Raw genomic sequence first — 230,686 nt, 5'->3', positions numbered from 1 at the left:
AAAACAATGTCTTGCATATATAGCAAGTTTGAAACAAAGCAAATGTATTAGGTGTTCTAGTTTTAATTTGAATACTTCTAATTTAAGAAAAATGAGATGTTTGAAATGTCATCAAACATTCAGTATTCTCACGGGCACTATATTTTCAAAGTCACAAACACCTTTAATATCTTGGTTTTATCTCATCTTTAGATGAATAAACACCAAACATGGAATTCCATCAACTGATGTTGCAAAAGAATTGGGAGTGACCTTGAAAACAGCTTGAAGAATGGGTCATAAAATCCGAAGTGCCATTGCTAAACAAGAACCTCAATTCATTGTCGAGGGCATAGTGCAAATGGATGAAATGTATCTTTCACATATGGGTTTTAAAAAACAAGGAAGATCCTTGTTGAACAAAACCTTGATTGTTGGTATTTATGAAAAAACAACCAACAATCTGATTGTGAAAGTATTGAAAAACGCAAACAGTAAAAATCTTTTGCAGTTTGCAATAAACCACATTTCTTCAAAGTGTGATGTACATACTGATTCTTGAAAAGGATATCGCGATTTGAAATCGGTTTTCACTAAGCATGAAACAGTTAACCATCAAGATGGCTATGTTTCAAAAACTGGTGTAAATACCAACCAAATTGAGTCAGTATGAAAACATATACGAAGAACATTTAAAACACATATCAAAGTTGCAAAACATCATATTCATTTATATGCAAAAGAAGCTGCATATAAATTCAATAACATACCTAGTTTTGAAACTGTAATGCTATGTTTAATTTAAAAATGTGGGGAGAAGTCCGTAGATAGGCTTTTCTCAGCATTTATGTGATAAAATTTAAAAATAGTACATAAAGGGAGAAAAGCCTTATTTTTTTCTAAATAATCACAACAAAAAGTCATTTTAAAGAAATGCAGTTATTTATAAAGAATAAAATTTTAATACATAGTAGTTAAGCAATAATTTAAGCCTTTTCAATTTTAAAATTATTATATTCGTCCATATTAATATGAACACGATTTATCATTCATTTTTCATTAAATTCCATTAAAATTGAACCTATTATTCGATATACACTATCAACTCCATGAAATATGGTAACAACACCTTCTCTTCTTCGAATTTCACGGTTTAGGCGTTCAATGTGATTACTAGTTCTTAATTTTTTATGGTAATACAGTGGAAAGCTTAAAATTGCTAAAGCATCATCAAATCCATTTTCAAGAATTCGTAATGCCGAGTCTAAAAGATGGGAATAATTATCTTTCATTTCTTTAAGAATCATTCTATCCATTTTAATACTACTAGCGTTGAAAATGGCATTAACATCTCTTTCGACTTTTTCTCTATCCTTTTTAGGTGTTTTATCCAAGATATTACGCATAAAATGTGCTTGACATCTTTGTCATTGCACGCCTTGAAAATGTTTTTGAACTGCTTTAACTAACCCTTTATGGGCATCAGAAACAACTAAATCAAGACCAGTTAAGTTACGTTCTTTCAATGAAGAAAAGAATTCACTTCATGTAGTTTATGATTCTGAATCACCAACCATCATTCCTAAAATATCTCTATGACCTTGGTCATTTATACCTAGGGCTATAAAAACTGCTTTAGAGATTACTTGATTATTTTCTCGAACCTTAACATGTACTCCATCAATAATTATAAAAGGATAGGAATTTGCGCTTAAATCACGGTTTTTTCATGTGCCTATTACTTCAGTTAATTCTTTACAAATATTAGAGACAGTAGATTTATAATAATTAATACCGCACAATTCTCTTGTTATGTTATCAACTTTCCTTGTTGATAAACCGTCAATTACCATTTGCATCATGGTAGATAATAATGCTTGTTCTGAACGTTTAAACTTTTCGAAAATTTCAGTTTCAAAAGATTTATTACGATGTCTAGGGACATTTAAATTCAAAATTCCATTTACAGATTTTAAAACACGCTGATAATAACCGTTATGGCAATCTGTTCTTGCTTCATTTCGTTCATAATTATTAGCACCAATTTGATCATCTGATTGATTTTTTAAAAGTTTATTAAAAATAATTCAATAAGCAATCTTATGCCTTCATTTTTAGTCTCTTTTGAAAGAAATTTTTTAATTATTTCAGAATCTATTGTAAAATTTAATGGAGTCATATATTTCTCATCCTATCTAGTTTTTATTTTCAAACTAATTATATTTGATAAGGAGGGGTATATGGCTCATTTTTTATTACTTTTTTAATTTACACACAATCTTAGACTTAACCTAAAAAAGATTTAAACATAAGTAAGTAAATAGATGCCAACCTAGATATTCACTTCTCACAAAATAAAAGATGTATTATAAATACACCTTACTTACTACCCATTTGTTTAATTCTATTAATTAACATCGGATCAATAGGATTATCAAAACTATTATTTTTATGAACACACTTACCAACATGAATATCAGTAATGCCATTTTCTAAAAATAATGGTAAATTTTCCATACTAACACCGCCACCAGCAAGGATTCTAATTGGCAAATTTAGCTTTTTCAAAACTTTGAAATTAGCAATATTATTAGTGATTTTATCTGCCCCACCACTTGTTAACACAGTAGTTATCCCTAAAGCAACTAGTTCTTGTAAAACCTTTGTTTGATTATTTAATCCATCAAAAGCACGATGAAAAGTTACACGTAATGGTTTTGCTAATTCAATAATTTCTTGCATTTTGTTAATATCAACACTATTATTTTTTGTTAAAACACCACAAACAATACCAGCAGCATGTGTCGTTTTAATAAAGTCAATATCTTTTTTAAATTGCTTAAATGCCATGTCACCAACTTCAAAGTTATCATTATTGTGTCGCACCATAACCATTACTGGGGCTTTAGCAAGACTACATGCTTGGGCAATTAAATCATATCTTGGCGTATAGCCACCAAATTCCATGTTTGCACAAAGTTCAATTTGATCAGTTTGTGATTTATTAATATTTTCAATATCTTGTAATGATGTCGCAATAACTTCTAAAAACATTGTTAACTAATTTCCTTCACTTTATTTTTTGGTAAATATTTTTGTAATTGTTCAACTTTGTCTAATTGTTCTCATGATAATTGTAAATCATTTCTACCAAAATGCCCATAAGTTGCTAATTGTTGGTAATTTTGTTTAGTTAAATTCAAACTATTAATCATATTTTTTAAGCTACAATCAAATGTTTTAACAACAATGTTAGTTAATTGCGCTTCTGTTAAACCAGTAATAATTGTTTGATGCGTATTAATATATATAGCAATGGGGTCAGGAGTACCAATCGCATATGCTAGTTGCACTTCACATACTTGTGCTAACTTTGCTGCCACAATATTTTTCGCAATGTAACGAGCATAGTAAGCACCTGTGCGATCAACTTTAGTAGGGTCTTTACCAGAAAAGGCACCACCACCATGACAAGCAGCACCACCATAAGTATCAACCATTAATTTTCTTCCTGTTAGACCCGTATCACCAGCAGGACCACCAATGACAAATTTACCTGTGGGATTAATTAAGAATTTAAAATCATCATTTAAATTATATTTTTTAGCAATGAATTGCATAATATCTTCATGAATAATTTTTTTAAATTTAGTTTCATCATAGTCAGCTTGGTGTTGAATACTCATTAAGATAGTATGTATTTTTAAATGTTCAGGATTATTTTGATCAATAGTAACTTGTGCTTTCATATCATGTAATGCGTGAGGAAACTTGTTTTGTTGTTTTAAAGTATTAGCACGTAACAATAAAGCATGGGCTAAAACAAGCGCTAAAGGCATATATTCAGGTGTCTGTTGACAAGCATAACCAAACATAATTCCTTGGTCGCCAGCACCAATTTGGTGGTTTTTTAAATCAACACCACGTAAAATATCGGGTGATTGTTGATGAATTAAAATTTTAACTTGGCATGTGTGACCATTAAAACCAATTTCGTCATTAACATAACCAATATCAACAATGACTTTACGAGCAATCTTTTCATAATCAACAATGGCATGACTATGAACTTCACCACCAATTAAAACAAAATCAGTAGTAATAAAAACTTCACATGCTACTTTAGCATGAGGGTCTTGTTGCAAAAAAGCATCTAGAATGGCATCAGAAATTTGGTCACAAATTTTATCAGGATGACCTGGGGCAACTGATTCACTAGTGAAAAGATGATGAGTAATATTAGGAATTGATTTCATTGTTAGTAGGACCTTTCTGGATATTAATATTTTTTACCATTCACGGCATAATTTCTTTGTCAAATAAATCTTTAATACTAGGTTCATTAATTAAAGCATGTTTACCATCAAAAAGAAAGACATAATTGTGTTGAGATTTTCAATATTTATGATTAATTTTTAACTGGTGGAAATCACTAAAGACATCATCAGCGCTTTGTAAAATTAAAGTTTGTTGTTTTAAATTGCTAATGATATTTATACTATTTTTATTAATTTTTTTAAATTGTAAAAAGAAACGTAATGATCAGTTTTGACGAACATTGTATCTTTGATTCATGTTAGTAATGTGTGCTTTGCTACTAGAAATATCTTGATTATCAATAAAAATCGGCATTTCAATTTTACTATTAAACAGAAAAGCAAAACCATAACGGAAAACAAGTGATAATGAATGTTGCGCTAAATTACGTTTAGTAACTAAGTTACTAATAATTAATGCTGCAACTTGGGGATTATTTTTAACAGCATAACTAGCAATCGCTGCTCCTAAAGATTCACCAAAAACAACAATTTCTTGGTTAGGATACTTAGTTTTAACAGCATTAATCACATCTTTTAAATCATTAATATCTGTTCCTAATGATTTAAATTTGGAAAAACAAGCATTTTTGCCAATCCCGCGACGATCATATGAAATTAATGATAGTTGTGATTTTTTACAAAAAGCACTTAATAATTTAAAGTCTTCTTTTTGACCTTGTAAACCATGAACACCCATAATAATAACCTTACTTTTATCAACCATTTGTTTGAATATTTTCACTTCGTATAAATCACGTAAAATAATAATCTTATCACGATCACGTAATTCTGCAGTTTGTTGATGAACCACACTATCTTTAATTTTACTAATGGTTATCTTTCGTCATAATATTAAGGTTAGCAATATCACGATACCAATGATAATTGAGTATAATCCATTATCTTTTATAAAGAAATTAAGAAAATTTCATTTCATTTTTAATTAAGTTCCTTTCTTATAATTTATTGATTAATTTTTAAATCAGGTGCTTGAGGGTGAATAAAGATTCGTTCTAATTTTTCTGCTCTATTAGTTTCATTATCAATAGTTAATAAAACAGCTGAAAATTGACCTTCACCATCAGCTGGTTTAAGATGGGCAGGCATAGTTTTTTTATCACGATAAATTACTTCTTTTGGGTTAGCGCCAATAATTGAATAAAATGGACCTGTCATGCCAACATCACTAATAAATGCTGTTCCTTTTGGTAATAAACGATTATCAGCTGTTTGAACGTGCGTATGTGTTCCAACAACACATGTTACTTGACCATCAAAGTTTCAAGCAAATGCTAACTTTTCAGCAGTTGCTTCAGCATGAAAATCAATAATATGAATGTCACTAGTTTCATTAACATTTTTTTCTGCTGTTTTAATTAATTGTTCAACAGCATAATAAGGATTATCAGCTTTATCCATAAAGGTACGACCAATAATATTAGTAACACGAACTTTTTTAGTTCCTACTTTAACAACAATCGTCCCATTACCAGGATGATAAGGGTTATAGTTTAACGGTCTTAATAAATCAGGACTTTTATCAATATATTTAACGACATCAGGATGAGCAAAAATATGATTACCAGAAGTAATAACGTCAATTCCTGCCTCTTTTAATTCGTGATAATGTCTTTCATTTAATGATTTACCATGAGTAGTGTTTTCACCATTGGCAATTACTAAATCAATTTTAAATTCATTTTCGTACTTCTTTTTAATTTTAGTAATTCATGTTTTAACCATCACACGGCCGATATTACTATAAATATCACCAATAATAAGGACTTTCATTATTTTACACCTGCTTCATCTATATTTTATCAATTAATTGTAATTGTTTGATAAAATCATATTTTTCTGTATATTTTTCATAAATTTTTTGTCGTTTTTTATACCTTTTATAAAGTTGCAATTTACTTTCATAATTAGTTAACAAGGTAATAACTTTTTGTAAACTATCATGAACAGCATTTCGTGATACGTTTTGTAAAGTTGCAATTTCTTGTAATGATAAATTATCGATAAAATAATTAGTAAAATATTTGATTTGTTTATTTGTTAATAACGATTGATAAAAAGCAAATAAACTATAGTATAAAACTTGTTTTTCTAAACTATTCATCAATATACTCCGTAAATAAATCACTTGTTAAACTAAAAATATATTTATCTAAATCAAACTCTTCTAAATCAGTAACCTTTTCACCAAATCCCATTAATTTAACAGGAATATCTAAGTATTCTTTAATAGCAAGAATAATACCACCTTTGGCTGTTCCATCCATTTTTGTTAAAACAATACCTGTTAATGGTACAATTTTCATAAATTCTTGCGCTTGATTAATTCCGTTTTGACCAGTAGTTCCATCAATTACTAATAATGTTTCATTAGCATCATGGCCTAATTGTTTATTAATAATTTTATTAATTTTATGTAATTCGTTCATTAAATTAACTTTATTTTCTAATCTTCCTGCTGTATCAACAATAATAACATCACAATTAGCAGCACTAGCAGCATCAATGCCAGTGAAGACAACACTGGCTGGGTCTTGTTTTGGTTGTCCTAAATAACAAGGTACATCAACTCTTTGTGCTCATACTTGTAATTGTTCAACAGCACCAGCACGAAACGTATCAGCAGCAATTAGCATTGGTTTTTTACCCATAGCTTTTAACTTAGCTGCTAATTTGGCAGTGGTTGTAGTTTTACCATTACCATTAACACCAACCATTAAAAAGAGCGTGGGTTTGTTTACTGAAAAATTTAATCTGGTCGAAACAATTTCGCCATCAGTATAAATTACAAACATTTTATCAATAATAATATCATTGATATCCTTCGGTTTACTTAATTTCTGAACTTTAGCTTCATGACGGATTTCATCAGTAATGGTTTGTGCCATTTTGTAGCCAACGTCAGCAAGAATTAAAGTTTCTTCTAATTCTTCGAAGTATTCTTCATTTAGGGTTTGATAACGTGCTGCTAATGATTTAATTTTAGAAGCAAATAATGTTCGTGACTTTTTTAGTCCTTGTTCATATTTTGTTGTTTTTTGACCAAATAATTTACTTTTTAAGTTTTTGAAAAATGCCATAATATCACCTACATCGTTTATTATACCAATAAATTAGTTAAATTAGTAGTTCTACTAATTGTGAGTAATAAAAGATTGAATTTATTTTTTGGTGCAATTTATGATAAATAAATAAATTTTTAAATGGTAACAGATAAAAGTAGGAGAATCATAACATGTTGGTGAATTAAAGATTTAGGAATTAGATTACGGACTTCTCCCCACATGTACTTGTGGAGGAAACAATGAAATTGAATGAGTTCAATAATACTTTTCAAACTGAAAAACAATGTCTTGCATATATAGCAAGTTTGAAACAAAGCAAATGTATTAGGTGTTCTAGTTTTAATTTGAATACTTCTAATTTAAGAAAAATGAGATGTTTGAAATGTCATCAAACATTCAGTATTCTCACGGGCACTATATTTTCAAAGTCACAAACACCTTTAATATCTTGGTTTTATCTCATCTTTAGATGAATAAACACCAAACATGGAATTCCATCAACTGATGTTGCAAAAGAATTGGGAGTGACCTTGAAAACAGCTTGAAGAATGAGTCATAAAATCCGAAGTTCCATTGCTAAACAAGAACCTAAATTCATTGTTGAGGGCATAGTGCAAATGGATGAAATGTATCTTTCACATATGGGTTTTAAAAAACAAGGAAGATCCTTGTTGAACAAAACCTTGATTGTTGGTATTTATGAAAAAACAACCAACAATCTGATTGTGAAAGTATTGAAAAACGCAAACAGTAAAAATCTTTTGCAGTTTGCAATAAACCACATTTCTTCAAAGTGTGATGTACATACTGATTCTTGAAAAGGATATCGCGATTTGAAATCGGTTTTCACTAAGCATGAAACAGTTAACCATCAAGATGGCTATGTTTCAAAAACTGGTGTAAATACCAACCAAATTGAGTCAGTATGAAAACATATAAGAAGAACATTTAAAACACATATCAAAGTTGCAAAACATCATATTCATTTATATGCAAAAGAAGCTGCATATAAATTCAATAACATACCTAGTTTTGAAACTGTAATGCTATGTTTAATTTAAAAATGTGGGGAGAAGTCCGTAGATAGGCTTTTCTCAGCATTTATGTGATAAAATTTAAAGATAGTACATAAAGGGAGAAAAGCCATATTTAATTTAAATTTTAATAACTTTTTTAACTCATACCAACATTGTTCCAATAACTGGTCCAGCAATAAAGGTCATAAAAATTGTGCCAAAACCAAAGTATAAACTAAATCAATGTTCCTTTGTTGTTCAATCAAATTTTGTTGTTGCTAAAATTAAAATAATTCCGACAATCATTAATGCAAAATCAACGATAACACGGCATAATTTATAGTTTCATTTTGTTAAATTGTGTAATTCATAAGATAAACCATTATAAGGTCCAAAAAGTAAATTAGCAAAAACTGTTAAGGTAATACCAAAGCAATAAAATAGAAATCCAGCAATAAAAATTCATGTTTGAATTAACGTATCATTTATTTGACCAATTTTTTCAACTGGAATATATAATTCACTTAGTTTAACAAAATATGCTCAAACAAAAGTTGGAATTAAGTCTAAAATTGTATTTACTACAGCACTAATAACTATTTGTTTATTATGAGTTGCTTTGTAATTAATGATGGCACTAGTTGATCTTAAACTAACAACAACAGTAAGCATACATAAATAAAAAATTAATAAGACTGTAGCATAACTAGTTAGGTCGCTAAGAGAACCGTTACTATTTAATCCTTTTAAGATTGCAATAAAAGCAAAGTTAGTAATATCAATATGAGATGCTCCAACTCTAGTATTTAAATAAAGCGCAATTCCCATCCCAAATAAAAATACTCCAATAATGTAAATTAAGAGATTTATTAGAATTTTTTTTCAGTTTAACTTTCAATTTTGATATTGAATTGTAAAATATTCTTTCATTAAAATTAACCTTTCTATAGATAAATAATGTGACCTTTTTAATATTATCATAGTTAAAAATATCTCATATATTTTTTTATTGATTTATAAAATAATAGAACAATGGTGGCATAAAAAATGTTGGGGGCGGTTCTTTGAAATTATTATTGGTTAATGTAAGTTAACCTGTGAAATTTTTCAACAATATTTTAACAAATTTGTTAGAATAGTTATGATAAAAAAATAAATAGAAAGGTGTTGAAAAAATGTTTAGTTTTAAAGAATTTCTAAAATCTGAAATCACTAGTATTTTAGCAAAATATTTTCAAAAAATCTATGATTATGATGAATATTTTTTTATAAATAGAGATAAAAATCAATATAAAGTTGCTTGAACATGTAATAGAACAGTAAATACTCCAATTGGAATAGGAACTTTTAAACAAAGAGTTTATTGAGATAAAATAAATAAAAAACATTATTATCCAATTTATGAAGAATTTGGTATTAAAAAAAGAGCAAGAATTACTAATGATTTATATTTTGAAATATTAGATAATTTAATTCAAAATTTAATAAGTAAAAAAGGTTATTTTAATATTCAATCAGAATTTAAATATACTTCTTTTTCTAAAAATCTTATTTCAAGAATTTTTAAAAATGTAAAAATTGAAAAATTAATACCAGAAAAAAAATTTAAAGTATTAGATAATGAAAAATTAAATATATGTGCAGATGATGCTTATATAACTTGTTGAGATGAAAATGGTTTAAAACAGCAATATTGTTGTAGACTTTTAACTTTTAATCTTGGAAAAAAAGAAATTTATTCATATAGAAATAAATTAGACAAGAAAATAACTTCATTTATGTTATTTAAAACTAATAATGCTCCAAAACAAGAAGAATTACATAATTTTACAATGCAAACTATTAATAATCATTATGATATTAAATTAAATATATTTGCTATTAATTGAGAATATAATAATTATAATTTAGTAGTTGCTGGTGATGGTGCATTATGAATTAGAGCAATGGCTAGTTGATTGGGTTGTTATTATATTTTAGATAAATATCATGCTTATACTTATTTATGAAAATCTTTTGTTAATGTTCGTGGTAAACATCAAAAGAAAGCACTTGATTGAACAAATTATTTAGATGTAACAACTACTTTTTCAAATGGTAATTATAATGGATTAATTACTATTTTAGAAAATAATCTTAATAAAGTTACTAAAAAAACTTATAATTATTTTAAAAATAATGAGATAGGTATTGTCAATCAAAATAAAGAATGAAATATAGGTTGTAGTGCTGAAAGTGATGTTTATCATTTTTTAAAATCTTTAACTAATGGAGCAAAAATATATCATTATCAAACATTAAATAATATGTTAATTGCAAAAGCAAATTATTTAAGGCTTTTCTCAGCATTTATGTGATAAAATTTAAAAATAGTACATAAAGGGAGAAAAGCCATTTTAAATTATTAAGTAGTTCTTCTCTAGAAAGTAATTTAATTTGTTCTTCGGTTAAACTGCAATTTAATTGTTGTTTGGTGCTATTTAAATCATTATTTCCTTGTTGACTAGGCATATTTGTTTTTTTTCCTTTCTTTATTAACGACAAAAAACCATTTACTTTGAAATAAAGCAATGGATTAGAAACTTATATTAAGTTCATGCTAAGTGTAGCAATTATAAAAATAAAATGCAACATTTAGTAGTTATTTTTTTAATTTTGTTGAGATATTAAACCTTTCCTTTCCAAATCCATATATAATAATATATGAGGTGCTACGAAATGGAACGAATTAAACAAGCAGTATTTTTAACAAGTGCTGTCAAACAAGAACAATGACCACAAGATGAAACTCCTGAGTTTTGTTTTGTGGGAAGAAGCAATGTTGGGAAATCAACATTCTTAAATACAATATGTAATAATGGTAAGTTAGCTAGAGTTTCACAAACGCCTGGTAAAACTCAAATGTTAAACTTTTTTACAATTAATAATAATGAATGTCGGTTTGTTGACGTTCCAGGATATGGATTTGCTAAAGTATCAAATGACAAAAAAATTCATTTCGCTACGATGATGGAAGAATACTTCCAATCACGAAAATCATTAAGAGCAGTGTTTTTATTATTAGATTTTCGTCATGCTCCCAGCAAAGATGATATCGATATGATAGAATATTTACAACACCATCATTTAAAAATTTATTTAATTGGAACTAAACTAGATAAAGTTAAAAATAGTCAATTAGTTAAAAATAAAAAACTATTATTAACAACATTAAATCTACTTCCTACTACTCCTATTATTTTATTTTCTAGTATTACTAAAAAAGGAATCGAAGAAGTAGTTAATGTCCTATCACAAAATATTTCATAAAAAGGAGAATAAGAATGGTTAATAATCCTAACAGTGTTGTTACTAGTAAAGTAGCATTACCTGATATTGCCTGTACATCTTGTGCTAGTGTGATTGAAAATTATTTTAATAAGTTGCAAGATATTACTGTTAATGTTAATTTTGCTATCAAAAAAGCATTATTTACTTATAACCCTAAAGTCTGAAATGAAACTAAAATTCAAAAAGCAATGCATAGTTTAGGTTATGAAGTTTTTAATTTTGATACCGATAATCAAAGCTTATATACAAGTCATGAGCATAACAGTGAACAACATCAAACACATATGGAAGAATTGCACACGCAAGGTCATTTTCACAATATTAAATTACGTGATTTAATTGAAGTTGTGATTGGATGAATATTACTTATCCCATTGCTACTAATTGCCATTCCTAGTACGCCATTTTTCGATATGTTTAGAAATCCCTATGTCCAATTAGGATTAACTATTCCCATTCAATTTTATTTTGGTCGCAAATTTTACTTTGGAATTTATCGTGAATTAGTGAAACAAAAGTTTCCAGGTATGCATACGTTAGTAGCATTAGGTACTACTGCTGCTTTTATTTTTAGTATTTATTTAATGGCAATTAATGACACTGTGCATTTATTTTTTGAAGTTAGTGCTTCGATAGTAATGATTGTGTTACTGGGTGATTTAATTAGTGCTATTGTCCAAAAGAAAGCAACTAATGGTTTAGAAAGTTTAATGTCATTAAAACCCAAATCAATTTTAAAATGTGATTTAGTTACGAAAAAAGAAGAATTTATTAATTTAGAAGATGTTCAATTAAATGATATTTTGATAGTACGTAAAGGTGAAAATATTCCAACTGATGGTATTTTAATTAGTAAAAGTGCTTTAATTAATGAATCAATGCTTTCTGGTGAAAGTAAAAATATTACAAAAACCCAAAATCAAAATGTGATTGGTGGTACTGTCAATATTGGTGAAAGTATTCAAATTAAAGCTACCAAGATTGGTAAAGATACCGTGCTTGCTACTATTATTAAAGCGGTTGAAGATGTTCAATCCCAAAAACCACAATTACAAAAAATTGCTGATAAAATTGCTGGTTGATTTACACCAACCGTTATTATCATTGCCTTATTAGTCTTTATTATTCGGTTTTGAGCAATTAATGAAAGTTTACAACAGTCACTAACCGTTGCTATTTCTACTTTAATTATTGCCTGTCCATGTGCATTAGGGATTGCCACCCCCTTAGCAGTTGCCGTTGGAATTAATAAATCTGCCAAAATGGGAATTATTTATAATAAGGCGAGTGCCTTTGAAAAAATAACTAAAATTGATACGATTTGTTTTGATAAAACTGGAACCTTAACTACTGGTAATTTAATGATTACTGACATTTATGGTCAAACTAAACATATTAATAAAGCAATTGCTTTAGAGAAATATTCAAGTCATCCCTTAGCACTAGCTTTTAATTTATATGCCAAAAATAATAAGATTACTGATTTACCAATTATTGATCATATTAAAGAAGAAATTGGTTATGGGTTAAAGGGAAAATGTGATAATGAAAATTTACAAATTTCTTCGCTTGCTAATTTACAAAATGCTAAAATGCCACTAAGTCCTTTTTTAATAAGCCAAAAATTAGATGTTAATGACCAACAACAAATTGTTTTGGCATTAGCAATCAATAAAGTTATTACTAATATTTTTGTTTTAAGTGACCAATTACAAGCAAATGCCATTACCACGATTGCTAAAATTCGTAAACAAGGAATCAAGATAGTAATAATCAGTGGTGACAATGAACAACAAACGGTAAATATTGCCAAAAGAATTAATGTCGAAAACTATTATGCTAATATCAAGCCAGTTGGTAAAGCCCAATTAGTAGCTGATTTGCAAGCCCAAGGTCAAAAAGTAGCTTTTGTTGGTGATGGAATTAATGACGTTGTAGCCTTACAACAGGCAGATTTAGCCATTGCCATGGGTACTGGTAGTGACATTGCTAAAAGAATTGGCGATATTACTATTACCAATAATGACATTAGTGTTGTTTATAAAGCTATTGTTTTAACTAAAAAAACTAAAAATAATATTTGAATGAATTTCATTTGAGCATTTAGCTATAATTTGGTTATCATTCCTTTAGCGACATTAGGGTTTGTTATTCCACCGTTAGCTGCTGCTGCCATGGCTTTTTCTGATATTACTGTTGTTGGTAATTCCTTAATTTTTAAATGACGAAAATATAAATATTAACTTAGTTCAAAACTAGGTAACTATTCTCTGTATATTGATTTACTAGTTGCTCCTGAGTAAAAAGTTATGATACTTTTTATGTTGATAAAATTAATATTTTAGAAAATGATGTTGAACATAGTAATAGTAGTATGAAAACTTTCCTAGAGTTTAAAAGATAACTAGTAAGACATTATAATAAGGCAATGACAATTCATACTTTTAGATTTAAAATTTACCACTATCCTATTTACATTTCATTACTTTAGCTTATAATTATAAGCATGAAATTCTAATTAGCATATGATAAATTTTATTAGATTTTTATTAGATAAAGAAAAAAGGGAGAAAGAAATGAAAAAAATATTAGCCTTATTAGGTATGCTAACGTTTGGCGCTACCGCAGCAACATCAGTTGTAGCATGTAATGCAAATCAAAATGATAAAGAAAAAGCAGTTTTAGAAGATGGAAGTCTACACTACTATCAAAAAACTATAACACCACCAGCAAGCATTGTTAATGCTAAACATGCAATTGTTTGAAGATTACTACAACATGATAAGTCATTTGCTCATGTTACAATTAATGATTTTCAAATTTCAACAACTAGTGTTGATGGCAAAACAAAATCAGACTTCTCCCCACATGTACTTGTGGAGGAAACAATGAAATTGAATGAGTTCAATAATACTTTTCAAACCGAAAAACAATGTCTTGCATATATAGCAAGTTTGAAACAAAGCAAATGTATTAGGTGTTCTAGTTTTAATTTGAATACTTCTAATTTAAGAAAAATGAGATGTTTGAAATGTCATCAAACATTCAGTATTCTCACGGGCACTATATATTTTCACAGTCACAAACACCTTTAATATCTTGGTTTTATCTCATCTTTAGATGAATAAACACCAAACATGGAATTCCATCAACTGATGTTGCAAAAGAATTGGGAGTGACCTTGAAAACAGCTTGAAGAATGGGTCATAAAATCCGAAGTGCCATTGCTAAACAAGAACCTCAATTCATTGTTGAGGGCATAGTGCAAATGGATGAAATGTATCTTTCACATATGGGTTTTAAAAAACAAGGAAGATCCTTGTTGAACAAAACCTTGATTGTTGGTATTTATGAAAAAACAACCAACAATCTGATTGTTAAAGTATTGAAAAACGCAAACAGTAAAAATCTTTTGCAGTTTGCAATAAACCACATTTCTTCAAAGTGTGATGTACATACTGATTCTTGAAAAGGATATCGCGATTTGAAATCGGTTTTCACTAAGCATGAAACAGTTAACCATCAAGATGGCTATGTTTCAAAAACTGGTGTAAATACCAACCAAATTGAGTCAGTATGAAAACATATACGAAGAACATTTAAAACACATATCAAAGTTGCAAAACATCATATTCATTTATATGCAAAAGAAGCTGCATATAAATTCAATAACATACCTAGTTTTGAAACTGTAATGCTATGTTTAATTTAAAAATGTGGGGAGAAGTCCGTAGATAGGCTTTTCTCAGCATTTATGTGATAAAATTTAAAAATAGTACATAAAGGGAGAAAAGCCTTATTAATAATATGACCAACCCCATGGTCATCATTACTAGGAGAAATAATTTTGCCAAATGGTTTTAAAGCAATATTAGCATTTTCCATGACTATCGGATGCCCAGATATTTCAAACATTGGTAAATCATTAAATCCATTACCAATCGTTAGTGCATCCTTGGTATCAATTTCTAACAAGTTACATAATCATTGGACAGCAGACCCTTTACTAATGTCTTTGACACCAATTGAAAAAACATTAGTGTGATATTGAACAATAGTTAAATGAGGAAATTCACTTTTAAAAGCACTAATAAACTTAGCAATATTTTCTGATAATAAATATTTTTCTAAAATTACCATGATTTTTGAAATGGGCATGGTAATATCTTTAAAATCTTTTAATTGGACAATTTTAATTTGTAAATTTTCTACTCATTTTCCTCAACTATTAGCTGCGTGGTTAACATATAACGTATCAATACTATTAAAATGTAAAATCATTTTATCATTATAGTTAGTTAAAAATTTGTATAATTTAGTAGTATCTGTTTGCGTTAATTGTTGTAAATAAATTCATTCTTGTTTTTCAAATGATCAAATTTCAGCACCATCATTACCAATAATATAACCATTATATTTTTCAGCATTAATCATTTCCCCAACTCTAATGGCATTCTCGCCATATCTGCCAGTATTAATAACAACTTTAATATTGTTTTTATGAGCCTTTAAACACGCATTAAGATTAACTTTGCTTAAAGCACTGGCACTATCAAATAGGGTACCATCTACATCAGTGAAAATTATTTTTACCATAATTGAATTCCTGCTTTCTGGTTTTATTTTGTTTATATTATAAAGGTAAAAGCCTAAAAATACTACTATATTATTAAAACCTATTAGTATCAAGCTTTAAAAGTTAGATAATTAAAAGCATGATTTATTTTGGATATAAAAAAACAACCCTTAGATAATTAGGTTGTAATGACACAGAAATAATTTAATTTATGGTGCGGAACAAGGGACTCGAACCCTCACACCTCTCGGAGCCAGAGCCTAAATCTGGTGCGTCTGCCAATTCCGCCAATTCCGCATGTGTATAGTATAATGTATATGGTGTCCCGTATAGGCCTCGAACCTACAACCCTCAGATTAAGAGTCTGATGCTCTGCCAATTGAGCTAACGAGACGTTTAAGGAATAAAAAAACAAGTAGTTTATTGATTACTTGCTACCTAGATATTAACAATGGTGACTCGTACGGGGATCGAACCCGTAATGTAGGAATGAAAATCCTATGTGTTTACCAATTCACCAACGAGCCAGTAATAATAGTTTACAGAATAATGGCGCCCAGTATAGGATTCGAACCTATGACCCTTCGATTAACAGTCGAATGCTCTACCGCTGAGCTAACCGGGCTTTTAGTAAACCTTAATTATTATATGGGAGAAAAGTATAATTTGCAATAAGTAAAAAGGTTTTTTTTATTTTTTTTAAAAATATTTTTAAAAATAGAAGTTTTTATCCCACATAAATTGAATTTATTATGATTTTTTGTGTTTTAAGTTAAAATAAATAAGGCTTTTCTCCCTTTATGTACTATTTTTAAATTTTATCACATAAATGCTGAGAAAAGCCTATCTACGGACTTCTCCCCACATTTTTAAATTAAACATAGCATTACAGTTTCAAAACTAGGTATGTTATTGAATTTATATGCAGCTTCTTTTGCATATAAATGAATATGATGTTTTGCAACTTTGATATGTGTTTTAAATGTTCTTCGTATATGTTTTCATACTGACTCAATTTGGTTGGTATTTACACCAGTTTTTGAAACATAGCCATCTTGATGGTTAACTGTTTCATGCTTAGTGAAAACCGATTTCAAATCGCGATATCCTTTTCAAGAATCAGTATGTACATCACACTTTGAAGAAATGTGGTTTATTGCAAACTGCAAAAGATTTTTACTGTTTGCGTTTTTCAATACTTTAACAATCAGATTGTTGGTTGTTTTTTCATAAATACCAACAATCAAGGTTTTGTTCAACAAGGATCTTCCTTGTTTTTTAAAACCCATATGTGAAAGATACATTTCATCCATTTGCACTATGCCCTCAACAATGAATTGAGGTTCTTGTTTAGCAATGGCACTTCGGATTTTATGACCCATTCTTCAAGCTGTTTTCAAGGTCACTCCCAATTCTTTTGCAACATCAGTTGATGGAATTCCATGTTTGGTGTTTATTCATCTAAAGATGAGATAAAACCAAGATATTAAAGGTGTTTGTGACTTTGAAAATATAGTGCCCGTGAGCATACTGAATGTTTGATGACATTTCAAACATCTCATTTTTCTTAAATTAGAAGTATTCAAATTAAAACTAGAACACCTAATACATTTTCTTTGTTTCAAACTTGCTATATATGCAAGACATTGTTTTTCAGTTTGAAAAGTATTATTGAACTCATTCAATTTCATTGTTTCCTCCACAAGTACATGTGGGGAGAAGTCCGTTAATAATAATGATCCAATATCAAAAGCAGTAGATTTATTATTAGAAAATACTGAAGATTTAACAACAGTTTTTAAAGAGGGAGGATTGTATAAAGAATTAACAAAAAGATTAGTAGAAAAAATGTTGAATTCTGAGATGCAAAATTATTTAGGATATGATAAGAATCAACATAGTAATAGTGACAATGCTCGTAATGTTATAAGTTCAAAAAAATTAATAACTCAACAAGGTAAAATTGAGATTGATATACCACGAGATCGCAATAGTAATTTTAATCCTGTAATAGTTGCAAAAAGACAAAGAAGATTTGATGGTTTTGATCAACAAGTTCTTTCTTTATATGCAAAAGGTATGACATTATCAGATATTAGAATGCAATTACAAGAGTTATATCATGGTGCTGATATTAGTGAAAGTGTTATTAGTCAAATTACTGATGATGTTATTGATGATGTAAAAGCATGGCAAAATCGACCATTAGAAAGTGTCTATCCGATTGTTTATTTTGATTGCATAGTAGTGAAAGTACGACAAGATAAAATGATTATTAATAAATCAGTTTATATAGCTTTAGGAGTTGATTTAGAAGGTAAAAAAGATGTTTTAGGTTTATGAATTAGTGAAAATGAAGGTGCTAAATTTTGATTAGCAAATTTAACAGAAATGAAAAATCGTGGCTTAAATGATATTCTTATTGCCTGCAGTGATAATTTAACAGGCATGTCAGAAGCAATACAATCAGTTTATCTTAAAACAGAACATCAATTATGCATAGTTCATCAAATTAGAAATAGTTTGAAATATGTCTCATATAAGCATAGAAAATCTCTAGTTGCAGATTTAAAACCAATTTATACTGCATGTAGTGAAGAACAAGCAATGCAGGCTTTAGAATCCTTTGAAAATAAGTGAAATAAACAATATCCTCAAATTGCTAAATCTTGATATAAAAATTGAGATAATTTAATAGTTTTTATTAGTTATCCTGCAGAAATTAAAAGAGTGATTTATACAACAAATGCTATTGCATCTGTAAATAGTCAATTACGAAAAGTTATCAGAAATAAAAAAGTTTTTCCTAATGATATGGCAGTTTTTAAAATATTTTAGGCTTTTCTCAGCATTTATGTGATAAAATTTAAAAATAGTACATAAAGGGAGAAAAGCCTAATAAAATATTAATTGAACCTAATATTGGATTACCTATTAATTTTCCATAATAAGCACTAGTTCCAATCATTGCTGAAATAGGACTTATACCAGTTCTTATTAATTTAGTTAATGTATAATTATTTGTTTCCATTTTTATTCTCCTTGTTTTTATTTTTTTCTTCAATTTCTTTAGTCATTATTTATTCTCCTTTTTAATTCCCTTGTTTTTTAATTCAAACTTTAACTCATCCTTGATAGACTTCATTATCACCAACTATTAAAGCAACATTATCTTCGGGGTCAGAAATAACTATATGTTTTGATTTAACATTAGGATATTTCATCAGGATAATTGCTCTAATATCATTATGTGTATGAAGTGCCTGCGGAGATGGTGATAATATTTCAATCTCATCTTTATCTCCAAATAAAGTAGGTAATATAATCATATTTATTCCTTTCATTTTTTAAATCATTTAACATTAATGGAACAAAATGCACGATTTTTTGGAATATTTAAAGTATTAAAGATTTGTCCAGTTACCATAATTTCATCATTTTTGTTTAATAAAATACATCGTTTATAAAATTTGGGATTATTAAAAATTAAGGTAACATAGTTTAATCCATTTCATTGAGCACGAACAGTATAATATAATTCTTTATTAACTTTCTCATGATATTTTGCTTCTATACTGTTACTAAGTTTTACTGTTAATTTAATGTAATTCACTTTATCTTTCATTTTTTTAGTTCCTTAAATAATATTGAATGTGCTTATAAGCATCTTGTTCATGTTTTGTAAATTTTATATTTCCATTATAATTTTCTATTTTATTTTTGTTTTTTGGTTCACTTTCTTGATAATCTCAATTCATTACATCTTGAATTAATACCATTAAAGCACCAATAATTTTCGGTGTTGCTAGGGGATTAGTTAATAATTGTTTTGAATTTAAAAAGAAATTTTCTACAATAACTAAGATTTTTTTATTTTCAAAATGTTGTTTAATTATTAAAAAGTATTCTTTAAATAGATTTTTACTTTCTAGAACAGTTTTTGTTTTAAATGTTTCATTAAAAATAATAATATTAGTTTCGCTTGAATATATAACAATTCCATTATTACCAATTCCTGCCGGGTCAATTCCGATAATTAAGTCATATTGCATTAATCAAATTAACCTCTAACAATTGTTTTAATAATTTCTAAATAACAATTACCTCAACAGTATTTACATTCTTCAATAAATTCTTTATGTCCACAAACTAAATTATCTTTTTGTAAAATATCAATATGTTTAATTAATCCTATTTTATATTCAATAATTTTATTTTCCATTATTTATTATCCTTTCATTAAAATTCAATTCTATAACACTAATATTATTAATTTTTGCTAGGAAAATTGGCCTCGTAAATAATTTGAAAATTTTAAAAAACATTAAGGCATTTGATTCAATTTTTAATAACTTGCATTTAGCAAGTTATATTTATATTGAACCAGCCCTGCTTAATTTTTTTACAAGTTTAAAAATTATTTTCTCGGCCACAAAATTTTTTTAAATTTACCACCAACACCTACCAAACAACCGCTCACTGGGGGTGGCGGTATTGGTGTTGGTGAAATTAAGAACTAGTCCCCCAAAACGGGTCTATATACACTAGTTGCCAATCCGCTCCCACCCCAAGGATTACCATTATTCATGGTTAGTATATTTTATTAGGTATCACTCCACTTTTTATTTTTACATGCAAGTCCACATGCTAGCCACTATTTTGAACAACTGTGTTATGGTTCACTATTTTATGTCCCTATCACGTGTTGATAATAGTGGTAAAGACGGTTATAAAATTTGCAAATCTTACAATTACAAAAAAAGACGATACTTATTTCTCGTCTTTTGTGCTAATTGTATTTTAATAAAAAAGGAATTGAGTCTTTTAAAGATAAATTATTGATAATAGAATAATGACTACGGAGGTTTGTTACGCCCCCGCAAATTTTTCTAAATGATGTAATAACCCAGTACCAAACAAAGTATGAACGCTAAATTTTAAACTGACACTTTTGAAAGATTTATTAATATTTTCAACCGGATTATTAATAACGTTAATAACTTTATGATAAGTTCTTATTGTTCTTAATATTTCACGATGTAGCTTAAAAGCATCTCTTATAATTTGTTGAACAACTGGTGGCGCAAATGCTATTGTTTTCAATCATTTATTAGTATTAACTCCATAACCAATATATCAACCACTATTTCAGCGATATCAATGAAAAGGATGTACTTGTGTAACGAAAGTTTCTGCTTTAATAATAGTATCAATAACAACAAATGGCTTATATTTAGGATTACGGTGATAAATAGTAATAGCACATTTATCTAGTGATAATGGTTGAATTTTACATCCCATAAATACTGGTGAATTTAAAGGTATTAATTGTGCATGTTTAATTGCTTTTTTCTCAGCACTAGTAAATAAATCACTTGCTTTTTCTTTTAATTTATTAATTTTTGCTATTGCTTTTTCTTCTAACTTTTAAAATCTTTCTTGTATTTTATAGATTTTCTCTCGTAATTTTTCAAAATATGGTGTATCTTTTCAAAATTTATTTACGGACTTCTCCCCACATGTACTTGTGGAGGAAACAATGAAATTGAATGAGTTCAATAATACTTTTAAAACTGAAAAACAATGTCTTGCATATATAGCCAGTTTGAAACAAAGCAAATGTATTAGGTGTTCTAGTTTTAATTTGAATACTTCTAATTTAAGAAAAATGAGATGTTTGAAATGTCATCAAACATTCAGTATTCTCACGGGCACTATATTTTCAAAGTCACAAACACCTTTAATATCTTGGTTTTATCTCATCTTTAGATGAATAAACACCAAACATGGAATTCCATCAACTGATGTTGCAAAAGAATTGGGAGTGACCTTGAAAACAGCTTGAAGAATGGGTCATAAAATCCGAAGTGCCATTGCTAAACAAGAACCTCAATTCATTGTTGAGGGCATAGTGCAAATGGATGAAATGTATCTTTCACATATGGGTTTAAAAAACAAGGAAGATCCTTGTTGAACAAAACCTTGATTGTTGGTATTTATGAAAAAACAACCAACAATCTGATTGTGAAAGTATTGAAAAACGCAAACAGTAAAAATCTTTTGCAGTTTGCAATAAACCACATTTCTTCAAAGTGTGATGTACATACTGATTCTTGAAAAGGATATCGCGATTTGAAATCGGTTTTCACTAAGCATGAAACAGTTAACCATCAAGATGGCTATGTTTCAAAAACTGGTGTAAATACCAACCAAATTGAGTCAGTATGAAAACATATACGAAGAACATTTAAAACACATATCAAAGTTGCAAAACATCATATTCATTTATATGCAAAAGAAGCTGCATATAAATTCAATAACATACCTAGTTTTGAAACTGTAATGCTATGTTTAATTAAAAATGTGGGGAGAAGTCCGTTTTCTAATTTATTATACACTAAAAAATGTTAAAATAATATTTTTTTATACTTCTTTTTGTTCATTATATAATGATTTACGCATTCTTAAAAATAATTTAATTGGTACACCTTGAAAGCCAAATCGTTCACGAATTTGATTAATTAAAAAACGTTCATATGAAAAATGACAACGCTGTGGATCATTAACCATTAACACAAAAGTTGGTGGATTTTTATCAACTTGGGTTCCATAATAAATTTTTAATCTTCCCCCTTTAAAATATGGTGGTTCATTAATTAATTGGGCTTTATTAAGCACTTCATTGAGAATACTTGTTTTAATTCGTAAATTCATATTTATTAATACTTCATTAATAGTAACAAATAATGTGTGAACACGAGTATTTTCAAGTGCTGATAAAAAAACAATAAATGAATATTCTAAATATTTAAATTTATCTTTGATTTTTTTAGTAAATTCAATCATGGTTTTTTCATCTTTTTTTACTAAATCTCATTTGTTAACAATAATAATTACTGGTTTATCTAAATTTTTCGCCATTCCTGCTACTGTTAAATCTTGTTCTTGAATTTCAACACTACCATCTAATAAGAATAAAACGATATCACTGCGTTCAATAGCATTAGTTGTTCTAATTAAACTATATTTTTCTAAGTGTTCACTAATTTTACCTTTTTTTCTAATTCCGGCCGTATCAATTACACAATATTGTTTTTTATTATAAACAAAATTACTATCAATGGCATCAGTAGTAGTCCCAGCAATTGGTGATACAATCACACGATTTTCTTGTAAAATAGTATTAACCAAATTAGATTTACCAACATTAGGACGACCAATAATAGCTAAATTAATATTTTCATTTTGCTCTTTGTTTTGCGCTTTCGGTGATTTAGCAATAATTAAATCTAACAAGTCACCAAAACCAATTCCGTGAGCAGCAGATACTAAGATGGGATTGCCAAATCCCACACTTAAATAATCATAAACCTTATCTTCATCACGAGCAACATTATCGTATTTATTGACAACAATAATGACTGGTTTTTTGGTTTTATAAAGTAGTTTGGTAATATCTTGGTCTTCATGAGTTAAACCTTCTTGATATGAACATACAAATAAAATAATATCAGCTTCAGCTAAAGCAATATTGACTTGTTCATTAATTTGTTTAGTAAAATTAGTAATTTCTTTGGTAATACCACCAGTATCAATGACCACAAAGTTTTGTGTTAACCATTCACCAATGCCATAAATACGGTCTCTTGTAGCACCTGGCATATCTTCAATAATGGCTACTCGTTTTTGTAATATCCGATTGAAAATTGAAGATTTACCAACGTTTGGTCTGCCAACAATTACAACTTTTGGTAATTTATTCATTTGTTTCCATCCTTATTTTGATTTATTATGACTAAAGTAATTATGGTATAAACTTGTTAATTTAGCAACTGTTACTTGTAAATCATATTCACTATTGTCTAAAACTTTAGCATCTTCAACAATAATTAACTGACCAGTACTACGATTTTTATCAGTATTATCACGTAATAACATATCTTCATATACTTGTTCTTGTTTAATATTAATGCCTTCTTTAATATATTGTTTGTATCTCCTAATACTACGAGCATGAAGGCTAGAAGTTAAAAAGATTTTTAACTGCGCATCAGGTAGCACAACACTAGCAATATCTCTTCCGACAACAATAAATCCTTGTGTTTTAACAATATCTTGAATTTGTTTTACAATAATTTTACGAACTTCTGGTAAAGCAGCAATTTTAGGAACATTTTTTGTAACATTAGCACTATAAATTTCATCAACTATAGGTTGACCATTGAATAAGAAATGACCATTAACTCATGCCATTTCAAATAATGCTAATGCTTGGATTATTAAGTCTTCGTTATCCAAAGGAATTTGTTTTTTTAAACAATAGTCAGTAAAACTACGGTACATAATCCCTGTATCCATATAGTCATAATCAATTTTTTTAGCTAATGAAGCAGCAGTTGCTGACTTACCAGAAGCTGCGGGTCCATCGATGGCAATATTAATTTTTTTAATCATTATTTTATCTCCATTCTCTTTAATAAATATAAGCTATTAACAATAAAATTAATGTTACAACTAAAACTAAAAAAATAATAATGCTAAAAATCGTTAAACTAGTTTTATAATTGTTTTTAGTTTTAATTTTTTGTAACTCATCTTGAAAATTGTTATGTTGATCATTAATTTCGATTAAACCTTGTTTGAAATCGCGAACATTTAATTTATGTTTTTGATATTTAGTTTCTAAACTTTTAACGAATAATTTAACATCACTAATTTTACTTTCCAAATGGGTTTGAAATTCACCAATTTTATTGTGCATACTAGTAATTAATGTTTTATATTCGCGATTAATGTCATCTAGTGGAACTAATGGTTCATTAACAACTTTCGTTGTAAAATGTTCAAGTGTATTATTAATATCAACTAACATTTTTTCAAGTACATATTTATCATTATCTTTTAATTTTTCATCATTAGTTGTTAATAGATGGGTTTCAAAATTAATTAAATTTAATTCATGATTTAAATCTTTGAAAATAGCAGTAAAATATTCTTTATCGATTTTCATTAATTTTTGGCGATAATTTTCTAACATTTGTTCTTGTTGTAAAATATTAGCATTATCTTTAATATCATGAGCAATTTGATTACGAACTGCTTGATATTTTTCCATTCTTGTCATAAAAGCACCTACTAGCAAACAATTAATTTTAACATTATTTATCAAATATTATTATTTTTCTTGATTATAACATAAATCATTTTTGCTATTACTAATTTAGTCAATTTCATTTAAGGTTTTAATCGGATTAATTTTTTTCATACTATTTCAATCAATCATAAAGGTTGCACCATAAATTCCTAACACAATTCCTGCTACCACAAACGGTAACCATCATGTAAAGAATAATGGTAATACCCAAATGGTGTGTAATGCTAAATAACTAATAACTTGTGTAACAATAACTCAACCAATCGGGAAACCAATCACAAACATAGCAAAAATTAATGGTAAGTACATACCAATGACAATATTAGTGATTTTACTATCACTATAACCTAGGGTTTTCATAGTAGCAATAACTTTTCGGTTTTCGTAAATAACCAAGTTACTTGTTAGTAAAATAATAAAGAACGAAATAATTAGTGAGGAAACAATGAATGCTACTAATACTGCATCAACTAAGGCGGTAATTTGGTTTAATAATTGATGTTGGATATATAGTGGTGATATATTAAGCATCGAACCAATACCATATCCTTCATAGGTTGCACCACTTGCTTCAATTCCACCATTTAAACCAAAAGGACTGTAGTCACCATATACCTGTGATGTTGAAAAAGAATTAGTAATGTCTGGTAATACATCCCAATTTGAAAACTTAAAGTTAAAAAGTGGATATTCATTATCAAATACTTTTATTAAATTAGGGTCAATATTTGGGTCATTAACAAACTTAGTATAATCCATATTTGTTGGATTTAAAACACTAAAATCAATTCCATTTCATTTTCCTTCATCTTTTCATTCCATTTGAAAAATACGAAACAACAACTGCGACTATCAGTATTGTTTACTGTTTTATCATTATAATGTAATAATTTATCAGCATTAGTCTTACTAATATAAGCATTTGGTTGACCATAACCATTATAAACTCCTACTACTTTATATTTAGTAAAAGTAGTATCATGATTAGTAACAACATTACCAGCAACATTTTCTTTTAACATACTTGTCGCAGTATTTAGGGATGAATATGGATTAGTTTTTAAATTAGGAACTTGTGTAAAACTAGTATTTTGTTTATTTAAAGTAACATTATTATTTTTAATATTAGCACTATTCATCTAAACCATCAAACGTAATATCATTTACATTAAATTTTGTATAATCATCACCGGGATTATTTTTAAATTCCATAATATTTTCATTAGTTGCCATCGTAAATGAGTCACTAACATGTAAGTTTAATTGCTTAGCAATCGTTTGATTAATAACAATACTTGTTGTGTCACTACCACTACTTTTTTCTAATAAAGGATTTAAAACATTACCATTACTATCATATAGTTGCATCATTGATGGTTTACCTAATTGTTGTTGACTTTGTAACCCATAAACTTTCATTGGATATTTATGAGAATTAAAATGTTTATCAGGTTCACCAATAAAATAAGTACCTAATTCATCAGTTTTGTTATTAAAAGGTAGGACATTAAAACCAATATTAAATGGCGAGTTAGGGTCATTATAAGCATTAGCAATATTTTGACGAATAAAATATGGAGAACGGCTATATGTGCCTTGCACTACTGTTTGACCAATTCTAATATAGAATAAAGCACCAAATAATGCTGATATTTTATTAATTCAACTATTACGTGCTGCTTTTGAAGGTAATTGCGAAGCAAATTTTGTCAATATTTCATCTTCATTAGTTACGTATCAAGGATAGGCCTTATCGCTTTGGTCAAATTGAAAATTATCAATCGTAGTTTCAAAGTTATCACCACCTTCACCAATCGGTGGTGCATTATCATAAGCAGGGATAGTTTTATTACCAGAACTAAGTTTAGTAGCAAAAGTTTTAAAAAAAGCATTATCAAAATCATTATGATTATTACTTAACTTACCAGTTTTAGAAATAAAACCAATAATATTCATGGCAACAGTTGAACGATAATCTTGATAAAACTTACGTAATAAATTATAGTTATCATCACTATAATAACTAGTAACATCAGTATTTTGTAAAGCCTTTTCATAAATAGGTCATGCAGCAGGTCAAGCACTAGGAACAATTATTGAAATTAAAACAGGACTATTAACATCACTACTATCTAAGCCATTTAAAATGATTTAGTAAACATTTTACCATATAAGTAAGTTAAATTAAACATTCCTAATGTCGTTAGTGCAGAAGCAGCATCGGCAAAAGTCATAGGGGCATAGGATTCTGAATTAATATTATTATCTAAAATTTCTTGCACAAATTCATCATTATTTTCATCACCTCGTAATGGGCGAGTATATGTATTAGTACCTTCTGCTAAAGTTTTATAGTCTCATGGTTTAGTGTTAGGATTATAGGTTTGATAAAAAGTGTATGGGGAATTATAAGTAGGATATTATATTCAACTGATGATTTATAGTTCATACCTGTAAAAGAAAGCAATTTATTATCAGCCATAATTTTTGGTCCAATAATAGTTGTTGTCATTAAGGTAGTTCCTAAAAACATTGTTAGTGATGCAGCAGCCATTTTTCCAACACTTGAAGTAAATAATGCTAAACGAAATCTCGTTAAAAATCCACGATTAATACTTACACGTTTTACTGTTCTCGTAAAGTGTGAATTTACAGTTACTGATTCATTTTAATTAATTTTATAGGAGCTTGAATGACAGTTAAACCACTAATTACTCAGGCAATAACTGATAAAAATCCAAATGTTAAAATTAAACAATATAAAAAACCTAAACCATCAAAGATAAACTTTCCAAAATCTAAATTAAAATAATTAGCGAAGGTATGAACAATAATAATTTGAAAACCACTAGCAGGTAAAAATACTAAAATCGTGCCAATAAAAGCTGCCACCATCGGATATGCCAATGATGTAATTAAAATTTTAATATTACTATAACCCAATGATTTTAAAATTCCAATTTGAGTACGATAATTATCAATATTTTTATAAGTAATTAAAACTACTGTAATACCTGTAATAATTAAAGGCTTTTCTCCCTTTATGTACTATTTTTAAATTTTATCACATAAATGCTGAGAAAAGCCTATCTACGGACTTCTCCCCACATTTTTAAATTAAACATAGCATTACAGTTTCAAAACTAGGTATGTTATTGAATTTATATGCAGCTTCTTTTGCATATAAATGAATATGATGTTTTGCAACTTTGATATGTGTTTTAAATGTTCTTCGTATATGTTTTCATACTGACTCAATTTGGTTGGTATTTACACCAGTTTTTGAAACATAGACATCTTTATGGTTAACTGTTTGATGCTTAGTGAAAACCGATTTCAAATCACGATATCCTTTTCAAGAATCAGTATGTACATCACACTTTGAAGAAATGTGGTTTATTGCAAACTGCAAAAGATTTTTACTGTTTGCGTTTTTCAATACTTTCACAATCAGATTGTTGGTTGTTTTTTCATAAATACCAACAATCAAGGTTTTGTTCAACAAGGATCTTCCTTGTTTTTTAAAACCCATATGTGAAAGATACATTTCATCCATTTGCACTATGCCCTCAACAATGAATTGAGGTTCTTGTTTAGCAATGGCACTTCGGATTTTATGACCCATTCTTCAAGCTGTTTTCAAGGTCAATCCCAATTCTTTTGCAACATCAGTTGATGGAATTCCATGTTTGGTGTTTATTCATCTAAAGATGAGATAAAACCAAGATATTAAAGGTGTTTGTGACTTTGAAAATATAGTGCCCGTGAGAATACTGAATGTTTGATGACATTTCAAACATCTCATTTTTCTTAAATTAGAAGTATTCAAATTAAAACTAGAACACCTAATACATTTGCTTTGTTTCAAACTTGCTATATATGCAAGACATTGTTTTTCAGTTTGAAAAGTATTATTGAACTCATTCAATTTCATTGTTTCCTCCACAAGTACATGTGGGGAGAAGTCCGTAATTAAAACAATTAACAATAATGCTATTAACAAACTAGTAAAACCACTAATCGTAGCTGTTAAAATACTAGTCCGACTATTAAATCGATAATCACTATCTCCTAAGTTATAAACTAACTTAGCATCAGCATCAATTGTACTAACATAAGTAGTACGTAATTGATTGCTAACATTAGTAAGATTATTGTTTTGACCATGATTTCATTTTCCGACAAAATAAACTTCGCGATCACCTTTGGAACTGACACTAAAGTGCTCTAGTTGTTTGTTATAACTTCAAAACATATTATTATCTTTATTAGTCTTACTTAATCCAAAACTAACAGGGTCAACATATAAAATACCTTCACGATTTTTATTAGGAATCGGTGTTGTTTGGTCAAATAATAGGAGTTGTAAAATCATCTGATGTCCCAAATCCGACAATTTTTAATCAATTGAAAATACTATAAATCGGATTATTGATATCATAATTAACTTTTAAACTAGTACCTAATTGGTCTTTTTGAACACTAATGATATCACCAATTTGTAGATTATTTTTTTGAGCAAACTCTTTATTAATAACTGTTTGTTTAACAGCAGGTGTTAATTTATCAGGATTATTAGCATCACCAATCGTATAACCATCACTAATAACTAAGCGGTCAATTCGTGCTTGATTATTATAAGTTAATAACTTTAAAACGCGTTGATTACTATCATTGTCAAGTTGTAGGTTTCTTCCTTCCACACGATCTCAGATAAAACTGTTATCAATGTTTTTAGCAATGTTATTGATAACAATATTAGATTTTTCTTCTAAAGCTGGGGTTGGGGGAATGGTACCAATTGTAGCTGTTTCTGATAAATCAATAACAAAGTCATGTAGATTAGAACCATGTTGGGGATCATTACTAATTAGCAGTGAATATTCATTAGAAATGCGACTTAAACTAGTTTGCATTAATGAGAAAATAGTTGATGATAATAGTACTAAAATAACTAATCCTACTAATTGAATTTTATTGCGAAACGCTTGTTTAAAAGCATTTTTAAACAATAATAATGCTTCTTTTTTCATAATTTTAACCACCTTATTTTATTTACTCATAAAAGAAAACTATATGTTTAATTTTAACAGGAAAATTTATTTTTATGGAAAAAAACAAAAATGATAAAGTTATTAATTTCTATGCTAAGTTCACAAAATAGTAGATAAAACTGAAAAGCATTAGAACCAATGCTTTTATAAACATTTCCAGAGTCGTGTAACAAAGAAGTAGGTACTTAAAACTAACTATTAAATTTTAACTAAATCATTGTCTTTAATAATAAATTTATTAAGTTTTTGAATGCTTTGATTTCAATTATATTCACTAAAATATTGTCCACGAGAAGGTTCAGCAAATCAAAAGTGAACTTGATAATTATTATAATAAGTAAGATTGTTTAAATTTTCAAACTTTAAAGTATTTTCATTACCATTAACACTTTCATCATAAATAAGTTTATTGTTATCATCATATACTTGAATTTCAACATATTTTTCGTCTTTAAAATAAGAATGAATTTCAGAATCATTACCAGCAAAAAATATCTTTTGATTAACAAAATCTAAATTAAAAATTCCATGTAAATCATCACCAAGACCAAGTATTTTAATACTATTATCATTTCTAATCTTAGTTGGAATTATATATTTATTACCAATTTTATTAGATTGATTAACGCTAATTGCAAAATAAGAATTATGTTTTGCATTCTTAGAATAATCAATATTGCTTCAATCAACTTGAGAAAGAGTATCAAATGTCATGTCTGTACTCATATTAGTAATATATTCTTTTGCAAGTTCTCTTGTAACTGACTGCCCAACTCGTAAATTTAGAATTGGTAAATTACTATCAACTTTTGGTCCAGTTACTACTTGATAATCAGGTAAAATATGGTCAACAATAGCATTACTTTCAATATGACCATCAAAGATATTATTTCAAATATTAACTGTTAAATTGGGGTACTGACTAATAATTTTCTTTGTACTATCTAAAGTGTTAATTCCTCATTTTTCAAAAAAAGGAATTAAATTACGATTTGCTAGTTTAGAAGTCATTTGAATGAATAACTGATATTTTTGTTCATTAGATTGTGGTTTTTGTTCAGGACTCAATAATCGATACATTTGATTTAATGACGGAAAAAATGATTTGCCATAAGCCATATGTAATTGTAAAAACAGACCTAAACTACCCCAACAATCTAAGTTTTCAATATTTTTATTAGGGTCAGTAGATTCAATAAAATTTTTAATAGATTCAATAGTATCAAGACGAGTGAACATGCGATTTTTAAAACCTAATTGTTCTTCAATTGAAAAAGAATTAATATTAACTGTTACTTCACTAAATCCATCAAATTCATAATCTGGGTTTTGATAAGTATGACCAATTTCATGCCAAAGTGTTCATCATTCATTTAAAGACTTATATTGAAATAAATCTTTCCCTGCACCCGTATCTTGTTGAAAATCAACATAATTATCAGAAGCACAAGCATAACCTGAAGCAGTATCGGGATTAGCAATTTGGATTAGATTATGATATTTCAAAGCAACACCGTCATAATTCAAACCAAGACCACTAATGTAATTAGACATTTCATAGACTTTATCTCAGTTTTGAACTGTATAGTTAATATTATAAGTATTAGGGTTGTTGTTTAATCAAAGTTCTTTCGCTAGTGACATTTGAAAAGTACCAAAGACATTTTTACCAATGATTTCTACAAATGGAGAATCACTTCATTGTTGAAGTTGCTCTAAAAAGTTTTTATTACTAGTTTCATCAACTTTAAAAGTTGGAACATTTATTCCAGATTCTACGTTAACTTGAACTTGAAACGATTTATCTTCGGTTTTATTACTTAAATACAACATACCTTCAGTATCAGAAATAATTGTGTTGATTTCATTAGTTAATTGATATTCTTTTGGTGATAAACTTTGACCAGCATTTAAATTAGCATAAACTCCTCATTGACCAATAAAAATACTAAATTTATTTTTACCAACATTTGGAAATGTAATGGTAACCTTTGATCCCTTAGTAACAAAAATTCCAGTTGGTGTAAATTGTGAGTGAATAAAACGAATATTTTCAATTTGACTATGTAATACATTATCACCTTGTGGTAATGCCAAAACTTTTTTAGTAATATTTGTTGTATATTGTTGATAGTTATTTTTACTTATCAAGTTATGATGATAAAAATCATTAAAATTATTTATACTTTTAACATTATTAAGGCCACTACCAAAAAGCAAACTAGCACCAGCAATTATTGAAATTGATATTTTTTTCATAGTTGTTTCCCCCTACTAAATTAATTTTCAAAGATAATTCTATACCTTAGAATAATTTAATTCTATCTATATAATTTTAAAAATAGAGAATATTGATTTTTTAAATCTTATACTAGTTATTAATATTTCAACAGTTAATTATATTGAACAAAAACTATGACAATTTAATATTGATACTCTTAAATTTATTCGATTATTAGTACGTATTGATAAAGATTTATTAGATAGTAAAACATTTGAAATTAATGATGAACAAGCAATTAAAAATTTAACAGTTAAATTAAATTTATTTAATCCAGTAAATAACCAATTAGTAGGAGAAAATGACAATGGACAACAACAAACCACAAACTAAGTTTCCACAAAAGCAAACTAAACTCAATCAAGCAGAAAATGATTATTTAATAGATAATATACCTTATGATTTTTCAAACCTTATGGGTAATACTAGTGACCCTGATATTAATAGAATATATGATAAATTTAAAAAACGAACAATCTATATTTATGAAATTGAACGTTTATTTAAAGATAGTACAAACAATACTTTAAAATTCTCACCTAATACTATTAAGATTGGTTTTATTGATATTGAGAAAGTATTAACTACTAATGCTGTTGAAACATCAGACTTTAATATGCAATTAAACCAAAGAGCAAGTACTAATATTAATGATAATGCCATTGAATATAGTATGACTGATATTAAAAATTTAATCTTTCAAGAAATAGATTTATTAAATCAATTTAAGTTATATGCTGTTAGTATAAATGAAACTTTAACTGAAAGTAATATTGATAACTTATATATCATTAATAGTTATTCACAACCTTATCAAAATCCAAAAACAAGAAGTACCAAAAGCATTACTATAATAAAAATTAAAGATTTTAAAACAAGAGATGGTTATCCAATTATTATTAAATTACAAAAACCATTAGATAAAGATACAAAAGTTATTGGTTTAAAAATTAAAGCACCTAGAAGCATGCTCTTTGGCAATATAAAGGTACTTGGTGAAGTTGATAATATGGAAGTATACCCTAAGTTATTTGTTAAAGATAAGATAGCATTTCCGCTATTATCAATGCCTATTGAAACTCAACCAAAAGTTAGAATACTAGAACAATGATTTAGTGAACAAATATTACCTTGAAATCTTGCGAAACAATTTATTGGACAAGAAAAATCAGCTTTAGATTTAATTGCTATTGGTGGTGGCAAAGAAACAAGAAAAGAAGTTATTAACAATGCACGTGTTACTAATGCTTGATTAGGTCATGATTTTACTAATAGTCCTGGTTATTGACCATTAAATGATGAAAAACAATTAAACGATAAAGAAATATGAACTTTTCGTATAACAGATATTAGAAGCGAACATATTTCTACTAATGCTAAATTTAGAGATGTTGAACTAGAAATTAAAGACGCACCAACAATTGATAGTTTACAAAAATTATTATTAGATATGTTAACTTATACATATACTTATAATAGAAATTTTGATGGTTTTGACCCATCACATCTTGAACAAAAAATATCAAAATTACGTGCAAAATTTGAAAATCAAAAACCTGACGAAGTAATTAGCAATTTATTTAAACAATGAAAATTAGATTATCCAAATTATATAAAATTACCACAAATACAAATTTTTAAGCAAATAGTAATTATGTTATCAAGTAATATTTATTCTAATATGTCTATTAATAAAGGTTTAAACGATGATAATAAATTATTATTACCTTATTATTTTGAATTAAAATCTAATCCAATTCATAGAAATCCTGATGAAGTTTGAGAGTTTAAAGATGTAAAAGTAATATTGAAATCTGATTATTTTGATTTTACTAATATAAATAATATTAAATTAAAAAATAATGATATTAGCCAAAATCAATTATTTAAGTTAGATGATAATCAATTTAACTGATTATCTATAACGAATGAATTAGAAAGTAATAATATACCATCATTAATTCCTGCTGATTGAACACTAGGTAATGGTGAATATGGAAAATACTTTACACGAGTAATTATTGAAAAAAATAAAACTGAAAATGCTTTAAATTTATATGGTTCAAATAAATCTCAATTATTTTCTAAATTAGAATTTTATAAAGAAATATTAAAAATTGATAATTCCAATGAATTTGAATTACAAATTGAAAATCCGATTAATAATTTAAATCGAATTGAAATTAGTGGTATATTTGGTGCCGGAAATTATGATTTAACTTTAATAACAGATAAACAAGAAATAAATTTACAAAATATTAATCTATTTAATAAATATAATGAAAACATTTCTTATATTAACTTAGAAATTTAATTTTTTTTATTAAAATACCCATCGGGATAAATACCATCTCATTTTACATCACTTTTAGATGCTGAATTAATTGAAATATATAAATATATTTTATGAATATCATCTTTTTTTTCTGACCATATCGTTGTACAATCCCCCCCCAGTGGATATTACCATCATAATCTAAATAATATTGTAAATCATTTGTTTTATGATGTGCTATTGAACCGATAATTAAACCAGTTACTCCACTTACAGCACCAGTTAGTGCTAATGCTAATGTTAGTTTACTTAAATTTGTTTTTATTCAGTTTTTCATATTTAATTGTTCCTTTAATTTTTTATTTAAATTTTTGATAATTTTGATTTATATTCATTTGCTGAATTTTGATTTTGTAAATCAAAATAATTTATTTCATCTTTAAAATAATCAAAAGCATCTATTCCGTTTTCAAGTCCATCAGTTGTTTCTTCATATGTTGGCAATGTTTTTTTATCTTGTTCTAAAACCTCTTGATATGTTGGTGGATTATCAATAATTTTTTGATTTTCAAAATTTCTATTTGTACTTAAAAATAAATGGTAATAACTCATGTGAAACATATTTTTTTCTCCTTTTTTCTGAATTTTACTATTAAATTGTACTTAATTTTATTAAATTTTGCAAATATGCTTTAAACGTTAAAATAACGCCAAATACAAGGCGTTAATTTTGTGATACCTATACTATTACTAGTATTGTTTTCGTTGGTTATATGGCATAAGAAAAAACACTTATTTTAGTAGAAGCATTATTTTTACCTCTAATTATGTTTTTATAGGGATATAGTGCATAAAATAACGCATCATAAGGGTCTTGGTACATAGTTTTATCAGGAATGTTAGTTTTGATTTGGTCATAGCGTAATTCTTCTAAACATTGCGTTGTTTTGCATAAATCATTTTGATTAGCATAAAAATTACCAAAACTCATAATATTACGCATTCATACACAACGGTCAGTTAATCCTGCTTCTTGATTAAGACTTGAAGCATGTTTAATAGCAACTTGACTCATAATTAAGATATTATGTTCATCGGCTAATTTTTGACTTATTCAATCGATAGCGGTTTTTGCTTTATCGTCATAATAATAAATTGCTTGGTCAAAATTTTCAAAATTATCAAGTAATCCACAAACTTCATCAACATAAGCATTAATCTTTTCATTTTCGTTGATAAAATCATTGGGAGTAACTATTAATTCACAAATAATATAAGGGTCATAATAACCACTATTATTATATTCTTTAAATCCAGTTACCATAAGTACGCTATGGTCTTTACTACCTGTTGCTCAATCCACACCAACACTATAAAAATCAAATTTATAAGTATCTTTTTCTTTATTATAGAATTCTTGTAAATTATATGGTTGTCAATATTTTATTGCTTTTAGAAATGGAAAAACAGTTGCATCACTATCTAAATATTCAAATCCATAATAAACAGTATTAAATTCATCAGGATTTTTCTTTTTTAATTCGCAAATCAATTTTTGTGTTACTGGTTCTAATTTTTTTCAAAATGGTAATAAAGTAAATCTTAAAATAAATAATCCAAGTCCACTAAACGCTTCCGTATCTTCATAGTAGACCTTACCAATTTTTTTAAGAGTATCTATAGCTTGCTCATTTAACGGCAAATAGGGGGTACAGTAGAGCAAATAAAAGGGGTGGTATTTATCATAGGGATTACAAGTAAAAGCAATAAAGTGATTTTTATAAAAATAACGAGTAATTTTTTTATTATAAGTTGGACTAAATATATTTCTATCAGTAAATGTTCAACTTCAGTCTTGAATTGGTTCATTAGATACTTTAATACGATTACTACGAAACATTGATAATTTTAAACGCTCATAACGTTGTGTTAATTGTTTTTCACTTAAAGTTTCTTTTTCTTCGGCCATAATAATTTCATCAGTTCTAGAACATAAATAACTAGAACCACCAACTGATTTTCCAAAAATCTTATTACCATTAGCATAACCAATAAAATCTATTTGTTGATTATTAGGAAAGATAATACAACCACCATCCTTAGTAATTTTTCATTTAATACCATGGGGATTATTAGGTCCTAAGTGAATATCATACTTATCTTCTAAATATTGACAAACATCCATTAAAGAACCAATAGTTGTTTCATTATGAGTATTTTCATAACGTCTTACTTCTTGAACAGAACTATCATTAAAATTACAGCACACAAATAAATCAAACGCTAAACAATTTCATGTTTTTCTTGTTAAACGTGCTGTTGGTACAAAACGATAAAAACAATTAGTAGTGAAAAATTCTGCTCATTGTTCACCAACAAACTCTTTAAAAACATCCCAACTAAATCCATAATTATTATCACTAAAATTAAGGTCATATTTTTTATTTAATTGTGCATAACTACTAATAAGTTGCATATTTGACTACCTAACCTTTACTATAAATTAAAATTAAATCATTAACAAACCAAATTCAGAAAGGAACATAAAACATGTTATCATTACCATTTCAAAATCATTTTGATTGAGACAAACATCATTTTAATCAAGATGAATTAAATTTAAAACAAACAGAGGAATTATTTAAAAAAATAGATGACCAATTATGAAATGAATGTGATAAATCTATATATACACCATATAGATTTAGACAACGAAAATTAAAATCAAAAAAAGGTTTATTAACTTATAAACGACGTATTTGTGTATATTATAACCAAAAAATACAAAAAAATGAATATATTTCATTATTAGATTTTTATCTTGGTGTTAAAAAGTATAGTAAACTTGCTCCTGATGTGATTAAACAAATTTTAAAATATTTTACTGATGGTAAAAGATATCGTGATATTTGCGATACTTTTATAGAAGACTTAATAAGTAATAGTACTGTTTGTAGAAAATTTCAAAAATTTCAATTACCAAAAATTAATATTCCTAAAATACCATTAAAATCAAAACAAACTTTATATATAAATATTGATGATGGACATCGAAAATTTAAGTTTAATGATAACCATAATAGTAAAAATTGTAAAAAATGTTCTATGAGATTAATAGTATTTTGTACTGGCAAAAAGAAAAATGGAAAATTAATTAATAAAAGAGCTGCTTGTAAAATCAGATTAACAAAAACAAAAATTGGTGCAGATAAAACTGCACAATTAATTAAAAAATATGGTAATTTATTTTTTGAAAATTTTGACCAAGCAAATTTAATTGTATGTGGAGACAGTGCAAAATGAATTAGAAAAACAGCTGATATTTTAAATGCTAAATTTATTTTAGATAAATTTCATGCTTTTCATGTTTTATATCTTGGAATTATGGCTGGAAGAAGAAAAGATAAAATTGCTAAATTACATTGTGAATATGCACAAAATTTATTTGCAAAAGGTCAATATGATGAATTAATTGATTTTTTACAATCATTGACTGAAAAATATAAAAAAATAAAAGTTGGTTATTTTATTAATGCAAAAGAAGGAGTACTTAATCAAGCGTTAGTTGAAAATATTGGCTGTTTTACTGAAACTAATATTAAACAAATATTAAAACACATGATTGGTAGCAGAACCTATAATATTGATATGTATACAAAAATGGTTGATTTTAAATGTTATAAAATAAATACGGAAATACAGTTATTATAAAATCAAAATATAAATTAAAAAATACCTAAAAAACCGAAAATAACATAAAACTTATGAAAGGAAACTTTAATAAGAATTTTTGATTTGTAAAAGTAAGTATTATTGTTGACTTATATTTTCTAAGTGCTAAGATTAATATACAATTACATAACTTAGTCTCAATTATTCTCGTCTAACTTTATAATTTTAAGGCAACTAATGAATAATTATCGACAACATCGTTATGCTCCCCTAGTGTGGCTTTTGATCGGGTTTGCACTAGTTACATTTTTATTGTAATTAATTTTTAAATATGATATAAGTTAAATTAGTATTAAGAGTTTATATAAAAATAAAATAACTAAATAAATTTAGCAAATAGTGCAAACCCGATCAAAACAAAACTGACCTGAATTTAGCGAAAAATAAGTAAAATTTAGAATGACATATTTGCAAAAGAGACATTTTGTAGTATGCCATTTTTATTTTTAAAAGAAAGGATTGCTGAGTATGAAAAAATATTAAGTATGCTTGACTTTCGACAATGGCAAGGTTTAAATGAATTTGAGTTACAAGCGATTAGTATAGCCAAACAAGGTGATTGCTTATTTACTATTGGTTCTAATAATCGTAGTTTCTTACACATTAAGGCAAGCGAAACAAAAGCTTCTGCTCGAATGAAAGATAAAAATATGAATAATAAACCAGAAAATAAATTGTTGAATGGTTATAAAACTCATATTGAAAGTGAACATGAAAAAGTTTCAAATTAGGAGGTAAGAAAAATGTATTGAATTAGAGAAATGGCAGAAGAAATAGTGGAAAGAGAAGAACTTGGAGGTAAGACTTTCAAGTTTAAAAAAGATAGAAATAATTATATAAAAGAAATTATGCAAGAAATAAAAATAGAAAAAGAAAGGATAGCCTTTGAAAGAGATAGCGTACCTTGCTATGAATGCCATCAAAAAGTTTTACCTTGAAAAAAATTATACAAATGACAAAAGATATTTATGTTTGTTTTAGTTGTATGCCTAAAATAACTGAGAATTTTATTAAAAAAGTTGAAAAATTACAAAAAGAGGAAAAACAAGAATGATATAAGAACAATGAAACATTTTGGTGAGGAGGAGTTGATTATTGTTCAGTATCTATGCTTTATGATGTACTTGCAGGTAAATATACTACTAAAACATAATTCAACCTTTATGATTATAAGTTGTAACATTTTTTAAAAAACGTATTATTAAAATTAAGATTTTGAATTTAAAAAATAAGGAGAAAAAGTATGAAAAAACTTATTGTAAATGGTTTTGTGTTATCAACACTTTTAACTACAACGCCACAACTTACTACTTTATTAAAAACAAACAATATTGAAAATTTATAAACCAAAGAACAACATAAATCAATAGATTTTGCTTATGTAGAAAAATATTTTGCAACTAAAACTAAAAAAGAAAAACAAGAATTAAAAGAAAATTTAGTGAGTGCTATTGGTTTAAAAAATTGTGTAATAACATTCGATAAAACAAAATTAAATCAAAGAATATGAGATTTAAAAATTTATCAAATCATTACTAGTGATGAATACTTACAAACTTTAAATTGATACTATCAAAAGTAAATTACTAATTTTTGATGCACAAGGCAAAGCATATTTTAATTTCCCATTATTAAAAAATCTGAAAATTGAATAGGGTTTGAGTTGAAACAAAGTGATATTGATTTGGATATTGCAAATTACATTTAAGTGCTAGTGTTGTTGAAGCATTTACTGAAGAAGAACTTTCAGTTACTGAGATTGCAATTATGATTAGTGAAGCATGCCCACCATTAGCACCCGCAACACTTGTAATAGCTGGTGTAATAACAGCAAATGTTCTTCTTATAAAAAATTATGACTATGGTCACGGTGCTTGAATGGGTTTATATGCTATGGCAATTCCTACATTTACATTTGGTAATGATTAAGGTTTTAATTTAACTATGTTTAAAACTTGAAAACTTGATCCATCTTGAAAAAAATAATAAAAACTAGTCTTATTTTTACTTAGTAGGGATTACAACTTTTTGATTTCTCTTTTTTGTTTTAATTACAGGATTGATAAACAAAATAAATATTGACAAAAGTTTTTATTGAAGTTTTATTTTCTGTTTGCAAACACTTTTTATTTCTTATAGTTTGACTGTTTTTGTAATTAATAGTGATAAAAATCAACAACAAAAATACCAATTTTTATGATTATTTTTATTTATAATTGCAATAAATCCTTTTGGTGTCATTAGTATTTTAATGCTAATGAGAAATCAAAAACAATTGTAAGCAAAAAATATCGTTATAAAAATCCAAGAAGAGCCAACCATGGTTAAAAATGAAAAATATTTTTTGTTTTGAGCATTATACAGCTCTATTGGATTTATGATTTTGATTATAACTATTCCACTGTCAATCATAAATTTAATCAATATCAAAAAAAATGAAAAAAATAATTAATTTATGTTAAAGCATTAAAAAAAATGACCTATTTCAGTAGCGACATAACTTTAATGATTACAAGTAAAATTATGTTTTAATTTTCTAATTCAGAACTCTATAACCCAAAATTTTCCGCTCTTTCATGATAAAATACTATTTAGAAATATAAAATAGGTGAGATAGAAATGGCATTTTTAAAACGCATTGAAGCATACGGATTTAAATCATTTGCAGAACCAATCAAAATTGAATTTGATACTAACATAGTAGGGATTGTTGGACCCAATGGTTCTGGTAAATCTAATATTAATGACGCTATTCGTTGAGTCTTAGGTGAGCAATCAGTTAAATCATTACGTGGTGAAAATAGCGAAGATATTATTTTCAATGGTGCCAAAGACAAACAACCACTAAATAGCGCCCAAGTAACACTAGTATTTGATAATACTAGTGGTATTTTTAAAGTTGACTTTAGTGAAGTACAAATTACCCGTAAAGCCTATCGCAATAGTAGTGAAAATGAATATTTCATTAATAAAGCACGCGTGCGCTTAAAAGATGTGCAAGAAGTCGTAATGGGAACTGGTCTTGCTAAAGGTTCACTCGCCATTATTAGTCAAGGTAATGTTTCTAAATTTGCCGATTCAAAACCCGAAGAACGAAGAAACTTATTTGAAGAAGCAGCAGGTGTTTCTAAATATAAAAAACGCAAAGAAGAATCACTGCGTAAACTAGAACGTACTAATGATAACTTAACACGTGTTAGCGATATCATTAGTGAAATTCAACGTAAAATTGAACCACTTGCCAATCAATCTCAAAAAGCTAAAACCTATCTTGAGCTACGTGATACTTTAAAAAAATATGAAATTACTATTATTGTTAAAGATTTAACTCTTTACCAACAGCAATTGTTATCCGCTACTACTAATATAACTAATAACAGTAAACTACAGCAACAACTTAAATTAAAAATCAGTAACAACGAACAACAATTAAAATTATTAAAAAACAAAAGTTATGATTTAGATAAAAATATTAATAGTTTAGAAATGAACTTATCTAACATTAATATTTTATTACAAGTACTAGAACAACAAAAAACCTTAATTCAAACTAAAAATCAACAACAAGACCAATCAGAAGCTACTATCTTAAAAAGTAATATTACCGATTTAATGGCACTAATGGAACAAAAAAACTTATTAATCCACAAAGAACAACTGCAGTTTGATAGGATTAATGAATCCTACAATGATTTAAACATTCAATTGCAAGATTTAATGTTAGGTCAAAACAATCTCCATCAAGGGTTAGGTGATAAAAAAGCACAACTAGAAGTTGCCATCAACTATCAAATTAGTAGTAATCAAAAATATTTAGGTGTTCAAACAATTTTAAATAATAAAGAAAATTTCTCTGGTATCATTGGTATCGTTAGTGATTTAATTACCGTGCCTGAACTTTATACGAATGCTATTATCATGGTACTTGGCAACGCCTTAAAAAATATTGTTACTGCCACAAGTAAAGATGCTACCAAAGCTGTTGCGTTTTTAAAACAAAATCAAGCAGGAATTGCGACATTTTTACCTTTAAACTCTTTACAAGTTCGTACTGCCACAAAAGAAGATGAAATCATTGTGATGAGCAAACCTGGATTTTTAAACTTTGCCCATCATCTTGTTACTACTAATGATACTGCAAATCAATCGATTGTTAATTTCTTATTAGGACGTACTATTGTTTGTGAAACTTTAGAACAAGCACGAGTTATTTCGCAATTAATTGCTGCTAAATACCAATGTGTTACCCTAGATGGCCAACTAATTAAAGCCGGAGGTGCCATTGTTGGAGGTTACCATAAACAACGTAATAATGCTAATATTTTTCAAGAAAAACGGATAATTGAACAACTAAATGATGAAATTAAATCTTTAGAACAGCAATTAGTTAACATTAATGTCCAAACTACTAGTATCCAAAGTGAACTTCACGAATTACAAGACCAAAAAATTACAAGAAAACTAACAATTGATAAACTAATAACTGATAATAATGAATGCAAAAACCGTTGTCAACTATTAACAAGCCAATATCAAAATCTAACCGGTGAAAAACTAGATATTAATAACACCAAATTAACTGATGTTTTTGTTCAATATGAAACAAGCAAATATGAACAAACGCAAACAACCCAACAATTACAAGTTATTCGTAAGCAAAAACATCAGTTACTAGAACAAATGCAAAAATTAGAAAACCAATTATACATTTGAAACCAAGAACATTTTATGACAACTGAACAGTTAAATAAGCAACAACTAGAGCATGTAAAACTAGAAACCAAAATGGAACAACATCTCCTACGTCTAGTTGAAACTTATAATTTAACTTATGAATATGCCAAAGAAAACTATCATGAACCACTTGCTGATGAAACACAAGCAAGAATTTTAGTACAACAATTACGTAATCAAATTGAAGATTTAGGATTTGTTAATATCAATGCGATTGATGAATTCGAAAAAGAAAATGAACGTTATTTGCATTTAAAAACTAAACATGATGAATTGCAAATTGCTTCCAAAGAACTTTTAAAAGCCATTGATGAAATGGATAATGTTATGATGACCCAGTTTGATGAAACAATTAAAGCTATTAACTTAGTTTTACCAGAAACATTTCAAACATTATTTGGGGGAGGGACTTGTAGTTTACGTTATACCTTACCTGATGATATTTTAAACACTGGTGTGGAAGTATTAGCTAATCCACCAGGTAAAAAAATTAGTAATTTAAACTTACTATCAGGTGGTGAGAAATCATTAGTTGCATTAGCTGTATTGTTTGCCATTTTAAAAGTAAAACCATTACCACTAACGATTTTAGATGAAGTCGAAGCACCACTTGATCCTGCTAATTTGGAGCGTTTTGCCCGTTATGTTCGTAGTTTTTCTAAAACTACACAGTTTATTATTGTTACTCATCGTCCTGGAACGATGGAAAATTGTGATGTTTTATATGGAACAACGATGCAAAATCAAGGCATTACAAAAATGGTTGCTATTAAACTAGCTGATGCTAAAACTATTATTGCTAGTGAAAACGAATCAATTAGTACTAATTATGTGGTTTAAATATAATAACTTTATGTTTTTTTACATTTAAAAAATACAAAGTAAGTAATAACTAGTTTACTCCTGTACTAAAAATATTTATTAAATTTTATATGATTCATGCCATCAAAATATGCCTTATTTTACTTATCACGCACGATACCTATTTATTACCTAGTCTTAATCATTACATCAATTTCATATTTTTAATAAAATTAAATACTTTAATCAATACACAGTTTCAAAAAAATATGTATACTATATTTACGTAATTTTACGTTTTACTGATTTAATGTATATATGTTCTTGCTAAAAAAGTTAAAACAAGTATGAAATTTTCCTAGCTATCTTTATTACATAACAATTAACTTGAAGGAAATTAGTTAAGAGATTGTTAAATTACAGCAATTACGTGATAAAATTCTATTTATGAAACGGACTTCTCCCAACATGTACTTGTGGAGGAAACAATGAAATTGAATGAGTTCAATAATACTTTTCAAACTGAAAAACAATGTCTTGCATATATAGCAAGTTTGAAACAAAGCAAATGTATTAGGTGTTCTAGTTTTAATTTGAATACTTCTAATTTAAGAAAAATGAGATGTTTGAAATGTCATCAAACATTCAGTATTCTCACGGGCACTATATTTTCAAAGTCACAAACACCTTTAATATCTTGGTTTTATCTCATCTTTAGATGAATAAACACCAAACATGGAATTCTATCAACTGATGTTGCAAAAGAATTGGGAGTGACCTTGAAAACAGCTTGAAGAATGGGTCATAAATCCGAAGTGCCATTGCTAAACAAGAACCTCAATTCATTGTTGAGGGCATAGTGCAAATGGATGAAATGTATCTTTCACATATGGGTTTTGTTCAACAAGGAAGATCCTTGTTGAACAAAACCTTGATTGTTGGTATTTATGAAAAAACAACCAACAATCTGATTGTGAAAGTATTGAAAAATGCAAACAGTAAAAATCTTTTGCAGTTTGCAATAAACCACATTTCTTCAAAGTGTGATGTACATACTGATTCTTGAAAAGGATATCGCGATTTGAAATCGGTTTTCACTAAGCATGAAACAGTTAACCATCAAGATGGCTATGTTTCAAAAACTGGTGTAAATACCAACCAAATTGAGTCAGTATGAAAACATATACGAAGAACATTTAAAACACATATAAAAGTTGCAAAACATCATATTCATTTATATGCAAAAGAAGCTGCATATAAATTCAATAACATACCTAGTTTTGAAACTGTAATGCTATGTTTAATTTAAAAATGTGGGGAGAAGTCCGTAGATAGGCTTTTCTCAGCATTTATGTGATAAAATTTAAAAATAGTACATAAAGGGAGAAAAGCCTTATGAAATTAATATTAAAAATGAAAAGGACATTATAACAGCATGATAAATAAAAAGATTTTGTACTGCAGCTTCTTATTGATTCCTTTATCTTTAGCCACTCTCTTACTAACATTATTTTTCACTAAAATTTGAATTCCATCATTAGTTGCTATGATTTTTATTAGTGTGCTATTAACAGTTGTCGGTATCTTTAGTTTTTATTTTATTAAAACTAGTTACCAACAATTTGAAAATGAAGATAACATTGGATTTGAAGATAATATTAAACAAAGATATTGAAAACTAGGTTTTATTGGTTTTGTTGCTGATTTTTGTGATACGATTGGTATTGGTTCATTTGCAGTTAGTATTGTGCTATTAAAACTAACCAAACAAGTACGTAATGATAAAAAAAATTATGGGAATTATGAACGTTGTTCATACTATTCCTACCTGTTTAGAAGCGATTATTTTTATTGCTTTAATACAAGTGGCATGGCCAACTTTGGTTTCACTAATTGCAGCAGCAAGTGCTGGTGCTTATGTAGGAGCGATTTTAGCTAATAAAATTAAACTTAATTGATCACAATTATTTATTGGTGGTTTATTATTTGTTGTTTCAATTATTATGTTATTAGGTCAAAAACAAATTGGCATTATGCCCAAAGCAGGAATTGCTGCTGGTCTTAATGTTTGATGAAAATATTTAGTAGGAGTTAGTGTTTTCTTTGTGCTTGGTCTTTTTATGGCCTTAGGAGTAGGGATATATGCCCCGGCAATGGCAACTACATATTTATTAGGTTTAAGTGCCGAATGTGCTTTCCCCATTATGATGGGGTCGGCAGCCTTTTTAATGACCATTGCTGGAAGCCGTTTTATTAAAGATAAAAATTATGAAATTAAACCAGCGCTCTGTTTTTCTTTAGGTGGCTCGCTTGGTGTGATTGTTGCTTACTGTATTGTTTTTCTAGGAATTCAAAATGGTTTAGGTTTAAGTAAAGAGTAATTTATCAATATTTTATTATGATTAGTAATTGGTGTTATTTGATATACATCAGTATCACTAATTAGTACAGCCATTATTAATTTGCGAAAAATTAAGCAGCAACTAATGCTGAAAACTTAAAAAAAACGAATGTTATTACTCATTCGTTTTTTTATTTTACATACTATCTAAGATACAGTCTAAGGTCATACTTTAGTATCAGAACTACTAATACTAAATGTAGTATAACCAAGATTATCTAAAGCCATGGAAAATGCATTACCATTTATAACTCCTTCTTCAGTTTTGATAAGAATAAATTTTAGAATGTTGTGAAGCACTTATTTCACTACTTATTGTACTATTTAGTCAACTAGTATTTCCACCCGTTGCTCATTGAACTTTATCAGTAGATTGAATAAAATTATTCTTTGTTCCAAAATCTCTTGTTTGTTTAGTAACATATTCATATATTTCTTTAATTATTACATCTCTTGCTATAAAATCATTATAAACATCAGAATTAAGAATAACATTAAAATTTTCTATATTCAAACTAGAAGAACGACTATAATTTTTGTTATATTGAAATAAAGCATTCTTACCAACAAATAATTTTTCTAAAATTGCTAGGCTTTCCTTAGTATTACTTGCTCTAGTTGTAGTGTTACTAGTTATATAGTAAGGAAGTGACAATGTTTTAATTTCCAAACCACTAATTTTTCAATTCCTTGTTTGATATTCTCCAATTACAAAGACATTATTTGTATTAGGAATCGGTACATTGTTTTTAGTTTTTCAAATGTCTAATTGCTTAACAAAATTGTTTTCACGAGCAACAATAATTGGATTTCAGGCGTTATTAAAATCTACAGAATTTTTAACAAAACTCTGTGAACTAGGTAAAGTTAAAGGAAAATAATCATTTGGATCAGTTTGAAGAGTTCCTGTACGAGAACCAGCAATACTCATATAATTATAATCATTAATTGGTCTCTCTATTGTTGACGTATCAATTGTTAGATTAGAAATACTAATTTTTCCTTACAAATCAACATTAATTTTTTGTAAAACATCATTTTTTTGATTAACAAAACTATCATTTCATTGTGGATAATCAAGATTAACAAATTTAATAACCTTAAGTTTTTCTTCAATACCAACAGTAACAGCAGTAACCACTTTATTTAAATCAGAACCATCATTTGCAAAATACATATCGTATGTTTTATTAATAGGAGTTGTATTTATCTTTTCATTTTCATCTAAACACGTAAAATCTAACTGCAAGTTAGCAGTAAGATGATATCAATCAGTAACGCCATATTGTTTTTCAACATCAAAATCTTTTAAACCAAAATCACTAGTCTTTCATTCAAATTTTTTGTTAGTTAAGATTGTATCTAAATCATTAGTATTGATTTTTAAAATATCATTGGGATTAATGCCATTAAACAATGGTTTTAATTCTGGATATTCATTTACTAAATCATTACTGATTTTAAGAACTTGTGTTTTTAAAACTTCTAAAAACCCATCAATTGTTTCTTTACTATCGGTTTTCGTAATGTCTTTATCTACTTTTTGACCAATACTGTCTAAATATGTCATAATAGCAGAACCGCTTGTGACATCACCTTCTCTTCGCAAATTTAATCCATCATTAACCAATTTAGCAAACTCAATTTGAATTTTTTCTTTGGCAGTTTGTGCTAGTGTTAAATAATCAGTCTCATTAGTATCTGAAGCGGGGTTGGAAGTACCGCCACAAGCTATCACATTTAGTGGTACTGGTACTGTCAGGGTTAAAACTATTAATAAAGATAATAGTTTTCTCATAAATTACTACCTCCCTTGTGTATTTTATATAAAGCACCACTTATTAGTTATGTATTCCATATATGATAAAAGAGTTATGCCCTCCCTAAAACATGTCAACTAAAGTATCTAAATTAATAACAAAATTGAGGATGGAAAGTTTTATTTCTACCCTCAATTCATAGAAATTATTATTTAGTTAGGTTAAATTATTCTTCAAAAATATATGTTAACCCCTTAAAACTATTACCTAAATTAACATCATCAGTCTTAACACCTTTGATATTAATTTCAATATAATCATAATCTTTACCAGCAAAGTTTTTATGACCTGTAAGCGCAATGACATCGTTATCATGTAATGTTGCTTCAAAATTAAAGAAAGTTAAACCATCCATATCATCTAAACCAAAACATTGGAAGATTGGATATAAAACATTACCAAGATATGCTATTTTAGTTTTTTCATCACCTTTAGCAGTTTGAAAAGCATTCCAAAAGTCTGAAGCTTTACCTAATTCACCAGAATCACTAGTTTTAAAAGTATTAGGCTTGTCAGGAATTTGCTGTTTAAACTTGGCACCATAACCAATTAAAATATCGTAAAAACTTTTAGTTTCTGAATTCTTTTCCTTTTTATTTAACGTAAAATGTTTTTTGTTAATTTTTTGAGAATCTGTATATGGGTCTAATGCTTTGTCAACAAAACTTTGTATATCAGTAAAATTAGTGACAAAATTACAAGTTTTTTTAATATTAGGGGTATCATAAACTGATAATTCTAGTTTAATTGTCGTAGTAGCATTAATAGTATCATCAATATTGGTAATCTTATAAAGCAATATACTATAGTCTTCAGTGGCATTATGAAGTAAAGTTTCAATTCTCTTAATAATATCATCTTTAAAATCGCGAACTTTTTGAGTTTCATTTTTATTATAGAAAAAAGTAGTAAACTTAACATCACTATTTGTACCAATTAAATTAGCAGCATCACTTAATCGTTGATTTCAATCAACTGGTGGCGATTTTTGAAATAATTCACAAGCAGTAAGATTAATAGTTGTAATAGTTGTTAGCGTCATAACGCTCATTATTTGTAAAAGTTTTTTCATAATTGGTTCCTCTAAATGAAAGTAGTTAAAAGTTATTTGCTAATAATACTCACACTTCTTTTTGTTTTAATAATTCGGGCTTTTATTTATTCCATTTCATTAGCATCACTTAACTCATAAAATAAATGATAATAAATGTACCGTACTTCACTTGTTCTAATATTTTGTGTTTCAATAAAATTTAAGAATTTATAAATTTCAGTTATTAACATTAAGACTTCTTTTTTTTCACTAGTAACAAGTACTTTGGATTTAATTTTATTTCGAATAACAAGTGGGGCTTCTTTTATAAATAAGTAATCATATACTACTCTTGTCGAATCTCAATTATAAAATATCGGACTTCTCCCCACATGTACTTGTGGAGGAAACAATGAAATTGAATGAGTTCAATAATACTTTTCAAACTGAAAAACAATGTCTTGCATATATAGCAAGTTTGAAACAAAGCAAATGTATTAGGTGTTCTAGTTTTAATTTGAATACTTCTAATTTAAGAAAAATGAGATGTTTGAAATGTCATCAAACATTCAGTATTCTCACGGGCACTATATTTTCAAAGTCACAAACACCTTTAATATCTTGGTTTTATCTCATCTTTAGATGAATAAACACCAAACATGGAATTCCATCAACTGATGTTGCAAAAGAATTGGGAGTGACCTTGAAAACAGCTTGAAGAATGGGTCATAAAATCCGAAGTGCCATTGCTAAACAAGAACCTCAATTCATTGTTGAGGGCATAGTGCAAATGGATGAAATGTATCTTTCACATATGGGTTTTAAAAAACAAGGAAGATCCTTGTTGAACAAAACCTTGATTGTTGGTATTTATGAAAAAACAACCAACAATCTGATTGTGAAAGTATTGAAAAACGCAAACAGTAAAAATCTTTTGCAGTTTGCAATAAACCACATTTCTTCAAAGTGTGATGTACATACTGATTCTTGAAAAGGATATCGCGATTTGAAATCGGTTTTCACTAAGCATGAAACAGTTAACCCTCAAGATGGCTATGTTTCAAAAACTGGTGTAAATACCAACCAAATTGAGTCAGTATGAAAACATATACGAAGAACATTTAAACACATATCAAAGTTGCAAAACATCATATTCATTTATATGCAAAAGAAGCTGCATATAAATTCAATAACATACCTAGTTTTGAAACTGTAATGCTATGTTTGATTTAAAAATGTGGGGAGAAGTCCGTAGATAGGCTTTTCTCAGCATTTATGTGATAAAATTTAAAAATAGTACATAAAGGGAGAAAAGCCTAAAATATTTTAAAGTCGTCAACTTTATCACTAACATTATTAATGTTATGTAAAATCTTTTTGACATCATTTTTAACTAGGCTTTGAACAAAAACTGCTAAAATTAATGCTAATGAACTAGCAGGAATAAAATATTTTAAAACTTGGTCAATATTAGTTTGACCATTAGTAAGTTTTAAGATTAGATTTTTAACAATTAAATATAAAACTTCAATGCCTAAAATAAAGAATAATGAACGTTTTTGTGAATCTTTTCATCAAGGATTACCTAAAATTTGATTTTTTTCACCAACAATCTTTTCTAATATTAAATAAATAATAAGATAAAAAAATCAGTAAATTAACACTAATGCCGTATTAAAAACATTAGTAAAACAGAAAATATAAGTAATATTCTTAGCAACATTTAACACTAATAATGTTTTAAAGATAAAGAAATTGTTTTCAAAATTAGAAATCACTTCGTATTTAGTTTCAACATATTTTTTAAATCAACATTTGATTTGAATTAAAATTAACGCGCTAGCAGCAACATAACTACCTAAAATAGCAATATATAAATACGTCTTTAAAGTGGTAATAACATCATCAGTAATTTTAGCATTATTGAAAAAATCCATAAGTAAAATTTTACTAAAAACTTTACTGTCGCTTTCTCATAATATCGCAGTTATCATTAAAGCAATTGTAAAAATTAATCATAAAATAGTTTGTATTAAATATTTATTGTTAAATCATCTTCAACTAGATTTTAATAACTGATATTTTGTCATAGTTATCATCTACCTTATTTTTTATTATACATTTATATTATATGATAATTACTAAAATTATGATAAATTATCACTTCAGGTTTGCGCAATAGTTAAATTACAAACATCTTCACTAATAATAGTTAATAAATTGTTAATAAATTTTTCATAGTTACTACCACTAGGTAAATTCATAATTTTACCTTTTGTATAACGATAGGGGTCTTTACCTAAATTATATTTTCAATTTAAAGTTAATTGTTGATTTTCAATATGGATAATTGGTAAATTTTGTTGGTTTAAACTAGCAGCAAATTGATTAAGTGCATCTATTACTCGTGGCTCTAATAATAATCGTAATTTGATTTGGTCATTACATTTAACTTCAAACAAGTTTTCAAACAAATTTGATTCTAGTTGAACTTGTTTTTTAATATGGAATTTTTTAGAAAATAAATTACGTGGTGTTAAAGTCATGATTAAATTATTGTTTTTAATGTAAGTTGTATAATAAACAAATCTTGTATAGTAACAAGTGTTTTTACTAGTTGTTATTAGTTCACCAACAATATTATAAGTTTTATCATAGTCTGATACTACTTTTTGATTAATAATGCTACCATAATTAAAAGGTTGGTTACTAATCGTGCCAATCATAACATTTTCACAATAGTTAAAATAATAAGGTGCTTCATCCAATGGTAAATTGCCTTGAGGAGCAATTTCTCAAACATCAGTAATTTTTTCTAACGTAACAATGCTATTATTATCTTTAACTACTCATTGATAATACTTTTGAATAGGTAGATTTTGAATGGTAGTATCAAGAATTTTATTTTTTAAAACAATGGTTTGAATTATTAAAAAGATAGCAGAAAGTAAAATAATAATGCTAATAATAGTCATTGGTTTTTTAATAAATTGACTTTGAAAAGTAATGATGAGAAAAACAATGCCAATAATGGCTATGGTAGTAACAATAATTCATAAACTAAGTCATCAACGCTTAGTTATTAATTTAATTCATCAATGATTGTTACTATTTTCATATTCTTCATGAATACTACTAGTAATAGCGTTTGCTACTTGGGGTGATAAATTATGTTTCATAATTATTCCTTTAATTAAACTTTGTTCTATAGAAACAAAAAAAACTAACTTATAAGAATAAAACCTATAGGAAGCTTAAAGTGCCAATATAAAACTAATCGTATTATACCATAAATGTTAGGTAATTTGTCAATCTCTACGATAAAGATGATTAAATTTAATGAACGTAGTAATTATTAATTATTTGGCAATTACTAATTGCATCTCAAAAATTATTATTTTTAGATATTATTTTTAAAACCAAAATAAATGTTATAAATAAAATTGTTACATATAATAAAGTTGGACTTATAATTAAACATAAAATTACTCCAATTTGTAATTGAACAAAATTATAATAGTTTTCTTTATCATTTAAAACATAACATATATATTTTACAGAATGACCTATTATAAAACTTATTCCAAGGTGTGACAAAGTAGCAAATCCATTAATACGTTTTGGAGAACTTTTATCATCATCTTTAAAATCACTAAATCCAATTAAATATATTCCTATAATTGTAATTAAAACTATTAAAGTTAACATTATTACAGTTAATAACTGTAATAATTTAATTTTTTTCATTAACAATATCCTTTCTTTTTTTAATTATAAAAACCTATTAACTTTAAAATTAAAATTGGCCTTAAGTAAAACTTATTATATTTATTAGGCTTTTCTCCCTTTATGTACTATTTTTAAATTTTATCACATAAATGCTGAGAAAAGCCTATCTACGGACTTCTCCCCACATTTTTAAATCAAACATAGCATTACAGTTTCAAAACTAGGTATGTTATTGAATTTATATGCAGCTTCTTTTGCATATAAATGAATATGATGTTTTGCAACTTTGATATGTGTTTAAATGTTCTTCGTATATGTTTTCATACTGACTCAATTTGGTTGGTATTTACACCAGTTTTTGAAACATAGCCATCTTGATGGTTAACTGTTTCATGCTTAGTGAAAACCGATTTCAAATCGCGATATCCTTTTCAAGAATCAGTATGTACATCACACTTTGAAGAAATGTGGTTTATTGCAAACTGCAAAAGATTTTTACTGTTTGCGTTTTTCAATACTTTCACAATCAGATTGTTGGTTGTTTTTTCATAAATACCAACAATCAAGGTTTTGTTCAACAAGGATCTTCCTTGTTTTTTAAAACCCATATGTGAAAGATACATTTCATCCATTTGCACTATGCCCTCAACAATGAATTGAGGTTCTTGTTTAGCAATGGCACTTCGGATTTTATGACCCATTCTTCAAGCTGTTTTCAAGGTCACTCCCAATGCTTTTGCAACATCAGTTGATGGAATTCCATGTTTGGTGTTTATTCATCTAAAGATGAGATAAAACCAAGATATTAAAGGTGTTTGTGACTTTGAAAATATAGTGCCCGTGAGAATACTGAATGTTTGATGACATTTCAAACATCTCATTTTTCTTAAATTAGAAGTATTCAAATTAAAACTAGAACACCTAATACATTTGCTTTGTTTCAAACTTGCTATATATGCAAGTATGCAAGACATTGTTTTTCAGTTTGAAAAGTATTATTGAACTCATTCAATTTCATTGTTTCCTCCACAAGTACATGTGGGGAGAAGTCCGATTTATTATTAAAGATTAATGAATTTTGAATATTTTTCAATACTTTTTTATAAAAAAAAGTTTAATTTTCTAAAAAAAGTAGGTGTTTTAAGTTTAATTTTCATAGAATTTTATAAAATATCTTTGAGTTATTCCGTTAAAGAAAAAATGACTTTAAGTTAACATCATAAAAAAATAGAATCAAAATTAAATAATAAATACCAAGTTTGAAAAATAACGATAGGTACTTAAGTTTAAAGTTATGATATCTGAGTTTTATTACTAATATTTTTCGAATTAAGGTATAATTTATTATAATATGTTTGTATAAGTAAATATTATTAGTACAGAAAGAAGGGTACAGATGTCTTCATCAGAAAATGATTTTTGTGTCATTGGTTTAGGAAAATTTGGTATTTCGGTTGTTAGAACGTTAGAAGATTTAGGCAAAGTTACTTTGGCCATAGATAAAAGAGAAGAACGCTGTCAATTAGTTTCCTCTATTGCTTCTGAAACTTTAATTTTAGATTCCACTAATCGAGGAGCCTTAGAAGATGCTGGTATTCATAAAATTCAAAATATTATTATTGCTGTGGGATCTGATTTAGCAGCATCAATTGTTACTGCTGTTCATGTTTTAGCCATTCATCGCGAAAATAATACTTTAAATCGTCTTAATTTAGTAGCCAAAGCTGTTGATAGTACTCACCAATTAATTTTAGAAGCCATTGGTATTACTAATATTATTTTATCAGAAACAGAAGCAGGAAAAAAAGCTGCTTATCGTGCTATTTGAAAGTTAGGTGTTGATTTAACAACGGTTGATGATAAATATTCAATTGCTAGTGTGATTGTTAAAAATATGATATTTACTAACAAAAAATTGGAAACGTTACGTATTCCTACTAATTATAAAATTAACTTAGTAGCTATTAAACGTGCTGGTAAAGTTATCATCCCTAGTAGAAATGAAATATTAATGTTAAATGATGAGCTATTATTCATTAGTTCTAATGATAATATTAACAATGTTTATAATGATTTTTCAATTAATAATAGTACTAAAGTACCTGAACGATTGGTTACTAAAGTGCAAGAGAAGAAGTTACCATTTTGAAAAAGATGAGGTAAAAAAAAGAAAAAAAGATTTAGTAAAAGTAATGGTTCTAATATTAAAAAAATGTCTAGTGCTAAATCTAAAATTAAAAAAGATAAGTAGTTACTTATCTTTTTTAATGATGATAAAAGTAATATAAAAAGTGATACAATTTATTTTAAACATTCTTTATAGTTGTTTTTTATTAATTGTGAATTGTAAAAGTGTTTTTGATAATCTAATTAGTTATTTTTTTTATTTTCGCACTTGGGATTACAATTTGGGATTATTTCATATTAATACTTTTGCCTAAAGAACCATAGTCGATAAAGAAACTAAGAATTTTCTTTTTTAGTGCATGAATACAATTAGCTAACATTGTTTGATAAGTATTTTCATCAATAATACGATAAGGATTATTGACTATTTCTTGACGTAATTTTTCTGCAAAAATTAGTTGTAGTTCGCTATTAATATTTACTTGACAAATTCCTAATTTAATAGCTTTTAACACTTGATTTTTTGGAATACCAGAACCACCATGTAGTACTAATGGCTTGTTGCAATTCTGAGCAATTTGTTGTAATAAATCAAAATTTAAACTTTTTCAATCTTTAGGATAAAAACCATGAAAATTATTAACGGACTTCTCCCCACATGTACTTGTGGAGGAAACAATGAAATTGAATGAGTTCAATAATACTTTTCAAACTGAAAAACAATGTCTTGCATATATAGCAAGTTTGAAACAAAGCAAATGTATTAGGTGTTCTAGTTTTAATTTGAATACTTCTAATTTAAGAAAAATGAGATGTTTGAAATGTCATCAAACATTCAGTATTCTCACGGGCACTATATTTTCAAAGTCACAAACACCTTTAATATCTTGGTTTTATCTCATCTTTAGATGAATAAACACCAAACATGGAATTCCATCAACTGATGTTGCAAAAGCATTGGGAGTGACCTTGAAAACAGCTTGAAGAATGGGTCATAAAATCCGAAGTGCCATTGCTAAACAAGAACCTCAATTCATTGTTGAGGGCATAGTGCAAATGGATGAAATGTATCTTTCACATATGGGTTTTAAAAAACAAGGAAGATCCTTGTTGAACAAAACCTTGATTGTTGGTATTTATGAAAAAACAACCAACAATCTGATTGTGAAAGTATTGAAAAACGCAAACAGTAAAAATCTTTTGCAGTTTGCAATAAACCACATTTCTTCAAAGTGTGATGTACATAATGATTCTTGAAAAGGATATCACGATTTGAAATCGGTTTTCACTAAGCATGAAACAGTTAACCATCAAGATGGCTATGTTTCAAAAACTGGTGTAAATACCAACCAAATTGAGTCAGTATGAAAACATATACGAAGAACATTTAAAACACATATCAAAGTTGCAAAACATCATATTCATTTATATGCAAAAGAAGCTGCATATAAATTCAATAACATACCTAGTTTTGAAACTGTAATGCTATGTTTAATTTAAAAATGTGGGGAGAAGTCCGTAGATAGGCTTTTCTCAGCATTTATGTGATAAAATTTAAAATAGTACATAAAGGGAGAAAAGCCATTTAAAAATAGTAAATAAAGGGAGAAAAGCCTAAAATATTTAAAGGAACTAATTCAGTCATTATCTATTTCTCCTAATTATCACTTTAATCATACCATAATATTAATGTTTTTTTGGAGCATAAGATTAGGTAGTAAGCAATAGGTATTTTATATTTATTATTTTCCCAATAATATATAGGTTGATGATAAATTAAATAAAACTTTTTGTCCATTTATTTACCTGAGTTATAATAAAAATTGTATTACATAAATGTGATCTTGTCAAGTAAAGTTGGATTAATGATAGAGTAAATATCGCCTGGTATTTTTCTCCTTGTCAATCTTTCTAAATACTTTTCCCTAGATTAAGTAAGACTTTATTTTCCTAAAAGTTTTAGTTCTTTCCTTCATCTCTTAATACTGCTTCTATCAACACATTGCTTTTATGGTTTATAGTTATCAAGTAATTTTTTTAAGATTTCTTGTGCAATTTGCGGATTTGCACTACCTTTAGTAATTTTCATTAATTGTCCCATAAAAAATTTCATAACTCGTTCTGGTTTATCTTCATACAAAATCGTAGTACTTTCATATTCTGTTAGTAGTGGCAATAAAATGTCAGTTAAAACTTGTCCATCACTAATTAGACTCATACCTAATGTTTTAATTAAGACATTAGGAGATTTTTCATTATTAGTCATAATAATAGTTAACAACTCTTTACTTTGTTTATCATTAATTTTTTGATCATTAATCAACACAACTAATTCTGCTAAATTGCCAGGAGTTAATTTAGTATTTTCAATATTAATGTTATTACTATTAAAATAGGCTTGCACTAAGCCTAATAAGCATTTAACAGTTGGGATTGGTAAATTATTTATTTTAACAGTTTCTTCGAATATATTTAAGATTTCTATTTTATCAAGTAGGATATTAATATCAGCTTTATTTAACTTATATTGTTTTTCTAAACGTTCTTCTAAAGCTTTTGGTAGTTCAGGTAAATTCTTAATAATTGTTTTCACTCATTTTTCGTCTAATTGAATGGGAAAAATATTAGGTTCAGGAAAGTATTTATAATCAATATTATTTTCTTTACTACGCATTAAAATCGTTTTACCATTTTTTTCATCAAATCTTCTCGTTTCTAGCAATACTTTTTGTTTGTTATCTAAAATTTGACTTTGACGAATAATTTCATCGTTAATTGCTAAAGTAATATTATTAGTTGAATTTAAATTTTTAATTTCTACTTTCGTCCCCAGAACTTCACTACCTGCTGCTTTTAAGGAAATATTTATATCGCAACGTAGTGAACCTTCATTCATTTTCGCATCACTAACTTTAAGATGAATTAGTAATTGACGTAAGGCATTAATGTAAGCTACGACTTGATTGCTAGTAGTAAAAACCGGTTTCGTAACAATTTCCAATAAGGGAATGCCAGCACGATTATAATCTAACAAAGTTTCGCCATGGTGATGAATTTGTTTAGCAGTATCTTCTTCAATGTGCAAACGTTCAAATTCAACCGTAAATGGTTGCTCATCAACTAAAATTTTTAAATAACCATTGCGACCAATGGGATGATAAAATTGTGTAATTTGATAACCTTTAGGTAAATCAGGATAAAAATAACTTTTACGATCAAAACGAACAAGTGTATCAATATTCATGTTTAAGCCACTACAAGTTTGAACAGCACTAACAATGACTGCTTGATTAATAGCAGGTAACGTGCCAGGAAATCCACAATCAATCGCACTAGTTTGACTATTTGGTTTTTCACCAAAAGTATTAGGTGCACTAGAAAAACATTTAGTTTTAGTTTTTAATTCACAATGGATTTCAATACCCATCACAACATCATAATTATTCATTTTCATCACCTAACATTTTATTATTAAAATTAATATAGTTACTTAAAAATTGCGCAATATCAAGTACTGTTTGGTCATTAAAGGGAGTTGCATTAATATTAATACCAATTGGTAAATTATTAACAGTGGTTAGTGGAATGGTAATACTTGGACCACCATTTAGATTAGATAACAATAATAAGTCCTCTAAGTAGTCGTGTTTGCTACTAATGACTTTTTTTTGTTCTAGGACGTCTTTAATTGTTGGTGCACTAGTAACTGTCGGCATAACGATAAAGGCATCATATTTTTTAAAGATTTGGGTTAATGCTTCAACGACCAATCTTCTTACTTTTTTGGCTTTGTTAAACAATTCTTCTTGATAATTTGCCGACAATGCATAAGCACCAATAATATAACGTCTTTTAACCATATCACCAAAACCAGCAGTACGTGAATTTGTCATTACTTGTGAATAATCGTTTCCTGCTATTCGTTCTCCAAAGTTAATTCCTGTTAAATTAGCATGACAACTTGTTGCTTCAGCAAAGGAAATAATCATGTAAACTGGCAATAGTGCTTGTAGTAATTGTTCATCAAAATTAATTTTATGAATTTTAGCACCATCGGTAACTAAACTGTTAACTGCATCATCAAATGCTTGTTTTATGTCAGGCGTTCATTGATAACTGTCATAATTTAAAATCGCAATATTTTTATCTTGTATGTTTGTATTTAAGTTTTTAACGTAATCTTTTTGCGTACTATGAACACTAGTAAAGTCTTCACTATCATGGTGGACAAGATTATCTAAAACAATGGCTACATCTTCAACATGATTGGTAAAGACACCAACGGTATCTAAACTAGGAGCATAGGGAAAAACACCATTGCGAGAAATTAACCCATAAGTTGGTTTAAAACCAATAATACCACAATAAGCAGCAGGTTTGCGTATCGAATCACCAGTATCAGTTCCTAATGCAAAGGGAACGATACCAGCAGCAACAAGCGCTGCTGAACCACTAGAACTACCACCCGTAATGTGTTTCGGATTTCAAGGGTTAAGAACGTGTCCTGTCGCTGCATATAGGCCATCACCACCCATTCCTAATTCATCTAACGCAGTTTTGGCAATATTAATGGCACTGGCTTTAGTTAAATATTTATTAACAGTACTATCATAATTGGGGGTGAAATTAGCAAGGATTTTTGAAGAACCAGTGGTTAAACTATCAATGGTAGCAATATTATCTTTCATAACAAATGGGATTCCCATTAGTAAATTGCTATTATCCATGGGTGTTTGGCTTATTAATTTAGCATGTTTAATGGCTTTTGGTGCTAAAGAAGTAACAACACCATTTAAATGCTTTCATTCTTCTAAACGTTTATAAACTGACGTTACAAGTTGTATTGGTGTTATAATTTCACTCATTAACATTTCATGTAGTTGGCGGATTGACAATTGGTGGTAATTAATTTTCATAGTTAATCACCTGATTAATAGCAATATAATCATTACTTACTTGGGGAGCAATTGCTAATACTGCTTTACTAGCAAGTGGAATTCCAACAATATCAGGACGTAAATATGAATTAACAATTGATAGTGGATAGTCTAAAGGTTCAATATTACCCGTATCTATTTCTGTGACTATTTTCATTTGTTCTTTAATGGCTTTAAATTCTAATAATAAATTGGCACATTGTTCATCACTAATTTCAAACATTAGTTCTTGGGCAAGGTTATGGATCATCTCAGTGGTTAGGTCTGTTGCTTTAACCATTTTTTGACACCTCTTTCAATATGATTTGTAATTGTTCTTCATTAATAATTTTAACATTAAGTTTCTGTGCTTGTGTTAATTTATTACCAGGATTTTTACCAACAATTAAATAACTAGTGTTATTACTAATAGTATTAGTAATTTTAGCACCATAATTATCTAGTAAAGTAACAAATTCATTGCGACTTTTTGATAAGGTACCAGTTAAAACAAAAGTTTTACCAGCAAGCAGTTGCGAATGTTGTTTTCCTAAGTAGTAAAAGTTGAGATTTAAAGCTTGTAAATTATTAATTAATTGAATGTTGATCGGATTTGCAAAATAATCAATTAAACTAGTAGCAATGATTGTCCCAATGTCATTGGTACTTGCTAAGTCAGCATAAGATGCTTGCATAATATTTTCTAAAGTTAAATATTTTTTTGCTAAAACAACTGCAGTTTTTTGACCAACATGACGAATCCCTAAACTAAATAACAAGCGTTCTAAGGAATTTTGTTTGGAATTAAGAATATTAGTTGCTAGATTAGTAAATGATTTTTCACCGAAACGTGCTAATGATAAAATTTCTTGTCTTAAATTAACTAATTTATAAATATCACTAATAGTTTTAATTCATTTTAGTTCTAAAAAACGTTGTAAAATTTTTTCATTCAAACCCATAATATCCATAGCATCACGACTACAAAAATGGATTAATGATTTTAAAATCCGTTCTTTACAGTCACTATTAATGCAAAATTGGTCAACTTCGGGTGGTACTTGTTCTAAAACACTATGGCAATCAGGACAATTAGTAGCTTTGGTAAAAACAATACTTTTCGTTGTTCGTTGTTCAATAAGAGCAGCAATGACTTCGGGAATGATATCACCAGCTTTTTTAACGGTTACTAAGTCATTAATGCGTAAGTCACGAGTGGTAATGTAATCGCTATTATGTAAAGTAGCAAAGGTAACAGTTGTTCCAGCAATCAGAACTGGTTCTAGTTTAGCATTGTAAGTAATTTTACCAGTTCTACCGACAGTTGGAAAAATATCTAATAATTTCGTGACACTAGTTACAGCAGGAAATTTGTAAGCAATTGCTCACTTAGGTGCTTTATTAGTACGTCCTAATAAATCATAACTACTCAAATCATTAAGTTTAATGACAATTCCGTCAATTTCATAGGGCAAATTAATTCTTAATTGTTCAAATTTTTGGACATATGTTCACACTTCATCAATATTGCTACATAGTTGATACTGGTCATTGACGTTAAAACCATATGTTTGTAAAGTTTGTAATGCTTGGTGGTGAGTTTTAATATTATCATTAGCAGCATTAACATAGTAATAAAGAAAGGCATTCAGATTACGAGAATTAACAATAGTAGTATCTAACTGACGAATAGTGCCAGCAGCAGCATTGCGTGGATTAGCAAATAGTGGTTGGTTTTGTTGTTGTTGACTAGTATTAATTCGTTTAAATTCTTCTTTACTTAAATAAACTTCGCCGCGAACTTCTAAATTAATGTTAGTAGGAAGAGTATGGGGAATATTATGGATTGTTAGGATGTTATTAGTAATGTCTTCACCAGATGTGCCGTCACCACGAGTAGCACCGGTTTTAAGTTTACCATTAATATATGTAACAGCAATGGAAAGGCCATCAATTTTCAATTCACAAACGTATTGGATTTTGTTTTGTGATAAAGTTTTTTTAATTTTTTGGTCAAATTTTATTAAGTCTTGGTAATTAAAAGCATTGGCTAAACTAAGCATCGGTGTTTGATGAATAATTTTAGGTAATGTTGAATTAGTTTTACCACCAACGGTTTGGGTTGGTGAGTCAGTAGTTAAAAATTGGGGGTATTGGGTTTCTAGGTTTACTAATCGTTTATAAGTACTATCATAAATGTCATCAGTGACAGTAGGGGTATCTAAAACATTGTATTCATAGTTTCATTGTTTGATTAGTGTTTTTAGTGTTAGGATTTCTTGTTTGATATCTTTGGTATTATTAGTCATGTTTTAGTCACTCCTGGTCTCTTTTGTCTAGTTTAATTATAAAGTAAATAGTTAGAAATGACTATTTGTTAGTATTAAATAATTTAGTAATTAATTTAAACAATATGTTGTTATTATTAAAATATAATTTAATAAAAGTTCATTCCTAATATAGATATTTTTCTGTATTGGGTTTTTATTTTTGTTAAATTAATATTTTAAATAAAGAGAGATGGTAAAAAATATGCCTTTGGACAGTAATACAAATTTATATGAAAATGAAACGATTAAAAAAATAGAAGAATTATCACAAACAGAAATTAACAATATTAAAGATGTTAAATTAGTATTTAAATACTAGTGGTAATGGTTCATTGTTTATTGCAGAGTGGAAGAACATCTTTTAGTCTTTGCTCTTAAATATAATGCAAAGCAATTTGTAAACAATAACCGTTTCGATAATGATATCATAGATTTTTTTAATTGATAAACTTGATAGCGATTCATTAAGCATTACTGATTCTCAAAAAAGAAATCTTTTACATATAGCAACAATTTTAGGTAATTTGGAAGCTGTGAAAAAACTAACCATAAAATTTAAAGATTCTTTATTAATAAATGCTCTAGATTGTCATGGAGTAGTACCTGAAGCAACAAAATTTTGAATAGGTAAATTTTTTGATTTTAATTACTTATTAAATAATGTTCTCAATTACAATACTAATATTATAGATACTAAAACAAATATAGCTAAAGTTTTAGTTAAAAACTATGAAGAAATTGCAAAACATTTACTTTCTATTTTAACACGTGAACAAATTAATTCTAAAGACAACGAAGGAGATAGTCCAATACACGAATGTGTAGTTAGATCTAATGTTAAAATATTAAATCGGACTTCTCCCCACATGTACTTGTGGAGAGAAGTCCGATTTTTTATTTAGTTATGTAATAATTAATTACTTTCATAAAGTACAGATTTATCAAAATAATTAATTATAATTGTTTAACAATTAAAAATGAGAGTATTATCTCTCATTTAAGTTCTTATTAATCTAACCATTAACTTGATACGCCCAATTTTGATGTTCTTTTAAACTATACAATTCTTCATCACAAGCAAAGATAAAATTGATAATCATAATTACAGGCATAAGGAAATGTAAAAACTACGGTTTTAAATCAAGGATAAATATCAGTTCCATATTTACTACGTTCTTGTGAGTTAGTAGCAATTCCTCCCCAAAACACTAACATAGTAATAGTAATATAAACAGTAATTCTTAATAAAGTATAAAAACGTGGTTTAGAATGAGGTTTAAATCTACTTTCAAACAGAAAAGCAAATAAATAAATAAATAATAACTAAGTAATTAGTTTGCGTTGTAAAATACGCATAGTATATAGATAATCGTTCAGTTGCTTTAGGTACTTCTGAATTTTCAAAAGTACTAGGATAATCAATAGTAATAATTAAATCAAAAATTAAAAATAGTGTTATGATAATTAAACCAAGCAAACGTAAACTAAATTTGCGTCGATTTTTCTTTCTTAACCATTCTTCATCATCAAAATATTTTTTATTCATTATTAACCACTCATTTCTTGAAAAATTATGATTTTATATAGTCTTATTAATGTAGTTATTATATACATTATAACGCATTTTGATTTATGATTTTTATTTTTAAATTTTTTAAAATTCTTTATATTAATAAGATATAATTCATAAGGAAAGGTGAGATAAATGAAAAATACATTAATAAAAATTCAAAAAAAATTATTACATATTCCTTTAGCACTTACTGCTGTGGCTTTAGGGTTAACAACTTTAGGCATTGCCTTTACACAATATAATAAAGCAACAGTTGGAAATCTCCCTGGTATTAGTTTCGATGGTGATTGAGTTCAATACGTGACCATTGCCCTAGCTAGTTTTTTCTTATTCTTATGTTTATTAAAAGTACTAAGTAATCCCCAATGATTTTGAAAAGAAATGAAGAGTGGTAGTGCAAGTTCACACCTACCAGTCCTATTCATGATTACGATGGCCATTGGTGAATTTGTGATTGGTAAAGTGACTATTTATGGTGGTTTATTTTACTTTGGAATTACGCTATGATATATTGGTTTAATTTGTCAACTAGTTTATTTAGTGTGATGATTAGTGACAAGAGCAATGTGATTTGACATTAAAGATGTTGATGGAGCATGATATGTACCAGTAGTAGGAATTCCTGTTGCTTGTGCTATTTTACCAGGGCAACTTGGTGGTGCTAATTATGTTACTTTATTACAAGCGTTATGATACTTTAGTTTTGTTGGATTTATTATTTTAACTTGTTTAATTTTATATCGTTACTTATTTGTGACACCAATCCATACTACTGAACTACCAGCAATTGGGATTATAGCAGCTCCTGCCAGTTTATTGTTAGTTACTTATTTTTTTGACTTTAGTGGGACAAAAAATGAAAATCATGTATTTATGTTTTTATTAGCAGGAATTGCTATTACATTTACTTTTATTGCTTATATTAGTATGATTAAAGTTTTTGCTACTAAATTTAATACTGGTTTTGCTGCTTATTCATTTCCATTAGCGATTGGCGTGGTAGCACGAATTGTTTTTGCATCATGATTTGCTGCTAATTATAGTATAAGTTCTAATGTATTAATATTTTTTAAAACAGAAGCATTTGCTGAGTTAGTTATTAGTTCGTTTGTTATGGTATATTTACTAGTTGGATTTACTATTCATAGTATTACTAAAATTGCTGTACATCACGATAAACATCAACATTTACCAAAAATAGTAAAATATTTTGGATAGTTTACTAATTACAAATGGGTTGGACTCTAGGGTTCACTATAATTTACTAAAAAGCAGTCGTGAAACGACTTCTTTTTTATTTTCGGACTTCTCCTCACATGTACTTGTGGAGGAAACAATGAAATTGAATGAGTTCAATAATACTTTTCAAACTGAAAAACAATGTCTTGCATATATAGCAAGTTTGAAACAAAGCAAATGTATTAGGTGTTCTAGTTTTAATTTGAATACTTCTAATTTAAGAAAAATGAGATGTTTGAAATGTCATCAAACATTCAGTATTCTCACGGGCACTATATTTTCAAAGTCACAAACACCTTTAATATCTTGGTTTTATCTCATCTTTAGATGAATAAACACCAAACATGGAATTCCATCAACTGATGTTGCAAAAGAATTGGGAGTGACCTTGAAAACAGCTTGAAGAATGGGTCATAAAATCCGAAGTGCCATTGCTAAACAAGAACCTCAATTCATTGTTGAGGGCATAGTGCAAATGGATGAAATGTATCTTTCACATATGGGTTTTAAAAAACAAGGAAGATCCTTGTTGAACAAAACCTTGATTGTTGGTATTTATGAAAAAACAACCAACAATCTGATTGTGAAAGTATTGAAAAACGCAAACAGTAAAAATCTTTTGCAGTTTGTAATAAACCACATTTCTTCAAAGTGTGATGTACATACTGATTCTTGAAAAGGATATCGCGATTTGAAATCGGTTTTCACTAAGCATGAAACAGTTAACCATCAAGATGGCTATGTTTCAAAAACTGGTGTAAATACCAACCAAATTGAGTCAGTATGAAAACATATACGAAGAACATTTAAAACACATATCAAAGTTGCAAAACATCATATTCATTTATATGCAAAAGAAGCTGCATATAAATTCAATAACATACCTAGTTTTAAAACTGTAATGCTATGTTTAATTTAAAAATGTGGGGAGAAGTCCGTAGATAGGCTTTTCTCATCATTTATGTGATAAAATTTAAAAATAGTACATCAAGGGAGAAAAGCCTTTATTTTTTAACTGTCCCATTTGATTTTACAACTCAGACTTTATTATTATATTCATTTTTACAATCTTTTAGGGTAGAACATATTATTAGTGTTGTTATCTTATAACATATATCCTATGACCAACAAATTTAATAGCAACATTATTGCTTTTTATAAAAAAAAGTTTATTATTATTTATAAGGATTACTAGTAATTAATCCTTATAATTTTAATGAATATATAAACTGTCCCTATTTATATAAATATTAAAATTATTGTTCAATTAAAAATTTTTATGATTTGGTTATTGAAACTTTAGTTTTTATTTTAATAAAACTAAATTTTTTCCATATCTAAGTGATTTTATATAAAGTCAAAAAACCTAATTAAAAAAATGAAAGAAGGTGATTAAAAGTGATAAAAATATCATATTTTAATTATAAATTTACAGCATTATTATCGATACTAGCGCTTACTTCTGGATTAACTTTTGTTGCTAGTACTAATCATACTTTGCCAGGATTTCATATTACTGTTAAAGAAAATAATGATAATGATATTAAATTAGTTAATACATGAAATACGATTAATGATAAGTATGAACAATTATTAAAATATAATAAAGATAAGTTAATTAATGTTGAATTCAATCAATGAAGTCAAATTACTAATCAGTTACAAACACCAATTAGTGATGATGTTATTAGCAAAGAAGTAGCTAACGCATTCCAAGGGCAAATTGATGATAAGAATAATAATTTTATGCCCACTGATGGCAAACAATATTTTGATAAAGCAATTATTGGTCGTAGTTTTGCAAATAAAAATTTTGATAGTGGAATTTCTAGTTTTGGTAGTGTCTATTATAACTATAGTGATCAATTATCAAGCAGTATTAATAATGGTTTGTTTGCCACGATTAACCCTGAAAGTAGTTTTACTGATTATTTTTCAGTACCTTATACTTTACAAGCTAGCAAAGATATTCTTCAACAATCATTATCTGAACGTTTAAAAATTATTCCAATCGGTGATAACAATATTAAAAGTGAAAATGAAAATGAGTTAGTTATTTTAGCTAAAGCTACAACAGAAGAAAAATTAGTTATTAAATGTGGTAATACTAACATTGACCCAATTTCAAATGACAATCTTAGTTATGCTATTATTGCTCATAATCCTACTGATGGATTTAACGCTACTAATTTTAGCGTTGATGCTAGTTCTTCTTCAACCAATGAAGTAGTACACCATGATATTACTATTAGTAATAAGACATCTCAATTAAGTTTTACTACGGGTACTAAAAATGATATTACTAATATTGATAGTCAATATTTAGTGAAAAATGTTGCTGGTAATGATAACTTAATTGTTATGAACTATGCCAAAGGAAATGCTACTGTTAAAATCCCTACTAATGAAAAATGAACCTATGCCAATGTTGATACTAAAACTTTAACTATTAATAGTACAACAACAAAGTCTATTAGCAATGGCGAAGTACTAACAGCAAGTAGTTCACCAACCGGAATTCAAGTTTACTATCTTGCTTTAGATACGCAAGACAAAGCCCAACAACAAGCATCAGGCCAATATGTTACTATTTATAATCAAAACCAAGTTCCAACTTTTAGTAATTGTACTAATTTATTTGCTGATGGCAATGTGACATTACAAGGATTTCAGCAATATCTAAATAGTACTGATAATCTTGAAGTTAATGACTTAAAAGGTAATGCTAGCGCTTTAGTTAGTCAATTTATTACTTATCAAGGTGCTATTGCTAAACATAATTATATTAATTATTTAACAACCAATAATGATGATCCAAATCCATTTCACATTAATGTTAAACCAACTTCTAAAACTTTGGTTAATAATTGAAACATTATTATTCTTGCTTGTATATTTTTTAGTCTCTTAATTATTTTACCATTTGTGATTTTATTGATTCGTAAACGTAAACGTTTAAAATAAAAGTTTTTGTTTATTAAAATAAATATTAAACATAAAGGAGAAAAACTAATGAAACCAAAAACAATTAATAATAGGCCAACAATTATTACTAATGTTAATAATTCCCCTGTACTTATTAAAAATAAGTTACAAAAAAATCATAAAAAAAATTGATTATTAATTAGTGTTTATCTATTAATGTTTGGCATAACAGGTGTAACAACTACTACGGTATTACTACACAATCATGCTAACTATAGTGATAGTAATTTTAATCCTCATAGCAATAGTAATTTATGAGAACAATATTATAAAAATAATAAACCAGATAATAAATTAATTGACTTAACGCCTACCAAAAGATTTTTTAAAGATAATGCTAATTCAGTTGTTTGAAAAATCCATAGCGTTAAGGATAAAAATAGTCTTAGTTTTAGTAGCGTTCTAAATCAAATTGATAACAAATTACAAGATGGTGGCATTGAAACAGTTTCCCAACAAACTGTTAAATCATTACCCACTGATTTCTTTACTAATATTATTAATAATCCAGCAGTTGATTTTACAATTAATAGCCACCAAGTTACTAATAGTACCTTTAAATGACCGGACAATTATAATCAAAGTACGTCATGTGACTTAAAGGTAAGTACTAGTGATGAAGCTAATGCCTTTGGCATTCAAAATAATAATATTAATTTTGTCATTAAAGTTACAATTACTAACTTACTGACAGTTGATCTTAAAGATGTAAAGTTAGATAACTTAAGTTCCGATCAAACAATTTACACTGACTATGATAGTAGTACTAATGCTACTATTCCACAAATTATTAAATATATTCAACCAACAATTAAAGATGCATTTATAACTAAATTAAAAGCAATTTTACAAATTGACAAGATTCCTGATAATGATTATGAAATTACTTTTAATGGTAATGATGATAAAACAAAATATGATTTCAATAAAGATTCAGTTCCTGTTAACTTTCAAATTACAAGTACAGAAGATAGTAAGAACTATAACTTTACTGGAAAGTTAGAATCTAGTATTAATGTTAAAAATGAAGTATTTAACATAAGTAATGAAACAGAATTACAAACTGAAATTCAAAATAAATATTCTATTAAAGAAAAAAACCGTGATAATTGATTAAATATAGTATTTGATAATAAAACTGATAAAGATAACGTTGATACTTGTTTAACGGATAAAGGATTAACAGTAGCCAATGATGAAATTAATAAAGTTATTAAACCATTTGTAGTAAGTTACTTTAATGATAAACATAAAGCACTTAACCTGAAACCTAATGACATTAAAATTACTTCTGATTTACAATTAAAAGATAATCTCTTCCAAAATAATGATGGTATCTTAGGTAAACAATGTACAATTTCCATTTCAGCAAAACAAGAAGGCTATAAACTTTCTGGTAAGTTACCAATTAATATTACCATTCATGGTAAAAATATTGACGCTACGACTCAAAATCATAATTCACCTGATAGTTTTAAACTAAATGGTATTTATTTACCTGATGGACAAGATGCTGATATCTTGCAAGATAATGAGCACTATTACCAACAAACAACATTATTAGCAAATTGAATGGGTGATGATAAAGATAGTTTAAAGAGTAAATTTAACAATGCTTATAGTATTAATAAAGATAGTTTTTCAGGTTCGTTTACTTCCAAATATCAATTAGAAACATCAGGTGCAATAAAAGATACTACTTTTAAAATTAGTGATATTAAAAATAAAAAAATAACTAATTTTTACGATTTAATTAATCAAACTAAAAATATTTATTTGCATACTAGTGTGACAAAAAATTCATCATCAGAAAAAAAAGATAGGACTTTAAATAGTGTAGAATTAGTATTTACTAGTACCATTGATCCACCATACACTAATGGTAATAATATCTTATATAGTTTTAAAATTGTTACCGAAGAAAAAACGTCAATTGATAATGGTGCTAAATTAATGTTTTCTAACTTTAATTTTAAAATTGCTTATCAACAAAATAATTAAACAATAAATTGTTATATCAATCATATTAATTTGGAGGTAAAAATGAAAAATTTATCGGACTTCTCCCCACATGTACTTGTGGAGGAAACAATGAAATTGAATGAGTTCAATAATACTTTTAAAACTGAAAAACAATGTCTTGCATATATAGCAAGTTTGAAACAAAGCAAATGTATTAGGTGTTCTAGTTTTAATTTGAATACTTCTAATTTAAGAAAATGAGATGTTTGAAATGTCATCAAACATTCAGTATTCTCACGGGCACTATATTTTCAAAGTCACAAACACCTTTAATATCTTGGTTTTATCTCATCTTTAGATGAATAAACACCAAACATGGAATTCCATCAACTGATGTTGCAAAAGAATTGGGAGTGACCTTGAAAACAGCTTGAAGAATGGGTCATAAAATCCGAAGTGCCATTGCTAAACAAGAACCTCAATTCATTATTGAGGGCATAGTGCAAATGGATGAAATGTATCTTTCACATATGGGTTTTAAAAAACAAGGAAGATCCTTGTTGAACAAAACCTTGATTGTTGGTATTTATGAAAAAACAACCAACAATCTGATTGTGAAAGTATTGAAAAACGCAAACAGTAAAAATCTTTTGCAGTTTGCAATAAACCACATTTCTTCAAAGTGTGATGTACATACTGATTCTTGAAAAGGATATCGCGATTTGAAATCGGTTTTCACTAAGCATGAAACAGTTAACCATCAAGATGGCTATGTTTCAAAAACTGGTGTAAATACCAACCAAATTGAGTCAGTATGAAAACATATACGAAGAACATTTAAAACACATATCAAAGTTGCAAAACATCATATTCATTTATATGCAAAAGAAGCTGCATATAAATTCAATAACATACCTAGTTTTGAAACTGTAATGCTATGTTTAATTTAAAAATGTGGGGAGAAGTCCGTAGATAGGCTTTTCTCAGCATTTATGTGATAAAATTTAAATAGTACATAAAGGGAGAAAAGCCTAATAATATAACACCACAAGTATCTTCTGCCATACCAATATTTAACAGTGAATATCAGAAACTAAATGATAGTAATTGAATTGCTAATCAATCAACAACAGACCATAAATATTATAGTTATGATACAAGCCATGCTAATTATCAATTAAGTGATAAAACTAGCGCCAGAACAGCCTTCCAAGTTGATGATAAGGGACAACTAGTAATTAAGAAAAAAGATAGTTATACAAATATTGATTATAATAATCCTTAACAATACTAAAGATGAAATGATTGTTCATCGCAAAGTAACTGCTTTTAATCGTTCTAATAATAATGCTTATACAGGTAGTGAATTTCGTAGTGATATTTTTAGTGGTGATAATCTGATTGAAAGTTTCTTCAAGAAAGTCAAGTGGAAAAACATGTTAATATTTCTGATGTTACAGGTGCCGATAAAGTTTCAAATAGTGACAGTTTAAGTGAAGGATTAGGACTTTATTATATTGGTCAAGCAGATAGTAAAGACCAAACCAATAAACCAGAATTATATTTGGGTTTAGCAAGAGCGTTTATGAATAGAAGTACTTTAGGAACTAATGTTCCTGATGAAGTACTTACTGGTATTATTAATACTTTTATTTCCACAAATAATGCTGCTTTGCGATATATTAGTAATGCACCCTATCAAAACAGTGATAATAATACTAACTACGCTACTAATTATATTTCGGACTTCTCCCCACATGTACTTGTGGAGGAAACAATGAAATTGAATGAGTTCAATAATACTTTTCAAACTGAAAAACAATGTCTTGCATATATAGCAAGTTTGAAACAAAGTAAATGTATTAGGTGTTCTAGTTTTAATTTGAATACTTCTAATTTAAGAAAAATGAGATGTTTGAAATGTCATCAAACATTCAGTATGCTCACGGGCACTATATTTTCAAAGTCACAAACACCTTTAATATCTTGGTTTTATCTCATCTTTAGATGAATAAACACCAAACATGGAATTCCATCAACTGATGTTGCAAAAGCATTGGGAGTGACCTTGAAAACAGCTTGAAGAATGGGTCATAAAATCCGAAGTGCCATTGCTAAACAAGAACCTCAATTCATTGTTGAGGGCATAGTGCAAATGGATGAAATGTATCTTTCACATATGGGTTTTAAAAAACAAGGAAGATCCTTGTTGAACAAAACCTTGTTTGTTGGTATTTATGAAAAAACAACCAACAATCTGATTGTGAAAGTATTGAAAAACGCAAACAGTAAAAATCTTTTGCAGTTTGCAATAAACCACATTTCTTCAAAGTGTGATGTACATACTGATTCTTGAAAAGGATATCGCGATTTGAAATCGGTTTTCACTAAGCATGAAACAGTTAACCATCAAGATGGCTATGTTTCAAAAACTGGTGTAAATACCAACCAAATTGAGTCAGTATGAAAACATATACGAAGAACATTTAAAACACATATCAAAGTTGCAAAACATCATATTCATTTATATGCAAAAGAAGCTGCATATAAATTCAATAACATACCTAGTTTTGAAACTGTAATGCTATGTTTAATTTAAAAATAGTACATAAAGGTAGAAAAGACATTAATTATTTTAAGTAGTTTGACTACTTTAACATTAGCAAGTAATGTGGCAATAAATGTTGTTAATAATAGTATTGCTATTAACAACAAATTTAATAGCCCCCCCTACTAAAGACCAAACCCCACCGTCATTATTTAATAATAAATTTGGTTGTTTAAATCAAGATAAGTGAATCACTAATCAATCAACAACAGACCATAAATATTATAGTTATGATACAAGCCATGCTATTGGTAATTTAAGTGATGGGACACCAACTAGAAATGCTTTTCTTGTTGATAATAATGGAAATCTAACAATTGATTCTAGTTTAAATCTTTCTGATGCCGATAAAAGTATGTTAAATAACATTCAAGAACAAATGAATAGTCACAAACAAATTACAACTATTAAAGATAGTTTTAATTCCTATAGTAAAAGTATTTATAGTGATAGTTACTTTAGTGGTGATAATAGTAGTTGAAAATATTTACAATTTGGTGGTATCGAAAACCATATTAATATTAGTAGTCAGCAATCAGCTAATAAAGTAGAACATAATAATAGTTTGAGTGAAACATTAGGTTTATATTATATTGCTAAAGCAACTCGTACTTCTGGTGGTATTGATATGTCTGTTGCTAATAGTTTAGGTAAGTATTTTATTAGTAAGAGCAGTTTAAAAAATCTTAATGATAGTTTAACAAGTAGTATCATTAATATTATTGCTACTGTTAATAATGTTTATAATTTTCTTTATCAATCACCACCGCGTGATGGAGAAAATATGTTATATAAAACGGACTTCTCCCCACATGTACTTGTGGAGGGAACAATGAAATTGAATGAGTTCAATAATACTTTTCAAACTGAAAAACAATGTCTTGCATATATAGCAAGTTTGAAACAAAGCAAATGTATTAGGTGTTCTAGTTTTAATTTGAATACTTCTAATTTAAGAAAAATGAGATGTTTGAAATGTCATCAAACATTCAGTATTCTCACGGGCACTATATTTTCAAAGTCACAAACACCTTTAATATCTTGGTTTTATCTCATCTTTAGATTAATAAACACCAAACATGGAATTCCATCAACTGATGTTGCAAAAGAATTGGGAGTGACCTTGAAAACAGCTTGAAGAATGGGTCATAAAATCCGAAGTGCCATTGCTAAACAAGAACCTCAATTCATTGTTGAGGGCATAGTGCAAATGGATGAAATGTATCTTTCACATATGGGTTTTAAAAAACAAGGAAGATCCTTGTTGAACAAAACCTTGATTGTTGGTATTTATGAAAAAACAACCAACAATCTGATCGTGAAAGTATTGAAAAACGCAAACAGTAAAAATCTTTTGCAGTTTGCAATAAACCACATTTCTTCAAAGTGTGATGTACATACTGATTCTTGAAAAGGATATCGCGATTTGAAATCGGTTTTCACTAAGCATGAAACAGTTAACCATCAAGATGGCTATGTTTCAAAAACTGGTGTAAATACCAACCAAATTGAGTCAGTATGAAAACATATACGAAGAACATTTAAAACACATATCAAAGTTGCAAAACATCATATTCATTTATATGCAAAAGAAGCTGCATATAAATTCAATAACATACCTAGTTTTGAAACTGTAATGCTATGTTTAATTTAAAAATGTGGGGAGAAGTCCGTAGATAGGCTTTTCTCAGCATTTATGTGATAAAATTTAAAAATAGTACATAAATGCTGAGAAAAGCCATAAATTATTCAATATCTTTGTAAAATATTTTACAAAGATATTTTTATTCTTATTTTTTTCATTAATCTAGATGACATATAAAGATTAATAATCTTTTAAAATTTTATGTATAATATAAATTAGAAAATAAATATTACATGAATAGTAATATTTATTATTTAGATTTTAATACCATTTATATTATTGGTTATGCAAAAAGAGGTAACAATTATGAAAGTGATATTACGATTTCTAGGCGCTATTATGATTAGTAGTGTATCTTTAACAAGTATTAATGTGCATAGTAAAATTTTAGCATGAAATCCACCACAAGTTGATACAGAGTTTGCTAGGTTATTAGGATGATATAGTGATAATAATACTCCAAAAATAGAACAAAAATTACAGTATAATGCCCAAATAAATATGTATGAAATTTCTATTAATAAAAAAATCATTACTGAGACTAATTTCAAAACGCAATTATTGATTGCTAATGGTAATGACTTTACAGCCAAGAACCTGCAAACGACTAATTTATTAAGACAGTTAGGATTTACTTCTGGTGGTGTTGGAACAATATACAGTAACCAAGATGTTGCTAATATTAGTAATCTAACTGCTATTATTGATAACGTTAATCATGGTAAAATAACTACTAGTAGTTTGGATTATCAAATTGCTAGGGGTACTATGGAAGTTAGTGTTAAATTAAATAATAAAACTTTGCACACATATCATTTAGATACGTTAAATAATAATAACTTAAATATTCCACAACTAGCTTCACAGTTGGTTAATTCAAACACTATTGCTTTAACTAAAATTTGTGGTTTTACTGTTAATGCTTTAACTAGTAATTGTACTTTAAATTTAAATAGTAATGATAAACAAAATCAATGAACTGCTTTACTTAACTTTTTATCTGCAACACCATCACTAACTTGAACTGATAACAGTATGTCTGTTATTGAAACATTCACGACAGCTCCAGTCTGACTACAAGTAAGTTTTGGTAAAATAATAGTAGTTAATGCTTTTTATTGTGGTAATCCGCAATAAATAAGTTTTAAGACATAATTTGTGCTTCATTTGTCAATCATACTTTAATTTTTTTTATTATTAATAATAAGTAAAATACTCAATATTTGCCATTTATTTAATCTTAAATGGTATGATACTTGTAGGATTTAAAATATTTTAATATATAAAGGTGAGTTACACATGAAATTAAAAATAAAAAACATTGGGCCATTTAAAGATACTACTTTAAATATCGGTAATATTACAGTGATTGCTGGCGTTAATGATACTGGTAAAAGTTATTTAAGTCGTTTAGTTTTTGCTATGATGAAAATTGCTACTAGCGATATTGAATCACAAGTTGTTAAAAATTTTCTTAGTTTTATTGAAAGCACATTCAAACAAATCGAAAGTTCGATTGATACTTTTATTGAAACTAACTTTAGTAATAAAGATAAAGAAACACCACTATTTAAAGAAATTAATACGATTTATGAGCAACTTAATATAAGTAATAAAATGTTTTTACAAAAATGAGTAGAAAATTTTGATAATAAACAAGAAAAGTTTAATGATTTTTGAATTAGTTTATTAAAAGATTGTAATAAATTATTGAAAAAAAATGATGAATTAATTAGTATTACTTTACAAAAAATTGATAGTAATACTAATAAGGATGCTTATAAAATAAAAACTATTAAGTATGTTATTAATACTATTAATAAAGATATTGAAGAAATTTTAATATTTTTCACTAATGATAAAAAAGATATTATTTCTCATTTAATTTCCAACATCTTATCAGAAAATTTTCATGGTGAAACATTAAAAAATAAAAACTATAGTAATGAAGATAGTCAGTTAAAACTTAGCTTGGATAACAAAAAAAAATTAAGTATTATTATTAAAGCAAATAATGAATTTGAATTGGAAAATGCATTTAATTATTTAGAAAATATTATTGAAAACCCTGTCCTTGATGCTACATATATTAGTGACACTGATCAAATTTTAGATTTAATGATGGAAGAGAAACGTATTCAAAAAACTTCTGAATATATGTTAGAAACTGAAAGATTAAAATTATCAATTAATAATATTTTTAAATTTAAAAAATGTAATTATTTAGATGATTTTAAAAGTAAGATTAGTGATGACGATGAAACTGAACGCTATAGTAATTTAAAAGCTGTTCTTGTTAAAGAAAAAATTAGTAAGGAACTATATAATTACTTTGCTTTTGAGAATAAAATCAACTTGGAAAATGGTAGCTTAACTAAAAAAGGGGTAACTGTTAAATTTTCTAATTCATCACGTGGCTTAAAAATTATTGAAGCATTTAAGACAATGATTAGTAATGGTTTCTTTAAAGAAGGTAATTTAGTTATTATTGATGAACCCGAAGCTTATATCCATCCCGAATGACAGTATTTGTTTGCTCGTTTATTATTAGACATTGCTCGTATTGTCAATTTTAAATTAGTAGTGTCAACACATAGTCCTTATATTATTGAAACTATTACTTCATTGTCAAATCGTGATTTTAAAGACTTAACATTTAAGTATAATTTCATTAATAAAGATAAAAATTTTAATTCTTGTATAATAGAAGAGAATAGTTTAGACCATATTAACGAGGCTTTAAGCTATCCATACAGGGAGTTGGATAAGTATGAATTTAAATGAGACATTAAAAAGTAATTTAATTAAGATTTATAAAAAGAATAAAAAGACTTTTCGTACGCTTTCATATAGTACTGCTTCTAAAACGTATTCATCAGATTCTAATGAATATGCGATTGATGGTGATAATTTAAAAATATTATGTTGTAATCACACTCGTGGCGTGAAATCAATCGATGCTATTACTTTTAACAAAAAAAATGAATTTTTATTTATTGAATTTAAAATTCAAAAACATTTTCATGAAGATATTGTTAGCGATTTATCAAAAAAATTTATGGATACTTTTAGTTGTTTTCAACATAATATTGACACCAATCATGAGATTTTATTTAATGAAATAAAATGTTTTTTTGTGTTTGATATTAGGCGTGAGACTGATCGTAGTATTAGAAATATTAAAAATATTAGATATAAATTAAAAGATAAAGTTCAAAGATTAAATGATGAAAATCGTATTTCTTTGAGCTTTAAAATTATTTATTCATCAACATTTGACCATAGTATTGATTATTTTAAAATGGATGATTTTTTTAAAGAACTTAGTTAACTCATGTCAAGCATACAATGTTGTCAAAGCCATAGTGGCATAAATTTATTTTAGACTATTACATGGAAGTAGTTAAGGTAGTATCTTAGGTTTGGACATTATCATAAGATAACGACATTTTTCTACAAAATTAAATTCTTTTTCTTGAAAAAATTTAAAGAAGGCGTTAAACTTAGTAAAGTTGCTTAATGCTGTGGTATTGACCATGGAGCAATTCTTATGTAATAAATTACTAAAAATTTGGAGCATGTAACTAGCTTATAAAAGTTGCAAAACGCAAGAAATTAACTAATTTAACTTCATAACTAAGAAAAATTTTTCTTTTAAAAAGAAATTAAAAAGTTAAAGAGTTTAAATGTGATTGAATGCTCAGTTTTAAAAGTTAATAAAGTAACAGAATATTCTTATTACAAAACACCGTTAGTTATTTAGAAAATGGTTATATTGTTATTCTGCTTTAAGAACTGTTGAAATTAATTATGACAATTATTTAATATAAAAATGGTGTTAATGATAAAATCCAATAATTTATAAAAATGCTTACTACTTTGATTTTGGAACTTATCAAGAAAATTACTAGTAAAAATTCGAAAATTCTGGATTTAATTGTTTCAAAAACGTCAATAGAAGCAAATATTGATATTTTAGTTTTTGTTATTAATCAAATAATATATTTAAAACATCTTAAAATCAATTGCTGGTACAATCATTACTAATAAATAATAATATAGAGGAGTAATTTAAAATGAATTTAGAACAACATATATTAAGTACTATTTATAAAAAAAAACCATCAAAGCCAATTAGAGTTTTATTTCCTGAAGGGGAAAATGAAAAAATTCAAGTTGTGGCTTTAAAACTATTAGAAAATACTTTTTTTTACATAGATAAAAATGGTGGTTTAAAAACGATTAAAATTAAAGATATTATTGAACCAGTATTATTGTTTCATGAAAGTGAAAATATTCCTCAAGAAATCGCTAATCGTATAAGTATCATTAAAACTACTGATCAAAAAAAGATAGCACAAAAATTATATGAAATTAGAAAAGAAAAAGGTTTAACTTTAGAACAAGCACAAAAGTTAGTTGCTAATAAAAATTATTATGGAATGATGCTTCTAGAATTAAATTTAGTTGATTGCTTAGTAGGAGGGATTAACTATAAAACTTCTGATATTTTAAGACCAGCATTACAGATTATTAAATCAGACAAAAAAACTGTTTCTAGTGCTTTTATTATGAATCACTATAATGAAACTTATATTTTTGCTGATTGTTCAATCAATATTTTCCCAACAGTAGAACAATTGTTTGATATTGCTAACAGTACAATTAATTTTGCTCTTGATTTTGATTTTAAAACGTTTGATTCAGTTAATTTTAAAGAGTTAAATGTAGCGATGTTATCTTATTCAACAAATGGCAGTAGTGCAGGTACAAGTGTTGATAATGTAAGAACAGTATCTCAAAAATTATCACAACTTACTTGAAAAACTGATCAAAAAATTAATATTGCTGGTGAAATTCAATTTGATGCTGCATTTGATGAAACAATACGTAATAAGAAGTTTCCTAGTTTAGATATAAAAGGTCCGTGCAATATTTTTATTTTTCCTGATTTAGAATCAGGGAATATTGGTTATAAAATTGCTCAAAGATTAGGTAAATTTAAAGCAATTGGACCAATTATTTTAGGTTTAAAAAAACCAGTAAATGACTTATCACGTGGTGCTACTATTGATGATATATATGATACTGCTTTAATTTCTTGTGCTCAAAAGTTTTTAAAAGTTAATGAAAGTTCATAATTTAAAAGGTAAAAAAGAATCTAATTATGCTATGGGAGCATAACGATGTTGTCGATAATTATTCATTAGTTGTCTTAAAATTATAAAGTTAGACGAGAATAATTGAGACTAAGTTATGTAATTGTATATTAATCTTAGCACTTAGAAAATATAAGTCAACAATAATACTTACTTTTACAAATCAAAAATTCTTATTAAAGTTTCCTTTCATAAGTTTTATGTTATTTTCGGTTTTTTAGGTATTTTTTAACGGACTTCTCCCCACATGTACTTGTGGAGGAAACAATGAAATTGAATGAGTTCAATTAATCAAGAATATTATCGTAAAAATTGAAATTCTATTTTTAAATTAAGTAAATTAGGAATTAGTGGATATTGAATTTATATTGCGAACGATAATCTATATTTTCAATTAGTAGATATACAACAAAGAAATTATGATATTACTGGTAAATTAATTCAATGTACTATTTTTTATGAGAATTATCAAAAAAATGCTCAAACAGTAAGATTATTTGAAATTTATACTTTAAATAATGAACAAGTAACTATTAATCGTGCAATTTATAGTATTAGTGATAATCAAAAACAATTTGTATTAGATTATAAAACATTTAATAATAATCCTAATTTAGAACAAGAACAAGTATTAAACATTAATTATATACCAATAGCAATTATGCGTAATCGTGCTAATGAAGAACCTGACTGTAATAAAGTAATGGATAAAATTAAAGATTTTAAAACAAGAGATGGTTATCCAATTATTATTAAATTACAAAAACCAAGTGATGTTATTAATAATTTGTTTAAACAGTGAAAACTAGATTATCCAAATTATATAAGTTTACCACAAGTGCAAATATTAAAACAAATAGTAATTATGTTATCAAGTAATATTTATTCTAATATGTCTATTAATAAAGGTTTAAATGATGATAATAAAATACTTTTGCCTTATTATTTTGAATTAAAATCAAGTCCAATACATCATGATAAAAATGATAGTTGAAAATATTTAAATGTATGGGTAAAATTAAAATCTCAATATTTTGATTTTACAGATATTAATAATATTAAATTAAAAAAGGCTTTTCTCCCTTTATGTATTATTTTTAATTTTATCACATAAATGCTGAGAAAAGCCTATCTACGGACTTCTCCCCACATTTTTAAATTAAACATAGCATTACAGTTTCAAAACTAGGTATGTTATTGAATTTATATGCAGCTTCTTTTGCATATAAATGAATATGATGTTTTGCAACTTTGATATGTGTTTTAAATGTTCTTCGTATATGTTTTCATACTGACTCAATTTGGTTGGTATTTACACCAGTTTTTGAAACATAGCCATCTTGATGGTTAACTGTTTCATGCTTAGTGAAAACCGATTTCAAATCGCGATATCCTTTTCAAGAATCAGTATGTACATCACACTTTGAAGAAATGTGGTTTATTGCAAACTGCAAAAGATTTTTACTGTTTGCGTTTTTCAATACTTTCACAAACAGATTGTTGGTTGTTTTTTCATAAATACCAACAATCAAGGTTTTGTTCAGCAAGGATCTTCCTTGTTTTTTAAACCCATATGTGAAAGATACATTTCATCCATTTGCACTATGCCCTCAACAATGAATTGAGGTTCTTGTTTAGCAATGGCACTTCGGATTTTATGACCCATTCTTCAAGCTGTTTTCAAGGTCACTCCCAATTCTTTTGCAACATCAGTTGATGGAATTCCATGTTTGGTGTTTATTCATCTAAAGATGAGATAAAACCAAGATATTAAAGGTGTTTGTGACTTTGAAAATATAGTGCCCGTGAGAATACTGAATGTTTGATGACATTTCAAACATCTCATTTTTCTTAAATTAGAAGTATTCAAATTAAAACTAGAACACCTAATACATTTGCTTTGTTTCAAACTTGCTATATATGCAAGACATTGTTTTTCAGTTTGAAAAGTATTATTGAACTCATTCAATTTCATTGTTTCCTCCACAAGTACATGTGGGGAGAAGTCCGTTAAAAAATAATGATATTAGTCAAAATGAATTATTTAATTTAGATGATAATCAATTTAATTGATTATCTATTACAAATGAATTAGAAAGTAATAATATACCATCATTAATTCCTGCTGATTTAACACTAGGTAATGGCGAATATGGAAAGTATTTTACAAGAGCAATTATTGATAAAACTAAAATTGAAAATGCTTTAAATTTATATGGTTCAAATAAATATCGGCTATTTTCTAAATTAGAATTCTATAAAGAAATTTTAAAAATTGATAATAATAGTGAATTTGAACTACAAATTGAAAATCCGATTACTAACTTAAATCGGATTGAAATTAGTGGTATATTTGGTGTTGGAAATTATGATTTAATTTTAATAACAGATAAAAATAATAATATTACTTTAAAAAAATATTAATTTATTTGATAAAAATAATGAAAATATTTCCTATATAAACTTAGAAATATAAATTATTTAATTAAAATATTCATCAGGATATGTACCATCTCATTTGAATGCATCATCTGTAAATTTATTAAGGCTTTTCTCCCTTTATGTACTATTTTTAAATTTTATCACATAAATGCTGAGAAAAGCCTATCTACGGACTTCTCCCCACATTTTTAATTAAACATAGCATTACAGTTTCAAAACTAGGTATGTTATTGAATTTATATGCAGCTTCTTTTGCATATAAATGAATATGATGTTTTGCAACTTTGATATGTGTTTTAAATGTTCTTCGTATATGTTTTCATACTGACTCAATTTGGTTGGTATTTACACCAGTTTTTGAAACATAGCCATCTTGATGGTTAACTGTTTCATGCTTAGTGAAAACCGATTTCAAATCGCGATATCCTTTTCAAGAATCAGTATGTACATCACACTTTGAAGAAATGTGGTTTATTGCAAACTGCAAAAGATTTTTACTGTTTGCGTTTTTCAATACTTTCACAATCAGATTGTTGGTTGTTTTTTCATAAATACCAACAATCAAGGTTTTGTTCAACAAGGATCTTCCTTGTTTTTTAAACCCATATGTGAAAGATACATTTCATCCATTTGCACTATGCCCTCAACAATGAATTGAGGTTCTTGTTTAGCAATGGCACTTCGGATTTTATGACCCATTCTTCAAGCTGTTTTCAAGGTCACTCCCAATTCTTTTGCAACATCAGTTGATGGAATTCCATGTTTGGTGTTTATTCATCTAAAGATGAGATAAAACCAAGATATTAAAGGTGTTTGTGACTTTGAAAATATAGTGCCCGTGAGAATACTGAATGTTTGATGACATTTCAAACATCTCATTTTTCTTAAATTAGAAGTATTCAAATTAAAACTAGAACACCTAATACATTTGCTTTGTTTCAAACTTGCTATATATGCAAGACATTGTTTTTCAGTTTGAAAAGTATTATTGAACTCATTCAATTTCATTGTTTCCTCCACAAGTACATGTGGGGAGAAGTCCGTTTATTAATAGCAAAGTATAAGTCCATTATATCTTTACCGTTATTTTTTCGTTCTCATATTGTTGAAGTACCAAAAACCATTTGTTTATTATGGTCTAAATAATGTTTAACATTATTACCGAAATTATGGGTAAGTACCTCCCATGATTAATCCTATTGTTCCGGTTGTTGCACCAGTTAGTGCTAATGCTAATGTTATTTTACTTAAATTTGTTTTTATTCATGCTTTCATGTTAAATTACTCCTTTTTTCTCGATTTTACTATTAAATTGTACTTAATTTTTGTATTTTTTGCAAATATACCTTTAAACGTTAAAATAACGCTAAATACAAGGCGTTAATTTTATGATACCTATCCTATTACTAGTATTGTTTTCGTTGGTTATATGGCATAAGAAAAAACACTTATTTTAGTAGACGCATTATTTTTACCCCTAATTATATTTTTATAGGGATATAGTGCATAAAATAACGCATCATAAGGGTCTTGATACATAGTTTTATCAGGAATGTTAGTTTTGATTTGGTCATAGCGTAATTCTTCTAAACATTGTGTCGTTTTGCATAAATCATTTTGATTAGCATAAAAATTACCATAACTCATAATATTACGCATTCATACACAACGGTCAGTTAATCCTGCTTCTTGATTAAGACTTGAAGCATGTTTAATTGCAACTTGACTCATAATTAAGATATTATGTTCATCGGCTAATTTTTGACTTATTCAATCGATAGCGGTTTTTGCTTTATCGCCATAATAATAAATTGCTTGGTCAAAATTTTCAAAATTATCAAGTAATCCACAAATTTCATCAACATAAGCATTAATCTTTTCATTTTCATTAATAAAATCATTGGGAGTAACTATTAATTAACAAATAATATAAGGGTCATAATAACCACTATTATTATATTCTTTAATCCAGTTACCATAAGTACGCTATGGTCTTTACTACCTGTTGCTCAATCCACACCAACACTATAAAAATCAAATTTATAAGTATCTTTTTCTTTATTATAGAATTCTTGTAAATTATATGGTTGTCAATATTTTATTGCTTTTAGAAATGGAAAAACAGTTGCATCACTATCTAAATATTCAAATCCATAATAAACAGTATTAAATTCATCAGGATTTTTCTTTTTTAATTCGCAAATCAATTTTTGTGTTACTGGTTCTAATTTTTTTCAAAATGGCAATAAAGTAAATCTTAAAATAAATAATCCTAGACCTGAAAACGCTTCCGTATCTTCATAGTAGACCTTACCAATTTTTTTAAGGGTATCTATAACTTGCTCATTTAATGGCAAATAGGGAGTACAGTAGAGCAAATAAAAGGGGTGGTATTTATCATAGGGATTACAAGTAAAAGCAATAAAGTGATTTTTATAAAAATAACGAGTAATTTTTTTACCATAAGTTGGACTAAATATATTTCTATCAGTAAATGTTCAACTTCAGTCTTGAATTGGTTCATTAGATACTTTAATACGATTACTACGAAACATTGATAATTTTAAACGTTCATAACGTTGTGTTAATTGTTTTTCACTTAAAGTTTCTTTTTCTTCGGTCATAATAATTTCATCAGTTCTAGAACATAAATAACTAGAACCACCAACTGATTTTCCAAAAATCTTATTACCATTAGCATAACCAATAAAATCTATTTGTTGATTATTAGGAAAGATAATACAACCACCATCCTTAGTAATTTTTCATTTAATACCATGGGGATTATTAGGTCCTAAGTGAATATCATACTTATCTTCTAAATATTGACAAACATCCATTAAAGAATCAATAGTTGTTTCATTATGAGTATTTTCATAACGTCTTACTTCTTGAACAGAACTATCATTAAAATTACAGCATACAAATAAATCAAACGCTAAACAATTTCATGTTTTTCTTGTTAAACGTGCTGTTGGTACAAAACGATAAAAACAATTGGTAGTGAAAAATTCTGCTCATTGTTCACCAACAAACTCTTTAAAAACATCCCAACTAAATCCATAATTATTATCACTAAAATTAAGGTCATATTTTTTATTTAATTGTGCATAACTACTAATAAGTTTCATATTTGATCACCTAACCTTTACTATAAATTAAAATATTAATGTATCAAACATTAAATAGAACTGAGACATATAATGTCTTGAAATTATCGAGAAGAATACCAAAAAATTAATCAGTTAACTTTAGAATATATTAAAAAAAGATGAGAAAAACTAGACCTAAAATTATTTAAAACAAGAGATAAAAGCAAATATATTATTGTTGACTTTGAAAAAAGAAAAAGAAACGCAATATATGGTGTAGTAATTTACAAACGACGTATTTACAAATATTATAACACAGAACTAAACCAATGAATATATATATTTGTCTCGTTGATGAAAAACTAGAACTACCTAAATATAAGAGAATTGGAGAAGATATTGAACAAAATGCCTTTGCTTATTTTGCTGATGGAAAAAGATACAAAGATATCTGTCATACAATGTTACTAGCAAATGTTAATCGTATGACTATTTGTCGCATATTTAAGAAATATGTAGTTGTCATGCAAAATATTAGTAAAATTAAACTAGAACCAAACCAACCTATTTATATTAGTATTGATGATGGTCATCGAAAATTTTGAAATTTTCTACAAACAGTACTATTACTTATTAAGTCTTCTATTTTTTATTTTTACATGCAAGTCCACATGCTAGCCACTATTTTGAACAACTGTGTTATGGTTCACTATTTTATGTCCCTAACACGTGTTGATAATAGTGATAAAGACGGTTATAAAATTTGCAAATTTTACAATTACAAAAAAAAGACAAGATTATTTCTCGTCTTTTTGTGAATTTTGCTATAGATTGTAATGAGGGTTAGAAAGGAATCTATTGCCAGCAATGATGTAGTTATCGACATCTTCGCCACGCTCCCAATTTGAAGAGTTATCAATGACATTTAATGATATTCGTAAAAGAATTGCTAAGTTTCCAAAAATGAGTGGTAATGTTAAATTAATTTGTATTCCAACAACTTCTGGAACAGGTTCAGAAGTAACACCTTTTTCAGTAATTACTGATGATAAAACTCATATTAAATATACATTAGCAGATTATGCTTTAACTCCTAATATGGCAATTGTTGATCCTGAGTTAACATTAACTGTACCGAAAGGTGGAACTAATGCGCCTGCTTTAGATGCTTTAACTCATTTATTCGAAGCATATGTTTCTGTTTTAGCAACAGATTATACAGATCCTTATTGTTTACAAGGAATTAAAACTATTTTTGAATACTTACCAGATGCTTATCACAATGGTAAAACAGCAGTTTTAGCTAGAAGTAAAATGGCTGATGCAGCAACACAAGCAGGAATGGCTTTTGCTAATGCTTTTTTAGGAATAGTTCATTCAATGAGTCATAAAATTGGTGGTAGATTTGATGTTATTCATGGTTGTGCTAACTCAATTTTATTACCTTATGTAGTTCGTTATAATGCTGCGGTTTTAATTGATGGTGGAAAACAAAATTACTTTTCACAATATAAGACAGCTAATTCTTTAGAAAGATATGCTGCTATTGCTCGTCATTGTGATGTTAAAGGCAACAATGATGCAGATTTAGTTGATAAACTAATTGCTAAAATACAAAAACTTTCAAAAGAAGTAGAAATCTCATCTTCTTTTAAAGACTATTTTGTTAAATTTAATTTAAATGTTTCTGAAAAAGATTTTTTGGACGCATTGGACAAAATGACACAGGATGCTTTTGATGATCAATGTACTCCAGCAAATCCAAGAGTTCCGTTATTAAAAGATATTAAACAAATTTATTTAGATGCTTATTATGGCAAACCAGTAGCACCTTTAAGTAAAAAAATTTACGGACTTCTCCCCACATGTACTTGTGGAGGAAACAATGAAATTGAATGAGTTCAATAATACTTTTCAAACTGAAAAACAATTTCTTGCATATATAGCAAGTTTGAAACAAAGCAAATGTATTAGGTATTCTAGTTTTAATTTGAATACTTCTAATTTAAGAAAAATGAGATGTTTGAAATGTCATCAAACATTCAGTATTCTCACGGGCACTATATTTTCAAAGTCACAAACACCTTTAATATCTTGGTTTTATCTCATCTTTAGATGAATAAACACCAAACATGGAATTCCATCAACTGATGTTGCAAAAGAATTGGGAGTGACCTTGAAAACAGCTTGAAGAATGGGTCATAAAATCCGAAGTGCCATTGCTAAACAAGAACCTCAATTCATTGTTGAGGGCATAGTGCAAATGGATGAAATGTATCTTTCACATATGGGTTTAAAAAACAAGGAAGATCCTTGTTGAACAAAACCTTGATTGTTGGTATTTATGAAAAAACAACCAACAATCTGATTGTGAAAGTATTGAAAAACGCAAACAGTAAAAATCTTTTGCAGTTTGCAATAAACCACATTTCTTCAAAGTGTGATGTACATACTGAAGGATATCGCGATTTGAAATCGGTTTTCACTAAGCATGAAACAGTTAACCATCAAGATGGCTATGTTTCAAAAACTGGTGTGAATACCAACCAAATTGAGTCAGTATGAAAACATGTACGAAGAACATTTAAAACACATATCAAAGTTGCAAAACATCATATTCATTTATATGCAAAAGAAGCTGCATATAAATTCAATAACATAACTAGTTTTGAAACTGTAATGCTATGTTTAATTTAAAAATGTGGGGAGAAGTCCGTAGATAGTCTTTTCTCAGCATTTATGTGATAAAATTTAAAATAGTACATAAAGGGAGAAAAGCCAAAATTTAATCAAGATTTTATCAATTTTTGATATATGTTCTTAGGGTTTTAAAGTTTAAGATCAGATATTTTAATTATTAATTTATTTAAAATAATTTATCTCTAAAACTATTAAAGAGCAAATAAAATGATAAAATTAAAATATAATACTAACTAGGTATTTAATACCTAAGAAATTGCAACTAAGTAAGGAAATATAAAAATTAAAAAACCTAAAATTGTTGTAATTAGTATTAACCATACTGGATATTTTATAATAAAAATTAAAGAAATTTTAAAAAATCCAGCATTAATTCTAGCATAGGGAGAAAATAAGATGTCAAATTATAATTATGATTTAATTATTGTGGGAGCTGGACCTGGTGGTTATATTACTGCTGAGCGTGCTGCCAAATTAGGATTAAAAACAGCGATTGTTGAACGCGGTACTTGAGGAGGAGTGTGTCTTAATGTTGGATGTATTCCTACTAAAACTTTATTAAAAAATGCTAAAGTTTATCATTATTTAGACAGCGCTGATAAATATGGAATTAGTTTTAATAAAACAAGTTTAAAAATGGACTGAAGTAAAGCGCAACAAAGAAAAAATGAAGTTGTTAAGCAATTAACTAATGGTGTTCAATTTTTAATGAAAAGTAATAAAGTTGATATGTTAATTGGGCAAGGAAGTGCAATTGATCGCAATACTATTAAAGTTATTGATAAAGAAGGTAAAGAAAAAACTTATACAACAAAATATTTAATCATTGCTACTGGTTCAGAAGTAAAAATGTTTGATAATCCAAATGTACCAGTTATTGGTTTAGCAACCAGTAACTTAAAAGATAATCCAACATTATTAACATCAACAGAAATTTTATCTTTAAAAGAAATTCCTAAAACATTGACAGTTATTGGTGGTGGAGTTATTGGTGTTGAGTTTGCTTGTTTATTTAGTACCTTAGGAACTAAGGTAACGATTATTGAGTATTTAGACCAAATTTTAGCCACATTAGATTCTGATATTATTAAAGAATTAACAAAAATCTTAGAAACAAATGATATTAAAATCATTACTAATCATAGTGTTGCAAAATTAGAAGGTAAAAAAATAACTTATTATAAAGTTGATGATAAAGAACGTAAAAAACCATTAACAATTACTAGTGACTACACTTTATTAAGCATAGGAAGAATTCCAATTACTAAAGGTTTTGAGAATATTAATTTAGAAATTAAATCAAATGGAGCATTTGCAGTTAATAGTAAGTTAGAAGTTTTAGATAAAAATCAACAAGCAGTAGATAATATTTATGTTATTGGTGATGCTAATGACGAAAAAATGTTAGCACACGTTGCTTCTCATCAAGGATTAATAGCAGTTAATAACATTTTAGTCAAAGAAGGAAAAGCAAAACATGAAGAGAATATTAACTACGATCAAATGCCAAATTGTATTTATACTTTCCCAGAAGTTGCTAGTGTTGGATTAACTGAAGCAGAAGCTAAAAAAGCTTATCCTGATTGTTTAGTTGCTAAAAAGCCATTTAACATTAATGGTAAAGCCCTAGCTGATGGTGAAACTGATGGTTTTGTTAAAATTATTGTTGATAAAAAGTATGGCCAAATTTTAGGCGCTCATATTTTAACAACAACAGCTACTGATATGATTGCTGAAATCATTAATATTATGACTTCTGAAGGAACAATTAGTGAATTAGCTAATTCATGTCATCCACATCCAACTTTATCTGAAGTTGTAATGGATATAGCTCAAGATTTAGATTTGAAATTAAATAGAAAGTAAATTCCGATATCCTTTAATTTTGCAGAAAAGTAGGAAAAAAATAAAAAAAGGTACCAACACGACCTAAAATTTGATTTTATTGAATTTTAGGTTTTTTATTTTTTATAGAGCAAATACTACTCATATCAAATAAATTAAACTAAATTTATTTGATATTATATAGCACATCTATTGAATAAAAAACTATACCTTGTTATAATTAAGTTGTCCTATTATTTAGGACAAGTAATAAATAGTTTAATTAATTTAAAATTGTAAATTTGGCTTTATGCTCTTATTTGGATAATATATTCAGATAAGAGTTTTTATGTTTTAATTCAGTTGATATAAGTTTTTATTATACTTAGAAAAATAATTTAATATCTATTCCAACTTCACAAATAAAATTTATTTCCACATTTACCCTTAAACCCAAAACTTACACATAATATTAATGATAAAAAATATTTTAGAAATTTATGTCATTAGCATTTAAAATGATAAATTTAGATTCAAATTTACTCCTTTATGGTAATTAAACTTAGATTTAGTATAAATAATTTTGAGAAAATGAGGTTTATTAAATGCAAAATCTTACCAATTGTGGCATTTACTTTGCGAATGTTCCATTAACAAAAACTACTAATGAAACTAGATGTGAAAATGCTAATTGTAATTATCAATATTGTATTGGTTGTAAACTAGAACCAGTTATCATTTGAACACAAACTCCCGATAAAAAATGTTTAGTAATCCCTATTATTAAAACATCAATTGAACATCATGAACAAAATTTAGGATCAATTGGTGATAACTTAGCACTTATTAATTTAAAAAAATCAAGTAATAATGCTATTTTAAATTTTTTAGAAGATAATATTTGTTATGCTAACCTAAATCGCCTTACTTGAATTAAAAATTTTAGAATTGGTGCTGAATATTTAATTGATAACCAACTACGTGTATTAAATGAAACAGAAATTCATGATTTATCATTCCGTGTTCGCACTTTACCAGTATCAAGTGTTTCTGTCATCAGTAATATTGGTTTAAATAAAAACTTAAACTTAAATAATCAAATTATTAATTCATCTTCTGTTGCTGTTGCTTATACTAGCGATAATATGAAAGACTAATTATTAAATTTCCTCTCTCTTTTTAATCTCTATGGTTAATAATCACGTTATTGATTATTAACCATTAAGACTTCATGAGTAGAAACTATTGAATCAATAGTTTCTTGTTCTTGTAAGTCATCTGTAACATCAATTAAATTACGGACTTCTCTCCACATGTACTTGTGGGGAGAAGTCCGTTAATATATTCTTGTAAATATTTGTCTTTATTTCCAGCCGTTATTCCAAGATATAGTGTTATAATTAAATGAAATTTATCTAAAACAAACTCAGCACCAAAAAAATATGCAACATATTTAATTCATCCTGCACTATCACCACAAATAATGATTTTTGCTTGTTCAAAATTTTCAAAAAAAATTTTACCGTATTCTTTAATAAATTCAGCAGTTTTTTTAACTCCGATTTTTGTTTTATTTGGTCTGATAATAGTTTTCACTCTTTTATTAACTAATTTGTGATTAATATTATCTGTATATCATGTTACTAGTCTCATATAATATTTACCAGCTTTACGTTTAAACGTTCAAAACTTTCGATGTCCATCATCAATAGCTACAAAAATAGGTTGATTTGGTTCTAATTTAACTTTTTTTCCATTTTCTTCAACTACTATTAAATGTTTAAAAAATCTATGAACAGTACTAAGACTAATATCTGATTTTTTTAAAATATCACAAATATCACGATATCTTTTCCCATCAGCAAAATATTCAATAGCAGTTTGTTTGATATCTTCACCAATTCTTTTATATTTTGGCAATTCTAGTATTTCATCAACTAAACAAACACGAATTCATTTTTGTAATTTTTCATCAAAATATTCATATATTCTTCTTTTATAAGTTATCATTCCATATATTATTTTTCTTGTTCGATATTGATAATCAACAATTTTATATCGGACTTCTCCCCACATGTACTTGTGGAGGAAACAATGAAATTGAATGAGTTCAATAATACTTTTCAAACTGAAAAACAATGTCTTGCATATATAGCAAGTTTGAAACAAAGCAAATGTATTAGGTGTTCTAGTTTTAATTTGAATACTTCTAATTTAAGAAAAATGAGATGTTTGAAATGTCATCAAACATTCAGTATTCTCACGGGCACTATATTTTCAAAGTCACAAACACCTTTAATATCTTGGTTTTATCTCATCTTTAGATGAATAAACACCAAACATGGAATTCCATCAACTGATGTTGCAAAAGAATTGGGAGTGACCTTGAAAACAGCTTGAAGAATGGGTCATAAAATCCGAAGTGCCATTGCTAAACAAGAACCTCAATTCATTGTTGAGGGCATAGTGCAAATGGATGAAATGTATCTTTCACATATGGGTTTTAAAAAACAAGGAAGATCCTTGTTGAATAAAACCTTGATTGTTGGTATTTATGAAAAAACAACCAACAATCTGATTGTGAAAGTATTGAAAAACGCAAACAGTAAAAATCTTTTGCAGTTTGCAATAAACCACATTTCTTCAAAGTGTGATGTACATACTGATTCTTGAAAAGGATATCGCGATTTGAAATCGGTTTTCACTAAGCATGAAACAGTTAACCATCAAGATGGCTATGTTTCAAAAACTGGTGTAAATACCAACCAAATTGAGTCAGTATGAAAACATATACGAAGAACATTTAAAACACATATCAAAGTTGCAAAACATCATATTCATTTATATGCAAAAGAAGCTGCATATAAATTCAATAACATACCTAGTTTTGAAACTGTAATGCTATGTTTAATTTAAAAATGTGGGGAGAAGTCCGTAGATAGGCTTTTCTCAGCATTTATGTGATAAAATTTAAAAATAGTACATAAAGGGAGAAAAGCCTTTTATATTTCTTTTTATCTCTTGTATTTTTTATTCTTCTGTCTATTTTTTCTCATTTCTTTGTTAAATATTCTAAATTTCATTTATCAATTTTAGCATATTGTTCTCTAAAATTTCATTTATAATTAAATTCCATTTTTAATTTCTCCTATCTATTTTTAAACTTTAATAACTACCTAATTTATTTATTTTAAATATGCCCCCAATCATACTTTATTTATGTACTATATCATCTTAAAAATATAATTAGGGGTAAAAAATAATGCTTATACTAAAATAAGTGTTTTTTCTTATGTCATATAACCAACGAAAACAATACTAGTAATAGTATAGGTATCACAAAATTAACGCCTTGTATTTGGCGTTATTTTAACGTTTAAAGCATATTTGCAAAATTTAATAAAATTAAGTATAATTTATAGTAAAATTAAGAAAAAGGAGTAATTTAATATGAAAATAATAGTTAATAATAATCAATTAATAAATATTATAAATGATGATTGGCAAAAAAATATTATTGAATTAGCAACTTATAAAACTTTATTAAAAGAAAATATTAATTATGAAAAAGACTTAATTCGAGATATACAATTTCTTACTGCTTTAAAAGAAGAATTAAATACAAATATTTTAAATTTTGATTTTGAAGAACTTGATCATATTATTGTAACAAAATGCTGACGAGAATATATTAGTTATTTTAATCAATCTTTAAATTATTGATATTTTGACTTAAATTTAAAAGAAAGAATAATTAATGAATATAATTATTTTATTAAACATTCAAGCCAAAATCAAAAACAACAGATTATCATTAATAATTTTAAGTCTCATAATCAGAAAAAAGAATATGAAAATTGAAAACATAATTATTTTAAAAATATCAATGAAAAAATTACAAAAAATAATATCGAACAAGGAATTGATGTTTTTGAATATTTTAAAGATGAAATAAATTCAATTGATTTACGAAATCAAGCATCAACTAATCAATATAAATTAAAAATTCAGGTAGAAGTAATTTAATATGAAAACATGAATAAAAACAAATTTAAGTAAACTAACATTAGGATTAGCACTAACTGGTGCAACAACCGGAACAATAGGATTAATCATGGGGGGTGCTTACCCATGAAAGTAAAAATGAATTATCATTTTTAAATTATGATTATACGAAAACTTCTTGTGGTGGAGGGGCGACTATCTGAGAACATCCAAGAGATGATTATCATAAAATAGATTTGTATTTTGGTATTAAATCAAAACATCAAGGTGATACTAAATGAGATGGTAATTATCCGGATGGATATTTTAATGATTAATCTAAATTTCTAAGTTAATATAAGAAATATTTTCATTATATTTATCAAACAAATTAATATTAGTTAAATTTATTTCTTGTTTATCTGTTATTAAAATTAAATCATAATTACCAGCACCAAATATACCACTGATTTCAATCCGATTTAAGTTATTAATCGGATTTTCAATTTGCAATTCAAATTCACTATTATTATCAATTTTTGATATTTCTTTATAAAATTCTAATTTAGAAAGTAATTGAGATTTATTTGAATCATATAAATTTAAAGCATTTTCAATTTTATTATTATTAATAATTGTTCTTGTAAAGTATTTTCCATATTCTCCATTTCCTAATGTTCAATCAACAGGAATTAATGAAGGTATGTTATTAGTTTCTAATTCGTTTGTTATAGATAATCAATTAAATTGATTATCATCAAGTTTAAATAATTCATTTTGACTAATATCATTATTTTTTTGTGGTTCTATTCCTTTTAAATCAAAACCTTTAATATTTGGATATTCTTTAATTTTTCTTAAATAATTAAATACTTCTGGTGGGATAAAATAAGGGTCATCTGGATTAGTTTCACTATAAGTTAATCCACCTTGACTAATTGAACCTTGACCACGTAAATAATCTACATCTTTAGTTAATAAAAATCTAACATAATTAGTAGTTGCTGTTTGAATATTATCTGTAAAATCTGTTGGTGTTATTTCTGGTCATTTTTTACTAATAGTAAAACCACTTAAATAATCAATATTACTACTAGCTACAGATATTGCAAATCAAATTTCATTATCTGGAGTATTAACTTTATCAAATGATAATTCATTAAAATATTTAGAATTTTTAAATTCTTCAACTGTTATAAATAAAATTGGGTCTTTAATAGCCATAATTTACTCCTTAATGTAAAAATAAAGGGTATTTAAACCCTTTAAATTTTAATTTTAGTTACTTTTTTCTTATCTTTATTTGTTAATTCTTGACATTTTGCTTTTTGAGCAATAATAAAATCTTCAAAATCTTTTTCATCAACATCAAAAGCATCTAATTTTTGTGCAATAGGAGTTTCTGTTAATTGTAATTTATCATTTAATTGTTTAGTATTTAAAATAATATATTCAATTAATTTATTAAATTTAAGTTCTTTTGCGACTATATCTTGTTTATTTTTTTTAATTTTTTTGAAATAATAGATAATACAAAAGCAATAATAATACCACTAGTAACTGCTCCTCCTATAATTCCACTTAATAAATATACTGTTAAATTCATTTTTTATTCCACCTTTTCTATTTGAATTTTATTTGAATGTTGTTTACATAAATTACATTCTTTTTTATGTTTTTTAATTTGTTGATATTGATAAATTAAATAAGGACTTGTAATAATAATTGGTATAGTAATTAATCCATATCGGACTTCTCCCCACATGTACTTGTGGGGAGAAGTCCGTTTAATTATTATTTAGATAATGATTAAATAATAATATAAAAAACAAATTTGTCTGTGTTTTTAGTTCAGGAATTAAGGAAATTTTTTTCAAGTTTTTATCAATAATAATTTTATTTAATTACTTCTTAAAATTTAACTTTAAATTCTTAGTAATAGTATCATAACCTAATAACTTAATAGTACTTACTAAATCAGGACCATGCATTTGACCAGTAGTAATAATTCTAATAGGCATAAATAACAATTTACCATTTACTTTAGTTTCAACTTTAACTTCATTAATAATAGTTTTAATATTTTCATTAGTTCATCCTTGACAAGCAACAATTTTATTAATAAAGGTTGTACACACATTTTTACAATAATTTTCTTTCATAAAGGTTTTAGCATCAACTTCTAATTGATAATTATTTTTAAAAAATAATGTTACTAACTCATTAATTTGAGCACCATACTCTAATTGTGGTTGATAAATGATTAACATTTGCGCCCATCATTCTGAAGAATTACTACTTCAATTATACTTAGTTTTAATGAAAGGGATAACTAACGCTAAGTATTGTTCATTAGTTAATTGTTTAATATACTGGTTATTCATTCATAATAGTTTTTGCGGGTCAAACATACTTGGTGCTTGGCTTAAATATTTAGGAGTAAATAGTTTAATTAATTGTTCTTTACTATAAATTTCTTTTTCTTCGTGCGAACTTCATCCTAGTAAAGCAATGAAATTAAAAATGGCCGCTGGTAAGTAACCTTCTTGACGGTATTGATGAATAAATTGCATTAAACTACCATCACGTTTTGATAATTTTTTGCGATCACTATTAATAATTAATGTCATATGAGCAAAAACTGGTGGTGTTCATTTAAAATATTCATAAATTACTAATTGTCGTGGTGTGTTAGATAAATGTTCTTCACCACGAAAAACATGACTAATTTCCATTAAGTGGTCATCAATAACAACGGCAAAATTATATGTAGCTACACCATTGGATTTGATAATAATAAAGTCACCTAAATCTTGAGTTTTAAATTCAACATTACCACGAACTAAATCAGCAATCATATATATTTTGTCATCAGGAATAATAATTCTAATAGTATAAGAAACTTTTTTTTGTAAATTATCAACAATCGTTTTATCATCTAATTTTAAACATCTTTTATCATATTGAAAAGCTAAAATGTTATCAGCAGTTTGATCTTCACGCATTTTGTCTAATGTTTCACTAGTACAAAAACAGTAATATGCATGTTTATTTTTAACCAGTTCATGAGCATATTTTAAATAAATATCTAAACGTTCGGTTTGTTTATATGGCCCATATTCACCTAGTGTATCAATAGTTTCATCAGGGATAATTCCCATTCAACGTAAATTATCTAATTGCGAACTAATACCATCAGTAATATTACGTTCTAAATCAGTGTCTTCAATACGAACAATGAATTGCCCTTTATTGTTTTTAGCGAATAAATAATTAAATAATGCTGTTCGTGCTCCACCAATGTGTAAATATCCCGTGGGACTTGGTGCATATCGCACTCTAACTTTCATACTATCACCGTCTTTATGATTTTTGTTTTCTTTTTTTTCGTTTAATTTTCTTGGTGTCACTTTTATCGTCTTCTTCATATTCATCATTTTCCTCTTCTGTTTCTAAATCTGTCACTTCGTCATTTTCGTTATCAAGAAAAATGGTAATAGTCTGGCTATCATTGGGATCAAATTCATTAGAACTTGGCAAAGGTTGTCGTAATTCAAGTTCTAAATGTTCTTCTTTTTCATGTTGACTTTTATAGTTAAACATTTGAATATTAATCAAATGCAATTTAATTAGTAAAATTACACAACCAACTAGCATGGCAAAAAATATGCCAAATATTGACCAAACTATTGTTGAACTAGCAACTCAGTTTTGATAAAAATGATTGGCAGTAAAAGTAACACCAGTTGGGAGATTTTTAGGTTGAATAATAGCAATTTTATTATTTCATTCACTGTAAAATAACTCACCAGAAAAATTAATTAAAAAACCAATGATAAAAATGCTAAAAGTTGCTACTAAAAACATCAATTTAACACGAGGTGATTTATCAATAAAAATTCTTGAAGTAAAAACACAACCAATAAATGCAATACTACTAATTGCTAATCCAATAACTGGCACATAAAATACAGCACCATAGCTAGAAGGATTAAAACTAGAAGTAGGAACAACTATTTCAAAACCATTAGTATATAAATTTCTTAATTCATGATTTTTCGATAAAAAAATTAAGTATACTAATTGATAAATAAGAAATACTGCTAATAATAAAAAAAACCTAATAAATCACAAATTACGATTTTTCATTTTTAAAATTCTCCTTACTTTTTATTTACTTTAAGTAAAAACTTTTTTTGTTTCTTTTCACGAATTAATTCTTGTTTTTTGATTTTATAGTTTTGCTTCATCATACTACGATTAGTATAAATTTCGTAGTATGAATTAATAAAAGTAAATTTACGACGCATAATTCAAAAGTAAACTTGAACAACCAAAATCGAAAAGATACTAATGATAATAAAGATAAGGGCAAGAATAGGATTAATTCAATTGTAATGACTACCTCATAAAATTTCTGATTGCGAAATATAAGTTCATTGTACTTCTGAACTTAACATGGTACTAAGAATTAAAAATCAAAAGGCAATATAAAACATACGATTACTATACTTAGAAGAAATATTACTTACCTTAGGAGCAAAAGTTAATAGTAGCATACTAACTATTAATAAAAATAAAAAAAGCGCAGGATTATATAATAAATTTAAAATATTATATTTAAAATCTGTCAGACTTAAATTATAAAGTTGATACTTAGCAACATTAATAGTAGCAAATAATGAAAAAATAAAACTTCATATAAAAGGTATAGCACAAACTCCTAAGTAGGCAAAATATGCTTTCTTTATTTTTTTTTCATAAGGGAAAAAAACTGGTTTTTTAGTTTCAAGTTTTTCTAAATCTATCTTATTCATTAATATGCTCCTACTTTTTTTATTTTTGATTTGGTAATTCTTCAACTACTAAAATTAACATAATAGCTGCGATAATTTCACATAACCATATAACTAATGTTATCAAAGAAAAAAACAATAACACAGGTATTATTCAAAATACGAAACTACCACTTAAAATTAAAGTTGATAAAATTAAAGTTGAAATGGCAATGATACGAATTGAACGTTTCTTTTTTAGTTTTTTAGCTGGCAACATGAAACAAATAACATTAATTAAAACTGCAATTCCTACATATGATAATGATAATGCTAGTTCTAATTTAGTTAATTCAAAACCTAATTTTTTACCAACAACAGCATCTACTAATAACAATATTAAAAAAATAACACTACCGGCAATATGGGCAATAGGGCCTCAAAATAATAAACCACGGGCTAATTTTAATTTTTTTATTAAATCAAAACGCTTAGTCTTTTTGTTAACAATATAATTAGATTCAACAGGATTAAATGTTTGTACATCACTACTTAACATAAATAAGTTCTCCTTTTCTAAATAGTTTTTTCGTATTAATTATAACAAAACTATTAGATTTTTATATTATTAATTTAAACATTAAAGCGGAAATGACAAATATCACCATCTTGAAAAATATATTTTTTTCCTTCAACACGTAGTTTTCCTTGATCTTTAACATTCTTCTCGCTACCAAATGTTATTAAATCCTGATAATTATAAACTTCAACTCTAATAAAACCTTTCATAAAATCAGTATGAATAATACCAGCACATTGTGGTGCTTTCATACCTTTAATAAAAGTTCAAGCATGAACTTCTTTAGGACCTACTGTAAAGAAAGTTGCTAAATTTAATAATTGATAAGTAGCAACAACAATTTGATTAATTCCTGAATCAGAAATATTTAATTCTTTAAACATTTCTGCTTTCTCTTCTGGTTCTAATTCTGATAATTCACATTCAGTTTTAGCGCAAACGACAATTACTTCAATTTTTTTCTTACTCATGTATGGCTTTAATATTTCAACATATTTATTAGTTTTAGTTTCTAAATCATTCTCGCCAATATTAGCAATAATAATTAATGGTTTAGCAGTTAAAAAATTATATGATTTAATTGTTTCTAAATCATCATCGCTTAATCCTTGATCACGAATAGCAATTTCTTGGCTTAATTTTTCATTAATTTTTTCTAACAATGCAACTTCGGCAATTCCTTTTTTATCTCTTGTAATTTCAGCTTTTTTACGAACTTTTTCTTTTCTTTTACTAATTACTTCTTGATCAGCAAAAATTAATTCCAATTCAATAGTCTCAAAATCATTGATAGGATTAATTTCACCTTCCACATGACTAACGTTAGCATCATCAAAACAGCGAATTACTTCACAAATTGCGTCAACAGTTCTAATATTACCAAGGAATTCATTACCTAAACCTTCACCTTTACTAGCACCACGAACAATGCCAGCAATATCATGCATTTCTAAAATAGTTGGAACAATTTTTTGGGGATTAAAAATTTTAAGTAAATTTTTAAATCGTTCATCATTGACAGGAACACTACTAACATTTGGTTTTATAGTGGCAAATGGGTAGTTTTCAATTAATACTTGAGAATTAGTAATGGCTTTAAAAAGCGTTGACTTACCAACATTAGGTAATCCAACGATACCAGCAGTTAACATATTATTCACCTGTTTCTTTTTAATTATATGATTATATAGTATCATATAACATGTAAAGATTTTAAGGTAAAAATAAAAGATTAATCATATATCTCTATTCCTAAAAATTTAATATAAATTTCTAAAATAGTTCCTACTAGAGATGTTATACTTTTAGTGAAAAGTAATCGCAACATATAAAAATGTTTAAATTATGTTTTAATACTCTGATTCATTTTTATGTAAAACTATAACAAATCTTAATCAATAATATATTATTGATTAACGGACTTCTCCCCACATGTACTTGTGGAGGAAACAATGAAATTGAATGAGTTCAATAATACTTTTCAAACTGAAAAACAATGTCTTGCATATATAGCAAGTTTGAAACAAAGCAAATGTATTAGGTGTTCTAGTTTTAATTTGAATACTTCTAATTTAAGAAAAATGAGATGTTTGAAATGTCATCAAACATTCAGTATTCTCACGGGCACTATATTTTCAAAGTCACAAACACCTTTAATATCTTGGTTTTATCTCATCTTTAGATGAATAAACACCAAACATGGAATTCCATCAACTGATGTTGCAAAAGAATTGGGAGTGACCTTGAAAACAGCTTGAATAATGGGTCATAAAATCCGAAGTGCCATTGCTAAACAAGAACCTCAATTCATTGTTGAGGGCATAGTGCAAATGGATGAAATGTATCTTTCACATATGGGTTTTAAAAAACAAGGAAGATACTTGTTGAACAAAACCTTGATTGTTGGTATTTATGAAAAAACAACCAACAATCTGATTGTGAAAGTATTGAAAAACGCAAACAGTAAAAATCTTTTGCAGTTTGCAATAAACCACATTTCTTCAAAGTGTGATGTACATACTGATTCTTGAAAAGGATATCGCGATTTGAAATCGGTTTTCACTAAGCATGAAACAGTTAACCATCAAGATGGCTATGTTTCAAAAACTGGTGTAAATACCAACCAAATTGAGTCAGTATGAAAACATATACGAAGAACATTTAAAACACATATCAAAGTTGCAAAACATCATATTCATTTATATGCAAAAGAAGCTGCATATAAATTCAATAACATACCTAGTTTTGAAACTGTAATGCTATGTCTAATTTAAAAATGTGGGGAGAAGTCCGTAGATAGGATTTTCTCAGCATTTATGTGATAAAATTTAAAAATAGTACATAAAGGGAGAAAAGCCTTGATTAATTATGAATAATTACTTTTCTAAAAATAATTTTATTTACTCCAAGGTGGGGTTTATTATGATTAACAAACTAATATTATTTTCTTCTATTACCATTACTAACGGGTTAAATTTTTTATAATCTCCCTTAAAAGAATTCACGCACATTTATAATGAAAACTCTGTTATAAATATTAATGATTATATTCAAGGAGCTTTTGTATATGCTGAAGATATAAAATGTTATTCAGGTTGAAAAATTGATAAAATTGAAGATGTAAAACTTTCTAACTTAAAAACTACTGATGCTGTAGGTGAAACAATTGGGGACCCTGAAATTATTTCTCAAGATAAAACTTTTGAGTATGTCGGTGAAAATATTTTAAAAAATTATAATGATTTAGAGCAAAATATAGCAACTATGAGTTTTACAAAAAAGATAGGTGAAACTGTATCTGCTTCTATTACGCAAGGAATTAAAGTAAGTGAAGAGACGGATATTCTTGTTGACAAAACTAACGTAAAAGTAAGTTTAAGCGGTACTATTGCTGAACAACATTCAGAAACTAAGGAGTATACTGTTCCAGCACAAACTATAAAAGTCCCACCTCACTCTCAGGTAAAAGTCACAGTTTATTGAAGCCAAGTTCAAATTATTCAAAAAGTAAAAACTAGTTGTAAACTTTCAGGAACTGTAACAGGTAAATGCTATTCATCAGAACTAACAGCAGTTGTGGTTGTAATTATTTCTGTACTTATTATAGAATTTAATCTTGATTTTAAGTTAATTTTATTATTAAGTTTTTTATTGTTTTTGCTTGTTAATTATCATGCGTTTTTTAGTAAATTCTTTAATATAGTAAATAGGAAACCCTGCTACTAATACTCCACAAACAATGAAGCATTTATACAAGATTCATCAATCATGACTATCACGGGCAAAGACATACATAGAAATAATAGCACCGATTAAACATAAAATATTACCAATAATAGTTGATAAAAATAAAACTCAATATCAAAAATTATTAAACATACGTTTATATGTTGAATCTTGATAACGTAATTTTAACGCGACACTAAAAGCAATAAATTGTAAAACCGTTGTGGCAATAATGAAGTAAGTAATAACACTATACAACTGGTCTCATAATACATAAACTGATGATAACAACATTAATAAAACAATGGCTAAATAAGGTGAATTAGTAGGATTATTAGTCTTGCTAAAGATATTAAACAAGTCATGTTCTTGGGCTAACTTATGAACCATTCGTGAATGGTAAAGCAAGAAGGCATTGAGTGAACCTAAGAAAATAACAATTGATAAGATATTAAACGCTAAAGCAAAACCGTGAGGAATTGTTTTACTACTTAAAATAGCTTCACTCCATAAATTGTTTGAAAAAGCATTTAAATTGTTACTAATATTAATGGTTATAATGGCAACAGCTAAAATTACATAAACACCAACTACTACTAAAATAGCAATAATTTTCGCACGAATAATATTTTTGCGTGGTTCTTTAATTTCACCTGCTACATACGTAACAGCTTCAATTCCTGAATAGGCAAACATGGTCATCGCCATGGCTGGTAATAGCATATAAGAAGTTAAAAATAATTGATGTAAATTTTTAGTAACTTCTGGTTTTTCAAAATTAGCAAGACTCCCATAAACAATCGCTAGTATCATTACCAATAAAATGGGAATGAATTTTAAAACTGTAAAGATAGTTTGTGAAATTCCTACTATTTTTTTTGTATAAATATGAGTTAAACCCATTATTACTAAGACACCAATTCCTATTAATTTAATAAGTCATGGATTAGTAATTGCTGCTAAACTAGCAATTAAATTACCACATGCAATTGTTGCACTAGCAATCGCAGTTGCTGCTACTAATAATACTAAGATTCATCCAAATCAAAAGGCTGTTGCTTGAAATTTAGCTTTTTTTAGTCATGTATAAGCAGTTCCATTTTCAGGATAACTACTAGTTGTTTCGGCAAATAATAGTAGTCCGGGAATGATTAGTATAGCCCCAATAATTCATGCTAATAACATTAAAATGGGATTATATTGGGCTTGATATGCTACTTGACCAAAGGCTATTAAGATTGATGAACCTAAAGTAGCACTAATAGCCATCATAGTTACGGTTAATAAACCATATTTTCTTGTTAACATTAAACTTTGTTTCTCCTTTAAAATTTTTAAATAATAATGCTTAGTAATATTAGACTTAAAAATTAAATAAAGCAATAGTTTAGATACGTGTTAATTTATGATTTTGATAATAAAAAAGAGAACCTAATGGTTCTTAATAATCAATGTGAGACTTCGGTTACCCATTGATTAATTTTATATCGGACTTCTCCCCACATGTACTTGTGGAGGAAACAATGAAATTGAATGAGTTCAATAATACTTTTCAAACTGAAAAACAATGTCTTGCATATATAGCAAGTTTGAAACAAAGCAAATGTATTAGGTGTTCTAGTTTTAATTTGAATACTTCTAATTTAAGAAAAATGAGATGTTTGAAATGTCATCAAACATTCAGTATTCTCACGGGCACTATATTTTCAAAGTCACAAACACCTTTAATATCTTGGTTTTATCTCATCTTTAGATGAATAAACACCAAACATGGAATTACATCAACTGATGTTGCAAAAGAATTGGGAGTGACCTTGAAAACATCTTGAAGAATGGGTCATAAAATCCGAAGTGCCATTGCTAAACAAGAACCTCAATTCATTGTTGAGGGAATAGTGCAAATGGATGAAATGTATCTTTCACATATGGGTTTTAAAAAACAAGGAAGATCCTTGTTGAACAAAACCTTGATTGTTGGTATTTATGAAAAAACAACCAACAATCTGATTGTGAAAGTATTGAAAAACGCAAACAGTAAAAATCTTTTGCAGTTTGCAATAAACCACATTTCTTCAAAGTGTGATGTACATACTGATTCTTGAAAAGGATATCGCGATTTGAAATCGGTTTTCACTAAGCATGAAACAGTTAACCATCAAGATGGCTATGTTTCAAAAACTGGTGTAAATACCAACCAAATTGAGTCAGTATGAAAACATATACGAAGAACATTTAAAACACATATCAAAGTTGCAAAACATCATATTCATTTATATGCCAAAGAAGCTGCATATAAATTCAAGAACATACCTAGTTTTGAAACTGTAATGCTATGTTTAATTTAAAAATGTGGGGAGAAGTCCGTAGATAGGCTTTTCTCAGCATTTATGTGATAAAATTTAAAATAGTACATAAAGGGAGAAAAGCCTTTTATAATCAATGATATTTCTTCTGAATTAATTAATGCATATAAAGCAATAAAAGAAAATCCACAAAAATGAATGAAATTATTAGATGAACATGAACTAAATCATGGTTTAAACTCTAAAGAATATTATTTTCTTATTAGAGAGCAAGATCGGGATATAAATTGAAATAAAAAAAATATTTTTATTAAAACCGCTAGATTAATTTATTTAAATAAAACGTGCTTTAATGGTTTGTATCGCGTTAATAAATCTGGATATTTTAATGTTCCTTGAAATAAAAAGGAAAAAATTAAGTTATATGAAAAAAACAATATTTTAAATTTAAGTAGAATTTTAAATAGTAATGTTGAGATTTTAAATAGTGATTTTGAAAATGTCTGTAATTATGCACAAAAAGGAGATTTTATTTTTTTCGATCCGCCATATGATTTAATAAAGAAAGATACTTTTGATAATTATACAAAAGATAAATTTGGTATTGAAGGTCAAAAAAGACTATCTAATTTGGCTCATAAGTTAAAAGAAAAAGGCTGTTATGTTATGATAACAAACCACAATACACCATTAATAAATGAGTTATATAAAGATTTACTATTGATGTAGTTCCTGTAAAAAGAATGATTAACTCTAATGGAGAAGGCAGAGTGGGAATAGAGACTATTATATACAACTATTAATGAAGGGATAATAGATATGAAAAGAGCATTTACAAGTATTATTGATAATCTTAAAACCACAATAGTTGACTATGAATATTATGTTAACTTTGAAAAAATTTACTATCAAGTTTGAAATTACCTTGTTGAATTAAATATTTTGAATTTACTAATTGGCTCAAAAAATATTGAGGAAGATTTTATAAAAATTACGGACTTCTCCCCACATGTACTTGTGGAGGAAACAATGAAATTGAATGAGTTCAATAATACTTTTCAAACTGAAAAACAATGTCTTGCATATATAGCAAGTTTGAAACAAAGCAAATGTATTAGGTGTTCTAGTTTTAATTTGAATACTTCTAATTTAAGAAAAATGAGATGTTTGAAATGTAATCAAACATTCAGTATTCTCACAGGCACTATATTTTCAAAGTCACAAACACCTTTAATATCTTGGTTTTATCTCATCTTTAGATGAATAAAAACCAAACATGGAATTCCATCAACTGATGTTGCAAAAGAATTGGGAGTGACCTTGAAAACATCTTGAAGAATGGGTCATAAAATCCGAAGTGCCATTGCTAAACAAGAACCTCAATTCATTGTTGAGGGCATAGTGCAAATGGATGAAATGTATCTTTCACATATGGGTTTAAAAAACAAGGAAGATCCTTGTTGAACAAAACCTTGATTGTTGGTATTTATGAAAAAACAACCAACAATCTGATTGTGAAAGTATTGAAAAACGCAAACAGTAAAAATCTTTGGCAGTTTGCAATAAACCACATTTCTTCAAAGTGTGATGTACATACTGATTCTTGAAAAGGATATCGCGATTTGAAATCGGTTTTCACTAAGCATGAAACAGTTAACCATCAAGATGGCTATGTTTCAAAAACTGGTGTAAATACCAACCAAATTGAGTCAGTATGAAAACATATACGAAAAACATTTAAAACACATATCAAAGTTGCAAAACATCATATTCATTTATATGCAAAAGAAGCTGCATATAAATTCAATAACATACCTAGTTTTGAAACTGTAATGCTATGTTTAATTTAAAAATGTGGGGAGAAGTCCGTAGATAGGCTTTTCTCAGCATTTATGTGATAAAATTTAAAATAGTACATAAAGGGAGAAAAGCCTTTTATATTTCTTGTCACTTTTCGCAATTAATTGCTTACAATTCAACAATGATAATGACATTTAATTAACCTAATTCTAAACTAGAGTAGTAAAGGAAAAATAATACGATATAATATATATTAAAATCTATATCATCGGAGTACTTTTTCATGAAAAGAAAATTAAATTTATTTTTTGCAACTAGTTTATTAACAAGTTCTAGTCTTACTGCATTAGTTTTTGTTGTTAATTTTAATGAAGCTAACAATCAAATTATTAATCTTACTAGTAGTAACGTTGATAATCAAACCGCTACTAAATACGCTAATGAAACATCAATTGTTGGTAAATCATTGTTAATTGGTCAAAATCAAAATTTTAATACTAACGACCTTTTAAACAATATGTATGGACAAAACCAAAGCAAGGATATTAATAATTTGAAAGGTGATAATTCTGGTAATGATTTTATTAAAAATTGAACAACCAATTTAGATGGTAATAGCATTAACACAATCCAACCATTGTTCCAACGCCATGGTGCTAATCAAGATAGTATTGATAAAATAACCAAAAATATTAGTAGTTATCAAAAATATGCCACTTATTTACCAATGATTAAAAGTTATTTAAATAATAGTTTTTTATCACAAGATAAAAATGTTGATTTAATAGATACTGCTTTAAAACTTGTTAAAGGACTAATCCCTAATATTGATAATTATTTATCTTACAGTACTTATTTGCCAATGGCAACAAGCGCAGTTAAAGAACTGTTAAGTGATTGAGATCAACCACAAGATTTTAGTGGTGATAATTTACTAGCAAAAATGAAAGATTATATGTCAAAAAAAGGTACATATGCTCAAGCATGACAAAAGCTTAATGATTATGATAATTGACATTATGTTGAAACAAGAGCTAGTGGTTGAAACTGAACACAGTTTTATGAGTACATGGCTGGTGTTAATTTTAATTATATTTTTAAATTAATTTCAGGAAAATATATTGGTGATATGATAGCTGATAATATTACAACTACAGTTGGTTTACCAACAGGTTTTAATACTGATGGTTTTCTTAAGACATTTACTGATACTATTAGTAAAATTGTTAATACACCTGCTGCATTGCCATATTTAATTAAAACAATAGTTCCGGTGCTAAAAGCAAAAGTATTAAAAATGGAAAATCCTACTTTAGGAATTAACAGTGTTACTTGAAATGATGATAGTGCTAATAAAGATATTGCTATCAAAACAGTATTACTGGAATTACAACATTTACTATCATCAGCAGGCCATAATGATTTAATTTCATTAATATCTGATTTGTTAGGTGGACCATTTGGTGAAGATATTGTGATTAAAGCGACAGGTTGACCAGTAACTTCGTATTGAACTTTGCCTGAAATTTTTTCTAAATTTTCATTTATTATTAGTATTCATGACATTGCCACTAAAGTTGCTGATAGTTTAACTGATGCTTTAAAATCAATTCCTATTGATGATTATATTAATAAAGTTCTTGATTTTACTAATAAATATTTAACAACTAATCCTGTCATTAAATTGCAAGATTTATCTAAATATTTAGATTTAACGGTTGATAAAACAGAATTTACCACTGCTCTTAATGATATTAAAGATATTATTGATAATCCAAGTACTACTACTCATAATGTCAAAGAAGTGTTAACAATATTAGGTGTTCAGTTTAATGGTGAAACTACTTTTAAAGTTGGTAGTGTTTTGGATAGTTTAAGTGCATGACTTAATACACCAAACAGTAGTATTAATCAACTACTAGGGATTATCCAAGGTGATAAGAACCATCCAGGCATTATTAATAATATGATTACCGAACAAGAAAGATTATATCAAGATGAATATACTAAATATTTTGATATTAGTAATACTACTTATTTTATGATTAGTGATGTGAAAATGAAAAAATATAAAGAAGATAATGGAATAACTAGTGCTGTATTAAGTTATCAAATGTTAAATAAATTAAATGGTAATCATTATCAAATTTCTTTTACTAATAATGATTTTGTTAATACGAAAGATTTTAAGTTAACTTTATTTCATCAAATTTAAAAATGTTAAAAATATAATGTTATTGTATTGTATTTTAATATTATTAGTTTTATAATAGTTTTATAAACACATAAATGGAATATTTGCTTAATTTATTTAATCCTATTTAGTAACTATACTAGATAGGTTTTTTTGTGTTTAAAAGTAAAAAAGAGAAAGAAGATAGTAAAAATGCCAATAACAAATAATCAAGAAGATAGCCAAGTTTTAGTAAGAAACGAAGAAGAATTAGCAATTAAAATAGAAGAACCTGTAGTAAACACAGTAATAAAAATATCACTTGATGACAAAATTGCAGTTAGTCAACAAATTGGTTGTCTTATGCAAATGATTAAAGATAATCCTTTTGCTAAAGATTTAACTAACTTTTTAACCAATTTTAATAATCAATTAGGAAAATTAATCAGTGATAATTTATTACAAATTAAAACTATTCTTAGCGACTTTGAAAAAAATATTAAAAGTCAAACTGGTATGTCATCAGCAAATATTTTAAAATTAGTTTTATCAGTTGTTTCATCAATTGGTGCTGCAACTATTACTTTAGCTTTACATAATGCACATCCAATTGCACAATTAATGAATATTACTAATGCTGTTGCTAGAACAGCAGGTACTGTTTATGAAATAGCGCGTGGAAATAATTTAACTCCTTTAGAAGAACAAATTCTTGCAGGACTTGGTATACTTATAAATATTTCTTATTTCATTTCAACTTTAGAAGTAAATGTGGCAGACACAATATTTAAAACAGCGTTACAAGCAACAGATTTTACAATAGGAAATCCATTACCTTATGGCCTATTCACAAGTACTACTATTACAGGAGGTCTTAGTGCTGTACTAAATTTATGTAAAGCTCGTTTAAAAGCAGCAGGAGCAGGAAATGGAAACCTATATAAAACCCTAGATAGAATATCTACTATTTCAGGTGTCACATGTCAAACTGGTGTTCTGGCTGGTGGAGTATCATTATTTACTGTTAAACCAGAACTTTCTACTAAAGGTATAGTTGGTGGTCTTGTTGATGGTACATGTGGATTAACAGCTTCACTAATAGGACTATTTAATAATCCGAATTTTTATAAAGAAAATCCTATTGAACAGGAATTAAAAGAAATTATTGTTAATGTTAAAGAAAAGATTAAACCTTTTTGCCCAGATACAGTAATTGAAATTGAAACCTTATCTGAACAAGTAAAAGACACAAGTAGTTTAAATTCCAACTATTCGTGTTCATAAATTAGTAAAAGGTAACTATAATAACTATTTAATAATCAATTCTAAGTAGTAAGTATCATAATATACTTACTACTTTTTTCTATCCCTATTTCCTATCATTTCTTCCCCTTTTATCCTTATTTATTGCAATTATTTTATAAAGATGAGATAATATGGGTAATAGTGGGAAAGTGTGGGTGATATTAATGCTACTAGGCCAAGCCATATCAACTATTGATGAGAAAAAGCGGATGATAATTCCAGCCAAGTTTAGGGGTTACTTTCATGAAAATGAAACAGTTGTTGTCTCCAAAGGTTTTGAAGGATGTCTCGTTATTCGTAACGAACCTGAATTCATTAAATGACAAGACAAAATTTTAAATCAATCAGAAGGACAGAAAGAAGCACGAATTCTAGCGCGACAAGTATTTGCCAACTCAGAAGAATTAAAAATAGATGGTAAAGGTCGCATTAACATTCCCCACTCATTATTGGTATTAGCTGATATTAAACAAAAAGTAATTATGATTGGACTGTCCAACAAAATTGAAATTTGATCAGAAACTAACTGAAATCGCTTTAACCAAGATACCAACGATAAATTTGAGTTAGCAGCAGCTACTCTAGATGAGATTTAACGATATGAATAATACCAATTTACTAGCACATGTTTCTGTTATGTTAACAGAAACTATCGATTTCTTAAATATTAAACCTGACGGGATTTATGTTGACTGTACCTTAGGCCGTGCTGGTCATAGTAAAGTCATCTTAAGTAAACTTACCTCTGGTAAACTATATGCCTTTGACCAAGATGAACAAGCCATTGTTCAAAGTAATGACATCTTACAACCCTTTGTTGATAAATATGAAATCATTAAAAGCAACTTCGTTCATCTTCGAAAACAATTGTTACAAAGAAACATTACGAAAGTTGATGGCATCTTATATGACTTAGGTATCTCATCACCACAAGTTGATGAAGATATTAGAGGTTTTAGTTATATGAAAGACGCTAAGCTTGATATGAGAATGGATCAATCACAAACACTAAGTGCTTGAGACATTGTTAACAACTATGATTATCAACAACTAGTAATGATTATTAGAAATTATGGTGATGAATCATTTGCTAGTAAGATTGCTAATAATATCATTAAAGCAAGAACTATTAAACCAATTAATACAACTTTTGAGTTAGTAGCGATTATTAAAAAATCATTACCAGCCAAAGCATTAAATAAACAACATCATCCTGCTAAAAAAACTTTTCAGGCCTTACGGATTGCCGTTAATAACGAATTAAACAACTTACAAGATTCGTTAAATCAAGCTTTAACTTTATTAAATCCCCAAGGCAGAATAGTAGTTATTAGTTTTCATTCTTTAGAAGATAGAATTGTCAAACAAACATTTAATAAAGTATTAATTGACCCTTTAGCCCAACTCTATGCCAAACTACCAATTGCTAGTAAGTGAACTCCTAAATATGAGTTAATCACAAAACGAGCTTTAGCACCAACGACCAAAGAAATTAACTTAAACCCACGAGCACGCAGTGCTAAGTTACGAGTTATTGCTTTTCTATAACTCTTAAAATTGTTTGGAGGTGAACTTATGAATTACCAAGAACTATATGTTGTTTGTCAAATTGAAGATTTCAATTTAAAATTAATGGTTAACAATTATGTTAATAATCAAATTCAAGTTCTATACAAAGCAAGAATAGAAAATGAACAGTTTGCTGAAAATGGTGTTATCATCAATCCTATTGCCACAGGTAATAGTTTACGCAAGATGCTTGATAAAATTAATAAAACTTTAAATATCAATGTGCAAAGAATTGTTTTAAGTTTGCCATCAAACAATTTAAAAATTTATCAATCACAAGCCATGATGGATTTTAAAGATGACAACCATATTATTACTAATGCTGATTGTAGCAAAGTGATTGATATGGCCAAAAACATTATTATTGATAGTACTGAGGTTGTATGCTTAACTAAACCTTACAGTTTTAAAGTTAATAATGAAAGAAGTAGTGAACAATTACCAATCGGGTTAAAAGGACAAGTACTGAATGTTGATGCGTTAGTTTATTCACTACCTAAAACTTTATATTCTTCACAATTAGAAGTATTTAAAAATGCACAAGTTGATTTATTAACAGTTACCCTAGATCAGTTTGCCCTAGCGTGTAATATTAATAACAACAATAATATTGTCTTAATTGATTGAAACTTAAATAGTACTAAAATTAGTGTATTTAACAATTCTGTTTTATATGCTACTACTAACATTAAAATTGGTTGAAATCAAATTATTCAAGCTTTAATGAAACAAATGCATTGTGGCTATGATAAAGCAGAAAAATATTTACAAAAGATTATTAACATTAATAGTAATTATTTATGTGATATTGTAGTTGATAAACATCTTAATGAACATAAACAAGAAATTTGCTTAACTAAATCTGATTTACAAACGACAGTGCAAAACCAAATTAATGAAATTATTACTTGTATTGAATATTTCCTAGACGAAGTAAGTAATAACAATAGTAGGGAAATGGAAGTTATTTGCACAGGTATTACTGTCGGATTAGCTGGCTTTGCTAATTATTTTAAAAATCATAGTAAACTAGCAACTATTAAATATATGTTAAATCAAAATTTAGGTGCCTACAGTTATAATTGAACTAGTTTAATTGGTGTTACCCACTACCAGCACTTGGTTAATGTTTTTAACAACAATATTATTTCATCGATAAATACTTTACCAATATTGCCAAAAGCCAATCACCATCGTTTACCACAAAATAATGAAACAAAAAAATATAATTCACCTAATTTCTCAAGTTATCAGTATAATGGTAATAGTAAATAGAATGAATTTCAAAAAAGTATTAAGGAGTTGAGAAAATGGAAAATGACAACACTAGTCAATTTGAACAGTTAGCCTCTATTATTAAAAACGATGTAGATGAAGACAATAAATTAGCCTCTATTCGTGTAATTGGTGTGGGGGGTGCTGGTAACAATGCTGTCAATCGCATGATTGAAGCGAAAGTAGAAGGTGTTGACTTCTATGTTGCTAATACTGACCAACAAGTTATTAATGCTTCGTTAGCAGCAAATAAAATTATCTTAGGAAAAGAATTGTCAAAAGGTTTAGGTGCTGGAGCAAATCCTGAGATTGGCAAACAAGCGGCAATTGAAAGTGAAGTTGAAATTAAACGTGCCCTTGGGGGTGCTGATATGGTTTTTATTGCTGCGGGCATGGGTGGTGGCACTGGAACTGGTGCAGCTCCGATTGTGGCAAGAATTGCTAAAGATTGTGGTGCCCTAACGATTGCCATTGTTACTAAACCATTTAAGTTTGAAGGACGTAATCGCAACGCTCATGCTGCGGTTGGAATTGAAAACTTAAAAAAACAAGTTGATGCTATTATCATTATTTCTAATGATAAGTTATTACAAGTCATTGGTAATATTCCTGTGAAAGATTCATTTAAAGAAGCAGATAATATTTTACGTCAAGGTGTACAAACTATTACTGATTTAATTGCTGTCCCAGCATTAATTAACTTGGATTTTGCTGATGTCAGAACTATTATTCAAAATAAAGGTAATGCGTTATTTGGAATTGGAATCGCAAAAGGTGAACATAAAGCCAAACAAGCAGCTACTAAAGCTATTTCATCACCATTACTAGATGATGTTGCCATTAAAGGTGCTAAAAATGCGATTGTTAATGTCACTGGTGGTGCAACAATGACTTTAACTGATGCTAATATCGCTGTGGATTTAGTGCGTGATGCTGCTGGTAGCGATGTTAACATTATTTTCGGTGTTGCTGTTAACGAACATTTAAATGATGAAATGATTGTTACTGTGATTGCTACTGGTTTTGATGAAAAATTAACAACAACATCTAATTTTGGTTTAACTTCTAAAATTGATAACCGCGATTTTGTTAATAGCACTAGTAAAACCCAATACATAAGTAATGAAATACAAGTTCAAACTAAGAAAAAAGAAGAACAACAACAAGCAATAGTTCAAGAAGCAATCATGGAAATTGATGATGATTTACCAACATTTTTAAGAAAAAGAAATCGAGGATAGAGTATTATGGGATGAAGAAAAAAACCAGTAGTTAATAATGATACTACTACTTCTATCAATAAGCATTTTAAAGAAGCAGTTCAAGAATTTGCTCCTAAAAGTTATCAAGAAATTGAACCGATGGCTAATGCTATGATTTTACAAAAACCAATTAAAATTGATTTAACAAATACTGTTGTTAACGACCGCAGAAGAATTATTGATTTTCTTTGTGGAATTTGTTATGTTGTGGGATTTACTGTTGATAAAACTGGCACTAATATTTATGAATTTAAAAATGAAAATTAAGAAAAATACAACTTAAAGTTTATATATTGTTTGCAAAGTAAATTATTCATGATAATATTTATAAGTATTCTAACTGTGAACAATGGTTAAACTATAATGTAAAATTATTAATTAACGAGAGATTTTAGAGATTGTTAATTAGATTACCAGGTAAATTTCAAATATTTACTGTGGGAATTATTCCTTTAATATTATAGTAAAGAGTTGTCCTTATTACCTGTTAGTCGTAATCTCAAGAGATTAGGTGGTTGAAAAACCAAGAATAGCGCAAAACTAAATGTTATTCTTGGTTTTTAATGTTTAAATATAATTTATTTTCGGACTTCTCCCCACATTTTTAAATTAAACATAGCATTACAGTTTCAAAACTAGGTATGTTATTGAATTTATATGCAGCTTCTTTTGCATATAAATGAATATGATGTTTTGCAACTTTGATATGTGTTTTAAATGTTCTTCGTATATGTTTTCATACTGACTCAATTTGGTTGGTATTTACACCAGTTTTTGAAACATAGCCATCTTGATGGTTAACTGTTTCATGCTTAGTGAAAACCGATTTCAAATCGCGATATCCTTTTCAAGAATCAGTATGTACATCACACTTTGAAGAAATGTGGTTTATTGCAAACTGCAAAAGATTTTTACTGTTTGCGTTTTTCAATACTTTCACAATCAGATTGTTGGTTGTTTTTTCATAAATACCAACAATCAAGGTTTTGTTCAACAAGGATCTTCCTTGTTTTTTAAACCCATATGTGAAAGATACATTTCATCCATTTGCACTATGCCCTCAACAATGAATTGAGGTTCTTGTTTAGCAATGGCACTTCGGATTTTATGACCCATTCTTCAAGCTGTTTTCAAGGTCACTCCCAATTCTTTTGCAACATCAGTTGATGGAATTCCATGTTTGGTGTTTATTCATCTAAAGATGAGATAAAACCAAGATATTAAAGGTGTTTGTGACTTTGAAAATATAGTGCCCGTGAGAATACTGAATGTTTGATGACATTTCAAACATCTCATTTTTCTTAAATTAGAAGTATTCAAATTAAAACTAGAACACCTAATACATTTGCTTTGTTTCAAACTTGCTATATATGCAAGACATTGTTTTTCAGTTTGAAAAGTATTATTGAACTCATTCAATTTCATTGTTTCCTCCACAAGTACATGTGGGGAGAAGTCCGTTAATGATTTTAGCAAATACACGTGCTAGTTCAAAACATGATGTATTAAAATACATTAAAGAATCGGTAAGACTTGAATTTATTATCTCTTTAATTTTACAAAAAAAAATATACCGATATAACAGTGATTCCAAACTATATTTCTGATGATGAAGGAATTCCAGTTGTTCATGCACCAGGTGGTAAGGCTGATATTATTTGTGAAGGAACAACTTATTCAGTTTTATTTGAAGTCACTTTACTTACAGGAGTTCAACAACATATACGCGAATCTTCTTCAATAACTAGACATTTGAAAGAATATTGTTTAACAAAAAACAATGTTTTCTCTATACTAGTGACTCCAACTATTCATGAAGATACTAGAGAACATGCTACGTATATCAAGTTAAAGAAAAATTAGATATTGTCACATTGTCTTTTTTAGATTTCACACATACTGTTAATTTTACTATATCGCTTGAAGATTTTAAAAATTAATCTATTTTAGCAATTTAACCAAATAATGTTTCACTATTCATTATCATTTTCAGCTTTTTTTGCTTTATCATGATTTTTAAAATCCATAATAATAAAGCAAATAAAACCACCAATAATAGCAATTAAACTAACAACCATTAAAATAATAGCACCAATATCCATATTACTAACCTCTTTCACTTTTAGTTTTACGAGTAACTATTTTATTAAATTTTTCATGGATAGCTTTATGATATGTTAAAGAAAATGTTAAAATTAAAATTAAACCAATACCTAATGTGGTACCAATTACACCGTAGACAAATGGGCTATCAATAGCATTAATAATAAAATCATAAATTCCCGTACCAATATTAACTACTATTAAAAGCGGAGCAATAATTAAAATCACTATCTTATACCCTTTATTTCATTTAATTCAGGAATTTTTATTATTTTCTTGTTTTAAATTATCATATAAATTTCAACCCCAAGGACTAATACCAACTAATAAGATAAAACCAAGAATTAATAACCAAATTTGAGCAACTCACATCCCTAAACCATCAAAGAGAAATGATGATTTATTAAAAGTAAACAAGACTGATACTAACATTGCTCCTAGTAAAGATATTGCTAAACTCTTTTTGCGTTGTCAATGAATTTCATATTCTAAACCATTAACCATTGATTCTACTTGACCAATGAGCGATGACATGCCAGCAAAAAAGAGGGTAACAAAAAAGAAAATGGCTAAAACATTACCTAACACTTGAACGTGACTATTAATAATACCAAATAGTTGTGGTATTACTTGAAAAATTAATGCTGGTCCAGCTTGAAAAATATTATCAATATTAGTTTCACCTTTATTATGAGCAATAGCACCCATGGCATTAAAAACAATCATTGCAGTTAAAATTCCAATCACAGTTGTTCCAAATGCCACAACAAAAGCCTGATTAGTACTATCTTGTTTTTGAGGTGCATGAGCCGCGTAAATATAAATAGTTCCAGTACAAGTTGATAACATAAAAAATGCTTGACCAAATGCATATTTCCAGACACTAGGAGTTAACAAATCTTTACCATTCAAATTAAACATGACATTTAAACCTAACTTAGCACCCGATAAGGTGCTAGTATAAATAGCTAATACAATAATCATGACAAAGAGAAAAGGAATAAAAACTTTATTTGCCTTCTCAATTCCTTTTTCAACACCACCTAATAAAATAATTCCTAAAATAATTCATACCCCTAATGTCGCTAATAATACCATTCAGTTTAACGAACCAAGACTACTAAAACTAGAAGGAGCACTACTAGTAACTTGTAAAATATCATGATAAAAATATGAACCATTATTCAAGTTATTGGTAAAACTAATAATGATATTGATTAAAGTTCAACTAACTAAAACACTATAATAAGTACTTAGTAAAATTACGGTTGCTGAATGTAATCAAGCAAAAAAAGCACCTTTTTTACCACCGATTTCGCTAAAGAATTCAATATGATTTTTGCGATATTTATTACCAATTGTCATTTCAATAAATAAAACGGGAATGGCACAAATAACCATACAAATTAAAAAGGGAATAAGAAAAGCACCATGATGGTTGTACATTTGGGTTGGAAAGCCTCAAATCCCACCTAATCCAACAGCAGAACCCATTACAGATAATAAGAATCCTAATTTAGAAATATTTAAACGTTGCTTTTTCATACAGTCACACCTTACTTATATTTACTAATTATAACAAAAATAATTTTTAAATACTTGATTTATCTTTATTAATAAACAATAATTTTACTTATAGTAAAAATTTTAGGCTTTTCTCCATTTATGTACTATTTTTAAATTTTATCACATAAATGCTGAGAAAAGCCTATCTACGGACTTCTCCCCACATTTTTAAATTAAACATAGCATTACAGTTTCAAAACTAGGTATGTTATTGAATTTATATGCAGCTTCTTTTGCATATAAATGAATATGATGTTTTGCAACTTTGATATGTGTTTTAAATGTTCTTCGTATATGTTTTCATACTGACTCAATTTGGTTGGTATTTACACCAGTTTTTGAAACATAGCCATCTTGATGGTTAACTGTTTCATGCTTAGTGAAAACCGATTTCAAATCGCGATATCCTTTTCAAGAATCAGTATGTACATCACACTTTGAAGAAATGTGGTTTATTGCAAACTGCAAAAGATTTTTACTGTTTGCGTTTTTCAATACTTTCACAATCAGATTGTTGGTTGTTTTTTCATAAATACCAACAATCAAGGTTTTGTTCAACAAGGATCTTCCTTGTTGAACAAAACCCATATGTGAAAGATACATTTCATCCATTTGCACTATGCCCTCAACAATGAATTGAGGTTCTTGTTTAGCAATGGCACTTCGGATTTTATGACCCATTCTTCAAGCTGTTTTCAAGGTCACTCCCAATTCTTTTGCAACATCAGTTGATGGAATTCCATGTTTGGTGTTTATTCATCTAAAGATGAGATAAAACCAAGATATTAAAGGTGTTTGTGACTTTGAAAATATAGTGCCCGTGAGAATACTGAATGTTTGATGACATTTCAAACATCTCATTTTTCTTAAATTAGAAGTATTCAAATTAAAACTAGAACACCTAATACATTTGCTTTGTTTCAAACTTGCTATATATGCAAGACATTGTTTTTCAGTTTGAAAAGTATTATTGAACTCATTCAATTTCATTGTTTCCTCCACAAGTACATGTGGGGAGAAGTCCGAAATTTTATTCTAACAGTACTGTCTTTTAAATTCTTTTCTTGCTTCTCATAAATATTTAGGGTTAAATTTAGATAATCTCATTTTTTTCTCCTTTCTAAAAAATAAAAATTCACTTATTAATAAGTGAATTGAAAAGACTGTAAATAAGTATTTCTTTAAATCTATTACTTATTTATGAATGAAATTGGGGGGGTCTATAGGTTTAAGGGAATAAAAACAGATAGGTATTGGTATATCCCTATCCGTAAACTATTTTATTCAATCTTTTGATTATGTCCAACCTAAAGTTAAAATAATACCTTAGGAGGTATAATATGAGAAAGGTAGTACTCATAAAGAATACTCTTTTTATTATCGATAAATGTATATTTTGTCAGAAAAATATTGTAATATCTAATGGTGCCCGGAGCGGGACTCGAACCCGCATGATTTCTCGGTAGATTTTGAGTCTACTGCGTCTGCCATTTCGCCATCTGGGCAAAGTTATTTAATAACTTATAAAAAATGAGGAATAGTTCCTCGTCATTAATTAATATATAAATGGTGCCCAGAGCGAGACTCGAACTCGCACAACCGTTAAAAGTTATCAGATCTTAAGCCTGACGTGTCTGCCATTTCACCACCTGGGCTTTTATTTTTATGGTGTCCCCGGCAAGACTTGAACTTGCGACACCTCGGTTAAAAGCCGAGTGCTCTACCACTGAGCTACGAGGACAAATATTTAGTTATAATGGCTGAGGCGGATGGATTTGAACCAACGATGACGGCGTCAAAGGCCGTTGCCTTACCGCTTGGCTACGCCCCAAGGTAAATATGGTGAAGGGGGAGGGAGTCGAACCCCCGAACTCGAAGAGATCTGGTTTACAGCCAGGTGCAGTTGGCCACTTTGCTACCCCTCCATATATTAATGGGTTTTATATAATGGTGCTGATGACAGGAATCGAACCTGCAACCTACGGTTTACAAAACCGTTGCTCTGCCGGATTGAGCCACATCAGCAGGTAAATGGTGGAGTATGAGGGACTTGAACCCCCGACCTATTGCTTGTAAGGCAATTGCTCTCCCAACTGAGCTAATACTCCATTTAATTTAATGTTATTTAGAATATTCTATTCTTAAAAACCTTAATTATTATAATAGATATTTTTCAGATTTACAATTAAATTTGCAACATATTCTAAAATAATTTAATATTTTTTTAAAATAAAGAAAAAAAATTAGAAAAAACATAGTTTTAGAGTTAATTTTAATGGTAACAGTTCACTATTAAACTAGGAATTGATAAGTAAAATGGTTTATTTCTTACAAAAGATAGCAACAGTTATTAATACTTGACATGCTTCATAATTTTAACATTAAAAATATTTTGCTATTAATATCTTTTTTTTCAACTCCTAACTAATATTTTTTTTCAAAAACATTACATAAGATGAAAAAAATAAGATAACTGAAATCACAATATAAACATAAATAGTTACTGAAATATTTTGAAAATATTCAATTTCATTAGTATTTATTTTATTATTAAATGAATTTAGTTTAAAATCATGATAACTAAACAAATTATTTTTTTGATTATCAAAGTCAATATTAGATAATGAATAAATATCAAATCAAAAATCCCCATAATAACCCATAAAATAAGTTCATAATTGATTTCAGTGTTCAATTATATTAATTTTATTTAACATTTGATAAGTATTAACAGTATCAAGGTATTGGTTATAATTTTTATTAAAAGAAAGATCATAATTAGTAATATTATTGTAAATTAGAACTTGATTGCAAATATAATCTTCAACTGTTCTAATTACATAATAGACAGGATTATAAAACATTTTATTAAATTCATCGCGAAAATCAAATTTATATTGATAGTTTGAAAAAAATATATCTTTAATTTTACTGCTATCAAGAAGTTGTTGACTACCTTGTTGGTCTTTTATTTTAATAAAAGTATTGTTAATGTCCTCATCATAAGTTAATAATGTTGGTGCTTTACTTTTTTGCACTATCATAAATTCATCAATGCCCTTACATTCATCATTATAATCATTTATTATTTTTAATAAATCTTGAAAAATTTTATTACTATTTAAATTGGACTTTAAAAAATTTAAATCTTTAAAATAACTATTAAAAGTAATTTGTATTATGATAGTTTTTCCTTCATATTCTACTGGTTTTCATCCTCTAGTTTTACCTTCAAATGTTTTAACGACAGGGGTTTTTTCAATAAGTCCTAAACCTTTAAAAAAGGCAATTCTTTTTGCAATAACTGCTGTTGAGTTAATATCATTTAATTCAAAAGAATCTAATTTAGAATAAAAATTAAAAATAGAACTAGTTAAATAAGGATATTTAATTAAATTTTTTTGCAAATTTTCTCTAAATAAAATTGAATTTTTAATTTGTCTGACACTATATGATTCATTATTTTTAAAACTAAGAATAACATTATCAGTTTTTACCTTAGTTAGTGAATAGGGTAAACCACCCAATAAAAATAAACTACAAAAAATAATGAAAATTAAAAAAACATTTTGTGATCGTATAAAAGCTAATAATGTAACAACACCAACAGTTACTAAAATGCTAAATAAAAAAGAAAAAAGTAATAATTTCAAAACAGTACTAACATAAAAATTTAAATAATGAATATTATTAAAGGTAAAACTACTAATACCTCCTAATACTAATAACATTAGGACATTAAGTAAAATAAAAAGAAAATTCATAAAAAAGAGAGAAATATATTGCGTTAAAATAATGGCTTTTCGTGAATATGGTTTGGTAAGTAAAAGCAAAAAAGAACTATCTTCAATTTGAATACCGAATATCTTTATCGCATTCATTAAAACAAAAATAAATAAAATAATACTATAGAAAATCATAATATAATATTGAAAAATAACGATAAAACTTTCTAATGATAGTTTTAAATAAAATAAAACTAACGGAATTAACAATGAAAACAATAATGAAAAGGAAAATAAAAATATTGTCACAAAAGAATGATTAATTTTAAATAAAATTAATTGAAAAAATTTAATTCAACTACACTTAACTTTATTATTCATTAGTTTCACCTTTGTATTCCATGAATTTTTAATTTTTGATTGCTAAATATTCATTAACTTATGCCAACATTTCTAAGTTAAAAATGATTTTAAATGTGCCAAATCAAAGTCTTTTTTATAAAGAGTTTGGATGTAAATTTTATTTTTAAACAATATAAAATTAAGATTATTAATACTTACTTCACTTTCTAAAAGTACTAAGAGTTCCTTACTATTTTCATCAAATTTAAACTTATAATTATATTTTTTTAATATTTCTATAGTCAAAGCAATATTACTGGTTACTAGAATTCAAATTTTATCAATAAGAAAATTCGTTACTGAACCATCATAAAGCAATTTTCCTAATTGCATAATAGTACAACTATCAATAATATCTTTAATTTCATTAATCATATGAGTAGTTAAAAGGATAGTTTTTCCTTCTGATTTTAATGTTTCTAAAACATCATTAAAATATTTGCGTGACTCAGAATCTAAGTTAGCACCTGGTTCATCTAAAATTATTAAATCTGGATTATGGATTAATGCTTGAATTATCATAATCCGATTTTTCATTCCTGAAGAAAAAGAATTTAATTTTTTATTACGATGTTCTCATAATTTAAACATTGTTAAATATTTTTTTATATTTTGTTCTAAAATTTCATGTTTAATGTTGGTTGCTTGTCCTAATTTTTTTAAAAAAATATAAGCCGTTAAATCTTGGGGAAAATTTTCTAAATTTAAAGAAAAACCTAAACTGGATTTTGATTTTGCTAACCCTGCTTTATAATTATTAATTGTAATAATCCCATGATAGTTACTACTAGGTATGGCACCAATAATTGATTTTAATAAAACAGATTTACCACTTCCTGATTGCCCAACTAAAGCGTGAATTGTTCCTTTGTAAACTTTAAAGTTAATGTCAATAATATTAAAGTTTTTAAATTTAATATTATATTTTTGAACATTAATAACAATATTGTTATTATCCATATTTTCAACTCCTAACTAAAAGATTTGACATATTTTAATTTAAGAATTTTTTATATTTTTTTAAAAAACAACATACTCAGCATTTATATGCCAAAAAGTTTACACATAAATTTAACAAAATTCTAATTTTGAAACAATATTGATGTGGAAAAAATAATGAGATTAGGCTACTGGATAGATTGTCAATACAATAAAAATTTAACCTCAAATTGGACCACTTGCACGTTTTATTACTCAACTGTTAAATGATAAATAATTTTTCCCACATTGTTTGCTACCGAAAATGAACAATAAACCATCAATTTCAATTCGTAAGTAGTTAAAATGAGATGCGGGATTTTTAATTAATTTAAGTGTACTTTCATCTACTTCTTGAATGTATTCTCTATTATCTAAATTTGGATTGTAACTATCGCCACTGTATACACCATTTAATCTTACTTTAAATGAAATACTCGATAAAATTGCACCTTCTGCAATTGCTTTTTGCTTTATTTTATCATCAAAATAATCATTAATATCAGACATTTTTTTATTTTCATTTTTATATGTGTTAAAATCATCATTATTCATGTACATTATTAAATCTTTATTACTATTAATAATACTAAATGCATCTTTAATGCAACCATTTAAAGAAAAAATATTTGCTAAAGATGTAGATACAGAACTTATTCATTCAGATTTTGTTTGATTTGTGCGAGTATTAATAAAATTTAAAGTAATACGTTGTAAACTTAAACCAGAAATAGTTCAGTTATTTAAACTAATTTTTCCAAAAGCAGTAATATTTGGTTTAATAGTTGATGGAATTTTTTGTTTTTCTTTTGGAGATAAATTTGCAATTCAATCGTCTAAGTTTTTATCAAAGTTTTTAGATATTTCATTTTCTAAATATGTTTGTAAATATGTTTGTGAAGCAGTTTCTGATTTATTAAATGCTTCATAAAATTGATTTGAAGAATTATATACATGAGAATTAATTGAACTTGTTAATTTAGTAACATTATCAAAATTAGTTTTTTCAATCTTTAATTCTGACTTATTTACTAGAACTAAAATCTCGGATTTTGCTTTTGCCAGTCTTACATCATTGCTAATATCTTGGTTTGTAGTTAAATTAATGTTAATTAATTGGTTACTTAATCTTTGTTTAACTTTTGATGAAGCTGCTTTAACGACAGAACTAATATTTGCACCTGTGTTTGCAAAATATGAAATATAGTTTTGACTTAAATCTCTTGTTTGTTCTTGATTTTTATCATCTTTATATGATAATTCTAGTTTTAAATCCATAGTAATTTTATATCAATATTCTATTGCTAGTCTTTTAATGATATCCGCATTATAATTATCAAGACCAAAGGTTACATGTTCTTCTGGTAATCATTTAAAAGGTGTTCTTAAAAGTTTTGTATTATTACTAGCAATCTTTAAAATATTTTGTTTTGATATTCCATTAAATAACATTCTTAAATTTTGATCTTCTAATAATTTAGGCACTATTAGATCAGTAATATTCTCTTGCATTCTTTTGATAAATTCTCTAATAAAATCAGGATCTGTAATTTTTGCTTCTTTAGTAGCAGACATCTTACTTAAAACATTTTTAAAAGCTGCGCCGATATTTCCAAATTCGTTTTCAAAAAATAAATTTTTTTCCTCATTTATTAAATTTCCAAATTCATCATTAATTTTATTTTGTGCTTTGTTTAATAAATCTTTTATATCAATACCATCATCTGTTGGATTTACCGGAACACTTGCGCCCCCACAAGAAACAACACTAGTTACTGGAACAGTTGTTAATGTTAACACACTTAATATTTTTAATAATCTTTTCATCTTAAAACCCCCTATTTTCGTCGTATTCCCTACTTTTTTAAGTTTAACTGAAAGTAAGTAAAAAAACAAAAAATATACTATAGTACACCCTATAAGAGTAAGATTTTTTGACTTATATTACCCCTAATGATGCTATAATTAAATAGCATTAAAAATAAATTAGGTGATAAAAAATGAAAACTAAAACATGATGAAATAAACTACCAGTTGATGAAAAAATAATTATTATTTTATTTGGTGCTGGATTTACCTTTTTAATTTTAGGTTTAATTATGCTACTAAGCATTAGAATTAATCTTATTGAAAATGGTTTTAATTTCATTTATTTAAATGGTGTTATTAATACCCTTATTTATAATCCTGTTGGAGGATTAACAACTAATATCTTTTTTTTAAAAGTTGGAACTATATTTACAGTTTTCCTAATGCCAATTTGCACTTCTTGTAGTATAATTTGATTTATGATTAAAAGATTAATTTTAAAAAAATAAATTTTAATATCTAACATTAAACTAAACAATTGAGGTGCATATAATAATGAGTAATATAAAAAAAAATTTTTCTGACATCATTAATAAAACACTTGATAAAACAAAAAAACTAAAATTAAACGATTTACAAGGTCATAATATTATTTTTGTTGTTGATATGGTTAATGGTTTTGCTAAAACAGGAGCCTTGTCTTCACCTAATATTAATAACATTATTAAACCTATTAAAAAACTATTAGCAAAAGCGCAAGTTAACAAAACTAAAATTATTGCTTTTAATGATGCACATAATGAACACAGCCCTGAGTTTAGCACTTTTCCGAGCCATTGTTTAGAAAACACACAAGAAGCACAATTAGTAGACGAGTTACAATTTCCTGACATTAAAATCATTAAAAAGAATAGTACTAACGGTTTCTTTGCTTTTGATTTTAAACCTAACTTACAATGAGATAATATTATTATTGTTGGTTGTTGCACTGATATTTGTGTTTATCAACTAGCTGTTAGTTGTAAAACATGATTCAATCAACACAATAAAGCAGTTAATATTATTGTTCCTATGACTATGTCACATACTTTTGAACATGACGAACACCCAGCACATACCTTAAATCAATACTCATGATATTCAATGATTAAAAATGGAATTAATGTTGTAAAAGATATTATTTAAATCAAAAGTTTTAGAACTTTAGCAACAATTGTACAACCAACTCATCGTTGATAGACAATAAAGAAAAATACTTATATAATTTAGCATAAAATGAATATCAGTTTTAAACCAATTGTTTGCTTTCCAAACATATGGTTTTTTTATTTAAAGATAAAGAAAGAGATGAACAAAATGAAAACTCAATATAAATTTATTATAGGTTCAGGAGTTTTTGGTGAAGTTATTGGAAATATTGCTGGATGATATTCTATTCCTACAATGTTCTCTGAATGATTAAATATTATGGAATATGATTTTATCGATAATTATATAAATAATGATCTTAATCTATATAGTTCTACATTCAAGGGTGTTGCAATATGAGGTTTGTTAGGAGCTTGTGGAACAATTCTTCTTTCAAGTGCTACATTAGCAACAGTAGCATTTTTTAAAAATAAAATTTGTACTACTGAATCGGTAGTAAGCGATGAAGATCCTTTATTACCTCCAGTGCCAGTAGAAATTGTAATAGAACAATCTAATTCATTAAATAATTCTGCCAACAATGAACAAGGTAATAATGAAAATATAAGTTTTGTAGTTGCATAATATTATTAAAATTACAAACTTGTAATTTATTGATTACTAAAAATTTAAGGAGTTTTAAAAAATGAAAAAAATATTATTAACAATGGCAATCCAAAACAGTTTATTACTAAATAGTAGTTTTCTTTGTTATGATTTTAATGCAAATTCAACAAATATAATAAAAGAAAGTAAAGAAATCAACTTTTTAACAACAGCTGATATTCATGCTGGTTATGAAGATTCTTATAGTTCTCAAACAATTAGTGCTATTGCTAAAAAATTATCAAAAATAATAATCGTGGTGTTGTGATTTCAGGTGATTTAGTAGGAGGAATTGAATATACGGGTAATTTATTTTCTTATAAACAATGATGTCATCTATTTCCACTCATACTTTAGCGGGTTTTGGAAATCATGATTCTGGACCTAATTCTAAATTTAATCAAACATGGCTTAATCAAAATATTGTTAAGCGCAATGCTATGACAGCAGCTCCCATACTTTATTATGCTTCGAAAGATGAAGTACCTGTATATTCTTGAAATTGATCAGGAATTCATTTTGTTCAATGTAGTTTAGCACCAATTAATAAAGATGTTACTGTTGAGCAAATAATCCCCCAGGGCCAACATTAACGGAGTTAAGAAAAGATTTAGAAACAAATGTTGGTGTAAATAATATGCCTGTTGTTTTATCTTTTCATTATGGTTATGATGAGTTTTCAATAGGTGAAAATTGATGAAATCAAGAACAAAGAAGCGAATTTGAAAATACAATTTTAGCAAAATATAATGTTATTTTGATGTCAACAGGTCATCTTCATTTTTATCCAAACGAGTTATATACAATCCCAGTCAATGTTGGGAAAAAGACAATCGGACTTCTCCCCACATGTACTTGTGGAGGAAACAATGAAATTGAATGAGTTCAATAATACTTTTCAAACTGAAAAACAATGTCTTGCATATATAGCAAGTTTGAAACAAAGCAAATGTATTAGGTGTTCTAGTTTTAATTTGAATACTTCTAATTTAAGAAAAATGAGATGTTTGAAATGTCATCAAACATTCAGTATTCTCACGGGCACTATATTTTCAAAGTCACAAACACCTTTAATATCTTGGTTTTATCTCATCTTTAGATGAATAAACACCAAACATGGAATTCCATCAACTGATGTTGCAAAAGAATTGGGAGTGACCTTGAAAACAGCTTGAAGAATGGGTCATAAAATCCGAAGTGCCATTGCTAAATAAGAACCTCAATTCATTGTTGAGGGCATAGTGCAAATGGATGAAATGTATCTTTCACATATGGGTTTAAAAAACAAGGAAGATCCTTGTTGAACAAAACCTTGATTGTTGGTATTTATGAAAAAACAACCAACAATCTGATTGTGAAAGTATTGAAAAACGCAAACAGTAAAAATCTTTTGCAGTTTGCAATAAACCACATTTCTTCAAAGTGTGATGTACATACTGATTCTTGAAAAGGATATCGCGATTTGAAATCGGTTTTCACTAAGCATGAAACAGTTAACCATCAAGATGGCTATGTTTCAAAAACTGGTGTAAATACCAACCAAATTGAGTCAGTATGAAAACATATACGAAGAACATTTAAAACACATATCAAAGTTGCAAAACATCATATTCATTTATATGCAAAAGAAGCTGCATATAAATTCAATAACATACCTAGTTTTGAAACTGTAATGCTATGTTAATTTAAAAATGTGGGGAGAAGTCCGTAGATAGGCTTTTCTCAGCATTTATGTGATAAAATTTAAAATAGTACATAAAGGGAGAAAAGCCATTTTTAATTATATATACAAAAAACCTTTAACAAAATAAAAACCACTATATTATTAGTGGTTTTTTACTTATGCTATTTACCTAGTAAACTGAACATTTTCTTTTTATATACTTCAACCCCTGGTTGGTCAAAAGGATCAACTCCTAATAACATAGCACTAACAGCACACGCTTTCATAAAAAAGAAACTGGCATATCCGAACATCTCAGCATCCATTTTTTCTCATTCTAATAAAATGTTTGGTGTTTTACCAAGATTTTGATCACTATGAGCTTCAATTGTTCCTTGCAAAGCAATATTATTAATTTCATGAAGGCTGTATTTAGTTAAATAATTTAATTGATCTTGGTTTGCTTTATCCATAGCAATTTTTAAATCTTGATTGGGTTTCTTAATTTTAATTACTGTTTCAAAAAATATTTTTGAGCCTTCTTGCGTAAATTGTCCCATTGAATGTAAATCAGTAGAAAAAATAACACTAGCAGGGAATAAACCTTTACCTTCTTTACCTTCTGATTCACCAAATAATTGTTTTCACCATTCACAAAACATTTGCATTTGAGTTTCATAACTAACAAGAATTTCAACAGCTTTATTAGTTTTGTAAAGATGGTAACGTACTGAAGCATATAAGTAAGCATCATTAATATCAATTTTATCATTTTTGCATTCTTGGTTAGCTAATTTAGCACCATTAATAATTGCTTGACAGTCAATGCCTGCTACCATCATCGGAAACATGCCCACAGGTGTTAACACAGAATAGCGACCACCAATATTATCAGGAATAATAAACGTTTGGTAACCTTCTTCTTGGGATAAATCATGTAATACACCTCGGTATTTATCAGTAGTTGTGATAATTCTGCTGGCAATTTCTGTTTTATTTTTCTTTTGCTTAATTAATAATTCCTTTAATAAACGAAAAGCAATCGCTGGCTCAGTTGTTGTTCCTGATTTAGAAATAACATTAATAGCAAAATCTTTATCTTTTAAATATTCAATAACTTGTTGCACATAAGTTGAACTCATAGTATTACCTAAGTAAATGACTTTTACACCTTTTACTTTATCAATTTTAGGAAATAATCCTTGAATCATATCAAGTCCAGCACGTGTTCCTAAATATGAACCACCAATTCCAATTACAACAAGTACTTGAACTTCTTCTTGTAATTTTGTTGCTAATGCTTTCATTCGTTTTCATGATTCTTTAAATACTAAATCAGCATCATATTGAAAAGGCATATTGATTCATCCTAATCAACCATCTTCATTTTTAGCATTTGCTTCTAAGTTATTATGAATTGTTGATATTTGTTTTTGATAATTTTTTATCAAATCAGCAAGATTTAAATTAGTATAATCTAAAATAGTTTTTATCATTATCTTGATTTCTCCTTATTTATGTTTTTAAAAATTTAATAAAAATATTATTATTCACTCCTCCTTTGATAATAATTAATTTAGTAAACACTTTTTTAATTACTATCAATATAATATCCTTACACTAAAAATATAATCCTAAAAACGATAGATTGCAATAAATTAACTAATTTTAACTATAAAAAGAAAAAACAGCAACTATTTTAGTTGCTGTCATCTTTTCTGAATCAGTTGTCGACATTGTCTCTTACTGGTGCAAAACCTGAACCATTTTCATCAATTGCTGATGTTGATTTTTTTTCTACCAAATTTTGGTTTTTAGTACTTAAACTAATTTGTTTTTTGTTGTGATCAATTTCAGTAATTTCAGCTTGTACTGGTGTGTTAAGAGTGAAATAATCAGTGACATTTTTAACAAATTTAGGTGTAATACGACTAATGTGAATTAATCCTGAATATCCACTTGGACATTTACAGAATACACCAAACGGCTTAAATCCACTTGGAGTTACAGTAATAACATCTCCAACCTTTAATTCTTCAAGGTTTGTTTCTGCGTCATTTTTAATAATTGTACTCATAATAAGTTAATTCCTCTTTCTCTGTATAAATTAATAATACCTGAAGATATTATATCATTATATTTTATCTTAAAGTTAAAAATAAATATTTTAGAGTAAATAAATTTAATTGTTTCTAACTTAGTTTATTATTAACAGTTAAAATTATCCCGAATCATTGATTTTACTTGTTTTTAACGTAACACAAGAAACTTTAAAATATTTTTTTAATTAGTAAAAATAAAATCTAAGGGAATATCTCAACTATCATGTTCAATGGCAAAAGGAATCTTTTGCATAGCAAATGCCATACCTATTTTTTGACATTTAATATTTTTTTTAGTTAAAAAACTATCATAATATCCTTTACCATGACCAATACGATAGTAGTTAACATCAAAAGCAATCATTGGAATTATCATACAATCAATATTAATCGGTTTAACTTTAAAACAAGTTGCTAATGGTTGGGCAATATTAAAATTATTATCAATAGTGATTTCATCTCAATTATTTATCAAATAAAATTCTAATTCATCACCATTCATTCTTGGTAAGCAAACTTGTTTAGCATGACTTCATAGTAACTCAATCAATTCTTTGGTCGCCACTTCATAAGGTAAAGCATTATAAAGAGCAAACATATGATTTTGTTTAAAGTAATGTGACTGTTCAAAATTTTTACAAATAATTTTACTTCAATTTTGAATGTTATTTTTACTATTATTCTGTAATAATTGATAATAAAGTTTTCTTAAAGCTGATTTGCTTGTAACTTCAGGGATATTTATTTTCATTCTTAACAACTCCTTATTACTTTAATAATTTACTAATACCTTCAACTCCTAATAACGCACATTTAATACGATTACGTTGTCTTGGAACATTAGTGAAAGCAACTAAATTATTAATAAAATTAACATTAAATGGTTGTGAATTTAACATTGCTTGATAATTACTAATAATATTTTTAATATCACTAATGGGTTTGTTTTCAATTAAATTGCAAAAAATATCAACTGCTGCTGTCGAAATTGCACAACCAACACCATCAAAACGAGCAGTAACTACTGTTTTATTTTCAATCAAAACTTGCACATGAAAATCGTCAACACAAGACTTGCTAGCTTGATGATAGGTTAAACAATTACCATTATCAATTAAACCTTTATTTGTCGGTTTACTATAATGATTTACTATTAATTTACGAAAATAATCTTGATTATCATTAAAAGAATTCATTTAAAAAATCACCACCTTCATTAATGCCTTTTTTTAAAGCTAGTACTAAAGCATCAACATCTGCTCTAGTGTTGTAAATATAAAAACTAGCACGAACTGTTGCTTCTGCATTAACTGTCTCTGGTAATAACTTAGCACAAAAAGTACCACTTCGCACACAAATATTTTGTGTTCCTAAATAATTAGAAACATCCTGAGCAAATACCTTTTTAATATTAAAAATCAAATTCCCACTTTTAATATCGCCATTATAAATTTCAATCTTATTACCAATATGTTTTCTTAATTGTTGCACAGCATAGTTTTTTAAATTTATCTCATGATGATAAATATTCTTAATACCAATATTTAATATGTATGCAATAGCAACACGTAACCCAAACACACCAGCAAGATTTTGAGTACCACCTTCAAATCGATAAGGACTGTCTAATAAATTATAAGTACCATCTTTATAAATTCGACCATTCATACCACCACCCAATAATAATGGTTGGAACATATTTAATCATTGTTTTTTCCCTCATCAAACACCAATGCCAGTTGGTCCAAAAATTTTATGTCCAGAAAAAGCAAAAAAATCAATATTTCAATTTTTAACGTCTGTTTCAATATGGCCAATAGCTTGGGCACCATCTACTACTACTACAATATTTTTAAATACTCATTTATCATCTTTAAGGTTAGTACTACCATAATCTTTAATAGATTTTGTTAATTGTTGAGTGTTATTAACTATTGCTAATGAATTATTAACATTAGCAAATGCGACAACTCTAGTCTTAGGTGTTAACATTTTTTTTAAATTTTCAATCGTAATAATGCCATCACTTCTCGTTTCAATAAACTTAATTTTGATATTTTTACTTTCCATTAATCGATAAAATGGTAATAACAACGAACTGTGTTCTAAACTAGAAAGTAAAACTTCATCTTCTGGTTGTAAATAAGGTGCTAAACCAAAAGCGATTTGATTATAAGCAAAAGTAGCAGAAGGACAAAATACTACTTCATCACTATCACTATTAATAAATTGGGCAATTACTTTCCTCGTATCTTCAAATATTTCATTACCTTCTTCTGCTAATGGGTAATCTTGGCTATGTGTATTAATGCAATATTTTTCATAATACTCTTGGATAGCATCTATCACAACTTGTGGTTTTAAAGATGTTGCTGCAGTATCTAAATAAGTTAAATTAGGTTTTTTTTTAAAAAAAGGGAAATCCAATTTAATATTATTAAAATCACTATTTTTATTTGACATTGTTTTTTCTCCTATAAAATTAACTACTATTAAATTATACACTTAATTAACTGCTAATTAAATGAAAAATAATCTTCAAGATATTATTTTAAAAAATGATATTAAAATATTTCTATAGCCCGACTAGAAATAAAATGCAAAAAACTATTCAAAATTTGAAATTTTATGTTAAGATATTTTAGTAAAATAAAAATAAATTCATATTTTTTCTATGAATAAAAGGAGTGAATATAGTGCGCAATATTCTTGCTTTAGTTGCAACTTTCACATTATCTACGACATCAACTATGTCGGTATTAGCTTGTAATCCAACGTCTGACCGTGGCACAACCAATGTTTTTGACTGAAATCAAGCATTTAAGGCTGCTGGTAGTGCTGGAGAAACTACTAGTGATTTTTTTAACTTTCTTAACAGTCAAGGAGGACAATCTTGAGGCAAGGATTTATATAGTACGATTAATCAGCATATTAATCTCTCAATTTTGAAAAATAATCATAAATATAAATCTGATTATGATGCTGCTTTAATTACAGTTAACTCACAAATAGACAACAAAATTGCTTCCTTAAAAGCAAAATTTGGTCGTGGTTGGGAAAAACAATGAAAGAAAATTTTATCAGGTTATAACAATAGCGTTGAACAATACAAAGATGATCAACTAAAAGATATTGCTACTAAAATTATTAATACTAGTTATGTTAGCCAAAACTATGGAGATTATGAATATTATACAACAAGTGAAATATATCCTATGTTAAGAGATGTTTTTGAAGAAATTAAAGCAGGTAAATTTACAAATGTTCAAAATTATATTAATAGCGGTGGAATTTACGCAAAAACTATTTGAATTGTTATCAAAGCAAATAATCCTGTTGGAAATGCTACTACCTTACAAGACGCAATAACAACGAATAAAGACTGAAACGCAATAACCGTTAGCAATCCAGTTGCTAAAACAGTTGGTGACGTTGAAAATGGCGAACATATATCAAGTACATATAATACTGTTAATGGATTACTGAGTGACAATCAAGCAAAAATTGCTCAAGTAATGATGACAGCACAAGAACCGATTTGAGTTCGCCAAATTGTCGTTCCTTTTAATATCGCTGAGAAAGATAAGGCATTAAAAGTAGCTATTACAAAAAACCAATTTTCTGACAATAAACCCAAAATTAATGAAATAGTACAAGACATTAAAAATTTAGGTTTTGACCAAACCTTTACTTTTCAAGGTACCACAGCTACAGGGACAACTGATACAACTGGTGACTTGGGATTAATAAATATTAACAGTGCAACTAAGGACAATGCTCCTTTTTACTACTATCTATATCGTTATGTCACTAGTACACAAGGCGTTGGCAAGAATGTTATTGGTAATATTCAACAATATACTCTAGATAAGTACACTGCACCAACTAATCCCACTGATGATGCCTTAACTACCCTGTTACTACCACTTATTGATCATACTAACAATAATAAGCAAAGTATAACTAGTCAATACAATGACTTAATTTATATGAATGATATACAAAGTCATACTAGTCTACTACCTGACGTTACAAAAAATAATGGACCTGGTGTTGGTATCTTTATTGATACTGCTGGTATTCATTTTATTGAAACACCCGGTATTACTTACCAAGCTACAGCTTCTACTGACTCAACATATAATATTATTCAAGAGTTTAATAAGAAAAAACAAAATCCACAAAACTTATTATGGAATGATGTTTCTCCACTTGCTGATCGTCCAGGTGGCTTAAGCAATAGTCCTTATCTTGACTATTTACAAACAGCATTTTTATTACAAAAAAATAAAGGCCTTGATACAACTATTGATTTAAACAAAACTTTAGGTGACTTTACTGCAACTAGCACTGACCTTGGAAGTCCTAATTGATGAGATTACAATTTATTCTTTGATAATAACGCTAGTTTAATTCATTGAAATATTAGTGACCTAACAGGTTCAACTCCATCACTTGATGATACAACAATTGATGCATTTGCTAAGAGTTTACAAACATGATTTACTAATGTGAAAAATAGCCGTTGAGATAATAAACAAGCACTATATGTTAACGGTCACTTTCAAAATGCTGTTAAAACACTTAATACATCTTGAGATGCATTTGGTATTAATGCACCAACTGCTCGTCTAAATGAAAATATTTCTGATTATCTAACTAAAGTTGGAAAACAAACTTTGTGATGATATGATCCAAATATCATCACAAATAATTAGGGAGGTAAAAAATGAAAAACAAGAAAAAAATCATTCCATTAATAGCTTCCGTTACACTTCTTGCAGGACCTGTATTACTAGTAACTGCTTGTGATAATGAACGTGATATGAGTAACCTACCAAATGGTAAAATTCCCGATGATTACAAAAATCGTATTTTATTTGATTTCTTAGGAGTAAACTTTACTAAAACCGTTGGTGAACAGTTTAAAGATGCCTACGCGTCAGGACTTGACTTAATTTTAAATGATGTTGAAGGAATAATTGCCCAACAAAAATTTTATGACTTCTTTCATAATACTCTAAGCACTACAGTTTATACAGAAGACACACTTGATTCTGATGGTAATGTAATACAAGAAGGTACTGCTAATCAAGCTTTTGATAACATCAAAGATGACCTTGGTTTAAGTCTTTTAACTCAAGCGTATTTACAAGGTATAAAAAGTGGTACATCACTAGATGAAACTACGAACTTTACAAATAATCTGGTACTATTCCAAACTGACTCTTGACACCGAGGAGGTACTGGTAGTTTAGATTATAGTAAAGATAAAGATGGATTTTACGCAAAAGACAATGCTGATACTGGTTTAAAAAATGATCCTAATGACGTTTTTGCTACTAATACTAATCTTTATAAAGACTTTGGAACTGTTACTAAGAATGAAGCATTTATGAAACAACTTGCTGACATTGCTAAACACCCAGATGATAATACCACTAATGTTCTGCTTCCATTACAACAAAATACGCAAAACTATATTGGTGACGCCGGAGTTAATCCCGATACACTGCCAAAAGCTTTAGATGCATCAGTTACAGATTATCAAAGAAATTTAAAACGTTTCCAATGATCATTACGTTTCCGTTATGAACAATATTATAAATACATGATTTTACCTAAACTAAATGAAAAATTATTTACTATGTCCTATCTTTTAAATAACCTTTTCATACCTAATCAAAAAGGGCCCAATAAAGAACCAATTATTGAAACAACTACTAATAATGCATATATTGGCCAACTACAAAATATTAATGATTATAAATCTTCTAACTATCGTTCAATTTGAAACTTTCAAACCAACAAGACAAATGCAATTGATATAGAAACCAATTGAAATACAAGTAACTGACAAAACATTACTAACAATGGTGGTAGAGAATTAAACAGTAACTTCTTTAATAAACTAAAAAATGGTACTTCTGATTCTATTAATCAAATTGATAATCTTTTTGGTGCTAATGGTTATACAGCTACTGCTGCTGGTCAAGCTGCCAAACCTGTAGCAGATGCTACAACAGCAGGTTGAGTAACAATTAAAGATGGTACCCACTATGAATTAACAAACGATACTATCGCTAACTTTACTTATACAACACCAATCTATTTCTTAAATGTATTGCAAAATTTAGACTTTAGTTGTATTTTAAATGATAAAAATAAAAAAACTTGAATTCCTAAAACTACTGGCCTAATTCAAGATTGAAATAACAGTTCTAACCCAAGCAAAGACACAGACTTTTCAAAATATATTCGTGGTGGTGCTGGTAGCGATATCACTCAAGACCAAAAATTTGGTATTTTCTGACAAATGTTATATTTCCTTGCTGATAGTGATGCAAACAAAGATAATGCAGCAAATAACTTTAAATTAGCAGCCCAAAGTTTATTTCCTACATACATCCCTAAAGATAATATTTATGAAAAAGGATTCTGAGACAAAATTAAACAGTATTACTAACAATTAATCACATACATAATGAAAAAAACATACCCAGTATATGTTTTTTTCATTATAAAATAAATTTTAAGTTTTAATGTATAAAGTAGAAAGAAATGATAATATATGCCAAATTCACAATGTATTTTTTGTACAATTAGCAAAAATTCAGAAAAATTAGTTTATGAAGACAAACATACTGTAGCATTCATGGATATCAAACCCGCTACTCCAGGTCATAGCTTAGTCATTCCTAAACAACATTTTGCAACCTTCCTTGACACAACTCCGGAAATTGTTGGTTTTGTCAATAGCACTGTCCATAAAATAGCAACGCAATTACAAACACTAATTCCTGAAATTAAAGGTTTCAACATCTTAACTAACAATGGTAGTGAAGCATATCAAGAAGTTTTCCATTACCACGTACATATAATACCGAAATACAATAAAGAAAAAGGTTTAATATTAACTCACACTACAGAAGATATTAAGTTAGAAAACATTGATACTATAAAACAATCATTAAAAACAAAATTCATGTAATTAAGGAGGAAAATAAAATGAAAAATATAAAACTATTAACTTTACCAAAAATTTTAATGCTAATTGGCTCAGCATGAATCATTATCTTTAGTTTACTATATATAAGTAAAGTTACAACCTATAATTTTTATGGATGAAAAGAAAATGGTGCCACATTAATCCTACTTGGTATTATGTACATTATTATCCCTTTCTCAGTTAAACCAGGTTTATGATCAAAACTATGAGCATTAGTTATTGCCTTCATTTCTATATTAATTGTGATTGGAATATTTGTTGGAACCGGAGTTGATTACAGATCACCTTGAACTTATGTTAATGACTTACCACATATTATCATGGCACTAGGTGCTGTCTTATGAATCTTCAATAGCAAATAACAATTAACAACATAGCCATTACCACACTAATTTATAATCATAAATTAGTAAATTACTCTTTTTATGTTTTCATTTTAAAACTAAAAAGTTTATATACTTAAAAAGTAATTATTGTGTGAAAGGACTATGTTGCTTATGAAAAAAATATTAAAATTTTTATTATCATTAACTAGCATTGCTATCGTTAGTGCTAATAGTTTAATTACTGTTGCCTGTGGTGGCAACTATTGAACAGTATACGATGTATACAACGAATACTTCTACGGTTACCCACGGATAAATAAAAACAATCCTTTCTATTCTTTTATTACCGATTATCGCAATAAAACTAAACTTCCCGCTAGTCCTACTTCGATGAAAGAATTTGATGACCTGCAAATTAATCCAGTGTGAAAAAACTTCCAAGAATTAAAAACAGATTTAACAACTACCAAACTAAGCGATGAAATTACAATCAATGTTAACTGGAATGATTTATATAGTAAGTCAGGACTTGATGTTCCATCAATTACTAAAGCTGAAAACTTACAGTTAAACTTTTACAATGCGATTGCTAAAGTATATCAAAAAACTAATATTCTACATTTACTACAAAACATTAGATTGGCTCCCACTGGTAGTAAGAATACTATTGCTTATAATCGTTACTATTGAAAAGTCGCTTCACAAACACAAACTTATGGTAAAGATTTTGTTAATCAAATTTTAATCAATGAACAATATAATGGCAACTACTGAAACTCTAATCATTTAAATTGTGTTAGTATGCATGAATATGGCCACGCTTTAAGTAACTATATTGATGTTCCTTCTAAAAGTCGTAAATTTTTCAATACCAGGATTGTAGATTCAACAAATTATAAACAAAACATACTAGGCAATGATCGAAACTATTATGATCTTACACAAGTCTTAATGGATTATTTGGATACTAAAATAACCATTATTGCTAGTAGTGCTTTTGATAAATGAATTGAGAACTTTCTCTTTCCGTTAATTGTTGTCAACAGTGGTTATAGCAGTATTAGTTTCCGTGATCTTAACTTTAATGAACGTAATGAATTCTTTGCAGAAGCATTTAATTTATGATTAGGAACTGATGGTGATAAACGCACTTGAAAATGAGAATTATTAAATGACTTCTTTATGCACTATCTGCCAACATTTGCTAACTTAAAAAATCCTGTCCAATAAACTATGTAAATTTCCAAAACAATATAATCTTTAGAAAGTCACCTCTAGGTTCAATAAAACCTAGCTAAGGAAACCTCTTTTTATGAGAGAATATAGTAGAAAAGAAAAGTCATTTATTTTCTAAAAATGATTAAATGAAATTAGGAATAATATTAATTTTAAACATTCAACAGATGATAGCATATTTTCTTATTTGGAAAAATCCAATGCATTTAAAAATTTTAATAAAGAAGAATTATTTCCTAAATTAATATACTTACCAGCTGAAATTATTTTTGATGTTAAAGATACTAAAATAAACAATTTGCTTCATAAGAAATATACTTTAATAAAATTAATAAGAACAGGGATAAGCCCTATTTCAGCAATGATTGGAATCAGTGCTTATTATGGATAATTAATACCTTATTATTTGGTAAAAATTAGGTTTAGATATATGAAATTTAAATCAAAGACCAACTAATAAAACTAAATTTATTAATAGTAGTAAAAAAACATTATTAGGTTTAGGAACAATTAGTTTAGCAAATTATAGTAAGTTTTTAAACACTGTTATTACACCAATAGAACCTACTACAAGTACAACAACTACAGAAACACGAACATGACCAGATAATTTATTTAATATTTTATTTAATAATAATCCTAATAATTTAATGGATTGAGATACTTATATTTCATTAAATGCTTATGGTATTTTAAATCTTATTAGTCGAATTAATGAATTAATCTCTAATAGATTTGAAAATATTCGAAATATTGCTAATATGGTAACTGATGGGTGTTTAATTAGTAGCGGTATAGCAATGGGGTATTAATAATTATTTTAATAATGCTTATGGTATTCCAACAATTACTGCAGGTACATGTGAAATTATAAATAATCTATCACCAATGAAAAACAAATCATGATGTAGAAATGCAAGAAACTTCATTTATTGATAATGAAACTCAACCAATAATATCAGATGATAGTAATTTTGATTGAGATAACTATGAAACAAGAAATACTATTAATGATTATAACCCTAATATTCAACGTAGTAATAGTTTATTTAGTTTATAATATTTCTCCACAATCTTAAATACTAATATATAATATTAAAGTACTTATCTAGTACAAATATTAATTTATAATTTATGGCTTTTCTCCCTTTATGTACTATTTTTAAATTTTATCACATAAATGCTGAGAAAAGCCTATCTACGGACTTCTCCCCACATTTTTAATTAAACATAGCATTACAGTTTCAAAACTAGGTATGTTATTGAATTTATATGCAGCTTCTTTTGCATATAAATTAATATGATGTTTTGCAACTTTGATATGTGTTTTAAATGTTCTTCGTATATGTTTTCATACTGACTCAATTTGGTTGGTATTTACACCAGTTTTTGAAACATAGCCATCTTTATGGTTAACTGTTTCATGCTTAGTGAAAACCGATTTCAAATCGCGATATCCTTTTCAAGAATCAGTATGTACATCACACTTTGAAGAAATGTGGTTTATTGCAAACTGCAAAATATTTTTACTGTTTGCGTTTTTCAATACTTTCACAATCAGATTGTTGGTGGTTTTTTCATAAATACCAACAATCAAGGTTTTGTTCAACAAGGATCTTCCTTGTTTTTTAAACCCATATGTGAAAGATACATTTCATCCATTTGCACTATGCCCCTCAACAATGAATTGAGGTTCTTGTTTAGCAATGGCACTTCGGATTTTATGACCCATTCTTCAAGCTGTTTTCAAGGTCACTCCCAATTCTTTTGCAACATCAGTTGATGGAATTCCATGTTTGGTGTTTATTCATCTAAAGATGAGATAAAACCAAGATATTAAAGGTGTTTGTGACTTTGAAAATATAGTGCCCGTGAGAATACTGAATGTTTGATGACATTTCAAACATCTCATTTTTCTTAAATTAGAAGTATTCAAATTAAAACTAGAACACCTAATACATTTGCTTTGTTTCAAACTTGCTATATATGCAAGACATTGTTTTTCAGTTTGAAAAGTATTATTGAACTCATTCAATTTCATTGTTTCCTCCACAAGTACATGTGGGGAGAAGTCCGTAATTTATTTATAGAAAGGGAAGATTAAAAGAATGACTACTAAAAGAGACCAAAATAATAATTTTAAAAATATAGCAAAATGAGTAAATGATAATCAAAAAGAGGTTGAAAAGCAAAAAAAGAAAGTGATAAAAGATATGAAACATATAAACAAACTGCAGAATATAAAAAATATACTAATTCTTAATTTAATTAAAAAATATAATATTACTCCACAATTTTAAATATTAATGTATAATTAAAATATTTACTTAGAGTTTAAGTAAGAAAAAAATTAGGTTGGCACCTAATTAAAAAGTTACCTTAATTGGTAACTTTTTAATTATTATTAGGCATGTTTTCTGACTTTTTACTTTATTTCTTAGTTTTTAGACTTTGATGTTTATAAAACATTCGATTTTCAATACCTGGCACACGTGAAGTTGATTCACCAACATTAGTATTAACTAATGCTTCATCAATAGCATATATTTTAGCATCAAGATTATCAAGATGATGCAAAATTTCTGCTTCCATGGTTTTAGGTAAAACTGGTGAACCATATTCGTATTTACCATGACTTGCTAAAATTAAATGCTGTAATAAGACAACCATTTCCTCTTGTAAATTAATGTTCAACTCTTGACATGCTTGTGTTACTTGCATGGCACCTAATGAAATATGACCAATCATTTTTCCTGCCAAAGTAAAAGCACTAATGGCATTATTATCTAATTCCATAATTTTCCCATAGTCATGCATAATAATACCAGCATACAATAAGTCACTATTAATATTACGGTCATCATAAATATTAACTACTTGTTTAGCCATCCTTAACATAGTAACTGAGTGTCATAGTAAACCACTTTGCACAGCATGATGCATTTTTACAGCAGCTGGTCAGCGTTTGTAATCATTGATTATTTTTTCGCTAAAACATTGAATTAAAATCTTTTTTAAAATGGGATTTTTAAATTCTTTAATTGTTTGATTAATCTCAGTTCATGCTTGGGCAATGTCGATTGGTGCTTGTGTTAACAATAACTCATAATATTCACTGGGATTAGCAACAATTTCTCATTCATTAATTTTTAACTGCACTTCATTATTGTAGTTAATGCTATTAGCTTCAACTTTAACAACAACACCTGTTGTTAATTGAGCAATAGCTTCTTTACTAGCATCCCAAATTCGAGCTGAAATGCTACCAGTTTTATCTTGTAATTGTAAATTTAAATAGTTAGTATTATTAGACGCAACACCTTGAATGACACGGCCAATGATTACTATTAATTTTAAAGTATTATTAGGTTTGATATCTTTAATTACAGTTGTCATTAACATTTTTCTCCTTATCATTTTATATTAGTAATTTTTAAATATTTTTTTGCTAGTTCTTCATACATTGCTTGCATTTTTTGTTTTGCAACATTAGTATTTTTGTCGATACAAACAAAGTAAAATTTAATTTTAGGTTCTGTTCCACTAGGTCTGACAGCAAATCATGAGCCATCAATAAAATAGAATTTTAATAAATTTTGACCTGGCGTGCCATAAAGTCCTTGCTCATAGTCTTCAACTTTTTCAACTTTAATATTATGTAATGAAGGAATTCCACTAGTTCGTAAAGTTTCCAACATGCCATTGATTTCAGTTTGTCCTTTTTGACCTTTTAATACTAAGTTAACAGTATAACAATAATAATAACCAAATTTTTTATAAATATCTTCTAAAACATCAATTAATGTTTTTTGTGATTGTAAATAATATCAAACAGCTTCGGCCACAACCATAGCAGATTGAATACCATCTTTATCACGAGTAATATCTTTAATAACATAACCATATGCTTCTTCAAAACCAAAAACAAAATTAATATTACGAACTTGTTCTTTTAGCATTTCAGCACCAATTCATTTGAAACCAGTCAATGTTTTAATGACTTGACACCCATAAGATTGAGCCACAGTATCAGATAAGTTAGAAGTAACGAAAGTATTATACATAACCGGATTTTCAGGCATTGTTTTAGTTTTTTGATAATGACTCAATAAATATTCTAATAAGATTGGTGCTGTTTCATTACCTGTTAGTAACACATACTCTCCTTGATGTTGAACAGCAATGCCAATTCTGTCAGCATCTGGATCATTTAAAATCACTAGTTGTGCATTATGTTGTTTAGCATATTTAATAGCTAAATCAAAAGTTGGTTGCACTTCAGGATTAGGCGAGATTACACCTTTAAAATCAGGGTCATAGCTTGCTTGTTCTTTAACGATAATTACTTCATAACCACATTGTTCTAAAAGCGGTGGAACTCACTCACGACTGGTCCCATGAAGGTTAGAAAAGACAATTTTCAGATTACGGTTTTTAACATCAGGATAAAACTGTAAATTTTTAATATCATTACGATAATTAGTTTCTACTGTCAAGGGGACTTCTTTAATTAAGTCTTTGTTATAAGGAAACTCTAATTGAAAATCATCAGTTAATTGTTCCATATTGTGACCAATAACATTAGTAACTTCTGGTAAGAATTGACAACCATATTGATCATAAATTTTATAACCATTGTATTCTGGTGGATTATGACTAGCAGTAATAACAATTCCAGCAATTGCGTTAATCTTGCGAATACTATAAGATAAAACTGGAGTTGGACGTAAATCATTGTCTTGAAATAAAAAGACAGGAATATTATGTTTAGCTAATGTTTTAGCTGTTATCATAGTAAACTCAGCAGAAAAATGACGGTTATCATGAGCGATAACAATTCCGCGATTTAAATCTTTTTGTGAAAAAGTTGATGTTAAATATTGAGTAAAAGCTACAGTAGCTTTCATAATAATAATTTCATTAATTCTTCCTGTTCCGACACCAGTAACTCCACGCATACCAGCAGTACCGAATTCTAAAGTAGCAGTAAAAGCTTCTTCAATTTCAGTTTTTGACATTTTATCTAATTGGGTTTGTAAGTGCTTTGGTAAAGTTTGTTGTTTTCAAATATCATATGTTTTTGACAAATCCATTATTATTAACTCCTTCATTAAATAAAAATTAATTTTATAAATAAATAATACTATAAAACATTAATAATTAAAAATCTTATCTATTATTTGATTAACTACTATTTCAGGTTCGAAAAATAATTCCAAATAATTAATCAGTAAATTTACTAGTGAAATTATATTACTCATCTCATTGGTATTATAAGTTAGTTAAACTATATATAGTAAATAAAATGATTCATGACGATTTTAAAGACACAATGTACGAGAACTATTCCCGTGGTCATCAATAAACACCAAATTATTTATAACATCATTCGGGAATAAACATTCTCTATTTTCCAATAATGGTGTTGTATCATCATCTATTGGAATTACTATTTCTTGTTCATTTTGATTACTTTGTAATAAACTAACTAATTCTAGTACCTCCTCAATACTAGTGTTTTTTAATTTATTTTTGATAAATTCTTCTAATAATTTATTTTCTGTTTCATTATTTGCGACATTAGCAACATTTTCTATTATATCACTGTTTGTAAAACATGATGTAACATTGCTTCAACATCATTTAACACCACTAATTAGGGGCGTTACTATGAAATTTTTAATTTTAGGCAAAAATAAGTTAAAATAAGAAAAATAAGCACTATAGATACCATTTTCAATAAGTGTCACTAATAATGCCAAAGGTAAAGCCTCTATTACGTTTTCTAAATTTATTTCTTTTTGTTCTCCAAAAAGTCCACTGATTACACTTTCTAAAGCAGAAAGAAAAATTAGTAAACATATAATAGCACTTAAACCAGTAGTTTTTAAAATATTTTTGTTTCTCAAATTTTCTCATATTTTTCGAATCAAAGGTTGAGCGATTTTATCAAAAATTAATTCTTCGATTATACATATACTCAAATTAACACCAATACCTTTTGCAAAAGTGATTCAATCAAATTCATTTTCACTAACATATAAATTTAAATAATTTTTTCAGGCACCCATTACAGTGCTTACTACCAAAAATGATAAATACTTCCAGTTTGAAATCAAATTAATAATTTTATAATTTAAATATGATAAATTAATCATTGTCAATCCACTTGTTATACTTATCATTACATCTTCTCAATCATTAAAAAGATGTAATAATGGATTTTCTTCATGCAAATTATTTTTATCATCAAATAAAGAAAATGAACCTAGACTTAAAGTTAAAATTATCATAATAGATAAAAAACTATATTTTGAATTGAAAATTTCATTTAATAAATTACTTTCATTTTCAATAACTACTCAGTTAAAATTCTCTTGTAAAAATTGTGCTATTGGCAATATCCACTCATTATTATATTCTTGTTCATTTTGATATAATTTAACAGTTTGTTGTAATTGTTTGATATCATTTAGATTTGTCAATTCTAAAATTATTTTACCATCGTTTAATTTAATAACTTTTTGTCATAATGATTTATTATCAATCATTACAAATTTCTCATTAATAACTTTAATAACACTAGAAGTGAATTCTGTTTTATATTCTAATTTACCACTTTCATCAAGTCTCGTTAGTGTTACTACTTCTGCTCCGTAGTGATTATAAGCAAATTCTCAAGCAGTTTCATTACTATTTATATTCATAGCAGCATCTCCATCAGAGTCTTGGCTTTCTAAATTTGATTGTTCTATTATTAACATTTCTATCTCCTTTAAATATAAAAGTCTTGTTTTACTTACAAAAAGTAAAACAAGACTTAAACATATATTTTTTTTGAATTTTATTATTTTTTTGGTACTAGTTGCTATTGTCTAACTTATAAGAAAGATAGTGATAAAGAGGGGTAATACGTAATTAATAATTTTACTTTGATTCTTTTTCGTTTTTTAAATAATATTTTTTAACTAAATCAAAAATTTCATTGTTTAAACTTCCATCTTTATATCTCTTTTTAAATTTATAAAAATATTTATAACGTTTATCCAAAACTATTGATTTAATTCCATTAAAAAGGGGAAAGTAATTTCTATCTGAAAATTTATAATTATTTTTGTCTATTTTTAATAAATTTTCATTGATAATCTTATTGATTTTATTAATAAATTTTTTTCTTTTATAAACATAAACAAATATAATAAAAAATAAAATTCGGACTTCTCCCCACATGTACTTGTGGAGGAAACAATGAAATTGAATGAGTTCAATAATACTTTTCAAACTGAAAAACAATGTCTTGCATATATAGCAAGTTTGAAACAAAGCAAATGTATTAGGTGTTCTAGTTTTAATTTGAATACTTCTAATTTAAGAAAAATGAGATGTTTGAAATGTCATCAAACATTCAGTATTCTCACGGGCACTATATTTTCAAAGTCACAAACACCTTTAATATCTTGGTTTTATCTCATCTTTAGATGAATAAACACCAAACATGGAATTCCATCAACTGATGTTGCAATAAACCACATTTCTTCAAAGTGTGATGTACATACTGATTCTTGAAAAGGATATCGCGATTTGAAATCGGTTTTCACTAAGCATGAAACAGTTAACCATCAAGATGGCTATGTTTCAAAAACTTGTGTAAATACCAACCAAATTGAGTCAGTATGAAAACATATACGAAGAACATTTAAAACACATATCAAAGTTGCAAAACATCATATTCATTTATATGCAAAAGAAGCTGCATATAAATTCAATAACATACCTAGTTTTGAAACTGTAATGCTATGTTTAATTTAAAAATGTGGTGAGAAGTCCGTAGATAGGCTTTTCTCAGCATTTATGTGATAAAATTTAAAATAGTACATAAAGGGAGAAAAGCCTAATTAAATTTTAGTTTTTCAATTAATTACAATTCCTTTGGGACGAGTAAATGATATTAATGAAGCATGAATACCTTGAACACCAAGTCCAGAATCTTTAACTCCAGTAAATGGAAAATGATCAGGTCCGCGCTGTGATTGGTCATTAATGTTAACGCTACCAACATCTAACTGTTTAGCAATACTCATAGCACTATTAATATTAGTCGTGAATACTGAAGCTTGTAATCCATATTTTGAATCATTAGCAATTTTAATAGCATCATTTATTTCATCAAAAACAATAATTGGAAGTAATGGGGCAAATGGTTCTTCTCACGCTAAATCCATATTAATGGTGACATTAGTAAGAATAGTTGGTGACATTAAATTACCTTTAAATTTATTACCTGTTAAACAAGATGCACCTTTCTCTAAGGCATCTTTAATTAATTTTTTACAATTTTCAACAGTTGGCATATCAATAACTGGGGTAATATCACAATTATTACTTGGTATTCCGACTGTTAATTTTTCTGTTTTCGTTTTTAATAAGGTAATTAAATTGTCACTAATTCCACGAGCTACTAACACTCTTTTAATAGCAGTACAACGTTGACCTGAATAACTAAAAGCACCTTTAACAATTTTAGTAGTAGTATCTTCAAGATCAGCATCATCTAGCACAATGGCTGGGTCCTTACCACCTAATTCTAAAATCAAATCGGTTTTTAATGATTTTTTAGAAATACGATTGCCAACATCGGCACTACCAGTAAAAGAAATAACATTAATTATTGGATTTTCAACTAGAATATCACCAATTTCACTACCTTTACCACTAACTGCATTGAAAGCACCAGGTGGGATTTTTGCTTCATTGGCTAACTTTGCTAAATATAATCCTACTAAGGACCCTTGTGTTGCTGGTTTAAAAACAACACTATTTCCAGTAACTAAAGCGGGAAATATTTTTGAAACTGACAAATTAACTGGGTAATTAAAAGGTGAAATTGCTAAAATAACACCCTTAGGGATATGTTCAAATATTCCTAATTTATTCATTACTCCCCAACTATCACCAGTGTATGACTGAGGATGTAAACGTAATGCTTCTTGTAACGTATAGTCAATATATTCAACAGAACGATCGATTTCACTAATTGCTGCTTTGATACCTTTAGCAATTTCAGAACTCATTATGTTTGCCATAATTTTTTTATCACGAATTATTAATTGTTTTCAATTATTTAATAGTTCAATTCTTTTTAAAATCGGTATTTGACTTCAAGCAATTTGAGCTATTTTTGCTGCTTGATATGTTTTATCAATCTCTGTTTTGGTTAGTGCTGGAACTTGTCCTGCTGGTTGGTTAGTTGTGGGATTCATTACTGTTATTCATTGTTTATTTTCATATAATTCACCATTAATTAGTGCTTGATATTGATTTTTATTATTTGCCATGTTAATCCTCCTTGTTTTTAATACTTTTATTATAACTTTAATTTTAATAAATAAAGTTATTTTCTATTCTTATTTTTTGATTAGAAGTGTAAATAATGGCAAAATTTTTAAAATTAAGAAGGTTAAATAAAAAGAATGAGTTTAATCGAATATTGATTAACTCATTCCCAAAATAAATACTAAGTTTATTTTTGTAAAATTATGTTTAATATAACACTTATTATAAGATAATCTTTTAATTGCCCACTTTATTCAATAAGTTCACAAATTTTTCGCTTTTATAAAGAGTACCTCGAAAATTTATATATAATGTATCATTATTGCCAACTATTAAAGAAATATTATCACAACTTACTCCTGGGAGTGTAACAAAAATCCGGAATTAATTATTCAATATTGTCTGATTATCATTTAGACGAGAAATAATTAAGAATGGCTTTTCTCCCTTTATGTACTATTTTTAAATTTTATCACATAAATGCTGAGAAAAGCCTATCTACGGACTTCTCCCCACATTTTTAAATTAAACATAGCATTACAGTTTCAAAACTAGGTATGTTATTGAATTTATATGCAGCTTCTTTTGCATATAAATGAATATGATGTTTTGCAACTTTGATGTGTGTTTTAAATGTTCTTCGTATATGTTTTCATACTGACTCAATTTGGTTGGTATTTACACCAGTTTTTGAAACATAGCCATCTTGATGGTTAACTGTTTCATGCTTAGTGAAAACCGATTTCAAATCGCGATATCCTTTTCAAGAATCAGTATGTACATCACACTTTGAAGAAATGTGGTTTATTGCAAACTGCAAAAGATTTTTACTGTTTGCGTTTTTCAATACTTTCACAATCAGATTGTTGGTTGTTTTTTCATAAATACCAACAATCAAGGTTTTGTTCAACAAGGATCTTCCTTGTTTTTTAAACCCATATGTGAAAGATACATTTCATCCATTTGCACTATGCCCTCAACAATGAATTGAGGTTCTTGTTTAGCAATGGAACTTCGGATTTTATGACCCATTCTTCAAGCTGTTTTCAAGGTCACTCCCAATTCTTTTGCAACATCAGTTGATGGAATTCCATGTTTGGTGTTTATTCATCTAAAGATGAGATAAAACCAAGATATTAAAGGTGTTTGTGACTTTGAAAATATAGTGTCCGTGAGAATACTGAATGTTTGATGACATTTCAAACATCTCATTTTTCTTAAATTAGAAGTATTCAAATTAAAACTAGAACACCTAATACATTTGCTTTGTTTCAAACTTGCTATATATGCAAGACATTGTTTTTCAGTTTGAAAAGTATTATTGAACTCATTCAATTTCATTGTTTCCTCCACAAGTACATGTGGGGAGAAGTCCGTATATTTTTTTAAAATTACAATAATTTCTCTACAAATTAATGTTCCTACAGATGTTCCTATGATAATTAGTTCATGGATAGGTTAAGTCTAAGATTGTGTGTAAATTAAAAAAGTAATAAAAAATGAGCCATATACCCCTCCTTATCAAATATAATTAGTTTGAAAATAAAAACTAGATAGGATGAGAAATATATGACTCCATTAAATTTTACAATAGATTCTGAAATAATTAGAAAATTTCTTTCAAAAGAGACTAAAAATGAAGGCATAAGATTACTTATTGAATTATTTTTAAATAAACTTTTAAAAAATCAATCAGATGATCAAATTTGTGCTAATAATTATGAACGAAATGAAGCAAGAACAGATTGCCGTAACGGTTATTATCAGCGTGATTTAAAATCTGTAAATGGAATTTTGAATTTAAATGTCCCTAGACATTGTAATAAATCTTTTGAAACTGAAATTTTCGAAAAGTTTAAACGTTCAGAACAAGCATTATTATCTACCATGATGCAAATGGTAATTGACGGTGTATCAACAAGGAAAGTTGATAACATAACAAGAGAATTGTGCGGTATTAATTATTCTAAATCTACTGTCTCTAATATTTGTAAAGAATTAACTGAAGTAATAGGCACATGAAAAAACCGTGATTTAAGCGCAAATTCCTATCCTTTTATAATTATTGATGGAGTACAGTTAAGGTTCGAGAAAATAATCAAGTAATCTCTAAAGCAGTTTTTATAGCCCTAGGTATAAATGACCAAGGTCATAGAGATATTTTAGGAATGATGGTTGGTGATTCAGAATCAGAAACTACATGAAGTGAATTCTTTTCTTCATTGAAAGAACGTAACTTAACTGGTCTTGATTTAGTTGTTTCTGATGACCATAAAGGGTTAGTTAAAGCAGTTCAAAAACATTTTCAAGGCGTGCAATGACAAAGATGTCAAGCACATTTTATGCGTAATATCTTGGATAAAACACCTAAAAAGGATAGAGAAAAAGTCGAAAGAGATGTTAATGCCATTTTCAACGCTAGTAGTATTAAAATGGCTAGAATGATTCTTAAAGAAATGAAAGATAATTATTCCCATCTTTTAGACTTGGCATTACGAATTCTTGAAAATGGAGTTGATGATGCTTTAGCAATTTTAAGCTTTCCACTGTATTACCATAAAAAATTAAGAACTAGTAATCACATTGAACGCCTAAACAGTGAAATTCGAAGAAGAGAAGGTGTTGTTACCATATTTCATGGAGTTGATAGTGTATATCGAATAATAGGTTCAATTTTAATGGAATTTAATGAAAAATGAATGATAAATCGTGTTCATATTAATATGGACGAATATAATAATTTTAAAATTGAAAAGGCTTAAATTATTGCTTAACTACTTTGTATTAAAATTTTATTCTTTATAAATAACTGCATTTCGGGCGTATCAAGTTAATAGTTAGATTTAATAAGAACTTAAATGAGAGATAATACTCTCATTTTTAATTGTTAAACAATTATAATTAATCATGGCTTTTCTCCCTTTATGTACTATTTTTAAATTTTATCACATAAATGCTGAGAAAAGCCTATCTACGGACTTCTCCCCACATTTTTAATTAAACATAGCATTACAGTTTCAAAACTAGGTATGTTATTGAATTTATATGCAGCTTCTTTTGCATATAAATGAATATGATGTTTTGCAACTTTGATATGTGTTTTAAATGTTCTTCGTATATGTTTTCATACTGACTCAATTTGGTTGGTATTTACACCAGTTTTTGAAACATAGCCATCTTGATGGTTAACTGTTTCATGCTTAGTGAAAACCGATTTCAAATCGCGATATCCTTTTCAAGAATCAGTATGTACATCACACTTTGAAGAAATGTGGTTTATTGAAAACTGCAAAAGATTTTTACTGTTTGCGTTTTTCAATACTTTCACAATCAGATTGTTGGTTGTTTTTTCATAAATACCAACAATCAAGGTTTTGTTCAACAAGGATCTTCCTTGTTTTTTAAACCCATATGTGAAAGATACATTTCATCCATTTGCACTATGCCCTCAACAATGAATTGAGGTTCTTGTTTAGCAATGGCACTTCGGATTTTATGACCCATTCTTCAAGCTGTTTTCAAGGTCACTCCAAATTCTTTTGCAACATCAGTTGATGGAATTCCATGTTTGGTGTTTATTCATCTAAAGATGAGATAAAACCAAGATATTAAAGGTGTTTGTGACTTTGAAAATATAGTGCCCGTGAGAATACTGAATGTTTGATGACATTTCAAACATCTCATTTTTCTTAAATTAGAAGTATTCAAATTAAAACTAGAACACCTAATACATTTGCTTTGTTTCAAACTTGCTATATATGCAAGACATTGTTTTTCAGTTTGAAAAGTATTATTGAACTCATTCAATTTCATTGTTTCCTCCACAAGTACATGTGGGGAGAAGTCCGTAATTTATTAAATTCTTTACTTATAGAATAAGCAATAGGTTGCGTATCTCCATCCCATATATAAGTAACTCTATATTTTTTCCCGGAAAAAAATTTATAATTAATTTGGTTTTTTGTTATCCTTGTTCCTACTTCTTTTCATTTTGGAATACTTGGATTAGGATTAGGATTTGGTGTTGGATTATCTTTTAATTCAATATCTCAACAATTGTCTTCTATTTCATTAGTTTCTAAACTTTTTGAATTAATTTTAATTGGTTTATCTATATTAATTATACTTGGTGAAGTAATATCTAATGTATTACTAGTGATTTTATAAGTATTTTCTTTTATTTCTTCTTCTAATGAATATATTTTACCTTCATCATCATTAAATCTATCCATTGCAATAGCATTTGAAATAACTACTAAATCAACATAAGCTTCAGTAATTCTTTTTCCAGAAATACCTTTAAAAAAACTAGCTAATACAGCACCTTCACCTTGTCATAAAAATTGCATATATATAATTGGACTTTTTTCTACATTTTTTCAACAATAACCAACTCTATATAAAGTATTTACTTTAAAATCATAATTAATTTTAATGTTACTTTCTTTTGTACCAACATTTTTTCATTTAATAACATTTAAAGATTTTATTTTTTCATCAACATATTTTTTATTTGGAATATCATTATCATCTGTTACTGAAGGACCACTTTTATTTTTATAAATTAATGTTCTATTTCCAACATTTATAACATCATTAACTAATCTTGTAGTACTATCTTTATCATCTTTATTATTAAAAATTTTATCTTGTTTTTTATCTAATAATTTATTTGTTTCTTCTTTTTTATAATAATCAGTTAAATCAGTTTTACCACCAGTAGCACTAATAGTATTAGTTTCTTTATCAATAGTTATATTAGTACCCGCTATTAATTTATCTTGTTTTAAAACTAAAACACCTTGTACATTAGTTACTTCAGTCTTAATTTGACTAATATGTAAATCTTGTGTATCATTAACATTTTTAACTTCATTAATAGCACTAACAATAGTTTTATTTTTTGTTTGTAAATTTTCGTCACTAATATTTTGTTTTTTATCTAATAGTTCATTAGTTTCTTGTTTATTATAATAATTATCATTATTATTAGTTTCTGCTATAAGTTCAGTAGGTTTTCCTATGCCTTGATATTTATATATTTTATCAATATTGGCGCCATAATTATTACTATTACTATTGAAATAAATTATGTTTGTCTTAAGATTTAGCAATAATGTTATAATAACATTATCTTTTAAGATTAATTTATCTAATATGACATCTGTTGGTGAGATATTTTGATTTTTAACGAATTGAAATTTTGAAGTTTTTTTAACAAGATATAAATCATCATAATTCTGAAATCCATAATCTCAAAAAACTATAAATCATTTGTTAATATCATCATTAGGAATTGGAATTTGCTCATCGATACGTTTCCATAAAGGACTTGTTTCGATATTAAATCAATTATTTTTAATATTTTCAATTTCTGTATTTGCTAACTTAATATTATTTTCATTACTAGTAATCCGTTTTTGTTGTTTAGCAGAAAAATCAGCAGTTGGAGCATGAGTAAAATCACCCTCTTGTGGATTATTTTGTAATGCTTCAGGTGGTAATGTACCAATTTCACTTGGTCAATTTAAAATCATTGTTTCAGTTTCAGGGTCATATTCAGTTGCTACATAACTTTTATTTACAAGTTTAGTAACTGCACCACGAAATACTTCATGTTCTTTTTCACTTACAACATCATCATATAATTTTATTTGTTTAGTTAATATAAAATCATGATTATCTTTATCACCACTAATTCTTTGTTCTTTTTCATTTTCAATTAATTCATCTACTTGATTTCTTGTATAAAATGCTTCTAAATCAATTTTATCAACATCAATTTCTTGTTCATCATAACTCATTAGTAACTCTTTTAATTTTGTTAATTGAGCTAGTATTTTCATTCTACTTGGTGCTAAATCTCAAACATTAATTGTTGGAATACTACTTGCACTAAACTGTGTACCATTATTAAATTGAATATTAGCATCAACATTAAATTCAATTGGAGTACGATTAAATACTCAATGTTCTATCATTACATAAACCATATCTCTTAATGTTTCTTGAATTAATTTATCTTTAAAACTATCAAAATGAAATTTATATAAAATAAAATTAAGATAAGCATTAATATCATTTTGTGCGCGAATAGCAAATGTAGTAAATCATTCATTAGCATTTGGTCATGTATTTACATATTGTTGTGGAGTATCATTAATTATTCCAGTTAATGGATACCACTTATTATAATTTTCTAAACTAATATCAGTTCAAAGTTCTTTTATCATATTATCATTCCTTAAAAAATGCTTTTTTATAATGTTTAGTACGTTGTTTAGTTTTTCTATGTGCTATATGTATAATTTCTTTTTGTAATTTTTTCTTATCTTTTTCAACAACTTGACTATAAGCAAATTTTTCTACATGATGTAATAAACCAGTACCAAATAATGTATAAACTCCAAATTTTAAACTAACACTTTTAAAAGATTTAGTAACATTTTCTAACGGATTATTAATAACATTAATAACTTTATGATAAGTTCTTATTATTCTTAATATTTCGCGATGCACCTTAAAAGCATCTCTTATAATCTGTTGAACAACTGGTGGCGCAAATGCTATTGTTTTTAATCATTTATTAGTATTAACTCCATAACCAATATATCAACCACTATTTCAGCGATATCAATGAAAAGGATGTACTTGTGTAACGAAAGTTTCTGCTTTAATAAAAGTATCAATAACAACAAATGGCTTATATTTAGGATTACGGTGATAAATAGTAATAGCACATTTATCTAGTGATAATGGTTGAATTTTACATCCCATAAATACTGGTGAATTTAAAGGTATTAATTGTGCATGTTTAATTGCTTTTTTTCTCAGCACTAGTAAATAAATCACTTGCTTTTTCTTTTAATTTATTAATTTTTGCTATTGCTTTTTCTTCTAACTTTTCAAATCTTTCTTGTATTTTATAGATTTTCTCTCGTAATTTTTCAAAATAAGGTGTATTTTTTCAAAATTTATTTAATCCTGTTCTTAAATAAAATCTAATGTCAAAATATTTAAAAGTTTTATTAGTTTTTAAAACAAATTTATGAATATTACTATTTTTAAAATTAAATTTTATTGCATTAGCACGTATTTGTTCTAAAGTTAAAATCAACGTTTTACCCTTATTTTGTATTTGTAAAGTATGAACTAAATTTAATCATTCATGTTGGTTCATATTTAATACTTCTTTAAATTCAATATTATATTGTTTTAAAAAGTTATTTACTCTATCTATATCTTTGATTTTAAATTTTGGAGTGAATTGTGGACTTAACTTTATTAATGTATTTTGTAATAACAAGTAATCTTTTAACTCTTGTTCTTCTAATTTTTTAAAATTATTATGAAATTGTCTTTGAGCAATATAACCTAAGTTTTGCAATATTGTTTCACGATTAGGTGCAACTGAATAGTTAGATAAATATCGTTGTTTACCAATAATTTTATCAGTTAAAATTTCTTTACCTGTTACTTGATTAATAACATCTTGTAAATTTTTTGCTTCTTTAATGCCAATTTTTTCTAATGTTTTAGTTTTTTGTGCTAATTTAATAAATTTAGTAGTACGAAAACCACGAGTAATTTTATTAAGTCCAGCAAACGCTGGTAATACATTAAAGAAAGTATTTAATTTTGTAACATTTCCTTTTAAATAATCATAAACTTGATTAATAGTAAAATCAGTTGCAAATTCAATACTTGTTGCACTAATACTAGCAAGCAAATCACTTGCACCTAATGTAAGTGCTATATCTTCACTTAAACCACCAGTAAAAGGAGCAAGGGCAACTGCTATTACTTGTACACTTAGCATTTCTAGAATTTCTAATCATAAACTTTTATTTTCTTGTTGTTTACTTATTCTAGTATGTTTTGGTTTATTTATGTTTAAAATTATAGCAGTGCTAGTAGTACCAATTGGCATGGTATTAATTTCCTTTATTTAATAATTATTTTAATAGGATTTGTTGAGCCTTTATAGTTTAAGTCATTAACACTTGTACTAATAACTACATATAAGTCACCTGCTTTTTGTTTTTGACTAGTTATATTATTTTTACCTTGGGCATCACTAAAAAAAGTAATTATAGGATTTACTAAACCAGGATTTAAACCATTAACTTCTTTTGCATACATAATATTTTCGCTTAATTCTTTATTTATTTTATCTGTTTTAGCAGTAAAATCAGTTATTAAAGTTGTTAATTTAGTTTTTAAATCAGTTTTATCCGTTTTAATAATGCCACATAACATTCAACGTGATGTTGTTTCTTTTTTTGACATATAAGGAATTGATTGACCTAATACTTCACCACCAACTTTGTATGCTCTACCAACTTTATCATCAGCAATTTCTTGAACATAAACAATTGTTTGTTGTACCATATATCTTTTCATTGCTTTTGGTGTTGCTAAAATAAAAGACATACTTTCACTTTCATTTTTATCATTAGTAAAGGTCATATAATCATCCATTACAATTTGACATAATACACCTTTTATATAAAAATCATTACCATTTAATCTTAATTGTTGTGCTATTTGATTATCAGTAATTAATCCTTTATTATCTGCTAAATAAACAAGACTATCATAAGTACTATTAGTAATAAAGAAACGAGAATTAACATCATTTCTTAATTGAAATAAAGTATTTCAAGAAGATAACATTGCTTCTAAATATTTAATTGCTTGCTCTTTGAGTTCTGTTGCCTTATCGATTATTACCTTAGTAGCAAATTGAGAAATTATATTAGTATCATCACTTGCCAATTTGTTTGCTAAATCATTTGCAATTTCATATTGCATTGTATCTAATAAATTTTGACGATTTTCTCCTAATAAATCAACAGCAGAAATTGTTTCACCTGCAACATATAATTTTTCAATAAATTTTTGAATTTTATCAGTTTCTGCATAACTAACATCAAGTCTTGTACTTTTATCAATTCATGGAAGTACTTTAATTTTTGGGTCTTTTGGTAATTTAATAATAAACTCAATTGTAGTAGAATTAATCATTTCGATTGGAAAAAAACTTGCTCATGGACTATTTGATTGTTTAAAAAATTCAATGAATTCAGGAGCTTCTACTAATTTTTCTGTATTATTTAAGTTTGTTTGAATATTTACTGCCATTTTAACTTTCCTTTTCTATAAATAATTTTTCTTTTTATAATCCAATAATGGATTAATTTTTGTTGGTATTTGATTATTAATAATTGTTTGTTGATTACCGCCAGTATTCATTGGTGTTCTTAATACTGGCTGTTCTTTAATGAATTGTTTTATAGTATTTTCTATTTCTTCACTTTTAGTATCTTTTGTTTTAAACTTTAAATAATCATGAAATTCTTTTTTAATTTGATATTTATTAAAAATATTAATCATTTGTTGTTCTTTAAGTTCTTGATTAATTTTATTTAACTTATTTTCTGCTTCATTAATTTTTTGATTAATTTCATTATCAGGTTGATTTTGTTCAGCATTATTTTCAGTTAAAAATTCATTTTTTACATTAGTTTCATTTTCAATCATGTTTAATCCTCCTTAATTAAAATTTAACATTTTGCTTTCATCTAAATTAAATGGAATTGCTAAAATTTGATAATGAATAATTTCACGATTAGGATAGCCGATTTTAGTAACTACTTCTTTAAAACCTAAATGAAATAATGTTGCTAATTCTAATGTTTCAAATGATTTATATTTCATATCATCACTTTGATTAGTTTTATACATTAACAAATAAATTTGTTTCATGTTAGTTGTCATGCCAATTTCATTATTTTCCATAGTTATTTCACTTCCTTGTTTTGTCCTTTTTGCATAATTTTTTCTAGTTTTATTTGTTGTTTATTTAACTTATTTTCATGTTTTTTCATTTTATTATAAGAACGTACATGTTTTGGAGTTGTAATATATTTTCGGACTTCTCCCCACATGTACTTGTGGAGGAAACAATGAAATTGAATGAGTTCAATAATACTTTTCAAACTGAAAAACAATGTCTTGCATATATAGCAAGTTTGAAACAAAGCAAATGTATTAGGTGTTCTAGTTTTAATTTGAATACTTCTAATTTAAGAAAAATGAGATGTTTGAAATGTCATCAAACATTCAGTATTCTCACGGGCACTATATTTTCAAAGTCACAAACACCTTTAATATCTTGGTTTTATCTCATCTTTAGATGAATAAACACCAAACATGGAATTCCATCAACTGATGTTGCAAAAGAATTGGGAGTGACCTTGAAAACAGCTTGAAGAATGGGTCATAAAATCCGAAGTGCCATTGCTAAACAAGAACCTCAATTCATTGTTGAGGGCATAGTGCAAATGGATGAAATGTATCTTTCACATATGGGTTTTAAAAAACAAGGAAGATCCTTGTTGAACAAAACCTTGATTGTTGGTATTTATGAAAAAACAACCAACAATCTGATTGTGAAAGTATTGAAAAACGCAAACAGTAAAAATCTTTTGCAGTTTGCAATAAACCACATTTCTTCAAAGTGTGATGTACATACTGATTCTTGAAAAGGATATCGCGATTTGAAATCGGTTTTCACTAAGCATGAAACAGTTAACCATCAAGATGGCTATGTTTCAAAAACTGGTGTAAATACCAACCAAATTGAGTCAGTATGAAAACATATACGAAGAACATTTAAAACACATATCAAAGTTGCAAAACATCATATTCATTTATATGCAAAAGAAGCTGCATATAAATTCAATAACATACCTAGTTTTGAAACTGTAATGCTATGTTTAATTTAAAAATGTGGGGAGAAGTCCGTAGATAGGCTTTTCTCAGCATTTATGTGATAAAATTTAAAAATAGTACATAAAGAGAGAAAAGCCTATATTTTTTTAAAATTACAATAATTTCTCTACAAATTAATGTTCCTACATATGTTCCTATGATAATTAGTTCATGGATAAATTCTTTCATTTTATGTTTTCCTTTCTGTTATAAACTCATGTGATTATAATCTCAATTTAATTAATGATTATCAGCATGGTTTAATGGTACTTCACTCATATTATCACTACCATATTGACTAGTTGTTTCGCTATTGATGGTAAATCTATTATCAATATCATTATTAATTAATCTTGCTGTTTAATTAGTAAATGATGTTTCTTGCATTTCTCTATCATGATTTGTTTCTATCGGTAATAAACTATGTGTAATTTCACTTGCACCAGCAATAATAGTAGGAATAGCACTTGCATTATCAAAACCATTATTAATACCAATAGCAACACCAGTTGATATTAAACATCCACCATTTGCTATATTTGCTACTTTACGAATAGTTTCAAATCTATTAGGTATTAATTCAGTAATTCCTGCTATAAGATTTGAAATACCATAAGCATTTAATGAAATATAAGTATCTCAATCCATTAAATTATTAAGATTATTATTTTCATTAACCATTAATGGTCATGGTGGTGTTTCTGTGGTAGTAGTTGGAATTGGAGTTGTCGTAATTGGTAATGGACTAGGAGTTGGATTAATATTATTTTCTATTCATTTAGTATAATTTGCTAACCCAATTGTTCCTAAACCTAATAATATTTTTTTAGAACTATTAATTAGTTTAGTTTTAGCAGAAGGTCTTTGATTTAAATTTCATATATCAAAACCTAATTTTTTACCAAATAATAAACTATTAATACTGCCAAGTATTGGATTACCTATTAATTGTCCATAATAAGCACTTGTACCTATCATTGCTGAAATTGGACTAATTCCAGTTCTTATTAATTTAGTTAAAGTATAATTATTTGTTTCCATATTTATTCTCCTTTTATAAATTTAAATTTCATATTTCTCATTATTTACTCATTATTTTCTCTTCTTTTATTTTTTTCAATTTTTAACTATACATTTTAATTTAGTTTTCATTTTCTTTTTTCCTTTAGTCTAATTTTTCTCAATTTTTAGAGTTTCTGCATTCACAATGTATATAGTCAGTTTCACATTCATTACATCAATATACTGTCATTTTATTTCACTTCCTTATTAAAATAATATCAACCAATTAATAAACTTTCTGCTTGGTCATGGTCTTTAATTTCTATATTTCAATTATTTTTCTTAATTAAACTAGTTGCAAACATAATACTAAAATCTTTATCTCATTTTTTAATTTTAGAATAACTTGTATATATTGGTAATAGTAATTCTTGTTTTTCTTTATATCATTTTCTACATTCACTACTACTAATTAACATATCTTTTGTTAATAATTTATTAAATTGTCCAGCAATAAAACCACGTAAATGGTCTTGAGTTTCATAACCAATACCATTTTTACTATGAAAAGTACCGCGTTCAATAATTAAATCAAAATTATTTTTAGAATTAGTTAATTCATTTTTTAATTCTAAAGTACCATATATAACATAATGCATATCTCTATAAAAATTATCAATAGAATTTTTTTTAAAACTACAACTACTAATTAATATTGGTTTTCAATATTCATATGGTGTATTATCTTGAATTTTTTTTCAATCTTTACTTATATTTTTTTCTCATAATGTAAACCCAGTATTTTTCATACTTGGGTCTACCGATAATAAGTAGTTATTCATAATTATTGCCCCTCTCTACAAACAAAATAAGATTTTGCAGTTTCTAATCCTAAATAATAACCTTTTAACATTTTTTTATTTTTATATTTTTTTAATAAATTTTTAACTTTTGCCATTTCTTCATTAATTAAATCTAATACATCATTATCAGTAATATCTTTACACTCATCACATTCACTTCTTAATTTATTACTAACATAATAAAGAAAATCTAATTTATATTTCTCTTCTAATAATTGACATTCTTTATATGTAAAAATATAGTCATTTTCTTTATTCATAATTAAATTTCAAAATTTTCTTTTAATTTTAATTTCATTAATAATTCAATTAATAAATCTTCTACATCTAATTTTTTTAAATTTTCATCATTAATAATAATTAATGATTTTCTTACTAAATCAATTTGACTAAGTAATTCATGCATTATATAATTATCCATATTTTTAACCTCCCATTCCTATTTTTCTGTATTATTTAAGTTTGTTTTTTAATTCAAACTTTGACTCATCCTTGATAGACTTCATTATCACCAACTATTAAAGCAACATTATCTTCGGGGTCAGAAATAACTATATTTTTTGATTTAACATTAGGATATTTCATCAGGATAATTGCTCTAATATCATTATGTGTATGAAGTGCCTGCGGAGATGGTGATAATATTTCAATCTCATCTTTATCTCCAAATAAAGTAGGTAGTATAATCATATTTATTCCTTTCATTTTTTAAATCATTTAACATTAATGGAACAAAATGCACGATTTTTTGGAATATTTAAAGTATTAAAGATTTGTCCAGTTACCATAATTTCATCATTTTTGTTTAATAAAATACATCGTTTATAAAATTTGGGATTATTAAAAATTAAGGTAACATAGTTTAATCCATTTCATTGAGCACGAACAGTATAATATAATTCTTTATTAACTTTCTCATGATATTTTGCTTCTATAGTGTTACTAAGCTTTACTGTTAATTTAATGTAATTCGCTTTATCTTTCATTTTTTAGTTCCTTAAATAATATTGAATGTGCTTATAAGCATCTTGTTCATGTTTTGTAAATTTTATATTTCCATTATAATTTTCTATTTTATTTTTGTTTTTTGGTTCACTTTCTTGATAATCTCAATTCATTACATCTTGAATTAATACCATTAAAGCACCAATAATTTTCGGTGTTGCTAGGGGATTAGTTAATAATTGTTTTGAATTTAAAAAGAAATTTTCTACAATAACTAAGATTTTTTTATTTTCAAAATGTTGTTTAATTATTAAAAAGTATTCTTTAAATAGATTTTTACTTTCTAGAATAGTTTTTGTTTTAAATGTTTCATTAAAAATAATATTATTAGTTTCGCTTGAATATATAACAATTCCATTATTACCAATTCCTGCGGGGTCAATTCCGATAATTAAGTCATATTGCATTTCATTATTGATTCCTTTATAACAAAAATAATTCTTCATTATGAGTTGAAATATGTTTATATGTAGTAATTAAGTAATTAGTGGGTAAATCATTATGATTGTATTCAATAATCTTGTATGATTTATTATTTTCAACTCATTTAACATTGTATTTAAAACATGGATTAATAATGTTTGTTTTTGGGTCTTTTATTTCTCCAATAAATCACCCATTATGTTCTTCGTAAAATGTAAGTTCTTCTAATTTAGTTTCATTAATATAATATTCTTTTTTAGCAGGGGGTTTATTAACCGTTATTTTTTGCTTAGCAAGAAATGGTTGTAATAAATTTAATAACTCTTGCCCATTCATTTCCCTTTTAACATTTTCTAAATTAAAAACTCAATATGTATATTTATCATCAACCATAAAACTATTGTTTTTAATCATTCAATTTGGAACCGACAATTTATATTCGCCATAATTAATCAAAATAGAATTTGATTTTTCAGTAATTTGTTCTTTTTGAAATTCTATTTGCATTTTAAAATCCTTTCTTTTTTTATATATCCTGTCGCATACAGCGTAAAGGATATATATTTTATTAACACTAATATAATTAATATTTTCTAGAAAAAGTGGGCTCGTAAATAAATTGTAAAATTTTGAAAAAAACTTAAAGCATTTGATTCAATTTTTAATAACTTGCATTTAGCAAGTTATATTTATATTGAACCAGCCCCGTTTAATTTTTTTTTACAAGTTTTAAAATTTATGTTACTCGCCCAAAAAAATGAAAAAAAATAAATCAGCAAATGCTCACTGAAAGTGGCAGTGCTGTTGAATAAAGAATTAATTACAATACGTCTCCTAGCGGGTATTATATACACTAGTTGCCAATCCGCTCCCACCCCAAGGATTACCATTATTCATGGTTAGTATATTTTGTTAGGTATCACTCCACTTTTTATTTTTACATGCAAGTCCACATGCTAGCCACTATTTTGAACAACTGTGTTATGGTTCACTGTTTTATGTCCCTAACACGTGTTGATAATAGTGCTAAAGACGGTTATTAAAAATTTTAAAATTTTAAAATTACAAAAAAAGACAAGATTATTTCTTGTCTTTTTCCTTACTAATTTTAATTTATAAAAATATGTCGAATATAAATTTAAGGGTTAAGAGAATAATTTTGTCTAATGTTCATTATTTTTCAATAATAATTCATTTGGAAATAAGTTATCAATGTAGTAATTAATTATTTCGTAAATTTGACAAGCGCCCATGTTTTAAATATAACATTACATGAGAACAAGATAGAAAAAGTTTTAAAATAAATAATCCATATAATCATAATGATTTATTCATAAATTATATAGTAACACCAATGAAAGATATATTAACTCATAATGAAAAAATATTTTATTTAAAATATTAGAAAGGAATGAATATCTATATGTATTTATGAAAAGAAAACCTTGAATATAAAAAAACTTATTTAAATAATATTAGGCTTTTCTCCCTTTATGTACTATTTTTAAATTTTATCACATAAATGCTGAGAAAAGCCTTAAATATATAAAATATCATATGAAAGGAAATAAATAATGGAAAATAAAATACTAATTGTTATTACTATAGAAGATTTAGTTAATATTTTAGATAATAATTCAATAAAAATATTAAAAGAAATAATTGATAAAAAATATCATTATTGAATTATGGAAGAAAAAGAAAATACAGATTTAGAATTACTTAAATTAAAAGTAATTAATAACTAAATTATCTATATTTAATAAATATTTATGATATAAAAATAATATAAACTTAATATAAGTTTTTAACTCATTACTTTCTTTCAAAGTAAATGAGTTTTTTTAAAAAAAAGAAAGGATATTATATGCATGAAGCCATTTAAAAAAAATGAAGATAGTCCAAAAACAAAAACTAATAAAAAAGAAGAAGAAAATTGAAATAGAATGAAAGAATGAGATAAAAGACAACAAGAAAAAAGAGAAGAAAATAGAAAACGAGAATTAGAAAAACAAAAAGAAAGAGAAAGAGATGCAGAAAAACAAGAAAAAGAATTCAAGAAAGTAAAAGAGAAATTATTAAAAGAAGAAGAAGAAAGAAAAAAAAGAGAAAAAGAAAGGAGAATAAAAGAAGAAGAACATTTTAGAAAATCTCAAGAATGAAATAAACAACAAGAAAAAGAAAAAGCAGAAGAAAAACAACGATTACAAAAGCAAATTGAAAAACAGCAAAGAGAAGAAAAATTAAAAGAACAAGGTCGAAAAGCAGAAAAACAAGAAAAAGAAAGAAAAGAATTTGCTGAACAAAAATTAAAATTAGAGGAAGCTAAAACACAAAAATGAAATCAAATAAAAAAAGAATTAATTGGTCAAAATGATAATAATAATTTGAAAAATAATAAACAAAAAAGTGGATTTGATTCTTGAATTTAGTTTTCTGGAAATATTTAAAAAAAGTTACCAATTAAGGTAACTTTTTAATTAGATTGTGGGGGAATGTTATTTTTATCAATGAAATATTTATTTAATTTTTGAAATTTTTTAAATTCATAATTAATCTTATTATCTTGATTATTTTTATTTAAAATAAAACATCCAATTAAGAGGCCAATTATATTTAATGATATAAAAAATAATAATATTCCCCATGCATTATTTTGTTCACAATAAATATAGCCAAATAAAATAAATAATAAATACATAGGAATAAATAATAATATAATAACTGCAATTAATACTATGTCTAATGTGGGCATTTATAAAATCTCCTTTAAATTCTTAATAATAATTATACCGATCATTATCTAGGATTTAATATAATTTTTGAAATATTAGCACTAACTTTAGTTGTTTCTCTTCAGGCAGTAGCATATTGAATACCTTCGAATGGATTTTTTTGATAATATCCACCTTCTACTTTTCCTAACGAAGCATTTAAAAAAATATCTCAAATTAAAACATTATTTGAATTAACAATTTCAAATGTAATTATATTACTTTGAAAATTCGTATTAACATCTTTAAAATCTTCTCTATATTCTAAATTATATGAATTTAAAACATAATGAGGTTTATAAAAATTATAATAAGTATTTGCTCAACCAATATTATAATTATTAGTTGCTAGTTGTGTGTTTCAAAAACTTTTTGTTAAATATTCTTCATGTTTTTTAGAAAAAAGTATATCTAAAATATTAATTTCTTAAATTTGGCTAATAATTGATTTAGAATTAACGAATGTTTCTTTTGTGCTATTTCTATTAACACGGTCTATAGGGTTTTGTGTATAATTTTTGGTTTCTATTTCATAATCATAATAAATTGAAATTGATTTATAAAATCTATTTAAATAATTAATACTATTAATTAATAATGTTTGGTCTAATAATGTATTTAAATCAATATTCTTTGTTTCACTAATAGGTTGATTATTATTTAAGGCTTTTCTCAGCATTTATGTGATAAAATTTAAAAATAGTACATAAAGGGAGAAAAGCCTATAATAATTGTCTATCTTGATTTTTACCTGTATTACCACCAATATTTTCATTTTTATCATTAAATACACAAAAAAATTGTAAATAATCATCTACTGTAATTTGTTCTTCAAACATAACTAATGTATATTGTCTTGTGGTAGAAATTGTTTTAAATAAACTATTATTAGGTAAACCACCAAAATCTACACCACTTGTATCATCAATTAAATAAGCATTTCAATAATCACCAATTTTATATTGTTTAGTATAATATTCATCTTGTCCAGTAGTTTTATGAGTTTCTGGGTCTGTAATACCTTTATTTTTTTGATATATATTAGTAATTTTTTTTCAAATACATACAACTGGAGTATTACCAGAAAGTATTAATTCATATTGACCAAAATCACTAATTTTACTATTAATAGGTTTATAACCAGTTTCAGTTAAAGGTATTGCTCCATTATTAATTATAAATGGAAATATTTTTCAATGACTTAAACGTTTAATTATTGCTTGTTGTCTCTTTAGACGTAGATGTGCGTGTTTCATTAATTGAATTCGTTGATGATTGCTCATTTTCATTATCTCCTAATTCTTTATTTAATTTTTTATTTTCTATAATAATATTTTCTAATTTATTTTCTGCCATAAGTTGGTCAATATTATCATATTCACCAATGGCTTCACTTACTGTCATAGTACCATTATTTAATCTTGAATTAATAATTTGGTCTTGTATAATTTGGTCAGTCATTGCTATAGGTATAAATTTAAATGAATAAGGTCTTTCACCAATACCATTTCATAAATTTTCACTAATAAGAAGTAAATCAAATATACGATAAAAATAAGCACTATAAAATGCTATTTTAATTTCTGTTGTTTCCATATCAAATTTATTATTAAACATACTTTGTGTTTTATTAGTATAAACATCATTACCATGTTCATCATAATCATAACCAGCACCATTAAATATTGCTTTAGCAGTACCATTATAATCTAATCAATATTCACTAAATTTAGGGTCACCTTGAATAATTTGCATACCTCCATTACCATTTTTATCATACCCTGCACTACCAACATTAACAAATATATCTTTTTTAGGATTTTCAATAATATTACCATTTTCTTGCATTTCTTTTGCTGTTTCATTAGGTAATGAAGCAAATAAAGTAGTAACATTTAATTCTCTTTCTAATCTTTTTTGTCTAATAACAAGATTTAAATCATATATTAAATCTCATACTGCTGTACAATCTGGATATGCATTTAAAGTAGTTGTATTACTATATAAATTAATAATTGGTAAATTAGTTATTTCAAAAATAGTAATATAATTAAATGGATTTTTAATTTCATAAGTTTTTAATGGTGTTATATTTGGTTTTAATTTTGTTCTTGTAGAACCTAAAATAATATCTTTATTATTATCTTTATATGTTTCATATTTAACTTTTCCATTTTGTATTGTTACTCATGTTAAAGTAGCACTATCTGCTTGTTCATTAATAAAATAAAATTCTGCTGATTGTTCTTGTTCATTATATTTAGCAACTCTACCACAAAAACTATTAGGTAATATTTTTAGTGATTTAATATTATCTTCATTAATTATAATCATAATAAATACTTTACCCATTAGTGAATTTTGTAAACCAAATTTATAAAATTTTTCTAATCATTTATCTTTTAAATTCATATCATTAAGATAATCTAATATTTCTTTTTTACTTGAATTAAATAAAAAACCTTTAACTAATCATAATTTAGTTGATTTTTGAGCAATAATCATTGGTATATCAATATATCATTTTGATTTATCACAACTTAAATATTCCATTGTATTTATCATATTAATCACCACCAAAATTATTTTTATTAATTAATAATTTATTATTAATACCATTAATTAATCATTTCATTTCATGCATTAAAGCATACATATCACTATCTCAAGTATCATCATGTAAATCTAACATTTTTGGTTGATTATTATTAGTATCTATTTTTACTTTAGATAATCATTGCATTAAATTATATTGTCTTTTAGTTTCTGGACATCTTTCTCAATTAAAACTAATAATATTTTTAAGCATACAAATTGTTGTAAAATCAATTCTATCATTTAAATATAAAGTTGATTTATCTACTGCTATAAATTTTAATCATGTTATATTACGTTTTTTAACTCAACTTTTTAAAAAATCAATAAATACTAATCCACCATTACCATAATCAACATAACAAGTAAAACCAAATAACATTTCTATATAACGTTTACTTTCATTTATATAATAATTAATAATATAATTTGCTAATGTATCAGTATCTTTATATTGCATTGTTACATTACTATGATAAAATTCACTTTCTTTATGTGCTCTTCTACCATTATCATTTTCACCAATAAATCATAAACTAGCACTTGTAGGATGACCACTTGGACTTGTTGCCATACCTATATCTAATCCACCTGATAATCTTTGTACTTGAAAATCTAATTTAGTACCAACTTTATCAAGATATCTTGCAAATATAGCACCAGTAAGAATACTTGGTACACCATAATATCAAGATTGTGCTTTAATTGGATCTAATACTTTTAATTCTTCTAAATCATTAATCATATGTAATGTAAGATTATGAGCATTTACTTTTCAATTACTATAATGAAATAATTTAAGGCTTTTCTCCCTTTATGTACTATTTTTAAATTTTATCACATAAATGCTGAGAAAAGCCTATCTACGGACTTCTCCCAACATTTTTAAATTAAACATAGCATTACAGTTTCAAAACTAGGTATGTTATTGAATTTATATGCAGCTTCTTTTGCATATAAATGAATATGATGTTTTGCAACTTTGATATGTGTTTTAAATGTTCTTCGTATATGTTTTCATACTGACTCAATTTGGTTGGTATTTACACCAGTTTTTGAAACATAGCCATCTTGATGGTTAACTGTTTCATGCTTAGTGAAAACCGATTTTAAATCGCGATATCCTTTTCAAGAATCAGTATGTACATCACACTTTGAAGAAATGTGGTTTATTGCAAACTGCAAAAGATTTTTACTGTTTACGTTTTTCAATACTTTCACAATCAGATTGTTGGTTGTTTTTTCATAAATACCAACAATCAAGGTTTTGTTCAACAAGGATCTTCCTTGTTTTTTAAACCCATATGTGAAAGATACATTTCATCCATTTGCACTATGCCCTCAACAATGAATTGAGGTTCTTGTTTAGCAATGGCACTTCGGATTTTATGACCCATTCTTCAAGCTGTTTTCAAGGTCACTCCCAATTCTTTTGCAACATCAGTTGATGGAATTCCATGTTTGGTGTTTATTCATCTAAAGATGAGATAAAACCAAGATATTAAAGGTGTTTGTGACTTTGAAAATATAGTGCCCGTGAGAATACTGAATGTTTGATGACATTTCAAACATCTCATTTTTCTTAAATTAGAAGTATTCAAATTAAAACTAGAACACCTAATACATTTGCTTTGTTTCAAACTTGCTATATATGCAAGACATTGTTTTTCAGTTTGAAAAGTATTATTGAACTCATTCAATTTCATTGTTTCCTCCACAAGTACATGTGGGGAGAAGTCCGTAATTTAAAAATATTATTATCAAATATTGATTTAATTTGTTCATTTTTTTCTTTCATTATTTCTAAATTAAAAGGTACAATTTTATTCATATATTCAATATAATATTGATAAATATTATCTGGATTACAACTTTTTATTTTTATTCTTTTTTTAGCATTACCTAATGCAAATGTTATTGCTTGAAATTCTTGATGAGTAAATTCATTTGCTTCTTCACATCATTCAATTGCTAAATCAAAACCTTTTATTTCACTACGAGAAAACCCTTTTAAAGGTATTCTATCATTTGAATTACTATATACACCCATTACTCTTATAAATGATTTAGATCCTTTAAAACGAAAGTCTGCTTGCTTATTAGGGTATTTTAAAGTAAAATCTTTATAATTATTTAAACCTATTGTTATTAAAGCATTATATATTTCTTTTACTAAATCATTAATATCTTTATTTAATTTTCTAAAACAATATATAGCAATTGATTTATTAACTTTAATTGAAATAGCTATTAATATTGCTAATTCTTCTGCTATACTATATGTTTTACTACTATATCGTGAACCACTAAGATTATATTCACTATGAGTAAAATCACTTTTATTTAATAATCAATAACTAATTTCATTAAGATAAGTAAATTCTTTATTCATAATATTATTCCTGTAATTCTTCTAATTTTCATAAATTACACATCCGTGCTTCAGCATATAAACTAACTCCATTATTTTTAATATACATAGGCATTCCAGTTAACATCATATTAAAAATACCTAACATAAAAGCATTTTCATTATCTTGATAATAAAATTCTTTTATTTCATGTGTACCTTTCTCAATATTAGTAATTAAATCTCTAGTACGTCCATTATAGAATACTCGATAATAATTTTTATTTTTTAAATTATAATTAATTGTTACTAAATCAGTACTAACTGCTACTTCTTTTCATTGTGGAACACTTGGGTTAGGATTTGGTGTTGGATTATCTTTTAATTCAATATCTCAACAATTGTCTTCTATTTCATTAGTTTCTAAACTTCTTGAATTAATTTTTATAGGTTTATCTATATTAATTACACTTGGTGAAGTAATATCTAATGTATCACTAGTAATATTATAAGTATTTTCTTTTATTTCTTCTTCTAATGAATATATTTTACCTTCATCATCATTAAATCTATCCATTGCAATAGCATTTGAAATAACTACTAAATCAACATAAGATTCAGTAATTCTTTTACCGCTAATTCCTTTAAAAAAACTAGCTAATACAGCACCTTCACCTTGTCATAAAAATTGCATATATATAATTGGACTTTTTTCTACATTTTTTCAACAATAACCAACTCTATATAAAGTATTTACTTTAAAATCATAATTAATTTTGGCTTTTCTCCCTTTATGTACTATTTTTAAATTTTATCACATAAATGCTGAGAAAAGCCTATCTACGGACTTCTCCCCACATTTTTAAATTAAACATAGCATTACAGTTTCAAAACTAGGTATGTTATTGAATTTATATGCAGCTTCTTTTGCATATAAATGAATATGATGTTTTGCAACTTTGATATGTGTTTTAAATGTTCTTCGTATATGTTTTCATACTGACTCAATTTGGTTGGTATTTACACCAGTTTTTGAAACATAGCCATCTTGATGGTTAACTGTTTCATGCTTAGTGAAAACCGATTTCAAATCGCGATATCCTTTTCAAGAATCAGTATGTACATCACACTTTGAAGAAATGTGGTTTATTGCAAACTGCAAAAGATTTTTACTGTTTGCGTTTTTCAATACTTTCACAATCAGATTGTTGGTTGTTTTTTCATAAATACCAACAATCAAGGTTTTGTTCAACAAGGATCTTCCTTGTTTTTTAAAACCCATATGTGAAAGATACATTTCATCCATTTGCACTATGCCCTCAACAATGAATTGAGGTTCTTGTTTAGCAATGGCACTTCGGATTTTATGACCCATTCTTCAAGCTGTTTTCAAGGTCACTCCCAATTCTTTTGCAACATCAGTTGATGGAATTCCATGTTTGGTGTTTATTCATCTAAAGATGAGATAAAACCAAGATATTAAAGGTGTTTGTGACTTTGAAAATATAGTGCCCGTGAGAATACTGAATGTTTGATGACATTTCAAACATCTCATTTTTCTTAAATTAGAAGTATTCAAATTAAAACTAGAACACCTAATACATTTGCTTTGTTTCAAACTTGCTATATATGCAAGACATTGTTTTTCAGTTTGAAAAGTATTATTGAAATCATTCAATTTCATTGTTTCCTCCACAAGTACATGTGGGGAAAAGTCCGTTAATTTTAATGTTACTTTCTTTTGTACCAACATTTTTTCATTTAATAACATTTAAAGATTTTATTTTTTCATCAATATATTTTTTATTTGGAATATCATTATCATCTGTTACTGAAGGACCACTTTTATTTTTATAAATTAATGTTCTATTTCCAACATTTATAACATCATTAACTAATCTTGTTGTATTATCTTTATCATTTTTATTATTAAATATTCTATTTTCATCAACTGAACTACCACCAGTAGCACTAATAGTATTAGTTTCTTTATCAATAGTTATATTAGTACCAGCAATTAACTTATTTTGTAATTTATCATCTGCATATTTTTTAGGAATTAAAGTTCCATTTAAATAACTTGAGTAATCTTCTGTAAAAGGATCAAAATTTTTATAAGCAACTCATTTATATATAAAATTAGGTACTAAAGTATTTTTTAAAATTTCAATAGCATTTTTTCTATCATCAAGGTCATCAAAATAAATTACTTTATCACTAACATCACTATTAACTCTATGAGTTTCTTTATCATATTTAATATCAATAGTTTCTTTTGGACTTTTAAATTCAGGTACTGTAGTAGATGTATTAATACCTCTAGTATCAATATTAATAACCGGTCTTGATCTATTTTGTGGATGAGTAATAGTGATTTTAGTTCTAGTATCTGATGATTCTAAATTAGTATAAGGAATATATTCATTTAAAGGACTATCTTCACCACAATTTGAAATAAATTTAGGCTTTTCTCCCTTTATGTACTATTTTTAAATTTTATCACATAAATGCTGAGAAAAGCCAATAATAATTCATTAAAATATTTAGAATTTTTAAATTCTTCAACTGTTATAAATAAAATTGGGTCTTTAATAGCCATAATTTACTCCTTAATGTAAAAATAAAGGGTATTTAAACCCTTTAAATTTTAATTTTAGTTACTTTTTTCTTATCTTTATTTGTTAATTCTTGACGTTTTGCTTTTTGAGCAATAATAAAATCTTCAAAATCTTTTTCATCAACATCAAAAGCATCTAATTTTTGTGCAATAGGAGTTTCTGTTAATTGTAATTTATCATTTAATTGTTTAGTATTTAAAATAATATATTCAATTAATTTATTAAATTTAAGTTCTTTTGCAACTATATCTTGTTTATTTTTTTTAATTTTTTTTGAAATAATATATAATACAAAAGCAATAATAATACCACTAGTAACTGCTCCTCCTATAATTCCACTTAATAAATATACTGTTAAATTCATTTGTTATTCCACCTTTTCTATTTGAATTTTATTTGAATGTTGTTTACATAAATTACATTCTTTTTTATGTTTTTTAATTTGTTGATATTGATAAATTAAATAAGGAATTGTAATAATAATTGGTATAGTAATTAATCCATATTTAATTAATTTTCCATAATTACCTAAGGCTTTTCTCCCTTTATGTACTATTTTTAAATTTTATCACATAAATGCTGAGAAAAGCCTATCTACGGACTTCTCCCCACATTTTTAAATTAAACATAGCATTACAGTTTCAAAACTAGGTATGTTATTGAATTTATATGCAGCTTCTTTTGCATATAAATGAATATGATGTTTTGCAACTTTGATATGTGTTTTAAATGTTCTTCGTATATGTTTTCATACTGACTCAATTTGGTTGGTATTTACACCAGTTTTTGAAACATAGCCATCTTGATGGTTAACTGTTTCATGCTTAGTGAAAACCGATTTCAAATCGCGATATCCTTTTCAAGAATCAGTATGTACATCACACTTTGAAGAAATGTGGTTTATTGCAAACTGCAAAAGATTTTTACTGTTTGCGTTTTTCAATACTTTCACAATCAGATTGTTGGTTGTTTGTTCATAAATACCAACAATCAAGGTTTTGTTCAACAAGGATCTTCCTTGTTTTTTAAACCCATATGTGAAAGATACATTTCATCCATTTGCACTATGCCCTCAACAATGAATTGAGTTTCTTGTTTAGCAATGGCACTTCGGATTTTATGACCCATTCTTCAAGCTGTTTTCAAGGTCACTCCCAATTCTTTTGCAACATCAGTTGATGGAATTCCATGTTTGGTGTTTATTCATCTAAAGATGAGATAAAACCAAGATATTAAAGGTGTTTGTGACTTTGAAAATATAGTGCCCGTGAGAATACTGAATGTTTGATGACATTTCAAACATCTCATTTTTCTTAAATTAGAAGTATTCAAATTAAAACTAGAACAACTAATACATTTGCTTTGTTTCAAACTTGCTATATATGCAAGACATTGTTTTTCAGTTTGAAAAGTATTATTGAACTCATTCAATTTCATTGTTTCCTCCACAAGTACATGTGGGGAGAAGTCCGTTACCTAATTTAGTAATAAGATTTAATCCTATATGACTAAACATTGGAAATAAAGTTAATGCAAAATGGTCTGGTCAACTAAAATAAAAAGTATTATTAGAATATGATCCAATACCCATTAATATATCTATTTTAGGTATTAATCATGGTGTACTAGTAAAGAAAACAGTGATTAATATACCAATTGGTTTAATTGGTTTATCTAATTCAATAATAATTACCACCTACTTTCATGTTTTATATTTACTTTTATTTTTATAAATAGAAATGCCAATATTTTTATTTAAATTATTAGTTTTATGAAAAGTTAAATATTCTTTTCTTTCTACTCTTCATGCTCTACTACCTAATTCAGTTTTTGGTAAAGTTTTAAATTCTTTAAGTTTAAAAAATCCACGTTCTAATCTATTAATAAATGCAGTTGTTTTTAATACATTAATATTCGTTGATTTAAGCACATTATAACGTTGTTTACCTTTACTAATACCTTTCTGTTCTTTAAGTTGTTTCTTAACATATTTACGTATCTGTGATGGTAAAAAACTCCTTAAAAAATATCTTCAAAATATTGTTCCAGCACCACTACCATTTTTACCTTTTTGAACTTTCATTAAGTTTCAAGTTTCTTCACTTACATTAGGATAAGTATATGGTCCATATCAACGTTTATTTTTACTTGTATCGCTTTGTATTAATACTTGTAATAAACCTAATTTTAATGATTTATTAGATTTATAAAAATTACCTTTTTTTAATCATGAACTAGATAATACTACTCAACCTTTTTCATCTTTATTATTAGTTTCTTCTATATCTTTATCATTTAAATCTTTAGTATTATCTTTTAATAAATTATTAATTTTTTTAGCAGGGAGTTTATTAACCGTTATTTTTTGCTTAGCAAGAAATGGTTGTAATAAATTTAGGCTTTTCTCCCTTTATGTACTATTTTTAATTTTATCACATAAATGCTGAGAAAAGCCTATCTACGGACTTCTCCCCACATTTTTAAATTAAACATAGCATTACAGTTTCAAAACTAGGTATGTTATTGAATTTATATGCAGCTTCTTTTGCATATAAATGAATATGATGTTTTGCAACTTTGATATGTGTTTTAAATGTTCTTCGTATATGTTTTCATACTGACTCAATTTGGTTGGTATTTACACCAGTTTTTGAAACATAGCCATCTTGATGGTTAACTGTTTCATGCTTAGTGAAAACCGATTTCAAATCGCGATATCCTTTTCAAGAATCAGTATGTACATCACACTTTGAAGAAATGTGGTTTATTGCAAACTGCAAAAGATTTTTACTGTTTTCGTTTTTCAATACTTTCACAATCAGATTGTTGGTTGTTTTTTCATAAATACCAACAATCAAGGTTTTGTTCAACAAGGATCTTCCTTGTTTTTTAAAACCCATATGTGAAAGATACATTTCATCCATTTGCACTATGCCCTCAACAATGAATTGAGGTTCTTGTTTAGCAATGGCACTTCGGATTTTATGACCCATTCTTCAAGCTGTTTTCAAGGTCACTCCCAATTCTTTTGCAACATCAGTTGATGGAATTCCATGTTTGGTGTTTATTCATCTAAAGATGAGATAAAACCAAGATATTAAAGGTGTTTGTGACTTTGAAAATATAGTGCCCGTGAGAATACTGAATGTTTGATGACATTTCAAACATCTCATTTTTCTTAAATTAGAAGTATTCAAATTAAAACTAGAACACCTAATACATTTGCTTTGTTTCAAACTTGCTATATATGCAAGACATTGTTTTTCAGTTTGAAAAGTATTATTGAAATCATTCAATTTCATTGTTTCCTCCACAAGTACATGTGGGGAAAAGTCCGTTAATTTTAATGTTACTTTCTTTTGTACCAACATTTTTTCATTTAATAACATTTAAAGATTTTATTTTTTCATCAATATATTTTTTATTTGGAATATCATTATCATCTGTTACTGAAGGACCACTTTTATTTTTATAAATTAATGTTCTATTTCCAACATTTATAACATCATTAACTAATCTTGTTGTATTATCTTTATCATTTTTATTATTAAATATTCTATTTTCATCAACTGAACTACCACCAGTAGCACTAATAGTATTAGTTTCTTTATCAATAGTTATATTAGTACCAGCAATTAACTTATTTTGTAATTTATCATCTGCATATTTTTTAGGAATTAAAGTTCCATTTAAATAACTTGAGTAATCTTCTGTAAAAGGATCAAAATTTTTATAAGCAACTCATTTATATATAAAATTAGGTACTAAAGTATTTTTTAAAATTTCAATAGCATTTTTTCTATCATCAAGGTCATCAAAATAAATTACTTTATCACTAACATCACTATTAACTCTATGAGTTTCTTTATCATATTTAATATCAATAGTTTCTTTTGGACTTTTAAATTCAGGTACTGTAGTAGATGTATTAATACCTCTAGTATCAATATTAATAACCGGTCTTGATCTATTTTGTGGATGAGTAATAGTGATTTTAGTTCTAGTATCTGATGATTCTAAATTAGTATAAGGAATATATTCATTTAAAGGACTATCTTCACCACAATTTGAAATAAATTTAGGCTTTTCTCCCTTTATGTACTATTTTTAAATTTTATCACATAAATGCTGAGAAAAGCCAATAATAATTCATTAAAATATTTAGAATTTTTAAATTCTTCAACTGTTATAAATAAAATTGGGTCTTTAATAGCCATAATTTACTCCTTAATGTAAAAATAAAGGGTATTTAAACCCTTTAAATTTTAATTTTAGTTACTTTTTTCTTATCTTTATTTGTTAATTCTTGACGTTTTGCTTTTTGAGCAATAATAAAATCTTCAAAATCTTTTTCATCAACATCAAAAGCATCTAATTTTTGTGCAATAGGAGTTTCTGTTAATTGTAATTTATCATTTAATTGTTTAGTATTTAAAATAATATATTCAATTAATTTATTAAATTTAAGTTCTTTTGCAACTATATCTTGTTTATTTTTTTTAATTTTTTTTGAAATAATATATAATACAAAAGCAATAATAATACCACTAGTAACTGCTCCTCCTATAATTCCACTTAATAAATATACTGTTAAATTCATTTGTTATTCCACCTTTTCTATTTGAATTTTATTTGAATGTTGTTTACATAAATTACATTCTTTTTTATGTTTTTTAATTTGTTGATATTGATAAATTAAATAAGGAATTGTAATAATAATTGGTATAGTAATTAATCCATATTTAATTAATTTTCCATAATTACCTAAGGCTTTTCTCCCTTTATGTACTATTTTTAAATTTTATCACATAAATGCTGAGAAAAGCCTATCTACGGACTTCTCCCCACATTTTTAAATTAAACATAGCATTACAGTTTCAAAACTAGGTATGTTATTGAATTTATATGCAGCTTCTTTTGCATATAAATGAATATGATGTTTTGCAACTTTGATATGTGTTTTAAATGTTCTTCGTATATGTTTTCATACTGACTCAATTTGGTTGGTATTTACACCAGTTTTTGAAACATAGCCATCTTGATGGTTAACTGTTTCATGCTTAGTGAAAACCGATTTCAAATCGCGATATCCTTTTCAAGAATCAGTATGTACATCACACTTTGAAGAAATGTGGTTTATTGCAAACTGCAAAAGATTTTTACTGTTTGCGTTTTTCAATACTTTCACAATCAGATTGTTGGTTGTTTGTTCATAAATACCAACAATCAAGGTTTTGTTCAACAAGGATCTTCCTTGTTTTTTAAACCCATATGTGAAAGATACATTTCATCCATTTGCACTATGCCCTCAACAATGAATTGAGTTTCTTGTTTAGCAATGGCACTTCGGATTTTATGACCCATTCTTCAAGCTGTTTTCAAGGTCACTCCCAATTCTTTTGCAACATCAGTTGATGGAATTCCATGTTTGGTGTTTATTCATCTAAAGATGAGATAAAACCAAGATATTAAAGGTGTTTGTGACTTTGAAAATATAGTGCCCGTGAGAATACTGAATGTTTGATGACATTTCAAACATCTCATTTTTCTTAAATTAGAAGTATTCAAATTAAAACTAGAACAACTAATACATTTGCTTTGTTTCAAACTTGCTATATATGCAAGACATTGTTTTTCAGTTTGAAAAGTATTATTGAACTCATTCAATTTCATTGTTTCCTCCACAAGTACATGTGGGGAGAAGTCCGTTACCTAATTTAGTAATAAGATTTAATCCTATATGACTAAACATTGGAAATAAAGTTAATGCAAAATGGTCTGGTCAACTAAAATAAAAAGTATTATTAGAATATGATCCAATACCCATTAATATATCTATTTTAGGTATTAATCATGGTGTACTAGTAAAGAAAACAGTGATTAATATACCAATTGGTTTAATTGGTTTATCTAATTCAATAATAATTACCACCTACTTTCATGTTTTATATTTACTTTTATTTTTATAAATAGAAATGCCAATATTTTTATTTAAATTATTAGTTTTATGAAAAGTTAAATATTCTTTTCTTTCTACTCTTCATGCTCTACTACCTAATTCAGTTTTTGGTAAAGTTTTAAATTCTTTAAGTTTAAAAAATCCACGTTCTAATCTATTAATAAATGCAGTTGTTTTTAATACATTAATATTCGTTGATTTAAGCACATTATAACGTTGTTTACCTTTACTAATACCTTTCTGTTCTTTAAGTTGTTTCTTAACATATTTACGTATCTGTGATGGTAAAAAACTCCTTAAAAAATATCTTCAAAATATTGTTCCAGCACCACTACCATTTTTACCTTTTTGAACTTTCATTAAGTTTCAAGTTTCTTCACTTACATTAGGATAAGTATATGGTCCATATCAACGTTTATTTTTACTTGTATCGCTTTGTATTAATACTTGTAATAAACCTAATTTTAATGATTTATTAGATTTATAAAAATTACCTTTTTTTAATCATGAACTAGATAATACTACTCAACCTTTTTCATCTTTATTATTAGTTTCTTCTATATCTTTATCATTTAAATCTTTAGTATTATCTTTTAATAAATTATTAATTTTTTTAGCAGGGAGTTTATTAACCGTTATTTTTTGCTTAGCAAGAAATGGTTGTAATAAATTTAGGCTTTTCTCCCTTTATGTACTATTTTTAATTTTATCACATAAATGCTGAGAAAAGCCTATCTACGGACTTCTCCCCACATTTTTAAATTAAACATAGCATTACAGTTTCAAAACTAGGTATGTTATTGAATTTATATGCAGCTTCTTTTGCATATAAATGAATATGATGTTTTGCAACTTTGATATGTGTTTTAAATGTTCTTCGTATATGTTTTCATACTGACTCAATTTGGTTGGTATTTACACCAGTTTTTGAAACATAGCCATCTTGATGGTTAACTGTTTCATGCTTAGTGAAAACCGATTTCAAATCGCGATATCCTTTTCAAGAATCAGTATGTACATCACACTTTGAAGAAATGTGGTTTATTGCAAACTGCAAAAGATTTTTACTGTTTTCGTTTTTCAATACTTTCACAATCAGATTGTTGGTTGTTTTTTCATAAATACCAACAATCAAGGTTTTGTTCAACAAGGATCTTCCTTGTTTTTTAAACCCATATGTGAAAGATACATTTCATCCATTTGCACTATTCCCTCAACAATGAATTGAGGTTCTTGTTTAGCAATGGCACTTCGGATTTTATGACCCATTCTTCAAGCTGTTTTCAAGGTCACTCCCAATTCTTTTGCAACATCAGTTGATGGAATTCCATGTTTGGTTTTTATTCATCTAAAGATGAGATAAAACCAAGATATTAAAGGTGTTTGTGACTTTGAAAATATAGTGCCTGTGAGAATACTGAATGTTTGATTACATTTCAAACATCTCATTTTTCTTAAATTAGAAGTATTCAAATTAAAACTAGAACACCTAATACATTTGCTTTGTTTCAAACTTGCTATATATGCAAGACATTGTTTTTCAGTTTGAAAAGTATTATTGAACTCATTCAATTTCATTGTTTCCTCCACAAGTACATGTGGGGAGAAGTCCGTAAATTTAATAACTCTTGCCCATTCATTTCCCTTTTAACATTTTCTAAATTAAAAACTCAATATGTATATTTATCATCAACCATAAAACTATTGTTTTTAATCATTCAATTTGGAACCGACAATTTATATTCGCCATAATTAATCAAAATAGAATTTGATTTTTCAGTAATTTGTTATTTTTGAAATTCTATTTGCATTTTAAAATCATTTCTTTTTTTATATATCCTGTCGCATACAGCGTAAAGGATATATATTTTATTAACACTAATATAATTAATATTTTCTAGAAAAAGTGGGCTCGTAAATAAATTGTAAAATTTTGAAAAAAAATAAATCAGCAACTGCTCACTGGGGGTGGCAGTGCTGTTGAATAAAGAATTAATTACAATATGTCCCCTAGCGGGTCTATATACACTAGTTGCCAATCCGCTCCCACCCCAAAGATTACCATTTTCATGGTTAGTATATTTTATTAGGTATCACTCCACTTTTTATTTTTACATGCAAGTCCACATGCTAGCCACTATTTTGAATAACTGTGTTATGGTTCACTGTTTTATATCCCTAGCACGTGTTGATGATAGTGGTAAAGACGGTTATAAAATTTGCAAATTTTACAATTACAAAAAAAAGACGATACTTATTTCTCGTCTTTGGTGCTAATTGTATTTTAATAAAAAAGGAATTTAGTCTTTTAAAGATAAATTATTGATAATAGAATAATGACTACGGAAGTTTGTTACGCCCCCAAATATTTTCATCATCATTTTTAAAATCTTCATATGATTCTTCAATAGGACCTTCAGAGGGTATAATATCCTTAACAATTAGATTCATAATTAAGTTATTGCTTCCAGCAATAATATTTTCGCTTTCTGCTTTCCCCATTCCCTCGTTAACTTTGGTAATAGGAATATCGCTTGCTTTAATAACGGTTCATTTTTCTTTTTTACCTAAAATATTAATAAAAATTTCATCAGATGCTAAAAAGGTTTTAATAATAGTTACCGTTTTAGATTTTGGAATTTTTAAAATTTTATTACCTTTTGCTGTTCTTGATGTTAATTCAATGGTATTAAATAGTATTCTTTTAATAGTTCCTGCTGATGTAATCATTCCATATATATCATTACTATTACCAGAAGCCATACCAATGACTTGGTCATCTTTATCATTAAGTTTTAATGCTTTAACTCCAGCTGCCGTTTTGCTTAAGAGTGGGACTTTTGACTCTAGATATTTTAAAGTAAAACCTTTTTTTGTTGATAAGATAATAAAATCATGTTCGGTAGTAATACTAACACTAACAGCAGCGTCATTATCTTTTAATTTAACATATTTAGCAATTTTATTAAATCTTGGCGTTGATAATTCTAATAATGACATTCTCTTAATAAAACCATTTTTAGTAACAACCACAACATTAATATTTTTTTGTTCAAAAGTATTAATTTTTGCTACTTTAATAATTTTCTCATCACCATCAATTTTACATAATGTATTAACGTGAATACCGTTATCTTTTCATTTATTTTCTTCTAACTTAAAAGCTGGAACTAAAATATAATTACCTTTATTAGTAAATAATAATAAGTTATCAAAGTTGTTCATGGTGCTAGCACCAATAATAATATCATCTGGTTTACGACCAAAATCTTGATGATTATCAAGATTTTGTGCTAAGACTTTAGTGCTAATAACTTTGATTCATCCATCATAACTAACACTAACAAAAACTGCTTCTTGATGTAATGTTGCCTTCTCATCAATTGTGATTTCGGTAATTTCACCTTGAATAAGCGATCTTCTCGGTAATGGATAATTATTTCTAATTAATGCTAATTCATTAATAATTACTTGTTGTAATGATTTTTCATTAGCAAGAATTTCTTTTAATAACATAATTTTATTTTCAATATCAGCTTTTTCTAAAATTAATGTTTCAATATCAGTAGCAGTTAACCGATATAATCGTAATTGGACAATAGCTTCAGCCTGAATTTCATTAAATTCAAAAGTAACTATTAAGTTTTGTTTAGCACGAGCACGATCAGTTGAATTTCTAATAATCTTAATTACTTTATCAACCTGACTTAACGCAATAACTAAACCATTAACAATTTCTAATCTGCGTTCTAATTGCGCTAAATCAAATTGCGAACGTTTAGTAACAATAATAACTTGATGGTTAATATAAAAATCTAAAATCTTAACTAAATTCATTTGAACAGGCTTTTTATTTGCAATCGCTACTAAGTTAAAATTATAATAAACTTGTAAACTAGTATTTTTAAATAAATAATTTAAAATATCATTAATTTTGGCATCATGAGTTAACTCAACAATAATTCGTAACCCAGTACGGTCAGTTTCATCACGAACTTCTTTAATTCCTTGAATTTTTTGTAAGGAACGAATATCTTCAATTTTTTTAACTAAATCCTGTTTAATTACTTCAAAGGGAATTTCAGTAATAACAATTTGTGGAAATTCATTTTCCATATTAATAGCAGTTGTCGCACGAATCGCAATTCTACCTTTACCAGTATGATATGCTTCTTTAATTCCTTTTATACCTTGGACAATACCACCTGTCGGAAAATCAGGACCTTTAATCGTATGTTCCATTAAATCATTAATCGTACATTGTGGATTTTCAATTCGCATAATAACAGCATTAATTACTTCTTGTAAATTGTGAGGTGGGATATTAGTTGCCATTCCCACAGCAATTCCTGAAGCACCATTAACTAATAAATTAGGGAAGTAACTAGGTAAAATTGCTGGTTCTGTTTCTGATTCATCAAAGTTTTTATTAAAATGAACAGTATCTTTTTTAATATCATTTAATAACAGTTGTGAAATCGCACTTAGTCTTGCTTCTGTATAACGCATAGCAGCAGGATTATCACCATCAATTGAACCTTTATTACCATGCATTTGAATTAGTGGTCATGCTAATTTTCATTCTTGTGCCATTCGACACATAGCAGCATAAACAGCAGTATCACCATGGGGATGATATTTACCAATTACTTCACCTACAACCCGTGCTGCTTTTTTATATGCTTTATCATTAGTTAGTCCTAAATCATTCATAGCATACAAAATTCGTCTTTGTACTGGTTTTAAACCATCGCGAACATCAGGTAAGGCACGCTCTAAAATAATATACTTAGCATATCGTCCAAAGCGTTCGGCAACAATATTATCAATTGGATAAACTAACACTTGCTCTTCAAATGATTGAAATTCATTGGTTTCATTACTAATCATAATACAACAACTCCCTAATAGTCACTATCATCAAAAGAAATATTTTCTTCGATTCATTGACGTCTTTTTTCTGGTTTATCGCCCATTAATGTTTGAATTTCATTTTCAGCAACTAATGCATCATCGATGGTGATTTTAATAAGTTGACGAACATGGGGATCCATAGTGGTTTCTCATAATTGTTCAGCATTCATTTCGCCCAAACCTTTGTAACGTTGTAGATCATATTTACCATGAATGGTTTCTAATTTATCTTTTAATTCTAACTCATTTCATACATATGCTGATTGCTCTTGTTCTTGAACTTTATAACTAATTTTGAACAATGGTGGTAACGCAATATAAACATTACCAGATGTAATTAAATCTTTCATAAAACGGTAAAAAAATGTCAATAATAAAATTTGAATGTGGGCACCATCAGTATCGGCATCGGTCATGATAATAACTTTATTGTAATTACAGTTTTCAATATCAAATTCACTACCAACACCACCACCAATGGCATTAATAATCATAATAATTTCCTCGTTATTAAATAAATCAACGGTTTTACTTTTTTCAGCATTAATTACTTTTCCTTTTAATGGCAAGATAGCTTGGAAAGTACGGTCACGACCTGATTTGGCACTACCGCCAGCAGAATCACCTTCTACTAAGAAGATTTCATTAATTTTCGGATTTTTAGTTTGGGCAGGTACTAGTTTACCAACAAGGAATTTCTGTGTATCTTTGTTTTTGTTACGTAGTGATTCACGTTCTTTACGAATTGCATTACGGATATCACGTGCTTTAATGGCTTTATCAATAATTTTTTTGGCGCTATCACTATTTTCATGTAATCAAAATGAAAATCTTTCATTAACAATATTATCAACGACAACTCGTGCTTCTGGTGTTCCTAATTTGCTTTTGGTTTGACCTTCATACTGAATTAAATTTTCAGGAATCCGTAAAGAAACAATGGCCACTAGTCCTTCTCTTAAATCATTTCCTTCTAAGTTTTTATCTTTGGTTTTTAACAAATCTTGTTTGCGTGCATAGTCATTAATAGCTTTTGTCATACCACTTTTAAACCCAACTAAGTGAGTTCCACCATCATTAGTTTTAACATTATTAGCAAAACCGATTAATGTTTCAGCATAATCTTCGGTATATTGTAAAACAATTTCAGCATCAATATTATTTTGCTTACCTTTTAATGAAACAATAGGAGAGATGGTTTTTTTACCAGCATTTAAATATTCCATAAAAGCTACTAATCCATTTTGATATTGAAACCTTTCTGTAGTGTTGTTGCGTTTATCTATTAACTCAATACTTAAGTTACTAATTAAAAAAGCACTTTCACGTAAGTGTTGTTCGAACAGATGAATATTTCAATCACAACCTTGAAAAACACGAATAAAATCAGGTAAAAATTGAACTTTAGTTCCTGTTTTATAAGTAGTACCAATTTGTTTTAATGGTTCGTTAATTTTACCACCATTTTTAAATTTAATTTCATGAATTTTTTTATCGCGATTAATAGTGACACTCATTCACGTACTTAAAGCATTAACAACTGAGGCACCAACACCGTGTAATCCACCCGATGTTTTGTAACTGTTAGTATCAAACTTGCCTCCAGCATGAAGGACAGTAAAAATAACTTCTGGTGTACTTTTTTTAGAAGCATGCATTCCTGTGGGAATACCACGTCCATTATCATCAACAGTAATAGATCTATCAACATTAATAGTGACAGTAACATGAGTGCAAAAACCAGCTAAAGCCTCATCAATGCCGTTATCAACAATTTCTCATACTAAATGATGTAAACCGCGATTATCAGTAGAACCAATATACATACCAGGACGTTTGCGAACAGCCTCTAGTCCCTCTAAAATTTGAATGGAATATTCGTTGTATACATTAGTATTAAGTTTACTAGCCATGAAAAAAACTCCTTACTACGTTTTACTTTAACGTTTCCATTTTATCACATATCTTGATATTTAAAGACAAAGAGAATAAAAGAAATTAAATAAATTCTTGCAATTCAAAATGAGTTGTTGTATATTGTACTTTAAATTAGGTTAATTTTTATTTTGAAAGGAGAGAACAACAATGAATTATAAAGAAATATTTGAAACTTCACTTAAAACAACAGGAATGATTGTTGGTGCTGTTGGAGGCACTGGCAGTTTAATTTATTTAGGCTTTTCTCCCTTTATGTACTATTTTTAAATTTTATCACATAAATGCTGAGAAAAGCCTATCTACGGACTTCTCCCCACATTTTTAAATTAAACATAGCATTACAGTTTCAAAACTAGGTATGTTATTGAATTTATATGCAGCTTCTTTTGCATATAAATGAATATGATGTTTTGCAACTTTGATATGTGTTTTAATGTTCTTCGTATATGTTTTCATACTGACTCAATTTAGTTGGTATTTACACCAGTTTTTGAAACATAGCCATCTTGATGGTTAACTGTTTCATGCTTAGTGAAAACCGATTTCAAATCGCGATATCCTTTTCAAGAATCAGTATGTACATCACACTTTGAAGAAATGTGGTTTATTGCAAACTGCAAAAGATTTTTACTGTTTGCGTTTTTCAATACTTTCACAATCAGATTGTTGGTTGTTTTTTTTATAAATACCAACAATCAAGGTTTTGTTCAACAAGGATCTTCCTTGTTTTTTAACCCATATGTGAAAGATACATTTCATCCATTTGCACTATGCCCTCAACAATGAATTGAGGTTCTTGTTTAGCAATGGCACTTCGGATTTTATGACCCATTCTTCAAGCTGTTTTCAAGGTCACTCCCAATGCTTTTGCAACATCAGTTGATGGAATTCCATGTTTGGTGTTTATTCATCTAAAGATGAGATAAAACCAAGATATTAAAGGTGTTTGTGACTTTGAAAATATAGTGCCCGTGAGAATACTGAATGTTTGATGACATTTCAAACATCTCATTTTTCTTAAATTAGAAGTATTCAAATTAAAACTAGAACACCTAATACATTTGCTTTGTTTCAAACTTGCTATATATGCAAGACATTGTTTTTCAGTTTGAAAAGTATTCTTGAACTCATTCAATTTCATTGTTTCCTCCACAAGTACATGTGGGGAGAAGTCCGTTTATTTATACGCTAAGTTAGGTATGACTATGGAAAAATTTAATCAACCCGAAGGTGGATTAGTATTTCTACTTATAGGTTTTACTATAGCAGAAACAGGAATAGGAGGGGCTTTAGTAGGAAGAGGTTTGGCAACCTTGTTATATGATGGAGTAATAACGTTGTGCAATAAAATTAATCACACTAATGACAATGTATCTAATGGACAAATAAATGATGTTTTAAAAGCTGATAATACTTCAATAAATATGGAAGATGAAAATACATCATTATTACACCAAAATAGTATTAACGAAATAAACGTTCAATACAACACATCACCAGAAATAACAACAGTAAATAATAGAGTAGTTAATCATTGTAGTATGTAATAAACCAAACCAAAGATTGCATCTGCAACCTTTTTCTTTCTTTAAAACAAATTATAAACTATCAAATAAACTTACAAACAAAAACAAAATTAAAACGGCCCTATCATTTGTTTCTATCATATTTTCTAACTGAAATTATTAACTAAAACTATGCAATTCTTTTCATAATTTACCAGTAACTGTTTTAGATTTAATAATTTTAAATAATTGTTCTGATGTGGCATTTTGTAAATCTTCTCATGTTGGAAATACTGCTAAGATTTTATTTTGCATTTGCATTCCAATTCCAGGAATGGTAGCAAGAACACTATTAATCATTGATTGACTGCGTTTCAATTTATGATATTTAATAGCATAACTATGAACTTGGTTTTGAATTTTACTTAAAAATAAAAAACAAGCATCATTTTTAGGAATATTAATAGTTTGCATTTTATCATTAATAATGCGATCAGTTTGGTGTTTTTGATTTTTTGCTAAACCAATAATAGGTATTTTTAAATTCAGTGATGATAATTGTTCTAATGTTGCTGTGATTTGTGGTTTACCTCCATCAACGATAATTAAATCTGGCAATGGTAATTGGTTAATAATTAAATGATGATAGCGACGATAAATCATTTCACTAAACCGATGATAATCATCAGGGATTTTAGGGTCTAATAAAAATTTACGATAATCATTAAAACTAGGACTACCATTTTTATAAACAATCATTCCCCCAACACTAGCATTGTGTTGTAAATTAGAAACATCAAAAATTTCTAAGTGATTTAAATTAGGAATTTTAATTCATTGTGATAAAACTTTCATCATGTTAATAGGAGTATTATTAGTTTTAGAACTTTGTAAGTAGTTGTTTCAAGCATAAATGGCATTAGTTTTAACTAAAGTTAAAATGTGTTCTTTTGAACCTTTAATTGGCAAAATAAACTTTACCTGCGGAAATAAAATTTTTAATTCTGTTGTATCAATGGTGTGTGGTAAATAAATTTCACTTGGTAAGGTATTTTTACTATACAGTTGTTGACAATAATTACGAATTAAATCTTGAATTTCTAAGTAATTATTTTGGACAATTTGTTCATCTTTAGCTTGTAGTTTTCCGTTGCGATAAAATAAAGTAATTAACACTACCATGTCATCTTCAATTAAAAAGTTAATGAAATCGCGATTTCCATAGTCTTGGAATTCCACAACTTGTTGTGATAAAAATAAATCAATTTTTGATAATAAAATTTTAATGCGATTAGCATTTTCAAATTGTAAGTTTTCAGCACTAGTTGTCATATTATTAATTAATGTTTTTTTAATAACTCCAACATTACCCTTAAAAAATTGATCAATTTTATTAATCATATCTTCATAATAACTAACAAGAACAGTTTTAAAACAAGCACCTGAACATTGTGCTAAGTGATAATATAAGCAAGGTTTACCTAAATTCCCGTTACATTTACGTAACGGAAATAACCGTTCTAATAATTTTAAAATATCACGGGCACCTGTGCCATCGGGAAATGGCCCATAATAACGTCCATCTTTTTTAGTAGCACTACGAACATAACGATATTGGGGATTGCGATGATTAGTGATTTGAATATAAGGGTATTTTTTATCATCTGCCAATAAAATATTGTATTTCGGGTGATGTTTTTTAATTAATGTTTGTTCAAGAATTAATGCTTCTTTTTCATTGGAAGTAGTAATAAAATCAACATCAGTAATATCATTAACTAATAACATAGTTTTAAAATTGCTAGCTTTGTTTAAATACGAAGTAACTCGTTTTTTTAAATCTTTGGCTTTACCGACATAGATTAAATTATTAAAGGTATCTTTAAAAAGATAACAACCAGCGATGTTGGGTAAAATTTTAATTTTTTCTTGCAATAAAATATTTTTTGCCATCTTTTCACCTAGTTTATAATTTAAAAGTTACTTTGATTTTATCATTAATTATAATTATTTTTACTAATTTAAAAAGTTATGATAAACCTCAATTTTAAAAAATATAAACTATTTTTATTCTTATTTTAAATTCATAACAAATGAATATTCTGTTTTTAAAATTATTTGGAGTAAACTTAGGTGACTTGTACCAAAGATAAAATAAAAACAAATCTTTTTACAGATTTGTTTCTAGCCTAAGGTTCAACGTACTTTGCTTAATAGCATACGCTTAAAATTCACTGTTTATTTTGAAATCCTTCAAGGTCTTTACTAAATTGTACCATATCAAAATCAAAATAAAAAACTTAAGAGGATATTTAATAAAATTAAAATTCCTGAGCACCCAAAATGACATATTAAATATGGTTTTTATTAAAACTCATTGTTGATAGATAATAAATGAAAAATGATATATTCTTTACATAAACTAAATATAAATTTTTAACCCATTGCTTTATTTTAAAGGAAATGGGTTTTGATTTTAAAGAAAGAAAAAGTTTCAGATTTAAAAAAACAAATTCTTCCTACTATTTCTGAACTTGATGAAAATAAACTACCAAGTACTAATTCTGTGCAAATGGAACAAGTAAATATTTTTAATATTTCAACACAAATTGAAATATTAAAAGAGGAAGTAAAAATTTTGGAAAGTAATTTTCCAAAAACCATGAAAATGATTCCAGAACATGTAAAACAAACCATAAAAAGTACAAACGAGAAATTAGAAAAACAACAAAAAGAAATGTCAAAAAATAACAAAAATAAAAAGTTTAATAATTCTATATCAAGTATTAGTTATGAAATATCTGATAAAGATATTATTGAAATGCACTATGGCAAGAATCATATATGTTCAATTGTGTAAATTAACCTATTGGACTCTATTCTATTTCTTGTTTAATTCTTTCTATCATATGATAGAAAGAATTATTATTAATCATAATTTGACCATCATCTTTAAATTTTAAACGTTCATACAATTGTTTAGCATAAATGTTGCCATAACTAACATTTCATGATAATCATTTAACATGTTTATGATTTTGATATTTATTAGTAATATAATTAATAACGGACTTCTCCCCACATTTTTAAATTAAACATAGCATTACAGTTTCAAAACTAGGTATGTTATTGAATTTATATGCAGCTTCTTTTGCATATAAATGAATATGATGTTTTGCAACTTTGATATGTGTTTTAAATGTTCTTCGTATATGTTTTCATACTGACTCAATTTGGTTGGTATTTACACCAGTTTTTGAAACATAGACATCTTTATGGTTAACTGTTTGATGCTTAGTGAAAACCGATTTCAAATCACGATATCCTTTTCAAGAATCAGTATGTACATCACACTTTGAAGAAATGTGGTTTATTGCAAACTGCCAAAGATTTTTACTGTTTGCGTTTTTCAATACTTTCACAATCAGATTGTTGGTTGTTTTTTCATAAATACCAACAATCAAGGTTTTGTTCAACAAGGATCTTCCTTGTTTTTTAAACCCATATGTGAAAGATACATTTCATCCATTTGCACTATGCCCTCAACAATGAATTGAGGTTCTTGTTTAGCAATGGCACTTCGGATTTTATGACCCATTCTTCAAGCTGTTTTCAAGGTCACTCCCAATTCTTTTGCAACATAAGTTGATGGAATTCCATGTTTGGTGTTTATTCATCTAAAGATGAGATAAAACCAAGATATTAAAGGTGTTTGTGACTTTGAAAATATAGTGCCCGTGAGAATACTGAATGTTTGATTACATTTCAAACATTCAGTATTCTTAAATTAGAAGTATTCAAATTAAAACTAGAACACCTAATACATTTGCTTTGTTTAAAACTTGCTATATATGCAAGACATTGTTTTTCAGTTTGAAAAGTATTATTGAACTCATTCAATTTCATTGTTTCCTCCACAAGTACATGTGGGGAGAAGTCCGTTTTATATTTCCTAGCATTTGATATTTTTGGTTTCATTGGAATGTTACTTTTAATAAGAAATAATCACATTGTGAAAGCAGAAAATAATTCTGAAATAGTAATGATTAAAAATGATAAACATATCTTACTATTAGCAATTTATGCTTCAATCGGATTAAGTTGCTTTATTTTATTTGCACCCATTGCTGCTATTAACTTAATAAAAATTAAAAAACAATGAAATGAAGAAAAAATTGCACAAGATGAATTAAAAAAATTATGGCTTTTCTCAGCATTTATGTGATAAAATTTAAAAATAGTACATAAAGGGAGAAAAGCCAAAATATTAATTATTATCGCAATATTTTCGGTGGTTTCATTAAATTTGGCACGACGAATCATTTTTAATTTCCTTTCTAAGATTTAAAATTAATTAATAACTACTTGTCGCTATCAATATTATTTTCTGAACTTGTAACTACAGATTGATTATTAAATACACTATCTTCTAAACTTTTTTTAATAACCAGTACCCCTTTATTAACATTAACATTGTCTTTTTGACTATCTGGATTAATTTTACCAAATGGTGTTAAGTGAGAATCTTCGTTGAAATAATGTTGTGACTTATTATTAATTATTTCAGGAGCAGAAGTTGTTTCTTGGGTATCTAATTCTTTATCATTAGTTTGTTGTTTTTGTTGAGATAGAATTTGTTGTTGTTTTAATTTAATAGTTTTTTCTAAATTAGAAATAGGATTAGCAATTGCATCATTAAGTTGACTAGTATTTTTAGTTTGTTTTCTAATGCCTTTAATTTCTTTTAACACTTCTTTCTCAATAGCAACTTTGTCAGCAATTATTTGTTTGTAGTTTTGTTCATGAATTAATTTTTTGGCTTCAAATTGTTTCTTAGTAGCTCTTTTAGTTTTACTTTTCGTTTTAACGCTTTTAAACATTCTCGTAAAAGCAATGGTACATAATTTAAACTTACTAAAAATAATTAGCGGACGTTTAAAAAAAAGCAAAGAAACTAATAACAAGATGCCAATAATATTAGAAAAAACATTAGTAGCAAAAAAACCATAACTAAATAGTCCTGTTAAAATTGTACTAATCATACCACCTGTAGCATTTCTTGGAAAAAACGTATTAATTCCTAAATTAGGAAAGGAAATTGGTTTACCAAAAAACCCATTATAGTTAGTAAAAATACTGCTACTTCATCACGTATTAGCATAATTAGTAGTAATACTTATTAAGTTTAAGTTATGATAATTAGAATATAAATGATTACGATTATTAATTATTAATGACAAAGTTTGAGTTGTTCAGCAAACTAATACTAATATTAAAACTAATTTTCCTACATTGCTTGGTTTCATTTTTAAATGATAACCAAAACATAAAGGAATAATAGCAAAGAAACTAATCCCATATACTAAGTACTTAATTCAACCAAAGAGAAAAGTAAAACATAAATCATCTAACATTTTACCAACAACACTAAATCTAATTAAACTAATAATTAAAAAACACAAAATGGTAACTGCAAAAAACAAGGTTCCTACTTCGTCACCTCGCGTATGAAGCTTAGAAAAAGTGATTATTCTTTGTGGATTACTGTTTTCCATTTTGTGCACCTACTTAAAAAGATTAATTTTCATTAATAACTGTTAAAACCATCGGTAATTTTCCAGTTTCTTTTTTAATATAATCTTGCAGATCATTACGCATTTTATTTTTAACTTCATTAATGCTAAATGCATTACTTGCTTTATACTTTTCAATAACATTAATAATAATTTTTTGAATATTTTTTATAATTCCTTCATTGTTAGTTAAATAAATAACACCACGCATTTGCGCATCAATTAAAGAAATTATTTCTTTAGTCTTACGGTCAATCGTAACGCCAGTAATTAATACACCATCACGTTGTAATTGCTTACGTTCATTAATCACAATGGCGCCAATATCACCAACACCAATTCCATCAACATAAACATCACCAGTTTTGATTAAATTTTCTGTTGATTTAATAGTATTAAAACTTTTATCACCAATTGATGATGCACGATTAAAGGTTGACTTAACAAAGTTATCTACTAACTTACCGTTTTCAAAAGTAATAACTTCACCATTATCATGGATTAAAGCATTGTTATCTAATACACCAGCACTAATAGCAGCTTGCTGGGCTGCAACAAAATCTTTATACAATCCTTTAACAGGCAAAAAGTATTTAGGTTGAATAATATTAACCATTAATTTAATGTCTTCATACGAAGCATTTAAACTTCAAACTTGTTTTTCAGAAATACTAATGACTTTAACATCAGTTCTTGCTAACTCATCTAGTAGTGAAGCATGTGCTAATTCATTACCTGGAATTGGTGGAGTTGCTAAAATTACTGTATCTTGCGGTTCTAATTTCAAATAGTCATCATTACCAACAGCAATTTTATTCATTTTTAAGAATAATCGTTCACCACTACCAGTAACAATAATAACTGTGTCTTTCATACCAACCGTTTGTGCTAAGTTAATTAGTTGTGATTTATTAATATTAAAAGCATTTAAATCATTAACTTTTAGTAAAATATCATATAACGTTACACCATAAACAGCAATTTTACGCTTCGAATCAGTTTCTTGAATAGCATTTAAGATTTCATTAACACGATACAAATCTTGATCATAACAAGCAAGAATAACTCTTCCTGGGGCTTCTTTTAATACTGGTTCAATAATTTTTTGAATTTTATGATTAGGAGCTGTAAAGTTTTTTCTAACAGCACATGATGCTTCACTAATTAATAACAAGACATCATTTTTAGCAACGCTTGCTAAATGAGGAATATCAGTAGCAAAATCATTGCGGTATTCACCATCAAAAATATAATCTCCTGTATAAACAATCCGTTCTGCTGGTTGATTTTTTTCTTCATTATTAACAGTTAGTACAAATCCTAAACTGCCAGGAATTGAAGTTGTGGTTTTGAAGGTTTCAACACTAACATTACCAAAATTCATTTTTTCATTTGGTTGAATACTTTTAATACTAATTTCATTTTGATTAATAAAACGAAAACGTTCTAGTTTTTGTCTAATCATGAAGTCAGTCAGCTTGCTAGCAAAAATAGGGACTTTATGATTACTTTTGTCTTTATTAAAATCTTTTAGTATATAAGGTAAAGCGCCAAAGGCATCATCTGATGGTTTTGAAATAAAAATCCCTTGAACACGTTGCTTATTTTCTTTTAAATAAGTATAATCAGGAATGATAATATCAATTCCTAAAATTTCTCGTTCTGGTAGTCTAATTCCTGCATCAAAAACAAATATTTTTTCATTTACTTCTACAACATATAAATTCTTGCCACGCTCATCAAGACCACCTAGTGCAAATACTTTTATCTTTGCCATTTATTTCACCAGTTTTCTACTTTCTTTTTAGCATTATTTTTTAATTTTAATAATTTGTAAGTTAAGAAAATTAAAAATATTTTCTTCATTGTACTATAATAATATTTTAGCATTAAAATAGTTAAAACATTATAACTGTTTTTAAAAAAAATAAAAAGCAAATAATAGTTTATTTTAGGTTCATAATTATATCTAACCAATAATTTCTAAACTAAGTTTACCGTTATCTTCAACCTTAACTACCCGAACTTTAATTATATCATTAATTTTAATGAAATCATTTAAATCATCAATTCGTTTATTAAATATTTTTGAAAATTGTGAGATACGAACTAAACCATCAATCTTATCTTTTAAGTTAACAAAGACACCAAATTTAGTAATGGTCACAACTTTAGCATCAAATTTAGAACCTACTTCAATTTTTACAGGAAACACAATACTTTCAATAATACTTCATGCTTTATTAATTGCACTTTGGTTATTATGATACAGTATAATACGACCATCATCTTCAATATCAATTTTTACATTATCACAATCAGCAATAATTTTATTAATAACTTTACCACCAGAACCGATAATATCACGAATTTTATCAACCGGAATTTGTTTCATAATTACTTTCGGTGCATTTGCAGCTAAAGTAATTCGTGGTGTTTTAATAACCTTATTCATATTTTCTAACACTTGTAATCTAGCAATTCTAGCTTTTTCTAAAGCTTGCGTAATAATGTTAAAATCAATGCCCGCAATTTTAATATCCATTTGTAGTGCACAAATTCCTTCACTGGTGCCAGCTACTTTAAAATCCATGTCACCTAAATGATCTTCTAAACCTTGAATATCTGTTAGTACTACAAAATCTTTATTTTCTTTAATTAATCCCATTGCAATGCCCGCAATCGCTGCTCTCGTTGGAACACCACCAGCCATCAATGCCATTGATGAAGCACAAATCGCTGCTTGTGATGTTGAACCATTAGAAGCAAGAACTTCCGATACTAAACGAATCATGTATGGAAAATCTTTTTCTTGCGGAATAACTTGTAATAATGCCTTTTCTCCAAGGGCACCATGACCAATTTCACGTCGTGACGGTACTCCCATTCTTCCTGTTTCACCAACAGAAAATGGCGGAAAGTTATAATGATGGATAAAACGTTTGTATTCTTCTTTACCTAAACCATCAATAATTTGATGCTCAGCTAAAGCACCTAACGTTAAAATTGACATAACTTGCGTTTCACCACGATTAAACATCGCGCTACCGTGCACAATCGGTAAGATATCAACCATACTTGTTAGTTTTCTAATATCATCAGGGCCTCTGCCATCAATTCGTTTTTTTTCTTTTAAAATCATTGTTCGCATTGTTGTTTGTAATAATTCTTCAATGCTTTTACGAATATTATGAATTACTGTTGCTTCATTAGAATCTAATAAAAATTCTGCTTGTGAAATTTTAAAACTATCAAAAGTTGTTGTTAATAAATCTTTAATTAAATTACCACGAACTTTTTTATCAATAGTCGTACTAATTTTAGCAATGGCGGCATAACAATGAGTTTCAACATACTCTTTAATTACATTAGGAATTAATGCTAATGTTGGTTCAAATTTAGTAGGACTTATTGCTTTAATAATTGTTTCTTGAAAAATAATTAGTTTAATGATTTCATCATGGGCAAATTTTAAAGCTTTAATCATATCTTTTTCACTAATATCATGACATCCCGCTTCCACCATATTAATAGCATCTTTGGTTCCACCAACAATTAATTCCATTTCTGAAACTAACAATTGTTCTTGACTAGGATTTAAAATTAATTGGTTATTAATTTTCCCCACTACTACTGTGGCACTTGGCCTTTGAAAAGGTAAACTACTTAAAGATAATGCTAAGGATGTTCCAAAGGCAGCATTAATACGAACATCACAGTTGTCATCTAAAGCAAAAACATTATTTACTACTTGCACTTCATTAACAAATCCATAAGGAAACAAAGGACGAATTGAACGGTCAATTAATCTTGCACATAGTGTCGCATATTCACTAGGACGACCTTCTCGTTTTAGAAATCCACCAGGAATTTTTCCGACTGAATATAGTTTTTCTTGAAATACAATTTGCAATGGAAAAAAATCCTGATTATTAATATGTTCATTATAGGCAACTGTCGTTAAAACTACAGTATTACCATAACTAATTGTTACTGATTTTTCTGCTAAATTAGCCATAGTCCCCAGAACGACAGTTAAATCATATTGACCAACTGTCAAATTAAATTTTTGTTTTGACATGCTTTTACTCCTTAACTTCCTTTTTTTGTCACAATACATCAGCATTATAGCATAATAACATGTTAGAATTAGGTATAAATCAAATTTATTTAAGGAGATGATAAATTATGTTTAAAAATAAACAACAATCACCTAACACCAAAGTAGAACTATCAAATAAAGAATTTGACAAAATGAAAGTAGGTTCATTACTAATTGATGTTCGTGATATTGGTGAATATCAAGTCCTTAAAAAAATCGCAAACACTGATAATGAACTTAATATCATTAACATTCCTTACTACGATTTAATAAAAAACCCTAGTACGTACATTACTGATAAAAATATGACCATTATCACTATTTGCAATGCAGGGCATCGCTCAACAGCAGCGGCTATTAGCTTACGTGAGCAAGGTTATCCTAATGCTTACGTATTAATAAACGGAGTTTACGGTTACTATCGTAAATAAACTACTTTTTGTTATTTAATTTAATTAATTCATTAATAGCACTGCTTAGGTTATAGCAATAACTACCTAATACTAAACTAACAGCTTCGCTTTGATCTAAGATACCACGATTTTTAATCTTTTTTAAACTATTAAAATCAATTTTGGTATGTTCAATAATTGAAATTTTAATTTTATTAGCAGTAGCTGATGTTTCTTTAATATTTTCAATTCCACCTAAATATAAAATAAAATTTTGTAATTTAAAGGGAAATTTTTGTGGTTTATTATTAATTTTACCTTCATCTTTTTTAGTTTCAGTACGTAATTTTTTAGCGGTATTAATGTTTCAAATTCAAATGCCAATACTAACAACAGCAAATAATAACGCAGAAACTAATAAGGCAATTTGTCAAACTGGCATAAAACACTTCCTTAATGTATTTTATAGCATCTACTTTTTTTAATCTTGAATAAATGCTTTTTTAACTTTAGTAAGTAATGAGTAATGATTAGGACTATACTCTAAAACTTGTAAGGATAATCTTGATAATTTAATTGTTATCTCATCATTTAGTTTATCATTAAAAACAAAAGTATCAACAATTAATTTACCAAAATCTGATATTTTGTCAACTTGATTGTTGATTTTTAAGGTAATTTCATGTTTTTCATCTAAAATTAAAGGCGAATTTAAACTGCGATAACTATTATTAGCAACTGGAGCAATTTCATGAAATTGCATTAAATTATGATTGGATAGTACAACGGCACCACCAAGGGATTTCATTAAACCTGTTGAACCTGTTCTCGTAGAGACAACTACTCCTGAACCACGGAAATTTTCAAAGATTTGGTTATTGATTAAAACTTGACATGATAGTGTTGTGGTTAAATTAATAAATTTAACTTCATTTATTGCATATAGTGTTTGATTATTAACAACTATTTCTAATAATGACAAGGGATTTATTTTTAAATTTTTATCATCATTAGCAATTCAAGTTAGAACATCATCAATTTGTGTGTGGTCAAAATTTTCATAAAATCCTAAATTTCCACACTTAAAAATCACAAATTTTACTTTTTTTAGCAGATGATTATATTCATTAACTGCTTTTAAAAATGTCCCATCACCACCAATCACAAAAACAATTTGTGGGTTAGAATCAGTCTCAATTGCTTTAAGGGCCAAAAGTTTGGCCCTTAAAGTTTCAGATAAAGTTTGTGAATTTTTGTATTTATTAGCAATAATGATAAATTCATAATTTTTCATAATCAATTCCAATCATTTTAAATACTTAATTAAAATATTTCACAAGAATCTTCAAATTCATTTTCAATAGAACCTCGAAGAAATAATTCAATTTCATCTTCATTATAACCAATTTGAATTCTTTGCTTATTTTCTTGTACAATAATAGGGCGTTTTAAAACTGTTGGAGAAGTTTTAATTAAATCAAATACTTGCAACATTGTTAATTTTTCAATATTAATAGCATGTGTTTTAATAAATTTTGCTCTTGTTGAAATAATATCTCCAACACCATTAGGCACAAATCTTAATAATAACTTAATTTCAGTATCTGTTAATGGGTTGTGAATTATGTTGCGTTTAATATATGGAATTTTATGTTTTTCGAAAAATTGAATAACTTTTTTTGACGATAAACAACTAGGAGAAACGTATATTTTAATCATGGCAAGAATCCCTTTCCTCTTCCTCTTTTTCATTAATACCCTACCAATATCAACTTTAATATACCAATATTTTTATAGTTAACTTATATTTGAGTAACAAAAATAATACTAATATATTCCTTTGATACTGCCACTTAACTTATAATCTTCATTTAAAAATGTTAAATAAAGCACATGAAAGACCTTTCCATCTTATCCTTCATTTTTATATTATATCATATTCTTCTTTGTCCGCGTATAGTTCTACTTCAGAAATTTACCTTTGTAATAATTTCATGACTGTGGTTCATGAAATTATTATCAAAAAATATCAATATTAGGCTTAGCAACATAAGTATTTTAGGCTTTTCTCCCTTTATGTCTATTTAAATTTTATCACATAAATGCTGAGAAAAGCCTATCTACGGACTTCTCCCCACATTTTTAAATTAAACATAGCATTACAGTTTCAAAACTAGGTATGTTATTGAATTTATATGCAGCTTCTTTTGCATATAAATGAATATGATGTTTTGCAACTTTGATATGTGTTTTAAATGTTCTTCGTATATGTTTTCATACTGACTCAATTTGGTTGGTATTTACACCATTTTTTGAAACATAGCCATCTTGATGGTTAACTGTTTCATGCTTAGTGAAAACCGATTTCAAATCGCGATATCCTTTTCAAGAATCAGTATGTACATCACACTTTGAAGAAATGTGGTTTATTGCAAACTGCAAAAGATTTTTACTGTTTGCGTTTTTCAATACTTTCACAATCAGATTGTTGGTTGTTTTTTCATAAATACCAACAATCAAGGTTTTGTTCAACAAGGATCTTCCTTGTTTTTTAAAACCCATATGTGAAAGATACATTTCATCCATTTGCACTATGCCCTCAACAATGAATTGAGGTTCTTGTTTAGCAATGGCACTTCGGATTTTATGACCCATTCTTCAAGCTGTTTTCAAGGTCACTCCCAATTCTTTTGCAACATCAGTTGATGGAATTCCATGTTTGGTGTTTATTCATCTAAAGATGAGATAAAACCAAGATATTAAAGGTGTTTGTGACTTTGAAAATATAGTGCCCGTGAGAATACTGAATGTTTGATGACATTTCAAACATCTCATTTTTCTTAAATTAGAAGTATTCAAATTAAAACTAGAACACCTAATACATTTGCTTTGTTTCAAACTTGCTATATATGCAAGACATTGTTTTTCAGTTTGAAAAGTATTATTGAACTCATTCAATTTCATTGTTTCCTCCACAAGTACATGTGGGGAGAAGTCCGGTATTTTATTTAGTTTAGGATATAATTTTTTTATAATTAAATAAGATAATTAATTGAATTATTTAATTTTATCGTTGATAATTATAATAATTAAAAAATAATTAGGAGGAATGCCCATATGGCTCGTGTTATATCAGGAATAACTAGTACTGGAAAATTAACTTTAGGTAACTACTTAGGGGCAATTAATAATTTTCTAAAACTTCAAGATGACCATCAACTCTTAATTTTTGTTGCTAATTTACATGGTTTAACACTACCCATTAATCCACAAACATTACGAGAAAACATTAGAGATATTGCCGCATGATATTTTGCTGCTGGTATTGATCCTGCTAAGTCACATATCTTTATCCAATCTGATGTTTTAGCTCATACGCAACTAGGTTATATTCTACTATGTCATAGTTATTTAGGTGAATTAGAGCGGATGACACAATTCAAAGACAAAAGTCAAAAAACTACTAATCAAAATAAAACTTTAAGTATTCCTTCTGGAATACTTGTATACCCAACATTAATGGCTGCTGATATTTTATTATACGATGCTGATTTCGTTCCAGTTGGTGTTGACCAAACGCAACATTTAGAATTAACAAAAACTCTAGCTACAAGAATGAACAATCTTCATAAAACTAAATTATTTAAAATTCCAGAAGCAATTTTTGACGAACAAGCACAAAAGATTATGAGTTTACAAGAACCTACTAAAAAAATGTCAAAATCAGATGAAAATATTAAAAATGTTATATTTTTAAATGACAGTGAAGAAGAAGTAACAAATAAAATTAAAAAGGCTGTTACAGATTCTGAAGGTATTATTAAATACGATATTGAAAATAAACCTGGTGTCAGTAATCTACTAAGTATTTATGCTAGTATTACCAAACAAGACATAAAAACTTGTGAAAAATATTTTGCTAATCAAAACTATGGATTTTTAAAATCAGAAGTTATTAAAGTAGTTAACGGTTTATTAACGCCTATGCAAAAAAAACATAATGAACTAGTTAATAAAAAATCATTTCAATTAACAAAATTTTTAGAGCAAGGAGCTAAAATTGCTAACCAGATTGCTAATCAAAAATTAACTCTAGTCCAAGATACCATTGGTCTTAATTATTTAGTCAGTAACAACAAAAAATAGGAGGAAATAACATGGCAATCCAACGTCGTAATATGGAACAAAAACATTTAATCTTATGTGACCTTGATGGAACATTATTAAAAAGTGGAGGCAGAGAAATCCATCCCAATACTAAAAAAGCTTTATTACAAGCTAAAAAACAAGGACATATTGTTTGTATTGTCACAGGAAGACCACATCGTGGATCAATTAAGTTTTATCGTGAATTAGGTCTTAATACTTTATTATGCAACTTTAATGGTGGCCACATTCATGACCCAAAAGTTAAACAATTCAAACGATTAGTATTTCCTATCTCCGAAAGTATTGTTAAAAGTATTTTAAATGAATCACATATCTATGACCAAATTGAAAACTCCGTTATTGAATATTACAATAAAGCGGTATGCTGAAAAAAAGATGATTTCTTTGAAACCTATTTTCATTTAGATACTATTGAAAATGATACTTTCACCATTAGTAAATTAATTAGAGATTGAAAGGGTAGTGCTAATGCTATCTTAATTCAGTTTAAAGATGATACTAACCTTGATGAAGTATACCGAGTGCTTGAAAAATATTCTAATGCCATTAAGGTTAATACGTGAACGCGTTATGATAATGGTAGTTTAATTTTTGAAATCTCAAGCAAGTTTATTGACAAAGGTATGACTGCTCGTATCTTAGCACAATATTATAATATTGATATTCGGGATGTTATTGCTTATGGCGATGAAATCAACGATATAGAAATGTTAATGGCTGTTGGTTATGGTGTCGCTATGAAGAATGGTAATATCGTTATTAAAAGCATTGCTAATGACATTACTAGAAAAACTAATGATGAAGGTGGTGTTGGTGACCACTTATCAAATTTCTTAAGTTTAAATGAAGAAAATGCAATAAAAATTTAATGTAGTCTAATATTTTCTGTTGGTGTTTGCTTTTTAATTAAAAAGCAAATTTACCTGCAATAATTAAAGTTAAATCACTACTAAAATAAGCCATTTTTTTTAATTCTTTAATTTCAATTAAGTCATTTTTTCAATTTTTAATTATTTTTATAATATTTAAAATAGAAATAGGTATAAAAATAATAAAAATCATCATTCCAATAGAACTATATAATGCTCAAAACAAAAATCATTTTTCATTTTTAATCATAGTCGTATTTTCTTGAACTTCAACTACATTATTTTTGCTTTTTCATTTATGTTCACTTTCTAGCATTAAAATACCAATAAAACCAATAGGATTTAAAGCAAGTAGAAACAATAATAACCATAAAAAATGATATTTTCTTTGTTGTTCATCATTACTGTTAAGTATAAAAACACTCAAACTATAAGAAATAAACACTGTTTGAAAACAAAAAACAGAAAAAATAATAAAACTTTTGTCAATATTTCATCATTCATTTTTTATAAAACTTAAGATTCAAATATATAAAATAAAATAAAATGTTGAACTTGCAATTAAATAAAATATCAAACTTATTTTTATTATATTTTTTCATAATGGATCAATTTTGAGATTTTCAAAAAAAGACTTAAACATTTTATCAAATCCTTAATTACTTCCAAATTTTAATGTAGGAATAGTAAACAAATATAATTCCATTCAAGCACCACGACCATAATCATATGCTTTTAAAATAAATGCATTTGCTGTTATTACAGCAGCAATTGCAAACGCTGCGGGTGATAATGGTGGGCATGCTTCACTAATCATAGCTGCGATTTCAGCAACCGAAAGCCCCCCTTCAGTAAATTCTTCAATTATAGCTGAACTAAAATGTAATTTCGCTATACTAAATCAATATCAATAAGTTTCATATCAAATACCTTCAATGTTAAGATTTTTTACTGCTTGGGTTGCAAAATTAAAACTAGCTTTACCCTTTTCATCAAAAATTAAGAATTTATTTTGATAGTAAACATGCAAAACTTGAAGATATTCATCACTAGTAATGATTTGATAAATTTTAAAATCTCATATTTTTTTATTCAATTTAGCGCTATCAAAAACGATAGCACCATTTGCTAATGAAATAACACCTAATATATTTTCTTTTAATACTTGTTTTTCTTGCTCAGTTTTAGTTGCAAAATATTTTTCTACATAATCAAAATCAATTGATTTATGTTGTTCTTTGTATTGTAAATTTTCAATATTGTTTGTTTTTGATAAGGTAGTAATTTGTGGTGTTGTACTTAAAAGCGTAGTTAGAACCAAACTACTTGTAATAAATTTTTTCATGTTATTTTCCCCTTTTTACCTATATTTCTAAAATTCAATAACCTTTTCTTAAATTTTATAAGCTACACATATATATTAAAACTATTCAAAAATTTTACAATTTAAAAGCATAAATTGATTATAAAATCATTAAATAGTGTAAAAAAATGAATCCATAAACGGATTCATTTTTTATACTTCAATGGGTAAAAATTCAAATATTTCAGGATGGTCAGCACAAAACTTTAATTCAGCATCATTTTTATGTTCTTCAATTTCAGATTGTAATTTTGCTAATATTTGTTGAATCTCAACTAATCTTTCTGGTGTTGGTGGTTGTTTATCTCACCCATCAATAATAATTTTACCTTCTTTAATCAAAGAATTATATTGACATCTTAGACAATCAGATTTTTCTGTTTCATGTTGATGTTTTCCAAACATAAGGTCACATTCTTTCTAAAATAATTATATCTTTATTATAATAAATTTTACCTAACGTTTATTCTCATTCATTTTTAATTTTTTTATTAGTAAATACTTCTACTTCAAAGACAGCATATTCTTTTTTTACTTTCACCACTTTAAACGAAAAGTTACGAAATTTAAAAACAGGACTACACTTTCTAACTTTCTTTTCTTTAGTTTTCATCATATATCATTCTTGAACAGTTTGATTATTACTATTAGGTGATTTCTTTTTTAAATAACGCTTGAATAATAATTCTAATTTTGATGAACCGTCAACACGAAATTTATGGGTTCCAACTTCTTGAATTAAACCAATCTCATCAGTTTCATCATAAATTTCACCGACTAATTCTTCAAGAATATCTTCTAAGGTAATAATTCCACTAAAATCTTTTTTTTCTTTATTATTACACACAATAGCTAAGTGCATTCTTTCACTTTGCAGTAATTCCAATGCTTCATTTAACTTTGCACGTTTTGAAATAAAAATAGGTGGTAACATTAATTTTAATAAATCAGGATGTTCATTTTCTAACATGTTAATAATAAATTCTTTAATATTTAAAATTCCAATTACATTATCAGTATTACGGTCTATAACCGGAATTCGACTATATTTTTCTTCTAGATATAACTGTTTAATTGTTTTAGCAGGAGTGTCATCATAGATATATTTGATTTTACTTTTGGGATGCATAGCTTGAAACACAGATTTTTCATCAAATTTAATTGCTGATTCAATTAAATCGCGTTCTGCTTTTTCAATAACTCCTTCTCGTTCAATAATTGAAATTAATTCAATTAATTCTTGTTCTGAACTAGTTGGTTTTTTACTTTTAATTTGAAATAGTTTAAAGATAAAAGTAAAAGGATAAAAAATAATATTCAGTATATATAAAATATAAGCATAATTTAACGCCACTGCCTCAGGGTGTAATTTAGCAACACTTTTAGGAATAATTTCACCAATAATTAAAACAACAGTAGCAGAAACTAAAGTTGAAATTAATGGTCCATAAATTGGTAAGTTTAAACTGTCAATAAATAAAACTGTACTTAAAGTACCAATGGCAACATTAATTAATGTATTGCCAATTAAAATAGTTGTTAAAGTTGTATTATAATTTTTTACTAATTTAAAAACAATATTAGCACGATGATTTTTCTTGCTACGTAATTTACCAATTGATTTAATTCTAATAACGTTTAATGAAGTTAAAGAAGTTTCTGCTGATGAATAGAAACTACTTAAAAATAATAGAATTACTAATATGATTATATAAATGTACCAATTACTTTCCATATAGAAAATATTTTGCTCCTTTGTATTTTTTTATTGTTATTAAGATTATAACATAGTATACTTAATACGTTATATTTTATTATATATTATTTGTTTATGCTTTAGGCATACAACATAATATTGAAGGTGTGAAAATTAAATGCGTAAAATACTAGGATTAATGGCTGCTATAGTACTAGGTAGCACAACAACTTTACAAGTAGTCGCTTGTAGTGATGATTCAAAATTTCAAGATTTTAAAAATCATGTTAATAGCAAAGAAACTTTTTTTGGTGTACTTGGAATTAAAAGCAATGCCGATGAAAAAACACTTACTGATGGATTAACTGCTATGCAAGCAATACCTCCAACAGTTGGTAAAAGTCAGTGAGAAAAATATCTAGAATCAGACCGTGTAAAACCTGCTTTAGATAAAAATAATACTAAAATTAAGATTCTAACGTTTGAAAGAGAACCGTTTGCTGATGAAAGTAAGACATCAACCGATGATTTTTGAAATGATTATTCTATTAGTTGACAACAAAATATCTACCATTGATTAATTGACAACAAAACAGTAGGTACCAAATACTCAGAACCTGTTACAGACTCTGCTACAACTGTTATTCCTCCTTACCCTAGTACTGATAAGGATCGTAAATTTACATCATTACCAATTATCTTTATTGTAAGTAAGGGGCAATTATTAACTGTTGGTGCTGGTTGAGATTCAAAAAATATTAGCAACCAAGAACAATTTTTTGATAAATTTACAGCTTTAATAAGTGGGAATTTATTAGACAAATTATAAAACATACAAGTTTAGTATTAAAAAATGCTAATAAAGCAAATCTTTACTTTCTACATAATAAACAAAAAATAAGTTATTAATAAATTATTTTTTTAGGCTTTTCTCCCTTTATGTATTATTTTTAAATTTTATCACATAAATGCTGAGAAAAGCCTATCTACGGACTTCTCCCCACATTTTTAAATTAAACATAGCATTACAGTTTCAAAACTAGGTATGTTATTGAATTTATATGCAGCTTCTTTTGCATATAAATGAATATGATGTTTTGCAACTTTGATATGTGTTTTAAATGTTCTTCGTATATGTTTTCATACTGACTCAATTTGGTTGGTATTTACACAAGTTTTTGAAACATAGCCATCTTGATGGTTAACTGTTTCATGCTTAGTGAAAACCGATTTCAAATCGCGATATCCTTTTCAAGAATCAGTATGTACATCACACTTTGAAGAAATGTGGTTTATTGCAAACTGCAAAAGATTTTTACTGTTTGCGTTTTTCAATACTTTCACAATCAGATTGTTGGTTGTTTTTTCATAAATACCAACAATCAAGGTTTTGTTCAACAAGGATCTTCCTTGTTTTTTAAACCCATATGTGAAAGATACATTTCATCCATTTGCACTATGCCCTCAACAATGAATTGAGGTTCTTGTTTAGCAATGGCACTTCGGATTTTATGACCCATTCTTCAAGCTGTTTTCAAGGTCACTCCCAATGCTTTTGCAACATCAGTTGATGGAATTCCATGTTTGGTGTTTATTCATCTAAAGATGAGATAAAACCAAGATATTAAAGGTGTTTGTGACTTTGAAAATATAGTGCCCGTGAGAATACTGAATGTTTGATGACATTTCAAACATCTCATTTTTCTTAAATTAGAAGTATTCAAATTAAAACTAGAACACCTAATACATTTGCTTTGTTTCAAACTTGCTATATATGCAAGACATTGTTTTTCAGTTTGAAAAGTATTATTGAACTCATTCAATTTCATTGTTTCCTCCACAAGTACATGTGGGGAGAAGTCCGTTTTTTTATTTAGTAACATTATTATATCATTTGCAATCTTGTCTTTTTTGATTTTGAAATCAATTTCAGCATTGGTTAGTTAGTACTACCCGAAAGTTGTAATTTTATAAGGGTTCAATTCTCTTTTCTCTAAACATCAGAGATAATGCATCTCTCATTCTATTCAAAGGCTAATGTTTCTAAAAATTTTAACAATTGACTAAGCGCTGAATAACGATGAGAAATCTTATTTTTATCTTCTAACGTCATTTCTCCTAATGTGGCATGTTGTGATGGAATATAAAAGATTTGATCATAACCAAAACCATAATTACCTTTAATTTCTATTGTAATTTCACCTTCCAACTTACCAATAAAAGTTTTGCTAATGTTATGATTCAAATCAACATAAGCAATTGCTGAAATAAACATGGCGCTACGGTCATTATGGCCTTTCATTTGCTCTAAAATATCAACCATAGCTTCATGATAAGACATACTGCCTTTTCAACGTGCTGAATGAATGCCAGGGAAATTATTTAATGCTAAAATTTCCAATCCTGAATCATCGCCAATGACAGGAGTGTTAACTAATCGTGCTAAAGTTTTTGCTTTTAAAACAGCATTTTCAGAAAATGAATCCCCGGTTTCATTAATTTCAATTGGTGAACTAAGGTCTAAAATTGACTTAATTTCATAACCATATGGCGCTAACATCGCTTTTAATTCCATAACTTTACCTGGATTGTTTGAAGCAAACCATAATGTTTTAATAACCATTAATAATCAATTCCTTCCCGTGCAATTTGACCTTGTTCAAAGTAATGTTTAATTGGTTTAACCTCACTAATTAAATCAGCAACTTGTTCTAAAGCAAATGACGCATATCGCCCTGATATGGCGATTTCAATATTTGGTTTTTTATTTTTTAAAATTTTAATTAAATCTTGTTCTTTAATTAAATTAGGCTTTTCTCCCTTTATGTACTATTTTTAAATTTTATCACATAAATGCTGAGAAAAGCCTATCTACGGACTTCTCCCCACATTTTTAAATTAAACATAGCATTACAGTTTCAAAACTAGGTATGTTATTGAATTTATATGCAGCTTCTTTTGCATATAAATGAATATGATGTTTTGCAACTTTGATATGTGTTTTAAATGTTCTTCGTATATGTTTTCATACTGACTCAATTTGGTTGGTATTTACACCAGTTTTTGAAACATAGCCATCTTGATGGTTAACTGTTTCATGCTTAGTGAAAACCGATTTCAAATCGCGATATCCTTTTCAAGAATCAGTATGTACATCACACTTTGAAGAAATGTGGTTTATTGCAAACTGCAAAAGATTTTTACTGTTTGCGTTTTTCAATACTTTCACAATCAGATTGTTGGTTGTTTTTTCATAAATACCAACCATCAAGGTTTTGTTCAACAAGGATCTTCCTTGTTTTTTAAACCCATATGTGAAAGATACATTTCATCCATTTGCACTATGCCCTCAACAATGAATTGAGGTTCTTGTTTAGCAATGGCACTTCGGATTTTATGACCCATTCTTCAAGCTGTTTTCAAGGTCACTCCCAATTCTTTTGCAACATCAGTTGATGGAATTCCATGTTTGGTGTTTATTCATCTAAAGATGAGATAAAACCAAGATATTAAAGGTGTTTGTGACTTTGAAAATATAGTGCCCGTGAGAATACTGAATGTTTGATGACATTTCAAACATCTCATTTTTCTTAAATTAGAAGTATTCAAATTAAAACTAGAACACCTAATACATTTGCTTTGTTTCAAACTTGCTATATATGCAAGACATTGTTTTTCAGTTTGAAAAGTATTATTGAACTCATTCAATTTCATTGTTTCCTCCACAAGTACATGTGGGGAGAAGTCCGTTAAATTATTTTGAATGCATCATAAGATTTCGTCAACCACAATTAAATCAATGCTATCACTTTGACTTAAAATTGCTAAGCGTTGTAGTCCTTCATTAGTTTCTTGTGTTAAAATGGCTTTTTCCTTCTCATCCATTTCTCAAAAAAATTTTTGTGATGATTCATAAAAACTTTCAATTTTAACTTTAGTGTTATTTTTAAAAAAGGCAATTTCGCCCGACGGACGATTCTTTAAAAACCGCAAGTAACTAACATTAAGTTTATTACCAAGCACACGCACAACCATACTATTAATAATAGTTGTCTTACCTTTACATTCACCTTTGTAAATATGAATATAACCTTTTTCTAACATCGTCTCACTACTTTCAATAATTTAATTAAATAAATTGTATAATTTTATTGAGATAGATACAAGTAAATTGAAAAGGTGAATAACATGACATTTAAAACTATAAAATCACCCCTTCAATGTGAACAATTAATAACTAAAGGACTAACTAATGACTTATTCTTAGTTAATCAACAATATTTTTTAAAACAAAGTAAAAACATTAAGCAACCATTTTTAAACACAGAAAATCAAATTAGAGTTGTCCAATTAATTCAGTGACAAAAATTTACATTACCAATTATTGAAATTAATATTCAAGATAATAAATTACTAACATTAATGCCCTACTATCATAATTTAATAACTTTAGTAGAACAACCAATTTATGACGAAATATTAACTACTTCATCTAATTTAGTAAAACAATTACATAAAATTAAATATGATAGTAATTTAAATATAATGAAGTGAAATGGTTTAGAACAATTAAAATCTTATTGTGATTTAGTTATTTGTGCAGTTGATTTAACTAAGATTAAAACAAGTGTTACTACTTGAATTACAAATTACCAACCAGAAAAAATAGTATTATGTCATAATGATTTAAGCATTAATAATTTTGTAAAAACTAATAATCAGTGATATCTTATTGATTGAGATTTTGCTTGTTGGAATGATCCATTATTTGATATTGCTTCTTTTGCATCTGAAACATTAACTAATGATAGTGATATTAAAATTTGATTTGCTTGTTTTAATTTAACTGATGAGCAAATAACAATTGTTAAACAATGAATGACTTATCAAGATTTAATTTGATATTACTGGGCTTGTTATTTGTATAAACAAACTAATATATCAATTTATCAAGATATTAGTAATAGTAAACTAGAAAAGTTAATGTTGTATAGTGATAATTTAAACATCATTATATAGACTATCTATAATGTTCATAGTTTTTATTTCATTTTTACAAAATTAAAGGTTAATTCTATTGAGAGTATTATCCGTTAAAATAATTAAGATTTCTTTTATAATTTTTAGATTATTTTTCTGGTTCTTGTTGCCCATGAATATCTTTTGTAATTTTTTGAAATGATTGGGTTTCTTTAGAATTTTGTATTTCTTGTGCTAGCTTTTCAATAGCAGTAGAATTTCCACTGTCATTATCACCAACAAAATTTGATTTAGATGCAGACACGCTATATTTCTACTTTCCAAACAGCAGTGATGGTTTTTTACCAATACTATAACTTTGATTATCAGAATGTTTTTTATAAATATCTTTTCAAAAGTTTATAAAAATGATTTAACTTTTGTAAATCTTCAGATTCTTTATCTAATTTCTTTGACTTATGTCGTTCCACAAAGAAATTTATATTTATTTGCTTGTTCATCAAATTCTAAATAAATAGCATGTCTACCACCTTCATGATCTTTTTCTTTGCTTTCTTTAAAATTATAAACCATAGATTCTTCAAAGTTATTTTTTCAAGAAAGATTACCAATAAGTTGTAGAAAAGGAAAGTTTTACATTTAAATTATAAAATTTGTCCTGAATTAGAAGAAATTTCAAAAGAACAAGATGTCTAACTTAAAAAGTTATGATTAAAGTTTAAAAATAAAGTATAGTTAATTATTTGTAATTTATTTTAAAAGGTTTAAAATATTATTAAACATTTATATTAATGTTTAGGAGGTAAAAATGACACATAGTAGTGGTAGCTGTGGAGCAGCATCAGGAACTTCAGGATTTATTGGTTTACAACAATCAAAAAAAGTAGTGAACAAGCTACTTCAAAATCAAAATCAAGTAATTCAGATTCAAAGAGCCAATTGAAACAAACACAACAAATTGAAACAACATCATTACAACAACATGTGAATGATATAAGCAACGAAAGGGTGCTTGTCAAAAATCCGGAATAAATTACTTCATACAGTCTTATTATCATGTAGACAAGAAATAATTTGGATTTTTTATGTAATTGTAATTAAATATGGATTTTCTCAGCATTTATGTGATAAAATTTAAAAATAGTACATAAAGGGATAAAAGCCATAATTAAATTCCATTTTTAATTTCTCCTATCTATTTTTAAACTTTAATAACTACCTAATTTATTTATCTTAAATATGCCCCCAATCATACTTTATTTATGTACTATAGCATCTTAAAAACATAATTAGGTGTAAAAATAATTCTTCTACTAAAGTAAGTGTTTTTTCTTATGCCATATAACCAATGAAAACAATACTAGTAATAGGATAGGTATCACAAAATTAACGCCTTGTATTTGGCGTTATTTTAACGTTTAAAGCATATTTGCAAAAAATACAAAAATTAAGTACAATTTAATAGTAAAATTAACAAAAAAGGAGGATTTATGAGCAAAAAAAGATGTAAGACAAAAACAAAAATTAAAAAAACAAAATAAATTTAATAATCAAGATAAAAATAATATTATTTGTTATTGAGAAAAATGCATTAAAAATTGAAGCGAAATAATTGAAGTACAAAATTTAGGAAATTTATAATTTTGTGAAGAACATAAAATAAAATTTGATGAAGAAGCACCAATACTTCAAAATTATTTTATAGATGAAGAAATTGAAATTTGTGAAAGAAAAAAATGTAATAATAAATCTGTTAATCATATTCAATTAAAATTAAGTGAAGCAATAATACGTGATTATTTTCTTTGTCAAGAACATACAAAAGAATATCAAAATAAAATATTACCTGAGTTATTAGAAAAATTGAACAAAATAGAAAAATATCAAGAAATCAATAATAATTTAGAACTTATAATAAATGGAGAAGTAAAAAAAATTAACAAAATAAAAGAAGGAGTCATTTAGTATGAAAACATGAATAAAAACAAATTTCTACAAAATAACATCAATTTTAGCATTATTATTAGCAACAACTGGTTTAGTAATTGGTTCAATAGCACATCATAAAACAAATGAATTAACATATTATTTTTATTATGACCATGAAGCACACTGAGGGGGGCGACTATATGAGCTCATAAAAGCGGTGGTAAACATATAATAGAATTATATTTTTCAAATATTCCATGAAATAAAGATGATGTAAAATGAGATGGTAAATATCCTAATGAATACTATAATAATTAACGGACTTCTCCCCACATGTACTTGTGGAGGAAACAATGAAATTGAATGAGTTCAATAATACTTTTCAAACTGAAAAACAATGTCTTGCATATATAGCAAGTTTGAAACAAAGCAAATGTATTAGGTGTTCTAGTTTTAATTTGAATACTTCTAATTTAAGAAAAATGAGATGTTTGAAATGTCATCAAACATTCAGTATTCTCACGGGCACTATATTTTCAAAGTCACAAACACCTTTAATATCTTGGTTTTATCTCATCTTTAGATGAATAAACACCAAACATGGAATTCCATCAACTGATGTTGCAAAAGAATTGGGAGTGACCTTGAAAACAGCTTTAAGAATGGGTCATAAAATCCGAAGTGCCATTGCTAAACAAGAACCTCAATTCATTGTTGAGGGCATAGTGCAAATGGATGAAATGTATCTTTCACATATGGGTTTTAAAAAACAAGGAAGATCCTTGTTGAATAAAACCTTGATGGTTGGTATTTATGAAAAAACAACCAACAATCTGATTGTGAAAGTATTGAAAAACGCAAACAGTAAAAATCTTTGGCAGTTTGCAATAAACCACATTTCTTCAAAGTGTGATGTACATACTGATTCTTGAAAAGGATATCGCGATTTGAAATCGGTTTTCACTAAGCATGAAACAGTTAACCATCAAGATGGCTATGTTTCAAAAACTGGTGTAAATACCAACCAAATTGAGTCAGTATGAAAACATATACGAAGAACATTTAAAACACATATCAAAGTTGCAAAACATCATATTCATTTATATGCAAAAGAAGCTGCATATAAATTCAATAACATACCTAGTTTTGAAACTGTAATGCTATGTTTAATTTAAAAATGTGGGGAGAAGTCCGTAGATAGGCTTTTCTCCACATTTATGTGATAAAATTTAAAAATAGTACATAAAGGGAGAAAAGCCTTTTCTATTTTATTTTTGTTTTTTGGTTCACTTTCTTGATAATCTCAATTCATTACATCTTGAATTAATACCATTAAAGCACCAATAATTTTCGGTGTTGCTAGGGGATTAGTTAATAATTGTTTTGAATTTAAAAAGAAATTTTCTACAATAACTAAGATTTTTTTATTTTCAAAATGTTGTTTAATTATTAAAAAGTATTCTTTAAATAGATTTTTACTTTCTAGAACAGTTTTTGTTTTAAATGTTTCATTAAAAATAATATTATTAGTTTCGCTTGAATATATAACAATTCCATTATTACCAATTCCTGCCGGGTCAATTCCGATAATTAAGTCATATTGCATTTCATTATTGATTCCTTTATAACAAAAATAATTATTCATTATGAGTTGAAATATGTTTATATGGAGTAATTAAGTAATTAGTGGGTAAATAATTATGATTGTATTCAATAATCTTGTATGATTTATTATTTTCAACTCATTTAACATTGTATTTAAAACATGGATTAATAATGTTTGTTTTTGGGTCTTTTATTTCTCCAATAAATCACCCATTATGTTCTTCGTAAAATGTAAGTTCTTCTAATTTAGTTTCATTAATATAATATTCTTTTTTAGCAGGGAGTTTATTAACCGTTATTTTTTTGCTTAGCAAGAAATGGTTGTAATAAATTTAATAACTCTTGCCCATTCATTTCCCTTTTAACATTTTCTAAATTAAAAACTCAATATGTATATTTATCATCAACCATAAAACTATTGTTTTTAATCATTCAATTTGGAACCGACAATTTATATTCGCCATAATTAATCAAAATAGAATTTGATTTTTCAGTAATTTGTTCTTTTTGAAATTCTATTTGCATTTTAAAATCCTTTCTTTTTTTATATATCCTGTCGCATACAGCGTAAAGGATATATATTTTATTTATTTTATTAACACTAATATAATTAATATTCTCTAGAAAAAGTGTGCTCGTAAATAAATTGTAAAACTTGTAAAAAAAATAAATCAGCAACTGCTCACTGGGGGTGGCAGTGCTGATGAATAAAGAATTAATTACAATATGCCCCCCCAAAACGGGTCTATATACACTAGTTGCCAATCCGCTCCCACCCCAAGGATTACCATTATTCATGGTTAGTATATTTTATTAGGTATCACTCCACTTTTTATTTTTACATGCAAGTCCACATGCTAGCCACTATTTTGAACAACTGTGTTATGGTTCACTATTTTATGTCCCTAGCACGTGTTGATAATAGTGGTAAAGACGGTTATAAAATTTGCAAATCTTACAATTACAAAAAAAGACGATACTTATTTCTCGTCTTTTGTGCTAATTGTATTTTAATAAAAAAGGAATTGAGTCTTTTAAAGATAAATTATTGATAATAGAATAATGACTACGGAAGTTTGTTACGCCGCCTTGCAGGCTATGTTTCAAAAACTGGTGTAAATACCAACCAAATTGAGTCAGTATGAAAACATATACGAAGAACATTTAAAACACATATCAAAGTTGCAAAACATCATATTCATTTATACGCAAAAGAAGCTGCATATAAATTCAATAACATACCTAGTTTTGAAACTGTAATGCTATGTTTAATTTAAAAATGTGGGGAGAAGTCCGTAGATAGGCTTTTCTCAGCATTTATGTGATAAAATTTAAAAATAGTACATAAAGGGAGAAAAGCCAAATTTATTTCAAATTGTGGTGAAGATAGTCCTTTAAATGAATATATTCCTTATACTAATTTAGAATCATCAGATACTAGAACTAAAATCACTATTACTCATCCACAAAATAGATCAAGACCGGTTATTAATATTGATACTAGAGGTATTAATACATCTACTACAGTACCTGAATTTAAAAGTCCAAAAGAAACTATTGATATTAAATATGATAAAGAAACTCATATAGTTAATAGTGATGTTAGTGATAAAGTAATTTATTTTGATGACCTTGATGATAGAAAAAATGCTATTGAAATTTTAAAACATACTTTAGTACCTAATTTTATATATAAATGAGTTGCTTATAAAAATTTTGATCCTTTTACAGAAGATTACTCAAGTTATTTAAATGGAACTTTAATTCCTAAAAAATATACAGATGATAAATTACAAAATAAGTTAATTGCTGGTACTAATATAACTATTGATAAAGAAACTAATAATATTAGTGCTACTGGTGGTAGTTCAGTTGATGAAAATAGAATATTTAATAATAAAAATGATAAAGATAATACAACAAGATTAGTTAATGATGTTATAAATGTTGGAAATAGAACATTAATTTATAAAAATAAAAGTGGTCCTTCAGTAACAGATGATAATGATATTCCAAATAAAAAATATGTTGATGAAAAAATAAAATCTTTAAATGTTATTAAATGAAAAAATGTTGGTACAAAAGAAAGTAACATTAAAATTAATTATGATTTTAAAGTAAATACTTTATATAGAGTTGGTTATTGTTGAAAAAATGTAGAAAAAAGTCCAATTATATATATGCAATTTTTATGACAAGGTGAAGGTGCTGTATTAGCTAGTTTTTTTAAAGGAATTAGTGGTAAAAGAATTACTGAATCTTATGTTGATTTAGTAGTTATTTCAAATGCTATTGCAATGGATAGATTTAATGATGATGAAGGTAAAATATATTCATTAGAAGAAGAAATAAAAGAAAATACTTATAATCTTACTAGTGATACATTAGATATTACTTCACCAAGTGTAATTAATATAGATAAACCTATAAAAATTAATTCAAGAAGTTTAGAAACTAATGAAATAGAAGACAATTGTTGAGATATTGAATTAAAAGATAATCCAACACCAAATCCTAACCCAAGTGTTCCACAATGAAAAGAAGTAGCAGTTAGTACTGATTTAGTAACAATTAATTATAATTTAAAAAATAAAAATTATTATCGAGTATTCTATAATGGACGTACTAGAGATTTAATTACTAATATTGGGAAAGTTACACATGAAATAAAAGAATTTTATTATCAAGATAATGAAAATGCTTTTATGTTAGGTATTTTTAATATGATGTTAACTGGAATGCCTATGTATATTAAAAATAATGGAGTTAGTTTATATGCTGAAGCACGGATGTGTAATTTATGAAAATTAGAAGAATTAGCAATATTAATAGCTATTTCAATTAAAGTTAATAAATCAATTGCTATATATTGTTTTAGAAAATTAAATAAAGATATTAATGATTTAGTAAAAGAAATATATAATACTTTAATAACAATATGTTTAAATGATTATAAAGATTTTACTTTAAAATACCCTAATAAGCAAGCAGACTTTCGTTTTAAAGGATCTAAATCATTTATAAGAGTAATGGGTGTATATAGTAATTCAAATGATAGAATACCTTTAAAAGGGCTTTCTCGTAGTGAAATAAAAGGTTTTGATTTAGCAATTGAATGATGTGAAGAAGCAAATGAATTTACTCAGCGAGAATTTCAAGCAATAACATTTGCATTAGGTAATGCTAAAAAAAGAATAAAAATAAAAAGTTGTAATCCAGATAATATTTATCAATATTATATTGAATATATGAATAAAATTGTACCTTTTAATTTAGAAATAATGAAAGAAAAAAATGAACAAATTAAATCAATATTTGATAATAATATTTTTAAATTATTTCATTATAGTAATTGAAAAGTAAATGCTCATAATCTTACATTAGATATGATTAATGATTTAGAAGAATTAAAAGTATTAGATCCAATTAAAGCATAATCTTGATATTATGGTGTACCAAGTATTCTTACTGGTGCTATATTTGCAAGATATCTTGATAAAGTTGGTACTAAATTAGATTTTCAAGTACAAAGATTATCAGGTGGATTAGATATAGTTATGGCAACAAGTCCAAGTGGTCATCCTACAAGTGCTAGTTTATGATTTATTGGTGAAAATGATAATGGTAGAAGAGCACATAAAGAAAGTGAATTTTATCATAGTAATGTAACAATGCAATATAAAGATACTGATACTTTAGCAAATGATATTATTAATTATTATTTAAATGAAAGTAAACGTTATATAGCAATGTTATTTGGTTTTACTTGTTATGTTGATTATGGTAATGGTGGATTAGTATTTATTGATGTTTTAAAAAGTTGAGTTAAAAAACGTAATATAACATGATTAAAATTTATAGCAGTAGATAAATCAACTTTATATTTAAATGATAGAATTGATTTTACAACAATTTGTATGCTTAAAATATTATTAGTTTTAATTGAGAAAGATGTCCAGAAACTAAAAGACAATATAATTTAATGCAATGATTATCTAAAGTAAAAATAGATACTAATAATAATCAACCAAAAATGTTAGATTTACATGATGATACTTGATATAGTGATATGTATGCTTTAATGCATGAAATGAAATGATTAATTAATGGTATTAATAATAAATTATTAATTAATAAACGGACTTCTCCCCACATGTACTTGTGGAGGAAACAATGAAATTGAATGAGTTCAGTAATACTTTTCAAACTGAAAAACAATGTCTTGCATATATAGCAAGTTTGAAACAAAGCAAATGTATTAGGTGTTCTAGTTTTAATTTGAATACTTCTAATTTAAGAAAAATGAGATGTTTGAAATGTCATCAAACATTCAGTATTCTCACGGGCACTATATTTTCAAAGTCACAAACACCTTTAATATCTTGGTTTTATCTCATCTTTAGATGAATAAACACCAAACATGGAATTCCATCAACTGATGTTGCAAAAGAATTGGGAGTGACCTTGAAAACAGCTTGAAGAATGGGTCATAAATCCGAAGTGCCATTGCTAAACAAGAACCTCAATTCATTGTTGAGGGCATAGTGCAAATGGATGAAATGTATCTTTCACATATGGGTTTAAAAAACAAGGAAGATCCTTGTTGAACAAAACCTTGATTGTTGGTATTTATGAAAAAACAACCAACAATCTGATTGTGAAAGTATTGAAAAACGTAAACAGTAAAAATCTTTTGCAGTTTGCAATAAACCACATTTCTTCAAAGTGTGATGTACATACTGATTCTTGAAAAGGATATCGCGATTTGAAATCGGTTTTCACTAAGCATGAAACAGTTAACCATCAAGATGGCTATGTTTCAAAAACTGGTGTAAATACCAACCAAATTGAGTCAGTATGAAAACATATACGAAGAACATTTAAAACACATATCAAAGTTGCAAAACATCATATTCATTTATACGCAAAAGAAGCTGCATATAAATTCAATAACATACCTAGTTTTGAAACTGTAATGCTATGTTTAATTTAAAAATGTGGGGAGAAGTCCGTAGATAGGCTTTTCTCAGCATTTATGTGATAAAATTTAAAAATAGTACATAAAGGGAGAAAAGCCTAATAAATTTATAAAAATTTATTTTTTACTACTATTAGTAATAATGTTATCTTTAGTTTGTTTATTTTCTAAAAATAACAAACCACTATTGAAAAAATAAACAGAAATAACAAAAATTATAGAACCAATGGTAAACAAATGAGCAATTAATCAAATCACTCAAAATTTATTAATATTTAAACCAAAAACGAACAATAAGCAAATAATAGCAATGGTTGATGCTATACCTAAGAAAACTAATAAAATCTTTTTTTTATTAGTTACCCACACTGGCATAATAAAAATAAATAAAATGATACTAGTAATTGGTCAAATCATGATTTGAATTGAAATATCCATAATTTTACTAATAATAGAATCATTTGATTTAGGATAAAAATTATTAGTCATGAACATTAATCATACTAAAAATAAAAATAATGAAGATAATGTTAATGTAATTTTACTAATTAACAATGTTCTTTTTAATTTAATTTGTTTTTCCATCTTTGCCACCACTATTCTCATTATAATAATTATACTAAATATTTTAACCTTTATAGTAAAAATATAATAGAAAAAAGAGTAAGTAAAGTTTATATTTGGCCTTACTCTTTTAACTGTCCCATTCATATTTACAATTCAGAAATTAATTCTTTTTATATACGCTACCTGTAAATTCTGTTGCATTAGCACCTACATATAAAACACCATTTAAAATAACAATGCTTCTCATATTATCGGTTACTCCTGATATTTCAGTAGCAACAGTTTCAGTATCTTTTATTTTAAATAATCGATTTATCATCGGATTACCTTGCGCTATAGCATAGTAAAAAGTATCATCAACACTATCAAAACTACAACTAATTACTTGCCCAAACACTACACTTAAATCTAAAAATTTAGTAAATCTATCTGTCCCATTTGATTTTCAAATATTGGCATGTTTTCTAAAAGTTGTTACATATACTGCATCATAAGTAGTATTAATAGATAAATTAACTACTTGTTCTGTTATTCCTGGTATTTCCGTAAAAGCTGCTGTTCCATCAGTTGGAACATACACTTTAGTTTTGCTAATAGCATAAACTTTACCACTACTATTGTTTGTTACCATTTTGATAATAGGTTCATCAATCCCATCCATAGCAACAAAAGCATCAGTACCATTGCTCTTATAAACATTTCCCACATCACTTGCAGTTTTATCAGCAGCATAGATTGTATTATTAGAACTGTCAGCTGTCATAGCAACAATAGCACCAGTTGTCCCTTCTATAACATTAAAATTAGCAGCATTCATATTAATGTTTAAGCGAGGAGTAGTACCTTGTCAGTTTTTATCTACACTATCAGCTGTAATCTCAACCAAAACTTGTCTTACACTTTGTAATTGATTTGAAATATCATGACCACCAATTTTTGCATCAAACCACTTAACTGTATACTTACTAAAATAATTTCCTTTAAATTCAGTAGCAGTTGAAAGCATTGAATTTAAAACACTAAACTTTTTAGTATTATTAACACTTAAATTTAATCCTGTTAACGTTGTTATTTTTGCTAAATCATTTTTATTAATTGCTAATTAAATTCGATCTGTTGAACCAGTTCAATTATTATCAGTACTACTAGTGCTAATCTTAACCCACACATGTCCTGCAATTTGTGATTGATTTGAAATATCATGACCACCAGTTGCAACATCAAACCACTTAATTTTATAATTAACTAACAGTTTACTAAACTCACGAGCCATAACAATTTGTGAATTTAAAGCACTAAAATCACTTCCACTATTAAAATTTAAGGCTTTTCTCCCTTTATGTACTATTTAAATTTTATCACATAAATGCTGAGAAAAGCCTATCTACGGACTTCTCCCCACATTTTTAATTAAACATAGCATTACAGTTTCAAAACTAGGTATGTTATTGAATTTATATGCAGCTTCTTTTGCATATAAATGAATATGATGTTTTGCAACTTTGATATGTGTTTTAAATGTTCTTCGTATATGTTTTCATACTGACTCAATTTGGTTGGTATTTACACCAGTTTTTGAAACATAGCCATCTTGATGGTTAACTGTTTCATGCTTAGTGAAAACCGATTTCAAATCGCGATATCCTTTTCAAGAATCAGTATGTACATCACACTTTGAAGAAATGTGGTTTATTGCAAACTGCAAAAGATTTTTACTGTTTGCGTTTTTCAATACTTTCACAATCAGATTGTTGGTTGTTTTTTCATAAATACCAACAATCAAGGTTTTGTTCAACAAGGATCTTCCTTGTTTTTTAAACCCATATGTGAAAGATACATTTCATCCATTTGCACTATGCCCTCAACAATGAATTGAGGTTCTTGTTTAGCAATGGCACTTCGGATTTATGACCCATTCTTCAAGCTGTTTTCAAGGTCACTCCCAATTCTTTTGCAACATCAGTTGATGGAATTCCATGTTTGGTGTTTATTCATCTAAAGATGAGATAAAACCAAGATATTAAAGGTGTTTGTGACTTTGAAAATATAGTGCCCGTGAGAATACTGAATGTTTGATGACATTTCAAACATCTCATTTTTCTTAAATTAGAAGTATTCAAATTAAAACTAGAACACCTAATACATTTGCTTTGTTTCAAACTTGCTATATATGCAAGACATTGTTTTTCAGTTTGAAAAGTATTATTGAACTCATTCAATTTCATTGTTTCCTCCACAAGTACATGTGGGGAGAAGTCCGTTAATTAATTTAAATTAAAAAATTTGCTTGATTTTACTTGGAATTTATAATAAATCAGCTACAATAATAGTATAAGAAGTTTTAGTAAACTTTCTTCAGAAAAAATTCAATATGGTGTTTAATCTCTGTTTAAATTTTTACATTTAAAATAGGGTTTTTTTGTTCTAATAAACCATTTCAAGGAGTGAAAAATATGAAATCATGCTTCTATAAAGATGAAATTATCTACTATGCAACAAACTTAGAAAAATGAGCAAATGTTGAAAACAAAACATACTTTATTAAATTTCAAGATACGATATTAAGACTAACAGATATTATCAATACTTATGATTTAAAAAATATTGCTGAAATTAAAATTTACAAATTCTTAGCAAATGCTTTTAATAGCAGAATTTTAAAAGAGGTAGGTATAAAATAATGACAACAATAAAAAAAATGAATTTAGATGATTCATCAGAATCCTTAAAACTATATTTAAATGGTATTGGCAACAACATTAGCTTACAATTACAAACTGCTAACTTAATTTCATTTCCTACTGACACTAAGCAAATCAATAATTGTGACATATGCTCAGACACATCAAAGACAGTAAAAATTATTAGAAACACTTTGAATAACTAAAAACTTCATATAAAAACAAAAAAACGTATTAATTTACGATTTTGTTTTTTTATATAAGAATGGAGCGGGTGATGGGAATCGAACCCACTTTTTCTGCTTGGAAGGCAGAAGTAATAGCCAGTATACGACACCCGCGTTTATTAACCAAAAGTATTTATATCATAGAATTTCACTTAAAGTCAATAACTTTTACTAAAGAAATTAATAAATCGGACTTCTCCCCACATGTACTTGTGGAGGAAACAATGAAATTGAATGAGTTCAATAATACTTTTCAAACTGAAAAACAATGTCTTGCATATATAGCAAGTTTGAAACAAAGCAAATGTATTAGGTGTTCTAGTTTTAATTTGAATACTTCTAATTTAAGAAAAATGAGATGTTTGAAATGTCATCAAACATTCAGTATTCTCACGGGCACTATATTTTCAAAGTCACAAACACCTTTAATATCTTGGTTTTATCTCATCTTTAGATGAATAAACACCAAACATGGAATTCCATCAACTGATGTTGCAAAAGAATTGGGAGTGACCTTGAAAACAGCTTGAAGAATGGGTCATAAATCCGAAGTGCCATTGCTAAACAAGAACCTCAATTCATTGTTGAGGGCATAGTGCAAATGGATGAAATGTATCTTTCACATATGGGTTTAAAAAACAAGGAAGATCCTTGTTGAACAAAACCTTGATTGTTGGTATTTATGAAAAAACAACCAACAATCTGATTGTGAAAGTATTGAAAAACGCAAACAGTAAAAATCTTTTGCAGTTTGCAATAAACCACATTTCTTCAAAGTGTGATGTACATACTGATTCTTGAAAAGGATATCGCGATTTGAAATCGGTTTTCACTAAGCATGAAACAGTTAACCATCAAGATGTCTATGTTTCAAAAACTGGTGTAAATACCAACCAAATTGAGTCAGTATGAAAACATATACGAAGAACATTTAAAACACATATCAAAGTTGCAAAACATCATATTCATTTATATGCAAAAGAAGCTGCATATAAATTCAATAACATACCTAGTTTTGAAACTGTAATGCTATGTTTAATTAAAAATGTGGGGAGAAGTCCGTAGATAGGCTTTTCTCAGCATTTATGTGATAAAATTTAAATAGTACATAAAGGGAAAAAAGCCTTAATTAAATCATATCGTCTTTGCTAGTAATGTATTTTTTTATGTAATTAGAAAAATTTTGCTTTGAAATTGATATTAAAAATGTTAAAATACTTATTATTATGATAATGTAAAAATTAAAATGAGGTAGTAATGGAAAATATTGTTAGTAATAATGAAGTGGAGTTTAATAATAATGAAAATGATTTTATTCGTACTAAATTTTTAGTAAGCGTTGGATATTTAGTAATCCAGGTATTATTACCAGCTTTAGTTTTATTTTTTTTAACAGGCACTGATTTTACTTTTACGTTTAAAGAACCGCTGTGATTGATGATTGTTTTAACTATCAGTTTAATTGTATTTACTTTTATCGCTACTTTAATTGCATATAAAATGAAGTTACATCAAATTGATCAATTTACTTATGCTATTCCTTTCGCCTTTGTCTTAGGAATGTTGTATATATCAGGTTATTTTTTAACGCCTGACCAGTTGTTAATCCGTTTTATTATTTCCATTGCCGGAGCTGTCATTGGTATTTTATTAACTAGTATTGTTTTAGTGCTAGTTATTAGAAAAACACAAATTAAAAAATATCCTAAAATCTAAATTAAATTTTAATAATTGCAATGAAAGAGTGAAAAATATGAAAGTAATAAACCAACAATTAATTAGAATTGTAACTTGGATTTAGTAGTACTTATTCTATTTTTAAAATATTAAAAATTAATCATTTTTGACAAAAAAGGAGAAAACATGTCGCAATCAATAAAAAATAAAAAATTAGTGACAATTAGTAATGTTAGCAAAAAGTATGGTGATAAGATTGCTGTTAAAAACTTTAGTTTAGATATTTACCCTGGTGAAAGAATTGCTTTAATTGGTTCTAATGGTAGTGGTAAATCAACGATTAGTGAAATCATTGGGCGGGATAAGAAAATCAACCTCTGGCACTGTTATCAAAAAAGATAAAGCTGTCATTGGTATCCAATTTCAAGATTCACGTTATCCTCATGGTATAACAGTTATGGATATTATTAAATATTATTTACAAACTTTTAATATTGAAATTACTAAAGAAAAATTAAACAAAATGTTAAGTACTTATCAAATTTTGCATCTTACTAACAAGATGGTACAAAGTTTATCAGGCGGTCAACAACAACGACTTAACATTTTGTTAAGTGTTATCCATCAACCAGATCTTGTAATTCTTGATGAAGTATCAACAGGATTAGATATTGAAGTTCGAGAAGAAATCTTTGAATTTCTCCAAACTAATATTGTCGAAAAAAATGTTGCTATGTTGTTATTTTCTCATAACATGAGTGAAATTGAACGATTTTGTACACGTGTTATTTTCATGAATGAAGGTGAAATCATTGAAGAAACTACAGTACAAGATATTATTAAAATTCATGGTTGTGTTGAAAAATATATGCATGATCAATTATGAAAATATAAAAAACCACTTCAAGTTGCGATTGATAGTGAAAAAGCAACCATTAAAAATGCGCAATCCTTAGTTACAAAAACTACTATGAACAAACATACATCATTATTAGAATTAATTGCTAAGTATTTTATTCGTGGGTTTTTTGTTCCATTCTTTATTTTCATATATCCCATTTTAACTTTATTTTTGCAAGATTTTGCGTTTGAGGGTATTGGTCAAGAAGCGTTACAAAAATTAGTTGTTGGAATTTCAGTTATGCAAATTATTTGCATTGGTATTTTCTTTGTTCCTCAAACTATTATTGAATTTAAAATTTCGGTGTTGATGAAAAGAATAGGTGCAACCAATATTCATCCTAGTTTGTTTGTCGGAGTAATTATTATTTTGGGAGTTATTTTCTCAATACTAGCATTTTTATGAACTTTATTATGAGCAGGAATCTTTTTTGGTAGCAAGTTTGGTTGAGTTATTACTTCAACCCCAATTCAATTATGAGCATCATTGCCATGATTATTATTAATATTTGTTAACGCTATTGGTTTAGGAATGATGATGGCTGCTTTATTAAAAACACAAGCTGCTTATATCTCTATCGCTAATATTATTTATTTTCCAATTGCATTTTAAGTGGAGAAATTGTTTCCATGACATTAATTGAAAATAGTGATGTTTTAAAATATATTGTTTACATTTCTCCATTTCACTATTGTGTTAATCCGTTTATGGATGCGTGAGTTGGCAAATTCAAATTTACCACTGAAATTGGAATTGATTTGGGCGTTAGTTTAGCTTTAATTGGCGTTTATATGACTATTGCTTCTAGAAATTTAAAATGACAAGCCTAAGTTTGAATTACAACTACAAATTATCTAATTGATAGAATGTATATAGATGAATATGTTTTTTTTTTTTTTTTACACTCAGTCTCCTTCTTACTATTAAAGTTAAACATGACCTTTTTAATTAATTCATACTTATTTTGTTCATTAGATTTGATTCATAACTTTTAATTAAGAAGCTAAAAATTAAAAGGTCTTTAAAGACCTTTTTTTGTGTTATTTATAAATATGGTTTAATTATTTTTTAATTTTTAATGGTATTTTGAATTCAATCATTAAAAGCACCAGTAAATGTATAAACAGCAGGTTCGGGAGTAAAATAATTTTCATTTACGGGGCCGTGACTAACAATTCCAACAGCAAAATATTTACCATTATTTTTTTTAATTAAAGGTCCTCTGCTATCTCCTTTAGAAGCATTAATTCTTTTATTGCCAGTAATTACTCCCGCCAAAATGTTTGATTTTGGATCAAAATCAGTAATAGTTCATCTTGGGTCTTTAACAACATCACCTGATAAACAGGGATATCAACTTCTTGCATATGGATTGGAAAATCAATTGTACTATCTGGTTTAGTAATTAAACCATAACCCATAACAGTAGTAGTGGTACCTTTAATCGGTTTTTGACTTTGTGAATATAGATTGATTGGTTTAATATCAGTAATTGGTTTATCTAATTGAATTAAAGCAATATCATTTTTTAAGTCAACATTATGAGGCCCTCCCCAACAAATATTTTTTTTTGCTGTTCGAATTTCTAATTTACTTTTATCATAATTAACTGTGTCATATAATCCAAAAACTATTTTAGCATTATTTTCTGGTGATATTTCTGGATGAAAATCTGCTGCAACATGGGCAGCAGTTAATACTCAATTTGGTGCAATTAAAATTCCACCTGATCCAGTTTGGTTAATGGGATTTGCAACAAGTGTTATTGAACAAAATCAAGGATATTTATCTTCTGGTACATTAGTTCCATTAGTTACTTTTAAATTATGGATTTTCTCCCTTTATGTACTATTTTTAAATTTTATCACATAAATGCTGAGAAAAGCCTATCTACGGACTTCTCCCCACATTTTTAAATTAAACATAGCATTACAGTTTCAAAACTAGGTATGTTATTGAATTTATATGCAGCTTCTTTTGCATATAAATGAATATGATGTTTTGCAACTTTGATATGTGTTTTAAATGTTCTTCGTATATGTTTTCATACTGACTCAATTTGGTTGGTATTTACACCAGTTTTTGAAACATAGCCATCTTGATGGTTAACTGTTTCATGCTTAGTGAAAACCGATTTCAAATCGCGATATCCTTTTCAAGAATCAGTATGTACATCACACTTTGAAGAAATGTGGTTTATTGCAAACTGCAAAAGATTTTTACTGTTTGCGTTTTTCAATACTTTCACAATCAGATTGTTGGTTGTTTTTTCATAAATACCAACAATCAAGGTTTTGTTCAACAAGGATCTTCCTTGTTTTTTAAACCCATATGTGAAAGATACATTTCATCCATTTGCACTATGCCCTCAACAATGAATTGAGGTTCTTGTTTAGCAATGGCACTTCGGATTTTATGACCCATTCTTCAAGCTGTTTTCAAGGTCACTCCCAATTCTTTTGCAACATCAGTTGATGGAATTCCATGTTTGGTGTTTATTCATCTAAAGATGAGATAAAACCAATATATTAAAGGTGTTTGTGACTTTGAAAATATAGTGCCCGTGAGAATACTGAATGTTTGATGACATTTCAAACATCTCATTTTTCTTAAATTAGAAGTATTAAAATTAAAACTAGAACACCTAATACATTTGCTTTGTTTCAAACTTGCTATATATGCAAGACATTGTTTTTCAGTTTGAAAAGTATTATTGAACTCATTCAATTTCATTGTTTCCTCCACAAGTACATGTGGGGAGAAGTCCGTAAATTATTATTTGAATTTATTACATTTGTATTTAATTTATTACTTAAATTTCCTGTAGTTGTTCCAATTGTTAAAAGGCTTAATGTTGTTAATAAAACTTTCATTTTCATTCTCCTTTTTTATGTACGCATAAGTTTAAAAAAATTAGATAAAACTTATTTAAATTTAGTAAATATTTTTATCTATACTAATTTTAACACCTTTTTGTTTAAAAAAACACTAGATTTTTTTGCAAGGAATTGTAAATTAGAAACACATTTTGGATATTGGCATGAGTAGAATGTGAAATATAATTAAAAGATAACGACACAACATACTACAAAAATAAAAACAAATATAAGATTTATATTGCTTTTCAAAATAAATAATTTATAATATTTAAGACTGTTTATGCAGTTTCAACCGCTCTGCTTTAGGTAAATTAAGTGATTATCTCCACCTATAAGGCGAGTCTAAACTGGAGGTGTAAGAAAAATATGTTTGTAGTTATTCAAACAGGAGGAAAACAAATTAATGTTACCTCAGGTCAAGAAATTTTTGTTGAAAAAATTATTGGCGAAACAAAAGATAAAGTTATTTTTGATAAAGTATTAATGATTGGTCAAAGTTTTGGTCAGCCTTTTTTAGAAGGTGCTGAAGTTCATGGCGAAATCTTAAAACAAGATAAAGAAAAAAAAATTAGAGTTTTCAAATATAAACCAAAGAAAAATTCTAAAACAATGTATGGACACCGCCAGCCATATACAAAAGTATTGATTACTGATATTTTAATTAATGGTAAAAGTGTAGTTGAAAAACCAGAACCAAATCCGACAATTAAAGACGAAGAAGTAAAAACAACTATTTTAACTACTAAAGAACCAACTCCTGCAGTAACTAAAGTTATTCCAGAAGAAGTACAAACTTCTCCTGTTGTTAAGATAGCAAAAAAACCAGCAAAAAAAACTACTAAAACAGAATTAGTTCCTGAAGATGATATTACAAAAACTGTTATTAGTGAAGGCAATGTAAAAACTATTTTTGATCATAAAAATATGACTGTTAAAGTTATTAGCGAAGATGATGAAAAAGCAACAAAAAAATAATTACTAGGTAATAATTAAACATGGTTAACGTTACTTATAATTATCAAAATAATAACATTGATGAAGTTGCTATTACTGGTCATGCTAATTTTTCACAATTAGGAACTGATATTGTTTGTGCAGCTGTCTCAGCGATTGTGATTGGGGCATTAAATGCTTTAGACCAAATGGAAAGTAAAACAATCAAAGTTATTAACAATATATCAGGTTTAGTTAAAATTAAAGTTGTTATCATTAATAATGATAACCAAGTAATTTTAAAAACTATGTTATGACAATTAAAAACCATTAGTGCTCAGTATAAGAAATATCTAAAAATTAAGGAGGTGTAAGCATGCGTTATCAATTAAATTTACAATTATTTGCTTCAAAAAAGGGAGTAGGATCAACTCGTAATGGACGTGATTCTCATTCTAAACGTTTAGGTGCTAAAATTAGTGATGGTCAAAGTCTAAAAGAAGGAACAATCATTTATCGTCAACGTGGGACTAAAATCCATCCTGGCGAAAATGTTGGTCGTGGTGGCGATGATACATTATTTGCTTTAAAACCAGGAATAGTTAAGTATAAAACATTTAAAAAAAACAAAACTCGTGTTTCTGTTATAGTTAATAAAATCTAAAATCATTATCCAATGTTAAACCTATTTTCAATATTCATGTTTGAAGATAGGTTTTATTTTTTATAAAAGGAAATTAATTAGTTAAAACATAATGATAGGAGGTAACTGGTGTGAAACATATTACATTAATTATTACCGGCAGTATTGCTGCCCCTAAGGCTGTTCAGTTATTACATAAATTACAAGCAAATTTTCTTGTTGATGTAATTTGTACAAAAAGTAGTTTATTATTTTTACCAAAAATAGATTTTCCTTATCATAGCGAAATGTTTGAAAAAACACTTTATGAGAAAGCAGATATTATTAATCATACAAATTTAGCATTAAAAACTGACTTAATTGTTGTTTATCCAGCAACCATGAGTTTTATTAGCAAGGCAACATTGGCCATTGCTGATAGTTTAGCTTTGGCTATTTTTTTAGCAAGTCCAGTACCTAAAATTATTTTTCCTGCTATGAATCATTATATGTATCACAATCAAGGATTTCAAAATAACTATCAATCCTTATCTTTAATGAAAGATATTACTGTTATTAATCCTGATGCAGGAATGTTAGCTTGCAAAATTACTGGTGATGGCAGACTAAAAGAACCTACCGAAGCTTTTGAGATAATTAATAATCATTTTAAAATTCCTCTTGATTTAACTAATAAAACTATTTTAATTAATTATGGTCGCACCAGAACTTATCTTGACCCTATTCGCTATCTTACTAATAATTCATCTGGAAAAATGGGTAATGCTTTAGTTGTTGCTTATTTAAAAACTAATGCTAATGTAATAGCAATCGTTGGTGACCTTGATGTTAAGATTGAAAGCCACCCTAATTTAACAGTTATTAATGCTAATACTAATGAACAAATGTTACAAGCAATGATAAAACACTTTCATGTTGCTCATATTATCCTTTGCGCTGCAGCACTCAATGATTATCAAAGTGCTACGTATATAGCAAATAAAATTAACAAAACCAAAAACGAAAATATAACATTATCATTAGTACCTAATATTGATGTTTTAAAGCATTTAGGTAGTATAAAAACAACGCAAACTTTAATTGGTTTTGTTGCTCAAGATAGTAATGATATAACCTTAGGATTAACAAAAATGAAAACTAAAAAATGTGACGGCATGGTTATTAATAATATTAAAGTTATGGGTAATGATGAAACAGAAGTTAATTTTGTGTTTAAAAATCAAAATCATAAATTACAAGGTAGTAAAATTGATGTTGCAAGAGCAATAGTGAATATTATTGGTCAAGGAAAATAAATCTCCTATTATATTACTAATAATTAAACAATAAATAGTTTAAAAATATTCAAAACATGCCTATAATAAAAACTAGACAAATATTTAAAAGGAGTAAACAAATGCGTTTTATTGATGTAACCAAATTAAAAGTAAAAGCAGGTAAGGGCGGTGATGGTGTTGTTGCCTTTCGTCGTGAACTTTATGTTGCCAAAGGTGGTCCATCAGGAGGCGATGGTGGTCGTGGTGGTAACATTATCTTTGTTGGTGACTCAGGTATAAATACTTTACTAGATTTACGAAAAAGTC

General features: G+C 27.1%; 279 protein-coding genes, 12 tRNA genes, 5 pseudogenes and 1 other annotated feature (2 of these 297 running past the window's edge). Of the genes and pseudogenes, 120 read left to right on the top strand and 176 right to left on the bottom strand.

The genetic code is table 4. The features are described 5' to 3' along the window. Positions 1 to 784 carry the 3' portion of an IS1595 family transposase gene (locus tag ACFEL4_RS02965; RefSeq protein WP_375316797.1) on the top strand. Its footprint begins 38 nt before the window's first position, so the window shows 784 of its 822 coding nt (coding positions 39–822); its start codon lies off the left edge, out of view; it ends in the stop codon at positions 782 to 784. On the opposite strand, the gene ACFEL4_RS02960 is transcribed toward ACFEL4_RS02965, so the two are convergent. The 8 genes and pseudogenes from ACFEL4_RS02960 to ftsY all read right to left on the bottom strand — a co-directional run bounded on the left by ACFEL4_RS02960 (position 781) and on the right by ftsY (position 7,396). Further along, positions 781 to 903, bottom strand: a complete 123-nt coding sequence (locus tag ACFEL4_RS02960; RefSeq protein WP_375318039.1) for a hypothetical protein — start codon at positions 901 to 903, stop codon at positions 781 to 783. The two genes, ACFEL4_RS02965 and ACFEL4_RS02960, sit on opposite strands and share 4 nt — an antisense overlap. Positions 904 to 965: 62 nt before the next feature. After that, a pseudogene (locus tag ACFEL4_RS02955) lies at positions 966 to 2,024 on the bottom strand (IS256 family transposase). 334 nt (positions 2,025 to 2,358) lie between these two features. Further along, the gene (locus tag ACFEL4_RS02950) at positions 2,359 to 3,033 is read right to left on the bottom strand and encodes a copper homeostasis protein CutC (RefSeq protein WP_375318038.1); all 675 of its coding nucleotides are present in this window, start codon (positions 3,031 to 3,033) and stop codon (positions 2,359 to 2,361) included. A gap of 2 nt (positions 3,034 to 3,035) precedes the next feature. Continuing rightward, positions 3,036 to 4,235, bottom strand: a complete 1,200-nt coding sequence (gene metK, locus ACFEL4_RS02945) for a methionine adenosyltransferase (RefSeq protein WP_375318037.1) — start codon at positions 4,233 to 4,235, stop codon at positions 3,036 to 3,038. Then, complete coding sequence (locus ACFEL4_RS02940; RefSeq protein ID WP_375318036.1) at positions 4,219 to 5,109, bottom strand: alpha/beta hydrolase; 891 nt, start codon at positions 5,107 to 5,109, stop codon at positions 4,219 to 4,221. Before ACFEL4_RS02940 ends, metK begins: the two co-directional genes overlap by 17 nt. 152 nt (positions 5,110 to 5,261) lie before the next feature. Continuing rightward, positions 5,262 to 6,089 carry a TIGR00282 family metallophosphoesterase gene (locus ACFEL4_RS02935; RefSeq protein WP_308149999.1) on the bottom strand — a complete coding sequence of 276 codons (828 nt, stop codon included), beginning with the start codon at positions 6,087 to 6,089 and terminating at the stop codon, positions 5,262 to 5,264. A 19-nt stretch (positions 6,090 to 6,108) separates the two neighbouring features. Continuing rightward, positions 6,109 to 6,420, bottom strand: coding sequence for a YlxM family DNA-binding protein (gene ylxM / locus ACFEL4_RS02930; protein WP_375318035.1), 312 nt, complete (start codon positions 6,418 to 6,420; stop codon positions 6,109 to 6,111). Continuing rightward, positions 6,413 to 7,396 carry a signal recognition particle-docking protein FtsY gene (ftsY, locus tag ACFEL4_RS02925; RefSeq protein ID WP_375318034.1) on the bottom strand — a complete coding sequence of 328 codons (984 nt, stop codon included), beginning with the start codon at positions 7,394 to 7,396 and terminating at the stop codon, positions 6,413 to 6,415. The genes ylxM and ftsY overlap by 8 nt, the downstream gene beginning before the upstream one ends. A gap of 224 nt (positions 7,397 to 7,620) precedes the next feature. Between ftsY and ACFEL4_RS02920 the strand changes: the two genes are divergently transcribed. After that, entirely contained in the window at positions 7,621 to 8,442 is an 822-nt protein-coding gene (locus ACFEL4_RS02920) for an IS1595 family transposase (protein ID WP_375318033.1), read from the top strand. 93 nt (positions 8,443 to 8,535) lie between these two features. Here ACFEL4_RS02920 and ACFEL4_RS02915 read toward each other — a convergent pair whose 3' ends face one another. Next, positions 8,536 to 9,327: an SPE_1075/MLC_0560 family membrane protein gene (locus tag ACFEL4_RS02915; RefSeq protein ID WP_375318032.1), complete on the bottom strand. Its 792-nt coding sequence runs from the start codon at positions 9,325 to 9,327 to the stop codon at positions 8,536 to 8,538. Positions 9,328 to 9,572: 245 nt separating this feature from the next. Between ACFEL4_RS02915 and ACFEL4_RS02910 the strand changes: the two genes are divergently transcribed. After that, complete coding sequence (locus tag ACFEL4_RS02910; RefSeq protein WP_375318031.1) at positions 9,573 to 10,757, top strand: Mbov_0401 family ICE element transposase-like protein; 1,185 nt, start codon at positions 9,573 to 9,575, stop codon at positions 10,755 to 10,757. Here ACFEL4_RS02910 and ACFEL4_RS02905 read toward each other — a convergent pair. Then, positions 10,747 to 10,908 carry a hypothetical protein gene (locus ACFEL4_RS02905; RefSeq protein WP_375318030.1) on the bottom strand — a complete coding sequence of 54 codons (162 nt, stop codon included), beginning with the start codon at positions 10,906 to 10,908 and terminating at the stop codon, positions 10,747 to 10,749. The two genes, ACFEL4_RS02910 and ACFEL4_RS02905, sit on opposite strands and share 11 nt — an antisense overlap. A gap of 207 nt (positions 10,909 to 11,115) precedes the next feature. On the opposite strand from ACFEL4_RS02905, the gene yihA reads away from it, so the two are divergent. The 4 genes from yihA to ACFEL4_RS02885 all read left to right on the top strand — a co-directional run bounded on the left by yihA (position 11,116) and on the right by ACFEL4_RS02885 (position 15,439). Continuing rightward, positions 11,116 to 11,706, top strand: coding sequence for a ribosome biogenesis GTP-binding protein YihA/YsxC (gene yihA / locus ACFEL4_RS02900; protein WP_308149410.1), 591 nt, complete (start codon positions 11,116 to 11,118; stop codon positions 11,704 to 11,706). A 14-nt stretch (positions 11,707 to 11,720) separates the two neighbouring features. Then, positions 11,721 to 13,970 carry a heavy metal translocating P-type ATPase gene (locus ACFEL4_RS02895; protein ID WP_375318029.1) on the top strand — a complete coding sequence of 750 codons (2,250 nt, stop codon included), beginning with the start codon at positions 11,721 to 11,723 and terminating at the stop codon, positions 13,968 to 13,970. Between the two features lie 333 nt (positions 13,971 to 14,303). Further along, positions 14,304 to 14,822, top strand: a complete 519-nt coding sequence (locus tag ACFEL4_RS02890) for a Vmc-like lipoprotein signal peptide domain-containing protein (RefSeq protein ID WP_375318028.1) — start codon at positions 14,304 to 14,306, stop codon at positions 14,820 to 14,822. Next, positions 14,759 to 15,439 carry an IS1595 family transposase gene (locus ACFEL4_RS02885; RefSeq protein WP_375318027.1) on the top strand — a complete coding sequence of 227 codons (681 nt, stop codon included), beginning with the start codon at positions 14,759 to 14,761 and terminating at the stop codon, positions 15,437 to 15,439. Before ACFEL4_RS02890 ends, ACFEL4_RS02885 begins: the two co-directional genes overlap by 64 nt. Here the strand turns inward: ACFEL4_RS02885 and ACFEL4_RS02880 are convergent. The 6 genes from ACFEL4_RS02880 to ACFEL4_RS02855 all read right to left on the bottom strand — a co-directional run bounded on the left by ACFEL4_RS02880 (position 15,436) and on the right by ACFEL4_RS02855 (position 17,994). Next, positions 15,436 to 16,323, bottom strand: a complete 888-nt coding sequence (locus ACFEL4_RS02880; protein ID WP_375318026.1) for a Cof-type HAD-IIB family hydrolase — start codon at positions 16,321 to 16,323, stop codon at positions 15,436 to 15,438. The two genes, ACFEL4_RS02885 and ACFEL4_RS02880, sit on opposite strands and share 4 nt — an antisense overlap. A gap of 192 nt (positions 16,324 to 16,515) precedes the next feature. Beyond that, positions 16,516 to 16,600, bottom strand: a tRNA-Leu gene (locus tag ACFEL4_RS02875). Positions 16,601 to 16,621: 21 nt separating this feature from the next. Next, positions 16,622 to 16,697 (bottom strand) — tRNA-Lys (locus tag ACFEL4_RS02870). Between the two features lie 58 nt (positions 16,698 to 16,755). Next, positions 16,756 to 16,830 (bottom strand) — tRNA-Glu (locus tag ACFEL4_RS02865). Between the two features lie 23 nt (positions 16,831 to 16,853). Beyond that, positions 16,854 to 16,928, bottom strand: a tRNA-Asn gene (locus tag ACFEL4_RS02860). A gap of 244 nt (positions 16,929 to 17,172) precedes the next feature. Beyond that, positions 17,173 to 17,994, bottom strand: coding sequence for an IS1595 family transposase (locus ACFEL4_RS02855; RefSeq protein WP_375318025.1), 822 nt, complete (start codon positions 17,992 to 17,994; stop codon positions 17,173 to 17,175). Here ACFEL4_RS02855 and ACFEL4_RS02850 point away from each other — a divergent pair. Then, positions 17,975 to 19,141 (top strand): IS256 family transposase, encoded by a 1,167-nt coding sequence (locus ACFEL4_RS02850; RefSeq protein ID WP_375318024.1) that lies wholly within the window; start codon positions 17,975 to 17,977, stop codon positions 19,139 to 19,141. The two genes, ACFEL4_RS02855 and ACFEL4_RS02850, sit on opposite strands and share 20 nt — an antisense overlap. 28 nt (positions 19,142 to 19,169) lie before the next feature. Here the strand turns inward: ACFEL4_RS02850 and ACFEL4_RS02845 are convergent, their stop codons facing one another. The 7 genes from ACFEL4_RS02845 to ACFEL4_RS02815 all read right to left on the bottom strand — a co-directional run bounded on the left by ACFEL4_RS02845 (position 19,170) and on the right by ACFEL4_RS02815 (position 21,862). Next, positions 19,170 to 19,334: a hypothetical protein gene (locus tag ACFEL4_RS02845; protein ID WP_375318023.1), complete on the bottom strand. Its 165-nt coding sequence runs from the start codon at positions 19,332 to 19,334 to the stop codon at positions 19,170 to 19,172. A gap of 61 nt (positions 19,335 to 19,395) precedes the next feature. Next, positions 19,396 to 19,632 carry a hypothetical protein gene (locus ACFEL4_RS02840; protein ID WP_375317034.1) on the bottom strand — a complete coding sequence of 79 codons (237 nt, stop codon included), beginning with the start codon at positions 19,630 to 19,632 and terminating at the stop codon, positions 19,396 to 19,398. Positions 19,633 to 19,634: 2 nt separating this feature from the next. Continuing rightward, on the bottom strand, positions 19,635 to 19,928 hold the full coding sequence (locus ACFEL4_RS02835) for a hypothetical protein (RefSeq protein ID WP_375317083.1): 294 nt from the start codon (positions 19,926 to 19,928) through the stop codon (positions 19,635 to 19,637). Positions 19,929 to 19,932: 4 nt separating this feature from the next. Continuing rightward, positions 19,933 to 20,355, bottom strand: a complete 423-nt coding sequence (locus ACFEL4_RS02830) for a hypothetical protein (RefSeq protein WP_375318022.1) — start codon at positions 20,353 to 20,355, stop codon at positions 19,933 to 19,935. 8 nt (positions 20,356 to 20,363) lie between these two features. Beyond that, positions 20,364 to 20,525, bottom strand: a complete 162-nt coding sequence (locus ACFEL4_RS02825) for a hypothetical protein (RefSeq protein ID WP_375318021.1) — start codon at positions 20,523 to 20,525, stop codon at positions 20,364 to 20,366. Between the two features lie 647 nt (positions 20,526 to 21,172). Further along, positions 21,173 to 21,604 (bottom strand): hypothetical protein, encoded by a 432-nt coding sequence (locus tag ACFEL4_RS02820; protein WP_375318020.1) that lies wholly within the window; start codon positions 21,602 to 21,604, stop codon positions 21,173 to 21,175. 126 nt (positions 21,605 to 21,730) lie between these two features. Continuing rightward, entirely contained in the window at positions 21,731 to 21,862 is a 132-nt protein-coding gene (locus ACFEL4_RS02815; RefSeq protein ID WP_375318019.1) for a hypothetical protein, read from the bottom strand. On the opposite strand from ACFEL4_RS02815, the gene ACFEL4_RS02810 reads away from it, so the two are divergent. Continuing rightward, positions 21,843 to 22,379, top strand: coding sequence for a hypothetical protein (locus ACFEL4_RS02810; protein WP_375318018.1), 537 nt, complete (start codon positions 21,843 to 21,845; stop codon positions 22,377 to 22,379). The genes ACFEL4_RS02815 and ACFEL4_RS02810 overlap by 20 nt on opposite strands. Beyond that, positions 22,274 to 22,714: an IS1595 family transposase gene (locus tag ACFEL4_RS02805; RefSeq protein ID WP_375318017.1), complete on the top strand. Its 441-nt coding sequence runs from the start codon at positions 22,274 to 22,276 to the stop codon at positions 22,712 to 22,714. The genes ACFEL4_RS02810 and ACFEL4_RS02805 overlap by 106 nt, the downstream gene beginning before the upstream one ends. A gap of 12 nt (positions 22,715 to 22,726) precedes the next feature. On the opposite strand, the gene der is transcribed toward ACFEL4_RS02805, so the two are convergent. The 9 genes from der to ACFEL4_RS02760 form a co-directional block, all read right to left on the bottom strand. Further along, complete coding sequence (der, locus tag ACFEL4_RS02800) at positions 22,727 to 24,067, bottom strand: ribosome biogenesis GTPase Der (RefSeq protein ID WP_375318016.1); 1,341 nt, start codon at positions 24,065 to 24,067, stop codon at positions 22,727 to 22,729. Positions 24,068 to 24,079: 12 nt separating this feature from the next. After that, positions 24,080 to 24,757, bottom strand: a complete 678-nt coding sequence (gene cmk / locus ACFEL4_RS02795) for a (d)CMP kinase (RefSeq protein WP_375318015.1) — start codon at positions 24,755 to 24,757, stop codon at positions 24,080 to 24,082. A 19-nt stretch (positions 24,758 to 24,776) separates the two neighbouring features. Continuing rightward, a complete protein-coding gene (locus ACFEL4_RS02790) occupies positions 24,777 to 25,472 on the bottom strand; it encodes a hypothetical protein (protein ID WP_375318014.1) in 696 nt (231 codons plus the stop codon). Between the two features lie 51 nt (positions 25,473 to 25,523). Next, a complete protein-coding gene (locus ACFEL4_RS02785) occupies positions 25,524 to 26,297 on the bottom strand; it encodes an ABC transporter permease (RefSeq protein ID WP_375318013.1) in 774 nt (257 codons plus the stop codon). Beyond that, a complete protein-coding gene (locus tag ACFEL4_RS02780; RefSeq protein WP_375318012.1) occupies positions 26,228 to 26,596 on the bottom strand; it encodes a hypothetical protein in 369 nt (122 codons plus the stop codon). The genes ACFEL4_RS02785 and ACFEL4_RS02780 overlap by 70 nt, the downstream gene beginning before the upstream one ends. Continuing rightward, entirely contained in the window at positions 26,589 to 27,413 is an 825-nt protein-coding gene (locus ACFEL4_RS02775; RefSeq protein WP_375318011.1) for a hypothetical protein, read from the bottom strand. Before ACFEL4_RS02775 ends, ACFEL4_RS02780 begins: the two co-directional genes overlap by 8 nt. A 385-nt stretch (positions 27,414 to 27,798) precedes the next feature. Next, the gene (locus ACFEL4_RS02770) at positions 27,799 to 28,011 is read right to left on the bottom strand and encodes a hypothetical protein (protein WP_375318010.1); all 213 of its coding nucleotides are present in this window, start codon (positions 28,009 to 28,011) and stop codon (positions 27,799 to 27,801) included. Positions 28,012 to 28,112: 101 nt separating this feature from the next. Beyond that, positions 28,113 to 28,478, bottom strand: coding sequence for an FtsX-like permease family protein (locus ACFEL4_RS02765; protein ID WP_375318355.1), 366 nt, complete (start codon positions 28,476 to 28,478; stop codon positions 28,113 to 28,115). A gap of 91 nt (positions 28,479 to 28,569) precedes the next feature. Continuing rightward, positions 28,570 to 29,391 carry an IS1595 family transposase gene (locus ACFEL4_RS02760; protein WP_375318009.1) on the bottom strand — a complete coding sequence of 274 codons (822 nt, stop codon included), beginning with the start codon at positions 29,389 to 29,391 and terminating at the stop codon, positions 28,570 to 28,572. On the opposite strand from ACFEL4_RS02760, the gene ACFEL4_RS02755 reads away from it, so the two are divergent. Beyond that, positions 29,372 to 29,518, top strand: coding sequence for a hypothetical protein (locus ACFEL4_RS02755; RefSeq protein WP_375318008.1), 147 nt, complete (start codon positions 29,372 to 29,374; stop codon positions 29,516 to 29,518). The genes ACFEL4_RS02760 and ACFEL4_RS02755 overlap by 20 nt on opposite strands. A 267-nt stretch (positions 29,519 to 29,785) precedes the next feature. On the opposite strand, the gene ACFEL4_RS02750 is transcribed toward ACFEL4_RS02755, so the two are convergent. Together ACFEL4_RS02750 and ACFEL4_RS02745 are read right to left on the bottom strand one after the other, a co-directional pair. Beyond that, the gene (locus ACFEL4_RS02750) at positions 29,786 to 30,490 is read right to left on the bottom strand and encodes a hypothetical protein (RefSeq protein ID WP_375318007.1); all 705 of its coding nucleotides are present in this window, start codon (positions 30,488 to 30,490) and stop codon (positions 29,786 to 29,788) included. 219 nt (positions 30,491 to 30,709) lie between these two features. Next, positions 30,710 to 32,770: a M60 family metallopeptidase gene (locus ACFEL4_RS02745; protein ID WP_375318006.1), complete on the bottom strand. Its 2,061-nt coding sequence runs from the start codon at positions 32,768 to 32,770 to the stop codon at positions 30,710 to 30,712. A gap of 329 nt (positions 32,771 to 33,099) precedes the next feature. Between ACFEL4_RS02745 and ACFEL4_RS02740 the strand changes: the two genes are divergently transcribed. Then, on the top strand, positions 33,100 to 35,106 hold the full coding sequence (locus tag ACFEL4_RS02740; protein WP_375317070.1) for a hypothetical protein: 2,007 nt from the start codon (positions 33,100 to 33,102) through the stop codon (positions 35,104 to 35,106). 43 nt (positions 35,107 to 35,149) lie between these two features. On the opposite strand, the gene ACFEL4_RS02735 is transcribed toward ACFEL4_RS02740, so the two are convergent. The 3 genes from ACFEL4_RS02735 to ACFEL4_RS02725 form a co-directional block, all read right to left on the bottom strand. Further along, positions 35,150 to 35,404, bottom strand: coding sequence for a hypothetical protein (locus ACFEL4_RS02735; RefSeq protein WP_375317069.1), 255 nt, complete (start codon positions 35,402 to 35,404; stop codon positions 35,150 to 35,152). Between the two features lie 26 nt (positions 35,405 to 35,430). After that, positions 35,431 to 35,688: a hypothetical protein gene (locus ACFEL4_RS02730; RefSeq protein WP_375317068.1), complete on the bottom strand. Its 258-nt coding sequence runs from the start codon at positions 35,686 to 35,688 to the stop codon at positions 35,431 to 35,433. A 148-nt stretch (positions 35,689 to 35,836) separates the two neighbouring features. Further along, positions 35,837 to 37,543, bottom strand: coding sequence for a hypothetical protein (locus ACFEL4_RS02725; protein WP_375317067.1), 1,707 nt, complete (start codon positions 37,541 to 37,543; stop codon positions 35,837 to 35,839). 74 nt (positions 37,544 to 37,617) lie between these two features. Here ACFEL4_RS02725 and ACFEL4_RS02720 point away from each other — a divergent pair, with 74 nt between their 5' ends. The 10 genes from ACFEL4_RS02720 (at position 37,618) to ACFEL4_RS02675 (ending at position 46,715) form a co-directional block, all read left to right on the top strand. Continuing rightward, positions 37,618 to 38,778, top strand: a complete 1,161-nt coding sequence (locus ACFEL4_RS02720; protein WP_375318005.1) for an Mbov_0401 family ICE element transposase-like protein — start codon at positions 37,618 to 37,620, stop codon at positions 38,776 to 38,778. Positions 38,779 to 39,230: 452 nt separating this feature from the next. Beyond that, positions 39,231 to 39,530 (top strand): hypothetical protein, encoded by a 300-nt coding sequence (locus ACFEL4_RS02715; RefSeq protein WP_375318004.1) that lies wholly within the window; start codon positions 39,231 to 39,233, stop codon positions 39,528 to 39,530. 12 nt (positions 39,531 to 39,542) lie between these two features. Next, positions 39,543 to 39,797, top strand: coding sequence for a hypothetical protein (locus ACFEL4_RS02710; protein WP_375318003.1), 255 nt, complete (start codon positions 39,543 to 39,545; stop codon positions 39,795 to 39,797). Next, complete coding sequence (locus ACFEL4_RS02705; RefSeq protein ID WP_375318002.1) at positions 39,785 to 39,952, top strand: hypothetical protein; 168 nt, start codon at positions 39,785 to 39,787, stop codon at positions 39,950 to 39,952. Before ACFEL4_RS02710 ends, ACFEL4_RS02705 begins: the two co-directional genes overlap by 13 nt. 494 nt (positions 39,953 to 40,446) lie before the next feature. Then, the gene (locus ACFEL4_RS02700; protein ID WP_375318001.1) at positions 40,447 to 40,728 is read left to right on the top strand and encodes a hypothetical protein; all 282 of its coding nucleotides are present in this window, start codon (positions 40,447 to 40,449) and stop codon (positions 40,726 to 40,728) included. 690 nt (positions 40,729 to 41,418) lie between these two features. Then, positions 41,419 to 44,373: an AAA family ATPase gene (locus ACFEL4_RS02695; RefSeq protein ID WP_375318000.1), complete on the top strand. Its 2,955-nt coding sequence runs from the start codon at positions 41,419 to 41,421 to the stop codon at positions 44,371 to 44,373. Positions 44,374 to 44,822: 449 nt separating this feature from the next. Next, positions 44,823 to 45,194: a hypothetical protein gene (locus ACFEL4_RS02690; protein WP_375317999.1), complete on the top strand. Its 372-nt coding sequence runs from the start codon at positions 44,823 to 44,825 to the stop codon at positions 45,192 to 45,194. Between the two features lie 5 nt (positions 45,195 to 45,199). Continuing rightward, complete coding sequence (locus tag ACFEL4_RS02685) at positions 45,200 to 45,643, top strand: IS1595 family transposase (protein ID WP_375318354.1); 444 nt, start codon at positions 45,200 to 45,202, stop codon at positions 45,641 to 45,643. A gap of 162 nt (positions 45,644 to 45,805) precedes the next feature. Further along, positions 45,806 to 46,273, top strand: coding sequence for a hypothetical protein (locus ACFEL4_RS02680; protein ID WP_375317998.1), 468 nt, complete (start codon positions 45,806 to 45,808; stop codon positions 46,271 to 46,273). Next, positions 46,200 to 46,715: a hypothetical protein gene (locus tag ACFEL4_RS02675; protein ID WP_375317997.1), complete on the top strand. Its 516-nt coding sequence runs from the start codon at positions 46,200 to 46,202 to the stop codon at positions 46,713 to 46,715. The genes ACFEL4_RS02680 and ACFEL4_RS02675 overlap by 74 nt, the downstream gene beginning before the upstream one ends. A gap of 258 nt (positions 46,716 to 46,973) precedes the next feature. Here the strand turns inward: ACFEL4_RS02675 and ACFEL4_RS02670 are convergent, their stop codons facing one another. From ACFEL4_RS02670 to ACFEL4_RS02655, 4 genes are all read right to left on the bottom strand, one after another. Beyond that, positions 46,974 to 47,666 carry a hypothetical protein gene (locus ACFEL4_RS02670; protein WP_375317996.1) on the bottom strand — a complete coding sequence of 231 codons (693 nt, stop codon included), beginning with the start codon at positions 47,664 to 47,666 and terminating at the stop codon, positions 46,974 to 46,976. A 72-nt stretch (positions 47,667 to 47,738) separates the two neighbouring features. Then, positions 47,739 to 48,533, bottom strand: coding sequence for a hypothetical protein (locus tag ACFEL4_RS02665; RefSeq protein WP_375317995.1), 795 nt, complete (start codon positions 48,531 to 48,533; stop codon positions 47,739 to 47,741). 188 nt (positions 48,534 to 48,721) lie between these two features. Then, on the bottom strand, positions 48,722 to 49,597 hold the full coding sequence (locus ACFEL4_RS02660; protein ID WP_375317994.1) for a hypothetical protein: 876 nt from the start codon (positions 49,595 to 49,597) through the stop codon (positions 48,722 to 48,724). Between the two features lie 116 nt (positions 49,598 to 49,713). After that, positions 49,714 to 50,001, bottom strand: coding sequence for a hypothetical protein (locus ACFEL4_RS02655; RefSeq protein WP_375317993.1), 288 nt, complete (start codon positions 49,999 to 50,001; stop codon positions 49,714 to 49,716). Here ACFEL4_RS02655 and ACFEL4_RS02650 point away from each other — a divergent pair. Next, positions 50,001 to 50,804 carry an IS1595 family transposase gene (locus ACFEL4_RS02650; RefSeq protein WP_375317992.1) on the top strand — a complete coding sequence of 268 codons (804 nt, stop codon included), beginning with the start codon at positions 50,001 to 50,003 and terminating at the stop codon, positions 50,802 to 50,804. The genes ACFEL4_RS02655 and ACFEL4_RS02650 overlap by 1 nt on opposite strands. A 100-nt stretch (positions 50,805 to 50,904) precedes the next feature. Here ACFEL4_RS02650 and ACFEL4_RS02645 read toward each other — a convergent pair whose 3' ends face one another. The 4 genes from ACFEL4_RS02645 to ACFEL4_RS02630 form a co-directional block, all read right to left on the bottom strand. Further along, positions 50,905 to 51,525, bottom strand: a complete 621-nt coding sequence (locus tag ACFEL4_RS02645; protein WP_375317991.1) for a hypothetical protein — start codon at positions 51,523 to 51,525, stop codon at positions 50,905 to 50,907. Positions 51,526 to 51,735: 210 nt separating this feature from the next. Continuing rightward, positions 51,736 to 52,767 (bottom strand): DUF3137 domain-containing protein, encoded by a 1,032-nt coding sequence (locus ACFEL4_RS02640; protein ID WP_375317990.1) that lies wholly within the window; start codon positions 52,765 to 52,767, stop codon positions 51,736 to 51,738. A 157-nt stretch (positions 52,768 to 52,924) separates the two neighbouring features. Beyond that, complete coding sequence (locus ACFEL4_RS02635; protein WP_375317989.1) at positions 52,925 to 53,335, bottom strand: hypothetical protein; 411 nt, start codon at positions 53,333 to 53,335, stop codon at positions 52,925 to 52,927. Between the two features lie 188 nt (positions 53,336 to 53,523). Next, positions 53,524 to 54,291, bottom strand: a complete 768-nt coding sequence (locus ACFEL4_RS02630; RefSeq protein WP_375317988.1) for an IS1595 family transposase — start codon at positions 54,289 to 54,291, stop codon at positions 53,524 to 53,526. A gap of 422 nt (positions 54,292 to 54,713) precedes the next feature. Here ACFEL4_RS02630 and ACFEL4_RS02625 point away from each other — a divergent pair, with 422 nt between their 5' ends. After that, positions 54,714 to 55,568 carry a potassium channel family protein gene (locus ACFEL4_RS02625; protein ID WP_375317987.1) on the top strand — a complete coding sequence of 285 codons (855 nt, stop codon included), beginning with the start codon at positions 54,714 to 54,716 and terminating at the stop codon, positions 55,566 to 55,568. A gap of 163 nt (positions 55,569 to 55,731) precedes the next feature. Here ACFEL4_RS02625 and ACFEL4_RS02620 read toward each other — a convergent pair whose 3' ends face one another. Further along, entirely contained in the window at positions 55,732 to 56,142 is a 411-nt protein-coding gene (locus tag ACFEL4_RS02620) for a class II fructose-bisphosphate aldolase (RefSeq protein ID WP_375317986.1), read from the bottom strand. On the opposite strand from ACFEL4_RS02620, the gene ACFEL4_RS02615 reads away from it, so the two are divergent. Next, a complete protein-coding gene (locus ACFEL4_RS02615) occupies positions 56,123 to 56,944 on the top strand; it encodes an IS1595 family transposase (RefSeq protein ID WP_375317985.1) in 822 nt (273 codons plus the stop codon). The genes ACFEL4_RS02620 and ACFEL4_RS02615 overlap by 20 nt on opposite strands. 508 nt (positions 56,945 to 57,452) lie before the next feature. Here the strand turns inward: ACFEL4_RS02615 and gatB are convergent. Genes gatB through ligA form a run of 4 tightly spaced genes read right to left on the bottom strand, consistent with a single transcriptional unit; the run spans position 57,453 to position 62,669 of the window. Further along, entirely contained in the window at positions 57,453 to 58,892 is a 1,440-nt protein-coding gene (gene gatB, locus ACFEL4_RS02610; protein WP_375317984.1) for an Asp-tRNA(Asn)/Glu-tRNA(Gln) amidotransferase subunit GatB, read from the bottom strand. Then, positions 58,885 to 60,309, bottom strand: a complete 1,425-nt coding sequence (locus tag ACFEL4_RS02605) for an amidase family protein (protein WP_375317983.1) — start codon at positions 60,307 to 60,309, stop codon at positions 58,885 to 58,887. Before ACFEL4_RS02605 ends, gatB begins: the two co-directional genes overlap by 8 nt. A 40-nt stretch (positions 60,310 to 60,349) precedes the next feature. Further along, positions 60,350 to 60,661 carry an Asp-tRNA(Asn)/Glu-tRNA(Gln) amidotransferase subunit GatC gene (locus tag ACFEL4_RS02600; protein ID WP_308149421.1) on the bottom strand — a complete coding sequence of 104 codons (312 nt, stop codon included), beginning with the start codon at positions 60,659 to 60,661 and terminating at the stop codon, positions 60,350 to 60,352. Then, positions 60,654 to 62,669, bottom strand: a complete 2,016-nt coding sequence (ligA, locus tag ACFEL4_RS02595) for an NAD-dependent DNA ligase LigA (RefSeq protein WP_375317982.1) — start codon at positions 62,667 to 62,669, stop codon at positions 60,654 to 60,656. The genes ACFEL4_RS02600 and ligA overlap by 8 nt, the downstream gene beginning before the upstream one ends. Before the next feature lie 545 nt (positions 62,670 to 63,214). Here ligA and ACFEL4_RS02590 point away from each other — a divergent pair. After that, positions 63,215 to 63,592 carry a hypothetical protein gene (locus ACFEL4_RS02590; RefSeq protein ID WP_375317981.1) on the top strand — a complete coding sequence of 126 codons (378 nt, stop codon included), beginning with the start codon at positions 63,215 to 63,217 and terminating at the stop codon, positions 63,590 to 63,592. Positions 63,593 to 63,972: 380 nt separating this feature from the next. Here ACFEL4_RS02590 and ACFEL4_RS02585 read toward each other — a convergent pair whose 3' ends face one another. Further along, positions 63,973 to 64,236, bottom strand: a complete 264-nt coding sequence (locus ACFEL4_RS02585; RefSeq protein WP_375317980.1) for a hypothetical protein — start codon at positions 64,234 to 64,236, stop codon at positions 63,973 to 63,975. 159 nt (positions 64,237 to 64,395) lie between these two features. Here ACFEL4_RS02585 and ACFEL4_RS02580 point away from each other — a divergent pair, with 159 nt between their 5' ends. From ACFEL4_RS02580 to ACFEL4_RS02520, 13 genes are all read left to right on the top strand, one after another. Continuing rightward, a complete protein-coding gene (locus tag ACFEL4_RS02580; RefSeq protein ID WP_375317979.1) occupies positions 64,396 to 65,481 on the top strand; it encodes a hypothetical protein in 1,086 nt (361 codons plus the stop codon). A 118-nt stretch (positions 65,482 to 65,599) separates the two neighbouring features. After that, positions 65,600 to 66,421: an IS1595 family transposase gene (locus tag ACFEL4_RS02575; protein ID WP_375317978.1), complete on the top strand. Its 822-nt coding sequence runs from the start codon at positions 65,600 to 65,602 to the stop codon at positions 66,419 to 66,421. 479 nt (positions 66,422 to 66,900) lie between these two features. Next, on the top strand, positions 66,901 to 68,466 hold the full coding sequence (locus tag ACFEL4_RS02570) for a hypothetical protein (protein ID WP_375317977.1): 1,566 nt from the start codon (positions 66,901 to 66,903) through the stop codon (positions 68,464 to 68,466). Positions 68,467 to 68,514: 48 nt separating this feature from the next. Beyond that, positions 68,515 to 70,488 carry a hypothetical protein gene (locus tag ACFEL4_RS02565; RefSeq protein ID WP_375317976.1) on the top strand — a complete coding sequence of 658 codons (1,974 nt, stop codon included), beginning with the start codon at positions 68,515 to 68,517 and terminating at the stop codon, positions 70,486 to 70,488. A 90-nt stretch (positions 70,489 to 70,578) separates the two neighbouring features. Beyond that, entirely contained in the window at positions 70,579 to 70,782 is a 204-nt protein-coding gene (locus ACFEL4_RS02560; protein ID WP_375317975.1) for a hypothetical protein, read from the top strand. Continuing rightward, a complete protein-coding gene (locus ACFEL4_RS02555) occupies positions 70,707 to 71,399 on the top strand; it encodes an IS1595 family transposase (RefSeq protein ID WP_375317974.1) in 693 nt (230 codons plus the stop codon). Before ACFEL4_RS02560 ends, ACFEL4_RS02555 begins: the two co-directional genes overlap by 76 nt. Positions 71,400 to 71,875: 476 nt before the next feature. Next, positions 71,876 to 73,048, top strand: a complete 1,173-nt coding sequence (locus ACFEL4_RS02550; protein ID WP_375317973.1) for an IS1595 family transposase — start codon at positions 71,876 to 71,878, stop codon at positions 73,046 to 73,048. Positions 73,049 to 73,148: 100 nt separating this feature from the next. Beyond that, positions 73,149 to 74,711, top strand: coding sequence for an IS1595 family transposase (locus ACFEL4_RS02545; RefSeq protein ID WP_375317972.1), 1,563 nt, complete (start codon positions 73,149 to 73,151; stop codon positions 74,709 to 74,711). Positions 74,712 to 75,008: 297 nt separating this feature from the next. After that, entirely contained in the window at positions 75,009 to 75,839 is an 831-nt protein-coding gene (locus ACFEL4_RS02540; RefSeq protein WP_375317971.1) for a hypothetical protein, read from the top strand. A gap of 162 nt (positions 75,840 to 76,001) precedes the next feature. Next, a complete protein-coding gene (locus tag ACFEL4_RS02535; RefSeq protein ID WP_375317970.1) occupies positions 76,002 to 77,501 on the top strand; it encodes an AAA family ATPase in 1,500 nt (499 codons plus the stop codon). Then, on the top strand, positions 77,473 to 78,033 hold the full coding sequence (locus tag ACFEL4_RS02530) for a hypothetical protein (protein WP_375317969.1): 561 nt from the start codon (positions 77,473 to 77,475) through the stop codon (positions 78,031 to 78,033). The genes ACFEL4_RS02535 and ACFEL4_RS02530 overlap by 29 nt, the downstream gene beginning before the upstream one ends. Positions 78,034 to 78,778: 745 nt before the next feature. Then, positions 78,779 to 79,843, top strand: a complete 1,065-nt coding sequence (locus tag ACFEL4_RS02525; RefSeq protein ID WP_375317968.1) for a phosphotransacetylase — start codon at positions 78,779 to 78,781, stop codon at positions 79,841 to 79,843. Positions 79,844 to 80,138: 295 nt separating this feature from the next. Beyond that, a complete protein-coding gene (locus ACFEL4_RS02520) occupies positions 80,139 to 80,975 on the top strand; it encodes a hypothetical protein (RefSeq protein ID WP_375317967.1) in 837 nt (278 codons plus the stop codon). A 40-nt stretch (positions 80,976 to 81,015) separates the two neighbouring features. Here ACFEL4_RS02520 and ACFEL4_RS02515 read toward each other — a convergent pair whose 3' ends face one another. Next, complete coding sequence (locus ACFEL4_RS02515; RefSeq protein WP_375317966.1) at positions 81,016 to 81,393, bottom strand: IS1595 family transposase; 378 nt, start codon at positions 81,391 to 81,393, stop codon at positions 81,016 to 81,018. Then, positions 81,300 to 81,836: a hypothetical protein gene (locus ACFEL4_RS02510; RefSeq protein WP_375317965.1), complete on the bottom strand. Its 537-nt coding sequence runs from the start codon at positions 81,834 to 81,836 to the stop codon at positions 81,300 to 81,302. The genes ACFEL4_RS02515 and ACFEL4_RS02510 overlap by 94 nt, the downstream gene beginning before the upstream one ends. On the opposite strand from ACFEL4_RS02510, the gene ACFEL4_RS02505 reads away from it, so the two are divergent. Next, complete coding sequence (locus tag ACFEL4_RS02505; protein WP_375317964.1) at positions 81,836 to 82,285, top strand: hypothetical protein; 450 nt, start codon at positions 81,836 to 81,838, stop codon at positions 82,283 to 82,285. The genes ACFEL4_RS02510 and ACFEL4_RS02505 overlap by 1 nt on opposite strands. A gap of 184 nt (positions 82,286 to 82,469) precedes the next feature. Here ACFEL4_RS02505 and ACFEL4_RS02500 read toward each other — a convergent pair whose 3' ends face one another. From ACFEL4_RS02500 to ACFEL4_RS02485, 4 genes are all read right to left on the bottom strand, one after another. Beyond that, positions 82,470 to 82,880 (bottom strand): IS1595 family transposase, encoded by a 411-nt coding sequence (locus ACFEL4_RS02500; protein WP_375317080.1) that lies wholly within the window; start codon positions 82,878 to 82,880, stop codon positions 82,470 to 82,472. Continuing rightward, positions 82,775 to 83,311 carry a hypothetical protein gene (locus ACFEL4_RS02495; RefSeq protein WP_375317285.1) on the bottom strand — a complete coding sequence of 179 codons (537 nt, stop codon included), beginning with the start codon at positions 83,309 to 83,311 and terminating at the stop codon, positions 82,775 to 82,777. Before ACFEL4_RS02495 ends, ACFEL4_RS02500 begins: the two co-directional genes overlap by 106 nt. 417 nt (positions 83,312 to 83,728) lie before the next feature. Continuing rightward, the gene (locus ACFEL4_RS02490) at positions 83,729 to 84,034 is read right to left on the bottom strand and encodes a hypothetical protein (protein WP_375317963.1); all 306 of its coding nucleotides are present in this window, start codon (positions 84,032 to 84,034) and stop codon (positions 83,729 to 83,731) included. Positions 84,035 to 84,216: 182 nt separating this feature from the next. After that, positions 84,217 to 85,434, bottom strand: a complete 1,218-nt coding sequence (locus ACFEL4_RS02485) for a hypothetical protein (protein WP_375317962.1) — start codon at positions 85,432 to 85,434, stop codon at positions 84,217 to 84,219. 879 nt (positions 85,435 to 86,313) lie between these two features. Here ACFEL4_RS02485 and ACFEL4_RS02480 point away from each other — a divergent pair. The 5 genes from ACFEL4_RS02480 to ACFEL4_RS02460 all read left to right on the top strand — a co-directional run bounded on the left by ACFEL4_RS02480 (position 86,314) and on the right by ACFEL4_RS02460 (position 91,076). Beyond that, positions 86,314 to 87,303 carry an iron-containing alcohol dehydrogenase gene (locus ACFEL4_RS02480; RefSeq protein ID WP_375317961.1) on the top strand — a complete coding sequence of 330 codons (990 nt, stop codon included), beginning with the start codon at positions 86,314 to 86,316 and terminating at the stop codon, positions 87,301 to 87,303. Next, the gene (locus ACFEL4_RS02475; RefSeq protein ID WP_375317960.1) at positions 87,281 to 87,817 is read left to right on the top strand and encodes a hypothetical protein; all 537 of its coding nucleotides are present in this window, start codon (positions 87,281 to 87,283) and stop codon (positions 87,815 to 87,817) included. Before ACFEL4_RS02480 ends, ACFEL4_RS02475 begins: the two co-directional genes overlap by 23 nt. Continuing rightward, positions 87,712 to 88,092, top strand: coding sequence for a transposase (locus ACFEL4_RS02470; RefSeq protein WP_375317959.1), 381 nt, complete (start codon positions 87,712 to 87,714; stop codon positions 88,090 to 88,092). The genes ACFEL4_RS02475 and ACFEL4_RS02470 overlap by 106 nt, the downstream gene beginning before the upstream one ends. 399 nt (positions 88,093 to 88,491) lie before the next feature. Further along, on the top strand, positions 88,492 to 89,961 hold the full coding sequence (lpdA, locus tag ACFEL4_RS02465; RefSeq protein ID WP_375317958.1) for a dihydrolipoyl dehydrogenase: 1,470 nt from the start codon (positions 88,492 to 88,494) through the stop codon (positions 89,959 to 89,961). 563 nt (positions 89,962 to 90,524) lie between these two features. Beyond that, the gene (locus tag ACFEL4_RS02460) at positions 90,525 to 91,076 is read left to right on the top strand and encodes a hypothetical protein (protein ID WP_375317957.1); all 552 of its coding nucleotides are present in this window, start codon (positions 90,525 to 90,527) and stop codon (positions 91,074 to 91,076) included. 133 nt (positions 91,077 to 91,209) lie between these two features. Here ACFEL4_RS02460 and ACFEL4_RS02455 read toward each other — a convergent pair whose 3' ends face one another. Then, positions 91,210 to 91,995, bottom strand: a complete 786-nt coding sequence (locus ACFEL4_RS02455; protein ID WP_375317956.1) for an Mbov_0401 family ICE element transposase-like protein — start codon at positions 91,993 to 91,995, stop codon at positions 91,210 to 91,212. Between the two features lie 18 nt (positions 91,996 to 92,013). Between ACFEL4_RS02455 and ACFEL4_RS02450 the strand changes: the two genes are divergently transcribed. Beyond that, on the top strand, positions 92,014 to 92,835 hold the full coding sequence (locus ACFEL4_RS02450; protein ID WP_375316797.1) for an IS1595 family transposase: 822 nt from the start codon (positions 92,014 to 92,016) through the stop codon (positions 92,833 to 92,835). Positions 92,836 to 92,875: 40 nt separating this feature from the next. Here ACFEL4_RS02450 and ACFEL4_RS02445 read toward each other — a convergent pair whose 3' ends face one another. Beyond that, the gene (locus tag ACFEL4_RS02445; protein WP_375317955.1) at positions 92,876 to 93,055 is read right to left on the bottom strand and encodes a hypothetical protein; all 180 of its coding nucleotides are present in this window, start codon (positions 93,053 to 93,055) and stop codon (positions 92,876 to 92,878) included. A gap of 314 nt (positions 93,056 to 93,369) precedes the next feature. Here ACFEL4_RS02445 and ACFEL4_RS02440 point away from each other — a divergent pair, with 314 nt between their 5' ends. Both ACFEL4_RS02440 and ACFEL4_RS02435 read left to right on the top strand, forming a co-directional pair. Continuing rightward, entirely contained in the window at positions 93,370 to 93,945 is a 576-nt protein-coding gene (locus tag ACFEL4_RS02440; RefSeq protein ID WP_375317954.1) for a hypothetical protein, read from the top strand. A gap of 95 nt (positions 93,946 to 94,040) precedes the next feature. Beyond that, a complete protein-coding gene (locus tag ACFEL4_RS02435; RefSeq protein WP_375317953.1) occupies positions 94,041 to 94,241 on the top strand; it encodes a hypothetical protein in 201 nt (66 codons plus the stop codon). Between the two features lies 1 nt (position 94,242). On the opposite strand, the gene ACFEL4_RS02430 is transcribed toward ACFEL4_RS02435, so the two are convergent. The 7 genes from ACFEL4_RS02430 to ychF all read right to left on the bottom strand — a co-directional run bounded on the left by ACFEL4_RS02430 (position 94,243) and on the right by ychF (position 100,409). Next, positions 94,243 to 95,127 carry a hypothetical protein gene (locus ACFEL4_RS02430; RefSeq protein ID WP_375317952.1) on the bottom strand — a complete coding sequence of 295 codons (885 nt, stop codon included), beginning with the start codon at positions 95,125 to 95,127 and terminating at the stop codon, positions 94,243 to 94,245. Between the two features lie 385 nt (positions 95,128 to 95,512). Further along, a complete protein-coding gene (locus tag ACFEL4_RS02425) occupies positions 95,513 to 95,668 on the bottom strand; it encodes a hypothetical protein (protein WP_375317951.1) in 156 nt (51 codons plus the stop codon). 139 nt (positions 95,669 to 95,807) lie between these two features. Beyond that, positions 95,808 to 97,253 (bottom strand): glutamate--tRNA ligase, encoded by a 1,446-nt coding sequence (gltX, locus tag ACFEL4_RS02420; protein ID WP_375317950.1) that lies wholly within the window; start codon positions 97,251 to 97,253, stop codon positions 95,808 to 95,810. Positions 97,254 to 97,266: 13 nt separating this feature from the next. Next, positions 97,267 to 98,052, bottom strand: a complete 786-nt coding sequence (locus ACFEL4_RS02415; protein ID WP_375317949.1) for a hypothetical protein — start codon at positions 98,050 to 98,052, stop codon at positions 97,267 to 97,269. Between the two features lie 14 nt (positions 98,053 to 98,066). After that, positions 98,067 to 98,720 (bottom strand): hypothetical protein, encoded by a 654-nt coding sequence (locus tag ACFEL4_RS02410; protein ID WP_375317948.1) that lies wholly within the window; start codon positions 98,718 to 98,720, stop codon positions 98,067 to 98,069. A gap of 19 nt (positions 98,721 to 98,739) precedes the next feature. Further along, positions 98,740 to 99,237 carry a hypothetical protein gene (locus tag ACFEL4_RS02405; protein WP_375317947.1) on the bottom strand — a complete coding sequence of 166 codons (498 nt, stop codon included), beginning with the start codon at positions 99,235 to 99,237 and terminating at the stop codon, positions 98,740 to 98,742. A 74-nt stretch (positions 99,238 to 99,311) separates the two neighbouring features. Beyond that, a complete protein-coding gene (gene ychF / locus ACFEL4_RS02400) occupies positions 99,312 to 100,409 on the bottom strand; it encodes a redox-regulated ATPase YchF (RefSeq protein WP_375317946.1) in 1,098 nt (365 codons plus the stop codon). 300 nt (positions 100,410 to 100,709) lie between these two features. Here ychF and ACFEL4_RS02395 point away from each other — a divergent pair, with 300 nt between their 5' ends. Both ACFEL4_RS02395 and ACFEL4_RS02390 read left to right on the top strand, forming a co-directional pair. Next, positions 100,710 to 101,531, top strand: coding sequence for an IS1595 family transposase (locus ACFEL4_RS02395; protein WP_375317945.1), 822 nt, complete (start codon positions 100,710 to 100,712; stop codon positions 101,529 to 101,531). 217 nt (positions 101,532 to 101,748) lie between these two features. After that, the gene (locus ACFEL4_RS02390; protein WP_375318353.1) at positions 101,749 to 102,483 is read left to right on the top strand and encodes an ETX/MTX2 family pore-forming toxin; all 735 of its coding nucleotides are present in this window, start codon (positions 101,749 to 101,751) and stop codon (positions 102,481 to 102,483) included. Here the strand turns inward: ACFEL4_RS02390 and ACFEL4_RS02385 are convergent. Further along, positions 102,406 to 103,791 (bottom strand): APC family permease, encoded by a 1,386-nt coding sequence (locus ACFEL4_RS02385; protein ID WP_375317944.1) that lies wholly within the window; start codon positions 103,789 to 103,791, stop codon positions 102,406 to 102,408. The genes ACFEL4_RS02390 and ACFEL4_RS02385 overlap by 78 nt on opposite strands. A 215-nt stretch (positions 103,792 to 104,006) precedes the next feature. Here ACFEL4_RS02385 and ACFEL4_RS02380 point away from each other — a divergent pair, with 215 nt between their 5' ends. The 3 genes and pseudogenes from ACFEL4_RS02380 to ACFEL4_RS02370 all read left to right on the top strand — a co-directional run. After that, a complete protein-coding gene (locus tag ACFEL4_RS02380) occupies positions 104,007 to 104,828 on the top strand; it encodes an IS1595 family transposase (protein WP_375317943.1) in 822 nt (273 codons plus the stop codon). A gap of 66 nt (positions 104,829 to 104,894) precedes the next feature. Then, complete coding sequence (locus ACFEL4_RS02375; RefSeq protein ID WP_375318352.1) at positions 104,895 to 105,515, top strand: DNA adenine methylase; 621 nt, start codon at positions 104,895 to 104,897, stop codon at positions 105,513 to 105,515. Positions 105,516 to 105,605: 90 nt separating this feature from the next. Next, a pseudogene (locus ACFEL4_RS02370) lies at positions 105,606 to 105,743 on the top strand (DpnII family type II restriction endonuclease); the annotation flags it as partial. Here the strand turns inward: ACFEL4_RS02370 and ACFEL4_RS02365 are convergent. After that, entirely contained in the window at positions 105,707 to 105,835 is a 129-nt protein-coding gene (locus ACFEL4_RS02365) for a hypothetical protein (protein WP_375318387.1), read from the bottom strand. The pseudogene ACFEL4_RS02370 and the gene ACFEL4_RS02365 sit on opposite strands and share 37 nt — an antisense overlap. Here ACFEL4_RS02365 and ACFEL4_RS02360 point away from each other — a divergent pair. The 9 genes from ACFEL4_RS02360 to sepF all read left to right on the top strand — a co-directional run bounded on the left by ACFEL4_RS02360 (position 105,816) and on the right by sepF (position 114,437). Further along, positions 105,816 to 106,352, top strand: coding sequence for a hypothetical protein (locus tag ACFEL4_RS02360; protein ID WP_375318390.1), 537 nt, complete (start codon positions 105,816 to 105,818; stop codon positions 106,350 to 106,352). The two genes, ACFEL4_RS02365 and ACFEL4_RS02360, sit on opposite strands and share 20 nt — an antisense overlap. Continuing rightward, positions 106,247 to 106,636: an IS1595 family transposase gene (locus ACFEL4_RS02355; RefSeq protein WP_375317942.1), complete on the top strand. Its 390-nt coding sequence runs from the start codon at positions 106,247 to 106,249 to the stop codon at positions 106,634 to 106,636. Before ACFEL4_RS02360 ends, ACFEL4_RS02355 begins: the two co-directional genes overlap by 106 nt. Positions 106,637 to 106,869: 233 nt before the next feature. Beyond that, the gene (locus ACFEL4_RS02350) at positions 106,870 to 108,801 is read left to right on the top strand and encodes a hypothetical protein (RefSeq protein WP_375317941.1); all 1,932 of its coding nucleotides are present in this window, start codon (positions 106,870 to 106,872) and stop codon (positions 108,799 to 108,801) included. Positions 108,802 to 108,972: 171 nt separating this feature from the next. Further along, positions 108,973 to 110,043, top strand: coding sequence for a hypothetical protein (locus ACFEL4_RS02345; RefSeq protein ID WP_375317940.1), 1,071 nt, complete (start codon positions 108,973 to 108,975; stop codon positions 110,041 to 110,043). 152 nt (positions 110,044 to 110,195) lie between these two features. Next, positions 110,196 to 110,660: a division/cell wall cluster transcriptional repressor MraZ gene (gene mraZ, locus ACFEL4_RS02340; RefSeq protein WP_375317939.1), complete on the top strand. Its 465-nt coding sequence runs from the start codon at positions 110,196 to 110,198 to the stop codon at positions 110,658 to 110,660. A 4-nt stretch (positions 110,661 to 110,664) separates the two neighbouring features. Continuing rightward, positions 110,665 to 111,612 (top strand): 16S rRNA (cytosine(1402)-N(4))-methyltransferase RsmH, encoded by a 948-nt coding sequence (rsmH, locus tag ACFEL4_RS02335; protein ID WP_308150010.1) that lies wholly within the window; start codon positions 110,665 to 110,667, stop codon positions 111,610 to 111,612. 27 nt (positions 111,613 to 111,639) lie between these two features. Further along, entirely contained in the window at positions 111,640 to 112,908 is a 1,269-nt protein-coding gene (locus ACFEL4_RS02330; RefSeq protein ID WP_375317938.1) for a hypothetical protein, read from the top strand. A 35-nt stretch (positions 112,909 to 112,943) separates the two neighbouring features. After that, the gene (ftsZ, locus tag ACFEL4_RS02325) at positions 112,944 to 114,149 is read left to right on the top strand and encodes a cell division protein FtsZ (protein ID WP_308150008.1); all 1,206 of its coding nucleotides are present in this window, start codon (positions 112,944 to 112,946) and stop codon (positions 114,147 to 114,149) included. Positions 114,150 to 114,155: 6 nt separating this feature from the next. After that, entirely contained in the window at positions 114,156 to 114,437 is a 282-nt protein-coding gene (gene sepF / locus ACFEL4_RS02320; RefSeq protein WP_308150007.1) for a cell division protein SepF, read from the top strand. Positions 114,438 to 114,774: 337 nt separating this feature from the next. On the opposite strand, the gene ACFEL4_RS02315 is transcribed toward sepF, so the two are convergent. After that, a complete protein-coding gene (locus ACFEL4_RS02315) occupies positions 114,775 to 115,164 on the bottom strand; it encodes an IS1595 family transposase (protein ID WP_375316929.1) in 390 nt (129 codons plus the stop codon). Further along, positions 115,059 to 115,595: a hypothetical protein gene (locus ACFEL4_RS02310; protein ID WP_375317285.1), complete on the bottom strand. Its 537-nt coding sequence runs from the start codon at positions 115,593 to 115,595 to the stop codon at positions 115,059 to 115,061. The genes ACFEL4_RS02315 and ACFEL4_RS02310 overlap by 106 nt, the downstream gene beginning before the upstream one ends. 159 nt (positions 115,596 to 115,754) lie before the next feature. Here ACFEL4_RS02310 and ACFEL4_RS02305 point away from each other — a divergent pair, with 159 nt between their 5' ends. Then, the gene (locus tag ACFEL4_RS02305) at positions 115,755 to 116,033 is read left to right on the top strand and encodes an AlwI family type II restriction endonuclease (protein ID WP_375317937.1); all 279 of its coding nucleotides are present in this window, start codon (positions 115,755 to 115,757) and stop codon (positions 116,031 to 116,033) included. 110 nt (positions 116,034 to 116,143) lie between these two features. Here the strand turns inward: ACFEL4_RS02305 and ACFEL4_RS02300 are convergent, their stop codons facing one another. From ACFEL4_RS02300 to ACFEL4_RS02240, 13 genes are all read right to left on the bottom strand, one after another. Continuing rightward, entirely contained in the window at positions 116,144 to 116,272 is a 129-nt protein-coding gene (locus ACFEL4_RS02300; protein WP_375317936.1) for a hypothetical protein, read from the bottom strand. Positions 116,273 to 116,276: 4 nt separating this feature from the next. Beyond that, on the bottom strand, positions 116,277 to 117,818 hold the full coding sequence (locus tag ACFEL4_RS02295) for a sodium-dependent transporter (RefSeq protein WP_375317935.1): 1,542 nt from the start codon (positions 117,816 to 117,818) through the stop codon (positions 116,277 to 116,279). A 189-nt stretch (positions 117,819 to 118,007) separates the two neighbouring features. Next, positions 118,008 to 118,829 carry an IS1595 family transposase gene (locus ACFEL4_RS02290; RefSeq protein ID WP_375317934.1) on the bottom strand — a complete coding sequence of 274 codons (822 nt, stop codon included), beginning with the start codon at positions 118,827 to 118,829 and terminating at the stop codon, positions 118,008 to 118,010. Between the two features lie 433 nt (positions 118,830 to 119,262). Continuing rightward, a tRNA-Leu gene (locus ACFEL4_RS02285) sits at positions 119,263 to 119,344 on the bottom strand. Between the two features lie 62 nt (positions 119,345 to 119,406). Continuing rightward, a tRNA-Leu gene (locus tag ACFEL4_RS02280) sits at positions 119,407 to 119,494 on the bottom strand. 11 nt (positions 119,495 to 119,505) lie between these two features. Further along, positions 119,506 to 119,580, bottom strand: a tRNA-Lys gene (locus ACFEL4_RS02275). Between the two features lie 16 nt (positions 119,581 to 119,596). Further along, positions 119,597 to 119,670: transfer RNA gene (locus ACFEL4_RS02270), tRNA-Gln, on the bottom strand. Positions 119,671 to 119,679: 9 nt separating this feature from the next. After that, positions 119,680 to 119,764, bottom strand: a tRNA-Tyr gene (locus ACFEL4_RS02265). A 23-nt stretch (positions 119,765 to 119,787) separates the two neighbouring features. Further along, positions 119,788 to 119,864 (bottom strand) — tRNA-Thr (locus tag ACFEL4_RS02260). 7 nt (positions 119,865 to 119,871) lie between these two features. After that, positions 119,872 to 119,947: transfer RNA gene (locus ACFEL4_RS02255), tRNA-Val, on the bottom strand. A 312-nt stretch (positions 119,948 to 120,259) separates the two neighbouring features. Continuing rightward, positions 120,260 to 121,492: a hypothetical protein gene (locus ACFEL4_RS02250; RefSeq protein WP_375317933.1), complete on the bottom strand. Its 1,233-nt coding sequence runs from the start codon at positions 121,490 to 121,492 to the stop codon at positions 120,260 to 120,262. Positions 121,493 to 122,017: 525 nt separating this feature from the next. After that, the gene (locus ACFEL4_RS02245) at positions 122,018 to 122,926 is read right to left on the bottom strand and encodes an ABC transporter ATP-binding protein (protein ID WP_375317932.1); all 909 of its coding nucleotides are present in this window, start codon (positions 122,924 to 122,926) and stop codon (positions 122,018 to 122,020) included. Positions 122,927 to 123,124: 198 nt separating this feature from the next. Next, the gene (locus ACFEL4_RS02240; protein ID WP_375317931.1) at positions 123,125 to 124,771 is read right to left on the bottom strand and encodes a hypothetical protein; all 1,647 of its coding nucleotides are present in this window, start codon (positions 124,769 to 124,771) and stop codon (positions 123,125 to 123,127) included. A 173-nt stretch (positions 124,772 to 124,944) separates the two neighbouring features. Between ACFEL4_RS02240 and ACFEL4_RS02235 the strand changes: the two genes are divergently transcribed. The 7 genes from ACFEL4_RS02235 (at position 124,945) to ACFEL4_RS02205 (ending at position 128,231) form a co-directional block, all read left to right on the top strand. Beyond that, complete coding sequence (locus ACFEL4_RS02235) at positions 124,945 to 125,262, top strand: hypothetical protein (protein ID WP_308150144.1); 318 nt, start codon at positions 124,945 to 124,947, stop codon at positions 125,260 to 125,262. Positions 125,263 to 125,308: 46 nt separating this feature from the next. Next, positions 125,309 to 125,938: an isochorismatase family cysteine hydrolase gene (locus tag ACFEL4_RS02230; protein ID WP_375317930.1), complete on the top strand. Its 630-nt coding sequence runs from the start codon at positions 125,309 to 125,311 to the stop codon at positions 125,936 to 125,938. A gap of 162 nt (positions 125,939 to 126,100) precedes the next feature. Beyond that, positions 126,101 to 126,526, top strand: a complete 426-nt coding sequence (locus ACFEL4_RS02225; RefSeq protein ID WP_375317929.1) for a hypothetical protein — start codon at positions 126,101 to 126,103, stop codon at positions 126,524 to 126,526. A 61-nt stretch (positions 126,527 to 126,587) separates the two neighbouring features. Then, positions 126,588 to 126,830: a hypothetical protein gene (locus tag ACFEL4_RS02220; protein ID WP_375317928.1), complete on the top strand. Its 243-nt coding sequence runs from the start codon at positions 126,588 to 126,590 to the stop codon at positions 126,828 to 126,830. A gap of 43 nt (positions 126,831 to 126,873) precedes the next feature. Then, a complete protein-coding gene (locus tag ACFEL4_RS02215) occupies positions 126,874 to 127,140 on the top strand; it encodes a hypothetical protein (protein ID WP_375317927.1) in 267 nt (88 codons plus the stop codon). Positions 127,141 to 127,416: 276 nt separating this feature from the next. Continuing rightward, positions 127,417 to 127,761 carry a hypothetical protein gene (locus ACFEL4_RS02210; protein WP_375317194.1) on the top strand — a complete coding sequence of 115 codons (345 nt, stop codon included), beginning with the start codon at positions 127,417 to 127,419 and terminating at the stop codon, positions 127,759 to 127,761. An 86-nt stretch (positions 127,762 to 127,847) separates the two neighbouring features. After that, the gene (locus ACFEL4_RS02205; protein ID WP_375317926.1) at positions 127,848 to 128,231 is read left to right on the top strand and encodes an IS1595 family transposase; all 384 of its coding nucleotides are present in this window, start codon (positions 127,848 to 127,850) and stop codon (positions 128,229 to 128,231) included. Positions 128,232 to 128,392: 161 nt separating this feature from the next. On the opposite strand, the gene ACFEL4_RS02200 is transcribed toward ACFEL4_RS02205, so the two are convergent. The 5 genes from ACFEL4_RS02200 to ACFEL4_RS02180 all read right to left on the bottom strand — a co-directional run bounded on the left by ACFEL4_RS02200 (position 128,393) and on the right by ACFEL4_RS02180 (position 132,775). Then, positions 128,393 to 129,706 carry a glucose-6-phosphate isomerase gene (locus ACFEL4_RS02200; protein ID WP_375317925.1) on the bottom strand — a complete coding sequence of 438 codons (1,314 nt, stop codon included), beginning with the start codon at positions 129,704 to 129,706 and terminating at the stop codon, positions 128,393 to 128,395. A 203-nt stretch (positions 129,707 to 129,909) separates the two neighbouring features. Beyond that, complete coding sequence (locus ACFEL4_RS02195; RefSeq protein ID WP_308150139.1) at positions 129,910 to 130,287, bottom strand: S1 RNA-binding domain-containing protein; 378 nt, start codon at positions 130,285 to 130,287, stop codon at positions 129,910 to 129,912. 206 nt (positions 130,288 to 130,493) lie between these two features. Continuing rightward, positions 130,494 to 131,063 (bottom strand): 5-formyltetrahydrofolate cyclo-ligase, encoded by a 570-nt coding sequence (locus ACFEL4_RS02190; protein ID WP_375317924.1) that lies wholly within the window; start codon positions 131,061 to 131,063, stop codon positions 130,494 to 130,496. 16 nt (positions 131,064 to 131,079) lie between these two features. Then, a complete protein-coding gene (locus tag ACFEL4_RS02185) occupies positions 131,080 to 131,508 on the bottom strand; it encodes an iron-sulfur cluster assembly scaffold protein (RefSeq protein ID WP_375317923.1) in 429 nt (142 codons plus the stop codon). Further along, the gene (locus ACFEL4_RS02180) at positions 131,495 to 132,775 is read right to left on the bottom strand and encodes an aminotransferase class V-fold PLP-dependent enzyme (RefSeq protein ID WP_308150136.1); all 1,281 of its coding nucleotides are present in this window, start codon (positions 132,773 to 132,775) and stop codon (positions 131,495 to 131,497) included. The genes ACFEL4_RS02185 and ACFEL4_RS02180 overlap by 14 nt, the downstream gene beginning before the upstream one ends. 233 nt (positions 132,776 to 133,008) lie before the next feature. Between ACFEL4_RS02180 and ACFEL4_RS02175 the strand changes: the two genes are divergently transcribed. The 8 genes from ACFEL4_RS02175 to ACFEL4_RS02140 all read left to right on the top strand — a co-directional run bounded on the left by ACFEL4_RS02175 (position 133,009) and on the right by ACFEL4_RS02140 (position 139,943). Further along, the gene (locus ACFEL4_RS02175) at positions 133,009 to 135,030 is read left to right on the top strand and encodes a hypothetical protein (RefSeq protein WP_375317922.1); all 2,022 of its coding nucleotides are present in this window, start codon (positions 133,009 to 133,011) and stop codon (positions 135,028 to 135,030) included. Between the two features lie 107 nt (positions 135,031 to 135,137). Continuing rightward, positions 135,138 to 136,778: a hypothetical protein gene (locus ACFEL4_RS02170; protein ID WP_375317921.1), complete on the top strand. Its 1,641-nt coding sequence runs from the start codon at positions 135,138 to 135,140 to the stop codon at positions 136,776 to 136,778. Positions 136,779 to 136,883: 105 nt separating this feature from the next. Further along, positions 136,884 to 137,303 carry an HIT family protein gene (locus ACFEL4_RS02165; RefSeq protein WP_375317920.1) on the top strand — a complete coding sequence of 140 codons (420 nt, stop codon included), beginning with the start codon at positions 136,884 to 136,886 and terminating at the stop codon, positions 137,301 to 137,303. A 17-nt stretch (positions 137,304 to 137,320) separates the two neighbouring features. Continuing rightward, positions 137,321 to 137,683, top strand: coding sequence for a hypothetical protein (locus ACFEL4_RS02160; protein ID WP_375317919.1), 363 nt, complete (start codon positions 137,321 to 137,323; stop codon positions 137,681 to 137,683). A 135-nt stretch (positions 137,684 to 137,818) separates the two neighbouring features. Further along, on the top strand, positions 137,819 to 138,877 hold the full coding sequence (locus ACFEL4_RS02155; RefSeq protein ID WP_375317918.1) for a hypothetical protein: 1,059 nt from the start codon (positions 137,819 to 137,821) through the stop codon (positions 138,875 to 138,877). A 193-nt stretch (positions 138,878 to 139,070) separates the two neighbouring features. After that, the gene (locus tag ACFEL4_RS02150; RefSeq protein WP_375317917.1) at positions 139,071 to 139,274 is read left to right on the top strand and encodes a hypothetical protein; all 204 of its coding nucleotides are present in this window, start codon (positions 139,071 to 139,073) and stop codon (positions 139,272 to 139,274) included. A 259-nt stretch (positions 139,275 to 139,533) separates the two neighbouring features. Beyond that, a complete protein-coding gene (locus ACFEL4_RS02145) occupies positions 139,534 to 139,695 on the top strand; it encodes a hypothetical protein (RefSeq protein ID WP_375317916.1) in 162 nt (53 codons plus the stop codon). A gap of 101 nt (positions 139,696 to 139,796) precedes the next feature. Beyond that, the gene (locus ACFEL4_RS02140; protein WP_375317915.1) at positions 139,797 to 139,943 is read left to right on the top strand and encodes a hypothetical protein; all 147 of its coding nucleotides are present in this window, start codon (positions 139,797 to 139,799) and stop codon (positions 139,941 to 139,943) included. A 138-nt stretch (positions 139,944 to 140,081) separates the two neighbouring features. Here ACFEL4_RS02140 and ACFEL4_RS02135 read toward each other — a convergent pair whose 3' ends face one another. Continuing rightward, positions 140,082 to 140,924: an IS1595 family transposase gene (locus tag ACFEL4_RS02135; RefSeq protein ID WP_375317914.1), complete on the bottom strand. Its 843-nt coding sequence runs from the start codon at positions 140,922 to 140,924 to the stop codon at positions 140,082 to 140,084. 67 nt (positions 140,925 to 140,991) lie between these two features. Here ACFEL4_RS02135 and ACFEL4_RS02130 point away from each other — a divergent pair, with 67 nt between their 5' ends. Next, positions 140,992 to 141,183, top strand: a complete 192-nt coding sequence (locus tag ACFEL4_RS02130; RefSeq protein WP_375317913.1) for a hypothetical protein — start codon at positions 140,992 to 140,994, stop codon at positions 141,181 to 141,183. A gap of 130 nt (positions 141,184 to 141,313) precedes the next feature. Here ACFEL4_RS02130 and ACFEL4_RS02125 read toward each other — a convergent pair whose 3' ends face one another. The 4 genes from ACFEL4_RS02125 to ACFEL4_RS02110 all read right to left on the bottom strand — a co-directional run bounded on the left by ACFEL4_RS02125 (position 141,314) and on the right by ACFEL4_RS02110 (position 146,113). Continuing rightward, a complete protein-coding gene (locus ACFEL4_RS02125) occupies positions 141,314 to 142,279 on the bottom strand; it encodes a 3'-5' exoribonuclease YhaM family protein (RefSeq protein ID WP_375317912.1) in 966 nt (321 codons plus the stop codon). A 14-nt stretch (positions 142,280 to 142,293) separates the two neighbouring features. Then, complete coding sequence (locus tag ACFEL4_RS02120; RefSeq protein ID WP_375317911.1) at positions 142,294 to 143,976, bottom strand: phospho-sugar mutase; 1,683 nt, start codon at positions 143,974 to 143,976, stop codon at positions 142,294 to 142,296. 228 nt (positions 143,977 to 144,204) lie between these two features. Continuing rightward, positions 144,205 to 145,647 (bottom strand): hypothetical protein, encoded by a 1,443-nt coding sequence (locus ACFEL4_RS02115; RefSeq protein ID WP_375317910.1) that lies wholly within the window; start codon positions 145,645 to 145,647, stop codon positions 144,205 to 144,207. A 163-nt stretch (positions 145,648 to 145,810) separates the two neighbouring features. Further along, complete coding sequence (locus ACFEL4_RS02110; RefSeq protein WP_375317909.1) at positions 145,811 to 146,113, bottom strand: hypothetical protein; 303 nt, start codon at positions 146,111 to 146,113, stop codon at positions 145,811 to 145,813. Positions 146,114 to 146,131: 18 nt separating this feature from the next. Here ACFEL4_RS02110 and ACFEL4_RS02105 point away from each other — a divergent pair, with 18 nt between their 5' ends. Further along, positions 146,132 to 146,692: a transposase gene (locus ACFEL4_RS02105; RefSeq protein ID WP_375317908.1), complete on the top strand. Its 561-nt coding sequence runs from the start codon at positions 146,132 to 146,134 to the stop codon at positions 146,690 to 146,692. 86 nt (positions 146,693 to 146,778) lie between these two features. Here ACFEL4_RS02105 and ACFEL4_RS02100 read toward each other — a convergent pair whose 3' ends face one another. The 3 genes from ACFEL4_RS02100 to ACFEL4_RS02090 all read right to left on the bottom strand — a co-directional run bounded on the left by ACFEL4_RS02100 (position 146,779) and on the right by ACFEL4_RS02090 (position 149,557). Beyond that, positions 146,779 to 148,218, bottom strand: a complete 1,440-nt coding sequence (locus tag ACFEL4_RS02100; protein ID WP_375317907.1) for an NADP-dependent glyceraldehyde-3-phosphate dehydrogenase — start codon at positions 148,216 to 148,218, stop codon at positions 146,779 to 146,781. Positions 148,219 to 148,736: 518 nt separating this feature from the next. Further along, the gene (locus ACFEL4_RS02095) at positions 148,737 to 149,126 is read right to left on the bottom strand and encodes an IS1595 family transposase (RefSeq protein WP_375316929.1); all 390 of its coding nucleotides are present in this window, start codon (positions 149,124 to 149,126) and stop codon (positions 148,737 to 148,739) included. Next, complete coding sequence (locus ACFEL4_RS02090; protein WP_375317906.1) at positions 149,021 to 149,557, bottom strand: hypothetical protein; 537 nt, start codon at positions 149,555 to 149,557, stop codon at positions 149,021 to 149,023. The genes ACFEL4_RS02095 and ACFEL4_RS02090 overlap by 106 nt, the downstream gene beginning before the upstream one ends. Here ACFEL4_RS02090 and ACFEL4_RS02085 point away from each other — a divergent pair. Both ACFEL4_RS02085 and ACFEL4_RS02080 read left to right on the top strand, forming a co-directional pair. Beyond that, a complete protein-coding gene (locus ACFEL4_RS02085; protein WP_375317905.1) occupies positions 149,538 to 149,678 on the top strand; it encodes a hypothetical protein in 141 nt (46 codons plus the stop codon). The two genes, ACFEL4_RS02090 and ACFEL4_RS02085, sit on opposite strands and share 20 nt — an antisense overlap. Positions 149,679 to 149,785: 107 nt before the next feature. Continuing rightward, a pseudogene (locus ACFEL4_RS02080) lies at positions 149,786 to 150,978 on the top strand (IS256 family transposase). A gap of 209 nt (positions 150,979 to 151,187) precedes the next feature. Here the strand turns inward: ACFEL4_RS02080 and ACFEL4_RS02075 are convergent. From ACFEL4_RS02075 to ACFEL4_RS02035, 9 genes are all read right to left on the bottom strand, one after another. After that, the gene (locus tag ACFEL4_RS02075; protein WP_375317904.1) at positions 151,188 to 151,598 is read right to left on the bottom strand and encodes an IS1595 family transposase; all 411 of its coding nucleotides are present in this window, start codon (positions 151,596 to 151,598) and stop codon (positions 151,188 to 151,190) included. Then, complete coding sequence (locus ACFEL4_RS02070) at positions 151,493 to 152,029, bottom strand: hypothetical protein (protein ID WP_375317903.1); 537 nt, start codon at positions 152,027 to 152,029, stop codon at positions 151,493 to 151,495. Before ACFEL4_RS02070 ends, ACFEL4_RS02075 begins: the two co-directional genes overlap by 106 nt. Then, positions 151,969 to 154,449, bottom strand: coding sequence for a hypothetical protein (locus tag ACFEL4_RS02065; RefSeq protein ID WP_375317902.1), 2,481 nt, complete (start codon positions 154,447 to 154,449; stop codon positions 151,969 to 151,971). The genes ACFEL4_RS02070 and ACFEL4_RS02065 overlap by 61 nt, the downstream gene beginning before the upstream one ends. 1 nt (position 154,450) lies before the next feature. Further along, complete coding sequence (locus tag ACFEL4_RS02060) at positions 154,451 to 154,993, bottom strand: hypothetical protein (protein ID WP_375317901.1); 543 nt, start codon at positions 154,991 to 154,993, stop codon at positions 154,451 to 154,453. A 37-nt stretch (positions 154,994 to 155,030) separates the two neighbouring features. After that, entirely contained in the window at positions 155,031 to 156,146 is a 1,116-nt protein-coding gene (locus ACFEL4_RS02055; RefSeq protein WP_375317900.1) for a hypothetical protein, read from the bottom strand. A gap of 14 nt (positions 156,147 to 156,160) precedes the next feature. Further along, the gene (locus ACFEL4_RS02050; protein ID WP_375317899.1) at positions 156,161 to 157,360 is read right to left on the bottom strand and encodes a hypothetical protein; all 1,200 of its coding nucleotides are present in this window, start codon (positions 157,358 to 157,360) and stop codon (positions 156,161 to 156,163) included. Between the two features lie 15 nt (positions 157,361 to 157,375). Further along, positions 157,376 to 157,759, bottom strand: a complete 384-nt coding sequence (locus ACFEL4_RS02045; RefSeq protein ID WP_375317005.1) for a hypothetical protein — start codon at positions 157,757 to 157,759, stop codon at positions 157,376 to 157,378. 12 nt (positions 157,760 to 157,771) lie between these two features. Continuing rightward, positions 157,772 to 158,017, bottom strand: coding sequence for a hypothetical protein (locus ACFEL4_RS02040; protein ID WP_375317076.1), 246 nt, complete (start codon positions 158,015 to 158,017; stop codon positions 157,772 to 157,774). 64 nt (positions 158,018 to 158,081) lie between these two features. Then, positions 158,082 to 158,204 (bottom strand): hypothetical protein, encoded by a 123-nt coding sequence (locus ACFEL4_RS02035; protein WP_375317898.1) that lies wholly within the window; start codon positions 158,202 to 158,204, stop codon positions 158,082 to 158,084. Here ACFEL4_RS02035 and ACFEL4_RS02030 point away from each other — a divergent pair. Next, a complete protein-coding gene (locus ACFEL4_RS02030; RefSeq protein WP_375316797.1) occupies positions 158,185 to 159,006 on the top strand; it encodes an IS1595 family transposase in 822 nt (273 codons plus the stop codon). The two genes, ACFEL4_RS02035 and ACFEL4_RS02030, sit on opposite strands and share 20 nt — an antisense overlap. A 346-nt stretch (positions 159,007 to 159,352) precedes the next feature. Here the strand turns inward: ACFEL4_RS02030 and ACFEL4_RS02025 are convergent, their stop codons facing one another. The 8 genes from ACFEL4_RS02025 to ACFEL4_RS01990 form a co-directional block, all read right to left on the bottom strand. Next, the gene (locus ACFEL4_RS02025; RefSeq protein ID WP_375317249.1) at positions 159,353 to 160,033 is read right to left on the bottom strand and encodes a hypothetical protein; all 681 of its coding nucleotides are present in this window, start codon (positions 160,031 to 160,033) and stop codon (positions 159,353 to 159,355) included. A gap of 212 nt (positions 160,034 to 160,245) precedes the next feature. After that, positions 160,246 to 160,836 (bottom strand): hypothetical protein, encoded by a 591-nt coding sequence (locus ACFEL4_RS02020; protein WP_375317897.1) that lies wholly within the window; start codon positions 160,834 to 160,836, stop codon positions 160,246 to 160,248. Between the two features lie 2 nt (positions 160,837 to 160,838). Next, positions 160,839 to 161,117, bottom strand: a complete 279-nt coding sequence (locus ACFEL4_RS02015) for a hypothetical protein (RefSeq protein WP_375317251.1) — start codon at positions 161,115 to 161,117, stop codon at positions 160,839 to 160,841. 2 nt (positions 161,118 to 161,119) lie between these two features. Then, positions 161,120 to 161,278: a hypothetical protein gene (locus ACFEL4_RS02010; protein ID WP_375317896.1), complete on the bottom strand. Its 159-nt coding sequence runs from the start codon at positions 161,276 to 161,278 to the stop codon at positions 161,120 to 161,122. Positions 161,279 to 161,313: 35 nt separating this feature from the next. Next, positions 161,314 to 161,547, bottom strand: a complete 234-nt coding sequence (locus ACFEL4_RS02005; protein ID WP_375317895.1) for a hypothetical protein — start codon at positions 161,545 to 161,547, stop codon at positions 161,314 to 161,316. A 2-nt stretch (positions 161,548 to 161,549) separates the two neighbouring features. Further along, positions 161,550 to 161,843, bottom strand: coding sequence for a hypothetical protein (locus ACFEL4_RS02000; protein ID WP_375317894.1), 294 nt, complete (start codon positions 161,841 to 161,843; stop codon positions 161,550 to 161,552). A 3-nt stretch (positions 161,844 to 161,846) separates the two neighbouring features. Beyond that, positions 161,847 to 162,269: a hypothetical protein gene (locus ACFEL4_RS01995; RefSeq protein WP_375317893.1), complete on the bottom strand. Its 423-nt coding sequence runs from the start codon at positions 162,267 to 162,269 to the stop codon at positions 161,847 to 161,849. 16 nt (positions 162,270 to 162,285) lie between these two features. Then, complete coding sequence (locus ACFEL4_RS01990) at positions 162,286 to 162,699, bottom strand: hypothetical protein (protein WP_375317255.1); 414 nt, start codon at positions 162,697 to 162,699, stop codon at positions 162,286 to 162,288. A gap of 1,160 nt (positions 162,700 to 163,859) precedes the next feature. Here ACFEL4_RS01990 and ACFEL4_RS01985 point away from each other — a divergent pair. Further along, entirely contained in the window at positions 163,860 to 164,033 is a 174-nt protein-coding gene (locus ACFEL4_RS01985; RefSeq protein ID WP_375317892.1) for a hypothetical protein, read from the top strand. A gap of 123 nt (positions 164,034 to 164,156) precedes the next feature. Beyond that, a complete protein-coding gene (locus ACFEL4_RS01980; protein WP_375317891.1) occupies positions 164,157 to 164,717 on the top strand; it encodes a hypothetical protein in 561 nt (186 codons plus the stop codon). A 769-nt stretch (positions 164,718 to 165,486) separates the two neighbouring features. Here the strand turns inward: ACFEL4_RS01980 and ACFEL4_RS01975 are convergent. From ACFEL4_RS01975 to ACFEL4_RS01915, 13 genes are all read right to left on the bottom strand, one after another. Next, the gene (locus ACFEL4_RS01975) at positions 165,487 to 165,738 is read right to left on the bottom strand and encodes a hypothetical protein (RefSeq protein WP_375317890.1); all 252 of its coding nucleotides are present in this window, start codon (positions 165,736 to 165,738) and stop codon (positions 165,487 to 165,489) included. A gap of 43 nt (positions 165,739 to 165,781) precedes the next feature. Then, positions 165,782 to 166,315 (bottom strand): hypothetical protein, encoded by a 534-nt coding sequence (locus tag ACFEL4_RS01970; protein WP_375317889.1) that lies wholly within the window; start codon positions 166,313 to 166,315, stop codon positions 165,782 to 165,784. Further along, positions 166,269 to 167,624, bottom strand: coding sequence for a hypothetical protein (locus tag ACFEL4_RS01965; protein ID WP_375317888.1), 1,356 nt, complete (start codon positions 167,622 to 167,624; stop codon positions 166,269 to 166,271). The genes ACFEL4_RS01970 and ACFEL4_RS01965 overlap by 47 nt, the downstream gene beginning before the upstream one ends. 1 nt (position 167,625) lies before the next feature. Next, the gene (locus ACFEL4_RS01960) at positions 167,626 to 168,399 is read right to left on the bottom strand and encodes a hypothetical protein (protein ID WP_375317887.1); all 774 of its coding nucleotides are present in this window, start codon (positions 168,397 to 168,399) and stop codon (positions 167,626 to 167,628) included. 140 nt (positions 168,400 to 168,539) lie between these two features. Further along, entirely contained in the window at positions 168,540 to 168,929 is a 390-nt protein-coding gene (locus ACFEL4_RS01955; protein WP_375317886.1) for an IS1595 family transposase, read from the bottom strand. After that, a complete protein-coding gene (locus ACFEL4_RS01950) occupies positions 168,854 to 169,360 on the bottom strand; it encodes a hypothetical protein (protein ID WP_375317885.1) in 507 nt (168 codons plus the stop codon). Before ACFEL4_RS01950 ends, ACFEL4_RS01955 begins: the two co-directional genes overlap by 76 nt. Further along, the gene (locus ACFEL4_RS01945; protein ID WP_375317884.1) at positions 169,300 to 170,046 is read right to left on the bottom strand and encodes a hypothetical protein; all 747 of its coding nucleotides are present in this window, start codon (positions 170,044 to 170,046) and stop codon (positions 169,300 to 169,302) included. Before ACFEL4_RS01945 ends, ACFEL4_RS01950 begins: the two co-directional genes overlap by 61 nt. Positions 170,047 to 170,050: 4 nt before the next feature. Then, positions 170,051 to 170,698, bottom strand: a complete 648-nt coding sequence (locus ACFEL4_RS01940; protein WP_375317883.1) for a hypothetical protein — start codon at positions 170,696 to 170,698, stop codon at positions 170,051 to 170,053. Between the two features lie 168 nt (positions 170,699 to 170,866). Further along, the gene (locus ACFEL4_RS01935) at positions 170,867 to 171,688 is read right to left on the bottom strand and encodes an IS1595 family transposase (protein WP_375317882.1); all 822 of its coding nucleotides are present in this window, start codon (positions 171,686 to 171,688) and stop codon (positions 170,867 to 170,869) included. A gap of 792 nt (positions 171,689 to 172,480) precedes the next feature. Next, positions 172,481 to 172,603, bottom strand: coding sequence for a hypothetical protein (locus tag ACFEL4_RS01930; RefSeq protein ID WP_375317880.1), 123 nt, complete (start codon positions 172,601 to 172,603; stop codon positions 172,481 to 172,483). A 41-nt stretch (positions 172,604 to 172,644) separates the two neighbouring features. Further along, entirely contained in the window at positions 172,645 to 172,986 is a 342-nt protein-coding gene (locus tag ACFEL4_RS01925) for a hypothetical protein (RefSeq protein WP_375317879.1), read from the bottom strand. Positions 172,987 to 173,238: 252 nt separating this feature from the next. Further along, the gene (locus ACFEL4_RS01920; protein WP_375317878.1) at positions 173,239 to 173,628 is read right to left on the bottom strand and encodes an IS1595 family transposase; all 390 of its coding nucleotides are present in this window, start codon (positions 173,626 to 173,628) and stop codon (positions 173,239 to 173,241) included. Beyond that, a complete protein-coding gene (locus ACFEL4_RS01915; protein WP_375317877.1) occupies positions 173,523 to 174,059 on the bottom strand; it encodes a hypothetical protein in 537 nt (178 codons plus the stop codon). The genes ACFEL4_RS01920 and ACFEL4_RS01915 overlap by 106 nt, the downstream gene beginning before the upstream one ends. Between ACFEL4_RS01915 and ACFEL4_RS01910 the strand changes: the two genes are divergently transcribed. Beyond that, complete coding sequence (locus ACFEL4_RS01910) at positions 174,059 to 174,181, top strand: hypothetical protein (protein ID WP_375317876.1); 123 nt, start codon at positions 174,059 to 174,061, stop codon at positions 174,179 to 174,181. The genes ACFEL4_RS01915 and ACFEL4_RS01910 overlap by 1 nt on opposite strands. A gap of 137 nt (positions 174,182 to 174,318) precedes the next feature. Here ACFEL4_RS01910 and ACFEL4_RS01905 read toward each other — a convergent pair whose 3' ends face one another. From ACFEL4_RS01905 to ACFEL4_RS01880, 6 genes are all read right to left on the bottom strand, one after another. Next, positions 174,319 to 174,705 carry a hypothetical protein gene (locus tag ACFEL4_RS01905; protein WP_375317875.1) on the bottom strand — a complete coding sequence of 129 codons (387 nt, stop codon included), beginning with the start codon at positions 174,703 to 174,705 and terminating at the stop codon, positions 174,319 to 174,321. Between the two features lie 397 nt (positions 174,706 to 175,102). After that, a complete protein-coding gene (locus ACFEL4_RS01900) occupies positions 175,103 to 175,924 on the bottom strand; it encodes an IS1595 family transposase (RefSeq protein ID WP_375317881.1) in 822 nt (273 codons plus the stop codon). A 792-nt stretch (positions 175,925 to 176,716) separates the two neighbouring features. Continuing rightward, positions 176,717 to 176,839: a hypothetical protein gene (locus ACFEL4_RS01895; protein ID WP_375317880.1), complete on the bottom strand. Its 123-nt coding sequence runs from the start codon at positions 176,837 to 176,839 to the stop codon at positions 176,717 to 176,719. A 41-nt stretch (positions 176,840 to 176,880) separates the two neighbouring features. Further along, the gene (locus ACFEL4_RS01890) at positions 176,881 to 177,222 is read right to left on the bottom strand and encodes a hypothetical protein (RefSeq protein ID WP_375317879.1); all 342 of its coding nucleotides are present in this window, start codon (positions 177,220 to 177,222) and stop codon (positions 176,881 to 176,883) included. A 252-nt stretch (positions 177,223 to 177,474) separates the two neighbouring features. Continuing rightward, positions 177,475 to 177,864, bottom strand: coding sequence for an IS1595 family transposase (locus ACFEL4_RS01885; protein ID WP_375317878.1), 390 nt, complete (start codon positions 177,862 to 177,864; stop codon positions 177,475 to 177,477). Further along, positions 177,759 to 178,295, bottom strand: a complete 537-nt coding sequence (locus ACFEL4_RS01880) for a hypothetical protein (RefSeq protein ID WP_375317877.1) — start codon at positions 178,293 to 178,295, stop codon at positions 177,759 to 177,761. The genes ACFEL4_RS01885 and ACFEL4_RS01880 overlap by 106 nt, the downstream gene beginning before the upstream one ends. On the opposite strand from ACFEL4_RS01880, the gene ACFEL4_RS01875 reads away from it, so the two are divergent. Continuing rightward, positions 178,295 to 178,417, top strand: coding sequence for a hypothetical protein (locus tag ACFEL4_RS01875; protein WP_375317876.1), 123 nt, complete (start codon positions 178,295 to 178,297; stop codon positions 178,415 to 178,417). The genes ACFEL4_RS01880 and ACFEL4_RS01875 overlap by 1 nt on opposite strands. 137 nt (positions 178,418 to 178,554) lie before the next feature. Here ACFEL4_RS01875 and ACFEL4_RS01870 read toward each other — a convergent pair whose 3' ends face one another. The 9 genes from ACFEL4_RS01870 to ACFEL4_RS01830 all read right to left on the bottom strand — a co-directional run bounded on the left by ACFEL4_RS01870 (position 178,555) and on the right by ACFEL4_RS01830 (position 186,574). Further along, positions 178,555 to 178,941, bottom strand: coding sequence for a hypothetical protein (locus ACFEL4_RS01870; RefSeq protein ID WP_375317875.1), 387 nt, complete (start codon positions 178,939 to 178,941; stop codon positions 178,555 to 178,557). A 397-nt stretch (positions 178,942 to 179,338) separates the two neighbouring features. Beyond that, entirely contained in the window at positions 179,339 to 179,728 is a 390-nt protein-coding gene (locus ACFEL4_RS01865; protein ID WP_375317874.1) for an IS1595 family transposase, read from the bottom strand. Next, entirely contained in the window at positions 179,623 to 180,159 is a 537-nt protein-coding gene (locus ACFEL4_RS01860) for a hypothetical protein (RefSeq protein ID WP_375317873.1), read from the bottom strand. The genes ACFEL4_RS01865 and ACFEL4_RS01860 overlap by 106 nt, the downstream gene beginning before the upstream one ends. A gap of 762 nt (positions 180,160 to 180,921) precedes the next feature. Further along, a complete protein-coding gene (parC, locus tag ACFEL4_RS01855; RefSeq protein ID WP_375317872.1) occupies positions 180,922 to 183,471 on the bottom strand; it encodes a DNA topoisomerase IV subunit A in 2,550 nt (849 codons plus the stop codon). 14 nt (positions 183,472 to 183,485) lie between these two features. After that, positions 183,486 to 185,408 carry a DNA topoisomerase IV subunit B gene (gene parE / locus ACFEL4_RS01850; RefSeq protein ID WP_375317871.1) on the bottom strand — a complete coding sequence of 641 codons (1,923 nt, stop codon included), beginning with the start codon at positions 185,406 to 185,408 and terminating at the stop codon, positions 183,486 to 183,488. Between the two features lie 346 nt (positions 185,409 to 185,754). After that, entirely contained in the window at positions 185,755 to 185,889 is a 135-nt protein-coding gene (locus ACFEL4_RS01845) for a hypothetical protein (protein WP_375317870.1), read from the bottom strand. An 11-nt stretch (positions 185,890 to 185,900) separates the two neighbouring features. Next, positions 185,901 to 186,116 (bottom strand): transposase, encoded by a 216-nt coding sequence (locus ACFEL4_RS01840; protein ID WP_375318351.1) that lies wholly within the window; start codon positions 186,114 to 186,116, stop codon positions 185,901 to 185,903. Further along, the gene (locus tag ACFEL4_RS01835) at positions 186,061 to 186,192 is read right to left on the bottom strand and encodes a hypothetical protein (RefSeq protein ID WP_375317869.1); all 132 of its coding nucleotides are present in this window, start codon (positions 186,190 to 186,192) and stop codon (positions 186,061 to 186,063) included. Before ACFEL4_RS01835 ends, ACFEL4_RS01840 begins: the two co-directional genes overlap by 56 nt. Then, positions 186,164 to 186,574, bottom strand: coding sequence for a hypothetical protein (locus tag ACFEL4_RS01830; RefSeq protein WP_375317868.1), 411 nt, complete (start codon positions 186,572 to 186,574; stop codon positions 186,164 to 186,166). The genes ACFEL4_RS01835 and ACFEL4_RS01830 overlap by 29 nt, the downstream gene beginning before the upstream one ends. On the opposite strand from ACFEL4_RS01830, the gene ACFEL4_RS01825 reads away from it, so the two are divergent. Further along, positions 186,555 to 186,980 (top strand): hypothetical protein, encoded by a 426-nt coding sequence (locus ACFEL4_RS01825; protein ID WP_375317867.1) that lies wholly within the window; start codon positions 186,555 to 186,557, stop codon positions 186,978 to 186,980. The genes ACFEL4_RS01830 and ACFEL4_RS01825 overlap by 20 nt on opposite strands. A gap of 138 nt (positions 186,981 to 187,118) precedes the next feature. Here the strand turns inward: ACFEL4_RS01825 and uvrC are convergent, their stop codons facing one another. Continuing rightward, positions 187,119 to 188,891 (bottom strand): excinuclease ABC subunit UvrC, encoded by a 1,773-nt coding sequence (gene uvrC, locus ACFEL4_RS01820; protein ID WP_375317866.1) that lies wholly within the window; start codon positions 188,889 to 188,891, stop codon positions 187,119 to 187,121. A gap of 517 nt (positions 188,892 to 189,408) precedes the next feature. Between uvrC and ACFEL4_RS01815 the strand changes: the two genes are divergently transcribed. After that, positions 189,409 to 189,798, top strand: a complete 390-nt coding sequence (locus ACFEL4_RS01815; RefSeq protein ID WP_375317865.1) for a hypothetical protein — start codon at positions 189,409 to 189,411, stop codon at positions 189,796 to 189,798. 226 nt (positions 189,799 to 190,024) lie between these two features. On the opposite strand, the gene ACFEL4_RS01810 is transcribed toward ACFEL4_RS01815, so the two are convergent. Genes ACFEL4_RS01810 through ACFEL4_RS01800 form a run of 3 tightly spaced genes read right to left on the bottom strand, consistent with a single transcriptional unit; the run spans position 190,025 to position 190,844 of the window. Beyond that, complete coding sequence (locus tag ACFEL4_RS01810; protein ID WP_375317864.1) at positions 190,025 to 190,414, bottom strand: IS1595 family transposase; 390 nt, start codon at positions 190,412 to 190,414, stop codon at positions 190,025 to 190,027. Next, complete coding sequence (locus ACFEL4_RS01805; RefSeq protein ID WP_375317863.1) at positions 190,309 to 190,707, bottom strand: hypothetical protein; 399 nt, start codon at positions 190,705 to 190,707, stop codon at positions 190,309 to 190,311. The genes ACFEL4_RS01810 and ACFEL4_RS01805 overlap by 106 nt, the downstream gene beginning before the upstream one ends. Next, on the bottom strand, positions 190,641 to 190,844 hold the full coding sequence (locus ACFEL4_RS01800) for a hypothetical protein (RefSeq protein WP_375317862.1): 204 nt from the start codon (positions 190,842 to 190,844) through the stop codon (positions 190,641 to 190,643). The genes ACFEL4_RS01805 and ACFEL4_RS01800 overlap by 67 nt, the downstream gene beginning before the upstream one ends. Here ACFEL4_RS01800 and ACFEL4_RS01795 point away from each other — a divergent pair. Next, entirely contained in the window at positions 190,825 to 191,166 is a 342-nt protein-coding gene (locus ACFEL4_RS01795) for a hypothetical protein (protein ID WP_375317861.1), read from the top strand. The two genes, ACFEL4_RS01800 and ACFEL4_RS01795, sit on opposite strands and share 20 nt — an antisense overlap. A gap of 133 nt (positions 191,167 to 191,299) precedes the next feature. On the opposite strand, the gene ACFEL4_RS01790 is transcribed toward ACFEL4_RS01795, so the two are convergent. The 3 genes from ACFEL4_RS01790 to ACFEL4_RS01780 all read right to left on the bottom strand — a co-directional run bounded on the left by ACFEL4_RS01790 (position 191,300) and on the right by ACFEL4_RS01780 (position 196,592). Further along, entirely contained in the window at positions 191,300 to 192,400 is a 1,101-nt protein-coding gene (locus ACFEL4_RS01790; protein ID WP_375317860.1) for a hypothetical protein, read from the bottom strand. A gap of 115 nt (positions 192,401 to 192,515) precedes the next feature. After that, complete coding sequence (locus ACFEL4_RS01785) at positions 192,516 to 194,288, bottom strand: ribonuclease J (protein WP_375317859.1); 1,773 nt, start codon at positions 194,286 to 194,288, stop codon at positions 192,516 to 192,518. A gap of 192 nt (positions 194,289 to 194,480) precedes the next feature. After that, positions 194,481 to 196,592: a polyribonucleotide nucleotidyltransferase gene (locus ACFEL4_RS01780; protein ID WP_375317858.1), complete on the bottom strand. Its 2,112-nt coding sequence runs from the start codon at positions 196,590 to 196,592 to the stop codon at positions 194,481 to 194,483. 107 nt (positions 196,593 to 196,699) lie between these two features. On the opposite strand from ACFEL4_RS01780, the gene ACFEL4_RS01775 reads away from it, so the two are divergent. Further along, positions 196,700 to 197,044: a rhodanese-like domain-containing protein gene (locus tag ACFEL4_RS01775; protein WP_375317857.1), complete on the top strand. Its 345-nt coding sequence runs from the start codon at positions 196,700 to 196,702 to the stop codon at positions 197,042 to 197,044. Between the two features lies 1 nt (position 197,045). Here ACFEL4_RS01775 and ACFEL4_RS01770 read toward each other — a convergent pair whose 3' ends face one another. From ACFEL4_RS01770 to ACFEL4_RS01755, 4 genes are all read right to left on the bottom strand, one after another. After that, the gene (locus ACFEL4_RS01770) at positions 197,046 to 197,447 is read right to left on the bottom strand and encodes a hypothetical protein (protein ID WP_375317856.1); all 402 of its coding nucleotides are present in this window, start codon (positions 197,445 to 197,447) and stop codon (positions 197,046 to 197,048) included. A 39-nt stretch (positions 197,448 to 197,486) separates the two neighbouring features. Next, positions 197,487 to 198,299 (bottom strand): NAD(+)/NADH kinase, encoded by an 813-nt coding sequence (locus tag ACFEL4_RS01765; RefSeq protein ID WP_375317855.1) that lies wholly within the window; start codon positions 198,297 to 198,299, stop codon positions 197,487 to 197,489. Positions 198,300 to 198,328: 29 nt separating this feature from the next. Further along, positions 198,329 to 198,757 (bottom strand): Spx/MgsR family RNA polymerase-binding regulatory protein, encoded by a 429-nt coding sequence (locus ACFEL4_RS01760; RefSeq protein ID WP_375317854.1) that lies wholly within the window; start codon positions 198,755 to 198,757, stop codon positions 198,329 to 198,331. 390 nt (positions 198,758 to 199,147) lie between these two features. Continuing rightward, positions 199,148 to 199,969 carry an IS1595 family transposase gene (locus ACFEL4_RS01755; protein ID WP_375317853.1) on the bottom strand — a complete coding sequence of 274 codons (822 nt, stop codon included), beginning with the start codon at positions 199,967 to 199,969 and terminating at the stop codon, positions 199,148 to 199,150. Positions 199,970 to 200,122: 153 nt separating this feature from the next. Between ACFEL4_RS01755 and trpS the strand changes: the two genes are divergently transcribed. After that, on the top strand, positions 200,123 to 201,151 hold the full coding sequence (trpS, locus tag ACFEL4_RS01750; RefSeq protein ID WP_375317852.1) for a tryptophan--tRNA ligase: 1,029 nt from the start codon (positions 200,123 to 200,125) through the stop codon (positions 201,149 to 201,151). A gap of 11 nt (positions 201,152 to 201,162) precedes the next feature. After that, on the top strand, positions 201,163 to 202,044 hold the full coding sequence (locus tag ACFEL4_RS01745) for a Cof-type HAD-IIB family hydrolase (RefSeq protein WP_375317851.1): 882 nt from the start codon (positions 201,163 to 201,165) through the stop codon (positions 202,042 to 202,044). A gap of 37 nt (positions 202,045 to 202,081) precedes the next feature. Here the strand turns inward: ACFEL4_RS01745 and ACFEL4_RS01740 are convergent, their stop codons facing one another. The 4 genes from ACFEL4_RS01740 to ACFEL4_RS01725 all read right to left on the bottom strand — a co-directional run bounded on the left by ACFEL4_RS01740 (position 202,082) and on the right by ACFEL4_RS01725 (position 205,142). Further along, positions 202,082 to 202,687, bottom strand: a complete 606-nt coding sequence (locus ACFEL4_RS01740; protein WP_375317850.1) for a hypothetical protein — start codon at positions 202,685 to 202,687, stop codon at positions 202,082 to 202,084. Positions 202,688 to 202,699: 12 nt separating this feature from the next. Continuing rightward, a complete protein-coding gene (locus ACFEL4_RS01735; RefSeq protein ID WP_375317849.1) occupies positions 202,700 to 203,389 on the bottom strand; it encodes a hypothetical protein in 690 nt (229 codons plus the stop codon). A 171-nt stretch (positions 203,390 to 203,560) separates the two neighbouring features. Then, entirely contained in the window at positions 203,561 to 203,812 is a 252-nt protein-coding gene (locus ACFEL4_RS01730; RefSeq protein ID WP_375317848.1) for a hypothetical protein, read from the bottom strand. A gap of 58 nt (positions 203,813 to 203,870) precedes the next feature. Next, positions 203,871 to 205,142: a hemolysin family protein gene (locus ACFEL4_RS01725; protein WP_375317847.1), complete on the bottom strand. Its 1,272-nt coding sequence runs from the start codon at positions 205,140 to 205,142 to the stop codon at positions 203,871 to 203,873. A gap of 160 nt (positions 205,143 to 205,302) precedes the next feature. Between ACFEL4_RS01725 and ACFEL4_RS01720 the strand changes: the two genes are divergently transcribed. Beyond that, positions 205,303 to 205,932: a hypothetical protein gene (locus ACFEL4_RS01720; RefSeq protein WP_375317846.1), complete on the top strand. Its 630-nt coding sequence runs from the start codon at positions 205,303 to 205,305 to the stop codon at positions 205,930 to 205,932. Positions 205,933 to 206,111: 179 nt separating this feature from the next. Here the strand turns inward: ACFEL4_RS01720 and ACFEL4_RS01715 are convergent, their stop codons facing one another. Beyond that, complete coding sequence (locus ACFEL4_RS01715; RefSeq protein ID WP_375317845.1) at positions 206,112 to 206,501, bottom strand: IS1595 family transposase; 390 nt, start codon at positions 206,499 to 206,501, stop codon at positions 206,112 to 206,114. Then, on the bottom strand, positions 206,396 to 206,932 hold the full coding sequence (locus tag ACFEL4_RS01710; protein ID WP_375317690.1) for a hypothetical protein: 537 nt from the start codon (positions 206,930 to 206,932) through the stop codon (positions 206,396 to 206,398). Before ACFEL4_RS01710 ends, ACFEL4_RS01715 begins: the two co-directional genes overlap by 106 nt. Between ACFEL4_RS01710 and ACFEL4_RS01705 the strand changes: the two genes are divergently transcribed. Beyond that, a complete protein-coding gene (locus ACFEL4_RS01705; RefSeq protein WP_375317844.1) occupies positions 206,913 to 207,050 on the top strand; it encodes a hypothetical protein in 138 nt (45 codons plus the stop codon). The two genes, ACFEL4_RS01710 and ACFEL4_RS01705, sit on opposite strands and share 20 nt — an antisense overlap. Before the next feature lie 76 nt (positions 207,051 to 207,126). On the opposite strand, the gene rdgB is transcribed toward ACFEL4_RS01705, so the two are convergent. The 4 genes from rdgB to ACFEL4_RS01685 form a co-directional block, all read right to left on the bottom strand. Then, positions 207,127 to 207,726, bottom strand: coding sequence for an RdgB/HAM1 family non-canonical purine NTP pyrophosphatase (gene rdgB / locus ACFEL4_RS01700; RefSeq protein ID WP_375317843.1), 600 nt, complete (start codon positions 207,724 to 207,726; stop codon positions 207,127 to 207,129). Further along, positions 207,726 to 207,905 (bottom strand): cob(I)yrinic acid a,c-diamide adenosyltransferase, encoded by a 180-nt coding sequence (locus ACFEL4_RS01695; protein ID WP_375318350.1) that lies wholly within the window; start codon positions 207,903 to 207,905, stop codon positions 207,726 to 207,728. Before ACFEL4_RS01695 ends, rdgB begins: the two co-directional genes overlap by 1 nt. 91 nt (positions 207,906 to 207,996) lie before the next feature. Then, a complete protein-coding gene (locus ACFEL4_RS01690; RefSeq protein WP_375317313.1) occupies positions 207,997 to 208,386 on the bottom strand; it encodes an IS1595 family transposase in 390 nt (129 codons plus the stop codon). Then, entirely contained in the window at positions 208,281 to 208,817 is a 537-nt protein-coding gene (locus ACFEL4_RS01685) for a hypothetical protein (RefSeq protein WP_375317524.1), read from the bottom strand. The genes ACFEL4_RS01690 and ACFEL4_RS01685 overlap by 106 nt, the downstream gene beginning before the upstream one ends. Here ACFEL4_RS01685 and ACFEL4_RS01680 point away from each other — a divergent pair. Then, positions 208,798 to 209,019: a hypothetical protein gene (locus ACFEL4_RS01680; RefSeq protein ID WP_375318389.1), complete on the top strand. Its 222-nt coding sequence runs from the start codon at positions 208,798 to 208,800 to the stop codon at positions 209,017 to 209,019. The genes ACFEL4_RS01685 and ACFEL4_RS01680 overlap by 20 nt on opposite strands. Here the strand turns inward: ACFEL4_RS01680 and ACFEL4_RS01675 are convergent. Continuing rightward, positions 208,938 to 209,207, bottom strand: a pseudogene (locus tag ACFEL4_RS01675) (cob(I)yrinic acid a,c-diamide adenosyltransferase); the annotation flags it as partial. The gene ACFEL4_RS01680 and the pseudogene ACFEL4_RS01675 sit on opposite strands and share 82 nt — an antisense overlap. Before the next feature lie 84 nt (positions 209,208 to 209,291). Between ACFEL4_RS01675 and ACFEL4_RS01670 the strand changes: the two are divergent. Next, positions 209,292 to 210,122, top strand: a complete 831-nt coding sequence (locus tag ACFEL4_RS01670) for a phosphotransferase (RefSeq protein ID WP_375317842.1) — start codon at positions 209,292 to 209,294, stop codon at positions 210,120 to 210,122. A 109-nt stretch (positions 210,123 to 210,231) separates the two neighbouring features. Here ACFEL4_RS01670 and ACFEL4_RS01665 read toward each other — a convergent pair whose 3' ends face one another. Then, positions 210,232 to 210,387, bottom strand: a complete 156-nt coding sequence (locus ACFEL4_RS01665) for a hypothetical protein (RefSeq protein ID WP_375317841.1) — start codon at positions 210,385 to 210,387, stop codon at positions 210,232 to 210,234. Between the two features lie 504 nt (positions 210,388 to 210,891). Between ACFEL4_RS01665 and ACFEL4_RS01660 the strand changes: the two genes are divergently transcribed. The 3 genes from ACFEL4_RS01660 (at position 210,892) to ACFEL4_RS01650 (ending at position 213,187) form a co-directional block, all read left to right on the top strand. Continuing rightward, positions 210,892 to 211,080: a hypothetical protein gene (locus ACFEL4_RS01660; RefSeq protein ID WP_375317840.1), complete on the top strand. Its 189-nt coding sequence runs from the start codon at positions 210,892 to 210,894 to the stop codon at positions 211,078 to 211,080. 969 nt (positions 211,081 to 212,049) lie between these two features. Beyond that, positions 212,050 to 212,244, top strand: a complete 195-nt coding sequence (locus ACFEL4_RS01655) for a hypothetical protein (protein ID WP_375317839.1) — start codon at positions 212,050 to 212,052, stop codon at positions 212,242 to 212,244. A gap of 121 nt (positions 212,245 to 212,365) precedes the next feature. After that, a complete protein-coding gene (locus ACFEL4_RS01650) occupies positions 212,366 to 213,187 on the top strand; it encodes an IS1595 family transposase (protein WP_375317838.1) in 822 nt (273 codons plus the stop codon). Here ACFEL4_RS01650 and ACFEL4_RS01645 read toward each other — a convergent pair. Together ACFEL4_RS01645 and ACFEL4_RS01640 are read right to left on the bottom strand one after the other, a co-directional pair. Continuing rightward, positions 213,184 to 213,618: a hypothetical protein gene (locus ACFEL4_RS01645; protein WP_375317837.1), complete on the bottom strand. Its 435-nt coding sequence runs from the start codon at positions 213,616 to 213,618 to the stop codon at positions 213,184 to 213,186. The two genes, ACFEL4_RS01650 and ACFEL4_RS01645, sit on opposite strands and share 4 nt — an antisense overlap. Before the next feature lie 287 nt (positions 213,619 to 213,905). Further along, positions 213,906 to 214,382 (bottom strand): hypothetical protein, encoded by a 477-nt coding sequence (locus ACFEL4_RS01640; protein ID WP_375317836.1) that lies wholly within the window; start codon positions 214,380 to 214,382, stop codon positions 213,906 to 213,908. A gap of 311 nt (positions 214,383 to 214,693) precedes the next feature. Between ACFEL4_RS01640 and ACFEL4_RS01635 the strand changes: the two genes are divergently transcribed. The 7 genes from ACFEL4_RS01635 (at position 214,694) to ACFEL4_RS01605 (ending at position 218,610) form a co-directional block, all read left to right on the top strand. After that, on the top strand, positions 214,694 to 214,894 hold the full coding sequence (locus ACFEL4_RS01635) for a transposase (protein WP_375317835.1): 201 nt from the start codon (positions 214,694 to 214,696) through the stop codon (positions 214,892 to 214,894). Positions 214,895 to 215,797: 903 nt separating this feature from the next. Beyond that, positions 215,798 to 217,054, top strand: coding sequence for a hypothetical protein (locus tag ACFEL4_RS01630; protein WP_375317834.1), 1,257 nt, complete (start codon positions 215,798 to 215,800; stop codon positions 217,052 to 217,054). A gap of 120 nt (positions 217,055 to 217,174) precedes the next feature. Further along, positions 217,175 to 217,600 carry a hypothetical protein gene (locus tag ACFEL4_RS01625; RefSeq protein ID WP_375317833.1) on the top strand — a complete coding sequence of 142 codons (426 nt, stop codon included), beginning with the start codon at positions 217,175 to 217,177 and terminating at the stop codon, positions 217,598 to 217,600. Beyond that, complete coding sequence (locus ACFEL4_RS01620) at positions 217,600 to 217,851, top strand: hypothetical protein (RefSeq protein ID WP_375317832.1); 252 nt, start codon at positions 217,600 to 217,602, stop codon at positions 217,849 to 217,851. The genes ACFEL4_RS01625 and ACFEL4_RS01620 overlap by 1 nt, the downstream gene beginning before the upstream one ends. Further along, positions 217,791 to 218,162 carry a hypothetical protein gene (locus ACFEL4_RS01615; protein WP_375317831.1) on the top strand — a complete coding sequence of 124 codons (372 nt, stop codon included), beginning with the start codon at positions 217,791 to 217,793 and terminating at the stop codon, positions 218,160 to 218,162. The genes ACFEL4_RS01620 and ACFEL4_RS01615 overlap by 61 nt, the downstream gene beginning before the upstream one ends. After that, the gene (locus ACFEL4_RS01610) at positions 218,162 to 218,296 is read left to right on the top strand and encodes a hypothetical protein (protein WP_375317686.1); all 135 of its coding nucleotides are present in this window, start codon (positions 218,162 to 218,164) and stop codon (positions 218,294 to 218,296) included. Before ACFEL4_RS01615 ends, ACFEL4_RS01610 begins: the two co-directional genes overlap by 1 nt. Then, positions 218,236 to 218,610, top strand: coding sequence for an IS1595 family transposase (locus ACFEL4_RS01605; RefSeq protein WP_375318349.1), 375 nt, complete (start codon positions 218,236 to 218,238; stop codon positions 218,608 to 218,610). Before ACFEL4_RS01610 ends, ACFEL4_RS01605 begins: the two co-directional genes overlap by 61 nt. A 102-nt stretch (positions 218,611 to 218,712) precedes the next feature. Here ACFEL4_RS01605 and ACFEL4_RS01600 read toward each other — a convergent pair whose 3' ends face one another. The 5 genes from ACFEL4_RS01600 to ACFEL4_RS01580 form a co-directional block, all read right to left on the bottom strand. Continuing rightward, positions 218,713 to 219,180, bottom strand: coding sequence for a hypothetical protein (locus ACFEL4_RS01600; RefSeq protein WP_375317830.1), 468 nt, complete (start codon positions 219,178 to 219,180; stop codon positions 218,713 to 218,715). Between the two features lie 142 nt (positions 219,181 to 219,322). Continuing rightward, on the bottom strand, positions 219,323 to 220,168 hold the full coding sequence (locus ACFEL4_RS01595) for a hypothetical protein (RefSeq protein WP_375317829.1): 846 nt from the start codon (positions 220,166 to 220,168) through the stop codon (positions 219,323 to 219,325). A 96-nt stretch (positions 220,169 to 220,264) separates the two neighbouring features. After that, positions 220,265 to 220,435: a hypothetical protein gene (locus ACFEL4_RS01590; RefSeq protein ID WP_375317828.1), complete on the bottom strand. Its 171-nt coding sequence runs from the start codon at positions 220,433 to 220,435 to the stop codon at positions 220,265 to 220,267. Positions 220,436 to 220,546: 111 nt separating this feature from the next. Beyond that, positions 220,547 to 220,957: an IS1595 family transposase gene (locus ACFEL4_RS01585; protein ID WP_375317080.1), complete on the bottom strand. Its 411-nt coding sequence runs from the start codon at positions 220,955 to 220,957 to the stop codon at positions 220,547 to 220,549. 58 nt (positions 220,958 to 221,015) lie between these two features. After that, on the bottom strand, positions 221,016 to 221,387 hold the full coding sequence (locus ACFEL4_RS01580) for a hypothetical protein (RefSeq protein ID WP_375316858.1): 372 nt from the start codon (positions 221,385 to 221,387) through the stop codon (positions 221,016 to 221,018). Positions 221,388 to 221,615: 228 nt separating this feature from the next. Between ACFEL4_RS01580 and ACFEL4_RS01575 the strand changes: the two genes are divergently transcribed. Beyond that, on the top strand, positions 221,616 to 221,843 hold the full coding sequence (locus tag ACFEL4_RS01575; protein WP_308149919.1) for a hypothetical protein: 228 nt from the start codon (positions 221,616 to 221,618) through the stop codon (positions 221,841 to 221,843). Positions 221,844 to 222,109: 266 nt separating this feature from the next. On the opposite strand, the gene ACFEL4_RS01570 is transcribed toward ACFEL4_RS01575, so the two are convergent. Then, positions 222,110 to 222,184 (bottom strand) — tRNA-Gly (locus ACFEL4_RS01570). A gap of 110 nt (positions 222,185 to 222,294) precedes the next feature. Here ACFEL4_RS01570 and ACFEL4_RS01565 point away from each other — a divergent pair. The 6 genes from ACFEL4_RS01565 (at position 222,295) to ACFEL4_RS01540 (ending at position 225,478) form a co-directional block, all read left to right on the top strand. Continuing rightward, positions 222,295 to 222,666: a hypothetical protein gene (locus ACFEL4_RS01565; RefSeq protein WP_375316858.1), complete on the top strand. Its 372-nt coding sequence runs from the start codon at positions 222,295 to 222,297 to the stop codon at positions 222,664 to 222,666. Between the two features lie 58 nt (positions 222,667 to 222,724). Continuing rightward, positions 222,725 to 223,135 carry an IS1595 family transposase gene (locus tag ACFEL4_RS01560; RefSeq protein WP_375317827.1) on the top strand — a complete coding sequence of 137 codons (411 nt, stop codon included), beginning with the start codon at positions 222,725 to 222,727 and terminating at the stop codon, positions 223,133 to 223,135. A 192-nt stretch (positions 223,136 to 223,327) separates the two neighbouring features. Beyond that, complete coding sequence (locus ACFEL4_RS01555) at positions 223,328 to 223,786, top strand: DxFTY motif-containing membrane protein (RefSeq protein WP_375317826.1); 459 nt, start codon at positions 223,328 to 223,330, stop codon at positions 223,784 to 223,786. A 147-nt stretch (positions 223,787 to 223,933) separates the two neighbouring features. Beyond that, the gene (locus ACFEL4_RS01550; RefSeq protein ID WP_375317825.1) at positions 223,934 to 224,149 is read left to right on the top strand and encodes an ATP-binding cassette domain-containing protein; all 216 of its coding nucleotides are present in this window, start codon (positions 223,934 to 223,936) and stop codon (positions 224,147 to 224,149) included. Then, positions 224,091 to 225,260, top strand: coding sequence for an ATP-binding cassette domain-containing protein (locus ACFEL4_RS01545; protein WP_375317824.1), 1,170 nt, complete (start codon positions 224,091 to 224,093; stop codon positions 225,258 to 225,260). The genes ACFEL4_RS01550 and ACFEL4_RS01545 overlap by 59 nt, the downstream gene beginning before the upstream one ends. Before the next feature lie 17 nt (positions 225,261 to 225,277). Beyond that, a complete protein-coding gene (locus ACFEL4_RS01540; protein WP_308149915.1) occupies positions 225,278 to 225,478 on the top strand; it encodes a hypothetical protein in 201 nt (66 codons plus the stop codon). 238 nt (positions 225,479 to 225,716) lie between these two features. On the opposite strand, the gene ACFEL4_RS01535 is transcribed toward ACFEL4_RS01540, so the two are convergent. From ACFEL4_RS01535 to ACFEL4_RS01520, 4 genes are all read right to left on the bottom strand, one after another. Then, a complete protein-coding gene (locus tag ACFEL4_RS01535; RefSeq protein ID WP_375317823.1) occupies positions 225,717 to 225,926 on the bottom strand; it encodes a trypsin-like serine protease in 210 nt (69 codons plus the stop codon). Next, a complete protein-coding gene (locus tag ACFEL4_RS01530) occupies positions 225,914 to 226,393 on the bottom strand; it encodes a trypsin-like serine protease (protein ID WP_375318348.1) in 480 nt (159 codons plus the stop codon). Before ACFEL4_RS01530 ends, ACFEL4_RS01535 begins: the two co-directional genes overlap by 13 nt. Before the next feature lie 167 nt (positions 226,394 to 226,560). Continuing rightward, positions 226,561 to 226,950 (bottom strand): IS1595 family transposase, encoded by a 390-nt coding sequence (locus tag ACFEL4_RS01525; RefSeq protein WP_375316929.1) that lies wholly within the window; start codon positions 226,948 to 226,950, stop codon positions 226,561 to 226,563. Continuing rightward, a complete protein-coding gene (locus ACFEL4_RS01520; RefSeq protein ID WP_375317822.1) occupies positions 226,845 to 227,381 on the bottom strand; it encodes a hypothetical protein in 537 nt (178 codons plus the stop codon). Before ACFEL4_RS01520 ends, ACFEL4_RS01525 begins: the two co-directional genes overlap by 106 nt. 18 nt (positions 227,382 to 227,399) lie before the next feature. Here ACFEL4_RS01520 and ACFEL4_RS01515 point away from each other — a divergent pair, with 18 nt between their 5' ends. From ACFEL4_RS01515 to obgE, 6 genes and pseudogenes are all read left to right on the top strand, one after another. After that, positions 227,400 to 227,696, top strand: a complete 297-nt coding sequence (locus tag ACFEL4_RS01515; RefSeq protein ID WP_375317821.1) for a hypothetical protein — start codon at positions 227,400 to 227,402, stop codon at positions 227,694 to 227,696. A gap of 111 nt (positions 227,697 to 227,807) precedes the next feature. Beyond that, positions 227,808 to 227,881: a sequence feature (ribosomal protein L21 leader region), on the top strand. 12 nt (positions 227,882 to 227,893) lie between these two features. After that, positions 227,894 to 228,184, top strand: a pseudogene (gene rplU / locus ACFEL4_RS01510) (50S ribosomal protein L21); the annotation flags it as partial. A gap of 338 nt (positions 228,185 to 228,522) precedes the next feature. After that, on the top strand, positions 228,523 to 228,834 hold the full coding sequence (locus tag ACFEL4_RS01505) for a ribosomal-processing cysteine protease Prp (RefSeq protein ID WP_375317820.1): 312 nt from the start codon (positions 228,523 to 228,525) through the stop codon (positions 228,832 to 228,834). Positions 228,835 to 228,836: 2 nt separating this feature from the next. Further along, positions 228,837 to 229,124, top strand: coding sequence for a 50S ribosomal protein L27 (gene rpmA, locus ACFEL4_RS01500; RefSeq protein ID WP_375317819.1), 288 nt, complete (start codon positions 228,837 to 228,839; stop codon positions 229,122 to 229,124). Between the two features lie 110 nt (positions 229,125 to 229,234). Continuing rightward, on the top strand, positions 229,235 to 230,398 hold the full coding sequence (gene coaBC / locus ACFEL4_RS01495) for a bifunctional phosphopantothenoylcysteine decarboxylase/phosphopantothenate--cysteine ligase CoaBC (RefSeq protein ID WP_375317818.1): 1,164 nt from the start codon (positions 229,235 to 229,237) through the stop codon (positions 230,396 to 230,398). 101 nt (positions 230,399 to 230,499) lie between these two features. Continuing rightward, positions 230,500 to 230,686, top strand: the 5' end (the start) of a protein-coding gene (gene obgE / locus ACFEL4_RS01490; RefSeq protein WP_375317817.1) for a GTPase ObgE. 1,094 nt of this gene lie beyond the right edge of the window; the window shows 187 of its 1,281 coding nt (coding positions 1–187); the start codon lies at positions 230,500 to 230,502; its stop codon lies off the right edge, out of view.

It is taken from the genome of Spiroplasma endosymbiont of Virgichneumon dumeticola (assembly GCF_964264745.1).
In the GTDB taxonomy this organism is placed as follows: domain Bacteria; phylum Bacillota_I; class Bacilli_A; order Mycoplasmatales; family VBWQ01; genus Spiroplasma_E.
Note: the sequence above shows the minus strand (reverse complement) of the source record. Positions and strands in the feature narration are given on the sequence as shown.